This is a genomic window from Paenibacillus herberti (genome assembly GCF_002233675.1).
Taxonomy (GTDB): domain Bacteria; phylum Bacillota; class Bacilli; order Paenibacillales; family Paenibacillaceae; genus Paenibacillus_O; species Paenibacillus_O herberti.
The window spans coordinates 367,852-576,919 of record NZ_NMUQ01000002.1; the positions used below are offsets into that span (position 1 = coordinate 367,852).

The following is a 209,068-nucleotide window of genomic DNA, read 5'->3' on the forward strand; positions in this document are numbered from 1 at the left end:
GGACAGCTTCTCCATGTTTTTGCTGGAAGCAACTTGGTTCAGACCCATGTTGCGGTTCGTGTTGATAGCGGAAATATTGTGGTTGATAATCATGATTTGTTTCCTCCCTGAAATTAAGTAATGGTCCCACTTCCTTGTGGTAAACCAGCTATCAGGTCGGCCGCCCTTTAGCTGATCTAGTTTATATATCGGATTTTTTCAATTGTTTTTTATAGCCCTAATAAAAAAAGAGAACCCGGTATTAAATACCCGGTTCTCTGGAAATAAAGAAGGATTCTATTAACGGAGCAGCGACAGAACGCCTTGCGGCGCCGAGTTGGCTTGCGCCAGCATCGACTGAGATGCTTGCAGCAGGATGTTGTTCTTCGTGAGAGCAACCATCTCTTTCGCCATATCGGTATCACGAATGCGGGATTCCGAAGCTGTCAGGTTCTCTGTCGTTGTTCCCAAGTTGTTGGAGGTGTACTCCAGACGGTTTTGAATAGCACCCAGCTTGCCGCGCTCTGTTGCTACAGAAGTAATAGCCTTGTTGATTGCAGCCAGATCGCTTCCGGAGCTAACAGTACCGAAATCAGTCGTAGCAATTGCGCCGATTACGATAGATGTTCCTTTATCATCAGTTGTAATCGTCGCTCCAGCGGTAATGGTAATACCGTTGAATGTTGTTTTCTCCGTGATGTCTTTAATTTGGGAACCGAGTGCGTTCAGCTCTTGGTCGATGTTGTCCTTGTCAGCGGTTTGGTACGTGCCGTTGGTTTTTTGAACATTAAGCTCTTTCATGCGAGTCAGCATGGCGGAAACTTCGTTCAGTGCACCCTCAGCCGTTTGCACGAAGGAAATACCGTCTTGTGTATTGCGCTGAGCTTGCTCAAGGCCACGAATCTGGCCACGCATGTTCTCGGAGATGGACAGGCCAGCAGCGTCGTCAGCAGCGCGGTTGATACGCAGACCGGAAGACAGCTTCTCCATGTTTTTGCTGGAAGCAACTTGGTTCAGACCCATGTTGCGGTTCGTGTTGATAGCGGAAATATTGTGGTTGATAATCATGATAAATTTCCTCCCTGAAATTAAGTAATGGTCCCACTTCCTTGTGGTAAACCAGCTATCAGGTCGGCCGCCCTTTAGCTGATCTAGCTTATATATCGGGAGGATGACGACTATTGTTTATAGTGATTTCGGTAAATGCAAGGATTGTAATTGGTGCTTCAAGTCCTCTAGAGATACGGTTTGCTGAACAGAATCACGATTGATGTCCGCAACTTCCTGGAACAGCTCCTTGCGCAGAATGGTAATTTCCTTAGGCGCAGAGATGCCGATTTTAATGCCGTCAGGGCCGATCTCCAGTACAGTAAGCTCAATATCCGGTCCAATCAGTATGGACTCTCCCTTGCGGCGTCCGAGAACTAACATCAGACTTCCTCCTTATCAGTGGCTTGAGAAGGCCGTAGTAGAGCATGGCGAGTCGTGTAGCTTGTTCCTTCCAAAATAGCTTGGCAAGCGGCACCGCTGTTTGTATTGCAAATAACTGGCGCCACGAGGTTAAGCGTCGCATCGGCAAGAGATTCGTTAATGCTGACGATGTTCAGTACTCGCACCTCTTCGACAGACTTCAGCCCGAGCTCCCGTTCAGCCTGTTCTGGCAGCTTGAATTCATAGTCCGGATAAAAAGCAAAAGGATCAGCTACGACAAACGCCAGATTCCCCTCCTCCAACGATTGCAAATGGAAAAGCGGGCTGTCTTCTACCGCTATAAGCGTATAACGCGTGTACTGTGTGAAGCCGGGGATTCCTGCTGGAAAAGTATAGATTTCCTTATCCCGGCTATCCAAAGGTCCGAACCGAGTTGTTTCGATAATCATGAATTTCACACTCCAAAAGTAGAAAGTATAGGATTTCCTAGACAAGAGATTGGATAAGAGATTAGGAATTATTTCGACAAGAGATTAGGCAATAGTATCGACAATAGAAAAATAAAGAGCCACAAAATCGTTATCCCGATTTTATCGCTCTTTATAGAAAATTGGCAAACAAATGAAATGGTTATTCCCTATCCCCTAGCGAAGACCCGCGGACAGAAAGCAGTAGAATCAGCAAAGAAAAATCCACTGCTACTGCTAGGTCCAATCGCTCGTATGTGGCAAGGCTATTTATCAAGCCTGAAGCTCTACGAGCGGAGGAGGGGTAACGATCACTTTAGGGTACTGAGCCACGGTAAACTTAACCGATGCAGGTGAGTAGTCCACCTCTGGACGGCGAGTCTGTACCTGGATGTCCACGTCGCCTGGAGTGACATTTATCTCCGGGCGCTGAACATTGACATTAATCCGGGTGTTGAAAATGGACGCTGGTCCATACAACTGCCTGGGAGCACGTTCACGGAACGCCTCTCCTACGGCAACATCCGGGATCGGATTCTCCTTGTTTTTGAGATCCGAAATCTCCCGCCATTTCTGGATGGTGCGAATGACATGCTGCTGGACAACGCTGCGCGAGTCCGAATAAATGCGCTGGATGAACGCCTCCGGCTTGCCGCCGTTGATAGCGTTCCAAGTAGCTGACTGGTCAATAAGCAGCTCCGGCCGGCGGGACTGAATGTCCACCACCGGCCGTGAGGTACGTATGCTGACTTCCGCACGGGGCTGGCGGATATCAACCTTCGCCTTCTCCGACTGGATATCAAGGCGAATTGGAAGCTGCTGGATCTGAAGCTGCGGCAGCCTCATCCTAGTTCAGGAAGCTGACCAGCGAAGGCATAATAATTTTTGCCCCGACCGAAAGCGAAGCCTGGTATACGTTCTGGCTGACAGTGGAATCCAGGAACAACTTCTCCACGTCTGCGTCCTCGGTCTTGGATTGAAGAGATGTTAAGCTGACATTCAAATCCTTGAGACGGTTGTCCATCAGCTCGGCGCGATTCGTCCGTGCGCCATTCTCAGCGCGGGCTGAGACGATTTTGTTCATACGGCTTTTGATATTGTCCAGCTCAGCGCCAACAGCGGAGTAATTCGTGGTGGAGAGCGCTGTATTAAGGCGATCAAAGATCGAGAAAACATTATCTGTCGCTCCGGCTGCGTCCGCAGCACCGAACACACTTTCTGCCTGCAGGTTCACATTAAGCGTGATCGACTCGCTGATCGCGTAAGTCACAGCAGCGCCATCAGCTGTTACAGCCTTGGCGTCAAAACCTGCTGCATTCGTGTCATAAGGCTTCTGATCGAAGCGCTGACCCGCAAATACGTACTTGCCATTAAAGCTGCTGTTGGCAATATCAAGCATCTGGTTTTTGAGCTCGGCAATCTCCTTGTTAATCGCATCCAAAGAGTTCGTCGTGTTCGTACCTGTGGAACCTTGCGTCGTCAGCTCAGTCAACCGTTGCATGACGGCTGTAGCCTGGTTGAGCTGGGAATCATTGAAATCAAGCCAGGACTGTGCTGAAGCTACATTATCCTGATACTGCGTATTAGACGACAAGTCGGAGCGATAACGGAGCCCGTAAGTGATGCCAACAGGGTCATCCGACGCCTTGTTGATTTTGCGGCCGGTCGAGATCTGATCCTGCTGTGTTGCCATACGATTCAGGTTCGTGTTGAGGTTGCTCATCAGTTGGGCATGCATCATGCCCTGGGTTACGCGAAGCGCCATCTAGTTCATCTCCTTACGATCACCGGCCAACCTGGCCGGTGCCGTTGATCAGCTTCTCAAGCAACTCATCCATCGCCGTCATGAAACGAGCTGCTGCGTTGTAGGCGTTCTGGAACTTGACCATATCAGACATTTCTTCATCCGTGGACACACCACTAACCGACTGGCGGCTGCTGCTAGCCTGCTCTACCATCGCAGTAGAGTTGGAAAATTGGCGCTTGGCCTCCTGGGATTGAACGCCGACTTGACCAACAATGGAGTTGTAATAACTGCCGATTGTTGCTGTGGATACGGTACCGCCGGTGCCGGTCAGATCCATCGTGAATTTCTGGTCCTTGGCTTCTCCCAACAGCAGAGCCAACGAATTGTTGCCCTTGATGACGGTGCTGACTCCGGCAGCATCTGTCGATGTGCGCATGGAGCTGGCGATTTTGTTGGAATCGGCATTGATCGCCGAGTTCAGACGGATACTGCCAGCTGTAATGCCCGTTGCGCCTCCTGCGGGATCAAAAGTGAAAAAGTCCAATCCAGCCGTTGCCGGATTCTCCAGCGTGTAGCCGAGCTTGTGCAAGCCGTTAATGCCCTTGACGGTCATGATCGTGTCATCGGCAAGCGGCACAGTCGTCCCTGGAAGTACGGAGCCCTTCGGTACCGTAACCTGGAATTCACCATTCGCCATCGTGTTGGCAAGCTGATCCAGTTGGGTCCGCATACCGCGAACATTCATGTCCCTGGCGCGGAAGGTGCCGTAAATCTCGCCACCGTTCAAGTCTCCACCCAGATATGCAGCCTCCAGTGCTGCACCAGTCAACTGCTGTGCCGTGACGCCGTCGACCAAATTGGCACCGCCCATGTTGATGACGTAGCCGTCTGCGGTTTCGGTTACCGTGACATTAACAAGCTTGGACAGCTCGTCAGTCAGCAGGTCACGCTTGTCGCGAAGATCGTTGGCATTGTCGCCAAGCCCCTCCATGCGCTTGATCTGTCCATTCAGATCCCCAATGGAACTGAGAATCGAGGTCGCCTGGGTCGCCTTGGTATCGGCGCTTCCGGTAAGATCCGCATCCAGATCCGTCAATTGGCGACTGAGCTGATTGAATGAATCTGTCAGCGCAATCGCATTTTGCTTAACAATCTGGCGATTCGTGATATTCTCTGGGTCCTTGCTGAGATCGGACCAGGAAGACCAGAAACTCTCCATTAAGGTGCGGATGCCGTTGTCGGAAGGCTCGTTGATGACCTTCTCCAGCTTGTCCAGCGTCTCGGCTTGAATCTGCCAGCTACCTTCGTACTTGCTCTCGCTGCGATACTGGTCGTCCAGGAAAGCCGTGCGGATACGGTTAATTGTAGATGCCTCAACGCCGGAACCGAGTTGACCTGCTGCTGCGGACTTGTTGAAGCCGTACGGCTCCATCGGCGTAGCTGCGCTCATATTGACGCGTTGGCGAGTATAACCTGGCGTATTGGCATTTGAAATATTGTGGCCTACCGTGTTCAATGCTGTCTGCTGGGTGAACAGACTCCGCTTGGCGGTCTCGATACCATGAAACGTGGATGCCATGAGGGCGATCCTCCTCTAGCCTTTTCTATCAAACATACCCGCCTTCGAGTACCCTGCCGGGTTTATCTGCGGGTGAATATAAGTGTAATCGTCATAAGGAGCATCAGACGTTAGTTCAAGCGAAAAATCAATAAACTCCAGCGACTGCTTCGTCAGCGCAAGGTTGTGCTCGTTGCGTGAGCGCACATCCTCCAGCAGCTGTGAGAGCTCCTCTTGCAACTCTGTAAGACGCTGCTTCTGCTCCGGCTGGTTCACGGTCCGAATCAGGTCAGAGAGCTTGCCGCTGCGAAGGCGCAGCTGGAGCCGGGAGAAATGAATATTGACCAGCGTCTGCCGACGGATCTCAAGCTCCTCGATCCGCTTGGCAAGCTTGCGTTCTTTCATCAGGAGGGCGCTGAGCGCATCAACATCCCCCTTCACCAGCGTAGGTGTCTTATCAGTTGCAAGCTCCAACAGCTCTCGGTACAAACCGCTCTGCTGATCAAGCGTATCAATCAGATCTTGTATGGTCATTCATCCCATCCGTTCCTGGGTATTCGCTTAAATCGAGCTAAATAGCTTTACTTCAAAAAGTCCCAAAGCTTATCCGCAATCTTCTCTGCATCAACACGATAAGTACCGGATGCTACTTCATTCTTCAGCTCTTGGATGCGCTGCTTGCGCTCAGCGCTTTCAGGCTGACGACTTGCTAACATGGCTTGGGCCTCCTCGGAGATCTGCACCTGGTCGGTTTTGCGGGTGCGTGCGTTCTCCGTAACCCGTGCTTCGCCTTGCTTCTGATACGTATGGACAGGTTGGATCCTGCCGGTTTCGATAATTTTCAAGTCCATTCACCTCAATTAGGTTCTGCATTGCTGCAGCCGATTTACTATATCCTTATTATCGGCCCTTCAGAAACCTTTGTTTATAGAACAGTTGGACTATTTGTCAAGTCCTATATTTATCGATTAAACAAGAAAGTTATCACCGACTCAAGTCTTATCTTTAATACGATAAGCCCTTTGGACGGAGTTCAAACGCTCTGTTTCGGCCTCAGAGTCCTTCATTCGTTGCACATCGCCGCGCAAACGCTGTCGACAAGATTCGCACATATGGTCCTCGCGGATCAGTATCCCGCATCCTTCACAAGGATAGCTGAGATTAGGAGCATCCATCAAGGAAATTCGGCCTTCTTTAATGAATTTGGTGATCTGGCGAATGCCTACACTCGTTTGCTCGGACAGCTCATGGATGGCAGCGCCACGGTTTTTGCGAAGATACGTGCAGCAAGCCTCGTATTCCTGATCGATTTCACGGATGCAGTGAGGACAAACCTCACGGAAATTTTTGGCGAATAGCCGGCCACAACGTGGACAATTATCGAGATTCATGGGACAAGCCCCCTTCAAGTTACCTTATACCCTCTTGTTATATATCGGTTGGCTCGTTAAGGATTTGGAGATGAGGGCATAGCTAATATTCTTCCATTAGTGGAAATAGCTTAGGTGTTCAAATGAAAAAGGGCGGCGATCAAGCGCGCGCCCAGGTTAACCCGTAAATATCGATCGGTACAGGAGCCGCCATTTGCAGCGCAAAAGCACAGCTGTCCAAGGTGCCTCCTGTTGTGTAGATATCATCCACTAAAAGCAGTCGCAGTGACCGCCGTTGCACCGGAGATCGCCTAGCAATAATAGATAGAATCTCCGGTGTCTCTGGGGCAGATGTAAATAGGCCAATGGCAGTCTCTAGCCTTTCCTTACGCGTTTTCGCGCTCATCTTTCCTCTTTCTTCCTGGCGGGTCAGCAAAGGCCTGGCGGGAAGTCCGATTCGTACCGCAAGTGAAGCGGCTAAACGCTCCGCCTGGTTGAAACCACGTTCCAACAGACGCTGTTCACTGACCGGGACGGACGTAATGAGGTCAAAGGCGGGAGCGGCATTTTTTTTAATAGAGAACAGACCATCGCCAATAAGCAGCTCTTCGGAAAGTTTCGCATAGGCAGGTTGAAGCATAGCGGCAAGCCAAGGAAGCAGCCTTTCCTCTCCCCGGTATTTGTATCGGGCGAGCAACTGCCGCATCTCCAGCGTATATTGCACGGCGCTGCGACTGCGTACAAAACTGGAACCGCTTCTGCGGCAACAGTCCCCACAGTAATTTGGACGACCACACACATGGCACTGGATTCGACGAATCCAAGGGATGGAATCGGAGCAGCGGGAACAGACCCCTTTGCCCCAGGCGGTAGGAAGTCCACTCGGGCCAGTTGCAGGCTGGTGCGGCCGTAAATAAAAGCTTTTCGAGCACAAAACGCATTCGACTCGCTCAGGGGAGAGCAGCTCCATCATTTTTCCATACCAGCGAAGTGGAACGAGTGGTCGCTCAGCGGGATAGAGACGCTGCAATTCGGGCCGAGACTCGGCCAAAGGACCTGTCATGGGATAGTTGGATGCCGAATGGTCAGGTTTTGGAGGAAATGACATGCATCAGCTCTCCTTAGGATCAAATATGTGGCAAGCTTTTATCCGATGGGAGCCTAGGAATTCAGATACCCTCCTTGCCTGGCCGCTCGGTTCATTAGTTTGATTTGGCGAATGGCTCTCTTCTGTGATGCGCTTCTCTCCGCGGCGGCAAACCACACTCGTCCATGCGGATCCTCGACAGAGCGGCCGGCGCGCCCAGCCGACTGTACCAGGGAAGCCTCATTAAATACGCCTGAGTTGGCATCCAAAATGAACACATCGCTGCGTGGTATGGTTACTCCCCGTTCCAGAATCGTCGTAGTCACAAGTACGCGCAGCGTACGGTCGCGGAATTGCTGAACTTTTTCACCTCGGGCCGGGTCTTGCGAATGTGTGCCCTCGATCTCGATTGGATCAGGGAAATTCTTACGGAGCAACATCACCATTGAATGCACATCTCGAATCGCCGGTATAAAAACGAACACCTGCGCTCCACGCTCCAGAGATTGCCGCATGGCCTGCAAAAGTTTGCGGGGCAGTCTCCCGATGGCTAGGATCCGGGATACGGTTGGAACGCTCAGCATGCGCGGAACTGGAAGCGGCTGTCTATGGTAACGTACCGGTACTTTGGCATGCGGTAAAAAACCGGTGCGCGCCAACCTTTGGAGTTGGACGGATGGTGTTGCCGTGAGTAGAAGAACTTTGGCATCAGGCCGGCAGCTTCTGGCCGCCGCAGTATGAAGCAACTCATTATTGGCAAAAGGAAAGGCATCCAGCTCGTCCAGAATAATGAGATTAAACGCCTCACGGAATCTCATTAGCTGATGTGTCGTGGCTAGAAAGAGACTGCCACTCTCCCATCTCTGCGGACTTCCTCCGTATAAAGTGACGATCGGAATATTGGGGAAAGCCCGGCGCAACCGGGGCTCAAGCTCTAGCACTACATCCTTGCGCGGAGTGGCCAGCAATGCCTTTCCACCACGGAGCAACACGGACTCGAGCAACGGGAACACCATTTCTGTTTTGCCTGCGCCTGTTACCGCCCAGAGCAGGAAAGCTGGGCGGGGGGATGGCTGTATAACCGAACGTGTGTGAGACTCAGCTGCAGCATGCAGTCCAGGGAGCTTGGGGATGCATGATAGCAAGGCCCGCAGCCGGGCTCGGGCGGTAACGCCTAGGGACGAGGCGAAACGGCCTGGCGGGGAGGCTGAGTTCACGGGCGGCGCAGCTTGATGACATGAAAGCCCCGACGAACGGTTCGTGAGTATATGTGAACCGACCATAGAGGAGGGAGCTGAATTCACAGGCGGAGCAGCATGGAGTGAGCTGGCTGGCTGCTCTAGGAATGCAAGCGCCGCGGTGGTAGCGGCGGCTTGGGCTGGACTTAGTCCCCAGCGGCGAAGTCTGTCCGCCGCCGGGGGCAGAACTTGTGGCGGGGCCAGCGAAGCGCCCTGCCAGCTCTGGGCCGGCATGCCGAACACAAGCAGCCCGCATTCGCGGCTGCGCCCCATGGTCAGGCATGCCTGGCAGCAGGCGCAGCTGCTGCTTCCGCACGTGGCGCAAGCCGTGCGCAGCAACTGCGCCTCTCCGCTGCCGCAGCGCTGGCAGCGGAGAGCGGCGAAGCCGCCCTTCCGCCGGCGCGCTCGCCCGGCGGCCACGGCGCTGCCGAGGCGCAGCCGGCCAAGCAGCGCAGCCAGCTGCAGCGCGGCGTCGCAGCGGCCCACGGCCGCTCCGGCGGCGCCGAGCAGGGCTTGCGCCTCGCTGCGCAGCAAGGCGCGGCCCTGCAGCGAGGCGGCGGCGAAGCACGCCTCGCGGGCCAGTGCTGCGGCCGGCGGCAGAGCCGCGGCCGCAAAGCGGCTCCCGTGACGGGGCATTGCCTCCGTCACGATCAGCCCCCCGGACGGGCCGGCATGGCCGTCCGGGGACAGCGCTGTGCGCGCCAGGCGCCGCAGCGCCTCAGCCGCCTGCGGACGGCTGAGGGCTGCGCCTGCTGGCGCAGCAGCCTTTTGGGCGCTCACACGCGCCCTATACCATGGCCTCGCTCCGATCTTCGCAGCGGCAACCCCGGCTTGAGCGTAATTCCAGCTCAACATTGCAGCATAAGCCTTTCCTAGTGGAAGCAGTGTTTCACATATAAGCATCGAATCGGCGGCACCATCGGCCCTCTGCCCCGCTTCGTGTCCAGCCTCCTCTGCCCATCCTGCGTCAAGCCGCCACAAGCAATCGATCTCCGGAGCAATGCTAACGCCTGCTTTCCAACCAGTGTCCGATTGCAAATATACATATAACGTTACCCTCAAGCTCATCCCTCCTTACCGCAGCACTTCTCTTGCCCTCCATTGATACCGACAAACAAAAAAAGCACACCCTCAGACGGTTTCCCGCCGAGGGTGTGCTTCACCCGCGCCTTATTTGGCTTGATTATACATTGAGATGCTGAAAATCTGCAAGAGGCAGAACAGGAGAAAAAGTTACTCTAGACGAGATCAATCACTCTGGACAAGCCGTACGGCCTTATGCAATGGAATAGCAAGAAGAGCGCCTAATACTCGAACGGAGTCCTTTATAATAGGAGCAGCATCGTAGGCGAATCTCCATTCCCCCTTTTCGGGGGGAAAAGAATGAGGGAAATTAATTCCCGCACTAGTCACCTCTTAACCGCAAGAACGACATCGCAAGTAGTAGAGCTATACAGGTATTAACGTATCAACGCCCGTAGCCCTTATCATCCTGAGTAGCTCGGAAAGGAAGTTTGCTCAAATCCTCTATATTTTTCAAATCAATCATAACTGGCTGATCACTCTCGCTGATTATTCCGTAGAAACGAAGGGACCAAAGGATCTTTTCCTTACCTTCCGAAGAGAGGGATCTCAGAGGAGTACCACCATGACTGGTAAAAACCTTACTTCCATCTGTTGCTCCATGGCCTGCTCCATGGCCTTGAGTATTTTCAAAGCCACCAGGGTCAGCTTCCCCCTCACCCCGGGGTTGTAGTGTAGCCTCCAGCGACTCACCGCCCTCGCTACCGCTTTCTATTAACTCCCGCTGACTATCGTCCAGCTTCGTTGCGGACAGCCCCGTTGCCGATATTGCAGGCTCTCTGCCATCAAAATCATGCAGAGACTCCCGCTCAAATGAACCTTCCGCTGGTACCGACTCCAGCTTCCCTTCCGCCGAATCTGACGCAAGCTTCCCTTCCGCTGTACTAACCGTTTCCTGCGGCGAGCGGAGCTCCGACGGTTCCCTGACCCATGAAACTCCGTTGCCGCAGTACCGGGCAATCAATACCGTATCATCCTTGGAGCCTTGATCCCATATCGTAATTCTCATCGACGTGCCCGAGCGTCGTGAATGCGCCTGCAACGAGCGGATGCAATGCTCCAACTGCGATTCGTCATCCTGGGTCATGAGAATATAATGGCTTTCTGCCTGAGCTTTGCGAGCTGCTGAACGCTTGGCTAGATGAACCACTACCGCTGCCGTTCCGTAACAGGCAATGACGCTGATCAAAATTTCATACATCCTGCATCCTCCTCTGCCGCAGAAAGACAGTCTTGGCCTTCCGCTCTTTCAAGAAGCAGCTTTTTGAACCTATACAAGCGTCGACTTTCTCACAAGCATCTAAGCAGCTATCCACTCCTGGCCGAAACAACAGATTCTCGGCTCCCTTGTTGAGATACAGTACCATATGCTTGCGGCGGTCTGGGCGTTACGATAGGCAGGACATAGGGCTACCCCGGTAGCAGTCGGCCAATTGGCCACGAATCCAACGAATCCATGGCTGCAAAAAAAAGCCCTCAGCAAAGGCTGGGGCTTGTCTTATGTAGATTCAATTTTAGGGTTCTCATTCCCGTAGTTCCATCGCATATTGCTCGCTCAAGGTCCCTACGCTTCATTCATTTTCTAGCTCATTTAATTTAGTTCATCTTATATAAATGATTAATTTTCGCTTTCAAAAAACCGCACGCCTTAAAGGCCTGTGCAGCATCCCGCTGCTAGGCTCGCTAGAGCGTGACCCATCCATATTTGATGGAGTTGATAACAGCTTGCGTCCGATCATCAACTTCCATTTTCTGAAGGATACTGGAAACATGGTTTTTAACCGTCTTTTCACTAATGAAAAGAAACTCCCCGATCATCTTGTTGCTCTTGCCTTCGGCCATCAAGCGAAGCACCTCGGCCTCGCGACGAGTAAGCGGATTGTTCTCTCCGGCCACGAACTTCACGCCGGTCTCACGGCCGGCGGCCGCGCCGGATCCTGCGCCCATCTCATCCAGGTACGTCATGCGGCGGAGCTGGTTGATCAGCTTGCCGGTAACCTTGGGGTGAATGTAGGCATATCCTTGCACAACGGAACGAATCGCATTGATGAGCGACTCCGCCTCCATATCCTTGAGCAAATATCCGGTCGCTCCCTTGCGAAGCGTCTCGAATACATAACTTTCGTCATCATGCAGGGATAAGATAATGACTTTGATGTGCGGGAATAAATCGCGTAAACGCTCGGTTGCCACGACCCCGTTCTCAATCGGCATATTGATGTCCATAAGGACGACTTCAGGCTGATGCTGATTGCAGAACTCCAGAACCTGAATTCCGTCGCTGCATTCCCCGATCACTTCCAGATCTTCTTCCATGTTGAGAATCCGTTTAAGGCCTTCCCGGAAAAGCTGGTGATCGTCGGCAATCAGCAGTTTTATCTTGCGCTTGCCTCCTGCTGCCTTCAGGTCCATAAGCTATGTTACTCCTTTCGATGATCCACGCCTGTCGGAATATGGATCGTAATCTTGGTGCCTTGTCCATTGGCGGATTCCAGCTCAAACCTTCCCTCCAGCAGCTCGACCCTCTCGTTCATTCCCATCAGGCCAAAATGCGAGTTGATTTGAGCTCTTGCTTGAATAAGCTCGGCATCAAAACCGATTCCGTTATCCTGCACGACAATCTTCGCCATCTGCGACTGATAGGTCAGCTCTAGTGATACAAAGCTGGCGCTCGCATGCTTCAAAGCGTTGGTGAAGGCTTCCTGAACCATTCGGTAAATGCCGGCCTCCATAGCGGAAGGAAGACGGATCTCACGTCCAATCGTTTCGAACACCGTATGAATTCGTGTTTTTTCCTCAAAATCCTGCACGTACTTACGCAAAGTGGGAACAAGTCCTAAATCATCTAACGCCATCGGTCGCAAATTGAATATAATCTTGCGAATTTCCTCCAGTCCGGACCGAACCTGCGCCTTTAAGTCTATTAATTCGTGCTGGACCATCTGGAATTCCTGCTTTACCAGCATTCTTTCTGCAATTTCCGTCCTAAGAACTAGATTGGCAAGCGATTGCGCAGGGCCATCGTGAATTTCCCTGGCGATGCGCTTGCGCTCCTCTTCCTGGGCCAAAATAATCTTTAGTCCTATTAGCTGGCGGTTTTTGGCCGATTCCAAAATCCGAGTCACCTGAGTCAGATCCCCTGCCAGGTACTCTAATACAACGTTGATCTGAGAATGAATCGTCTCCGCCCTTTCGACCGAGCTCTCGACATTTTTGACCCGTTTCTGCAGATCGTCGCGACGAGCTCTGAGATAAGTTTCCTTTTCCCGGTAAACCATAAGGTCGAGCTGCAGATGGGTCGCTTTCTCGTAGGCGTTCTTGATATCTTCTTCTTTATAACGTACGAAATCCCGGCTTACCTCGGTAAGACGGATGCGCGCAAGACGGTACTCCATCTCCAGCTTGTCCACTTTGTCGATCGTTTGGACCGTATCCTGGAGCACTTGATTAAGCTCTTGCTCGAGCGTCAACATCTCCTTGCGGGCTGACTCGCAAATTTCATAGATTTGATATTTGCTTTCTTCCATGACCTCGATCGCGTTTTTAATGACCCGGTCTATATCCACAATTCGGTTATCCACATTCATCACAGCTGCCTTTCCATAGCTGGATAATCCCGTTTGACCCACGAAAACGGCTCTACCTTCCCCAACGGGTGGCAGAGCCTCGCGTCAACAGGTCATCTATAATCATACCATAGCTGCCTGAAGAGAAATTATATCATTCGACGGTAATCCTTTTAGTCATTTTATCCCATTTTACGGATAGGCCCATTTGCTCAGATACGAGTCGGATAGGGACTAAAGTCCTTCCTCCGCGCTCAATCGGAGCTGCTGGAGCAGCGATGCGCTGACCATTTGATACAAGCTCTTTACTGCCGATGACAAGCTCTAACAGCTTGCCGCCACGCAGCACGGAGACGCGCTTGCTTGCGGCCTCATAGTTAACCGAGCTGCCAAGCGAGCTGGCGACGAAACGGAGAGGGAGATACGTTACACCGTCCTTGATGTAAGGAGCGGAATCAAGAGACGTCGTTTTGCCATCCACCATGGCCGTTTTGCTGCCAGCTTTCATTTCGATTTTAACCTTAACTGGAACAGGGATGGATGACGGAGCTTCCGCTTGGATATTGTCAAAAGCAATGCTGCCCGCCGCGGTGCGCTCATCCGCGCCATCCTTGAGGCTCGCAATGTATAGGCGCGTCAGCTTGACCGGATACTTAATGGCTTTGCCGGATTCCGCCAGCGGCACCTTGAACGTTCTCCAGCCGGTCCAGTCCACTGCTTTGGACAGCGTGAGCAAATGTTTGGTTCCCGCTGCGTCGGTCAGCTCTGCGCGTGCCCAGTTCAGACTGGCGTCGCCCAGCACGTCTACACTGATCGAGGTCGGTTCCCCGTCGATAGCAAGACCGCTTCCCTGCAGCACCGCATAGGCAGCGCGAGTATCCGTTGTGCCCGCCGTAAAGTCATAATTCAGGCGGAGTGCATTGGTGCCGTTCGTGGCATCAAGGCCGCTTGCAAGCTCCGTGCTGCCGGTGACACCCGTCGTTGAAGCAAAGGCAAACGTCGGCGACAGGCTGTCGAAGTCAGCCAGCCCCTTGCTGCCGCTGCTCTTGGCCAGCGTTAGCAGCGCCGAGAAACCGTCATAACGCGCGATGGCATATCCGATTTCCGCGCCGTCTACGACGGATTGAACGGTCAGTTTGTCTCCACTGCGAGCAGCGGTCAGCCCTTGGAATTCCCATTTCACCGAATCGGATGGAAGCGTATAAGTGCCTCCGTCCTTCAGCTTCACCGTCACCGGTACTGAAATTTGCGCGCCAACCTCTAAAGCAGCCTGCGAAGTGCCGATGCTCATCGACTGGATTGCCTCCGCGCCAACGACCGAAACCGCCAGCTTATCCGATGCGGCTCCCGACTTGACGGTGATAGAGCCCGTGCCCGGCTTGGAGGCCGTGAATGTGTTGCCGCCCCAGTTACCGCCGATTCCTGCTGAACTCCAGCTCGCACCAAGACCAGCCGGATCGAGTGGGTTGTAGTATTGATCGTAAGCCTTAAGCTCATAGGAAGCCGATTGGCCGAGGAAAAGCACCCCAGGACCGCTTGCTTTGATGCCCTTGATCGAGCCTTGCGGCGCGGTGGTGAAAATGCCTAGCCCGTTGGAAACCTGGCGCATCGTACTGCCATACTCCGTCGGATGGGACAACTGCAGGCCGAATTCGCCAAGTGGACGATTAACCATCGTTGTTGATCCGCCACCGTCCAAATTGACGGCTTTGGCAGCGCCAAGCTCAACGAGCACGGATTGCAGCTCCGCCAAGGTCAGTCCCGTACTGGTGCCGTTGTCCTCCGCTGTCACCAAATACACCGTACCGCCATCCCTGGAATAACCAGCCGCTGTCCGTGAACGTGGTGAGGTGCCGCTAACCGAAGACACGCTGCGTGAAAATGTAGCTGCTTGACCGTTCTCGACGAGAATCGTATGGCCGCCGACCATTGTTTCAAAACTGGCCGGATCGACGTTTTGCTGAGTTGTCAGCGATTTCAGCGAGTAGTTTGCATTGGCCTGCTGGCCAACCTGCAAATTATCACGAACGAACTGCGCCGCTTTGCCATGGGCGCGCAAAATATAACCGTCCGCTGGCGGGGTCACCGTCAGAGCGGTACCTTCCGAAATCTGCTGAACAACGCCTCCCTGCACCAGAACCTCGGTCGGCGTAGCATAACTCGCTCCAGCCGGGCGGCTCGGATCCATCCATGCACTCGTATAGATATACATAGCATCGGCGTGAGAAAACCCTTTGGAAGGATACTCCGTCGTGTAAGAGGACTGATTCATTCCTGCCAGCGGAAAAGTATTCCCGCTACCTGACGCCACGCTGCCCTCAAAGCTGTACCGATCAATGATGGCTTTACGGTCCTTGGTGACACCGAACATGTACATGCCGGTCAACTGCATTGGACTCGTTAGCAGCATGCCCCCGTTGATTTGCGCTCCCATTGGAGCCCCATCCGAGGAAGCTGTTTGAAAATAATCCGCGTTGATACCAGCAACGGCACCAGAGTTTTTGGTCATATTCAAAACGCTGCCGCGGTCCGTGACAACGCCTTCCTTGTTATTAATCGCATTCAGCTTCACATATGGATTGGATAAATCAATTTTGATGACATGAACATTGGACTGGACGGCTGCGCCGCTGCGGGTGCCCTTCCAGATATAGTCGATCCGCTGTACGCCGGCAGTAATCATCTCCTCATTCGTAGCGGTCAAGCCCGATGTTGCTGCGCTTGCCATGCGTACGGGAGACAAAATGCTCGCCACTCCGGGAAGCTGAGGAGCAAGGGCGGCCAATGGCTGAATGATCAGAGCTGCTCCTAGCGCGCTAACGAGTACTCGGCGAGTGAGGAAGCTTCGGGCTCCTGCTGCCCCTGCGACTCGTTTGGATGCGCTAGCCTTTTCGGCTGCGCGGCTAGGATTGATACGGCTTGCTTTATTCATAATATGTACAACTCTCCTGTCTATTTGCCTTCATTCAGTAGTCTCTGACTCTAGTTAAGCAAGAGAGTCGGACTCTATCACATAAATGAATAGACTTCCAGAAAGCAGGAAAGTTACGTCTGATAGAATAGTCCGTTCACTTATTCGACATTGAACGACTTTTTCTATTAAAAAAATAAGGATAGATTGGCGCGCTACTCTCCTATTAAGAGACGCTTCTCTATTCAAAATCAGATCGGTCTGTCACAGCATAAAAAAACGTCGGCCTACGAGCAGGCCGACGTTTCAAAGAGTTACATATCAATCATATTCAAATATAGTAACATCCGCTTGACCATAATGACCGCTTCAGCGCGGGTCGCGTTGCTCGCCGGTCCGAATGCATCTGCTTTCTGGCCATTCAATACGCCGATAAAGACAGCTTTGGCCGCATACGTTTTGGCCCAATTGCCGATCTTGCCGCGATCCTTGAACTTCGTCAAGTAGTTCTGTTCCTGCTGTTGCAATACAACGGCTGATCCGGCTGTCTCCACAGCGCGGACGATCATGGCCGCCATTTCCTGGCGGGATACCGGAGCATGCGGCCGGAACTGGCCGCCATTGCCCTGCACAATGCCCGCTGCGGAGGCCGCTCCTATATAGGCTGCCGCTGTTCCAAGTCCTGCTGTATCGCGATAGGACGAGGCTCCTGCCGTATTGCCTTTCAGCCCAAGGCCGCGTGAGATGATTTCCGCGAACTCGGCCCTCGTAATCGTCTTCTTCGGCTCAAAAAGCGAGCTGCTACGAGGCCGAGCGATCCCCTTCGCGGTCAGCGTGTTGATATCGTTTTTGGCCCAGTGCCCATTAACGTCGCTCAATACGGAGCTACCCCTTACTACAGCGAACACACCGCCATCGCGATGCTTAAGCGTAATTTTAGAGCCGCTGCCGGAGCTTTCAATCTTCGTCGGCGTGTAGCTGATTCCGTTCGTCTCCGAATCGAGGAATACCCCTGACGCAGCTGCTGCAGGAACTGGAGCCGCGGACTGAATCGTAGTCGTCAAATAGCGTTTCAAGCCCGTGAAGGCCGTTTTGGACGTGCTGCTGCCGCTGATCAGCGATAGATCCACACTGATCGGACCGGACAGCAGACTGGCATTGCTGCGGCTCATCGCGAACTGCAAGGAACCCGCTAGGGAGCTTGCAGTCGTGTCGATAGAGAGCAGCAGATAACCCGTAGTGCCTCCAGCGTTTAACAACGAAGCCGTTTTATCAAAATCAATCGCCTGCAGCGGAAGTTCCACAGCTACATTATCAAATTGCAGTTCGAACGACGCGTTGCTGGCGCTGCCGAGAGCCTGCTGCAATGGAACAAGCGGAATTGCCACAATACCGGCCTTATTCGTGTCCGGCACCTTGAAGCTCACCTTGGACATCCCGGCACCGCGTGCCGCCTGGTAGGCTGCTGCCAGCTTTTCATTCAGCACCGTATAACGAATCGCGACGCGCCCTGCCAGCGAAACGTCTTGGCTTGTGCTTACATCATACTCCGTCAGCTTACCAGCACCAGCGGTAGTGCCGCTTCCTCCGATATTGCCTACCCCTGGGACAGACGTCCCGTTAGAGATAACAACGGCGGACAGTGCGGCTGCTGCATCGCCTCCGGCCAAGCGCAGCGGATTATAACTCGGAGGGCTATAGGTCAGAGTGACGGACTGCCCTACGCCGACGGCCGTGCTGAGCTGTAAGGTAACGCTTGTCCCCGACACACTTACACCGCTGACTGGAATCAGCACTCCACTGGCTCGAACGGAGAACTGGCCGGGTGTAGGAACAGCGGAAGGATCGAGCGGCATGCTGTATAGAAGCGTCATGACGGACCCGTTCACGCTGCCGGAAATGAAAACAGGTAACGTGCCGGTCACACTCGACTCCATGCCGCTGAACGCGTCTGCCGCATTGCCAGCAAGATCCGCGAGCGGCGGTACTCCCTTGGCATAGCTAACCTTGACGGTGCTTCCAGTAGTCATAGAGCCGGACAGGCTCAGAACAAGCTTGCTGCCTTCAACAGCCACGCTGCTGATGCCGAGGGAGTTGTTGCCGCTCAATACCGAAAACTGACTGCGCAGTGGCAGCAATTTGGCGTTGAGCCCCTCATTGTAATTGAGTGTTACCTTACTGCCGCTGGCGGTTATGTTGTTAAGCACAGGCTTGGATGTGTCCAGCAAATTCTGAATATAAGCATTGCTGAACGCCGCAAGCGGATTACCCGAACGATCGATGACCGGATTCGTCCCTGGCGTGTAGTTGACATAAGCTCCGCCTTCACCGCCAGCCGGATAGCTCAGCTTAAGCATCAACGTGCTTCCGTTAACAGATGGCTCTGACAGCGAAATCTGGCTTCCGTTCACATAGAGGGCGAACTGTGTTGCCCATTCCGCCTTCGGTGCGTCCAACTGCTCACTGAACTGAAGCCGCAGTTGGCTGCCAGACAGAGTACCGCCGGTCAGCTTTGGCTGAGCCGCTTCAGCGTCGTAAACGGCCTGACGGCCGGAGAAGCCGGCTGCGCGGGCCCCGCCAAGACCACGAATGGCACGCGGGCTGTCGACATCAGCTGGAACCGTATAGGCGACGGTCACCTTTTGCCCATTAAGAATACCACTGCGCAGATTCAGCGTCGCTGTATTGCCAGACACCGTCACATGACTGATCTCTCTGGCCGCCGAAGCTTCATTCACCATGACATAAAAACTCGCCGGAAACGGAACACCAGCCGGATCAAGTTCATTATCATAGGTCAACAACAGCTTCGTCGAGCTGATCATCGCTACCTTATCTAGTACGGGTGCGGCAGTGCTGCTACGCAGCGTAGTGAACTTCCACTCGTATTCATTGAGAATGCCTCCGAAGCCGTTACCGGCCGCATCACGGATGCTGTTCACGCCAATCTCCATATATAAGGAAGTATTTCCAGGGAGCGGACTTTCAGGCTTGATGACGACGGTATTGGGTTGATCAGCCGGTACATGAGCCTTCACGGCGTAGGTATCGGAAGCCCCGCTTTTATGCAAAATAATCCGGTATGACTCGGCCAGTTTTACTGGCTCCGTGAATACCGCTTGAAAGGAGGTCAGCGTCGAAGCCGAACTGCTGCCTGTCGCCGGACTTAGCGTCACAATCGAAGGCGGCGTTGTATCACGGGTCGCCGTAAAACTCCAGACCGAGCTGCCCGACATGCCGGCAAAGCGTGAACCTGCTGCATCAAGTATCGCTTGGGATCCGATCTCGACATAATAACTTGAGCCTTCCCCGAAGGCCAGGCGGGTGTCTACCGTAAGTACATTGCCTCCGAAGCCGAATATTTGATCCGACGTAATCGGAATTGATGCCGCTATCCCTTGATCCGACGAGCTGCGGATGACGATGCTGCCTGTACCTGGGAAGACCGCCCGGTCAAAGGTTAGGCTGAGCTTGGCATCCGACGTCCCGATGGTGCCGCCATTGGCAGGCCAGAGTCCTGTTGTCGCTGGACCACGGTTATCGCTGACCGCCTGCGTCGTAAAGGCCCACGCGGATGCATCGCTGATACCGGCGAACAGAAGATCGCCGCTGCGGAATGAGCCTGCATCCCCAAGCACATAATAAGAGGTGCTGCCGCTCAGTGTCTCATGTGGCAGGCTAACCTTGTTGCCATTGTAGCCTAGTTCATTGGCGTCCCAACGCTTAACCGTGCTGTTGTCGGCCACTTTTTTGAGATAAAGATACTTAGGAGCTGTCGAAGTACTGCCCGAGGTTACAGCCTTGTCAAAGGTCATCTCAAACGACGCGTTCACATTGACTCCCTGCGAGCCGTTAGACGGTGTTAGCGCCGTGAGTCCGACCGGAGAAGCCCCTGTCTGAAAGCTCCAGCTGAGCTCAGCCGTGCGATTGCCCGATGCGTCCTGCAGCAAACCAGCAGTCCCGGTCACCCGATAGGATTGTCCAGGTAACAGACCATTTGGCGGCATAATCGTAATGGCCTGGCGACCGCCCCCGGTCACTTGCTGAGAGGTAATGCTGATGGGAACACTGTCTCCGCTGGATTGATTCGTCAGCTGCAGCGAACCGGAGGCTGGATATACCGGCTCATTGAATGAGATACGCAAGGAAGAGAATACCGATACTTCTCCGCCTTGTGGACTGTACTCCGTCGGATGAGGAGCAGAGGTATCCGGATCAGCTGCAGTAAAGCTCCATTCTGCGGCACTGGAGATACCAGCAAAAGAGCCGCTGCCCGAGGCACTGGAGAAGCTACCGGCTTCCATTAGGACATAATAGGATTGTCCAGATTCAAAGGAACGATCTGGAACAATCGTAACGAGAGCCGGATTGGACGGATCAATTTGAATCCTGCTGTCCTTCGCTACGGTGTAGCGGGCCCATTCCGTGTTATCGGACACCTTACGGATGGATACAGCGGCGGTACCGCCGCCTTTAACGACTGGCTCATCAAACGTAAGCGTTAGACGGGCATTCGCAGGGGCTGCCTCGGCATTGTCAGCCGGATATTTGCCGGCTATAACCGGTCCGCCTTGGGCGGCATTAACTTTGCCTTCGGAAAAACCTGCGGCTGGAAGAACCGCCTGGATAAGGACAAAAAACACCAAAAGGAATTTGAACCAAAACCGCATTGCTCATTTCACTCCCCGAGTTGAACATTCGTAGTTACTTTGTCGGTTTTTGGTCAGGGAATGTTTAGGAGAAATGGATAAAGCGATACTTGCTTCTTGTTAATTCGCTGAGAGTATGGCGCCCCAAAGCAAAAAAAGCCTCTGACTCAAATGGAGTCAGAGGCTTTTGCGGAATGAATTAAACGAGTGCTTCTTGTTTCAACAGGGAAGCCTTGTCCACGCGCTCCCAAGGCAAATCGATGTCTGTACGGCCGAAGTGGCCATAAGCAGCGGTTTGTCCATAAATCGGGCGACGCAAGTCCAGCATCTTAATAATGCCAGCCGGACGCAGGTCGAAGTTGGCATGGATAAGCTCAACGAGCTTCTCTTCCTCCACTTTACCTGTTCCATAGGTATCAACGCTGATGGAAACTGGGTTAGCAACACCGATGGCATAGGCAAGTTGAATCTCACATTTGTCAGCCAGGCCTGCAGCAACGATGTTCTTGGCTACGTAGCGTGCTGCGTAAGCCGCAGAACGGTCAACCTTCGTTGGATCCTTGCCGGAGAAAGCGCCGCCACCATGGCGAGCGTAACCGCCGTAGGTGTCAACGATGATTTTGCGGCCAGTTAGGCCAGCATCGCCTTGAGGTCCACCGATAACGAAGCGGCCCGTTGGATTGATGAAGTATTTAGTGTCGGAATCCAACCATTCAGCTGGAACAACCGGTGCAATAACATGCTCGCGAATATCCCTCTGGATCTGCTCCAGCGTTGCGCGCTCGTCATGCTGTGTCGAAACGACAATTGCATCAACACGTACTGGTTTGCCGTCAAGGTACTCAATAGTAACTTGAGTTTTGCCGTCCGGACGCAGGTAGTCGAGCGTACCGTCCTTGCGAACTTGAGCCAAGCGGCGAGCAATGCGATGAGACAGTGCGATTGGCAAAGGCATAAGCTCTGGCGTTTCGTTTGTCGCGAAACCGAACATCAAACCTTGGTCGCCTGCACCGATGTCTTCATTCTCTTGTTGCACGTCCTTGCCTTCACGAGTCTCGATCGCAGCGTTGACGCCTTGAGCGATGTCCGCAGACTGCTCGTTAAGCGAAGTCAACACGGCGCAAGTAGTGGAATCGAAGCCGTATTTGGCACGGGTATATCCAATTTCCTTGATGGTGCGGCGAGCAATAGCCGAAATATCGACATAATCAGCGCTGCTGCTAATCTCACCAATAACAAGCACGAGACCAGTAGCTACGGATACTTCACAGGCTACGCGGGCATAGGGATCCACTTCAAGGAAAGCGTCGAGAACTGCGTCAGAAATCTGGTCGCATATTTTATCGGGATGGCCTTCCGTTACGGATTCCGAAGTAAACAGGTGTCTTCCTTTAAGGGACAAGCTGATCGACCTCCTAGAACCATGGAATGAGAAAAGGATGATGTCTTAACAAAAAATCAACCTTTTCCCATTGGAAAAGGTCGGGTAGACAACTCTTCTAGGACACTATAATAGCGGAACTGTCGCATAGTGTCAATGGATAGGGGTCCTTGGCACTTCTTGGCTAATGTGCCTTTGGACGTTTTTGCGCCAATCAAGCTAACTGGTCTTAAACATCAGATGAGTGATGCTTTATCCGCTGTCTCAGCGGGTTAAAGCCCTTAGAGCCCCAGCATGGACTGCTCGGCCTTGGCTATGAGACGCTTCGTGATCTCCCCGCCGACCGATCCAGCTTGACGAGTAGCCAGCGAGGACCAGTGAATGCTTCCGTATCCAGAAGTAGGAGCTTGGGATCCTAGATCTCCAGCAAATTCTGTATCGAATTCACTTGACGTTGACGCGGAACACAGACCTAGTTCTGTAGCAACTTCGTATTTCATCTGATTGAGCATTTCTTTACAAGCGGGAACGACAATACGTTTGGACTTAGCCATGGAAGAGCACCTCCGGATATGATTAGTAAGGATGTGCTTATAGAATGCCGCTCCTCCCTGACCGTTAAGCGCATAACATATTGTCACTATGGGAAAATTATAACTACTTCGATTTCTCGATCGTTTTAATTTCGTATTCACCGCGCACCATGACCGTGAGGCCGCTCTTCATACCCTCTGCCGAACCAACGCCACGCCCGCCACGCGGGAACAGAATGAGATGGTTCTGAGGCACGCTGGAGCCGGATTTGATATCCACACCGGCCGTCACATCCGCGATTCCGTTGCTGTCCGGACTGTAAGCGACCGCTTTGCCTCCGCGCACGACAACCTCGGCTCCATCCGCTGCGATAAGCGTTTTGCCGATTGGCACATTAATTACTTTGATGCCGCTGTCAGCGGGTTCCGGGCTGTCTCCAGGGCTTGGTGCTGTCGACGGAGCTGTTGAAGGCTTAGGAGTTGCCGTGGCTGCTGGAGTACTTCCCGTGCCGCCTCCACCGTTTTTAAGCTCGGCAATCTTTTGATCTACATAACTTTTGGTTACGACAGGATCATCCACCGTACCGGGGACGCTGGACGGGGCATTCGTCGCCTCAGCAGCTGAGGCTTGGCCTCCTAGGCTGTTTGCAATAGTATCCCATTGCGTGCCCGTCCAAACTCCTGTCGCCAGTACCAAAGCTCCTACTGACCATTTCCAATGACGTTTTTTCATAGAATCTCCTTTCAGGAATAACTTAAAGAGGTTAATCTATCACTCTACTATAGTAAAAAATGGTTGTCTATTTTACGTCATCAATTGAAATTCTGTTGGAATGCTAGAAGCCGTACGGTTACCGTACGGCTTCTAGCATTCCATAAAGGTCCTATTAATTGTTAATCAGAAACCAGTTCATTTCTTTGGATGCGATCAGAATGGAAGAGTTCTGGAATACATCATAAACGTTAAGTTTGAACTTGCCATTCGTTCTTGTCTTTGACTGAATTTCTGGATCATTATACAGCATTTTCAACGGAATACTATCTCCTACTTTTAACACCTCATCCTGCGATCCTTGAACCGCCGATGCAATGTCGAAAGTTTTGGAGTAGGTAAGTTGATTTGTATCTTGATTTACAAATTCAATTTTAATCTTATGCGTGCCTGCAATCGCTTCGTATTGCTCATCACGCTTCAGACTGTACTCCGTCTCCAGCTTCAGTCCGGAAGCGGCATACATGTCCTTAACATCAAAGAACGCGCTCGTTTTGGTTAGTGAGAGCATGAACCCGCCAACCTTCAACTCTTTAAGCTCTTGCGAGGTTTTCTCGCTCGTTGATGCACCCAGCGCATAGGCAGCCGGTTTCGCAAGCACGGCTGGACTGCCTGTATTTCCGCCAGGTACAGTGCCTCCTTCTCCGTTGCCCTCTTCTTTCCCGCCATTACCAGGATTAGCAGGAGGAGTTGCTGGAGAACCGCCAATAGCTTGACCGATAACTAGCTTGAAGTCGGTGGAATCAAACGCTCGAGGAAGCTGAGCCCAAGCTGAGGTCAGAGCTTTACCGCCAGAGCTAATCCGATCCTTAAGCTCTGCGAATTGAACAGGAACAACGAGTCCATTCTTATCAATCAGGTAGCCACCTAACTGAGCCAGCACGGCTGCTCTTGCTTCCTTGTTGATCCCTTCAAATTCCGCATAGAAAGTTTGCGTACCAACACCTTGGTAAACGGCATTCCGATTCATCTTCATCGTTGCCTTCTGGCCAACACCAGAAATTTCGTATTCTGCAGCGTTTCCGATAGTCGGGATTTCTGAAAGCTGCTGCCCTGTAAATTGATAGAGAGTTTTGCCTGGCTTATCCGCAGCTGGCTCCGTGGCAACAAAAGCAATCTGAGAGATGGAAGTGCTATAAGGAATTTCTGCAGCAACTACGGCTTCGTAGGTCGCTCCTGGAGCAAGCGTAATCATCTTATCCAATCCGATGGCTTTTTGCTCCACGCCAACCTTAACGCCATTCACCATAAAGTAACCGCCCAGAGCAGGAACCTGCTTTGTTACGCCACTCGTATTTGTAATGCTCAAACTTGCGACAAGCGTATCCTGATTGACGCCTGGCATTCTAGTTACACCTTTTAACTGAATGCTGTAATCCTGGTAAGAGAAAGCTGAGCCAAGTCCGCCTTCGAGAGAAGCGGTCTGGATAGCATAAGATGCAATAACATAAGATTTTTCTTTTTCTGTTGCCTGAGATTTTACGACAAGTTGAGCTCCGCTCACATTGGCATCTCCGGGTATGTTTCCAGTCAGGTTTAGAGTTTTCGCTATACCGGGAAGCAGAGAGGCATTTTCCTCTTTGGTATAGGTCAGGCTATAACTCTTACCCGCTGCTGTCACAAGGAAGAAATCAAAGCCAGCTGCAGCTGCAGCAGATCCATTATTAGTTAAGGAGAAGTCGATCGCGATAGACTGTCCATCTGAACCTTGATTCAGAAAAGCTTGTCCTGCTTTAGTCGTAATCGGCTGTCCATCCATATAGATTGTTTTTGGTTGCCCAGCCGAAGAAGGCGGCTGGATCTTCAGCGTCGGTAGTTTGAAAACGCCCGCCGGGAGTTTCACTTTGCTTGCCTCGTCATTCAGTGAGGCAACAAGCGATAACGGCTTGCCAGTAATAACAGCCGGGATGGTAGAGCGAAGTGTAATAATTTTGCGTTCGCGCGGTTGAATAGTCGCACCTTCCAAACCGGGAACAGACACATTGTAGACGGAGAGACCATCCGTTTGGATATTAAAACTCATTTTGGAAAGGTCTATTACCTGTTGGCCCACATTCTCTAAAAGGTAATTAATCGTTACATATCCATTGTCCTTATCTTTCGATATGTAAGCTTGCTTGACGGCCCCTTTCAGCTTTCCGCTGCCAAAGAGCATGACTCCTGGTTGGAATGCAGCAACAGAAACGCTTCCTTTGGATGGATAAGAAATAGTTCCAAGACGCTTTTCATAGCTTGCCGAGGAAAAGTCCCATTTGATGACGTCAAAAGATAGATCTGTCAGTCCAGTAGCGGAATCTACAACAGAATAATAAGTTATGTACTGACTTGTATTAGCCGGTACAGACGTTTTTTCTTTGTCACCCTCAATAACTGTTGCTTTGAAGGTTTTGCCTGACTTTGACTTAACTCGAATCCAGTAGTCCATCAGATCCATGGATTTGGAGCTATTATTGGTGATCATAACCGTGTAAGCAAGTACTTTGCCTTTGTCCTGCATAAGGAAACTCGCGTTCCGAATACTCAAACTACCACCACCAGGCAGTGCCACCGCTTGCCCAGACAATGTGCTCGACTTCGCTGCGGACACTTGATCAGCGGGTAAACCAGCAAAACCTCCACCAAGCAGCAAGCCTGCTGCTGTAATTGTTGCTATGCCTGTCTTCAACCAGTTCTGTCTCACTCACATACCTCCTGTTTCCATATACATCTTAGACGCGAACTGAAGGTCGTTTGTTTCTCTCATACACCAATATATTCTACTTTTTATTATAAGTTTTGTTTCAAAGGACATAGAAAAAGAGCAAGCAGGATCCCCTGCTTGCTCTTTTTTATTCGTGAAACGGATTAGCCGATTTCTACCGTAATCGTACCGGATACATTGTTGCTCGATACGAAAGTGATAACAGCCGTTCCTTTTTTACCTGCAACTGGTGCCAGTACGCCATCTTGGTTTACTGTTACAACAGTTGGTGCGGAGGAGTAGAAGTAACCACCCTCGCTAGAAATAACTACACCATATTGATCTTTAACTGTAGGAACGATCGTGTTACCTTTGCGTTCCAGTTCAACCGATTTGGATACAGGAGCATCCTCGGAAACAGTTACTTCTTGCGTAGCAACTGCTGCGTTACCAACATAAGCCGTTACCGTAGATTTACCATTTTTGAGGCCAGTCAACTTATCGTTAGCTTCTACTTTCAGAACCGTAGGATCGGTGCTTGTTACATTTGATGGAGTTTTATTTTCCAGAGCAACTGTAACACCAGAAGAAGTTTTACCAGTCAGTTCCACCGACTTGGAGTAAACACCTGCAGTTTTAGCAGCATATGCCGTTGAGATGTTATTGATCGTGAAGGATTTTACATCCGCGGAATCAACAACGTCAACAGAGAAGGTGTAAACTTCAGCGCTACCAGACTTAATCGTTACAGTAGCAGAACCGGATTTGCCGTTAGCGGCTTTCAAAGCTCCAGTTGCTGTGTTGTAAGTCAGAAGATCTGCTTCGCTTTGGTTGGAGAGCTCAACCGTGTAAGTTGCGCTTGCAGCCGTAGCGGTTTTCGTGCGACCGTAGCTATCAACGAGGACAATGTTGTCGCCGCCCAAAGTTACCGAAGCATTATCTTCCAAAGTAGTAACAACGTCTTTAATTCCGTTAACACCTACGATTGTAGCTGCCTTTTGAATGGTTACGTTTTGCGTGGAAGGAGCGGAAGTGCTCGTTTTGCCACGTGCTACGATGTAAGAGAAGCCTTCTTGCGTGAACTTCAGAACCAGCTCGCCCTTAGCGTTAACTTTAGGGTAGCCATCAGCCAGGTAGTTAGCAGAGAAGTCCAGTTGGCTCAGATCAAGAGCTGTACCTTTGATTTCGCCGCCGAACGTATCCGTAGCTACAAACGGGAATACTACTTCTTCGCCTGCTACTACAATAGAGCTAGCGGAGCCGAGTTGGAAGTCTTTCACTACAGCGGAACCAGCAACGTTAATGATGATGGTTTTGGAGATTCCAGCACTTGGGTTGCTGATCGTCAGCGTCGTGGATCCAGCAGCTTTAGCTGTGAATTTCAGAACGCCTTTGCTGTCAACTGTGATTTTCTCAACAACACGGTTGTCGCTGTTGTAGAAGAACAGACCATCTTTGTCTTTGTAGTTGACGTATACGTTGGAAGCAACTCCTGCTTTGAAGTCGATGTCGCCAGCCGTCAGGTTAATCGTTTGGCCGTTAGCATCCTTCAGTGTAAGCGGAAGAATCAGTCCAGTTTCACCAGCGGAGATACGAGCTTTACCAGCCAGCGGTTGAACATCGCCAAGCTCCAGAACTGTAGCCGTGGATCCTGTTACAACAGTCAGCGTTTTGGAAATACTCAGACCGGAAGCTGGTGCAACAGCCGTTACAGCGATTTTATCACCAGCGTTTGCGCCAGCAGCTTTCAGGCTTACTTTACCACCGGAAACCGTAACCGATTTAGTTGGTTGAGTGCTGTTGAAAGCTTGGATATAAGTGCTGTTCGTAGTCGTTACATCTTCACCGAATTGGTTCAAGACTTTAACGCCAAGGTCAACATTGTCAGCCAGTTGAATAGCTGGGGACGTGATGTCGATTTTAGCAGCTACGCTTGCAGCAACTTTAAGGGAGAACGGAGTGTCCGTACCTTTAACAGCCAGCGTGTAGTCGCCTACAGGCAGGTAAACTGCGGACAGAGCAACGGATTTGTTGTCGTCAGCGAATTTAGCTGTTACAGGGAAAGTGGACAGGTTGGATTTCAGCGTGAAGCCGCCATCCATGTATGTTTTTTCAGTAGCTGTCAGAGCGCGGTTAAATTTAACCGTGATCACTTTGCCGCCGGATTGTGCAGCTTCAACAGCTTTAACCGTTTGAAGCGTTACTTTAACTTCGTAGGATTTACCTTGGTAGGAAACAGTAACCGTAGTTTCTTTACCGGCTTCCAGAGGAGTCGTCAGAGCTTGCTTCACGACTTGGTTGTCGGAGAAAGTAACTTCGATGTTGCTAGCGTCGACAGCAACAGCGGATTTAACGGATACAGCTGCATCGGACAGGCCGTAAGCAGCTTCTACTACTTGACCGCGGGTAGCAGCCACTTTGTAGGAAGCAGCTTGGTCGATCAGACCAGCTTCGATAGCTGCTGCTACGTAGCCTTTAGCCCATGCGCTTACAGCGCCGGAAACAGCTGCATCAGCTTTAGGTTGCAGGCCTGCTGCGATAACGAGAGTTTTCGCAACTTGCTCAACCGTCAGGGATTGGGAAGGACCGAACAGGTTGTTGCCAAGGCCGTTCAGGTAGCCAGCTTTTGTGCCAGCGCCGATGAAGCTTTTAGCCCAATGTTTAGCCGCTACGTCTTTGTAGTTAGCTGCTGCTGCGTCAGGCGTAAGGCCGTTCAGCAGAACCAGTACTTTAGAGAACTCAGCGCGCGTGATGTTTTTAGTAAGACCTGCAGTGCCGTCCGGGTAACCCGTCAGAACACCTGCTTGTTTCAGAGCGTCGAATTTCTGTTGTGTTGTCAGTTCAGCCGCGAATGCGGAGCTAGCGAATACGGAAGTTACGAGTGCGCCTGTAACAACCAGGGATATACTTTTTTTCATAACCTTTTTGTCTCCTCCTCTAACTTGCTTAAATATATGAGAGTGTTCGGTGAAACTATGAGTGCTCTTTGTACTCATCTGTTGTGTCACCCCCTTCCCAGAGTGTGGGAGCAGTATAATATAGAAAGATGTCTGCTTCATGCTGATAGACACGTGTAAAAACATGCCGCAGAAACTTGTAAAATCAAGTAGAAAAAAATGGAAACCTGTCAAACCACTAAACCATTATACAATGGCCTAATAGAGGCAGTAAAGAGAAAGATGAGAATATGTTCCATTTCCATTAGAGAAATCGGAACAAGGGGGTTTAGCGTCTCCAGTCAATCGGTGAGCACTGCTTTTTCCCGTTCCTGTGTGACTCCAGTTATTTAAACGCAGGGGAATCGGAAAAGTTGCGAAACACTGAAAAAAAATTCTGTTTTTCTTTCATGATGTTTTTCTATGTATGTCCTATACCCACTCATAGTCCTAGTATAACTTGGATAACCGGACTTCGTCGACTCGAAACTTTTTCCAAATCCCGCTTTTTGTCGAAACGAAATTTTCGCCTTAATTTAATAGAAGAGTCTGCCGAGGAGACCTCTTTGCAGACTCTTTCTACTATTATAATAGTAATCGTTTAGTTGATTTTCGGCAGACGTTTAAGTCCAACGAGTACTTTCCCGAGAATAATGCCGGAGTCCGAGCGAAGCAGATTGGCTCTAGGCTCGAACACAAAACCATTCTTTGGGTTCTGGCTGTCTACAGGGGAACCTTGAATATAACCCTTTTGATAAATGGCGAGCACCGACGCACGAGCGTAGTAATCGATCTGACTATAGTCCTTGAAGGCTTTCTGCAGCGCCTTCTCAATTTTGGCCGGGTCAGTCTCCAACTTGAGCTTAAGCGCACGTGCCAAGATGACTGCGGCGTCCTCGCGAGTGAGGTTGCTTGTCGGCTCGAAGGTCTTAGGAGCCTTGCCGCGGATATAACCTTCATTGAAGGCTGATTCAATATAACGATAATCCCATAGGGCTGTACTCTCGACGCCAACATCGTTGAACAGACGCTTGGACGGGTCTGAGTTGTAGTTAAGCGGTACGGCCAATGCCTTGACCATCATTGTGGCGAATTCACCACGCGAAGTAAACAGGTTGGCTCCGAACTCATCGATTCCAGCTGCGTTCATGAAGCCCTTGGCATACATCGCTTCCAGATAGTTGCGCGCATAAGGATGCGAAGTGATGTCCAGGTAGGAATACTTCAGTTGCCCAACCACATAGTAACCGAACTCCGAGAACGGTACGGTAACTGTATTTTTCTTGGTGTCCACAGTGCCACCGATATTCACCCATTCCGGCTTTTTCGGATCAAAGCGGAACACCGAAATGAACGTACCGTTCGCATCCACAATGTTTGGATCATAGGACAGGGTCAGCTTGCCCTCTTTGGATGCCATCAGCTCCCGATTGACTGGACGATCCACATAGGATGGCAAATCAGCTGTTGGATACTGATACGGATCAATACCGTATTTGAGTGGGTCATTCACACTTTCTGTCTGAGGATTATCAGCCATACCTGCATCAATCCAGAACACTTTGCCAGCCTTGTTGAAATTGGTTGAGAATGTGCTTTCAAACATGTTGCCGAGGCTGTCCAAAATCAGATCGAAGTTCGCCGGTGGTACCTCGAATTCATGGCGATCAACGACACCATCCGTCGGGTTGGCGATGCCGAATAACAGACGATGACCGGTAAACACCTGATTTTTCAGCTTTTCTGGTGTGTTGTAGTCGCGTCGAATCAACGTTGTCGACTTAGGGAACGTCAACTGTAGCTGACCCTCAAACAGCTTGTGAGAGCTCTTCATCTCTTCCATGTAACCCGCTCCCGGAATGTTAGTCGGGGCATAGGTAACCGAAATCGTATCGGTGATAGAGTCGTTCTCATTGGCAATGATGAACTTCAGCTTGTTTTCACCGGCTTTCAAGCCGCTGATAACAACGCGGTAAGCGGTCGTATAGTCGATGGTGCCGTCATTGTCCGCATCATAGGCGATTTTCTCGCCGTTCAGCTTGTTGACTGTAACCGTTTTGGCGCTTGGAGCGTCGATGACGATTTCCACAAAGTTCTGGTTCACGATGCGCTTGCTGTTCAAAGGACGAAGAATTTTGTATGGAAGAGCCGTAGGATCGACTTCTAGACGGTAGCTGGCACGCGCGCCGGCTTCGCCATTATTGTAGACGTAGAAATTAAATACGCTGGATGTGCCGTCTTTACTCAAGTATTGATTCGTCAGTACCCAAGAGAAGGTCTGGGTTTTGACATCATAGGTTACGGTTAACTTCGGTACCCGCTCGCCTTGTTTAGCGATGGGATCGATGGTGATCCCAGAATTCAGCACTCCGATCGATTGCTGCTCCTTCGGCAGGCCGCTGTCGATAACCCGCAATTCCTTGCTCAAGTTCCAGATAATCGGCTTAGACAGATTGCTGCCTTCGATTTTGAGGATGAAATCATTTTTAGTAATCGTGCTTCCTGTTGCGTTAAGCGTAGTATTCGCTTCAGAGAGGCTTGTTCCAAGGTCAATGAAGTCAAAGGTACCATGAAGGTTCATGTAAGGCTCTTTGGTCGTGAATACGCTCCCTTGTTTAGGGAAGTTCGGGTCGTTGCTGAGCGGAGCCGGCAAGTCGCTTGTATACGGATAAATGCTGTCTGCGGCAACCGGAATGACAGGCAGATTGACCTGGTTCAGGAAAATCGTGATGGAATTCTCGTAGTTGTTTTTGCTGCCTTTGTAAACGAATTTCAAATTGAAGGCGCCTGCCGATTCCATGATGGCTTTGGCTGCGGCAATACCAGCATCAGTTGCGACGAAAGAATTTACAGCTCCACCTTTAGTAGGATTGGGATCAGCTTTGATACCGATCGGCGTGTTATTGATATAGAAAAACATCGTTTGCGGCTTGCCGGTATCGTGAGTATACCGAATATCGGACAGATCGTTCAAATTGGTCAGCGTAGCTGCAAAATTTTTGAGCGTATCGGAAATGATGGTATCCAGCTTGCCGGGCTTTGTAGAATCGTAATCAATTTTCAACGTATCATAGATGCTGTCATACTTCAGGAACGGCCCGAACAGCATATTGAACGTAACCGATCCCTTCTGGCTACCATAATTGAACGTTACTGTTTGTGTACCTTCATACGGAAGCTTATTGAAAACAAGCACCTTACGCACAAGCGTTTTGTTGACACCGTTCACCGTACGTGTCACCGTAGTGGTGCTCACTGTTGAAGCGGGCTGATTCGTAGCCGTGTAGGTTGTCTTGTTGCCATTGATGTCCTGGATATTGTCAACCGTCAACTCCGGCGCTGTATCGGTAGTGTTGCCGACCAGCACCTCGACTGCGAGCGGAGTGTCATAAATATTGACTCCAGCCAGGGGTTTGCTAGCAATATTCAGGTCACTGGTACCTTTGTAGCCTGGAATATAATTGATCTCGCTAATAAATGGCGCTGTAGAGTTGCGCAACGTAAACTTGAGGTTGTACACACCTTGAGACTCGTTGTCGACCGTATTCGGCGCTTCCAGTGTCATAAAGTAGTCTTTGTCGTAGCTGTAGCCGCCGGTCTTGATCTTATCAAGCTTGATATCCACTTTGTAGATGTAAAACGGATCTTCGGGATTATAAGCGCTGCCGGTTACCGTCGGAATCGCATCGAATGGAGCCGCAGCCACGCCATCAAGCTTAGGCGTAATTGCAATCGGCTGAGATGGATTCGGGTTGGGCACCGTCGCCCCGTTTACAACCTTTTTGTTGTTTGGAACAATAACCGTACCCGTAACGCTCAGATCGGATGGAGTACCCGCTTTGGAAGTCGAGAAATTCGGCGAGTATTCCAGAGCGGCACTGCTCGTAATAGCGCTGCCTGTCAATTCGTTGATGTTGAGATCATAAAACGTGACCTCTCCATTGTAGAAAGCAACCTCTCGGGTCGTTTCGATTGTCTGATTGTTGTTAGTCACTTTAATGGTAACAAGGTTTTTACCCTTTTTTACCGTCAACGGCGAGAGAGTGAACTCGTAGTTGTTCGTCGCAGACACGTTGTAGCTGCGGCTCGAGCCGTTTACTTCGATCGATACCTTTTCCGCATTCGGCGCGTTACCGGTAATGGCGATATCGGCAGAAGTTCTGCCGCGTGATGCGCCGGATGATACAACCGTTGTAGCGTTCTCTTTCATCGGGAAGGTGCTGCCATCGAGGCGAGCGGCCAAGTTATAAAAGACAGGACCGTCATGGTACATAATATAAATAGAGGTGGAAACCTCTGCACCGCCTTGCAGCCCTTTAAACGTAATGCGGTTCAAACCGGAATAGAGCTGAATGTTGTTTGCATTCAGGTTGAAGCCAGTCAAGAAGACGCCGCCTTTGACATCCTCGGTTTTGGAACCGATCTGATCGTCTTCCGGCTCGTCAGATTTGTTGTTGTTCACAATCTGCAAAACGCTGTAAGTGATGCTGGAAGGATCGATGTTGCTCACGGAACCTTCAATGTTGACACGCCCGCTTGTTGTCGTACGCGGCTGCTGGGAGCTGCTGGTCTCCTTCGGGAACGTAAAATAACCTGTTGCTGCGGCATCGGCCGTCTGAGCCGGGAACACCGGCAACAGCTGGGCCACAAGGGCCAGCATCAGGAACATGGCGCTGAGTCGTTTGAACACGGTAAGCCTCCTCCATACTCTTTCAGTGGTATTTGTGTAGGATATTTATCGGAATGTGGCTGGAAAATTGTTAGGAGTTCGCCGGATTTACGATAACTTCTAGATAAGATGAAGATAACGAGCAAGATGTTTTCCACGTTCATTGGTGATGCTCATGTGTGATAGGAATTGTATTTTTTTCAAAAAAAATAAGCCTGTCCCTTTCGCGAGAAAGGACAGGCTTGTTTACTTTGATGGAATTGAATTATTTGCCGCGCTGTTCCTCTGGCTTAAGCCGCATGCGCGACAGCAAGCTGAGCAACGGACGTTTGGATTTGTCTACGATGCCGATCAACTCGGCGCCAATCTGCATGAAGAACACCATGAGACTGATAACGACGAACGTCACCCAGTTGGCCGCTTGAGACTGTACAAAGACGGACTGTACAATCGCAGCCAAACCGAAGAATGCAGCTACTCCGTAGATGATCAGCACTGTTTTGCGATGGCTGAAGCCAAGCTCGCGCAGACAGTGATGAAGATGGCCCTTATCTGGGGCAAAAATCGGCCGTTTGTTGACCCAACGACGGATGATGGCGAAGAATGTATCCGCGATCGGCACGCCGATAATGAGCAGCGGAGTAATTAGGGAGACGACCGTAACCTGCTTGAAGCCGATCATCGACAGCGTCGCCAGCATGAAGCCGAGGAACAGCGAGCCGGAGTCTCCCATGAAAATTTTGGCCGGATGGAAGTTGAATGTCAAGAACCCGAGAATGCCACCTAGCAGCAAGCAGCTCATCAGAATGATCGGCTCAAATCCGAGGAAGAAAGCCATGATCAAGATTGTTGTAATCGCAATGCCCGACACACCAGCTGCAAGTCCATCCAAACCGTCGATGAGGTTGATGGCATTAGTCACGCCGACGATCCAGAAAATCGTCAGCGGAATGCTGATCCAGCCTGAAATTTCCTGCATGCTTTGTCCGAACGGAATGTTCAGCAGGTCGATCTTCACATCAAAGCCGAATACGACAACACACGCCGCGATAAGCTGGAACAACAGCTTCACCTTGGCCGACAGCTCAAAGCGGTCATCCAGGGCGCCGGTAAGCACGATGATCGTTCCGCCGGCCAGCATAGCGCGAATCAGGTTGCGGTCATAGGCGCTGAGCAGACCGTCCGGTATGAAAGGCAAGATCAGAAAAAATGATCCGATAAAAGCCAAGTAAATGGCCAGACCGCCCAGACGCGGCATGATGCGGGTATGCACTTTGCGGGCATTCGGCTTATCCATGGCGCCGACCTTGATGGCAAAGCGCTTGACGAGCGGCGTCAGCACCAATGCCAAGACAAGTGCAACGACAAAGCCTATGATATAGGTAAATGTGGCATTCACTGGTATTCAACTCCCTTTTGTTCAACGGAATGAATTATAACTCGTACGAAAAAGAAACACCAACCCCAATTTTCGGTCATTTCACAGCAAATACCGCTGAATTAACGAGGTTCGTAGGGTTTTGTGACCTTTTCCTTGTCCCGAATCACTTTTAAAGCGAATTGCGGCAGTACGAGCATTCTCCGGAACCGGGAGGGCTGCTGAAGCAGCCGATAAAACCATTCCAGCCGGAGCTTCTGCATGAAAATGGGCGCTCTTTTGAGCCTTCCGGCGATGATGTCGAAGCTGCCTCCTACTCCCATGATCAGCGGCACTCCAAGCTCTTGCTTGTAGCGCGTGATCCAAGGCTCCTGCGTTGTTGCCGAACGGGCGACGAACAGCATATGCGGACGAGCCGCGCGAATGCGGGCGATGACTTCTGGGTCTTCTTTTTCCCCAAAAAAGCCGTGATGTGTTCCTGCGATGCGAGTTCCGGGATATTGAGCCTGCAGCTTAGCTGCCGCCTCATCGATAACCTCTTGCGACGTTCCCAGCAAGTAAGCCGACCAGCCTCTCTCCTCGCCTTCGAGGAAAAGACGATGCAGCAAGTCAAAGCCAGGTACGCGTTCCTTGACCGGATAACCAATATGGCCAGCTGCCCAGACAACGCCAGCACCATCCGGCACGACCAGATCGGCTTCGCGGAGCATACGATGGAAACCGGCATCCTCCAGCCCCATCATGACCATAATCGGATTGGCGGTAATAATTTGGGATGGGCGCTTCGCTTCAATTACATTCGTTAGATATTCCATCGTTTCGTCCATGCTCATGCGTGAGAAAGGGACGCCATAAATGGAAACCTTGGGAACGTTGCGACCTTCCAACCATTCAGTCGCGGTTGTAGCCTCTTCCATCGCATCGGCTAAAGCGATTGCTTCGGGCGCTGCTTCAAAAGTTGTTTCGGCGTCCCAGTTTAGTTCAGGATCCGAAACCGCTAAGGCAGTGTCCGTTGATGCGGCTGATTTTTCATGTATGCTGCCCGCCTCAGATTTGGACGGGCCCTTGGAGTCATTATAAGTCGACATGGGTCGAACCCTCACCTCTTCGCTCTTTGACGCAGATGCTGAATGATATGTTGCGCAGGCTCACGAGCTTCGCTCTGCAGCCGGTCGATCAACGTTGCTTTGGATGCGCGCCAGGTTTCGGCGCCGCTCAGTAGCCGCTCTGCGGCGTCGGCAAAGGCCGAGACGTCCATAGCCTCGGTCGTCGCCACAGGGGCTTCCTGCAGCCGGGCGAGGAACTGATCGATCTTGGGATCGTAACTGATCCCAAGCATCGGTACCCGCTGCCCAGCGGCGTATATGAGCGCGTGTAGGCGCATGCCCACAAGCAGATCACAGCGGCTGACCTCCAGGAGCATTGCCTGGGGATCGTCGCCTGGGGCGGCGAGCTCGGCGCTGCTGCCGGCGCCTAGCTTCCCGAGCCGTTCCATCACTTCGCGGGATGCTTCTGCATCCCCGGGTGTATGGAACGGCAGGAAGCGCAGGCGCACGGGCCGTCGCCGCGCGAGCTCCGCCAGCGCCTCGGCGGCGCGGGCCAGGTCGGCCCCATCCTTGCGCCATCGGCGCAAGGAGACGCCGACCACCGGCGCCTCGCCGCCGGCGGCTGCGGCGGAGCCGCCTCCGGCAGCGCTAGGCGCCGCTGCCGCATCGCCTGCCGTTGCCCCGTGCATAGCCGGGGGCAACGGCAGGCCCATGACCGGATCGGGCACAACGCCGATCCGATCAAGCGGCACGCCCATCCGCCCGAGAAGCGCGGCGGATTCGGCGTCCCGCACCGACACGTATGCGCTTCGCGTCATAACGTGTCGGATCAAACCATCCATGCGCCGGTTAAGCACCGGACCGACGCCTTGCGCATAAATGAACGTCGGCTTACCCAGCAGCTGCGCCAGCTTGAGGACGCCGGCATAATAGGGAATCGTTTTGCCGCCGGTTACGTCCTGCAGCAGACTGCCGCCGCCGCTGATGAGGCCGTCACTGCTTGCGATTGCGCGCAGCAGCCCCATCGGCTGCATGCGGCCTGCCGCTTTGACGCCATACATGGACTCCGTCCAGGCCGGATCGCCAGACAGCACGACCGGCTCAATCTTAACGCCTTGAGCACGGCCCTCTTCTTCCAGCGCAAGCAGGATCGACTTAAGCACCGCCTCATCGCCGCTGTTGTGGAAGCCATAATAACCGGAGATGACGATGCGGAAGCTTCGGCTCGATTCGGTTCCAGCATCTCTTCCCACTCTCACCGGCGAATCAGCTCCCTCTTCACTTCCACGGCTACCCTGCGCATGCCCTGTTGGCTCAGCGCTCGCTCCGCCAGCTGCCCCGATCCCTTCCATACCGCTGTCCAGCTCATTCTGCCTACTCTTGTCAGCCATGGACAGCCGCCTTTCCTTTTTTGCAAAACTTCCGGAACAGCGCTTCGCCGATCTGCCAGATTGCGATCAAAGCCAGCCCGATAATGGTGCCCAGGCCAAGGCCGAGCAGCACGCGGATCAGGGACACCAGCATCGGAGTATGGATATGGGTAAATGTACCCACGATCGACAGCTGCCCCATCGCTCCTATAACAAGCAATACCCACGCAGCGCGGTATCGAAGCGCAAGGAACAATCCTAGTAGCATAAGCGGATGTGCAAGCAAAAATTCCTTGGTTCGCGGTCGAACGCCGAAGGTGGATTCCAATATGTTACGGAACACCAGTTCAAACGCCGGGGCTGTGCCGCTATTGCCAGTACGCGACAAGTAGTACAGACCGACTACGCCGATGACACCAGCCGCCGCTACCCACAAAATTGTGATTTGCAATCCCAGTACCCGTCTCAGGCTTGTCCACACCGAACCGCCAGTAAACAGGAACAGATAGATTGCAGTCAGTCCCATCGGAGCAAGCGCCAACAGGTTCACTCCGCGGAACTGCTGCAACACAAGGCTGTACGTTATGCTGTTCAGCAATCCGATGACGATTGGTACGGCAAGCAGCGAGATCAGCGTTGCAAATGCGAACATCACCAGTGCCATTGATAAACGACGGCCGGCCGACAAGCCATGGAAAATCCAACGGCTGCCTGGCTGTCCAAGACCTCCGAGCATCCCGCTCCAAGGTGATACCTGGAAGGTTGCATCTGCGCCCTGAGCGATGAGAGTGCCGTTGCGGCTCCATTCACCGCCTACTGATCGGCGAGGACCGTCAGTATGGGCATAAATCCGGTTGATGGCCCAAATCATCGCCAGCGTTGGAGCTGAGATGGAGGCGCCGAGTGCAAGCGCCTGCTCCATAAGCGAGCTATTCAGCACGTACAGGCCAGCACTGCCGACCAAGCCGAGCAAGAATACCGGAATCGTAAGGACGCCGAAAAATGCACCAATCATAAGTGCAATCAAGCCCACCGCTCCGACCGCGGCAACAGCTTTCAGGGCTTTATGCCATCCCGGCTGCGTCCGCTCAAAAGCTTCCGCCTTGCCGTTCGGGAAGCCAGCGCGATCCAGCTTCTCCACCGCTCCGTCCGTGCCCGCGAGGGAGGTATACAAATTGTCCAGCGGATTCGTAATCATGCCCTTATCCAGATTCGCGGATGGACCCGCATTCAGATAAAACATGCGAATGTTGCGGTCCTTCGCCGCCAGCAGGAAGCGGTCCGAGATGACATCAGGCTTCAGCGCAGCGGCATCCTTATCCGACAAGGAATAAAGCCGCGCTACATTATAATGTGTTTTAAAGGCAAGCGTATTCAGACCTAGCTGAGGCTTTTTCAAATTTTCAATGGAAGCTAGGCCGATACCGTACTTATTCAGCAGCTCCGCAAAGCCATCCAAGCTGCGAAGATTCGCCTGCTCGTTGAACCCTTTTACCGCCTCGCCATCAAACAGAATACGTGTGACACCGAGCTCCTTAAACCAAGCGAGCATCGTATCCGTCTCCTGCTGGTCATATGCAATACGATCAGACAACCGCGGCACCAGTTGGAAACCAGCTTGGTTAAGCTGCTCCAGCGCCATTGGGTCAGGGTTCATTGTTTTCAATACCGCATCCGGCAAAGGTGTCTCAATGATCAAGCCCTGCTTTCCCTTAAGCGTCCAGGCGCGTACCGGAATTCCCGCATCGTTCTCGAAGCGTTCACGGATGATTGGCTCATATACTTGCTTCTCCCGAGTTCCCTCAAACAGCACATAGGTGTAGTTTTGGTCCGCCGGAACCGGCATACCCTGCAAGAGTGCTGCCTCGGCCTCGTCGTAAAGGCTCAGACGGCCTGCTGTCTCCAGCTCGTCCAGGCGGCTTTCAAACACAGACATCGCACCAATACCCGCAGCTTTCATTTTCTCCAGCTCGGCTCGGATGAACTCGGCAGGCTTCGCCTGATAGGAAGCGACTAGCACAAGATCGGAATAATCGAATACAAACTCCACCTGCTTGGAGGTTTTCTCCATTTGCCATCGGTTCGCCGCGATCGGGATCGATGCGATGACGCCGACTAACACGAGAGCCCATAACAATCTGCGGGCCACCCGGTTCCATTGCTGCCATTTCAACACTTTATTCACTCGCTCCCTTAACTGCTCGTACTAATGCCGCACAGGGCGGGGCACCCTCGCGCTCCCGCCCTGCAACTGTTACTTATATCGGATAATCGAGATAATTCCTTGAAGTGTGTGAGGTTAGGCCAAGCTGTCAACACGCTGCATAACGGATGAGCGCAACGACTCTAATGCAGCTTCTGCCTTATCCTGCGAATCACTGCGTACCGCGAAGTACACCTTGATTTTCGGCTCTGTACCAGATGGACGAAGCGTGAACCAAGAGCCATCCTCCAGCAAATATTTGAGTACGTTCTCCTTCGGAAGCCCGTCCAGGCCAAGACTGTAATCCAGCACTTCCGCCACTTTCACGCCAGCTGCCTCTTGTGGAGGAGTCGACCGGAAGTTGTCCATGATCGCACCGATCTTCTGCACGCCATCCAGTCCTTTGAGTGTACGGGATTCCAGTCCTTCCAGATAAGCGCCGTACTGTGCATACAGCTCAAGAAGCACATCATACAGCGTTTTGCCCTGGTGTTTGTAGAAAGCGGCGGCTTCTGCGATGAGCATCGCGGCCACGACCGCGTCCTTATCCCGGGCGTATGTACCGGTCAGGTAACCATAGCTTTCCTCATAACCAAAAAGGAATGTATGTGATCCGGATTTCTCAAACTCGGTCATTTTCTCACCGATGTATTTGAAGCCTGTCAGCGTGTCGATAACTTCCGCTCCGTGCGCCTTTGCGATGTCCGCGCCCATCTCGCTTGTCACAATCGTTTTGATAACAACGCCATTGGCCGGAAGCTGACCACGCTCCTTGAGCTGACTCAATACGTAGTTCACCATGATTGCGCCGGATTGGTTGCCGCTAAGCACGACATACTCGCCCTTGTTGTTCTTGACTACTGCACCCATGCGATCCGCGTCGGGGTCCGTACCGATAATCAGATCGGCGCCTTGCTCCTGTGCCTGGCGAATCGCCAGCGTGAATGCTTCGCGCTCTTCTGGATTCGGGCTTTTGACGGTGCTGAAGTAGCCATCCGGCTGCTCTTGCTCCGCCACAACAGATACATTGGAGATGCCAATTTCCTTCAATACATCGCGTACGGGATGATTGCCAGTGCCGTGCAGCGGTGTGAAAATAACGTTGAGATCTGCGCCTGCGCCCTGCTTCAGCAGATCACTATTGAGGCTTTGGGCTGCGACCGTCTCGACAAACTCGCGATCTTCCTTGTCGCCAAGCCAGACTAACAGACCTTGCGCTTCGGCATCCTCGCGGCTAATCCGCTTGATCTCGCTGAAGCTAGCAACCTTCTGAATGGCCGCAATCGCTTGCTCCGCCTCATGAGGCACAAGCTGGCAACCCTCTGGTCCGTAAGCTTTATAACCGTTATATTCCGGTGGATTATGGCTTGCCGTGATGACAACGCCACCGCTTGCTCCAAGTTCGCGAACCGCAAAGCTGAGCTGCGGCGTTGGGCGAAGCGATGGGAATAGATACGTTTTGATGCCGTTACCGGCCAGAACAAGCGCCGCCTCCAGCGTGAACTCAGGAGAGTTGTTGCGGGAGTCATGGGCAATGACGACGGATGGCTTATCGTTTTGAGCTAAAAGCCAATTTCCCAGCCCTTGCGTCGCTTTACCGACGGTGTAGGCATTGAGACGGTTCGTACCGGCGCCCATGACGCCGCGCAGGCCACCTGTACCGAACTCCAAATCGCGATAAAAACGATCGGTAATTTCTTTTTCATCGCCGGCAATGCTGCGTAGTTCAGCTTTAGTCGCCTCGTCGATTAGCGGATCATTCAACCAAGCTTGGTAGCGTTCAGACGCGATTTCGGTTACGGACATCAGTCGATCTCTCCCTTGTCTCTTTATAACGTCCGCAGGTAATCTTTTCCCGCTAAGACGAGTTGGCTTTCCAGATGGTTTTAATGGTTTATTTTGCGTCTGTAAGAGCGAACATGATGACGCCTTCGGCTACAACTTTGCCGTCCACGCTGGCCGTGGCCTTACCCTTGCCGATGATGCCTTTAAGGCGGATAATTTCTACCTCGAGCCGCAGCGTATCGCCCGGAACAACTTGTCCCCGGAAACGGAATTCATCGATACCGGCAAGCATGCCGATTTTGCCACGATTTGCATCCAATTTGAGGATTGCCACCGCGCCAACTTGAGCCAGCGCCTCGGTGATCAACACACCCGGCATGACCGGGAAGCCAGGGAAATGTCCGGCGAAGAAGGGCTCGTTCATCGATACATTTTTGATACCGACGGCACGTACGCCCTCCTCTACCTCAAGAATTCGGTCTACCAGCAGAAAGGGCTGGCGATGTGGGATAACTTCCATGATTTCATTAATATTCATCAATTTAATACTCCTCCCAGAGGGAAAATGAACTTCTTCTGATGAACCCGGCACTCCATCCGCATGGAAAGCGGCTGCCTGGGTTACACTATGGCTGTCCCCCGCGAGCCTGCAGGTCGCGAGGGTTGAGATAAGGGGCAGACTCATGCGGACCGAAGATCCGCGGGGCCTGTCCCTTTTGTCGTTGCGGCCTAGCCGCCTAAGCGGATGATAAGCAGCAATTGCGGCCCTCCAGGTATCGCTCTATTTTCACAGCTGGGCGACCCAATCAACAATGCCTGCAAGCCTGTTTTCCCTGCCGCAAGGCCTATGTATACCTCCGTTATTATACCTCCCGATAGGCAAAAAAAAAACCGCCACACTTCCTATTTTCCAAGCTTTCCCTACAATTTTCGCATCGAGATGCCGTTAATGACTATATTCCGACCAGGTAATGGCCTAATCTAACCAATTTTCGCCATCCTGGCACCTACCCTATCTCGATGAAAAAGGAGTGTCTCTGTTGTCCCAACGCGTTACACCGCGCAGCCGCACATTGCTGTCACTGCTGCTGTCGGCCGTGCTGGCCCTATCTCTGCTGGTTCCTGCGGCGCATGCTGAAGATGTCGTTTCCTCTGTCACGCTCGATTCCGGCTCCAGCCTGTCCCTCGCTTATGGGGATGACCCTCATTCCCTCGTGTTGTGGGCCTCATATTCCGGTTCTTCTGCCAAAAAAGACGTCACTACGCTTGCTACTTGGACAACAACTCTCTCCTCTGTGCTCAAGGTAACCAATGGTGTGCTGACGCCGGTTGCTGCAGGTAAAGCGACAATTACCGGCAAATACAATGGTTATTCCGCAAGCGTCGTGGTCACGGTCACTTACCCGTACAGCAAGCTGCAGCTTCAGAACGCCACCGGCGAAATCGTGCCATCTACGCTGAAAGCAGCGGTCGGCGATGAACTGAACTTTACCGCTCATGGCTTCAAGGAAACTCAGTCGACCGATCTTACGGACGTGGCGGACTGGACGAGCTCCGACGCTTCCGTCGCCAAGGTGACAGACGGTAAGATCGAAATTATTGCCGCAGGTAAAACGACGATCAAAGCCGCCTACCGCGGCGTATCGGTCACTACAGTCTTAACTGCAGAATCACCTTACAAATCACTTACTCTCTCGGAAACCACCCTGGTCCAACTCGAAACCGGTGGGGCAACAACCAGCCTCAGCGTAACCGCTGAGCCGATCAATGGCGGAACGCCGATCGATGTCACCGACAAAGTCGAATGGAGCAGCTCATCTGCAACAATCGTCAAAGCCGATAAAAAAGGCGTGATCACACCTGTTGGCCCAGGCATGGCGACGATTACCGCTTCGCTGTACGGAGTCACTAGCTCCGTCAAGGTAGTCGTCCGCCAACCCTACGAGGTGCTGAAGCTTACTCCGTCGGCCGAGCTGCATCTACTGCTGTCCAACACGCCTGTGCAGCTCGGCGCCTCGATTCCGAGCGCTTCCGGCAGCTCTCAGGATGTAACCTCCCAAGCTACATGGACGACCTCAGAAATATACGTAGCTACAGCTGACGGCGGTCTTGTTACGCCGAAGGCGCCAGGAACTTCTACGATTAAGGCCGAGTACAAGGGCGTTAGCCGTTCGCTCAATGTAACCGTGTATCCAACGGCCGTGAGCATCAAGGCCGAAGAAGAAAAACTGACCGCCATCCTCGATGAGACGAAGTCGCTGCCAGTCGTGACCGCTGTTGGGCTCGACGAAGCGGAATTCAACGTAACCAAGCTCGTGGACTGGAGCTCCAGCAGCTCGGATGTGCTTGAGATTAAAGACGGCAAATGGATCGCCAAAAAAGCCGGCAGCACCGTGCTGAAGGCTTCCTTAAACAATTTGTCCGTAGAGATTCCTTTTGAAGTAAATGCCAAACCACTTGCACTGCTGTCCGACAAAAAGAGCGTCTCGCTCATTATTGGTAAGGAAACAGCATTACCGACTCTGACCGTAACTTACACAAACGGAGTCGAAGAGGATGTCACCACCAAGGCGGAATGGAAAGCGGCGGGTACCAATTTGCTCGTGCTCGATACGACAATGCGCGGACTAGCCCCATCCAAGACAACTCTTACCGCAACCTTCCTTGGCAAAACCATTACCATCCCGGTAACGATTGAAGAGGAAATCATCAAGCTGACGGTTGATTCAGCTTCCCTGACGCTGAACCCAACCCGCAGCAAGTCAGTTAAAGTAACCGGCACGTACAAAAGCGGCACCGCCGTCACACTCACCACTCGCATGGAGTGGAGCGTAGACAATGAGGACATTGCCAGCGTGCGCAGCGGCTCGATCAAGGCGCTGAAGCTGGGTACCGCTAAAATTACCGGAACTTACCAAGGTAAATCCGTTACCGTCTCTCTCGCCGTGAAGCCAAAGCTGAAAAGCCTCGTGCTGTCGGAAAGAAGCTTGAAGCTCGCACCTGGAGCCGAAGCTCAGCTGAAGTTGAAAGCTTATTACGACAACGGAACTTTCGTCGAGGTGACTGTTACTTCCGTCTGGTCATCCAGCCGTGAAGGCGTAGCCTCTGTCACGCAATCAGGCACCGTAACCGCAACAGCCAAAGGTACCGCCACGATTAAGGCCGTATTCGAAGGCAAATCGGTTACCGCACGTGTAACCGTGAAGTAAACTGTTAGACAGCTGCGACAAACGATAAGCGACTCGTGATAGAGCTGAAAGGCTCCTTCACGGATCGGCAGGCGAGCGCTGGTAGAAAAGCGATCCGCTTGCCCTATCTCTCCAGGGGCCGTCCCTAAGTCATCACACGATGCCTTAGGGACGGCCCCTTTAATTGTTTAACGGAGGCCGATAATTCCTGCCCGTTTAGATTGATGACGCTGAATCATTTTTCGAATCTGAGGCGCTCTTAACTAATACATGGTCGAGCTTTGACGCAGCGGGCACTTTTTCACTCACTAAGCAAAACGGGAGGAAGCTGAGCTTGGCTCAGTTTCCTCCCATTTTGCTAATCCAGCTTAATCAGGGGTATTGGGCCCCTCATTTTTTGAACATCATTGCACAACAAAAAAACCGGCTCCGCGAAGGAACCGGCTTCTCTAGGAATCCGAGAATACAAGATCAAAAACATGCTTGTAGGTGGCGACATCGAAAGCTTTCGACATCGTCCCGTCTCCCAGCACCACAAATCCGAGATAAAGACCTCCCATTAGCGCACCTACGAACATCGCAAGTACGATTAGCTTGCGGGCGAACCACCAAGCGGTAAAGCGGCTGGTCTTCTTCGATCTAATGCCAGAAGCGGACTTCCGGGCCTTGCCCGTGGAGGCTTGCTTGCCTGAGGCCGTGCTTTCTTCGCTGCCTTGGGGGCTTGACGCTCCACTATTTGAAAATTGTGTATTATTAGTCATCTTCATCATCCTTACTCCGCATGGGCATGAGTGTTTCGGCCCGTTCAACAGCCGTCACTACCCAGGTCTATGACAGCGCGGCTGAGTCCAACCGTCCGTCATACTGCAGGAAGGAAGAATCAGGCGCGCATATTGTTGGCCAAGCCGGCCATATTATCCGCCGAAGACAATGCCCTTGCGCTCAGCTGATATGCCCGCTGAACACTAAGAAGCTCGGTCATTTCCTCGACTAGATCTACATTAGATTGCTCAATATAACCTTGTCGAACGGCAACTCCGCTCTCCACGCCGGCCACAACCGGAGCCAGAATATCAGCAGCATCAACATCAGCAGGTACCGCAAACAGATTATCCGCCACCGCAACTAGTGCATCTGGACGGGTAGGCTGAACCAAAGTCAGCGTTCCGAGCTGCGTCCGGGTACCATCAGCCCGAATCCCTTCGATAACACCTTCGTTACTGATCTGCAGGGACACGCCCTGCGGGACGACAATCGATCCCTCGCGTAAAACGACGCCATTCGGGGTTTGCACCGGCACCTGGCCCAGGACTGGATACCCAGTGTCTGTCGCCAGTATCGTATCACCCTGGCCGTTTACCGTCAACTGAAATGCCCCGCTGCGAGTATAGCCGCGTCCCCCGTTACCGTCTGAATCAACGACAAAAAGTGCGTTGCCATCCAGCGCCAGATCGGTAGAGGTTCCTGTTTGCTTCAAGGAGCCTTGTGTCATATCTGGACCTTGCTGGATAAAGCGAGTACCCCAGCCCTGATTATAGCCAAGCGGGCTGACGCGGCCATCCTTGCGGAACGGCTCCGGCTGCTGCTTCGCATTGGTAAGCAAATCCTGGAAAGTTGCCTCTTTGCGCTTGTAACCCGCCGTGTTCACATTAGCCATATTTTCCGCCAACAGATCAAGACGTTGCTGTAGGGCATTCATCGACACTGTTGCATTGATAATGGAATTATTCACCGATTACCCTCCTTTTACACTCGTCCGATCTCGTTGGCAGCTTTCTCAAGACTCTTATCATAGAATTGAATTACCTTTTGGTTGGCCTCATAAGCACGCATTGCACCCATGATGTTCAGCATCGTCTGCGATGGATCTACGTTGGAGCGTTCCGTATAACCTTGACGCACCTCAACACCTTCTCCAGGCGCAACTGCAGCTGTGCCGCCTTCGCCGTTCAGCCTGAACTTGCCGTCTCCTTCACGGACGAGGTCATTGACCCGATCGATCCGGGTAATCAGCAGCGATTGACCGGTGTCACCGCCGGCTGCATCCAGGAAACGATAATTCCCGTCCAGCTTCAGCGATTCCAAGCTCGTCCCACGCGGGAATACGATCGGCTGGTTGTTGGCTCCGAGCACCGGTGAACCGCTCGACGTTACAAGTGCGCCGTCATCCGTAAGGCTGAACTCGCCGCCACGCGTGTAACGAACTTCGCCATCCTCGTTCAAAACGGTGAAGTAGGCTTGTGGACGATAGGTTACCGTGCCGTCTTCAGCTACCGATTTGCCGGAGGCGTCAAAAACGACGCCTGGTACAGGAATCTCCGACACAAGTGCGAAGTCCGAAGGGCTGTCTGTCTTGTTCAAGTCGCCCTGAATTTGAAGGGCGATGCTCTCCTCGGCCAGCACGCCCGTGCTGATCCGTCCGATCTGCTTAACAGGCAGATCGTTCTTGCCGCTTAGGGACAAGAGCATCTCCGGGAAGGAGCGGTTCAGTGCGTTGGTGGCCTTGTAGCCGGCCGTGTTCAGGTTTGCGATATTGGTCGTTGCGGTATCATGGACGCGCTGCTGGGCGATCATGCCTGCCGCCGCCGTATACATTCCTCTGAGCATCGGAATCCTCCTTGCAATTGTCTGGAATGTATATCGGCATTCCGGCAGCCATCCTGAATAGGACTCGCAACCATCTGTTCGTGCAAGCCATATTATTATGTAGGATGAAATCAGCAAAAAGCCGCTGCTTCAAGCAGCGGCCAAGCGGGAGTCCCGGACTAGGGATGGGTTAAAACCGGGGTTTTCTACGGGATATGCGATCCAGATGATCTAGCATGAAGCCAGTACCTTTAACGACGCAGTGCATCGGGTCCTCGGCGACCAACACTGGAACCTTGAGCTCGTTAGCAAGTAGCAGATCGAGCCCCTCCAGCAACGCGCCTCCACCTGTCAAAATAACACCGCGATCAATAATGTCCGCCGACAGCTCGGGCGGAGTCTGCTCCAGCACGAACTTGGCAGCTGTCACAATGGCCGCCACCGAATCGGATAAAGCCTCGCGTACTTCATCCGAGTGGATATTGAGCGTGCGTGGTAATCCACTTACCATATCGCGGCCCCGAATATCGATAGAATTATTACGGGCTCCGGAATATACCGAGCCGATCCGGATCTTGATCTCCTCGCTTGTCCGCTCTCCGATCAGGAGCTTGTACTTAGCCTTGATATAACGTGCGATATCGGAATCGAAAGTATCGCCAGCCACCTTAATGGAGGAGGAGGTAACGATATCGCCCATCGACAGCACGGCGACATCCGTCGTGCCGCCGCCGATGTCTACGACCATATTGCCGCTTGGCTGATAAATATCCATACCGGCCCCGATGGCCGCCGCCTTAGGTTCTTCTTCCATATAAACCTCGCGAGCGCCGCAACGCTCGGCAGCCTGGCGGATCGCCTTCTGCTCCACAGAGGTGATATTAGTCGGCGCACAGATAAGAATACGCGGGCGGCTGTACCAGCTCCGCCCGCCGATGCGGTCGATGAATGCCTTAAGCATCATTTCGGTGATTTCAAAATCAGCGATAACTCCGTCACGCAGCGGACGGATGGCCACGATATTGCCCGGCGTCCGTCCGACCATACGGTAGGCCTCTTCGCCGACCGCCAGCACCCGGCGGGTGTCGGTTTCCACGGCGACAACGGAGGGCTCATCAAGCACAACGCCCTTCCCTTTTACATGAATGGACACATTGGCAGTACCCAAATCAATCCCGATATCCTTGCTTAGCATAACGTCCGAGGTCCCCTAACGAATAGTGTAGATGTTCATTACCAAATTATTCGCTGAAAACCTCATTTTTCCTCTGATTTTGTAGAAAAATTTTAGCGCTTCCCAGCTGCCCCAGCTGCCAAAACCTCGCGACGCTTGGTACTTTTCTTATATTTGATCTTGGTGGCTTCTCCCCCCCTCAGATGGCGGATGGACTTATGGTACTCCAGAATATGTTTGACCTGGTCCGCCAGATCCGGATTAATCTCCGGCAGCCGCTCGGTTAAATCCTTGTGCACCGTACTCTTGGATACCCCGAACTCTTTGGCGATTGTACGCACCGTATGCTTGGTCTCAACGATGCACCGGCCAATCTTAATGGTCCGCTCTTTGATGTAATCGTGCACGTTCCCGCCTCCTTGACTCGTTGTAAGTTTGGTACATTATATGAGGGGGTATTGGAGATATTCTTTATGGCCAAGTCCTAAGACCGATTTCTGTCCAAATTGCCTGAAAATAGGACCCTAGATGCTTCTAAATGGGTCTGTCCGCACTCTCAGCGTCATTTATTCCAACTTTGAAAAAAAGAAAAAAGCCGCCCGGCGTCCTCCGTTTCGGAAGGCTCCAATGGCGGCTTGCTAATTCAATGCTACAATCGTTCCGGATTACTCGGCGTCATCCTGAGCGCTGTCCGCAGAGTCCGCGGCGCCTGCATCCGGTGTTTTGGACGAGTCAGCAGGGTTTGCAGCATCAGCATCAGGAGCAGCTTCTTTAGTACTTGCCGCATCTGCCCCAGATACATCAGTTACAGGTGCTTCGGATGTAGCAGCATCCGGTGCAGCTTGTTCAGTTGTTCCGCCGACTTCGGCTTGGCTGGCTACAGCTTGAAGCTTAGGCGCAATAGCCGGAAGCAGCGAAGACGGGTTTACATGCTCGTTATTTTGCAGAAGCGCGAAGTGCAGATGTACTCCAAGATCTTTCTGCATGTCGTTGCGGCCTGCCTTGCCGATGACGGTCGACTGCTTAACTTCATCGCCCGCCTTCACGTTGACACCGCTTAGGCTTTGGTAGACGGAGACGAGTCCATTGCCGTGGGCGATCTCTACGACCGTGCCGTTGGTTGGCTGATCTTGTACTAGGGTTACTTTGCCACTCAGCACGGCCATTACGTCGAAAGGTTGATCGTCAGCGCGTGCCAGATCGATGCCGGTGTTACCTTTGAATGTGTTGTTCTGCTCCACCATCGCAGCTGCCTGCTCGGCCTCGTTCGCAGCTGTATCAAAATAGCCGCGCTTCACAACTACATCCGCCACGCTGACCACTGGCCATGCAGCTTTTTCACCCGGTACCGGCTTGACTGTTTCCTCTACTGGCTTCTCGCCGCCCTGCCCCGTCTGAGCGTTCTCTGTTTTTGGAGTCTCGGTTGTTGTAGTCTTCTGGTCATCCCCTTGATAGAGCCACATGACGGTTACGATAATTGCTGCCGCAGCGACAAACATGGCCGGAGAGATCCACTTGCGCGACAGGGTCTTCTTGTAGGTTGAAGCGGGCTTTCTTCCTCCCAATTGATTTTTAGGAGGTTCTTGCTTGTTTTTTTGTTCTTCATTCATTTTCTATCACCTCACTAGCCATTGTTACCGGATTGATTGGCTTTATACGTGAGGAGATAGAGAAATTACAAGAGAAGATTAGGATGACTATAAAAGGCTCTAACCGCGCCCCCAGCGGATTAGGAGAGTTCTTTGGGCAGCGACGCGGTGCGGATCACCTCTGTACCGGTGTAATAATGAGAGAGTATCTGGTAGGCGGTGCTGCCGCTTTGGGCCATTCCATCTGCTCCCCATTGGCTCATACCGACGCCATGGCCGTAGCCATAGGTCGTTATCTCAATCTCTTTTCCTGCTATTTTCCAAGTGAACTGAGTGGACGCCAGCCCCAGCTTCTCTCGCATCTGCCGCCCGGTGAACACCTTGCTTCCAGCGGTCATCTCGCGGATACGTCTACCGTCAGTCGTGTCTAGTACCCTTAAACTTCTAGGTGCGGTTTTACCACTAATGCCCAGCTTCTTATAGAAGGCTGCGAGACTCATCGTTGTCGTTTCTTTGAATTCAGGGCTAATCTTCTTGTCCCAGGGGCTGGCTACGCTGCGCAGATAGGGAAGGTTGGCGCCCCAGTAATCCTCGGAATTTTCTGTATACCCATTGCTGGTGCTGAAAAATAGAGCTTCGATCGGCTTGCCCTCATACGTGATAATCTGCCCCCTAGTCTCCTGTACCGCCGCGTTTAACTTGGCCAGGTTAGCTTCTCGGTCCTTGCCGCTCCAGCGGTCCAGTAGCTTGTCCAGTGGCACATACACCTGATGTGCCGTCGTATCCGTCACATCGGCGTTTTTAACTGGCATCCCGGAGCGGTCCCCCGAGGCTAGCCGCTTGACCAAATAGGTTCGCGCCGCGATCGCTTGCGCCTTCAGCGCCTCCGGCTCGAAGCTCACCGGCATCTCGCCGGCGATAACGCCGCGCACATACAGCTCCATGGGCACCTTTTCCACCCGCTTCTCGGCGGTCAAGTAGACACGAACGGTCATGCGGTCCAACGCTCCCGGCAGCGGGAGAGCAGTCTGTTTCTTGACGGTACGGCTTGAGGCGCCGCCTCCTGCGGGAGCTTTGGGGGAGCCGTCCGGCGGGATGTTGCCTCCTGCGGGAGCGGTGGGGGAGCCGTCCGGCAGGACGTTGCCTCCTGCGGGAGCGCTGGGGGAGGCGTCAGGCGGGACGTTGCCTCCTGCGGGAGCGGTAGGGGAGACGTCCGGCAGGAAGTTGCCGCCTGTAGGAGCGTAAGCGCCGCTTCCGGCGGGGGCTTTGGAGAAGCCTCCGACTCCGGTTTGGCCGCCTGTGGGCGGAGTTGAGCCAGTGGTGGCTCCACCGAAAGTGTCGCTCACATTTGCGTCTTTTGACGATGCTGTCCCCTTGTCGTTCGATCCCCCGCCGCCTGAGGGATTAATCCCATTCGCCCCGCCCGGATAGGCGGTCTCACTTCCCGGCGCTCCTCCCGCTGCGCCAAGCAGCGGCACCAGCGTTCCGCTAGAAGCTGCAAACATCGGCTGACGCTCCGCCCCCGGCGCCGAAGAGGCGCCGTATCCCGTCTGCTCGGTACTATATTGCTGCGCTTGCTCTTGCCGCTGCACGATTAAACCGGGGATAAGAATCGCCGCCGCCGTGAGAATACTGACCGCGGCCAGCGGCCATGGCTTAACTGGTAATGGCGGATTTTTTTGTCCGGCAGGTTTGTCCTGAGAAGCAATCCTTTTTTCCGAAAGATGAGAATCTAATCTTCCCTCAGTAGCTACTGAGATTCGGCGTGGTTCTCTATTGTTGTTATCTCGCTGGCCCGTTTCCATCCGGTTTGACTCTTTACTATTAATATCTTTTTGGCTCGACTCAATCCGTCCTAACTCTCTACTGTCAGAACCTCTCTGGCTCAATTCCATGCACCTTGACCCTTTACTATCAGCATCTCTCTGGCTCAATTCCATGCACCTTGACCCTTTACTATCAGCATCTCTCTGACTCAATTCCATGCACCTTGACCCTTTACTATCAGCATCTCTCTGGCTCAATTCTACCGGACTCAGCTCTCTTCGCTCAACGCCTCTCTGACTTGATTGCACTCGCCTTGCCTCAATCCAGCCTGATCCCACCCGGTTCGCTTTGCTCGTGAGTGTGTCTCGCTTGCTGAGTTCGATATTTCCTGGTTTAAAAGAACTCCGTTCCACCCGTCTCCTCTTTGTTCCGCGGCTTACATTCCAATTCTCCAGTTTGTTTGCCATCACTTGATCTTCCCCTTTCGCTCCGCCAACTGATAGGGCCGTAACTCTTTCGACCAGCCGCCCTAGCAGAGAGCTCATCTTCCATCTCGTCTTTATAGACTATGAGATTGGAAATATAGAATAGAACCCCGGATCAGCACAGGAAGAAGTAGATAGGATGAACAAAATCCCTTTTTGGAACATGACTTGCACTAAGAGAATGAGGTTGTTTGCCTATTTTATAGCCTTATCACATCTAGCTTTTTCATCCACATTCCCTCTCAAACTGATTGCCCAACACGGCTAAAAAAAAGAATGCCCCTCATCATGTGAATGATGTCGTAGGCATTCCTAATTTTTAAGACTACTTGATGAAAAGGTGGATTCCCTCGCGGTTGCGCTTATTCAAGTAGTCCAAACTACTTGCGCTTCACTTTTCCTCACGGTTACGCTCGTTCAAGTAGCAAAAGCTACTTGAGCATCTCTTTTCCTCGCGGTTATGCTCGTTCAAGTAGCAAAAGCTACTTGAGCATCTCTTTTTCTCGCGGTTACGCTCGTTCAAGTAGCAAAAGCTACTTGAGCATCTCTTTTCCTCGCGGTTACGCTCGTTCAAGTAGTCCAAACTACTTGCGCTTCACTTTTTCTCGCGGTTACGCTCGTTCAAGTAGCAAAAGCTACTTGAGCATCTCTTTTCCTCGCGGTTACGCTCGTTCAAGTAGTCCAAACTACTTGCGCTTCACTTTTTCTCGCGGTTACGCTCATGCAAGTAGTCCAAACTACTTGCGCGCCCCTTTTCCTCGCGGTTACGCTCGTTCAAGTAGCAAAAGCTACTTGAACATCTCTTTTCCTCGCGGTTACGCTCGTTCAAGTAGCAAAAGCTACTTGAACATCTCTTTTCCTCGCGGTTACGCTCGTTCAAGTAGCAAAAGCTACTTGAACATCTCTTTTCCTCGCGGTTACGCTCGTTCAAGTAGCAAAAGCTACTTGAGCATCTCTTTTCCTTGCGGTTACGCTCGTTCAAGTAGTCCAAACTACTTGCGCGTCTCTTTTTCACGCGATTACGCTCGTTCAAGTAGTCCAAACTACTTGCGCGTCTCTTTTTCACGCGATTACGCTCGTTCAAGTAGCAAAAGCTACTTGAGCATCTCTTTTCCTCGCGGTTACGCTCATGCAAGTAGCAAAAGCTACTTGAGCATCTCTTTTTCACGCGATTACGCTCGTTCAAGTAGTCCAAACTACTTGCGCGTCTCTTTTCCTCGCGGTTACGCTCGTTCAAGTAGTCCAAACTACTTGCGCGTCTCTTTTTCACGCGATTACGCTCGTTCAAGTAGTCCAAACTACTTGAGCGCCCCTTTTTCACGCGGTTACGCTCGTTCAAGTAGTCCAAACTACTTGAGCGGCCCTTTTTCACGCGGTTACGCCCATTCAAGTAGTCCAAACTACTTGAGCGCCACTTTTTCACGCGGTTACGCTTGTTCAAGTAGCAAAAGCTACTTGAGCACTCCGTTCCACTCGCGCTTGCCCCGCTTCAAGTAGCAAAGACTACTTGAGCGCTCCTTCCACGCGCGGTTCGAGCCACTTCCGCTGTACCCAGCGAGTAGAACCCACTCAGCTCTCCGTTGCCGCATCCGCATTCGCCCCAGGCCGAGCCTGCTGAAGGCAAAAACGGAACGAGCTACCCCGTCCGGGGTCGCTCTTCACTTCAATGCGCGAGCCATGAGCGTCAAGAATATGCTTGACGATTGATAGGCCAATTCCGGTACCGCCGTGGCCGCCTCGGGATTCGTCGCTTTTATAGAAACGCTCCCAGATCCGCCGCGTTTGCTCTTCTGACATACCGATTCCCTCGTCCCGCACGGTGACACAGGCCGCATCAGTACGGCGCTCCAGTGTGACGTAGATGGTGGAGCCATTCGGCGAGAAAGCCATCGCGTTTTGCAGCAAATTGATCATAACCTGCTCCAAACGATGAGGATCACCAACAACAAGAATCTTCACTTCAGCGGAAGGTAGCAGAACTCCGTCCGGTTCATGCTGCTTTTCGACGGGTAAGCCGATGATTTCATAACGGACAGCATGATGCTCAAAGGTAGACTCCATACGCGACAGCAGCATACGAATCATTTCGGCCAAATCGAACTCCGACGGATGCACGTCGAATTGGCCAGCCTCGATTTTGGACATGTCCAGCAGATCATCCACGAGCTTCATCAGCCGCATCGTCTGATCCTGCGTGATACGCAGGTATCGTTCCGCTTTCTCGCGCGGCACGGTGCCGTCGAGAATTGCCTCTATATACCCGTGGATAGAAGTCAGCGGAGAGCGCAAATCATGCGATACATTAGCCAAAAAGTCCCGCCGCATCTGCTCCAGCGCTCCAAGATCGGCTGCCATCCGATTCAGCGATCGGGCCAGCTGGCCGAGCTCGTCAGGAGAACGGTCGATAATTTGACTGTCGAACTGGCCTTTAGCAAAATTATCTGCTCCCTTGCTCATACGCCGGATACGAGCCGTCATATACCGTGAGAACATCCAGGAAAAAACGACGGATACGGCGAGAGCGCTCGCTATCGCAAGCCAGCTCAGATTTTGCCAACGGCGGAAATCACGCTGCACACCGGTGGACAGCGAGACGACGTATCGGTCAATGGATGGAGCGTACTGGGAGCTGACAATCCATTTGCCCGAAGCATTTTCGATCAGATCCGAGCTCGGCTCCACACTTATACTTAAATTAGCTGAGCTAATAAGCTCACGAATTTCCTGCTCCGGCAGCGGCACTTGCCCGACTTGCATATATCGACCGCGACGGTCAATGATCAGGAAAGTTTTCATCTGCGGTGGCACGAGAAGCTGCAGGGCCGTTCGAATCGAGGCATCGCTCCATCCGTCCTGCGCAGCCGTTTCCAGCAATGTGATCGTCCGCCGCAATTCAGCGCCTTCCATACCTTGCCGACGCTCAAGCATGTCGCGACCCACGAGCTGGGAGGAAATTAGATTGTAGACAAGGAAGGTTACAACCAAAATCGATAGAGAAATGAGCAACAGCTTGGCAAAAATGCTATTCAGCCCCAGCCGGACCAGCAATCGACTTGTAGCTACTATGGCTTTTTTCACTCTTATGGCTCCTCTGGTTGCCTTCGGCTCATAAATCCACAACCTCAAACCGATAACCTACGCCGCGCACCGTCCCGATACGCCAGGCCGGATGCTCGCCAAGTCGGTCCCGAATCCGCTTAATATGGACATCCACCGTGTTGGAGTCTCCAAAATAGTCCATCCCCCAGATTCCCTGCAACAGCTCCTCACGGGTAAACACTTTACCAGGCCGGGAGGCGAGCCGATAAAGCAGCTCGACCTCCTTCGGGGCGCAGCCGACATTCTGACCGCGCACACTCACTCGATATTCCGTCACATCCACGATCAAGTCCGGGAATACCGCGTTTTCCTTATAAAGCGTCGGATGCGTCCGTTTCAGCACCGCCCGAATGCGGGCGATCAACTCCTTAGGATCAAAGGGTTTGATCATATAATCATCCGCGCCTATCGAGAAACCTTTTAACCTATCGTAACCTTCCCCTTTGCCCGTAAGAAAGATGATCGGCACCGCACTGGTCCGCCTAATCTCCTCACACACGCTCCATCCATCACGCTCCGGCATCATCACATCCAGCACGACTAGGTCGGGAATCTGCTCATAGAAGCAGCGCAGCCCGGAGGCTCCGTCATGAGCAATTGCATACTGGAAACCGTAGCGCTCCAAATACAGCTCCAGCAGATCGGTGATGAGCGGATCGTCTTCGATAAGGAGAATCATAGGTTTTTTCATAAAAGGATACCTCCAAAGATACGGCTTCAGTCGTGGCGAAGCGCGTCGACCGGCTTCAGCGAAGCTGCTTTATTGGCTGGGAAGATGCCGAATAGAACCCCGACCAAAGCTGAAAAAGCAAATGAATAAAGGACAACCTCCGTTTCAATCCCAGTGGCCGTGCCCCCGTACTCCGTCATGACGAAACATGCACCGTAGGCGGCTGCAATGCCGAGCAGACCTCCTAGGCTGCTGATGGAAACAGCCTCCACCAGAAACTGGAACAATACATCTTTTTTCCGGGCTCCCAGTGCTTTTCGGACGCCGATTTCTCGCGTGCGCTCGGTGACAGACACGAGCATGATGTTCATTATGCCGATACCCCCGACGAGCAGTGAGATGGCCGCCACTCCTGCCATCATGGTGGACATCGTTTTCGACACTGATTCCGCCGTTTCCTTCAACTCTTCCGAGTTGGTGATGCGATAGCTGTTCGTATTCCCCCGGAAAATATCCGACAGCTTCGCCTCAAGCGAAGCCGTCACCGCGTCCATCCGATCCGCGCTGCTTACGTTGACCGATACGGTGCGCACACCTTCCGACTGCAGCATCCGCTGCGCCGTCGTGATCGGAATGATAATCTTCTCGTCATTGGAGACGCCAAGCGAGGTTCCCTTAGGCTCTAGCAACCCAACCACCTTATATTTGATCCCGTTCAGCAAAATCATCTCACCAATCGGGCTGACGCCTGCGCCGAAAAGTTCTTCTGACGTAGCTACACCAAGCAGCGCTACTTTGCTGTAAGCGGCCAGATCAAGGGGGGCGATGAAACGCCCTTCCTGAGGATGGAAATCCTCCACTCCCTCATAATCCGGCGTTACTCCCTCCACCGTCACCGACGATTCCGTTTCCACGCTCTCATAACGAACTGACGCACTGCCACTCACCGTAGGTGACAGTCCCTCAATACCGCCGATGTCGTCACCAAGCGTCTCTGCTTGCGGAAGGGTGAGCGTTGTGCTGCTGCCGCGGCCCGTAACGTTCACCGACAGCTTATTGGTGCCGAGCCCCTGCAATTGGCTGTTCACCTCGTTCGCCGAGCCTTGGCCCATCGCCATCAGTGAGATGACGGTGGCAACGCCGATCAGAATTCCGAGCATCGAGAGCACCGTGCGGAGCTTGTTAGCGAGTATGCTGCTCCAGGCCATCCAGATGCCTTGCGAAAGCTTCACGAGCAGTCCCTCCTTCCTCCGTCAGCAAACCGTCCTTCATATAAACAATACGCCCAGCCCTCGCTGCTACATCGGGATCATGAGTGATAAGTACGATTGTATGGCCTTGAGCGTTCAGCTCCTGAATCAGACCGAGCACTTCGGCTCCGGTTCTCGTATCAAGTGCGCCCGTAGGCTCATCGGCAAGGAGGATAGGCGGGTTTCCCGCCAGCGCTCTGGCAATCGCCACGCGTTGCATCTGGCCGCCAGACAGCTGATTAGGACGATGGTCCATCCGATCCCCAAGACCGACCTTAACGAGCGCAGCCTCCGCCGCCTCTCGACGTTCTTTGCGAGACAGCCCTCTATAGATGAGCGGAAGCTCCACATTGTCACGAGCACTCATCCGGGGAAGTAAATGAAAGCTTTGAAAAATAAATCCGATGCCGCGGTTACGGACCTCCGCCAGTCGATTTTCGCTGAGGCCGCCAACCTCTTGTCCATCCAACCTATAACTGCCAGAACTCGGCGTGTCCAGACAGCCGATTATATTCATTAGCGTCGACTTACCTGAACCGGAAGGCCCGATAATCGCTATAAAATCACCTGGCATCACTTCTAAATTGACACCTTGCAAAATCGGAACCCCTTCTCCAGCCATGCGGTAACTTTTGCGGACATCGCGGATATCGATAAGCGCCCCAACGCTCGAATCGGAAAACGCAGCCCGCTCCACCGAGCTTGTCTTACGCAGGCCGGGCATCAGTTCCGCCCTCCTGCAGCACCGCCGCCAGTACCTCCTCCAGCACCGCCGCCTGGGAAGCTGCCAGCTGGCATGCCGCCTCCAAAACCGCCCCCGCCAAAGCTGCCTCCAAAGCCACCTTGGATTCTTTGCATTTGGCCAGACTGCGCTGAGGAACCTCCTACCGTACCTGTCGGCAGAGCGACCAACACGGAAGCACCAGCTTCCAGTCCGGACACAATTTGAGCGAATTCCTCGCTCACGAGGCCAACCTCTACCTCTTGCAGCTGGCCTCCCAGCGCCAGACGGTTTGCTCGCGCGTTATCGGCATCCGTACCGTTTACTCCGCTGCGTTGCGTCCCTGCACTTGCGGCTCCTCCGGCATCCCTGCCGGCTCCACTGCGCTGCCCACCTGTGCCTGCTTCGCCGCCGCCAGCAGCTTGAGGGGCATTCCCCGTGGCGACATCTTGTCCGCCTCCTTCGGCGTTGGCGTCAGCCCCGCCGTCACCGATGCCGCTTGTCGGCACTCGCACATAAGACTTGCCGCCTAGAGTAACGACGGCGTCCACGGGCACCAGCACTGCATTTTCGGCCGAATCCGTTATAATCTCCGCGGAGCCTGACATTCCCACCAACACGCCTTCGAGATCGCTGAGCGTAACCGAAACGGGATATGTAGCAACTCCATTACTAGACACACCTTCGCGCGCTATTTCCGATATTTTACCCTCAAAGGTTCGTTCTGTCAGAGCATTCAGGCTGATGATCGCCGGTTGGCCTACCTTCAGCTTTGGCACATCTAGCTCATCCGCATTCATCGTAAAGCTGAGCTTGCTGTAATCGGTAATCGACACCGCTTCCGCATTTGCATTGACCTCTTGGCCGGCTGCAACGGATACGGCAGTTACTGTGCCAGCTGTATCGGCAATAAGATCATTTTTTGCGGACTGCTCCCTTTGAAGATTCGCCCCTTCCTCCTCGAGCTGCTCCATCGTTAACTTGACGCTATCGATCTGCAGCATAATCTCGCTTTGCTTGTCGGCATCGCCTTCTTGCCAGTATTGTTTCTTCAGTTGCTGCAGTTGAAGCTCCTGCTTATCCTGCTCCAGCTCCTTCTGGCGGATGCTGAAGGATTGATCCGTTTTCTCAAACGTCACCAACGTTTGCCCAGCTGCAACTTCATCGCCAGCGCTGACGAGCACCTTTGCCACCGTTCCTTGACGGCCTGCTTTTAACACGCTCTGTTCCACAGCGGCTACCGCACCGGTACCGGATACTTTGACTTCAATTTTCCCCTGCGTAACCGTAACCGTCCTAGCTATTGCCGCCGCAGCGATTGGCGCGTCATCCTGAGAACGGTAAGCATAATAGCCATAACCTCCGACGACCAGGATGAGAATTCCTAGTACCAAGATTCCTTTGCGCACTCCACCCACTCCTCCTCCGTTCTTATCCAACGAGAAAGGTAACATGATGAAATGAACAGAAAATGAACATAAAAAAAGAGCCCCGATAACCGGCGCTCCACTCCCTATCTCTATAACGTTCAGCTGCGACTATCGCAGCTGAATCCTTAACCTGTTTACTTTGCTTAGGCCAGTGTCGGCTCCACGTCTTCCACGGCAACTTGCTCCTCGGCCTTGTAGCCTTCTTCCTCGGAAGCAGCTGCCGCAGCAACATGAACCTCATCGGCTTCGGCCGATTTACGCAGCGAGGAAAGTACGATTGGTTCTACAATCTCCTGCACTTCAACCTCATCGGCAGTGCGATGAATATCCGCACCAAGCGCAGCGAGCTTGCCAGCGATGTCGACGTAACCACGATCCACATGATGCAGACCGCCAACTTCCGTTTCGCCATCGGCGACGAGTCCTGCACAGATCAGTGCCGCTCCGGCGCGAAGATCTGTAGCTGTCACTTTGGCGCCGTGCAGGGGAACTCCGCCGGTAATAATTGCCGAGCGGCCTTCGACCTTGATGTTGGCGTTCATTTTGCGGAATTCATCCACATGCATGAAACGGTTCTCGAATACCGTCTCCGTGACGACCGAAGTACCCTCGGACACAAGCAGCAGCGCCATCATCTGAGACTGCATATCCGTAGGGAAGCCTGGATGCGGCAGCGTCTTAACGTCAACACTGCGCAGCGCGCGATCCGCCTGAACACGAATGCCGGTATCCTCTTCCGTCAGCTTTACACCCATCTCCTGCAGTTTGGAAATGACAGGTCCAAGATGGTCGGCAATTGCCCCCTCTACAAACACGTCACCGCCGGTAATCGCTGCAGCAATAAGGAAAGTTCCTGCCTCAACACGGTCAGGAATAACGTTATGACGCGCACCGACCAGCTTGTTGACACCCTCGATGCGGATCAAACCTGTACCTGCGCCGCGAATGCGTGCGCCCATGGCATTGAGATAGTTGGCCAGATCAACGATCTCTGGCTCTTTGGCAGCATTTTCTAACATCGTCGTGCCATCCGCCAAAGCTGCGGCCATCATAATGTTCTCTGTCGCGCCAACGCTGGCAACATCCAGATAGATCTTAGCGCCTTTCAGACGCCCTGGAGCTGCAGCTTCTACGAAGCCTTGCCCAGTCGTAATAATGGCTCCCATAGCTTCAAAGCCCTTGAGATGCTGGTCAATTGGACGTGTTCCAATCGCACAACCGCCAGGCATGGAGATGCGAACTTTGCCCAAACGAGCTAGCAACGGACCCATCACGAGGAAGGATGCACGCATTTTGCTGACCCATTCATAAGGCGCCTCGCATGATGTCAGCTGCTGGGCCGATATCGTCATGCTATCCTGACCGATTACGGCCTTGGCTCCAAGCGTTTGGAGCACTTGGCGGATGGTTAGGACATCATCGAGGAGGGGAACGTCGCAAATGACGCTTTCTCCTTCCGTAGCGAGTAGGGAGGCGGCCAGGATGGGCAGAACGGCGTTTTTAGCTCCGTGAACACGCACCGTTCCTTCCAGCCTGCGACCTCCTCTAACGACAATTTTGCTCATAATTCCGTTCCCTCCGGACGCTGCATTTTCTTATGCATATTTCATTCTATAATCTTATGAACTTGGACGAGCAATAGTGTGACTAATATTCCGATACAGATATAAATTCCAGTTAAGCTAAAAGACCCGATTCATGAGTGACAAGTGCTGAACTTCCTAGAACTTCCAGTGGGTTTTGGGCTTAAAATAAAAAGAATAACCCAGAATACCACAGATCATATTAACACTCGTCTACAATAATCGACAAGGGTTTATTTTGCATCATATCAATTTAATCCAATTTTCGTGTATAAAAATCGAATTTTGTTGACAAGGTATAGCATTCGCAAATTACATTCGTTTTTGTACCGTAGGTTAAACTTAGTCTCTGCAAACGCCTCGCCAGTTATTCGGAAGCTGCTGGAAGCGTCTTCTTCAGAAGAATCTTGTTGGGATGTCTTCTTTAAATCAGCTTAAGCACATTCGTCCATGACCAATAATCCAGGATAAAGCGAGCGAAAAGATGCCCCACAATAACCGATAGAACGGCAATCAGAACCCGGGCTCTCGGGCTGCGTGGATGCTTGAACCAGTGATCCAGCTTCAATTCCTGCAGCAAGTACCAGGCAAGCAAAATACTCGAAATAGTGATAATGATGGAAAATAAACCGGTTACGCCGAGCGATGAGAAAGCTCCATCGAAACCCAGATTGCTGTTCATTTAATAACCCCGATCCCCTGCCCGTAAACGGCAAACTATGCTTTTTAATAATTCTATCGACATCGTAGGACAATCTTCAGCATAAAATCAATAAAACCGGCAGCTTGCCAGTTCAGACGGACGGACAGACGGACAGACGGACAGTCAGACAGTCAGTCGCCCTTAGCCTCTGGCAGCTTCTCGCGCGTAATTCCCAGTGTGTAAAAACCTGCAGCGTAATTGGCTAGCGGCTCCGATGCGTCCCATACACGTATGTAATAAATGCCCGGAGAAACGCGAATCTGTGGCGATGTCTCTGCGGTTCCCTCGCCTTCATAGTCCACGGCAACCTCAGCTCCGCCGGCTTTGCGATAGGCGAAGGCTGGATCCATGCGCATCGTGCCAGCACCCAGTTGGATACGCAATAAACCTTCAGCCTCAACCTTGATCGAGTACCAATCCTTGTCACCCATTTTGTGTAAAGTCCCGCGTACACTTCCAGTGCGGTCAGGGAGCGATACCGCCTCAGTTGCTTTATCATTGGGTTCGCTGGAGTCCGCTTTCATACGCAAATTGGTGCTCAGCAAGTAGGGCAGCTTCGAGCTGCCAGCTGAGCCTTTAAGCCCCAGGCGAAGACGGTTAACCCCTTTTTTGACGTTCCATTCAACGTTATGGTTGCTGAACTTGAGTTCTTTTTTTATGTTGCCTCCCGACTGCTCCAGAAGCAGGTCAATCGTCTTTGGAGATTGGCCGGCCGAAAGGAGCTGTCGCAATTGGAGCGTCACGACTCCATCATAAGGACTGTCGAGCCTGTACCAGTCGCTGTCGGCAGTGCCACTCAGCTCGGCTGATAGCTGCTTACCGAGCGGCATCGCAGCAGCCTTTGCAGAAGAGCTATTAGGCTCATGCGGATCAGGTTTATATTTCTCCGTTAAGGCTCGCTCCATCCTCAGCAATCCGTAACCTGTAACCACGTCGAAACCACCAGGCGCGGTGTCCTTGGTCGTTTGACGTAGCAGCGAACGAATCTGGTAAGGTTTAAGGTTCGGGTATTTCGCCCAAAGCAAAGCTGCAGCGGCAGCCGCTTGAGGAGCCGCCATAGACGTCCCTTCCTCATAGTGGTAACTGCCCCCCATTTCCGTTGTGTACACGCGCCACGCGCCAGCCAGATCGATCTCAGAGCCTCGGCTTGAGCGGGGCTCCGGAATACCGTCAGGGCCAATTCCTCCCACTGATAGCACGGTCGGATAGGCCGCCGGATACTTGATCGTTGTTTTACTACCAAAGCGCTCGGCATCGTTGCCTGTTGCGGCAACTAGCAGCACGCCCTTTTTCTCCGCCAGATCCACGATTTCCCGCATATAGGGGGAGGAATGGTACAGTCCGACCGACAGAACGACGATGCGCGCACCCTTCTCAATCGCTCGAAGAATCCCCTCTCCCAACTGCTTCTCATCTCCGTACCCGTCCTTGTCCAGCGCTTTGACCGGTAACAGCCGAGCTTTCCAAAGGACGCCGGTAATGCCGGCTGCATTGTTGCCGCTTGCTGCGATGACTCCAGCCACACTGGTGCCATGCCCATTATCATCCTGCGCCGGAGAGCCGGGATTCTGCAGATTTACGCCCTGCAAAAGATTCCGTTTCAGATCAGGATGATCCAGATCGATGCCGGTGTCGACCACCGCGATGGTGACGGAAGACTGCGGCCGGATTTTGGACCAGGCTTCGCGAGCTCCGATCTGTTTCAAATAGGCCTGCTTGGACAGGCCTGGATCGCTCGGAGCGGCCGAAGATGCAGCCGCTAGCGTCGAGGCAAGCGAAGCAGTGCCGTTAGCGCGGGGGCTCGCGAGAGAAGCAGAGTCAAGGGCGCGGGAAGCCGCAAGAGAAGCCGCCTGCGGCGGCGAAGCAGAGCCGAGAGCGCGAAGGCTTGCGAGCGACGGTGAAGCTGGGCCGAAGGCAAGGGGCCTCGTCAGCGAAGCCGCCTGCGGCGGCGAAGCAGAGCCGAGGGCAAGGTAGCTCGTCGGCGGCGCTGCCTGCGACGAGCCGAAGGCAAGGCGGCCCGCGAGCGGCGCTGTCGCGGGCCGCGCGTCAAGCACCCGAACCGATTCGTTCGGGTGCACGTAGGCGACGCCAGGCGTCGCCCTCAGCCGCGCTAGCCACGCGGCTGGGTCCGCGCCCGGCTCGGGCGCGACAAGCTCCACCGCCGGCTCTGCGCGGTGGTGGAGCACGATCGTCCCGGGCAAAGCAATGCGCTGCCCGGGATCGCGCCAACCGAGAAGCCAGCTATGCTGCTTCTCGGCTCGCGCCTGCGCGCCGGCGCTATCCGCGGCCGGCGCAGCAATGCTGCCCGCTGGCAAAGCGGGGGCAGCGGCCAGCATGCTGGCTGTTGCGAGCGCTGCCGCCAACTTGCGGACAAGTCTCGGCGAGTTAGCATATCCTGCTTTCATGAGCCTCAATTCCTTTGCTCCGTATCTATCCTATGATGGTCCGGCGCTTCTATCCCTACTCGGCAGGGATGCTTCGAAAAAAGCTGCCTTGAACCATCTAACACATTCATTTCGCAACCTGCCTACAAGGGGCAAAAAGAGTCCTTTTTCGACTTTCGCGGACTACCTTTTTCCGGTATCAAAGCTTAATCAGTTCGTTCTTCTTGCCTACTTTTTCGCTTTCCACACCCTTAATTCCTCTTTATTTGGCAAAATCCATCCTTGCGAACAAAGACTAGTAAAGCAACCGTATAACCTTGCAGACGGTTAAAAATAATGCAAAACGAACCATTTAAACAAGCCCCTCACGCTTTGCGGAGGAGCTTGAATGTTCAATTAATCCCTAAATTAATTCCTTAATTAATCGGCCAATTAGCCCTGAAACTTTTCCAGCATCCAACGATGCTTATCCAATTGCTCGACCATGCCCGTCAAAATATCGGCTGTAGCGGGATCATCTTCCTTATCGGCAGCCTCCGCCGCTTTTTTCAGATCCGATGCGAGCAATGTGAAATCTTCAACGACGGAGCGCACCATCGTGTCGGCATCCTCTTTCTCCGTCGCTTCCTTGATGGAGGAAAGAGACAGCATACCCTTCATGGTGGAAACTGGCTTGCCGCCAATGGCGATCAGACGCTCAGCCGTCTCGTCGAACATCAGAGTAACCGCATCGTAAAGTTCTTCGAATTTGACATGCAAAGTGTAAAAATTAGGACCTGTCACATTCCAGTGGAAGGAATGCAGCTTCATATACAACACACCCAACGAAGCGACCTGTTTGTTCAGCTCTTCCCGGGTTTTTTCATTCGTTTGTGCTTTGGAGTTAGTCGCTTGTGTAGCCATAGTTGATTACCCCTTTCATGAGTTCGGAATCAGATGCGACGATGGAACTTCTTACTGCTTTATTACCCTGCCCACGGAGGAAGCAAACAGGCTAGCGGGCATTCCACCTCTCAGCTTGCGCAGCCAGTACTCCCTTTATCCGCGATAAGCCCTTTTTATCCCGTCATGTCATTCGCACAATTCCCGCAAGCCTGGCTCTCATAATCTAATGTGAGGTGACCCGTATGCCGACTATCAAAAAATATATGAAGACCTATAAGTCCCGCGCTCTCTGGGGCAAATTGCGGGTCAGCCGCATGCTGCTCAAGAATTCTGCTACGGCTTCGCTGATCCCGACTACCAGATCCCTGTCGCTGAAGCTGCTGACTCTTATGCTCGCCCGCTACAAAACGCTTTACATTAAGCCGGATATCGGCTCCCTTGGAATGGGGATTCATCGACTAAGTACATCCTCTTATGGCGGCTATGAGCTGATTTCTGTTGTATCGCGCAAGCAGATTACACGCATATTCCCGACTATTAACAGCGTTTATCGCCTGCTAAAAAGAGCCGAGGTAAACGGCAAACTGATTATTCAAAGAGGTATTTCGCTCGACCTGGTCGGCGGCAAGCCCTATGATCTGCGCGCTATGGTTCAGCGCCGGCCAGATGGGCCATGGACATACACCGGTACCATCGCCAAAATTGCATCGCCCAACAGGATCGTCACGAATGTTCATCAAGGGGCGCAGGTATGCATGGTCTCGAAGCTATGGGAAATGCAGGGTTTGTCCTTACAGGCAGCCAGTGCCTATGAACGAATGATTGAAAGCAAAGCTCTAACCATCAGTCGCTCTCTGTCTCGCCAATATACGGGCATGTATGAGATGGGCATCGACTTTGCCTTCGACCGTTCCAAGAAGCTGTGGGTAATTGAGGTCAATACGAATCATCCTCAGTTCGGACCAATCAAAAAGCTGGACCGGGCGACCTACAACCGAATGGCCAGTTACGCCCGCAGCTACGGACGTATGGATCACTAAAGCTGGAACTGGCTAGTGCCGGATTCATGCTCTAAACATTTCCCGAATGACTGGCTCCAAATCCAAACCATCAAACAAAGGGAGTATACTCATCAAATTGGAAGGGCAATGTTTGTGTTTCGGGACATTTCTCATACGCCACTCCTGGAATTAGCCATGATTAAGCAGGCCCATTCGGGGACTCCGAGGGCTCGATGCTCGCGGATTCGGGTATGTGCCCGTTTCCAGTATTTCCATAAGCACATACGCAGTCCTCTGCCATTTCAGCGGTCAATTCTTCCACCCACGCCTGTCCAAGTTTACAGCTGCAACCCTTGGCAGCTTAAGATTTTGTCATATGTTGGTGACTCATCCGACTGCAACCGCCTCAAATTGGATTCGTATACCTCAGGCCGTGCTTTTGCCTCCGGCTTCCTCGCGGCAGACACCCTTGCCTTTGGCTAACGGTAGGCGCTTGTCAGCCCCTATTCGGGACTTTCACCCTAGAGATAACGCCCATGCTGGGCATACAACTAAGAAAGCCGTCCCCTAGGGGACGGCTTTCTCTTTTAAAGTGCGTTTAATCATTTTTAGGACCGCATTGAACTTTCGTCCAAAGGGCATTGTTTGATACTTATATATTATAGCAATTCCATCGTGATGAATCAACACCTTTGTTATATTGATTGTTCAGAGGATTGCACGATATTCTCTCGTCCTGCTGCAGCGGTATTTTTAGCCGCCTCCAGTTGTGTAATTGCTTTAGAAAACTTTCGCGTAAAAAGTCCGATTATCTTTTCATCGATCATATCCATAAACTGTGCAGGCAGTTTAACGACTAGGTCGGAACCTTTCCTAGGCCTATATATACGTAATTTACTGATCGGCTGAAACTGATTGGGAATTGCAAATGCTTCTTTTCCATTCATTCCACTTATCACACCAATATATATTTCATGCTTGTGCAGAATATCCTTTGTTTGTCCCAATTCGAGAGATCCCAGTGGAATGACATTAACGACTGGATTCGATTTTTCATTATCATCCATGACGACAGCGTAGTGTAATCCACCAATTTCGGAGCCTGGATTAAAACCGAAATTGACATAGATGATATCGCTACGATTATACTTGCGAAGTTTCGAAGGTTCAAACCCCGTTTCCCATTGCAAATACTGATTTTGTGTTTTCATCCACTCGATAAATATCTGACCACGTTTAAGGCCCATGTTTTCAAGTGTTTGTTGTAGATCGGCCAGTCTCTGTTCGGAGAATTCAAGCCACTCCCCCTCAGCCCCGCCGGCCAAACAGACTGCGCAGCAGCCCGCGCGGTCCGGCATCTTGTGTCTGCTGATGAGCCAGCAGCCCAGCTGCTGCTGGCTCCAACTCCTCGCCTGCCAGCAGCCGAGTAGCATTGGCCTCAAAATAATGCCGCACTGCCGGTCCCATGCGCGCTTCAATAAGCGCATATGCCTCGCTCAGCTTGAAGCCTCTGCGCTGGGCGTGATGTGCATCGGATGAGACGAGGTGAATAAGCCCGTTTTTCATCATCGACCAAGCGCCTTTTTCGATATTTTTGCCATAAAGGCCGAGCAATGAATGTGTTGTCACCTGGGTCCATGCGCCGAGATCGATCAGTTCTTCCAAACGATGCGGCTCCCGCAGTGCTTCCATATTCCGTTCCGGATGGGCAATGACCGGCCGAATACCGAGCAGCGACAGCTCATAGATGAGCTCAGCCATCTCTTGCGGAATTTCATTCGTCGGCATCTCAAGCAGCATATACGGGGTATCCGCCAGTCTCAGCAGCTCACCTCGCTCCAAATTGTCGAGCAGCTCCCCATGCACCCGAATCTCTTGCCCCGCATGAAGACGGAGCGGAAAACCCTGCTCATGGAGCAACTTCTGCGACTGCTCCAGCAAGACCCTCACCTCGTTCGCTGGGTTCCAATAAACACCGTTTGCATGGTGAGGCGTCGCAATAATATCGGTAATCCCCTCTTGGACAGCTGCGGTTGCCAGCTCCAGCAGATGCTCCTGGTGGCTTGCACCATCGTCTATGCCAGGCAAGATATGCGTGTGTATATCAATCATCGGCTTTCACTCCCCGCTTGTTCTATCCTGATCCTTCCATTCTAAGCGATCTTGTAGACGAGCGTCATCCTCCTGGAGCTTTATTTGTTATCGACATACATTACCCACAGCTTATCAACAGGGTTGTGCACAGAATCCGCCCCTGTTGCTCACAACTTATCCACAGGAAACTATTTTGTGAACAACTTTTTTTCTAAGCCTTTTAATCAACAGCCCAACTCCGATAGGAACTTTCACAGAAAAATAAAAAACAGCCCTGCTGTCCGCAATGGACAAACAGGGCTGCTGTTGGGCGCACTAAGATTAGCCTTAAAGGCTGATCCGGGTAATAGCACGCTGCAGGGCCATCTCGGCGCGGCGGAAGTCCGCATCGTCCTTGCGGCCGCGCAGGCGGTCTTCAGCACGCTTCTTGGCAAGCTGCGCACGATCAACATCGATTTCTCCCGGCAGCTCAGCGCTTTCGGCGAGAATAACGACCTTCTCGTGGCGGACTTCAGCGAAACCGCCGCTAACGGCGATACGCTCTTCCTTGCCACCAATTTTCGCTACTACAGCAGCGATTTTGAGCGGGGTTACCAACGGCACGTGATTAGGCAGAATGCCCATCTCGCCTTCTACGCCGCGCAGGATGACCATATTAACATCCTTGGCGTAGACCGTACGCTCAGGGGTTACAATTTCAAGCAGTAAGGTGCTCATACCGATACCTCCATCCGCCGAGGATTAAACCTCTTGAGCGAGTTTCTTCGCCTTGGCAACGGCGTCTTCAATCGTTCCGACGTTGTGGAAGGCCGGCTCAGGAAGATCGTCATGCTTGCCGTCAAGGATTTCCTTGAAGCTGCGAACGGTGTCTTTGACCGGCACGTACAGGCCAGGCATGCCATTGAACGCTTCGGCAACATGCAACGGCTGCGACAGGAACAGCTGAATGCGGCGAGCGCGTACAACGACCAGCTTGTCGTCCTCAGACAACTCGTCCATACCGAGGATGGCGATGATGTCGAGAAGCTCTTTGTAACGTTGAAGCAGCTTTTTAACGCCTTGAGCTACTTGGTAATGCTCTTCGCCAACGATTTCCGGCGTCAGGACGCGGGAAGAAGAAGCCAGCGGGTCAACGGCCGGGAAAATACCCATAGCGGCGATGTTACGCTCCAAGTTAGTCGTGGAGTCCAAGTGGGCAAACGCCGTAGCTGGGGCCGGGTCCGTATAGTCATCGGCAGGAACGTAGATCGCTTGGATCGACGTTACGGAGCCATTTTTCGTGGAGGTGATGCGCTCTTGAAGTTGACCCATCTCAGTTGCCAGCGTTGGCTGGTAGCCTACCGCGGACGGCATACGGCCGAGAAGAGCGGATACTTCGGAGCCCGCTTGCGTGAAGCGGAAGATGTTATCGACGAACAGAAGAACGTCGCGGTTCTCTTGATCGCGGAAGTACTCAGCCATTGTAAGGCCTGTCAGGGCAACACGCAGACGCGCGCCTGGAGGCTCGTTCATTTGGCCGAATACCATTGCGGTTTTTGCGATAACGCCGGAATCGCTCATCTCATGGTAAAGGTCATTACCTTCACGAGTACGCTCGCCTACGCCGGCAAATACGGAAATACCGCCATGCTCAGAAGCGATGTTGTGGATAAGCTCCTGCATCGTAACGGTTTTACCTACGCCCGCGCCGCCGAACAGGCCGACTTTACCGCCTTTGGCGTACGGAGCCATCAGGTCGATAACCTTGATGCCGGTTTCCAGAATTTCTTGTTGGGTGGACAGCTCATCGAAAACTGGAGCTTGGCGGTGGATAGGCAGCGTCATAGTGCGATCAACATCACCGTTGCCATCGATCGTATCACCCGTAACGTTGAATACGCGTCCAAGCGTAGCTGGGCCTACTGGAACCGTAATTGCAGCTCCGGTATCCAGTACTGACGTTCCGCGTACGAGTCCGTCCGTGGAAGACATAGCTACACAGCGAACCGTATTGTTTCCAAGATGCGTAGCGACTTCCAGAGTCAGCTTCACGTCTTTTTCGGATGCGCTTTTCGCTTTTTGTTCAATCTTAATGGCGTTCAAGATGTCAGGCAGATGGCCGTTGTCGAATTGTACGTCGACAACCGGGCCCAGTACCTGGACAACGCGACCGTTGCTCATAGGGGTCCCTCCTGTATCTAAAGATAGTTATATCAATCAAGCAGGATTAAACCTGCCGGTGGAGCGATCTTGCGATGCGCCGGATCCCCCCGCTGGGGAGGGAAGAGAACGGCAGCTTAGCCTTGAGCGTTTGCGCCGCCAACGATTTCGGCAATTTCTTGCGTAATCGCGGCTTGCCGCGCACGGTTGTAGGTCAGCGTCAATTCGCCGATCATCTTCGTGGCGTTTTTGGTCGCGTTGCCCATGGCCGTCATACGGGCACCGAACTCGCTGGCCTTGCCCTCAAGAATCGCACTGTAAATGACGGTCTCGGCGTATTTGGGAAGCAGTACACTCAGCACGGACTCAGCGTCCGGCTCATATTCGTACTGTGTCGCAGCGCCTTTGAACTCATCCGTTGCAAGCGGAAGCAGCTTCTTAAGAGTCGGAATCTGGGACAGAGCGTTCAGGAAGCGGTTATAAATGATATAAACCTCATCGTAACGGCCATCCTCGAAACCTTGAACCGCTTTGCTCGCAACCGGCTTGATATCGCCATATTTAGGAGCGTCGGCAATGCCAGTCACTTCCTCGGCGATGCTGATGTTGCGGCGATTCAGATATGCCGTGCCCTTGCGTCCAACCACCAGGATCTCGTACTCATCCTTGGAACGGTGATTTTCGGCGACGGTGCTCATCAGCTTGCGGAGCACGTTGATGTTGTAACCGCCTGCCAGACCGCGGTCGGAGGTGATGATCAGGTAAGCTGTCTTTTTCACCTCGCGCTTCTGGAGCATCGGATGCTTGATGTTGCCAGAACCGGCGGCAATGCTGGATACAACCTCGCGGATTTTGTCCGTGTAGGGGCGTGCCGAGAGAGCAGCCTCCTGTGCACGGCGAAGCTTCGCCGCAGCGACCATTTCCATCGCTTTGGTAATTTGCTTCATGTTTTGCTTGCTCTTAATCGAGCGTTTTATCTCGCGCATGCCTTTAGCCATTTGTTGTCACCACCTTACTTTTCGGCCCCTGCTCCCGCCTTTGGGCGCAGGGGCCGGCATCATCGTTCCAAGCTATTAAACCGAACGGGAGAAGCCTTTCTTGAAGTCCTGGATGGCAGCAACAAGAGCTTTCTCGTTGTCGGAGTTGAGGTCTTTCGTATCGCGGATAGAGACCAGAATTTCTGGCTTATTCGCTTGAATGAAGCTCAGCAGCTCGCCCTCGAAGCGGCGAACGTCTTGAACCGGAATCTCATCCACATGGCCACGGGTTACCGCGAACAGAGATACGACTTGGTTCTCCAGCGGCAATGGCTGGTTGACGCCTTGCTTGAGGATTTCTAGCGTGCGCTCGCCGCGGTCCAGACGGGACTTCGTCACTTTGTCCAGATCGGAGCCGAATTGGGCAAATGCCGCCAGCTCACGGTACTGTGCAAGGTCAAGCTTGAGCGTGCCGGCTACCTTTTTCATCGCCTTTGTTTGGGCGGAGGAGCCTACGCGGGATACCGAGTTACCAACGTTAACTGCCGGACGTTGGCCGGAGTAGAACAGGTCTGCCTCGAGGAAGATCTGACCGTCCGTGATGGAGATAACGTTCGTCGGGATGTAAGCGGAGATGTCGCCCGCTTGAGTCTCGATGAACGGCAGTGCCGTCAGCGATCCGCCGCCGAGCTCGTCGTTCAGCTTAGCTGCGCGCTCCAGCAAACGGGAGTGAAGGTAGAATACGTCACCTGGGTAAGCTTCGCGGCCCGGCGGGCGACGGAGCAACAGGGACAGCTCGCGGTAAGCGGCGGCTTGCTTGGACAGGTCATCATAGATGACAAGAACATGTTTGCCGTTGTACATGAAGTACTCGCCCATTGCGCAGCCCGTGTAAGGAGCGATGTAAAGCATTGGGGATGGCTCGGAAGCGCTCGCCGTAACGACGATTGTGTAGTCCAGCGCGCCTTGACGGCGGAGGGACTCAACAACGGTACGTACAGTGGATTGCTTTTGGCCGATTGCAACGTAGATACAAATAACGCCGTTGCCTTTTTGGTTAACGATCGTGTCGATCGCGATTTGTGTTTTACCCGTTTGACGGTCGCCGATGATGAGCTCACGTTGGCCGCGGCCAATTGGAATCATCGCGTCGATCGCTTTGATGCCGGTTTGCATCGGCTCAAATACGGATTTACGAGCCATAACGCCTGGAGCTGCGGATTCAACCGGACGAGTCATTGTCGTCGCGATTGGACCGTTGCCGTCGAGCGGCTCACCCAGTGCATTAACAACGCGGCCCAGAAGGGCTTCGCCAACCGGAACTTCCATGATGCGGCCCGTACGTTTTACTTGGTCGCCTTCGCGGATACCCGTGTAAGGTCCCAGAATAACGACACCGACATTGCTTTCCTCAAGGTTGAGAGCCATGCCCACGACGCCGTTTGAGAACTCAAGAAGCTCTCCGGACATAGCGTTTTCCAGGCCGTGAACACGGGCGATGCCGTCTCCGACTTGAATGACCGTGCCAACCTCATCCACTTGAATGTCGGATTTATATTGTTCAATCTGCTGCTTAATCAGCGTGCTGATTTCATCAGGTCTGATGCTCAACTTCTTCACCCCTGTCTACAGTGCTTGGGAATTCAATTGCTTGCTCAGTCGCTCCAGCTTGCCGGAGAGGGAGCCGTCGTAAATCTTGTCTCCGATACGGACCTTGACGCCGCCGATCAGGGAAGAATCCACGACCTGCTCGCCGATAATCCGTTTGCCCGAAATAACGCTGAACTGCTGCACGACCTTGGAAAGCTCAGCCGCTTGCAGCGGAAGTGCTGTGAAAATCGTGGCGCGGGATTCACCGGAAGCCTCGTCGGCGATCCGGCTGTAAGCTTCGTACACGCTGCTCAAAGCCGAGTAACGGCCGCGTTCGATGAGCAACGTGACGGTATTCAGAACAATAGAGGACACGCGGTCCCCGATCGCTTTTTTGATCAGTTCGATCTTAACCTGAGCCTCAATGCCCGGCGTCGCCAGGAAACGCTGCACATCAGCATCGGAGCTCAAAGCTTCCGACACGAGCTGCAGCTGCTGGCGGACATCCGAGACAACGCCCTGTTTGCCCGCAACCTCGTACAGCGCCTGCGCATATCTTTTCGCGATGACGGTTTCGCGGCTCATTTGCTGACTTCTTTCAGGTAGTTATCCACAATCTGCTCTTGCGATTTCTCGTCGATTTGCTTCTCCACAATTTTGGAGGCAATCGCGACGGAGATACTGCCAACTTCGCTGCGCAGGGATGCGATGGCTTTGTTTTTCTCGCTTTCGATGTCGCGTACAGCCTCGTCCTTCAGACGAGTTGCTTCCGAACGAGCGGTGTCGACGATGTTGTCGGCCTGCTTCGTGCTGGTGACGCGAGCCTTCTCGATGATCTCGTTGGCTTCTTGACGAGCTTGAGCCAGCGCTTGTTTCTGGGCTTCCATTTCAGCGGAAGCTTCTTTACGGCTGTTTTCGGCCGCGTTCATTTGGTCAAGCACCATCTGGCGGCGCTGCTCCATGACGGCGAAAAGCGGCTTGAATGCGTACCGGTTCATCAACCAATAGAGAATACCAAATGCAAGCATCGCGAATACAAAAGATGTCCATTTCCAATCCATAACGGCACTCCTTTCACATGCGGTTCAAACACCAATTAAAACGATGGCGTGGAGGGCAATTAGGCCTTCCCCGCCATACGTACTAGGTCAATGTGTGACAGATATTAGCTGCTGAAGAATGCGAGGAAGCCGATAACAACGCCGATAATTGGCACAACCTCTACGATACCTACGCCAATGAACATCGTCGTTTGAAGCTTGCTTGCTGCTTCTGGCTGACGGGAAATACCCTCAATCGTTTTGCTTACGATCATACCGTTACCTACGCCTGCGCCGATTGCGCCCAGACCAACTGCGATAGCTGCTGCCAATACTTCCATTGTTTAAAATCCTCCTCTAAATTGGGTAATTAATGTGTAAGATATTTGAACCACCGAACGAACCAGCGGACTGCTTCGCTTCAGCAAGAATTACTGCGGATCAATGCGCCCCGTCATCATCATGGATGGCGGCTTGCGAAATGTAAACCATGGTGAGGATCGTGAACAGGAACGCCTGAATGCCGCCTACGAAAACACTGAAGCCCTGCCATGCGATCATGAACGGCGTACCGTAGCCCTTTAGCATAAGAATCGTGGCGATCAGTACCTCGCCCGCAAAAATGTTGGCGAAAAGACGGAGCGCCAGCGTAACCGGCTTCGCGATCGTTTCGATGATATTAAGCGGGAAGAAGAACCAGAACGGCTTGAAGTAATGCTGGAAATAATGTTTCGTATTCTGCTTCATGCCCAGGAAATGGACAATAACGAATACGATGAGTGCCAGTCCAGACGTAACGGACAAGTCCGCTGTCGGAGATTTCCACCAGGCCATCTCAGCATGTCCGCCTTCTGCAGCGTACTTATCCAGCATTGCTTGCGTAATGCCAAGCATTGGTTCGTGGACATAGGTGACGATATTAAGCGGCAGTCCAACTAGGTTGGAGATGAGGATGAACAGAATCAGCGTCAGCCCCAGCGACATATAAGGGCGAACCTTGTTCAGCGGCATCGCGCTAGAAATCGTCGAATGCACGAAGTCTACCGCCCACTCCATGAAGTTCTGAGCCTTCGATGGATTGGCAACCGACAGCTTGAGCGTCAGCAGCTTGACCAGTGCAAAGGTCAAAATGGCCGAAACGGTTATTGCGAGAAGCGATGAGAGATCAAACTCGATTCCATTCCAGGTGTATATTGGAAAATAATGCATACCTTTTGTTTCACCCCTTTCCACTGCGTTGTCGGCGAAGCATGAAGAAAGCGCATACCAGTATGACAAAAGGCACCGCAAAACATGAAGCTAGTGTAGCTGGAAGGCTGACGTACTCGGGGTAGCGGTAAGCGATCATGACGGCGAGCAGCACCATCGCGAGTCTTCCGGCCATGCCCACACTGGCTTTCTTGGGCTTGTCCCCTTGAGCCATAACACCGATCCACTCCACTCGCCTGCGCAGGAGAACGGTGTTGAACGATCCTGCAGCGATACCAAGCATGCAGCCTACAGCCACCGTGCGCCAGTCCGGCAATAAAGCCCAGAGCAGCAGACAGAGAGCTAAGAGCAGCAGAATGGCTGACTTGGTCATCTTAAGCACTTCATTCATTGCTGTCCTCCAAAACCTTTCTGACAATGAAGACGACCGAGACGATTCCGACCACAAGCCCTGTCAAAACCCCCGCGATGATCCATCCCGGAGTTCCTCCAAACCTTGCTCCCAGCCAGTAGCCGATCAGTATACAGACCGCCACATCGATTCCGAGAGCGCCGACAAACGCAAGCGCCTTCAGCGGGTCATCCCCCTTGCTCTTTTTGGTCATCAGTGTCCCCAATCAACCTTCATTATTTTATCCAAGCCGTTGAAGGTTTGTCAATTTTGATAATAGCAAACTTTCCAAGAACTTGTGATAAAAAACCTTGAAATGACGGGATTTGCCGTACATCCAAACCATACAGTAGAACTGTATGCTGTGTCGTTGTTGGAGTTGCCGCTCCTCCCGCCATAACTATGAACGTTGTGTGAACGCTTCAGGTCTGTCGCCTCGGCCAAAATGATGCAGGATCGCCCGTACGATACGCTCTGAAGCGGCTCCGTCTCCATATGGATTCGCAGCCTGACTCATACGCTCGTACGTCTCCCTGTCGCTCAGCAATGCGCGCGCCCGATCGTAGACACGAGACTCGTCTGTACCGACGAGTTCAAGCGTGCCCGCCTCAATACCTTCCGGACGCTCCGTTGTATCGCGCAACACGAGTGTAGGCACGCCGAAGGACGGCGCCTCTTCCTGCATGCCGCCGGAATCCGTGAGGATCATGTAAGCGTGAGGATAAAAATTGTGGAACTCGAACACATCGAGCGGCTCGATCAATTGGATGCGCGGGTGATCGCCCAAAATCTCTTGCGCCGGCTCGCGCACGGCCGGATTAGGATGCACCGCATACACAATCGCGATATCGTCGAATTCGTCGGCAATACGCTTCACAGCGCGGAAAATGTTGCGATGCGGCTCGCCGAGCGACTCGCGGCGGTGAGCCGTCATCAGAATGAGGCGGCGTCCTGCCGCCCATTCCAGCATCGGGTGGGTAAACGCAGGGTCCACCGTATACTGGAACACATCGGTTGCCGTGTTTCCGGTGATGTAGATCGTGGAATCCGATTTACTTTCCTTACGGAGATTGTCTGCCGACCAGTTCGTAGGAGCAAAATGCACATCCGAAAGCACGCCCGCCAGCTGACGGTTCATCTCTTCCGGATACGGCGACATCTTGTTCCACGTGCGTAGTCCTGCTTCCACATGACCAACCTGAATCTGCTGCAGGAAAGAAGCATAGCTGGCCAGGAACGTCGTCTGTGTATCACCATGCACGAGCACGATGTCCGGCGCCGCTTCGCGGAGCACTGGCTCTAATCCTTCAAGCACGCGCACCGTCGTTTCTGTCAGCGTCTGGCGATCCTTCATCACATTGAGATCATAGTCGGGCTTAATACGGAACAGCTCCAGCACCTGGTCAAGCATCTGGCGATGCTGGGCCGTTACACAGACGATAGACTGGATCTGCTCCGGGTGCTTCTGCAGCTCCAGCACGAGCGGAGCCATCTTAACTGCCTCCGGTCGGGTTCCGAAAATGGTCATCACTTTGAGTTTTTCCAAATGCTTAATCTCCCCTATCCTGAGTTATTCGGCTCTTACTTCGTGCCGAACATCCGGTCTCCGGCATCTCCCAATCCCGGGACGATATAACCCTTTTCATCCAGCTTCTCGTCAACGCCAGCCGCATAGATATCTACGTCTGGATGCGCCTTCTGTACAGCGCTCACGCCTTCAGGCGAAGCAATTAACACCATCAGCTTGATCTGGGTGCAGCCGCGCTTTTTCAAAGAGTCGATGGCGGCGTTCGCCGAGCCTCCGGTCGCCAGCATCGGATCAACGACGATCAGCAGACGCTCCGTCGCGTCCGTAGGCAGATTGATGTAATATTCACTTGGCTGCAGGGTTTCATGGTCTCGCGAAAGTCCGATATGGCCTACCTTGGCGGCTGGAATCAGCTTCAGGATGCCGTCGACCATGCCAAGGCCTGCACGCAGAATCGGCACGATGCCGAGCATACGGCCCGAAAGCACTTTGGATTTTGCCGTAGCGACTGGTGTTTCCACCGAAATCGTGTCCAGAGGCATGTTCCGTGTGATCTCGTACGCCATCAAGGTTGCAACCTCGTCGACAAGCTCGCGGAAGTCTTTTGTCTTGGTGTCCTTGTCGCGGATAAACGTCAGCTTATGCTGAATTAGTGGATGGTCGCAGATGACCAGTTTGCTGCTCATGGGGGTTGCCCTCCTGAATTTCACTTGAATTTGCCAACCTATTATAGCATTCCCTACCGGGCGGCGCATCAAGCATTGTCACTGGCGGGGAAAAGAGAGCCATTTGAGGTCTCTTGTTGCTTCATGCTGACGTCCGTTCGCACCTGTACATGCGCGGCAAAGCCCCAGCTTAATACCGCAATGCGGCATTAAGCTGGGGCTCGTTAGGTTATAAGGTTCTAGTACTTCATTTCGGTGTAAAGCGGGTAACGCGAAGTCAGTTCGCGCACGATGCCGGTAGCTTTAGCGAGAACAGCCTCATCTTCTGGATTACGCAGCGTCATATCGATAACTTCAGCGATGGTGCGCATCGCGTCCCCATCCATACCGCGAGTTGTAGCCGCTGGCGTACCGAGACGGATACCGCTCGTGATGAACGGGCTCGTTGGATCAAACGGAATCGCATTTTTGTTAACGGTGATGCCAACGGAATCAAGCACATGCTCAGCTACCTTGCCTGTGATGCCGAGGCCGCGAGTATCAAGCAGCATGAGGTGGTTGTCCGTACCGCCGGAAACGATATTGTGGCCGCGGGAAATCAGCTCTTCGGAGAGCACTTTTGCGTTGCTCACGACATTCTGCGCATAAGTTTTAAACTCAGGCTGCAGCGCTTCGCCGAAAGCAACGGCTTTTGCAGCGATGATATGCATGAGTGGACCGCCTTGGGAACCAGGGAATACGGCTTTGTCGATGGCTGCCGCCCATGCTTTTGTCGTCAGAATGAGGCCGCCACGTGGTCCGCGCAGCGTTTTATGCGTTGTTGTCGTCACAAAATGAGCATGCGGGATCGGGTTTGGATGCAGTCCAGCCGCCACTAGACCGGCGATATGCGCCATGTCGACGAAGAAAAGAGCGCCAACGTCTTTGGCGATTTCACCAATTTTTTCGAAATCGATGATGCGCGGGTACGCGCTGGCACCAGCTACGATCATGCGAGGACGGTGCTTGAACGCCGCTTTGCGCAGTTCGTCGTAGTTGATGGTGAAGCTGCCTTCCTCGACGCCGTAAGCAACGAAGTTATACAGGAGGCCGGAAGCATTGACCGGGCTGCCATGCGTCAAGTGGCCGCCATGCGCCAGGTTCATACCAAGCACGGTGTCGCCAGGCTTGAGCGCCGCAAGGTAAACAGCCATATTCGCTTGAGCGCCGGAATGCGGCTGCACGTTGGCATGCTCGGCTCCGAACAGCTCTTTGGCACGTTCGCGGGCAATATCCTCGACGATGTCAACATGCTCGCAGCCGCCGTAGAAACGTTTGCCGGGATAGCCTTCGGCATATTTGTTCGTCAGAACGCTGCCCATTGCTTCAAGCACGGCTTCGCTCACGATGTTCTCGGAAGCGATCAGCTCGATATTGTCGCGCTGGCGTTGCAGTTCCAGTCCAAGTGCTTTCAATACGTCAGGGTCTTGCTTGCGGAGTTGTTCCATAATTGTTCAAATCCTCCCTATAATAAATGAAATTTAACATCATAATCGCTGCTTACTTTTGTCCATTCTCGGTGCTGTTCAGTCGCAGCTGCCAGTGTCCTTCGGGGACAGCTCGGACAGCTCAGACGGTTCGGGCGGCAGCTCATAAACAGCTCGCGGCCCGCCAATCAACTTGGGACGGGAATAAGCCATCGTAACTCTCGCCTCGCCGATCATTCTCAGGGATGGCCGCACCGGCACTGCCACGCGCTTCAAATGCATGCCGATCAACGTCTCGCCGATATCGATACCAGCTTGCGCCTGCACCGCTTCGACAAGGCAAGCATCCTTCAGATGCCGGTAGGCATGAGCGGCCATAGAGCCACCGGCGCCCGGCACCGGAACCCCATGGACACGCTCCAGGCCAAGCCGCTCCGCCGTTTCCCGTTCCAGCACGAGAGCACGGTTAAGATGCTCGCAGCATTGAAAAACCGGGATAAAGCCGAGATCGGCACGAGCTCTTTCGACGCCGCTAAAGATCGCCGCCGCAGCCCCACGGCTGCCAGCGGTGCCGATTCGCTTGCCAAGCACTTCGCTTGTACTGACGCCCAGCACGAGCAGTTGACCCGGACGCAGTCGGTTTTCAGCAGCCAGCTCGCGAATCAGCGCCTCTACGCCGGCGGATACAACCTCCGACGCTGTTGCTTCACTCATCATCATACTAGCCTCCTGATCGTGGAGCTCCCTCCCGAACGCCAGGTGCAACCTGTGATGCCTCTGGGACGGGGGAACGGGACTCCTACTAGAATTCATGCCCCTGTAGGCATCATTCTCGTATTTCCATCGGGTAGCGGCTACCGACCTCTAGATCGGTAAAACCGCATTGCTTGCAGGGTTCCGTTCGTTCGTGTCCTATTATACCGAATCGGACCCCTTTTAGACGAGTGTACTTCAGAATGGTCCAAAAAACGAAAAAGAGAGCTCTGCACACGAAAAAAAATTCGCGTACATGCTCTCTGCCCAGGCGACCGGCCGTATGTTCCGATGCTCCATCGTGGTTAGTCCCACTTCGTCGCCAGTTACATCGGATCCTTCTTACTTGCCCCCATGATAGCTTACGGTTAAGCCCGCTGTCAATCCTCCAGACAGGAGAAAGTCAGACGCGTTCGCGGGACTTTTTTCCATGACATCCGCAGCGGAAATGCTTATCTGTGCTCATCGCCTTGCAGACGCTTCAGCACCGCATGCACCGCTTCGCTGATCTCTTGAGCACTGGCGGCGTAAACCTCATAAGAACCGCCGAATGGATCCGTTATATCGCCAGATAGAGCGGCGCTCTCCAGCTCGCGGAGACGCCGTTCTTCCCCTCCGCCCAGCTGCCGCCCCAAAGAGCGCTGCATCTCGCGCTCTCCGCGCAAACGGTCAAGCTCAGCCAGCTCAGCGGAGGGGGCAAAATCGCGCAGCGTGTGAACTTTATCCGCTGCTTCCGGATAATAACGGAGCAGCGCCATTTTATGAGAGCCAGTCATGGTAAGTATCAGATCCGCCCAGCGAATCAGCTCGGCGCTTACCGACGAAGAAACGCCGTCATGCCGAATCCCGCTGTTCTCCAGCACGAGACGGGCATTCCGGGAAACCGGCATGCCGTTTGATGCGGCAACACCAGCGGAGCGAACCTCAAGTGGCAGCCCCTGCGCCTTGGCGGCGTCGCGGAGAATCGCCTCTGCCATAGGTGAGCGGCAGGTATTGCCGGTGCAGACAAATAAAATCTTGGCAGCGTTCATAATGAGCTATGCCTCCTTCTTCCCACGGCGCTCCCGGCTCCTGCCGGCACAGAGCCTCAGAGCAGGAATAGGATGCCGAAGGTCAATAAAATTGCGCCTCCTGCCGCTTCGCCATAGCTGCCCAGGCTCCGACCGATGCGCCGACCTGCTAGCAGACCGAGCACGGACATCAACCCCCCTGCCAGGCCGAACAACAGAATCGTCATGACAACATCTGCAGCGAACATTCCCAGCGAAATTCCAACGGAAAAGGAATCCACGCTGACGCTGAGCGCAAACAACATAAGGCCGCCTGTGGTCCGATGATCGACAAAGGACGGCGTGGCGCCTCCATCTCCCCGGAACGAAGCAATCAACATATGCCCGCCAAGCAGAATGAGCAGCAGGCCGGCAGTTAATGCAGCGACATGGCCCAGCAGCAGGCTCATGTATTGGCCAGCGACGATGCCTACAAGCGGCATAATGACATGAAACAATCCAATGACGGCGCTCAGCTTCAAGATATCCAGTAGCCGGATGCCTCTCATGCCGATACCTACGCCAAGCGAGAACGCATCCATGCCCAGCGCAAGGGCCATTATCAAGAGCGTGAGCAGTTGCCCTTCGTGCAGAGAAGCTTCCAACATGACCGCGATCTCCCCTTACTGTCCGATGGCTTGTTCTATCCAGCCTATGCGGACAAGGGGTGGGTTTATGAATTCAGTTCTATCCAGACGATGTAGTCAGACGACGCAGTCAGTCGACCCGGTCGACCTTCCCTCCGGCTGCCTTGGATAGCCGATTGAGCAGCGCAAGGCCGATCCCGTGCGGAGGACATGCCTCCGCCCAAATGACTTCGGCTCCGCGCTCGTCGAATTCGCGCAGCGCAGCATACAGCGATTGAGCGGCTGTTTCAAGTCGTGCGAGCGACCCGCAAGCTAACACGATGTCCGCATGATAGGAGCTAGCCGTCTCGTCGTAGGCTAAAATGCCGACACGCAGTCCTTTAGCGCTAGCATGATCGGCAGCGGCTTGTATATGTGCTCGGACGGCTTCCCTTGAGCCGGCCACTAGGCGCATTTCGCCACGCGGTGCATAATGCGCGTACTTCATGCCTGGTGAGCGCGGCGCCTCGGTTACGGTGAGAGCAGATGCAATTGGCGTAGAAGAATTTTTAGCGGCAATCCTCGAAGCAGCGGCAACGCTTGAATCCACACCCTCTAGCTCCACTTCAAAACCGGCCTCACTCAGTTGTTCCGGTGTAACCCCACCAGGACGCAGAATGCGTACGCGCCCCGGCCCGATGCACTCCACAACAGTAGACTCCAAGCCCACTCCTGTCGGTCCTCCGTCCAAAATACCACCGATACGGCCATCCAAATCCTCCAGCACATGCCGCGCCGTCGTCGGGCTCGGCCTGCCAGAGCGATTGGCGCTTGGCGCCGCAATTGGACAGCCTGCAGCGCGGATTAGCCGTAGCGCCAATTCATGATCCGGCATGCGGACAGCGACTGTGTCCAAACCGGCCGTTACGCGCAATGACACGGCGTCTTTTACGGCGGGCAGCACCATCGTGAACGGTCCCGGCCAGAACAGCTCCGCCAGTCTTTGCTCCGTTTCGGTTATCTGTGCCACCAGCCCATTGAGTTGTGACAGCTCCGCGATATGGACGATGAGCGGGTTGTCCGATGGCCGGCCTTTTGCCAGAAACACCTGCTCAACAGCGCTGGTGCGCCGGGCATCGGCGCCGAGACCGTACACCGTTTCAGTCGGGAACGCGACTGTCTCACCGGCAGCGAGCATAGCTCCCGCCTCGCGAATATCCGTCTCTGACGGCTCTTGCGCGGGATGAGTCGGCCAAGCCTTAGTTAGATTCTTTTTTTCTCCGTAATCGTTCATGCTGGCTTCAATCCTTCTATTGCATCTTATGACTTGTTGGATCCTTCACTCATAATCCTTGCTTAGTCACTAGTATACCTCTCCATATCTCGCGAAACCAAGTCCCTGCCTGCTCGAAGGCGGTTCATTTTTGTAAAGGTCAGCGACCGGCCCGATCGCCAAACTATTCAAACAACAAAAATCCGGCATTCGCCATAGGGCGCTGCCGGATTGAGAGGAGCTTGCTGCTTAAGCTTACTTAGACTACCTTAAATCACCTTAGTCTACTTCAATCCGCTCGGATCTCCTATGTCTGCTTCAAGCAGACAAGATCACGCAGATGAGGCTTCGAACCGTCTCGCCGTACCACTTGCCGCTCCCAGCACCACTTCTCCGTTCAGGCCAACACTTGCCACTTCCCGCTCCCGTCAGCATTCAGCCAAATAGGCCGCGGAGAAAGCTGAACAGCGATTCTAACAGCTCCAAGATGAAAAACTTCGCTTCTGGAGCTTGGCCGTCGGCCATCTCCGCAGGAGCAGCAGCTTCGCTGGCTTTGGCGTCAGAGCCACCTTTAACTGCCGCGGTCGCCCCAGCTGCCTTTACTGCGGCACCATCGCCGGATGCAGCGGCTGCTTCTGCCTTCGGCACCGCGTCTCCGGTCGTCGAATCCACAAAGCAAAGCGGAGGGAACAGCACGCACCACCAGTTTTGCCCTTTTCCTTCGCCAAGCGTAATGCGAAGCGCTTCGTACTCGCCGGCTGGGTATACTTTTTCCCCATAGACCTTGGTCGGGAATTCCGCCATACCAAGCTCAGCCGTAAAGCCGTAGCTGAAACCGCGCGCCTGCAGACGCTCTGCAATGACCGCTTCAATCGCCGCCATGCGGGACTGAATGACGTAACGAGCCTCTTCAATCGACTCCGGCTCCGCTGCCCAGCTATTCAATTCGGACACAATCGCATCGCGAACAACACGCTTGGTCGCTTGGTCAACTGCAGAGTCAGAGTTAGCAAGAATGCGGAGGCGGATCGCTTCGTTCGGGATGTCGCCTTGAGCTATAGCCGCATCATTGCGCGCCGACTCCCAGCTCATCAAAAGCACGGCCAGGCAGACGAGCAGATACAGATAGGACATACGGAATGGAAAACGGTAAACATGCGGTGCAGCTGTATAAGAACGGCGAACCTCGAAAGAATTAGAGCTGGATACGGAAACATAGGAATGAGTGCGGGAAACGGAAGAATAGGGGGATTCAAGCATAACACAAGCTCCTCTCGGGCACCCGTCGGTACCGCCGCTTGCGTTCCGGAACGCTTTCTATCCTCCAGTATGTCCGCTCCCCGCTCTTTTAAACGATGCTATTCTATTATTTTGGATCAAATGCTAGAGTTGAACTGGCCTTGCCTGAGCGCTGCTTGGCGGTCGGCTCGTCTGCCTCCTCTTCGGCTTCGGATGGGACGAGTTCCCCTTGTAGAACAGCCAGCTTTTTCATCAGCTTTTTAAGCTTGGCGGCCGCCTTCACTCTCAGCTCCAGATCATCCGAAACGACGACGCTATGCTCTCCCCGCAGAAGCGCCATCTTCAATTCCAGCGCCGTTGCCGCTTCCCGCTCCAGCTCGTTCCACACGCTACCGAACTGCAGGCATTGATGCGTATCGCTACCAGCGGTTACCGGCTTGCCCAGTTCATGCGCCAGCAGTTCTACCCGCTCGCGGGTGACGTTTTTGCTGTATCGGTAAATGTCCTTGGCATTGAGATCCAGAGCGTCCAAACGGGACAGCTGTTCCCGGGACAACCCGAGCAGTGAATTGCTCTCGCGGAACGGGTGGGCGCCGATTTTAAGCATCGAATAGTCGTCGGCATAATCCATCAGCTGATCAAACGCAACGAAGCTGCCTTTGCCAGTATACGGTTCCAGCCTCTCTCTGAGCTCCAGCACCTCATCCTTCTTCCCGATCAGCAAAATATGCCCCTGCTCCCGAATATCCACCTCCATCCCTGGAAACAAACTCAGCCCGTCCGCATCGTACACATGTCCGTTATAGGGAAACATCCGGTCCAGCCCCGCGTAAACTTCTTTGAAATTCCGGGTATTAAAATGCTCCGTAAGCGCCAGAGCGGTCAGACCGGCGGTCGTCGCTTCCTCCAGCATCTGGCCATAGTACGCCTCAGAAAACTCAGTTTGTTTGGAAAGCTTGGCATGGGTATGAAGATCAATACGCATAAGTTAGTTCACTCCTATTGAATTCGCCAGTCCGCTCAAGGGCGGGGGAGGCGTTATTGGACTTGCATGTACCCCAGCCAAAACAGCAGCGCGATATAACCGGCTGTCCCACCGAGAAAAGCTCCATCGCGCCAGCTTAACTGAAGATGCGCTAGCTTCAGGCGGCGCGAAGTCGGATTTTTCATTCCGTAGGAGAATCCTCTCACCTCTAGTGCCTCTACCGTCGTTCGGGAGCGCTTCGCCGTCGCCAGCATCAACGGGTAAAAGGAAAGCACGAGCAGCTTGAGGTAATATACAGCCAGCCTGACGTAACGGAAACGGCCGGCGGCCGGCGCTTTGCCCCGCAAACGATAGGACAGCAGCACGCTGCGGAACTCCTCCAGCAGGACGGGCAAAATCCGGTACCCGTAAGACAGACTGAAGGAAAACGTCGCCGGCATGCCAAGCGCCAGCAGACCGTCGCTGATCCGCTCGGGGTCCATCCCGGAAAATACAGTGATGCTGGCCAGCGAGACGACGCTTAGCTTAAGCGTCAGCTTGAGGAGGGGCAGTGCCGACTCGGCATCCCCGCCGAAAAAGAGCGATAGCAGGAACAACCATCCGACCTGCCCAATTAGGCCAAGGCAGAGGATGAACAGAATAAACGGCGCCGCTCGTGAGAGCACCGTCGAGGCAGCAAGCAGCAGAAACATGCCTGTCAGCACCGTCAGACTTGAGATGAACCAGGGAGCAATGGCGAAAAACAAGTACCAAATCAGCATGCTGCGAGGGTCAAGCCGTGACAACACCGCGTGGCCGCTGCCGTACACCATGCCCATCAGCTGTGTTTGAAAGTTTTCCAGCGATAGCCGTTCAAGCCATCTGCGGGCAATTTGCATGACTCTTCTCCTCCACTTTCTCGGCCATTCCGTCGCTTATTCGGCTCAACATTGCCGCCGCCAGGCTAGCGGGAGTCAGCCGTGCAAGCCGGTTTCCGAAGCCAATCCTGTCCGCCAACTCCATCAAGCTCGGCAGCATCAACCCTGCTCGGGCCATAAGCTCGCGGTCGGCGAATACCTGCTCCGGAGGGCCGTCCGCAGCCAACCTTCCACCCTGCAGCACAAGAACTCTTGTCGCCCACTCCTGCACCAGCCCCATATCGTGGGTCGCCACGACCACGGTGCTTACATGGCTGCTTAACGCCTGCAGCGTACTTAGCAAATCGCCGCGCATCGCCATATCTAGGTTGGCAGTTGGCTCATCCAGCAGCATAACCGCCGGGCGCATGGCAGCCCCGATCGCCAGTGAACAGCGCCGCTGCTGCCCACCGCTGAGTAAGCGGGCATCACGTCCTGCCAGCTCCTCAAGTCGGAAAGCCCGCAGCATTTCCTGCAGCCGCTGCTCCGCGTCCGGCAACTTCCGGCGAATAAGCGCATAAGCGATCTCCTTACTTACGCTGTCATCGATAAACATATCCTCGGGGTTCTGGAACACATAGCCGACCTGCTCCGACAGCAGCTCAAGCGGAACGCCAGCAGCCGGTTGACCTTGCAGGACCACTTCGCCTGCGTCAGGGCGAATGATGCCCGCTGCCAGCTTCAACAGGGAGGACTTGCCAGCACCATTACCGCCTACGACCGCCACGCGCTCCCCCGCATGCAGCTTGAGGCTGATCCCGTCCAAAACGATTCGACGGCCTTTGCGCTGCGACCCGTAGGAGAGGGAGACCGCATTCAATTCCAATACGGCCGTGTTGGACGGTGTTTGATTCTCTAGTTCATTCTGGCCCCATCGCGCCGATTCAGAGTTATCTACCTTCTCGGATTGGATCGGAGGAACATCGGAAGCTGCCGAAGTCAATGCTGACGCTCGAACAGAGTCCGGAGCAGACGCTAGGGCAAACACCGGAACTGACGCTGGAGCGGACACCGGAGCTGACGCTCCAGCAGAAGCCGGAGCCGATGTTTCAAGGAGGCCGTGGAACCAGCGCACCGCCGCCTCAAGCGTAACGGGCAGATTTGTCTCGGCGAGCGGGCTCGGCGCTAATGGAGTTTCTATCTCTGTTGCAAGCAGGCTATTCAACCGGGCTGCAACTTGCGTTACCTCCGGCGGTTGAATGCCACAACTCGCCAAATCATCCAGCCTATTCAGCGCCTGTGGAACGGGCAGCAGCCAGCGCACCCGGCCCGCATCCACCAGGCATACGTCACGGCAATAGTCGGCGATGAATTCAGCGTGATGCTCAATGACGATGATCGTCTTGCCCTGATCGCGGTTCAAGCGGCGCAGCAGATCGTACACCTGCCGTGCATGGGACGGGTCCAACTGGGACACCGGCTCATCAACAACGAGAATGCCGGGCTGCAGCGACAACGCCCCGGCAATGGCGAGCAGATGCCGCTGGCCGCCGCTCAACTCCCATATATACCGATCCTGCATATGAAGCAGTCCACACTGCTCCAGCGCCTGCCGTCCCAGACTGCGGTACTCTTTAATCCCATAATTGAGCGGCGCGAAACAAGCTTCGTCCAGCACTGTAGGACGCACCAACTGATTATCAAAATCCTGATATACGTAACCGATCTGGCGCGACAGCTCTGCTACGGAGCACTCGCCCGCATTCCGTCCTTCGATCCAAACCTCTCCTTCGAAGTCGCCCGAATAAAAGTGGGGGATCAGTCCGTTGAAAAGCTTGCACAGCGTTGATTTACCGCTGCCATTGCCGCCGATGATCGCGGTGAAGCTTCCGGTATTCAGCTGCAGCGAGGCCCCGTCCAAAACCTGGCGCTCGCCGCCGGGATATGTAAACCGGACGTTGCGCAGATCAATGGCCGGCGGCGCTGCTGCCGCAAGCCCGGACGGCATTTCCGTCGCTGACGGCAAGTGCGTCTCAACCATGAGGCAGCTCTCCGCTGCGGTCCGCCGTTGTTTTTTTGCGTAGCATGAACACCGCCAGAACAACAACGCTGACCAGAGCCGCTGCTCCAACACTCACCCAGATCGCTCCATCGCCCAGACGGTCGGCAAGACCACTGTCCCATGAGCCCCAGTCGAACCCGCTTTCCGAAAGCGACTCCGCGCCAAAAGCGATCAATCCCAGCACCACTCCAACGATAGCCAGCATAGCGACGCGGCGACGGTCCGTCTCCGGCCTCAGCTTCCGCTCACGAGGCTTCATGCCGAGCAGCGGCTCGATTTTGCCATGCAGACGCGGTACCAGATAGAGGGTTGGCAACAGCGCGAACAGAATGCCGGAGAACAGCACATCGTTGAGGAAACCAACTCCTTCTACAAGCACAACGCTCTCTGCGAGACCCGGAACGGCCTCGAATTGTTCCACACCGATTATGACTTTTCCGATATCAACAAGGCTGCTGCACAGCTGATGGATGATGACTCCCGTCATCGCAGCCGTTCCCACCTGCAGTCTGCTGCGAGGGTCACGCACCATAGATCCGGCAACAAACATCGCGAATGAAAACGTCAGGAATTTTTCCAACTCACCGAGACCGCCGAACTGTCCTAACATCAGCTCACCGAAAATAACTTCTCCCAGCGCGGCTCCGATGGCCGCATATAACGGATGGAATAGGATGCACAGCGTAAGCGGGATGAAAGCGAAGTATTCCACGGACAGTTCAATCGGCCCCAGCTGGAGCTTTGGAATGAGCTCGGTGAACATGTTGGACAACCCGTAGAGCGACATCGAGAGTACAAAAATCATCATTTTCTGCGAAGAGGTAAGCGTATAGCGGTCGGCTTTGCTTTTCATGGAACAACCCCCCAGATCGGATTTCTTTCATCTTAGAGGCCCTGTATTAAAACAAAACTGTTGTTTTGTCAACGCTGTGTAATTTTTATTAGATTATTATGTGAATGTAATTTTTATTACAAAACAAGACATGGAATGATATAATGAGGTCTACTTCCGAAGTAAAGCGAGGGTATCTTGAAATGGTTCTTTTTGCAGACAAAAGCGTGTTAACGCCAAGCCAACAGAGGCTGGCCGACTTCATCGAACGAAATCCGGAGGAAGTGTTATTTCTAACCGAGCAAGAAATCGCAAACCGCATAGGTGTCAGCATCGCCACCGTATCCCGCTTCTGGCGGACGGTCGGCTACGACAATATAAAAGCATTCAAAGCCAAACTTCGCGGTGCGGCGGACGCGACGCCTTCGCTCAAGCTGGAGACGACAATTGCTGGGCTTGATCCCGCCAGCCTGCCGGCCCGCATGCTGGAGCTGACGATCGCCCATCTGGAGCGCACCGCTCGCGAGCTGCGGCCGGAGGAATTAGAGGAGACGGCGCGTTTCATGAGTGCCGCCCGCCGGATCTATGTTCATGCCCCGGGACCTTCCCGGGCGCTCGGCGAACTGCTCTCGTTCCGGCTCAGCCGCTTCGGCCTCACGGTGCAGCTGATGGCCGGAAGCGGCCACGAGCTGTTAGAATCACTGGCCCAACTGCAAAGCGACGACGCCGTATTGCTGTTCAGTTTTACGCGGATGTTACCTGAGACGGAGGTGATTCTGGACTGCATTGGACGCATCGGCTGCCCGGGGGCGCTGCTGACCGACCGCGAGGAATTACGATACGGTCATCCTGTGCGCAACTCCTTTTGGGTCAGTCGGGGCGAGCTGGGAGAGTTCCACTCCATGACGACGCCGCTGCTGCTGATCGAACAGCTTATTCTGAGCATCGGTCTGCTGCAAAAAGAAACCGTGCTGAAAAGGCTGGATGTGCTGTCCGAGCTTCGCGGCCGCTACGCCTCCAAACTGCCGCGAGGCCGTTGACCGCGTTCCCGGGCTGGAGCTCAAACCCGAGCTCGAGCGTCCCCCGAGCCGGTACGCACCGCAATCACATGACGCTGGATACCGCCATAGTCGGTCACGATGGAAATATCATCCCAGTGGCCGATTGCCTCCAGCAGCTGGGCTACATCCCGAGCTTGGCCGATGCCCAGCTCAAAAGCAACAATCGAAGGCAGCTGCGACAAACCACTCAGCTGTTCCGCCATGCGGCGGTACGGATCAAGCCCGTCCGTTCCGCCATCCAGCGCCAGCACAGGCTCATAGTCGCGCACCTCACGCTGCAAGCCGGGCAGATCACCAGCCGGAATATAGGGCGGATTGGACACGAGAATGTCCAGCTTCAGCCCGGCATACTCCCCGCCGGCAGCGGCGAGGAAGGGAGCCAGTAAATCCCCTTCTGCAAAAGCTCGAACCTGCGCGCCGAGCCGCTCCGCATTGGCCCGTGCCGCCGCAAGCGCCGCAGGCGACAGGTCGGAGGCGTACACCCGCCACTCAGGGCGTTCCGCCGCAAGCGTCAGTGCAATCGCACCGCTGCCCGTGCCAACGTCGAGGACGACCGGACTAGACACTGCGCGAGCGCCTTGTGCGAACTGTTCCACAGCTTGGACATTCGTATCGTCTGAATTTCCATTCACGCGGCCAGGCTGCGCAGCCAGCGCCCCGTCGGAGCCCCTAGCCTCCGCAGCGGCAGACCCGTCCTTGCGATCCAAGTCCAACACTGCCGCCGACTCCGGCCACAGTCGATCGGCCGCCTTCAGTACGGCCTCGACAAGCAGCTCCGTCTCCGGCCGCGGAATAAGCACCGCTGGAGATACGGCGAATGCCCGGCCGTAAAACCATTGTTCACCGGCGATATACTGCGCCGGCTCCCCCAGACCCTTACGGCCGACCGCCTCCGCCCAAGCCGCCGCCCGCTCCGCTGGAAAAGCATCGCGCGCACTGAGCATCAGCTCGGTGCGGCTTTTTTGCAGCACATGCTGAAGCAGCAGCGACACATTGTCCTCCGGCTCGTCTACTCCCTGTTCCTGCAAGTATGCGGCAGCATGTCGTCGAGCTTCACCCACCGTCAAGCCATGCGGCAGCTCATATTCTCCAAACCTTTGTGCAGCCTTCTCCATTCGTTCTTCTCCTTCCATTAAGTCAGTATCGAGCAAAATAACGGTCGCCTGACTATAGTTTTCCTAGCCATCACCAACCCACAGCCGTAGTCCGTTCGTAGCCATTGCCAAAAACAAAAAGCTTCACCCTTCCGGGAGAAGCTTCCTGCGGCTTACTGTCTTGCCATAGTTCTATTCCATGCATAACCAGCCTAAGGATTAAGCCAGGTTTTCCCTCTCCAACAGTTCCGTTTGCTCTGCCAGCGACAACGAGTTGACGATCTCCGTCATATCACCGTTCATAATCGTGTCCAGCCGGTGTAGCGTCAGGCCAATGCGGTGGTCCGTCACCCGGCTTTGCGGGAAGTTGTACGTGCGAATACGCTCGCTGCGGTCGCCCGTGCCAACTTTGCTTTTGCGGTCTCCGGCAATTTTGGCTTCTTCTTCCTGGCGATGAATGTCGTAAACGCGGGCGCGCAAAACTTGCAACGCCTTTGCTTTGTTCTCATTCTGGGACTTGCCGTCCTGACAAGTAGCCACGATGCCCGTCGGTACATGCGTCACACGCACGGCAGACTTCGTCGTGTTGACGGATTGTCCGCCCGCTCCGCTGGAGCAGAAGGTGTCTACGCGGATGTCTTTGTCGAGAATCTCGACCTCGATTTCTTCCACCTCCGGCATAACCGCTACCGTCGAAGTCGACGTGTGGATGCGTCCACCGGATTCCGTTACTGGAATACGCTGTACGCGATGCGCACCGCTCTCAAACTTCAGCTTGCTGTACGCACCTTTGCCTGACACTTTGAAAATGACCTCTTTGAAGCCGCCAAGATCGTTCTCGCTGGCATCCATCAGCTCTACGCGCCAGCCTTGGGCCTCAGAGAAACGAGTGTACATGCGATAAAGATCCGATGCGAACAAAGCGGCCTCATCGCCGCCAGCAGCGCCGCGAATTTCCACGATGACGTTTTTGTCGTCGTTGGGATCCTTAGGCAGCAGCAGCACGTGGATTTGTGCCTCGAGTTCAGTCAGACGTTGGCTGAGCTCATCGAGCTCCATTTTGACCATCTCACGCATCTCGTCGTCGAGCTTCTCCGCCTGCATCGCCTTGGCATCCTCATGCTGGCCATGGACTTCCTTGTATTCTGTATAAGCGTTGTATGCATCCTGCAGATCTGACTGTTCCTTAGAAAGATCGCGCAGCCGCTTGGGATCGCTGGCTACATCAGGATCGCACAGCAGCTCGCTCAGCTTATCATACCGGTCGGCAAGCGCCTGTAAACGGTCTAACACCTGACTTCACCCCTGTATAAAATTAAGTTCTGAATAGTTAACGAAAATGTCCTGCCCTTCATTATACCATATATGACGCCAATCCATAAACGGTCATTTCCCTATCCCTAAAAAAGGGAATTTGTACACAAACGCCCCGTAGAAGCCGAAGCTTCTCGGGGCGCTTCATGCCACCCATAGGGCAGCATTTATTACACGTTAAAACGGAAATGCATGACGTCGCCGTCCTGCACAACATAATCCTTGCCTTCAAGCCGCAGCTGGCCGCGCTCTTTGGACGCATTCATCGAACCGGCAGCGACCAGATCGCGGTAGGCAACAACCTCGGCGCGGATGAAGCCACGCTCGAAATCGGTGTGGATAACGCCGGCAGCCTGCGGAGCCTTCATGCCTTTGCGGATAGTCCAGGCGCGTACTTCCTGTACACCAGCCGTAAAGTACGTGTACAGGCCGAGCAGCTTGTACGCGCTCTTGATGAGACGGTTCAAGCCGGATTCCTGCATGCCCAGCTCCTCAAGGAACATCGCTTTGTCCTCGCCCTCAAGCTCGGCAATTTCGGACTCCACTTTGGCACTAATTGGCACAACTTCGGCGTTCTCCGCCACGGCGAATTCACGCACCAGCTTCACGTACGGATTGCCTTCGGCGTCCGCCACTTCCTCTTCGCTTACGTTAGCCGCGTACAGCACCGGCTTGAGCGTCAGCAAATGCAGGTCACGGATCAGCGCGCGCTCATCTTCGCTGAGCTCGATGCTGCGGGCTGGTTGATCGTTGTAAAGAGCTACCTTCACACGCTCCAGCACCTCAACCTCTTGAGCAACCTTTTTGTCGCCGCCCTTCATGTTCTTGCGGGAGCGATCGATACGACGATCGACGGAATCGATATCCGCGAGGATCAGCTCCAGGTTGATCGTCTGGATGTCGCCCAGCGGATCGACCTTGCCGGAAACATGGGTAATGTTCTCGTCTTGGAAGCAGCGTACAACATGTACAATCGCATCGACTTCGCGGATGTGGGCGAGGAACTTGTTGCCGAGGCCCTCTCCTTTGCTCGCTCCGGCCACCAGGCCGGCAATATCGACGAATTCAAATGCCGTCGGTACAGTCTGCTTTGGCACAACAAGCTCGGTCAATTTATCCAGCCGCTCGTCCGGCACTTCTACAACGCCTACGTTGGGATCAATCGTACAAAACGGATAGTTGGCGGATTCGGCTCCCGCCTGGGTAATTGCATTAAAAAGCGTCGACTTCCCGACGTTCGGGAGACCGACGATGCCGCATGAAAGCGCCAATGGGAACAACTCCTTCACATTCTCTGAATCATCTAGGAGCCATTATACATGACATAGCGCAATTTAAAAAGGTAAGCGCTCAACCAAGCCGCTCCCGTCCGACCCTTCCAGCGGGTTGAATAGCCAGTATGCCCTCTAGCCGGAACGTCCGGGGCTGGCGCTTCAGCAGATCGTAAGCAGCTACGACGTCTCCATTTACATGCAGCAGCCGCACCAAACGGCGCGTAAACCGCCCACTGGCATCCGTATAGATGAGCTCCACATTCCTGCCGATCCATTTGCCGATATTCATGCTGTCCAGCCCCTTTCCTCCATAAAAATAGAACATGCATTCGTATATACTCATTATATACACGAATGCATGTTCTTATTCAAAGGAAAGTTATTCCTTGTTATATAAGCCGCTTAAGGCTCCATGTTTTCCAGGTCTTCCATTCCTTCCTCACCGAGCGCGTCCATCAGCTCTTGATCAAGCGGCATTACCTCAGGAGCGTTTTTCGCTTCCTCCGGCACGATGATCGGCGCAGCCTCGTTCCACTTGCTGTAATCGATCGTGAGCGACTGCTTCAGCGTCGATGGATTGCCGGGATCGTACTCGATGGTCAGCTGGGACGTCGCCACAAGCTGTTTCAACCTGCCGGTCTTTTCCTCAAAAATGAGCTTGTAATCGAGCGAAGAAACTTGGATGGAATCACGCACGCTGGCCTCCAAGTCATCAATGCCCATCGTGCTGCGTAGCAGATCGCGGACTAGCGCGTCTGCCGCCTTATCCGAGCCAGTTCCGTTGTACTCAATAACTTGGCTCCCACTCTCCGAGCCGCTGCTGAATACAGCTGTATACGGCAAAATCTTCTCCAGCTCTTTAACAGGCGCGATCTGGAAATCGGACAGCGACGCTTTGACTTTTGGCACCTCGGTTGCTAGCACCCGGCTCCAAGCCTTCGTGGAAGGATCATACATATAATAGCCATTAGCCGTTAAATAAGAGTCCACCATGGATTTCTCACCCATATATTCGTTCACGGTTGATTGCTTAATCGTCAGTGGATCTACGATAACACTCCCGTCATTGCTCATCGACATGGAGGTCGTTTCTCCGTCCGTCACCATTTCTTGCTTCAGCACCATGGCAAATTCCAGGCTGTCCGCCCCTTTAACCGCCTCGATGCCCTGCTTCAAGACATCTTCGGCTTTTTTAGCGGCGGGATCATCCGCCCCCTTCTCCTGCTGCGCCGGTCCACCGGTCGCGTTTGGCCCGGGGGAGGCTTGCTTCTGCTCTCCACCTGCGCTGTCTGTACAACCTGCCACTACAAGCATTGCAATTATCCCGCTTGTTATAAGTAAGCCGCGGTGTTTCCTTTTCGAAACCCCTTTTCGGGAGATATTGGAGTTGTCGTTCATGTTGCACTCTCCTTTCAGATGAGGGTGATCTCCGTTTCATTCGCGCCTAGGCTGTCGATTGCATGCCACTAAGGCTGCTGAACCCTACTAACGGCACGGGAGGTGAGTTGAAGTGGAGAACAAAACCCATCAAGGCAACTATAAAGGAACGGCGTCCATGCATGCAAAGAACCAAAGTATGGAATTCGTCAACGATGTCGTGGAAGACGTGAAGTCTGTAACGAATTTTACTGGCAAAAAAAAGAAGAAAACCGACTGATTAATTGCTCCTGTTTCACCTAAAATAATCCTCTTATTGGAAGCTTCGATCCCCTTAATTCTTTGCGGAATCTAAGCTTTTTTATATTTTAATTCCCAAAATTTAAAAAGTGTTATATTGTTAATTAGTCAAAAATATAGAAAAAGGGTGGTACGTATGTTTCGCAAAAAAAGGATGACCGCAATCGCAGTTTTGTTAATCGTCATGTTAGTTACTCCATTGTCAGCTTTTGCTCATTCAGGCAGAACAGATAGCAATGGAGGACATAAATGCTCCGCAAAATCCATAAGTAAAGGACTTTGCACGGGTTATCATTATCACAATGGCGGCAGTTCGTCATCCGATGATTCCTCGTCCTCATCTTCTTCATCCTATGACTACAGTGCCCCTGCCGCTCCGGTCGCTAATGTCCAAGTTACCGATACAGGTGCACCGTATGACGACACCGGCCTTTCACTTGCTGTAAACAGCAAATCGATTGCCCTGGATAAACCAATCGTCAGCATTCAAGATACCAACTATATTTCCCTTCGTGATTTTGCCCAAATTTTCGGTTATGCGATTAGTTCGGACAAAAAAACAGTTAAGGTTGTAAAAGCAAAATCCGTTAAAATCACTCTGGATACGGCTACGCGAAAACTATCCAATGATGGAAAATTTTCCGGATTCAAGGCCGCTCTCATTGATGGGTCGTATTATTTGCCGCTTCGTTACGCTACAGGGATCGCCAAAGCTAAAATAAGCTCGGTGGAAAACAGCGTCGTTGAAATCTCTACGAAGTAATAAGGCTATGGCTTCAACAAGCTGAGCACCAGCACTCGCCCATCAAAAACAGCCTGTCCCCATGCCTTGACGCAGGCCGGGAACAGGCTATTTTCATTGGCTCTGACTTGAGTGGCTTGCTCGGAGGCAAGGAGAGCAGCCTCAATAATTAAGGATTAATGAATACCGTTTTGAGCTTGGAGCTGTAAACAACGGAGAAGCCTAGCCCTCCCGCCACCGTGGCGAGCGGTACATAGGTTTTACCTTCTTTACCAACCTTCTGCATGTAGGCAGGCGAGCTTACTTTGACGGCGGCTCCGTCTACCATAACGGTTGTTGCGCCAAGTTTCACGCCTACCGTCCTGATGCCAAATTTAATATTGGCTGTGGACGTTTTGGAATCCCAAACTGTCGTCGCCCCTACAGCATTCACGATATCCTGGATGGCGACATAGTTAACGCTGTTTTTGAGCACTGGTTTATAAGGAGTATTGAGCTGTTTCCCACCAACATAAATGCTCATCGGAGCCCCTGCTGCTGGAGCAGCCAGTTCACTGTACGAGCCCCATAACACGTTGCCGAACGCGGCAGCGATAACCGCATATCCGGCCTGAGTCGGATGGAAATCCCGCTTGGACACCATGTATGTGAGCATACTTTCGCGTCCAGAGAACTGCTTGGCGACATGGACAGCCTCGACCTTAACGCCTTTGGCCACATAAGTGGCGGCAAGCGCATCCAGCTTGGCAGTGAATGCGGCAGTTGCTTTGTTTAGCTTATCGTACAAATCTTTGCCTGCCAGTACAGGAGCCGGTTGGTACTGGTCAGCGATGACGATGCGCAGCGCAGGATTAATTGCCAGCAGCGCATCGATCGAGGCCGTGACGTTGAGATTGTACTGTTCCAGCATCGCCGCAACTTGCGTGTTCAACTGATCGTCCGTGAGGCTGGAGGCGCTGGTCAGCAGCGGAGCAACATCGTTGCCGCCGATCGTGATGGCGGCGGCATCAGCAGTTGCCAGCTCTGCGCGAAGCTGGGCTGTGGCCGCTCCGAAAGCATTAGCACGAGGGTCAGGCAAGCTTGCCTGAATCTCCTCACCGGTAAGGCTTTTTCCAGCCGCAGCCCCTTCCGTGAACGCTTTTAACCCAACACTCTTAAGCCCTACAATTCCATAGTTGGACACGGATGCCCGGCCATGCAGCAGCGCCTGCTCATACAATCGATCCACATATCCGTAGGGTACCGTATTGACGTCCGCTCCCGGCTCATACCCTGCTGAAATGGAATCCCCCAGCGCCACCAGCTTAAACTCATCCACAGCCTCTTCCGGCTCTGCGGCAAATGCAGCTCCCGTTCCGCTGCCAAGTGCAAGCAGCACAGCCAGCGACAAGCATAACCTAGAGATCCAAGCGGTTTTTTGCCCGTTCCTCATCCCCATCGGCTCCTCTCAATCTATCATTCTCATCAAGTATTCTATCACTCGGCAAAGAGGCTGGATAGACATGCCAATAGAAAAAGAGACCGCTATCCCTCCGCTCTAATAGCAGAAGGAAAACAGCCTCTCCGAAGCACTGAAACTAAGCGTTTTCAGCTTTTGATTTTGCGGAACAGCACCATGATGCCGCCGCCGAGAAACAAGATCGCGAAGAAATAAAAAACGAGCTTGAGCGAGCCCACAATGAAGTCGAAAATGCCGGATATTCCGAAGAAAAGACCGATAATAATGAGCAGGACAGCCAGAAATGGCATAACAGTTCCCCCTTGGCGCTGCAAGATGTAGTTGTTTATCTTTAACCGGATCAGAGTGGTCTGACACGATGGCAAGGACGCAATCTTGAGCTCGCATGACAATCGAATTAAACTTGTATCTCCGTTGACAGCGGGAAGCAAGCTGAAGTATTCTGGTGTCACAACCGCATAAATTCGCATCTTTCGTATATCCTGAGCAATAGGGTTCAGGGTCTCTACCGGAAACCGTAAATTTCTAGCTACGAAGAATAGGCCCTAGGCGTATTTTCGCGGCTATTTTTATTTTCTGAAGGAGTGGGTAACACAAATGTCCCATACGATTCTAATCCGTAACGCTCAGATCGTGACGATGAACGCACTCGAGGAGATCATCCAAGGCGACCTATTGATCAAGGATGACCGCATCGAGGCGATCGGCCATAACCTGGATGCTACCGGCGTAGATCGCGTCATCGACGCTACCGGCCGGACGGTCATCCCGGGCTTTATCCAGACGCATATCCATTTATGTCAGACGCTGTTCCGTGGCAAAGGCGACGATCTGGAGCTGCTGGACTGGCTGCGTAAACGGATCTGGCCTCTCGAGGCGGCACATGATGAGGAGTCGCTTTATTATTCGGCTATGCTCGGTATCGGGGAGCTGCTGCAAAGCGGAACGACGACCATCGTTGATATGGAAACGGTTCATCACACCGATTCGGCGTTCCAAGCCATCGCAAAAAGCGGTATCCGCGCCATATCGGGCAAAGTTATGATGGACCGCAAAGGCGGCGACATTCCGCTGCCACTGCAGGAGGAGACGAGCGCTTCTCTGCAAGAGAGCGTCGATTTGCTCGAGAAATGGCATGGACATGACAATGGACGCATCCGTTATGCCTTTTCGCCGCGCTTTGTTATCAGCTGCACGGACGAGCTGTTGCGCGAGGTTGCTCGCCTCTCCGCCCAGTACAACGTCAACGTCCATACTCATGCCTCGGAAAACCAAGGCGAAATTGAGCTTGTGGAGCAGATGACCGGCATGCGCAATATTGAATATCTCGATCATATCGGCCTGGCCACAGATCGACTCATTCTGGCGCATTGCATCTGGCTCAATGACAACGAGAAGCGGATCATCCGTGAGCGCGGCGTACATGTGAGCCATTGCCCGGGCTCCAACCTGAAACTCGCTTCAGGCATCGCGGACGTGCCTGAGATGCTGGACACAAGTATCAGCGTCAGCCTCGGTGCGGACGGAGCGCCATGCAACAACAACCTGGATATGTTCAATGAGATGCGCCTGGCCGCGCTTATCCATAAGCCGGAGCATGGGCCAACGGCGATGAACGCCCGCAGCGTTTTCCGTATGGCAACGATCGGCGGCGCGAGAGCGGTCGGCATGGAACAAGAGATCGGCAGCCTCGAAGTCGGCAAAAAGGCAGATCTTGCCATATTGAACCTGAACCAATTCCATACCTTCCCTTCGTTCGACGTTGATCCGATCTCCCGTATCGTTTATTCCGCCACACGGGGAGATGTGGAAACGACAATTGCTGATGGACGTATCCTGATGGATCGCGGCGTCATGCTCACAGTCGACAAAGAGATTACGCTGATGGAGGCCGATCGGGCCATTAAGCGGCTCCTGAAGCGCAGCCCAATCCAAGCCTAAATTCAAACAAAAAAACCCCCGCTTCTCGCCTGATGGCGTAGAGCGGGGGTTCTTGCTTCGAGCGGTCAAAACCGCCTTGAGCTCGGCTGGAGCCGTCGCAAAAGGTTTATGCCGCAGTCAGCGATTAGCCCAAAAGGCTTTTTTACATCTGAGCTTGAATTTTGTTTTTCAGGGCGTCCTTGCTTTGCAGGCCGACCATTTTGTCCACAGGCTGTCCGTCTTTAAAGAGAATCAGCGTTGGGATGCTCATAACGCCGAATTGGGAAGCCAGCTCAGGCTGCTCGTCGACGTTGATTTTAGCGATCGTAGCTGTTCCTTCCAACTCCGCGCTCAGCTCCTCCACGATTGGAAGCTGCATTTTGCAAGGGCCGCACCAAGGTGCCCAGAAGTCGACCAGAGATACGCCGCTTTGTACGTTCTCGTTGAAGTTTTCTTTAGTAAGTACTACTGCCATGTTGAATCATCCTCTCTGGATATATAGGTAAAATCAAGCTGTTGCCTGAAATCCCGTGTTCACGTCCCTCAGCAGGTATCGCAGCGGTGAATGCGGCTAAGCACACTGGCAATCGTCAAGCCCTCGAAGTATTCCTCCAAGCGCTGCTCAGCCCCGCAGAAAATGCCGTTCATTACTTCCTGCATATTGGAGCCGACAACGCATTCGCAATCGGGATCGCCTGAGCACCAGTTGGGCATGAGCGAGCCTCTTGCAATGGTCTCGTAGATATCCTTCAATGTGACATTGGCAGGCTCGGCCGTAAGGCGATAACCTCCACCGGAGCCCTCCCTCGTTGCAACGTAGCCGCTGCGCTTCAGGAAGCCCATCACTTTGCGGACTCTTGCCGGGTTCGTGCACACATTCTCCGCGATCGCCTCGCTAGAGGCGCTGCGCTCTGGCACATAAGCCAGATAAACCAAGCTGTGGACGGCAATCGTAAATTCACTATTCATGCGAGACGGCCACCCCGTTTCGTACTGTAATCATACCGATTACAGTTGAGGATGTCAATAGGCCATCCCTATCAGCTTAGTCTGCTCTTTCTTGACGGCCTTTATGTTTAGAAATCGAAGTTGTCCGGGTCCGGTCCGAAGCGTTTGTTTTGGTTGATCCCATCGATCAGCGCCATGTCTTCTTGCGAAAGCTCGAAGTCATACAGATCCGCGTTCTCGATGATGCGGTTTTCATGCGTCGATTTTGGAATCGTCACGATGCCATGCTGCAGATCCCAGCGAAGCACGATTTGCGCTGGCGTTTTGCCATGCTTCTTCGCAAGCTCGGCTAGCTCCGGCAAATCCAGATTACCTTGCATGAGCGGGCTCCACGCTTCCACAACAATGCCGTGCTTTTGACAAAACTCGCGCAGTTCTACTTGGCCCAGCAGCGGGTGGCATTCCACCTGATTGAGCATCGGCTTGATCTCCGCATCCTTCAGCAACTCTTCCAGATGGTGGATATGGAAATTACAAACGCCAATCGCACGGACTTTTCCATCCTTGTACAGCTTTTCGATAGCGCGCCAAGTGTCTTTAATTTTGCCTTCAACCGGCCAGTGAATAAGATAAAGATCCAGCTGTTGGAGTCCAAGCTTGTCCAGGCTTGTTTGGAACGCCTGAAGCGTGCTCTCATAGCCCATATCAGCATTCCATACCTTTGTCGTAATGAACAGCTCGTCGCGGGAAACGCCGCAATCACGGATTGCCCGGCCTACGCCATCTTCGTTCCCGTAGATTTTGGCGGTATCGATGCTGCGGTAGCCTGCCTTGACGGCACTCAGTACAGCCTGCTCAACCTGTCCTTCTTCCGTTACTTGCCAAACGCCAAGACCAAATCTTGGCATGTGTACTCCGTTATTAAGCTCAACAACATCGTTCAGCCCTTTAAGTTGAATCGTCATACAACGATCGCCTCCGTCTATCATTTTTATCCCTATTTATTTTACCACCAGTAGAGAGAATCAAACAAATGAGCCCAGCTAAGGCTCTTTGCGCACAGATATTCAAGAAGTATCTGGCTCGTTTAATGATTCGAGGCTGCTATGCTCAAAAGCCAGTTTTGACTCAAAGAATCGCTCGCAGCCCATTGTAAGCTCAAAACGCCGTCTGCTAAACCTCGTCCAGTCATGCCAAGCATTTTCCCGCTATTCCGATTCTTAATTTTAAAATATCCGCCATCCGTATCGATTAGCTCCCACTGCTGGCTCATACCTCCGGTTTCATTCCATTGAATCGTTTGCCCACCATCATCTTTCGAAGAAGATGCGATATCCAGGAATTTGCCGCTGTTTACATTCATGATCTTGCAGTAGCCATCGCCCGTATCTACAAACTTCCACGTTTGTCCGGGCACGCCTGCATACGTTCGCTGCTCCATACTAGCGCCGGACTCCGTGGAATTATTAACAGCACCGAGCGCCTTCTCACTGTTTTGATTAATAATTGAATAGGTTTGGGTGATGTCAAATGGCACGAAGATGGAGAGACTCCAGTTCTGATTCGTCGAACCCGATGCCGCCCATTGAATGCTCAACGCACCATCTGCCGTGGAACCGCTGGACATGCCCAGTAATTTCCAGCTTTGCTTATTCTTAATTTGATAAAAACCGTCTCCAACATAAACCAACTGCCATAGTTGATTGCTAGCCCTATTGTCTGACCCTATAATATTTTTCGCACCATCCACCATCGAAGGGGATGAAATTCCCATAAACTTGTCGCTGTTTATATTTTTAATTTTATAGTAGCCGTTACCATCATCAACAAATTGCCAAGCTTGACTAACTGCACCTGTATAAGCGCGCTGCTCCACGTTTGAACCATCTGCCGCAGCGTTTTCTTTGATGCCAAGCGCCTTGCCGCTATTTCGGTTTTTAATGGTGTAGCCGACTGTTTCATCCGGTCTCACGACTTGTACGCCGCCTTGAGCTCTTGTTATATTACTTGTACCCGACATTATCCTAATTGGTACGGTTGAATAAGGGCCCATTTTATCAATCCGATTATTAACAAAGCTCACCATATCCGCATCTTTTACCCAGATGACTGTTGAGGGATCAATACCGAACTGTGCACCGTTACTGCCATTGCTCACATTATGCGTATTTAGAAACGTATTACCGCTAACTTTGACATTCTTCGCATTGCTAATGTTTAAGTTAAGTCCTCTTACACCATCGAACGTATTACCTTCTATCGTTATGTTATCAAATGCTAACTGGGACTTAACATTCGAAGCTGAAAGAGCAATTGCACCTGCTTGTTCACTTTCCGGCCAGAAATAATGATTTCCTGTGTTTATGATCCTGTTATTGCGAATGGTCAGATTATTGGAAATACCCGCATGAGAATCGCTTTGCCCTTCTGGCGTGATCACAATAGCTTTATTACTGCCGCGAAATATATTATTTTCGATCAGTCCGTCATTTGCTTTGAGAAGCATTCCCCGGTATGAGCTAGTAATCTGGTTATTTCGAAAAATGAACCCGCTTGACATACGATCGGGGGTGAAAATAAATTGATCTGCCTGAAAGGGTGAAGGCTGATCCAGCTGTATTCGATATACTGCATTTTCTGCAATATCCCATAAGTCCCCTGTACCTTGGGCTGCTATAATTTTCGCTGCAAGATCTGGATCTATCGCGACGCTGTTATAGTCAACTTTTGTGCTGCTAAGTGCCTTGACTTCAGGTCCATCATTAAATTGGCGCAACCGCGTACCAGCTTGCAGCGTCCGGGTCGGGTCCTTGAACGCAATGTAGATGGCATCGCCTTCCGACTTTAATACACCAATAGGGCCTGGAGTTTGAATGCTGAACGAATCATCCCCGGCATTTTCAATAATTGAATTTTCAACAATCGGTCCGACAGCAAAATTCCGGATTCCAATCCCATCCCAAACCGTTGTTAACAAAGGAACTTCGACCCCTCCTGGAGGTACGGGACCACGAACAATGCGGAATCCGTCCAGATGCGTCCCCCCCCTACCGCCGCCATCCGTATAACCGGCCCCTGGAGCTGTGTATACCGTTACATTCCTCCAAGTCACACCACTGCTGCTGCCTACGTTAATGCCATGTGCAACGCCTACTGACAGAGTAATCAAGTCACCGATTGCAATTCCGCCTCCGACATTGGAAACACGTACAACGTCCTCGGTGCCATCTACCATAACCGCTTTTGATTCCCATAAATGAGAAATCCCAGCTTTCTGAAACTTGGTTGCAGGATCATAGATCTCGATTCTGCTATACGGTTTTCTTGGATAGCCAGCATCAAGTTTAACGTCGATTGCTCTCGTAATTGGATCAATGGCAATAACTTTCCCCTGTGTGAAAGGAAGTGGATCATAATTAAGTGTCAGCCCTTGCACCGTCAAATTCGTGCATCCTGAGACAATGAAGGCCTGGGTTAACTTTGTCATAACGATGTTCACACCGTCGGCAATAATCGTTAGGTTGGTAGCATTTTTAATTGAAATCGTGCTTGCCAATCTGTATGTGCCTGGGGGAATAACAACTGTGTACGGTTTCGAAACTCCATCCGGGCCTGTGTTTGCAACATTCGCTACTATGGCATCGCTAATCAATTTCTGAATATTCACAGCTCCCGTCTGACCTGTCGTCGCAGCCGCTAACCCAATTGGTGCTTGAAACGAGTAACTACCCATTAAAAATAAAAAAGCGAGACAAAAAATGAACGCTTTACGACTCAACATAAATTACACTCCGTTTCTTTATCTTTATTTTTAAAATGATTTCCGTTCCTTCAAACGAAACTTATATTGTGCTAGCGTCACCTCCCCAATCCCAAATTGATGTCATAGATAACCCCTCACCTCTTATATCGGAATATTAATTTACCTATACATTAAAAATATGGGCTCAATGCGAAAGTCGCATTGAGCCCATACCTTTTTGACGATTTGGTGACATCCGTTGTCATGTACGGCTCGCCTTCATGAATAGAATAACCGTGATGGACTTCAACTAACGCTAGAGGTGGTGCTTCGGATGACGTATGTATGGGCAGCAATCATTGTGCTCGCTGCAGGCGCGATTGTGTTTGGAGCAATAAAATCGAGCAAGCGCTGGGCGCTTCTGCGCAGCGAAAGTAAAAACAAGCTCGATAAAGTGTACCGGCTGCAGGCTTACTTAAAGGATAATGGGTTGAAATCACGCACCCATGAGGAGGAGGGCAGCATCCGACTGCTCGTGCTGCGCAAGGAGCTGGAGCACGGCAAGCAGCTGCTTGCCGTGTATGAAGAGGAGACCGGCTAAGCAGTCAAGCCGGGGCAGGCCCTTCCTATGGGAGGGCCTTTTGAGCTGTAAGGAGCGTGCTGACGTTGAAGCTCGGGCTCGCTTCGTTCATACTATATAAAATGAACCAGAGAACAAACGATGAAGCGGAGAGAACCCACAGGAACTTGCGGATGGTACAAGCTTCGGCCGATGGCCCAAAAAAGGAGGCAGGAATTATGCTGATCGAAGTTTATCATGATCTCCTATGTCCCTGGTGCCGAATCGGACGCAGGCATCTCGAGATCGCCCTTCGGGAGTGGCAGCCTCTTTCAGGTAGAGAAGCCATTGTGCGCTACAGTCCGTACCTGCTGCATCCCGATGTGCCGCCAGAAGGCCTGCCTTTCCGTAGCGCGATGGCTGCCCGCTCAGGCGGGCAGGCTGCGCTGCGACGCTCGCTGCGCCATGTAAATCAAGACGGACAGGCGCTCGGACTGACATTCCGATTCGAGCGGATCGCACAGCTCCCTTCAACCCGCCTGGCTCATCAGGCCCTTTCACTTACGCCAGCAAAGGAACAAGCCGCTTTTGCAGACGAGCTGTCCCGCCGCTACTTCGAGGAAGGCGAGAATATCGGCGAGTTGCCAATCATTACAGAAGCCGGCACGGCGGCCGGCTGGAATGCACAAGAACTATTGGAACGGCTGCAGCATGATGACGGCCGAGTCGAAATGGAAGCCCAGCTCGAGCTCGGGCGGCGCATCGGGCTGGATGGCGTGCCCCTGTTTATTTTTGAGGGCCAGTACGCCCTATCGGGCGCCTACCCTCATCCAGAGCTGCTGCTTTTGCTGAAAAAACTTGGCCAGCTGCTTCGCTGAAGCAAGCAGCTGCGAAGCTACCGTCAAACTCAAATGTTACGGTAACATTCCGTCTCCCGATGCATCCTCCGGCAAGTCCCGGCTAGCCTGCTCTTTGCCGCGTTTTCGCGTCCATCGATAGCCGGAACGCATTCCGTCCATCATCCATGCGGGAACGGGGAATGGACTTCGACTCAGCAGCGGTTTATAGATAGCATAGTAAGCCCTTTTCATATCCGACCACATCGTACAGCTCTCCAGCTTGAGAAAATCCGATACGTCAATGACCATGCCGCGTCCATCCTTGAGCATGACGTTTTTGCCATGCACGTCGTGAGGGCGCAAGCCCCGAGAGACCGCATAACTTAACGCATCATCCACATCCTTGATGACCTGCTCTGGAATTTGAACACCTTCGAGCAGGCAATCATAGAGGGTTTTGCCGTGCAGCCTCTTCAGAAGCATCCAGCGCTTTCCTCCATCGTCACCGGAAGCATGACAGCGTCCAAAGCCCGGATGTTCGCCAATCAAGCGATATACCTGACGTTCCGCTTCCCATCCGTCACGGCCAGGCGCATATACCTTGACGGCCAGTCGGCTGTCGCCCGGATAAGAGAATACAGCCGCGTAATTGCCGCAACCGAGGAGCTTCCAGCCTGGCGGCATTTTCCGTACCTGAACCGGATTCCAGCTATTCTCGCTGATTACCTCAAGACCCGGCAATAGCTCATTGCGAATCCGTTCCGCATGCCGCCTTCTTGTATCCTCGTCCATCTTGCGCTCCTCCTCTCCCGATAGCTCAGCCTGGCCTATACATGCTGAACGCCCGGCGCAAGCGCTCTGGCAGTCGACGATGATGGATGCCCAGCTTATAGCCGGCTAGCTTAGCGACATTTTCCGCTACTACTTTCGGTATTTTTGCCCATTGTCCCCCATTTATCAACGCCTTCAGTTGCGCCTTGACGAGTCCAGAGCCTTCCTTGCCGACACCGGCATAGGGCAAAATCCACACCTGTTCGGACATCGAGACCCCGTTGTCATAAAATCGCTTGAACTGCTGCATCGGCGTATAAGCATGAGAGTGAATAACCCTCGCTTCTGCATTATAAGCAATTCGATAACCTTCCAACACCATTTTGCCTGCCAGGAACAGATCCTCATTGAAAAAAGTCGGCTCCGCAAACCCGCCCATAGCGCGGAACGTCTCCTTGCGCATCGCGGCGCACACATTGGAGCAGAAGAAGGTTTTGATCCCAAGCTCGCTCAAATCCTCCCGGCTCTTCAGCCGAGATTCGTGGGGATAATTGTACTCCCGCGACATCCGCTCCAGGGGATCCGCCTCCGGGCGGGCCAACTGGCGGGCGTAGGCATAACCGATCTCGCTCTCTTTGAGCGACCGGGCGAGTTCTTCAACGAGCCGATCGTTGTCCGGCAGCGCATCCTGCGTCATGAACAGCAGAATGCAGCCGGAAGCCTCGCGCGCCGCACGATTGCGCGCGCCGCCATGGTCGAACTCCGCTCGCGTGATAGAGAAAAGCCGCGCACCAGCGCGAATAGCCCGCTGCGGTGTGCCGTCAGTGGATTCTGTATCGATGATGATGATTTCATAGGGTGGAAGCGTCTGCCGGCTCAGCCGCCCCAGCAGCTCCTCCAGATCGGGCCCCGCGTTGCGGGTAGGAATAATCACGGAAACCCTGTCTCCTGCAGAAGCAGCCGGCACGGGGCCGGCTGCTTCGGAGCCAGGGGCCGCCAGGGAGGTGTTATCCTCCGTTGCAGCCTTCTGGTTTTCAATATGCATTTTTATGGATGAGTCCTTTCAGTACGGTCTTGAAAATAATCCGAATATCGAAGAAGAAACTCCAATTCTCAATATAGAAAATATCATGACGGATGCGCTCGTCGATCGACGTGTCGCCGCGCAGCCCGTTCGTCTGCGCCCAGCCCGTAATGCCGGGACGGATATGATGTTTGACCATGTACCGTGGAATCTCCTCGCGGAACTGATCCACGAAGAACGGCCGCTCCGGACGGGGTCCAACAACGCTCATCTCGCCGAGCAGTACATTGATGAACTGTGGCAGCTCATCCAGGCTTGTGCTCCGCAGGAAGGTACCAAATCGGGTGCGGCGCGGGTCATTTTCCACCGTCCAGGTCTGGCTTGCGTCAGCATCGGTGCTGACACGCATCGAGCGGAACTTGAGCATCTGGAAGCTCCGGCGGTTCAGGCCGACGCGCTCCTGCCGGAACATGATCGGACCAGGTGATGTCAGCTTGATGCCAAGAGCGATCAACAACATCACGGGTGAAAGTACAATCAGTGCAGCGAGCGAGAAAGCGATGTCGAATGTGCGCTTGGCAATCCGATTCCCCATTTCGTCGAGCGGCACGTCGCGGATATTGATAAGCGGTACACCCGCGAAGTTGTCAAAGAATGGCTTCGCCGGCAGCAAATCGAAATAATCCGGGATAATCAGCGTTTTGACCCCGGCCTTCTCGCATGTTTTGATGAGATCGCCGTACTTGGAGTGGGCATCAAGCGGCAGCGCGATAATGACCTCGTCAATCGTCGGATTTTCTCTCAGCAAAGTCTCCAGCTCATCCAGCCGCCCAACGATCGGAGCGAGTGGTCGGCCATTGTAACGCTTCTGCACAACGGAGTCATGCTCGTCTTGGAAGTCATCGAGGAAACCGTACGCCTCATATCCCAAATCGGGATAGAGCTGCAGTTGGTCGTGGAAGCTGCGGCCTACGCTGCCCGCGCCGAGAATGAGCACATAACGTTTGTTCAGTCCGCGTCGACGCAAAACGGTCAGCATCCGCTTCACCGTGAAGCGGTAGACGACAAGCCCGATCAAGTTCATGGCAAAGAACAGTGCTAGGAACTCACGCGAGATATGTACATCCTTGGTGATGAACAGCAGGCTGAGCAACAGCAGGAAGCTGAGCGACTGTACCTGCAAGAGGTTCAGCACATCTCTAGAGAACTTCTTGCGCCGCTTAGGGGCGTAGAAGCTCGTATAAAAGCCGATCAGCACAGCTGCAAACGCGTAGACCGTGCTCCAAACTAGGTAAGTCTTGAAAGGAACTGTGATGTAGGACACCAGCAGCCCGCTTTGAAATTTGATCCAGTATGCTGCCAGAAACAGGCCTAGCATGACAGCCAGGTCGGTCAGCACATACATCTGCGTCAGAAAACGCTGATTTCTTCGAAGCATTCTCATCACCGCTATTAACGTTATAGTCTATCAATCTCACTAATTGTACCAAAAAAGGAGACAGTGGGCTATTCGTTAGACGAATTTTGCGTCAAAATGTTTCTGGCATGATAGATTATTTCGAATGAAAGTTGCAAGATCTCCGGGCATGTTGCGCGAAAGTAGTCCTTCACTGCCTGTGAAGCGGCATAATTTGAAAGAGTGAAGCTAACTAAGCATTGCTCGTTGCTAGCGTTCTGCGTTCTGCGTTCTGCGTTCTGCGTTCTGCGTTCTGCGTTCTGCGTTCTGCGTTCTGCGTTCTGCGTTCTGCGTTCTGCGTTCTGCGTTCTGCGTTCTGGGTCGTAATTATCCCATTCATTCCACAAGTCGTCTTCCGCTACCCTGCGTCCATTGGCATGCTCACACCAGTCCACGAGGTGATGCCTGCTGCCCGACGTCATGTTTATCCGACTACACGGAGCTTTACCTGCCGCCTCGCATCCAACAGCATGTTAATACCATTCTATAGAGCGTTGCCCGCTACCATGCCACATTTAGCCTCTCTGCTTCTTGCTCCTCAGCTCGCGGCGCTTCTCTCGCATTTCGGGTAGCTTTCGGAAGATTTCTGGCCAGGATGAAAGCAAATCTCTTTCCTTAAGTAGGATATACCCGAATTTGAGAGTTTCTATCGACAAAATAATTGGCAACCTCAGCAGACTTCTCTCGTTTTTTACCAGTGTGTAGAATCGATTCTCATAGGAATGCTTGCGCACGAACAGCGAAACTGCGGCCCGGCCGCCTTCCTTCCAGCCTCTTGCATGAAGTGCACGAGCTTCCGACACGTAAAGCGCCTGCCAGCCGAGCAACTGGGCCCTCCAGGCCGCATCCACATCCTCCTTATATGCAAAAAACGTCTCATCAAAAAACTCGCCCCGAATACTGACATGCTCCATCATGCTCCGGCGATACATCGCGGCGGCTCCCGAGACGCCAAACGTCTCGCCGCCGACCAGCCAAGCCGCTGCCGGCTCGCCCGCTCCGCGATCGCGCGCTTGGCGCGCGGCGTCCAACTCCAGCCCTGTGCTATCGATGAGCGCCTCCGCTGGCAGGCGGTCCAGCCATGCTTGGACCGCCCCCGGCAATGTGCCGCCGTCTGGCGGCGCGGCAGCGGCCGCTTCGCCCTCAGGCCGTACCAAAGCCCGCTGCCCCGCGGCTATGCTCGCGGCCAACTCAAGCTCCCGGCCTTGCGCAGCCGCGGCCTCACCGCCGCTTGCTGCGCCTACAGCCAGCCCTTCGGCAGGCTGGCGCACGAGCATGCCGGTCGCGCTACCCGCTTCCGGGCAGCGCTCCAACTGCTCTACGAGCAGCCGAACATAATCCGGATGCATACGCACATCCGGATTAAGCACGAGCGCGTAGTCGCTGTCCGCCTCCGCGAGGGCCCTATTTTGCCCGCCGGCGAACCCCGTGTTCTCAGGGCTCTCAACGACCGTCAGCCCCCCGCCGATACGACGCAGAAGCTCTGCGGTGCCGTCGCTGGACGCATTGTCCAGCACGACGATCTTTTCGATAGGATAGCTCTGTGCCCGAATGCATTCCAGACAACCCTCGATATCTTCCACACTATTGTAAGTCACGATATGGACGCTTACCGTCCCCCGGACATCGGCGGCAGCAGAGCCTTGCGCCCCGCTGCCGCCGATGTCCGGAGACAGCGACTGACGCGCCGCCGAATTCGTCATGTTCATTTATACATCGAACCCGCCTTCCGAAATAACCTTCTGTTTGAACACTCCCGCCACCTACAGAAGCCTATAGAGGTGGGGGATTCTTGCGAACAGAGAAGCAGCCCTCTCTTTTTTAGCAAGCGATCTCTGCGGTTCCCGCAGTTCAGTTGGCGTCACCCAACAAGCAAACGAAGTCCTTCTTTCAGGATGTTCCTACTGGCATTATGATCTCGGTCATGCTGCGTGCCACAATCGGAACAGCTCCATTCCCTTATGCTCAGCTGTTTGACTTCGGGATTACGGAACCCGCAAACATGACACAGTTGACTGGACGGATAGTTTTTCGCCACAACACTTAACTGGCGGCCATACCAAGCCGCCTTATAGGTCAGCATCATGCGCATCATTGCCCAACTGACTTCCGCGATCGACTTGGCCAGCTTATGGTTTTTCATTAAGTTCGTTACTTGCAAATCTTCCACACAGATCGTTTGGTTTTCACGAATCCATCGGGTCGAGAGCTGGTGCAGAAAGTCCTGTCGACAGTTGGCGATTTTCTCATGTATACGAGCGATCTTCTGCATCGCTTTCTGATTGTTCGATCCGCCTGGTGTACGCCTAGACAAGCGGCGTTGCCAAAACGCCAGTTTCTTTTCGTACGCGCGGAGGTGTTTGGGGTTGGAAACGACCTCTCCGTTACTACAAACCGCAAACGATTTGATGCCTAAGTCAACGCCAAGGACGACGTCCAACTTCGGAAGGGGTTGCATCTCCACTTCGCTTAGAAGGGAAACAAAGTAATTGCCGCTTGGATTCTTGCGAATCGTAGCCGATAGGATTCGACCCTCCACCTCTCTGGACTTAGCAAAGCGGATCCATCCCAGCTTTGGCAATTTTAATCGATTGCCTTCAATGGCGATATTACCGTTTGTATATCTAGTTGTATAGCTTTGTACAGGATTCCGTTTCGATTTAAACCGAGGGGCCTCGTTCTGCTTCTGGTGAAAACGTGAAAAGGCATCCGCTAGATCCCGAAGGGAGGATTGCAAGGCAATGCTGTCCACTTCCCTCAGCCAGGGAAAGATGCTCTTAAGAGGAGGCAGTCCCGTGGCACAAGCGTGGTAAGATCGTGCTTTCCCAATTTCGGCTTGATTCCACTTATCCAGGAAATAGTTGAAGACGAAACGGGCGCAGCCAATCGTTTTCTGGATAAGCACGATTTGCTCTTGAGTCGGATAGATGCGGAAGCGAAAAGCTTTATGATGGAACAACCACCTTTCACCTCCGATCCATGAATTTGCTTTTATTATAGCACATACGTTCGTAATCATGCATCAAAAAAACACCGATTCACCCCCCCTTGTAGAAGAGGGAGTCTTCTTGGTTATATCAAGATAAAAAATAACCCCTGTTCCTTGTAGAAACAAAATGGCCGATAACCTCAACAATCTGGTCATATGAAAAAAGAATGGATTGTTCATGGAGGATTCATGTTCAAGTTGTAAGCTTGAAGAAACAATATGCCGGTAGGCTTCGTCCTTATTTGGAACAAGAGAAGCGGGAGTCTGGGAATTGGCAGTTAGGGAAACCACAAAGAAGCTCTATAGAGTGGACAAGTCTAAACCTTTGTTAACAATCGATTTAGAGAGGAAGATTCAACCCTATGTCAATAATCGAGGAGGCTAGAAGGCTCGAGCCGATAGAGTCAGCGGATGACAGCCAAGGAACGCGCGTTATTTTGTGTGACTACTCCCGGCACCTTCAGCCATTTCAGCAATCGATGCGCGGCGGGTTGGAGACCTATCTGTTCCGCCTGCAAACGGAAGGAGAAGCTACTGTACTGCTGGACGGTCGGATGACCAACGTCGTGCCCGGTGATTTGTTGCTTTTCCCTCCTGGAGAAGCCTATGAGATCGCCATTCAAGCTCCTGGTCCTGGTAGCCGCTTCGGTGCCAGCGCCGATTATTTCCTAATGGCGAGCGGACCATGGCTGGACCGCTGGTGGCAAGAGCAGCCGCGGCCTCGCCGCGCCAGGATTGCCGATGACGGCAAAATCCTCGGCATCTGGCAACAGCTTTCGCTAGAAAGTAGGCGTCTCGACGGCGGCAGTCCAGCGATTTTTTCCGCTCTGCTGCAGGCATTATGCCTGCTTCTGGAGCGGGCCATCTCGGAGGCTCCCTCCAAAGGAGGAGCTGCGGCTTTGCTCGCTGTGAAGCTGAAACATTTTGTCGAAGCCCATGCCACCACTGTCTTCACGCTTGAAGAGGCGGCCGCCCATGCCGGTATCAGCAAAACGCGCGCCGTCCACCTGTTCAAACAGGAGACCGGCAGCTCAATTATGCAGTACGCTCAACAGGTTCGCCTCGCGCTTGCGCTGCGGCTAATGGACAATAGCCAGCTGACGCTGGAACAAATCGCGGAGGAATCGGGGTTTGGGACGTACACGTATTTACACCGTGTTTTTCGCGAGCGCTATGGGGTTTCGCCGGGAGGTTATCGACGGCGGGAGTAGCGGGTGCGCCATGATTTCTCAATCAACTACATCCATGGATGAAGGCGATGATGATATAGGAGCTTTCACAGAAAAAAATGAATTCAGAAGTAGAGTTAGCAACTTTTCTGCTGGAATTTTCATCCCGATGAACGGCCGAGCGTGGAACTAGGCCGCTAGCTTCCGCGATGAGATTTAGGAGACTACGGCGATGGGGAGCTCTGCGAGGGTTCCGGCTGCTGAGGTTTTAACAGTGCCTCCCTAGCCAACGAGCTAGGAAACATGACTTTACGGTGGAGTTGGCAGAACGTTGATCATACCAGCCTTAAGCATCCTTGCATCGATAAAATATTACTGGAATGATTTATATAATTTGTCATACAACCCAACCCATATAACGGTTTATGTTATACTCAATCTATATATTCTTTAGTAGAAAGCAGGCTATATTCATGACCATTCGAAAAGCAATTATACCTGCGGCTGGTTTAGGAACCCGTTTTTTGCCAGCCACCAAGGCGATGCCAAAAGAAATGCTCCCAATTGTCGACAAACCGACCATTCAGTACATAATTGAAGAGGCTGTTGCTTCGGGTATTGAAGATATTATTATTGTTACAGGTAAAGGGAAACGCGCTATCGAGGATCATTTTGATTTCTCTTTTGAACTGGAGCATCACCTCGCCTCGAAAAACAAATGGGATCTTCTCGAGTCCGTGACCAAGCCCTCCAACATTGCGGATATCCATTATATTCGACAAAAGGAACCTAAAGGACTAGGTCACGCCATTTGGTGCGCCAGAAAGTTCATTGGCAATGAGCCCTTTGCCGTACTGCTCGGTGACGACATCGTCGAGTCTGACACGCCTTGCTTGAAGCAGCTTATTGATGTGTATGATCAGTACGAAGCTTCCGTAGTAGGTGTGCAAGAAGTTCCATGGAGTGAAGTTTCACGATATGGAATAATTGAGCCCGAGCAAGTTTCTTCTCACCTTTTTAAAACGAATGGCTTTATAGAAAAACCAGCCCGTGAAGTAGCACCTTCAAATCTCGCCATCATGGGACGCTATATTTTGACCCCTGAGATATTTGATATATTGGGGAATCAAGAGGCAGGCGTTGGCGGGGAGATTCAATTAACCGATGCTATTTCGTTACTTAATGAAAAACAAACAATATATGCTTGCAACTTTGAAGGAAAGCGTCATGATGTCGGAGAAAAGTTCGGCTTCGTTCAAACGACTATCCATTATGCATTGCAGCATCCCGAGCTGCGTGAGAAGACTCTCAAGTATATAAACAGTCTTGTTAGTGAGAATACAGTCTCTTCGAAGTAACCATAAAGAGCTACCCGATAGTCATTTTGTTGACTATCGGGTAGCTCTTTATTTGGGTTCATTCATAAACGCCTTCAGCGCATCTCTCCACTCGGGAAGATCGTTCAACCCGTTCACACGGATTGCCCCGTGATCCATCACCGAATACCCAGGCCGCGGCGCTGGTCGCGGGAACTCCTCCGTTGTGCATGGATTAACCTGTACTTGTAAGCCAGCCTCTTCAAAGATAGCTTGCGCGAACTCATACCATGTACAAATACCACTATTGGAAGCATGGTAGATCCCGTAGGCTTCCGTCCCGGCAAGCTCCAGTAAAAAGGCCGCAAGGTCCTTCGTATACGTAGGCGATCCATATTGATCATTAACTACGCTCAGACTATCTCGCTCCGCCCCCAGCTTCAGCATCGTTTTCACAAAGTTGGCGCCATGCTGGCCGTACACCCAAGAGGTGCGCACAATAAACCAGCGATCATGCAACGACTGTACAAGTTGCTCTCCTGCTAGCTTGGACTTGCCATAAACGGTCAGTGGGTTCGTCGCGTCGTATTCTTGATAAGGCGTACTCCCCTTACCATCGAATACATAATCCGTGCTGACATAAATCAGCTTAGCCCCAGCTTCACGCGCGGCGATAGCAATGTTTCGGGTCCCTGCTGCATTGACCTGATAGGCTCCATCCGGATCGGACTCCGCCAGGTCTACGGCTGTATAAGCCGCACAGTGAATGATCACATCCGGCTTAGTTGCAGTAGCTGCAGCCCGGCATTGTTCGAGTGAAGTGATGTCCAGTTGTTCACGGGACATTCCGACAATTTCAAGTCCCGAACCCTGCTTCCATAGAGTCAACTCCCGGCCTAATTGTCCGTTAGCCCCAGTGACCAATACCTTCAACTTTTGAATAGAGTTGCCAACGGATGAAGAGCTTATCATCCCTTGCTCCCAGCTTCCTTTAAGCGATCCCCATACTGTGTATCAAAGTACTGCTTGTAGGCTCCACTGGAAACACCCTTCATCCACTCTTCGTTATCCAGATACCAACGGATTGTGGCACGAATGCCGGACTCATAATCATATTTCGGCGTCCATCCCAGCTCATTGCGGATTTTATCGGCATCAATCGCATAACGGCGATCATGTCCAAGACGGTCTTTAACGAATTGAATAAGCGATTCCGGCTTGCCCAGTTCCTCCAAAATCGTTTTGACCACCTGAATATTGTTCCGCTCATTACGTCCGCCAACGTTATAAATCTCGCCGTTCACGCCCTTGTGGATGACCAAATCAATTGCACTACAATGATCTTCGACGTACAGCCAATCGCGCACATTCAGACCGTCGCCATAGACTGGAAGCGGCTTGTCTTGAAGGGCGTTTTGAATCATGAGTGGAATCAGTTTCTCAGGGAACTGATACGGTCCATAGTTGTTGGAGCAACGGGTAATGTTGACCGACAGGCCGAAAGTCTCATGATAAGCACGGACGAGCAGATCCGCACCGGCCTTACTAGCCGAGTAAGGGCTGTTCGCTGAGAGTGGAGTTTGTTCCGTGAACAAACCCGTCTCACCAAGAGTTCCGTATACCTCATCAGTCGAAACTTGAACGAACTTTTTAACATGGAATTGTTTGGACAGCTCTAGCAGGGTCTGAGTACCAAGTACATTTGTTTTCACAAACACATCCGGCTCCAAAATGCTGCGATCAACGTGCGATTCCGCTGCAAAGTTGGCTACAACGTCAATTCCTTCTTGGAACAGAAACTCCAATTCTGCACGATTTGTGATATCCGCTTTAACGAAGCGGTAATTCGGATGGTTTTCAACTGACTTGAGATTCTCCAGATTACCCGCGTACGTCAGGACATCCAGATTTATAATTTCATACTGAGGATAATTTTCCGCCATGTATAAAACAAAATTACTTCCTATAAATCCGGCCCCGCCGGTTACAAGCAGCTTCATCTGGCAACGTTCCTTTCCGTTAGGGCTCAGCCCTCAAAAATAAAATTGAAATCAGCATCCGCCAATGCGGGATGCTTGCCGTCCTTATCCGAGAGAATTGGCTTGCTCACCGGCCAATCGATATTTAAGGCAGGATCATTCCAAGCAATACCGCGGTCATTCTCAGCAGAGTAGAGCTCATCAACTTTATATTGTACTTCGGAATTAGGAACAAGAGTACAGAAGCCATGGGCGAAGCCCTGCGGCACCAGCAACTGGCGATGATTCGCAGCGCTTAGAATAAATCCTTGCCATTGACCAAATGTAGGTGAGCCTTTGCGAATATCTACCACAACATCATACAGAGCACCAGAAGTACAGCGAACCAGCTTAGTTTGAGCCTTGGGATTCGATTGATAATGGAGACCCCGAAGCACACCAGCTTCAATGGATAAGGAGTGATTGTCCTGAATGAACTGGTAAGCAATTCCGTGCTGATGATATCGGCTTTCATTATAACTTTCAACGAAAAAGCCGCGATGATCTCCATGTACTATCGGCTCGATTAGCTTTAAGCCTGCTAGTCTAGTCTCAACAACGTTCACTTCAGCACCTGCCTCTTTTTCCCACTTTTTTCGAGCTAATTGGCTTGTTCTAGGATTTTCTCTACTTCTGAAAAGCTGAGCACACCTTGCAAAAACTTAACCTTGAATGTCCTCACATCTTCAACTTACCAAATTCTTCACCCAGCACCAGATCCTTGGCCAGCTCATTAGCATGGGTCAACGAGGCATGGGTACCGGCGTCTGTCCACCAACCATTTAAAATATCATATGACAACGAATTAGATTTGATATAGGCATTGTTAACATCTGTTATTTCCAATTCACCGCGACCGGAAGGCTTCAAAGTTTTCACGATGTCGAATACGCGGCTGTCATACATATAAATGCCCGTAACAGCATAGCTGCTTTTAGGCTGAGCAGGCTTTTCCTCGATAGATACTATCCGGTCTCCTTCGAGCTCTGGTACGCCGTAACGCTGCGGATCGTGAACTTCTTGAATAAGGATTTTAGCCCCTTCTCCCTGTTTCCGGAAATTCTCTGCATATTCAGCGATAGAATCGGAGAAAACATTGTCGCCAAGAATAACGATCATCTGATCCTTACCAACGAATTGCTCGGCCAATCCAAGTGCCTGCGCAATGCCGCCAGCCTTATCCTGCACTTTATAGGTCAGTGACACACCGAACTCATAACCACTTCCAAGCAGATTGACCACATCACCCATGTACTCCTTGCCCGTCACAATAAGAATGTCCTCAATCCCGGACTCCTTTAGCTTTGCAATCGAATAATAAATCATCGGATATTTTCCAACGGGAAGAAGATGCTTATTAGTTACTTTGGTTAAAGGAAACAGGCGGGAGCCCGTCCCGCCTGCTAGAATGATACCCTTCAGGATGTTCAGTCCTTTCCTTTAGAGATTATTAGATTTTTCTTAATCGTTGAGGATACTCTACTGATTGCTTCTCCTCGACAGCACCAACCACTTCTCTAGTTAAATAGAGAGGACGTCTTTTAGACTCATTATAGATTCGACCGATGTATTCACCTATTATCCCCAGCGTCATTAACTGAACACCACTAAAGAAAAGTATAGCTACCATAAGCGAAGGATAGCCGGGCACAGGGTTTCCATACAAAAACGTACTTATGATCATATATATAGCATATATAAAACTGGCAAAAGATACTGTCACACCAAAATAAGTAAAAAGCTGTAGTGGGGCAAAGGTAAAGGAAGTAATTCCTTCTATTGCAAAATTCCATAATTTCCAAAAGTTAAAACTGCTTTTTCCCGAATGTCTTGGATCTCTTAAATAAGGAATGCTTGTTTGTTTGAATCCAACCCAACTAAACAGACCTTTCATGAATCGATGTTGCTCCTTTAATTGCTTTAAGGCATCCACTACAGGACGAGACATCAACCGAAAATCTCCTGTATCTGCGGGAATATCAATGTTGGTCATCTTCCTAATTGTTCTATAGAAGAGATGTGCCGTTAGTTTCTTCATTCTCGTTTCGCCTTCACGCCTAATACGAGTTGCATAAACAACGTCGTAACCCTCTCTCCATTTGTCAATCATAGTTGGGATGAGTTCAGGAGGATCTTGAAGATCTGCATCGATTGGAATAATTACATCACCCATGCAAAAATCAATACCTGCGGTCATAGCAACTTCTTTTCCAAAATTACGTGATAGATCAATTGCTTTAACTCTAGCATCCCGATCAGCTATCTCTTTTAGCCGTTCCCAAGTATCATCCTTACTTCCATCATTAACACAAACGATCTCATAGTTAAGGTTTAGTTTTCCTAATACTGAGGTCATTCTTTCATAAAAAAAATATATATTTGATCCCTCGTTATACATTGGTGCCACTATAGAAACCATTGGTGAGTCCATTTATATACTCCTTTTCACTGATTCAATTTATTCTCAGTGGATCTCAAGCTCATAATTTGTGCTTTACAAGTGATGATTACCACCATTAAAACTGGCTTCACTTTTTGCAACATCCCCTGTCATAGCTCCAGATAGAACAAAAATAAAATAATTGAAATTTCTTATAATCTCCAAATTTAGCATGAGAGATGTCATATCCTCTTCGTGTAGGGGAGGGGGAAGATGGTTCTGTAGGTAGATTTCGTCTCACCATCTTCTTTTTACAGATTAAATCCATAACAGCGCCCCTAAACGAATCTATTCAAAGCCTTATGTTTAGGAGTTTTAATAATTCAGATTTATCGGATCAAGAATTTGCTGATATCCTTATCCCACACTAAAATATGCACATCCTCGAATTGCAATTCTTTTACGGGCTTTCCAAACGTGTTAATAGCAGTTAATTTATTTACTGATCCCCAATCGGATGAATCGTACATAATAAAATTGGCCGATGAATCATACCATTTTTTTTCAGCTAGAAATATAAATGGTGTTATTTTTTCATCAGACGTTGCTGTCACCTGCCGCACTTTTACTTTTGCATTGCTGTAAACCGTTATCGGACTTGATAGCCAATAAGAGGCATAGCCATTGGTCAATCCCTGATTTTCAAGATAAACTTGTAGTTTATCCATTTTGTTAAGGTCACGTTGTAATGAAAATGGAGAAAACATACTTAATGCGTAAAATCCTATGACCATGGCGACAATTACATTCTTATTGGGATTCCATTCAAATGTATTAAACCATCTACCAACTAATACAGCTCCGAGAAACACAACTGGAATCAAGTATCTAGTAGTGTCCGTACCTAGATTCATGTTACTGAATAGATAGGCGGCAATAGTAACTGCTATAGAGATGACCAGAAGCTGATTCGTGTAGTCATTCTCAGATTTTTTCACCATTTGATATGCGATCCGACCGAATATATAGAAGACCAAAATCATTGCACAAAAATGAAATAATAGAATCATAGTTTGCAACGAGCCAATTGGCCTTCCGAAGAAATTAGCATTGAACAATTCTAGCAGTCCATAAAAAGTAGAGTAAATATTACGTCCTATGTTTTCTATCTCTGTAAACATCGCTTGTCCCGCTCCCGGAACAACAAATCCCCCGGAAACTGCAATCAATTTCAATACAGCCTTAGATACTAATAATGCTACGCACACGATTATAGGTGATATTATCTCTCTCTTCCAGTGCATAGGGGTCACATAAATTCGGTATGCCCCCAGTAGTACAATAGGCACCCCTAGAATCCATAAAGCCAAGGAATCACCGATTAATGTCCAACAGAAGAGTAGTCCGAAATACAAATAATACATATTCTTTTGTTTAGTAAGTTGTAAGAACTTCAAGCAGATTAAGCACAGACCTATTGCGGCAATATGAATAGGACCTGTCAACGAAATAGAAGCGAATAAACCAACTGGAATTCCAATAAAACTAAAGGTTAGCAAAGAGCCTCTGATTCGTTTACCATCATAAACAACCCAAAGGGCTGCTGCAAGCGTTAGGACAAATATGATCGATGGTACAATATAGAGCAATCGATGTGTAGGACCTAATATCATCATCCCAATCACGTAAAACGGTATATCAGTGGTATAAAATGATACTGTGGATAAAGCCCAACCGGAAAGAAATATATTCCCTTCATAGATTGACCTTGCTTCTAGAATGATTGCAGCAAAATCCGAGTTAGCTGGAGTTTGAATTGCATGAAATAAGTAATAGAGAAACATCATAATACTAAATAGAAACAATAGAATCCTTTTGAGCATGTCATGTTCTCCAATCGTTATATATGGATATTTTTATCATTTGCTTGTAGTTACTTGCTACTCCCTGAATCCGTAAATAATATGCTTTCACAAAACTCATAGGTTTCAAGATATAGGCATTATTAACATCCGTTATTTCCAGTTCTCCGCGAAAAGAAGGACTGAGCGTCCTAATGATATCAAACACTTTGCTGTCATACATATAAATGCCTGTTACCGCGAAACTGCTTTTAGGTTTAGTTGGTTTTTCTTCGACAGATTAATCTTGCCGTTCTCCAGTTCAGGAACCCCATACCGCTGTGGATCATAGACCTCTTGAATGAGAATCTTAGCTCCTTCACCTTGCTGTCGGAAGCTATTCGCATATTGTTTAATAGAGTCTGAAAATACATTATCCCCAAATGACAACCATTTGATCGTTACCAACAAATTGCTCGACAAGGCCAAGTGCCTGTGCAATGCCACCACCTTGGTCTTGAACCTTATAAGTAAAATTGACTCCCAACTCATATCTACTCCCGAGGAGACTTACAACATCACCCAGATGTTCTTTTCCTGTTACGATGAGTATGTCTTGGATACCTGCCTGCTTGAGCTTTTAGTTACTTTTGTTAAAGGAAAAAGGCGGGAACCTGTCCCGCCTGCAAGAATAATGCCTTTCATATGAGCACACCTCAATAGCAGCATAATTTTAAAGAACTAATAACTTTTAGAATACGCAATGGTCTTAGTAAGTTTATAAAAATCAACCCCCTGAGTCCATTGATTTCGATTGATATGATCATAGATCGATTTAATGGTTTTTTCTGTCAAATTCGATCGATAATTGTTTCCAATAAAATCTTTATATTCATTCGCTACTTTCTGTATATCTAGATATTGTTCAGAATATTTTCTTGCATTCCTTTCAATATCCTGGATCATCTCAGGATGAGATAACAACAGATTCAACTTTTCAGTAATTGCTTCAACCTCTTTGATAGGCCCTAATTTTTCAGCGCTTTCAATCTTTACACAGCAATCATCAGGAATTTCGTCAAAACTGCCAAGCGCCGATACAATAGAGCACTTCCCCTTGGAAAGGATTCTCATTAAACTGCCCGATGTTTCTCCATTGTAGGGAAAGCGAAGGTTCACGCATATATCAGAAGCTTCAATATATTTTTCGTAATCCTCCGAATTTGTATATCCTGTAATTTTTACTCGTTGTTTAAGAGAACTTTCTTTCAGTAATGCTTTAATCGGCTTTTCTAACTCCTGTGTGAGCTTTCCAACTAGATAGAGATGCACGTTATAATGCTCTTTTGCCAACTGCTGAAACGCTTGAATTAAAGGAATGCTTCTCTTTGTTTCATGTATATGACCGAAAGCTGCAATTATTACTTGGTCTGACTTAATTCCGAGTTTCTCTTTTGCCACTGCCTTATCTCTAATAGGAGTATGAATTACCAAAGACTGAATCTTCTTCACTTGATAGTTAAAATTCTTCTCCAGCAACTGCCTCTTGGCATAATCACTGTGAACAATAATTTTTTTAGCATAGTTTGAAACATATCCATTAAGAGGAAGTTCATAGATCTTCCTAGTACTCCTCCCATGCTTAACATCATCCAGATACATCTTTACAAATGATGAATCGTAATCTTCCATCATCATATCTGCATATAAAGATAATGATTTTTCTTGCGAGCTTATAAAATTAAATAATAAATGAAGATTATAATCGTGAAGAACAAGTATCCCTTTATATCTTTTGATATAGTTTATCATATAAATGTGATATTCACTATTCCCCATTTGATAGATAATCTCATCGAAAGACTCAGATAGCCTCAAAAATTCCTGATGATGTAAAACAGAAATTTGCTTCGATTGATCAAATTCAACAGCTTGATATGTACCATCAATAAACACTGAAATGTCAAAATCAGAGGATAGCTCATTTAATAAATCATAACTATAATCAGATATTCCTGATTGCAATGGTGGAAGAGGAGTAAAAAAGGCAAGCCTCTTTTTCATTGTTGAAGAATTATTAATTGGCTTGGATAAAGTACTACCAATAATTTCAATTGTTTTCCCTGAAACAGCCTGCCACGAAAATCGCTTAACTCTCTCTGAACCATTCTTAATTAATTCTTGCCGATTGGCATTTTCCAGAAGCTCTAAAAGTCCTCGAGTTATATCCATTAAATTAAATGGATCAACAAGAATTGCCGCTCCTTCAGCAATCTCACCTAGACTTGAATTATTGGAAGTAAGTACAGGTGTCTCGCAAGCCATCCCTTCAATAACTGGAAGTCCAAACCCCTCATATTTAGAGGGAAACGCAACTGCTGTCGCAAGATTATACAATTGTATCAAGTGTTGATCCGGGACAAAGTTAGTAAGTATCACTCTTCCTTTTACTTTTTTCTTTTCTGCGAGTTCATAGTACCTTTTTTCAGAAACACTACTGAGCTTACAAGCAATGACAAGCTGATACTGGCTTATTAAATTGGGGGGCAAACAAGAGTATGCCTCAATAAGTCCTCCAATATTTTTACGTTCATCATCTCCACCGGTACACATTATAAAATCAGAAGTGATTCCATAAAGCTGAACAAATTCCTTCCTTGCTTCTTCAAGCTCCTGCTGGGGAAGAACTTTATACCTTTCATCAACTCCAGCATAAATAACATCAATCTTGTCTGGATTAACATTAAAGTGACCCACAAGATCATCTTTTGCACTTTGTGATATCGACAAAATTCTATCATATTTAGTTAATTCTTCGATACATTTCATGTATTCGTTTTTTGAGGATTGATCAACAAGATACCGTTCTCGAAATAAATAAGGGATAATATCGTATAAAGTTACAATAGATGTAATTCCCTCGAACCAACTTTGCTCATAGAACATGGCTCCATCAAATGGAGAAGTAACATAAAACACATCTATCTTATAATCATGAATTATCTTCCTTGTAATATCCTTGAGAACTCCCTTAAAGTTTTCTTCACTTCTGATCTGAGCAATTCCCGTTGTATAAAAATATAGCTCTTTTACATTATCGGAATAATCAAGCAACTTCTTCAAACTAATATCTTCATAAAAATTAATCAAGTAATAATTATTCTTTTTATCTAATTCAAACATTTTTTTTAATTGACTAGTTGTATAGTTTCCAATTCCTCTATTTTTTGAACCTTCCCCCAAAATTGCGAGAACATCAATTGCGATATTCATTTGAAATCATATTCCTTTCCATCAAAAATCTACGATCAATGAAAATTGAGTTTATTCCTGTAAATGCATATTCATCGTAATCAATAGTTTTCATCATTGTTACAATTGAATGATTTTTGGAGTTATACGATAATTTAATGTCATATTTAACCATTTCAATAACGATTATAAGCGGTCTCAGTTCTCCAAATTCAATCGATTCAATAACTTCTAAATCCTTGCCTTCTATATCAATAGATAGAACAGTTGGAGCATTATGAAGATATTTTTGGACAATATCCATATATGATATAGTTTCGATCTCTTTTGTCTCTATTATATTTAAATAGGGATTTATTTCACAGAATTCTTTTGCAGCCTCATAATCCATCGTGCTTACACCGTCACCATTAAGCACATAAAAAGGTATTTTATTCCCTGACACTTTATCAACACAGAAGTTCAATATTGTGTCACGATTTCTATAAAATTTTAATTCAGGTATTAAATTAGAATTAGCTTCGACCAAAATCCCCTTAGCTCCTTTTTGATAAAGGGCATAGGTATTGCTTAACTCCTTCGCATGATTAGCACCAAGATCAATATATGTAACATTATTCCATTCAATTCCTAAAAAACTAATAATATAATGAATGATACTGTCTTCTCCTGCTTGAGAGTAAGTCTCATTAATATAAGGAGATCCTTCAATTAAATTAAGTACTTCTAGTTTATCAATCATCTTCATTTTAGCATCTAATTCTTGAATCTTTTCTCGATAAAGCTCTTGTTGGCGGTTAAGTTCTAACGTCTCGTTCTCTTGACGAGAAATACGTTCATTTACAATCTCCATCTGAACATGTAATTTATTTCTATAGTCGTGGAGTTGCTCGTTTGTTTTCTGCATGTCAGCAGGTAAACCTTCTACATCATTAAATTTCGCAGTATGTTGGTATAGAGCTTCAGTCAGTCTACCAATAGCTGGAGTTACTGCATTATTAAACTCGGTTTGCTGGAATGCAATGGGTTCAATATACCACTTCAACAATTTACGCATTATTTTTTTCACAAGAGTAATTGGTTTGCCGAGTATTTTTCGATGAGATTGTAAATGCCTATAGGCAAAGTTTTGTCGAGTATATTGCATCTGATTTATATGATTAGAAATTTCATGGAAATATGCTTGTGAATCGTATTGGCTAAGCACTTGCGGCGACACAGGAATCTCTCTATTCAGCATTTGAAATTTATTCAAGATAACTTCATGCTCCACACTATCAAACTTCATTATTTAGCTCCTTCATTTTTTATAGTCCAACTGTGTTGGATTGAAAATGAACCAATTGATTTATCCGTTGATACAACGGTAAAGTCCATATAGTATTTATAAAAATCCAGGGCTCTATGTGTTTCATCGACGACTGCGACATTTAATTTATATAGACCAGACAATAGATTCAAGCTTGGTACATGAAATTGAAGAGTTCCATTTCGTTCTAAATCTTCTAATTTGATTTTATCAATCTCCGTATTGTTTCCATAAATCAGAGACAAATCTGAATTATAAAACCCTATCCCAAAAATGTATTCTTTTTGAGGTTTATCGATGGCATAGTCTATTTCAATTATCATGTTCTCCTGCGCGATAACTGCATTTGTTTTTGTTCCATTTTTATTTAATATTCGCACATCGGTAATCAACACTTCCTTGGAACCCCAATTATTCCCATCACCACTATGAACAGCTGCTTCATGAAAAGATGTAACTCCCTCCTTTTCACTATCGATGAGAGTCTCATATTCAATCTGTTTTTGCTCTACAAATTTCCCGTTCATATGCTGTTTGTAGGAATTTAATACCTGATCTGCTTTTCCTTCTTCAACTATTTTACCAGCATTCATCCATATAACCCGATCAGATATTTTTTCCACTGTGCCCAGATCATGAGTAACAATGACAATTGTCGCTCCGTTTTTCTTGAATTTATCTATCTTTTCAAAACATTTTTTTTGAAAATTCTCATCGCCGACTGAAAGTATTTCATCAATAATAAGAATCTCTGGATCAACATTTATAGCAACAGAAAACGCCAGCCTCATATACATTCCAGAAGAATATGTCCGGACTGGATTATCAATAAAATGCCCTAATTCGGAAAATGCAATAATTTCATCTAGTTTGTTGTCTATTTCTTTTTTTGAAAGTCCAAATATTGACGCGTTTGTATAAATATTCTCCCGACCTGTAAAATCGGGATGAAACCCAGCGCCCAACTCAATTAAACTTGAAATCCGTCCAGACACTTTGATCGCACCATCATCTGGATAGAGAATTTTCGTAATCAGTTTAAGCAAAGTACTTTTTCCACAACCATTATGTCCTATCAGTGAAATAGTCTCTCCCTTGTAAATAGAAAGACTAATCTTATCTACAGCTTTAAAATCCTCGTAATCATTACTTCGAAGTCTCAGCAATTTCTCTTTCATTGTAAGCGGTTTATCTTTGTATATTTTAAACTTTTTACTAACATTATCAATAGAGATCACTGTTTCACTTTTCATTTTAGAGATCCTCCGCAAAGGTCTTTTCATTCTTTTCAAAGACAACGAAGCCAATAACAACAGTCATTATTGCTACAATCATAGAATACAACAATTCATTCCAGTTAGGAGCATTCCCATAGAGTAAAACATCTCGAAATCCATTAATAATTGGAACCATCGGGTTATAGCCGATTATCTCCGCCACAGATTCGGGGAAAATACTAATCGCGAACACAATCGGTGTCAAATAAAACCAAATCATAGTCAGAATATTCATAACATGCTCTAAATCTCTAAAACGAACATACAAAGCGGAAAGAATCAAGGCAAGGCCCAATGCAAAAACAAATTCAATAAACAGAATTACAGGAAGCCAAAGAACATTAAATGTTAAAGAAACTCCTGTAAACAATAAAGCCGGAAAAACTATTATTAACCCATAAATATAGTTCACTAAATTCGTACACACCACGGAGAGAGGAAGGATAACTCTGGGAAAATAAATCTTTTTCACAAGGTTTGCATTCGCTACCACACTAGTAGTCGCTCCCTGTAAAGAAGTAGTAAAAAAAATCCATGGCAATAAAGCAACAAATAAAAACATGGGATAGTTCTCTTGGTTATTACGGAGCAAGAAAGGAAAAACAATGGAGTATATAGTGAGTTGTAACACTGGATTCACGAATGTCCACAAAAAACCTAAGAAAGATCCCTTATATCTAGATCTCAAATCTTTGCGAACAATGCTCACTAACATTTGCCGATAATCAAAAATCTCACGAATTCTTTCCACTAGCATCCCCTTCATTCCCTAATACGCTCTCGCCAATGCTTCAAAATATCAGTCAAACTTTTTTCAAGAGAATATTGCGGCCTCCAACTTGTAGCTTCAAATATTTTTTTATTGTCTCCAATGTAAAGAGGAATATCGACAGGTCTGATCAATTCCGCGGCTGTTTCAATATTAATTTTCACAGAAGCCTCAGCAACAAAGAAATCAAGGATCTCCTGAATAGAAGTGGCTTCTCCCAAACAGACATTGTAAACTTCTCCACCCTGACCATGCATAATAAGCTCTAAATATGCTTTAACAATATCACGTACGTCCAGGAAATCGCGTTTTGATACTAGATTTCCTACACGGAAAGTTTGATCCATCTTGCCCGCTTCCATTGCAGCAACTTGGTAGGCAAAATCTGATGTTACAAATCCTCTTTTTTGTCCAGGACCTATATGATTAAACGGCCGTACATGAATTACATTTAAACCATAGGCTTTATGATATTGCTTAACTAACATGCTGATTGCAGCTTTCGATATGCCGTATGGATTTTGTGGATTCAAAGCTGTCTCTTCATTAATCGGAAGCAATTCCGGCTTTACAAAGCCATACTCTTCTGATGACCCTATAGTCAACAATCTAACTGTATTTGCTACGTCGCTTTTTCTTATCGCCTCAAGAAGATTCAGAGCATTCATCATGTTAATGTCAAATGTTTGCCGTTTATCTTCCCAAGAAAGGCGAACATTACTCTGCCCTGCTAAATGAAAGATATAGTGCGGTTTGATTTCATTAATACACTTTAAAATGTCATCCTCATTTTGAAAATCCACTTGAACCAACTTCAACGAATTATTGTTCACTAAAGGAGAAAGGGGGGCCGTTCTGACCGCCCCCCAAATTTTCCAATCCATTCTTACTAAAAGCTCATCAAGTAGGTAGCTCCCAACAAACCCCGTTATCCCTGTTATCAGAGCTTTCATTTAATCCCATCCTTTATTTGCTCAACTTGGCAAGGTCGCTATCAACCATCATCGTCACCAGCTGCTCGAATCCAACTTCAAGCTCCCAGCCTAAGTTTTGCTTTGCTTTTGTACAATCGCCGAGGAGAAGATCAACTTCTGCAGGACGAACAAATTTCTCATCAATGACAACATAATCACGCCAGTTGAGATCCAGACGACCAAAAGCAATCTCGACTAGTTCTTGAACAGTATGCATTTCACCCGTAGAAATAACGTAGTCATCTGGAGTATCTTGTTGCAGCATTAACCACATAGCTTTAACGTAATCGCCTGCAAATCCCCAGTCGCGCTTGGCATCAAGGTTGCCCATGCGAAGTTCCTTTTGAAGTCCCAGCTTAATTCTAGCAGCTGCATCTGTAACTTTACGGGTTACAAACTCGACGCCACGACGAGGCGATTCATGATTAAACAAAATACCAGAGCAAGCAAACATATCATAGCTCTCGCGATAGTTAACTGTGATCCAATGACCATAGACCTTAGCTACACCGTATGGGCTGCGGGGATAGAACGGTGTGGTCTCTATTTGCGGCGTCTCAACGACTTTACCGAACATCTCACTGCTGGACGCTTGATAAAAACGAGCCTCTGGCTTAACCAGGCGAACAGCTTCAAGCATATTAGTCACACCAATACCTGTGGATTGGCCAGTCAGGACGGGCTGGATCCAAGATGTACCTACAAAGGACTGTGCGGCGAGATTATAGACTTCATCTGGATCGGAGATTCGCATAGCGTTAATCAATGAGCCTTGATCGAGAAGATCACCATCGATAAACTCAATTTCATTTTTGATATGTTCAATGTTTTCCATAATCGGTGTACTTGTGCGGCGGCGAAGTGCAAATACCTTATACCCTTTCTCCAAAAGAAGCTCAGCGAGGTAAGATCCATCTTGTCCTGTAATTCCTGTTACAAATGCGCTTTTTGTCATGTTTATAATCTCCTTTAAAGGTACTCTACTCTTTTTTGTTCTCTCAAAGCTTTAAGCAATGATTTAATTTCTTGAGCTTTGTCTTTAGTGCAAATCAAAGTCACATCTTCCGTATCCACTACAATTAAATCCTCGATGCCAAGCGTCGCTATGAGCTTGCCGTCACTCTCGATGATACAATTTTTTGTAGCTATATTTAAGATGTTTCCTTTAATTACATTACCGTTGTTATCCTTGTCATTAATACGGTCCAATGCTGTCCAGGAACCAACATCATCCCATCCCAGTGAAACGGGAATGACAAAAATATTCTCAGCCTTTTCCATGATCCCGTAATCGACCGATTGATCAGGCATCTTCACGAACTCACTTCGAATAGCTTTGCTTCTCTCAACAGGCTCTTTAATTGCCATGATAGTTTGAAGAATATCATCCATTTCCGGCATAAGAGTTTTAATGTAGCTCTGGAAAGTGGAATTCTTCCAGACAAACATTCCGCTGTTCCATAAGTAGTTCCCTGATTCCACATAGTTTTGCGCTGTAGTATAATCCGGTTTTTCAACGAACTTGTTCACTTTATGTACTTCAAAACTGTTTACAACTCGGGTATTATTCGTGCATTCAATATATCCATATCCTGTTTCAGGATAAGAAGGCTTTATCCCCAGCGTTACCAGGTTGCTGTTCTCCTGTGCAACATCAACAGCCGTCTGCAGGATTTTGATAAACCCATCCGCATCTTCAATAATATGATCGGATGGCATGACAATCATTGTGCTATCCGGAAATCTTTCTTCTATTAGCACAGATGCCAGCCCTACACAAGGAGCCGTGTTGCGGCCAACAGGTTCAATAATGATATTCGATTTGGGTAGATGTGGAATCTGTACATGAATCAACTCGGCATAAAGTTCATTGGTAACCACAAAAACCTGTTCGATCGGCAACCATTTCTCTAGACGTTCAATCGATTGTTGGATCATCGACTTATTGCCGGATATATTCAGGAATTGCTTAGGCAGATTGGTCCGGCTTTTTGGCCAGAAACGCTCGCCTTTGCCGCCGGCCATTATTACGCATGTAATCGTCATTTCAAGCCTCCAGAATTCCATAGCTGAATGTAGCTAAGGCGTTGTTTGATTTTCTTACTAACAGCATGAGGAGAAAATTCCTCACGAATAGTTCTTTGCCCATTGGACGCAATCTTCTCCCGAAACGTTGCATCTTGGAATATTTTATCCATAAGGACAGCCGCTGTCCCCACATTCGGGTCGGCCCACAGCTGTCCTTTTTTATAAGGACCATAATCCTCATCAAGTGGGACTAGCTGATAATCGACCAAGCAGGAATTGTAAGCATTCATAAAATCAAGATTCGATGACCAACCAGTGCCAATAACCGGTTTCCCGAAATACATAGCCTCCGCGAGTCCTAGCCCGAAGCCTTCGCTTCTGTGCAGGGATATAAAGCTATCAACCGTATTGATAAGTGCATTCGTATCGCTTCTGGACAAAGTCTTCTTAATAAAGTAAATATTTTTGTAACCAGCAGCAATCTCATCTAGAATCTTAGTATCCCGATCTCCATCATGCAGCCCATTAACTTTAACTACTAGTCCAACTGAACCATCTTCAGGATGAAAAGCTTTTTGAAAAGCTTTGATAGCGCCCATCGGGTTTTTGCGCTCCTGATAGCTCTTTAAATCGTACATGCACAAAAATAAAAAAGGATCTTGAGGCAATCCAAAATAGTCTCTGGATCTCTCCACTTCAATCCTCGCCTCAATGGAATGTGGTATTTTTATGACAGGCACCGGACTTTTAGCAGCGATGGAATCTACAACGAACGTCGATGGAGCCCATATTTCATCCACAAATTCAATATTTTCGAGCCATTCATCAGGGAAATCAGGTAATTCCCAATGCCAAAATCCGATATTGTATCGATTCTTGAAAATGCTGTCGCCATAAAAAGCATATGCTTCCATCATTTGTTCGGCATTGAGATGGAAAATATTAAATGCGTAAGCAGCCTCTGTAACCTCTTTACTTTCCCAAGATAGATCCGTCATCCTTGCATGATTGGTTCCGGTATAGTTGAGAATTCCAAAAGGAATATTCCCAGCGTTTAGGGATTTAGCTGCAATTCGACAAGATTCCCCTATACCCATTTCTGCTCTGGCATATCCAATGAGATTAACTCCGAAATCACCATTATATAGTTTTTTCTCTTGGGAATCGTTTTTTTGTAATGGATAGGCCCTTTTAAGCAAAATCTTTTTGAATCTCTGCCTTTGTTCCGGGGAGAGAAGCGGTTTGATTATAGATTTCAGGGCAAGTGCTATCTTAAATATTCCTTTAAATACATTTTTTTTAATAATCAACACCGCCAACTATATAAAATAAGATTGTCAAACTAGTTGCAAAGAAATCTTTGATCTTTATCTATCAACTAAGTAAAATTAAAGTAGCTATCAAGCCACTAAAAAGGAGTTTACCATGAATCGACAACCTTCACCACCTAAGTACATCAAAAAGGAAGAATCTGACGTTTCACTTTTAAAATGGGCAGCTATTCTCATGGCCGCCATATTCTTCCTAATTTACACCTTCAAGGCCGGCTTGTTCAACGGATACGACTTCGGCTTCGAGAAAAAGCTGATCGGAGCCTCCATCTACTCCCTCGTCTTCGTTCTGATTATGGCTGCTCATCTGTTCAAGGTATGGAACACAAACAGTTGGAAAGCTATCCTCTCTATCGCAGTCTGGCTGCTCCCTATCAGCTACGCTATCTCTTCAATCGGCGCCGCGTCAGAGAATACCGCGAATATCATGACAATGGTCAGTTGCCTGCTGGCAGCCTTTTTCGTCTTCGGTCTCTATTATAACGACACTCGTTATACGAGAGTTGCACTCGAAACTATTCTCTTCCTAACCAGCTATGTTTTGGTATGGTTTGGCGTCATTAATCTTTTTGGCCAATATTGGTACCCGGATGCGCTTTGGTTCCAGCTCGATACATACCGGATGACCTCTGTCTTCCAGTACCCCAATACGTATGCCGCTCTATTGATCGCCGTTCTGCTAGCCGCAGCCTACTATACAACACATGCCAAAAAACGCATCTGGATGAGCATCCATGCGTTCATGCTTGTGCCTGTATTCGTTTCATTTATGCTTACCTATTCTCGGGCAGCGCTAGTCGTGATTCCTCTTGCAGTCCTGTTAACGATGCCGTTTCTTAAGGTAACCAAGCAGTTGATGTATGTGCTGCACCTTTTCGTTACGGTAATCGTTTCATTTGCCGTACTCGGCATCATTGAGTCGAAGTCTATCTCCATTGCGAAGCAGGTTCTGCGCTTTAATGAAAGAGGATCGCAAATTCCGCCAGAAAAACTCATGCCTCTGTTTAGTTCAGAAGCTCTAACTGGCTGGGGAGCGTTGCTCGGTGCTTCTGTGGTTGCTCTGCTTCTTATTCTAGCTTTGAACCGCTGGGTTGAACCTTGGCTGGAAGCCAAGCTGGATCGCTTCTCGGAGCGCAAAATCTCTTATCTTGCAGCACCAATAGCAATGATTTCACTTGCCATTATCGGAGCTGCCGTTGTTCTTTCAAGTGCAACTGCTCGCGGCTGGCTGCCGTCCAACCTTGCTGATCGCCTCGAAAATATCAGCTTCAAACAGCATAGTGTGCTCGAACGCGGAACCTTTTACGAGAATGCCATCACGCTTGTAGCTGATTATCCGCTATTCGGGGCTGGTGGCGGAGGCTGGCAAGCTCTCTACCAGAAATACCAGACCAATCCTTATACGAGTAATCAAACTCATAGTTATATCTTCCAAGTTCTCGTAGAAACAGGTTGGATTGGCCTTCTGCTCCAGATCGGATTTTTTGCACTGGTCTACTGGTTGTTTGTACGCACTTGGATTCGCCACCCCGAAAAGAGGGGCAGCCAGCTTATCTACTTTATTTTCTCCATTTCGATTCTTCTTCACAGTTTCCTCGACTTCGACATGAGCTATATATCCATTGCCGCCATCGTTTTCTTCTCTCTCGGTAGCATGATTGGAGTTTATGATAAGGAACTGTCTTTACCTAAACTCACCTTGAAAAACCCTAAATTGAAACGCATCTACCCAGCCGTTTTGTCTGTTGTTATCATTATTACCGGTGTCTTCGCCTATCGTTTCTATGCTTCCTATAATCAATTTGATAAGGCAAGAGCGATGGCTCAACAGCAAGCCTCCATTGATCAAATCTTCCCTGTGTTGGATAAGGCGATTTCACTCTCCCCGTCCAATACACAATACTATTTGGTCAAAGCAGACTGGCTCAGCCAGGTCTATGGACAGACACAAAATGCCGAATATTTGGAGCAAGCAAAAAAAATTCTTCAAGAAGCGCAACTTAAAGAGCCATACGAGCGTCAAATAGTACAGGCTGTCAATAATAACCTACTTCTTGCCGGTAATACTGCAGAAGCAATTACAGCTTTAGAAGATGCACAAATTAATTTCCCTTGGGATATTACCCTCTATGAAATGCGTATCAAGCAGCTTGCGGATCTCGGTTTGAACGAGAAAAACGCCGGGAGCGGAGATTTCGAAGGAAGATGGAACCGAGCGGCTGAAATCTATCAGGATATCCTTAACCGTATGGACAAACTTAAGGAGCTTCCGAAAGAACAGCTTCAAGGACGTCGTTTCGACGTTTCGACATCGGTTCGCCAAGCAATGGCTCAGATTGACTATCATTCAGGCCGCTATGCAGAAGCAGCAGAGATGCTGAAGCCTTCCTTGAGCGAAGCCCTAGTACCAAAAGATCAGTCGGAACAAGCGATTACTGAAGCAGCAACATCCCGTTCTGCAATTCGTTACTATCTTGCAGCGATCGAAAAGCTTGGACAATCTGATCAAGTCCTTAAGGAAAAATTGTTCCAGGCTGATTCAAACGAAGAAGCCCTGTTTAAAAAGTTAGTAGCGTCTTAATTAGGGCACTGATCGACAATTTCCTATTGGATACCGGATAAATTTACAATTTTCAACATAACCCTTCCTTTTCCCGGGAATTTTGAGTATAATAGCACTTGTCGTCAATATTTCCGGGAAAAACATTTTTATCTGTTTACAGATGTTAATAGAATTTTAGTGTTAAATTACTGTCTTCAAATTTACATATATTCACTTGAAAGGAGGTGAAATGAAAATATGAAAAAGCTTGTAACCAAAAAGACTGCGGCTTTGCTCGTATTCATGATGGTTGTATCAGCTTTGTCTCCAATCTTGGCTTTTGCCGCTTCCGGATTCAAAACGTCTACCGTTAATAACGGTTCCGTTACGGGTTCGATTTATGTGGATGCTGCCACTTACGCTACTTATAGCGTATATGGACAGGAAGAGGGTCGTATTACTATCAACGTATACGGCGCTAACTCCACTACGGCTCAACATGTCTATGCTACTTACAGTACATATGACAAAGAACTGGGACAATATCTGTACAACATTGAGTCTAACAGCTCCGTAACTAAATCGACTTACTACACCCTTTCTTACGAAGATTCCTCCGTTGAAGGTGGTTTGGTAACAAACGTAGTTTACGATGGCTACACTAGCGGTCCTGGCTGGGGCGGAGGTTACTACCCTCCTACCGGTGAGATCGTTGGTGCAGACGGCAAAGTTAACCGCGACCTGTTGATCGCAGCTCTGAAGGCAAATGAAAACGCCCGTATCAAAACGACTACGGACACGGTTTATCTGCCTGCTGACGCGCTGCTGAATGGCAAAACGCTGACCATCTACAACGATGCAGGCGTATCCATCACGCTTCCACTTTCCGCACTGAAACTGGCTGAACTGGCTAAATCCCTCGGGGTTGAGCTTAAAGATCTGGTTATCCGTGTAGAAATGAAAAAGCTGACGGGTGATTCTGCGAAAGCAGTATCTGATGCCATCAGCGCCCTCGGCGCTAGCCAACTGGCTGATGCTTACGACTTCCGTGTCGTAGCTGTAGGCGGTGGCAAAGAGATCGCGATTGAGAAGTTCGGACAACTCGTATCCCGTACGATTCCTCTGACTTCCACTGCCACGAAAAATGCAGCAGGCGTTATGTTCAACCCGACTGCGAAAGAGCTGAGCTTCGTGCCTAGCACATTCGCAACGGAAAACAACAAAACGATTGCTACACTGAAACGTGACGGTGCATCCATCTACACTGTGATCCAAGGTAAAACAGCACGTTTCAATGATGTGCTGCCAGTTTGGGCCAAAGATCACATTGCGAACCTGTCCGAGAAATTGATCGTTGAAGGCACTGGCAAGAACTTGTTCGAGCCAAAGCGCAGCATCACTCGTGCAGAATTCGCAGCGCTGGTTACCCGTTCGCTCGGAGTTCAACCTGTAACGTCGTCGACCTACAAGTTCAATGACGTTGTCTCTTCCAAATGGTACGCTGGTACAGTAGCTGCTGCTGCTGAGATCGGCCTGGTACTTGGTGATGACAAAGGAAACTTCAACCCGAACGCGCCAATCACGCGTAAAGAGGTAGCTGCTATCGTCGTTCGCGCGTCGGAGTATGCCGGAAAATCTGTTAAACTGACAGATGCGGAAGCAACTGCAGCCCTGGCTGGATTCAAGGACACTGCTAACCTCGGATGGGCAAAAGCTGAAGTAGCGGCTGCTGTCAAAGCTGGTCTGGTTCTTGGTCAATCCAAGACTCAAATCGCTGGCAACGCCTTCGCTAACCGTGCTGAAGCGGCAACGCTGATCGCACGTTACCTGCCTAACGCTGGTCTCTCGAACTAATTCTTCTTATACCAGTGTAAAGCGGCCCTTCGGGGTCGCTTTTCTGTTTTATTGAAGGTATTTTACTCGTCCAGAAGGACTAGCCTCTAGGTAGTGTCACTTGCTTCTCTAGCCCAGCGTATAAAAAGATCATTTAAGACATACATACAAAAGGACCTGGCCTCCATAATGCGGAGAACAGGTCCTTCTGATTTCTACGTCCATTTTAAAAGCTTAAAATGCTAAAAGCTACCTTGATCATAGATTAACTAAATATCATTGGATCCTCAAGCCTTAGAGGGATCGAAAGAGCTTTTCAACGACACAACCCGGTTAAATACCGGCCGCTCGGAGCTCGTAAACTTCGGATCCACGCTATAGTAACCGTGACGGAAGAACTGAAACTTGTCGCTGGCTGCGGCATTTTTCATCTCCGGCTCGACAAATCCATCCAGCACCTGCAGGGAATTCGGGTTGATACATTCTAGGAATGACTTACCGTCCTCTTCGGCCTCACTTGCAATAAGCGGTTCAAAGTGGCGGAATTCCGCCGGAACAGCATGGGAAGCTTCGACCCAGTGAAGAGTACCCTTAACCTTGCGTCCAGTAAAGCCGCTTCCACTCTTCGTCTCCACATCATAGGTGCAGCGAAGCTCGACAACTTCACCCGACTCATTTTTGATGACTTCTTCACACTTGATGAAGTAAGCATGCTTGAGACGGACTTCATTGCCTGGGAACAGACGGAAATACTTGGCCGGCGGGTTCTCCATAAAGTCATCTTGCTCGATATAAATCTCGCGAGAGAACGGAATTTGGCGCGTACCCATCGCTTCATTCTCGTTGTTGTTCTCAGCCTCCAGCCACTCCACTTGTCCTTCCGGATAGTTGGTAATGACGACCTTGAGCGGTCTGACGACAGCCATCGTGCGCGGTGCCTTCAGCTTTAGATCCTCGCGGATAAAATGGTCCAGCATCTGCTCGTCAACGACGCTATATGCTCTGGCAACACCAATCTCGCGGCAGAAGGTGACGATTGCCCCTGGCGTGAAGCCTTTGCGGCGCAGTCCGCTGATCGTCGGCATGCGGGGATCGTCCCAGCCGTCCACGACGCCTTCGTCAACAAGCTGCTTGAGCTTGCGCTTGCTCATGACTGTATTGGTCAGGTTGAGCCGGCCGAATTCATATTGACGCGGACGCGCCTCCATCTCGCAATGCTCAATGGCCCAGTCATAGAGAGGGCGATGATCTTCGAATTCCAGCGTACAGATAGAATGCGTGATGCCCTCGATCGCGTCGCTCAACGGGTGAGCGAAATCATACATCGGATAGATACACCAAGCATCCCCAGTACGGTGATGATGCGCATGCGAAATTCGGTACAACACCGGGTCGCGCAGCGTAATATTTGGCGAGCTCATATCAATCTTGGCACGCAGCACCCGCGCTCCATTCGGGAATTCGCCAGCGCGCATACGTGCGAACAAGTCCAAATTTTGTTCAACGCTGCGGTCGCGATAAGGACTGTTGACGCCGCGCTGCGTCAGCGTTCCGCGCAGTTCACGCATCTCCTCCACCGTCGAATCATCAATGTAGGCAAGGCCTTTGCGAATCAGCAAAAGTGCACGCTCATAGAACTCCTCGAAGTAATCCGAAGCGAAGCGAAGCTCCTCCCACTCGAAACCGAGCCAACGCACATCCTCCTGGATGGAATCGACATACTCCGTATCTTCTTTGACCGGGTTCGTATCGTCAAAACGCAAATTTGTGCGTCCGCGGAATTCATCGGCAACCTCGAAATTCAGGCAGATAGATTTGGCATGGCCAATATGCAAATAACCGTTCGGTTCCGGCGGGAAGCGCGTAGCGACTTGCTGCGTGCGGCCGCTCTCCACGTCGTCAACAATAATTGCGCGAATGAAATTAGAAACCGGAGGATTCTTCGTATCCATGCGACCACCCAACCTCTCTATAAATTGTATCCTACTATTGTACACAAAATAGCCCCCTAATATAAGGGGGCTAACGCCACTTGGTGGCGAATTGAATTTCTGTAGAAGCAGGAATGTGACAGCCAGACTCTACTTGGAACTAGTCCTACAAATGATCCTACACTTGATCCCTACATCTATTCCCTACAGCTGCTTCTCAATCTCTCCCGCAATGTCTTGCGGCAGTACATTAGGCTCGAAGCGGGCGACGATTTCACCGTTGCGTCCAACGAGGAATTTGGTGAAGTTCCATTTTACATCGTTGCTTTGCAATTGCTCTGGAGTGAACATGCCTGCAAAACGTTGGCCGCTGGCCGATGAGTCAAAACCTTGGAATGGCGCTTCCGAGGTTAGCTGGTTGAACAACGGATGCGCGTTTTCGCCGTTGACATCGGTTTTGGAGAACAACGGGAAGCTCACTCCATAGTTCAATTGGCAGAAACCTTCAATATCCGAGCTTGTACCCGGTTCTTGGCCGGCAAACTGATTGCTCGGAAAACCGAGAATCTCCAGACCTTGCTCTTTGTATTGGTCATACAACGCCTGCAGTCCTTCATATTGAGGTGTCAGCCCGCACTTGCTCGCGGTATTGACGATGAGCAGTACCTTGCCCCTGTATTCGGACAGTCCAGCAGATTCTCCCTTAATCGTTTCCAACTTGTAATCATTAATGATAGCCATCTTCTGATTCCTCCTCGTAATGGTGTTGAATAAGTTCGTTAAGCTGTTGAACCTTGATTCTCAGTTCATCAAGCTCCTCTAGCTTCATACTCGACGAAATCTTGCAGAGGCGCTCCGGAATGCTCGATGCTTTCTCACGCAGTCCGGCTCCCTTCTCAGTCAGGAACACCCTCAGCACCCGCTCATCTACGCTGTCACGAACCCGATTGACAAAACCTGATGCCTCCAGCTTCTTGAGCAAAGGGGTTAGTGTGCCTGAATCCAAATAGAGGCGTTTCCCCAAGCACTTAACCGCAACCCCGTCCTCCTCCCACAACGAAAGGAGCGTCACATACTGCGTATAAGTGAGGCCAAGCTCCTGCAGCATCGGGCGGTATAATCGGGTTACCTCCTTAGAACATGCGTAGAGGGCGAAGCAAAGTTGCTGATCCAGCCGAAAGGAGGCACTCGCTCCCTGTCCAGCCGCACCGGCTGGGGCAGTCGAAACCTGCAGGCGCGACTTAGAATGGGAATCGGATGAACTCATGAGCAGCACTTCCTCTTAAATAAATTGCATACAACTTAATACTTATCATTTAGCTTAACACTCCCATTTCTCGAAGTCAAATTCACCTATTTCCTGGCTGGTCAACTTATCTGCATCCCCATTTCCAGGCTACACTTTACAGGCCATGGAACTGCCTGATAAACTAACTTTGATATATGTTAACTAAATTTCATAGAATTAAGGTTTACTAATAACTAAGAAAAGAGCGATTCTTATGACCAATGTTTTCAAAGATGTTGCTGTACCTCCAAATTGGGATCAATTGGCTGATGGAGTCTTATCCGGAACATGGCTCACTCGAAAGGAAGCAAGAGAGATTCTGGACGCCGATGAGTTGCAGTTACTGCCGCTGTTGCAAGCGACTTTCCGCATTCGCCGCCATTATTTTGGACGCAAGGTGAAACTGAATATGCTTCTGAATGCCAAAAGCGGGCTCTGCCCGGAGGATTGCGGTTACTGCTCTCAATCTATTGTTTCCAACGCCCCGATTCCAAAATACGCGCTGCTCGACCGCGAGACGCTGCTTGCCGGAGCAAGAGAAGCGTATGCACGCGGCGCAGGCACCTTCTGTATTGTAGCGTCCGGCCGCGGTCCGAGCCGCAGCGAAACGACGCGCATTGCAGATATTGTCCGTGAGATTACGACTGAGCTGCCACTTAAAGTATGCGCCTGCCTTGGCCAGCTCACTGCTGATCAAGCAAGCCAACTGCAGGACGCCGGCGTCAAACGTTACAACCACAACTTGAACACGAGCTCAGCCTATCATGACCAGGTCGTAACCACTCATTCCTACGAGGAACGATTAAATACGCTGAATAAGGTCAAACAAGCTGGCATGTCACCTTGCTCAGGAATCATTATCGGAATGGGCGAGTCGTTGGAGGACCGGATCGAAATGGCTTATGCGCTTAGAGAGCTGGATGCGGACTCCATTCCGGTAAACTTCCTGCATCCGATCCCCGGTACCCCAATGGAAGGACTCTCACCCGTTCGGCCGATGGATGGGCTGCGTATGCTCGCTTTGCTCCGGTTTGTTTGCCCGGACAAGGAAATTCGTGTGGCCGGAGGCCGAGAGCTGACGCTGCGCTCGCTGCAGCCGCTCGCTTTATATGCTGCGAACTCCATCTTTTTGGGCGATTATTTGACCACCTCGGGGCAGGAATGGAAAAAGGATCATGAAATGCTGGAAGACCTCGGCTTCGAAGTGGAGCGGATTACACCTGAGGTAAGCGAAGAATGGGAAACGACCCTGCGTACGATCCCGGAATAACTAAAGGGATGCCTCAGTTCAGAATGATGAACTGAAGGCATCCCTTTGCTATGTAGGAAATAGTTCCAGATTACAATGCCGCACCGGACCGCTCCTGATGGAGCTTACGGAATTTGTACGCCATGGCAAGTCGCCAAGGAACCAGCATACCAAAAGCCAGTAAGAAAAATATCGAAGCGGTTTGCAGAACAGATACATATTGCTCCACCACATCATGCAGCACGAGCCGAATCGCCAGGAGGATCAGAATCAGGAAGAAAAACGCCTTAGAGCGGCGTAAGTAAACGTCCTCGCCCACAAACTCCATCTTGGAAGTCAAAATAAGCGGAATCGAAAACAGCAACGCGCCGGTTGCAAAAGCTCCAAGTGCCCAACTGAGCGGAATATGCGTTTCTGGCACGACAAACATAAGGAAGCCCGTAGCCATTCCGAGCGGTGGAATAAGTATTTTGCGCATGGTCGCCGGCTTCCGAGTGGAGCGAACACGGACCATGATAATCGCGAGCCCTCCCAGCAGCGGGATGAGCAGAGACCAGAACGGCGAAATTTGAATGGAGAGGTTCATCGAACATCGGCACTCCTCTTGGAGAATAGGCACATCCAAGCGTCGAAACATCCTGCGCTTGGGGCTTTTGTACATCTTCCTTCATCGTATCGGAAATAAATCTCCAGTGCAAATCTATTCTCCTGTTAAATGGAAAAAACACCGAACCAAGCCTAGGCGGCTGATTCGGTGTTCCATTCAGGGACAGGGCTGCTCAGCGCGCAGATTGCGCGGAGCGCGACCTAATCCCCTTCAGCGTCTCGCGGATGAAGGCGGGCTCGTCCTGCGGCGTGCGGGAGGTGACGAAGTTTTTGTCGACGACCACCTCTTGGTCCACATAATTCGCTCCGGCATTGGCCAGATCATCCCTGAGCGCCGCATAACAAGTCAGCGTGCGGCCCTTGGCCAGCCCGGCGCTGATCAGAATCTGCGGTCCGTGGCAGATGGCCGCGATCGTTTTGCCCTCCTCGTCGAGCCTCTGCACGAACGACTGAATACTGGAGTCATTGCGCAGCGCCTCCGGCGAGGAGCCGCCCGGAATGACTACGGCGTCATACTCCTCCGGCTTGGCATCCTTAATGCTCAGCTCTGCCGTATACTCCACCTTTTGCTGTTTACCCTGAAGCTTCTCACCGGCTTTGAGGCCGATAATCACCGTCTCATGACCCTCCGCGCGGATTGCTTCATATGGAGCCTGCATCTCGCTGTCCTCAAATTGCGATCCGAGCAAAAATGCAACCTTTACCATGTTGATCCTCTCCTTTGCATGATGGTCTCTTAACACACAATATACTATTACCCTTCCTAAAAAATAGGAAACGAGCTTCTGCTCTGAATGCCATCTTTCGACAAAAAGTAATTTAGCTGTAACCTTCTGCTCCTAAACCCAGTCTAAGATAGTAGTTAAATGTTTCCTAATCAAAGGAGGTACTTATCATGAACTATTGGAACCCGCATCCAACCGCAATCCATGGCTCTCTGCCTCGGAAGCTGCTGTTAAGCTTGGTGGGAGCCGCTCTGATTGGCACCGCCATCCTGCCCGCGCAGTCGCAGTCCGTATCGGCAGCTGGACAAACATCAGGTGGAACCGCAGTTGCTGCTGCTGACAAAAGCACTGGGCTGAAGGTGTCGACCAAGACAATCACCCATTCCAAGGAGTCTTTGAAGGCTGTCTTGAATATTCCGGTCATCAGTGGAATGAAGGATACGAACTACCAGAAACAGCTCAATAAAACCTTGGAGAACAATGCGATTAAGGGCCTGGAGTCCATGCGCAAGCAGGCGGAAAAAGTCTTGGCTCAATCCAAAAAGGACGGAGACCCTTTTCAAAAAAATGAACTTAAGCTGCAGTTCTCAGCCAATTTTGGCAGTTCGCTCACCGAGGGCGGCTTCCTTTCCCTGAAGCTGCATACTTATTCTTACGCCGGTGGTGCTCACGGCATATCCAACATCGAAACCTACACAATCGCCAACGGGGCGAAAGCTTCCCGCATCACGCTGAAAACCCTCTTTGGCGAAGCATTCGCCTCCACGATGAACAAAGAGATCAAGCGGCAAATTAAAGCGGACCCTGAGCGCTACTTCCAGGACGCCTTTACTGGCGTCCAAGAGGATCAGACTTTTTATATCGCTGGCGATAAGGTGCGCGTTGTTTTCCAACCCTATGAGATCACACCTTACGCAACCGGAATTCCGGAATTCGAATTTCCGCTTCCTAAAGCGGATAAGAGCAACACCCCCTCCTTCTCCGTGAAGGTGAACGGAAAGCTGCTGAGCGGAGTAAACATCGAACAGAGCACAGAGGGAGTGGCCATGATTCCCGTCCGCCTGACCGCAGAAGCACTTGGCTATAGCACCGTATGGGATGCGGCATCCAGCACTCTTGAGCTCAAAAAGGACGATGCCTGGACATCCCTCACGAAAGGCAATGACAGCTACAGCTACAACAAGTCCGCTCCTGTCAGCCTTGGAGTTGCTCCCGTCGTTGACAAACAAGGCCGCCTGACAGTGCCGCTGGCCTTCTTCACGGAAATTCTGAAGGCCTCTGTCGATTACAATGGGGATGAGATAAATCTCCAAACCTAAGATCATGTGCATCATCCGGTAAAACCAAAAAAAGCCCCGCCACCTGCCGAATGACGGCTAGGATGGCGGGGCTTGCTGTTTCAAATGACGACTGAGGTCATAGATCTATGAGCGCAGCCCTTCCCGTTTAGAGGATTGTGGCATCCTGGACGGAGCGCGGAACACTGTCGTCGAGACGTTCGGTGCGCACTGCACCCGCTTGACTCATGATGGCTTTCACATCGCGAGCATCCTTAGGAGCTGTCTCGGCAAACACCAGAATGCGCCCCTCCTGCACTTCCTTCTCAAAGCGTTCAGCATCGCTTTCGGCAAATCCCATGCCGACAAGACCGCCGACAATACCCAGAGCGCTTGCACCGACGGCAGCACCGCCGAGTGCCGCCAGGATTGGTCCTGCAGCGAGCAGCGGACCCACGCCTGGGATCGCCAAAGCGCCCAAGCCCGCCAGCAGCCCTACCGTTCCTCCCGCCAGGCCGCCTGTCGTCACGCCGGCAGCAATACCCTCCGGCGCCATCGTGCCGGACTCGTCCAGCACACCTTCGTAGTGCTCGCGGTCGCGAGTCAATACGGACAGCTCATCCCTGGAGTAGCCTGCGGCCTGCAGCTCCTCAAGTGCGCGCATGGCCTGTCTGTCATTTTCGAAAATTCCCACGTAACGTACTGCCATAATAAACGCCTCCATATTGGTTCGCATTCCGCAACGCAGAGGGCTGAAAGGTTCAGCCGTTCTGTACAGCCTTTTTCAAGGCTTAACTGCGGTTCTGTAATGCTTTTACCCCAAAAGAAGGCGCCGCAATCGACCAATATTAACTATTCCCGATTTAACTGCCGAGCACGAAATTGTTTAAATTGAAAATAGATGGTGCAGCCGATGCAATAACCAAGAATGGCAGCGAGAGCAGCAGCGAACATCATGCCCAGAAAAATATATCCGGCGACAGACCAACCGAGCGCAAAGAGAATGAGTGAAATGGTGAGAAAACCTACAGCGAGTGAATTATGGAATGGGGATTTCCTTCACCTAAGAAACCAACTTCCCTTATTGGATTTAGACCAGCATCAAAGAATCGGAGAAAGAAGTCGGCTTACGGACTCTTTAAACTTGTTCCAGATAGAGCGAGAATCGTAGTCCTCCAGCGACAGCTCCCGACAGTGCAGCAGATCATCTTGGAAAATGCGCTGCAACCGCATTGCGGTTCCAGAATCATAGATGAACGCATTAACTTCAAAGTTTAATTTAAAGCTGCGAATATCGATGTTGGCTGTGCCGACAGAGGCGATATTTCCGTCTACGACGAGTGTTTTGGCATGAAGGAAGCCATTTTCGTACAGATAACACTTAACGCCTGCGCTCAAAAGCTCCCCAAAATAGGAATGAGACGCCCAATAAACGAAGAAATGATCGGGCTTGCTCGGCAGCATCACCTTTACATCGACACCCGACAGTGCCGCCATCTTCAATGCATTCAGAAGGCTATCGTCCGGCACGAAATATGGCGTCTGCAGCATGACCGATATTTTGGCGGAATTGATCATCTTGATGTATCCGTTCTTGATGTGCTGCCATTCGGAGTCCGGACCGCTGGAAATAATCTGCATGCCAACGCTGCCGCCCGACTCGGGTGCAGGATAATAGCGACTGTCGGTAAGGAATGGCTGTGTGGAGGCCAAGCTCCAATCGAGCAGGAAGCGTCCTTGCAACTGCGCGACGGCTCCTCCCTGAATGCGCAGATGCGTGTCCCGCCAAAAGCCGAAGCGCTTCACCCTGCCGATGTACTCGTCACCAATATTGAAGCCCCCAACATACCCAATCTTGCCGTCAACAACGACGATTTTGCGATGATTGCGGTAGTTGAGACGAGGATTAATGAAGAAGATCTTAGATGGGAAAAAGGCCCCGACCTGACCGCCTGATTTGAGCAGCTTGCGCAAATATTTCTTATTCAGCCGAATGCTCCCGATATCATCGTAAATCAGGCGCACCTCAATACCCTCTTCCGCTTTGCGGATGAGCGTTTGCAGGATTCGTTTGCCCAGCTTATCCGCACGGATGATGTAATACATGAGATGGATATGATGCGTAGCTTCTTCCATATCCCTAATTAGAGAATCGAACTTGCTCTCGCCGTCCGTGAACACCTCGACCTCATTGTCCTGCGTGAACAGTGCATCGCTGGATACAAGGTTCATGTAAACCATATCCTGATAATAGGTCATCAGCGGATCATTGAAGGAATACAACCCCTTCTCAACGATGCGTTGCTGCGTCTTCAGCCGTTGGCGAGCATTTTTGAGCTGACTCATCTTGAATTTGAAAATTTTGCGCCGACTCAGATTCTGGCCCAGCAGCAGGTACAGCACAAAGCCGACGCCGGGAAGAAAGTAAAGCACCATCAACCAGGCCCAGGTCGAAGCGATGTTGCGCCGCTCCAAGAAAATGACCGCAATGGCCAGTACGATATTAAGAATATAAAAAATGGAATAGGCCTGCTGGAAATATATCAACTCGGCACCCGCCCTGTCTAAATAATCATCGCCGCTCCGGCGCATGAAGCGCGCAGAGGACAAGCTATTCCCAAGTATACCAGACTTGCCATTAAAGATTGCAGGCTTGTTCTCCCATCTTGAGAATAATCAAAAAGCAGGAAGCAAAAGCCATGTGGCTTTGCTGCCTGCTGGAAGGTGGACGGGAGCAGCCTCTCCCCCTTGCGGAAAGGATTATGCATGTGCTGCACGAAGCTCGCGAATGCAGCGTTCTTTTCAGGCTATTTGTCGGTAATGATCAATGCTGGAGTTTCTCCAGCTGGGAATGTGCTCACATCTGTCGATATAGGTCCAGTCGTTCGGACCGATTCAATTTCGTTGGCCACACCGCCGAAGTTCACCAGTTGAAACGATAGTTGGAACGCGGCTCCATTGGCCACACCAGTGTATACCACGAGGGCCCGGGTCGTTTCGAATGCTTCGGTTTTAACCTCAAAATTGAATAGGCCGCCAGGAGCAAGGATTGAGCCAATAGGCGGGTTTCCCGCGGGTCCTGAAACAGAGGTAAGCGTGAAGGTAATGCCTTTAGTTTGATTCGAAACGTTGAAGCCTTGCGTATCTCCGAGAAGCGGCGGGCACGGCTTGCAGGGCTTGCACCGCTTCCACGACTTGCAACACTTGCACGGCTTGCATGGCTTGCGCGACTTGATTGGCTTGCGAGACTTTATTGGCTTAAGCGACTTGCTCGGCTTTTTATTCATGCCTTTCTTTAGAGCTAACTTTCCTCCCTGAGGCTGGGTCTTGAAACTGCTCGTTTCTGCTGACAGATCATCCATTTTTACACCTCTCCTTAAAATTTGATATCCAAAGAAGACTATATTGAAAAAGACCGACCTCTAAAATCTCTTGAACCTATTGATCAGCACGATAGCGGAACCCGGCTATTAAAAGTTCGATCTATTTTATCCTATGAAACTACCATGAATTTGGCTCCTGGCTAACGTCCAATTCCAATGCACTAATTCCATCGGGACTGACTTCAGCCCTTCCGCACTTTTTATCACCGGCATGAAGGCTGAGCTGGAGACCGGTTCCACCGTTTAGTATGCGGTACTGGGGCTTGTGCATGCGGCGGCTCGAAGTTGGAGAACTCAGCTTTCCTTTCAGACTATTTGTCGGTAATGAACAATTCTTCAACAGTGGTGTTAAAATCTATCGTTACGGGTCCAGTCGTTTTAATAGATTCAACATTCAGGGTAATACCGCCGATGTTCACAAGTTCAAACGAGAGCGGAAATGCATTTCCGTTCACCACACCTGTGTATACAACTAGAACCCGGTTAGTTTTGAATGCTGTGGATCTGACCTCGAAATTGAATAAACCGCCAGGAGCAAGGATCGAGCCAATAGGCGGATTTCCCGCAGGTCCGTCAACAGAGGTAAGCGTGAAGCTAATACTTTTAGTTTGATTCAAAACGTTGATGCCCATCGTAGTTCCAAGAAGCGGCGGACATGGCCTACATGGCTTGCAGCGCTTACACGACCTGCACGGCGGCTTGCCTGGTTTGCGCGACTTGATTGGCTTAAGCAACTTGCTCGGCTTAGATGACTTACTCGGCTTTTTTTTCATGTTTTTCTGCAGAGCCAGCTTCCCTCTCCGAGACGGGGTCTTGAAACGGCTCGTTTCTGCTAACAGATCATCCACTCTTACATCTCTCCTTAAAATTTGATATCCAAAGAAGCTCCTTTCAGGTTGTTTTGTCTTCAATGAAAAATTTTCCATCACTAGGGCTGAAAATTGTCGTTACAGGTCCAGTCGTTCTAATAGAATCAACATTTAGGGTAATACCGCTGGTGTTCACAAGTACGAACGAGAGCTGAAACGCTTCTCCGTTCACCACAGCTGTGTATACAACAGTAACCCGGTTCGTTTGCAATACTGTGGATTTGACCTCGAAATTGAATACACCGCCAGGAGCAAGGGTCGAGCCAATAGGCGGGTTTCCCGCAGGTCCGTTAACAGAGGTAAGCGTGAAGGTAATACTTTTAGTTTCATTCACAACGTCGACGCCTATCGTCTCTCCGAGAAGCGGCGGGCACGGCTTGCACGGCTTGCACCGCTTCCACGAATTACAAGGCTTGCATGAATTGCACGGCTTTTTTTTCCTGCGTTTCTTCAGAGCGATAATAACCAGTATAAGTAAAACCAGCCTTACGCCCCGGGGGGAGACCTTGGAGCTGCTGCTCGTTTCTGCTAGTGAATCACCCATTTCTATACTCCTCCTTTTAAATCACTAGAAACACACTGGCAATGGAGAGGTTCAACCTAATTTCTATCCTATGAAACTGGACTAAATCCGGCCCCTGGCTATCGACCAATCGAAGAATATTTTTATCTATCAATCCGCGTAGTCTTCCTTTTAGATCGCTGGAAGTGGGCGATCTGAAGCAACATAGTAGACTTGAACGGGCAGGTTGCAGGCTTGTTCGGTCTATTCTGAAAAGAAATCAAAAAAGCAGGAAGCGATGAGCCTTCCTGCTTTCTGTCGAATGTGAGCGATCAGCGAAATCGACTATGCCATGCAATCGCTCCCCTTGCTTCCAAGGGCGTATATGCTTTATAGCGCGATATTTCGCCTAAGAGTCAGATATTGTTATCAGGGCATTGCCGGATGTCGTTTCAGCATTGACTTTGACAGGCCCCGTGGAAGCAAGGTTGTCAACGCCAGTCAACACTCCTCCGCTATTTACAAGAGTAAACGAGACTGTGATCGGGGTTCCGTTCGCTGCCGTTCCGGTATATTTGATGTTGGCGCGTGTAGTATGTCCTGCTTTGCTTGTCACTTCGAAATCGGCCGTGCTTCCGGGAGGCAAAGGCGTATTAAGAGGAGGGGGCGGCTTTTCTAAGTCTCCGCTAGCGGTAGTAAGGGTCAACGTGATCGTTTTGGTGCTATTTTTAACATTGAAACCTTGCGTACTCCCGATTGGCGGCGGGCATCCGCACTTTCTTCTTTTCTTGATCAACTTGATCGCAATAATGAGTAGAATGAACAAGATCAGCCGTATGCCCAGGCTCACGCCTCTGCTGCCGCTTGTATTCGAAGGCTTAACATTCATCATTTCATCACTCCTTAAATAAAAAACCAAGCCATGCCCAGGCTCACGCCTCTGTTATGAGCTTTTATCCGTGATCGTCAAGGACGGATCAGCAAAGGCCGAGCCCTGATTGACGCTTGTGTTTATTAGCCCTGTGGCTTTGACATTCTGAATTCCGCCGTTAGCGCCATTTATTAGGGTGAATGATAGTGTAATCGGGGTTCCGTTCGCTGCCGTTGCGGTATATGAGATGTTAGCGCTGGTATGGTTTTTAGTTTCATCTGTTTTAACTTCAAAATTCTCTCTGCCATTGGGAGCAAGGGTTGTGCCGACGGCCGGGGGCGGACTTTGCAAATCTCCGGTAGCGGAAGCAAGGGTAAATGTGATGCTGCTCGTTTTGTTTAACACGTTAAATCCTTGCGTTTCTCCAATGATCGGAGGCGGGCACACGCATTTTTTCTTTCTTTTTTTGATTGCAATTAGGAGCAAAATAAACAAAACCAACCTTATACCTAGACGCGGACTCTGGATGCCGCTCGTCTTCAATTCTAAACTGTCCATTTCCCTCTCTCTCCTTCTAATGAAAATATCAAATACTCTCGCTAGCGGTACTCCCTTCTCCGGTTCGGGTCTTTTAATAGAAACGTTTGCAAAAAAAAAGCTGGTCTATCTTCTCTTACTCTATGAATCTGGAACAGGATCGGCCCCTGGCTATTGACCTATCAAAAGCCCATATTTTTGCATCTTAATCATAGAAAAAGAATTAATCGTCAACATTGACAAGACTTTCGTAACCGTCTAATGTGCGAAGGAGATAGGCCGCACTGGCTGCCTAATAAATATGAAAACGATTATACTTCGGGAGGAATCAGGAACATGAACTTCAAGGAAGCGGCGGGTGTACAAGCAGCCGATGTTGTGACAAGCGGCATGAAGGTTGGTCTGGGAACCGGATCCACCGTTTATTATACGATTCTGGAGCTGGGACGCCGGATGAAGGAAGAAGGGCTGCAGTTTACCGGTGTACCGACTTCGGAGGCGACAGAAAAACTGGCTTTGGAGCTGGGCATTCCGCTCGCGGAGCTATGGGAGCTGGAGCCGCTGGACGTGACGATCGACGGCGCGGATGAGGTCAGCGACAGCCTCGATCTGATCAAGGGCGGCGGCGCGGCCCATTTTCGGGAGAAGATGGTGGCGACTGTTTCAAAAAGGCTTGTCATCGTGGCGGATGAGTCCAAAGCCGTGGCTAAGCTGGGCGCGTTCACCGTGCCGGTGGAGGTTGCCGTCTACGGTTGGCGGTCCACCGCGCGCCGTGTGGAGGCAGAAGGCTGTGTCGCTGTACGCCGCGAGCGGAGCGGCGAGCCAGTGCGCACTGACAACGGGAACTACATTCTCGACTGCGATTTCGGTCTTATAGTAGACCCTGGCGCAGTCGACCGCAGGCTCAAATCGCTGCTCGGCGTCTTGGAGACAGGCCTGTTCGTTGGTATGGCGGATACGGTTTATGTCGCTGGTCCACAGGGCGTACGCGTTCTGAAACAGCAGGCAGGTGAATAGATCTCTACGATGAAAATGAATATGAAAAATAGACACCAAGACAAAACCATCGTCCTCACAGGAGGCGGCTCTACCGGACATGTGAGCGTCAATCTGGCGCTGATTCCCGGGCTGCTGGCAGACGGTTGGTCCGTTCATTACATCGGCTCAAAAGATGGCATCGAGCGCAGCCTAATCGAGCCGCTAAAAGGCGTGACCTACCATGACATTTCCACTGGCAAGCTGCGCCGCTACTGGGATAAGCGCAATCTTTCCGACATGCTGCGCGTCGGTAAAGGATTGGTGCAGGCAGCGGCGCTGCTGCGACGGCTGCGGCCGGATGTTGTATTTTCCAAAGGCGGCTTTGTGAGTGTACCGGTTGTGCTGGGAGCGAAGCTCAACCGCATTCCAGCCATCATCCACGAGTCCGACGTAACACCTGGACTTGCCAATCGGATCGCGATTCCTTGCGCGACTGCCGTCTGTACGACTTTCCCCGAGACGGCCGCTTATATCCGTGGCGCACGCGTTGTGCAGGTTGGTCCGCTCGTGCGGCCGGAACTGTACAACGGCGATGCGGAGCGCGGGCGGAAGCTATGCGGCTTCGACCGCAGCCGCCCCGTGCTGCTCGTCATGGGCGGCAGCCTCGGCTCCCGCCGCCTTAATGAAGCAATCACCGAGGCGCTGCCGGAGCTGCTACCACGCTGGCAGATCGTCCATCTGCGCGGCAAAGGGCAAGTCGCCAGCGGAGCTGCAGCGGCTGGTGGATCGGCGGCGAGCGGGTTAGCGGCGAATCGTTCGGCGACTGGTCGTTTGACTGTGAGCGGATTAGCGGCGGGCGGTTCAATGGCGAGTGAATCGGCAACGAGCGAGTCCGTTTCAGAGCCGGGCTACCGCTCCTTCGAGTATTTATCGGAGGAGCTGCCCGATGTGCTGGCGCTGGCCGATGCCGTGCTGACGCGCGCAGGCGCCAACGCTCTCTTCGAGATGCTGGCACTGCGCAAGCCAATGCTGCTTGTGCCGCTGCCGCTCTCGCAAAGCCGCGGCGACCAGCTCCGTAATGCAGCCTCCTTTGAGGCTGCTGGGCTTGCTCGCGTGCTGCCGGAGGAGAAGCTGAGCACGGTCACGCTGCTGCAAGAGCTGCGGGCGCTTACCACTGGCGATCCGGAGCTGCAAGACCGCTTGATAGCAGCAGCTCCCGCTGATCCGCTGCCACAGCTGCATGACCTGATACGCCAGACGGCGAGAGGGCGCAGCTGACCGACAATCTCAAATTAAAAAAAGCGTTCCAAAGCTGTGTGTTTTCAGCTTTGGAACGCTTTTTACGCATGGGGTAGCCATGCGTAGGATATTGTTGCGCGCGGGGTACCCGCGGGCAAGGATGGTTAGGCGCGTGCTGCCGCCTGCGGCACGCGCTGTTCCACCAGCGCGCGAACGTCGTCCGCGCTGTCCAGATCTAGAGCGGCGGCGGCAAGCTCCGCCAGCTCGGACTGGTTCAAGCGCGAGAGCAGCGCGCGCGTGCCGAGGATGGCGGACGAGCTCATGCTGAACTCGTCCAGGCCCATGCCGAGCAAGAGCGGCACCGCCAGCGGATTGCCGGCCATTTCGCCGCACATGCCGACCCACTTGCCTTCGGCATGGGCAGCGCGGATAACGCGGTCGATGAGGCGAAGCACCGGCGGATGGAGCGGATCGCTCAAGTAGCTGAGCTTCGGGTTCATCCGATCGGCCGCCATCGTGTACTGCACGAGATCATTCGTGCCGATGCTGAAGAAGTCGACCTCTCGTGCCAGACGATCCGCCATCATGGCGGCGGCCGGAATCTCGATCATGATACCGGCTTCCATATCATCTCGGAACGGCTTGCCTTCAGCGCGCAGCTCCTCGCGCGCCTCTTCCAGCAGTGCCTTGGCGCGCCGCCACTCGCCGAGCGTAGCGACCATCGGGAACATTACCTTGATGTTCCCGTGTGCGCTGGCGCGCAGTATTGCTCGCAGCTGGGTCTTGAACAGCTGCGGACGGTCCAGGCTAATGCGCAGGGCGCGGTAGCCCAGGAAAGGATTGTCCTCGCGCGGCAGCTCCAGCAGCGGCAACTCTTTGTCGCCGCCGATATCCATCGTGCGGATCACGACAGAAGCATCCGGGCCGAGCGCCTCTGCAGCGGAGCGGTAAGCACCGTATTGCTCGTCCTCACCGGGCAGCGTGTCCCTCCCCATATAAAGGAACTCAGTGCGGAACAAGCCGATGCCTTCTGCGTCATGTTTTTTCGCCTGGACGGCATCCTGAGCGCTGCCGATATTGGCAGCCAGCTCGACCTGCACGCCGTTAGCGCTGACAGATGGACGGCCGCGGAAAACTTCATTCTCGGCCTGGCTGCGGCGGTATTCTGCTTCGAGCGCACGATAACGCTCCAGCTCTTCCGCTATTGGATCAACGATGATTACGCCGCTGAAGCCGTCTACAATTACAGTCTGTCCATCTTTTATATCGTTTAGCGCCTCGCCCGCGCCGACTGCGGCAGCGACGCCGACAGAACGCGCGATGATGGCGCTATGCGAGGTCCGGCCCCCGACGGCTGTCGCAAAACCAGCCACCTGCTTCGGGTCCAGCTGTGCCGTATCGGATGGAGTCAAATCCTCCGCGATGAGCACCTGCTTGAGCGGGGCTCCAATAGCCTCTAGGTAATCCTCCCAGACGATATGGCCTGGAACTGATACAGAAATTACAGCTCCCGCTGCTTCAGCTCCTGCATTACCCCCGATTGAGGAGTGTTCGGCTCCCTCGCTCCCTGCAATTGCTACAACGGCAGATAAAGCTTGGTCAGCTGACGCAGTTACAGCTGATGTCGTTGGATCAGTTGAAGCCGATGCAGTTACCGCAGTTGCTTCTCGGACAACGCTTGGCTCTGTCGCCAAGCCGACATCTGTCGCTCCTTGCAGGATGCGGATGACCCGCTGACTCACGTCGCGCACATCAGCAGCGCGCTCCCGCAAATACGGGTCATCCAGCGCGGCGATGACCGACGCCACCTCTTCTGCCGTCTCCCATAGAGCGGAGTCGGCGGCCTGCAGCCCCTCGGTGATACACTCGCGTGCCACGCCCACCAGTTCCTCGTCTTCCAGCAGGAAGACGTGAGCCTCAAAAATCTCCGCCTCGTGCTGGCGCCCCTCGGCGCTCATCCGCTCCCGGATCGCTTCCAGCTCCCGGGATGCCTGCGCCACGGCGGCGTCGAAACGCTCCGCCTCGCGCCCAGCCTCCTCCGCCGCGATCGATCTCGCGGCGACGGACAATTCCGCCCCGACCCGCTTCGCGAGGCCGATGGCATAACCCGGGGCGGCTCCGATTCCCTGAATCGTTCTCATCGCCACCCGCTATTCCGCTTCCGCGGAGCTTAGAACCGCTCCGATCGCGTCCACAACAGCCTCGGCCCCTTCGCCTTGGGCCGCAACCGTAACAACGTCGCCTTGCTTAGCGCCGACCGACAGCACCTTCACGAGACTTTTTGCATTGCTGCGAATGTCGCCTTTAATCAGATGTACGTCACCGGCAAAAGGCTTCGCCGCCTCGACAATTTTCCGCGCTGGACGGGCGTGAATGCCCGTCGGATTTACAATCGTGAATGTTTTTTCCATTTCCGATTAATCTCCTCTCATATCCCCAAGGAGCCGCGCTTTCCCTTGCGCAGCCCTCTATGGATCCCCATGTTTGTTGCATGTTCTTTTTCTTGCTGTATAAGCTGAACTTAGAAGCTTAACAGCGGTACCCGCTGCGCGAACCGATCTGTTGTAGTGGGATTCCTTCTACAAAGGCGACCACATTAAATGGATGGGTTCGCTCCAAATCTCTTCTGCTGCTCGTTCCCTTATCTCCCCAAAACCAATCACTTGCTAAAGCTTCTTCTTAATCTCATCCTTCAGTTCCTCCGAAGAGGTTCCGAATATAGCCTGCACCGCGCCTTTACCGAGGCGGATTACGCCGACAGCGCCCAGCTTCTTGAGGTCAGCGTCACGTATTTCCTTGTCGTCCTTGACGACGAGACGCAGACGGGTGATGCAAGCGTCCACGCTCTCGATATTGCCAGCGCCGCCAAGCGCAGCCAGCACCTGGGATGCTTTATCATTAGTGGCGCCGAGTGCGGAGCTGCCAGCGACATCTTGCGGATTTCCGCTTGTGCCGGTTTCGGAGGCTTCTTCGTCCTCGCGGCCCGGCGTTTTGAGATTCAGCTTGATGATTAGGAAGCGGAACAGCACATAGTAGACAGCCGCAAATACCAGACCGACTGGAATGAGAATGAGCGGGTTCGTGGCAAGCTGATAGTTGATCAAATAGTCGAGCAAACCAGCCGAGAATCCGAAGCCAAGCTTGACGTCAAGCTCGTACATAATCCAGCCGCTAATACCCGCAAGCACAGCATGGACCACATACAGCAGAGGCGCGACGAACATGAACGCGAATTCAAGCGGCTCCGTGATACCAGTCAAGAACGAGGCAACAGCTGCCCCGATGAAAATGGAGGAAACCACTTTACGACGCTCTGGACGGGCAGTGTGGATGATAGCCATAGCCGCCGCAGGCAACGCGAACATCATGATCGGGAAGAAACCAGTCATGAACATACCCGCCGTGCGGTCGCCGGCGAAGAAACGGTTCAGGTCGCCCGTCACTACTTTGCCAGCTGCATCTGTGAACGTTCCGATCTGGAACCAGGCGATGCTGTTGAGAATATGATGCAGGCCAAACGGGAGCAGCAAGCGGTTCGCCAACCCGTAGATGAAAGCACCAACGCCGCCGAGACTGACGACCCAATTGCCGAACGTATCCAGCCAGTTTTGCACCGGACCCCAGATTAGAGCAAACACAATACCGATAAGAATCATGGAAACAGACGTGATGATCGGTACAAAACGCTTGCCGCCGAAAAATCCGAGCCAGTCTGGCAGTTTGATTTTATGGAATCGATTGTACATGTAAGCTGCAACAAGACCCGATGCGATACCGCCGAGTACGCCCATGTTGAGCACGCTGTCCTTGCCGATGATGCCCGGGAACACTAGCGGACCTGCTTTCAGCACATTCTGCAGCACTAAGTAAGCAATGACCGCTGCCAGTGTGGCAACAGCATCACCAGCCATACCTATCGCAACGCCAACTGCGAAAATAATCGGCAAGTTATCAAAAATCGCCGAACCGCCTGCGGCCAGGAACGGTGCGATATAAGTGTTGATCCATTCGCCAGTGCTGCCCCAACCGAAGTCAGTGACGTAGTTAATATTGCCGAAGCGCAGCAGAATCGCCGCCGCAGGCAGCGCTGCCACTGGCAGCATGAGAGATTTCCCGATTTTTTGCAAAAAAGCTAACATAACTTTACCTCCCTATTCATCATTAAGTTTGTTTAAGGGTTATCGTATAATTCCCAGTTGCGCCAGCCTTAACGGTGCCGTATTGACAGTCAACCTTCTCGGCCGCTTCTTCCTCCGCCACGATGACCGGAGAGATGAGCGAATGGCCGGCGGCGCGGATTGCTTCCAGGTCGAACTCGATCAGCGGTTGACCGGCCTTGACGGCATCGCCGGTTTTGACCAGCGCTTTGAAGCCGCTGCCCTGCATGGATACCGTATTGATGCCGATATGGATCAGCAGCTGCAGTCCGGATTCATGCTCCACGATGACCGCATGATGCGTGTCGATCAGATGCGCAACAACTCCATCAAACGGAGCGACAGCAACGCCTTCGGATGGGTCGATCGCGGCTCCAGGGCCCATCATACCTTGGGCAAAAGCTTCATCCGGCACTTCCGCCAGCGGAACAAGACGTCCTGTAATAGCGGCTGCGACCTCGACAACCTGAGCTTCTTTTTTGTTGCTGAATAGTTTTTTGAACATGGATAATCTCTCCTTATCAATAAAGTTATTTTGAAAGCCGGACCCCTCTACAAACGAGACGGATCGCGGCGTTGCCCGCGTCAGTTATCCCCTTGCCTGTAAGCCTCCAACAAACGATGCACATGCATCGCGAGGAATCCGATCTCGTTTTTGCCCACTGGCAAGCCGAGCTCCTTCTCCATCTTCTCTGCGGCGAGCGCAGCTATCCGATGCATTTCGGGGAACTTGTCGGCAATCTCGTCGGCAAACGGATTCGTGGCACTTTTACCTTCCGCAAGCCGGTCCAACGCATGATGCAGATGCATGACGAGTCTTGCGTAGTCGCTGCCTCTGCGTGGAATTGCGATCTCGCCCTCCTGCTCGATTAACGCGATCATCTCCGCCATTAGCTTGGTGCGTCGCGCCAGCTGTCCAGCCGACAGCTCCCCTGCAGCCGAATGGACATGAAAGGTTAGAAAGCCTACTTCCTCTTCGGGTATGGGAATTCCGAACGCTTCCTCGATCATGCGAGCAGCTTCTGCTGCAATAGCATATTCTTGAGGGAAGGCCAGCTTCGTCTCCTCCAGAAATGGATTGCTAATCTCCATTCCGCTATGCAGCCGAAATACAGCGAACTGAATATGACTCGGCAGCGCAAAATAAACTTTAGGACTGACGGGGATGCCCATATCCTCCCGAATTCGTTCAACGATTCGCTCGGCAATGGCGACGGATTCCGGTTCGATTTCCTCTAGCAGCAGACGGTAGCGTCCGGCCTCTTCCTTGTCGTCCAGCCGGTAGCGCTTCTCGATGCGCGGATCGTCTCCCGGAATGGTCTGCAGTCCTTTGGCCTCGAAGCCGAGTCCTTTGCCGAACAGTACGTATTCCTTGCCCGTATCCACGCGCACCGTCAAAATAACGTTATTGCCTACTGCGCGCTCGATTCGGTACTCTCTGCCACCGGACATCGGCTCCTCCTCCTTCCGCCCTTTCCTATTACCGTTCCCCGGTGGACGCAAAAAAACCAAGGATAGCGAACACAGGATAATAAACGCATTCGAAGGTGAATGCTGGTTTATCCGTGTTATCGCTTTCCTTGGCTCATGCCTAATCAAATAGTCGCACGCCTTAGAAACGGCTTATGAAGTTTATTTTTCATACATTCCGATAGAAAATACCCGATGCAAGTAAAAACTATAGCTCATCTAAAACGCTTTCGTCAACGGAAAGTTGCGCCAGCCGCCAGGCTTGCGGTATTGTTAATGTCATCTAATATCACATTTGAAATATAATTCAGTTATTATGTTATATTTTGTTCCATAAGAGGAAAAGGCAGGGGGATACGGAGTGGATATTCGACATATGCGGCTGGACGAACCAGCCCTTGGCACCTTCAGCGAAGAACGCGAGGAATACGAGCGCGATTATGCCCGTTTGATCCAGTCACCGGCGTTCCGCCGTCTGCAGGGCAAGTCTCAAGTGTTCGGCGCAGGCTCGGGCGATTACTATCGCACTCGGCTGACGCATTCCCTTGAGGTTTCTCAAATTGCTCGCGAGGCGGCTCGCCGACTGGCCAAGCATTATCCTTTTGTCGAGCAGGGCGAACATCCCGGACTTGTCGTCAGCCCTGCGGTGGTTGAATGTGCGGCGTTGGCGCATGATCTTGGCCATCCTCCTTTTGGCCATCGTGGTGAAGAGGTGCTTAACGGGCTGCTGCAGGAGCAGTACGGAATGAAGTACGAGGGCAACGCCCAGAACTTCCGCATTCTCATGTTTCTAGAAAAGCGCGCCGGCAGCGGCAGCGGACTCGATCTGACTGCAGCCGTGCTGCTCGCCGTCAACAAGTATCCTTATTGCATCGATGAGCCGGGCCGCCTAAAGGGCGTCTACGCGCCAGAATGGGAAATCATCCGCGAACTGCGCGAGCGATGGGATATGCCAGAGGGCGCCAAAACGCTGGAAACTCAGCTGATGGACTTATGCGATGACATCGCCTACTCCACTCATGATATTGAGGACGGCATCCGCGCCGGGAAAATCGGGATGGACCGGACCTTTTTTGAAAGTGAACATCTGCACTCCCATCTGGTCCAGGAAATTGTCGATGATGAAGGCAATAAAGACTTCCGCTGGGAAGAGGTCAACATCCCTGAGATGGTACGACGGGTGCTGGATGACTTCATTAGTCAGTGGGAGAGCATTTATATCGCCTGTGGACGCGAAGCATCCCGGACCCGCCGCGAAATCAAGGCTCGCTGGGTGAGCACATTCGCTGGAAGGATCGGCATCATTGACGAGGCAGGTTGGAAAAGAGTTACGTTTGTGCGCGATGACGCTTGCGACTACGAGCTGCTGCGCACGATGGAAATTCTCAAAAAGCTGGCTTGGGTGACGCTCATCAAGGACTTCCGCGTCCAGCGGCTGCAGATGCGCAGCGAGATCATGATCAAGCAGTTATGGGACAGCTTCATCAAGCCAGAAACCGGCCGCCTCATCGTTCCTTCCGACTGGCTGCAAAATTACGAAAGCCACGCTGCCAAATGGAGCTGGCCGCGCTTCGTTGCCGACTATATCGCCGGCATGACGGACGCCTACGCCGAGAAGGTGTACGCCGAGCTGTTCGCCAGCAAGTCCGGCTCGATTTATGAGATGGACTAAGGGGGACGACGCTGATAACGACGGTGTCGCGGGAACATCCTTTTCGCAATCCGCTCTGTTGATGGCTATAGCTCTGCAGGTAGATGTAAAAGGAAGTCTCCATGAACCGCTTAATTGCGGCCATGGAGACTTCCTTTTTTTGGTGCGCTTATTCACATTAAATTCCCATATCAGCCATAGCGCGGAGGGCTCCGAGGGAGCATTATGGATGGGAGCAGAGTGAAAAATAATCAGTAGAAACAAACGAGCAGTCCATTGCTTCCCCCAACTGCTCGTTGCAAAGATAGTCAGGCTTGAGCTACAGCCTGTTCATCGTAGGTAGGCGTCAGATCTGCCAACTTTAGTACCCGGAACACTCGATCCAGAATATCCTGCCCAACGTTTCCATTGGCTGATTCAATCTGAGAAATTTTGCTTTGTGTCGTGCCAGCTTCAGCTGCAAGCTGCTGCTGCGACAGGTTCAGCTGCATGCGGCGCGCATAAACCATATCGCCGATGACAACTGAAAAGCTCTTGAGATATTCGTCAACGCTTGGAACTTCCCCAGCCTGTTTAAGCAAGGTTTCAAAATCTTGTCCTAAACGTTTATCCATGCGAATCCTCTCCCTTTAGATTAATGTACTGCTCGGGCTGGGCATTGACCCGAAATTCAAGCAAAGGAACATGGCGAACAAGCTCTTTAACCAGCATGATCGTGTATGGCCGACCATCCTCCAAATGTGTTTGAAAGTACCTCTTGAATGAATCCTGCAAACCATGACGTTCCAGAAAGCGAAGGCCTCAAAGTAAGAGGGTATACAGCTGCCAAACATCAGAATCGCTTTTAGCTCTTTCGCCAAGAGCAGCGATGTCATCAAAAACGGGACTCCTCCCCGTCTCAGGGTCACGCATAAACTCAATTATTGTTCTCGTTATATCGTATACGATATAAACACGCAAATACTAGCGTATTTATACTCCCCTCCTCTCGAATGTGGAAATTCTTATTGATCGTAGCCTTAGTCTTTACATCGTCATCTAACAGAGCTCTTTTAAACAACAACTTGGCAAAAAAAACGCAGCAATAAAACTGGCTTGCCTACTTAAACGGAGGACTTGTTAGCGCTAAATTGGGCGCATTACTTTCAGCCTAGGATATTACATGGGCAGCATCAACGTTAGCAACGCCTCTAATACGGCCCACACCGCCAGCTCTATCAAGCGCCCTTTTCCTCCAGCCTACCCAAAGTCAGCCAGCAGGTTTTCTCATCCCCATCTCACCTTGGAAACTGCTTCCTATTAACCCAATACAAGCGTTTCATGGTAAACTAAAATCTAGACATTACGTCTTTAACGCCCCTTGCAATCGCTGAAGTTGAACGCTCCATTTGGCCTTCCAGAGGCGTCTCTTCAGCCAGCTTAAATGCATTTATATACCCAATCGTTACTATAATAGAGAGCCTGTTTGGGCTTGGCAAAAGCAGAGCTTCAAGCAATTCGCATGCTAGTACGCCAGCTTCAACTGTATACTCGAAGAAAGAAGGAAGACCCGTTATGCATCCATCACAGCCCGACTCGCATGGCGAAGCTGGCGCCTCGCCAAAGGGCCAAAGCCCGGATCCAGTCAAGCGGGCTCCCGGCCGGCCACGCGCCGAGGGTCACTTGCCCGTTCGTGATCTCATCTTGAAGACCGCCTCCAATCTGTTCATGGAACAAGGTTATGAGCCCGTTTCACTGAACCAGATCGCTGAGTTATGCGGCGTGACCAAGGCAACGGTTTATTATCATTTTGACAGCAAGCCGTCTCTGTTCACCGCAGCGGTGACGCGCATGCTGCAGTTTGCTCGCATGGGTACTGAGCGCATCCTGCTCCAGGAAGGAAGCTTGCGCGAGCGACTGCTTCAAGTAGCGGAGAAGAGGCTCGCTATGGTTCAGCATATTGAATTTGAAGCGCTCATGCGGGAAGCCTCCCACTATCTCGATTCCGGGCAGCGAACGGCTATTCGGGAGGCCGAGCAGCAGTTGCATGATCTTTTAAGCGATCATTTTGAACGGGCAGTAGCTGATGGAGAAGTCAAAAAGGGCAATCCTATGTTAATGGCCCATTCGTATACAGCCCTGCTCATGATAGGAAATCGGCAGGCTGCCAAACATATTTATGCTTCAACAAAGGAACTTGCCCAGCAGATCATGGACATGTTCTGGTCTGGAGTCGCCTAGACGGGGATGGAAAAGAACACAACTACGAGAGCACACCAGGACATTTTCCCAGCAGCCCAATCCAAAGAGAGGGATTACGGCATGTCCATCAAACTCAAATTGTCGTTTTTGATCTTTACCGTTGTGACGATTATGCTCAGCCTTAATCTTCTCGTCTTCTACCTATACTCTAACAGTCAGGGCCGCAACGCGGCCCAGCAGCAGATGTTGGCGGCGGAGGATCAGCTTCGATATGCCCTCAGCCCAACGCTGCGAACCGGGAATCATATGGACCAAGGCTTGTCCGATCGGCTGCGCGTCGCCTCAATAGCCGCTAGAGCCTTGCTCGGTCCAAAAGCAGAGCTTGTTACCAAGAGTCAGCTCGAGGAAACTCGCAACAAGCTCGCGCTAGACGATCTTACCTTGATTCAGCCCGAAGGCGATCAACTACACTCCATTCTGTCTACAGCTACCGATTGGGAGATCAAAGAGCTGTTTCCAGCAGGGGCACCAGAACATAACATTCTCATGCAGCTTTATGAGGATCAGTATGTTTCGCTTCCAGGAGGTATCAGCCTCAAGGATTACTGGGGTAGCTCGATGTCAACCCAAAATGGATCTCGCGTCATGTCCAGTTATTACTACGACGGTACGATGGATTACATTATCAGCAGCAACTATGTCGGAGACAGCTTGATCCAAGGCAGTCCGGCTGAGGGCGACAGTTTAGTGCTGGACGGTGCTACGATGGATATGCCTGGTTTACTTGAGGTCAGCGTGTTCAACAATGGACTGTTACTTTCACCCTCTGAAGCCGCTGAGGCAAACAGTGTAAGCGACAAAGGCGGCGAACTGAGCCCCACTGCTCTGGAGTTCGGTACTTATCGTCTCGTCTCCGATCAGGATTACAGTATGCTTCGCCAGGCTGCCGAAACCCGCCTGAATGTGCTGGACAGCAGAAAGATGAACGGTCGTGACGTGCTTCGGGGTTATATCCCTTTTACCGTTGATAATATTCGGGATTACGTACTGATCGTCACTTTGGACAAATCTGAATTCAAGCAAGATTCGCGCCAGCAGTTGATTCTGCTCTTCGCCATCTCGATTATGCTGCTTGTCATGACCGTCATCGTGAGCTACTGGCTGGCCGGAGTCGCGATCCGCAACCTGAAACTAGTCGTACGCCGCGTCAATCAACTGGCCGCTGGCAACTTCAATCATCCCATCTCTATTCATTCCCGAGATGAGATTGGCGAGCTGGCTTTGAGCGTCAACGTTATGGCGAACAGTCTCAATACGTATACGACGCAACTAAAAGATTCCGCAGAGGAGCTGCGCAGCACTAAGGAATACTTGGAATCTTTTTTTGCTTATACACGTGACGCCATCCATGTTTACACCTTAAACGGACAGCTCATGAGCGCTAATCGAGCTTTTGAGGTGATGCTGGGCTGGCGAGAGCAAGAACTCAAGGGAATTGGGATCAACCTGCTGCCTCCTGAACAGCTTCAAGATATAGAGCGCATGACCGAAAGTGTGCTGCTCGGAGTCCCTTGGGTGGATGCCGAGACCTGGATGTTAACAAAGGACGGCACACGTATTGAGGTCAGTACAACTGCTTCGCCAATTCGGGATCAGCATGGAGAAATTATCGCTATTTCTTGCATTACGCGTAATGTGACCAGCCGCAAGCAGACCGAGGATTTGCTTCGCCGGACCGAAAAGCTGACGATTGTCGGCCAGCTTGCTGCGGGAGTGGCACATGAAATCCGCAATCCACTCACGACGCTGCGCGGTTTTGTGCAGATGCAGTTGAACAGCAAGGTGCTTTCTCCTTATTACCTCAATATCATGCTGTCTGAGCTGGACCGAATCAACTTTATCGTGAGCGAATTTCTCGTGCTGGCTAAACCTCAGGCGGACCGTTACCAGACCTGTGATCTGAAGCCGATGCTGGAGGATATGGCCGCGCTGCTGGAGCCGGAAGCTCATATGAACAATGTCCGCGTCAAAATGGATCTGACAAACGGTGTCCCGTTCGTTGTCTGCGAACCTAACCAATTGAAGCAGGTGTTCGTCAATGTCATGAAAAATGGCATTGAGGCGATGCCGGAGCAAGGCGGCCGTTTGACCGTTTTACTAAACCAGGACGATTCCGGGATGGCCGTTATCTCTATTCGTGATGAGGGAATCGGCATTGCCGAGGAGCATTTGCCACGCTTGGGCGAACCGTTTTATACCAGTAAGGAAACGGGCAACGGGCTCGGCCTGATGGTCAGTCAGCGTATCATCAGCAATCATAGGGGATCGATGACAATCCGCAGCAGCATTGGTGAAGGTACCGAAGTTATTATTCGCCTGCCCGTGAGGGATGAGGAGCAGCGTCGTTCTTTCCCCGCCTGACCGAATGATTCCACCGCTTCCCAGGATCATGAACCTGGGAGGCGAACGCCGGGAGGTTAAATGCCATGAAAACATCCAAAAGGACGGCTGCAAAGTCTGCAGAGGCGAAAACAAAAGCCCCTCTCTGGCCTATGTTCAGCCGTCTTTTCCTGCATGTCCGGGGACAATGGCCGCTGCTGCTGGCAGCCTGGGCCGCAACGGGCTGCATCGCAGCCTTACAGTTCGTCATCCCCCGTCTGACACAATATGCTATCGATCATGTCATACCTAAAAGCGACTATAACATGCTGCTGCCCATCGCTGGAGGCGTGATGCTCACCGCCGTGCTGCTTGGTGTATTCGGTTATACCAGTAGTTATGCCTTTGCCAAAGTTGGGCAACGAACCGTACTGGATATCCGCACATCGCTGTACCGTCATTTGCAAAGCCTGGATATGGCTTACTTCGACCGCAAACGAACCGGCGAGCTCATGTCGCGTGTTACGAGTGATGTTAATCAGTTGCAGCAGATGGTCAGTGCGGGCACGATGGGTATTTTGACCGATGCCGTCACGTTCATTGCAATTGCTTGTTTCATGCTCTACCAAAATGTGCAATTAACCGCCGTGCTGCTTGCCCTGTTCCCGCTGATGCTGCTGGCCGCCCGTCTGTATGGAGGCAAGCTGCGCAGCAGTTATCGGAATGTGCAGGAGACGGTGGCTGACATGAGCGGCCAGCTGCAGGACAGTCTCTCTCAGATCCGGCTCGTCAAAACATTCGCCGCCGAAGAACGCGAGAACACCCGCTTCGCCGAGCTAGGCGAAGCCAACAAAGAGGCCAATCTGGCCGCTACGCGCTTCTCGGCGCTGTTCGGACCGGCAATTGACCTGCTGCAGTACGTCGGCATGGCGTTTGTACTTGCTTTTGGCTCCTGGCAAGCGATGCGCGGTAACGGTGAGATGACTGCCGGCTCCATGGTCGCCTATTTGGCCTATTTACGCTTACTGCAAAATCCGGTACGCCGTTTCAGTCGGCTTATGAGCACGATGCAACAATCCGCGGCCGCTTACGACCGTATTATTGAGACAATGAACACCAGCCCTCAGGTCGCAGACCGCGATGGAGCCAGAGAGCTGCATGTGGGAACTGGGGAAGTTGTTTTCAAAGAAGTTACCTTTGGCTACGGTGATCCTTCTAAAGATTCTCCCTTGTTGTGCCGCTTCAATCTCGTGTTGCAGCCCGGAAAAACAACTGCACTCGTCGGCTCATCCGGAGCAGGTAAGTCCACGCTCGCCCATCTGCTGCTGCGCTATTATGACGTATGGGATGGAGCAATCTCCGTTGACGGTATGGACTTGCGGGAAGTAACGCAAGCTTCGCTGCGCCGCCGAATCGGCATTGTAACGCAAGAGACGATGCTGCGCAGCGGTTCGGTCAGGGAAAATCTGCTGTACGGCCGTCCGGAGGCCAGCGAGGATGAGCTTTTGCAAGCCGCTAAGGCAGCTTGCGCACATGAGTTTATCGAAGCGTTGCCGTCAGGTTATGACACCGAAATTGGCGAACGGGGCGTCCGTCTCTCCGGCGGCCAAAAACAGCGGCTGTCCATCGCCAGAGCGCTGCTCGCCAACCCTGCCATTATTTTATTGGATGAAGCAACGGCGTCGCTTGATACAGAATCCGAAGCGCTTATTCAACAAGCACTCCAAACACTGCTCCATGGACGCACCTGTCTCGTAATCGCCCACCGGCTGTCCACCGTCCGCAGCGCCGATCGCATCGTCGTACTTGAAGGAGGCCGACTGATTGAAAGCGGCAACCATGAGGAGCTGCTGGAACATGGCGGCCGTTACCGCAGTCTGTACGAGCGGCAGTTCCCCCAAGGAAAGCAGACGGAGATTCCGCATGAAACCTGACAATCTGTAGCATAGTATCGGGGTAGCAATCTGTCATGAGATAATCCAAGGACTAGAAAGGTGCCGGTGAATTCCTTTGAAACACCTTCAGTCAGACGAACACGGAAAAAAGGCTGCTCTGCTCGCCCTTGCCTCCGTGCCGCTTATCATGACCTTGGGGAATTCCATGCTTATTCCTATTCTTCCCGGCATTCAGGCGGCTCTCGGTATTACATCGCTGCAATCCAGCCTGCTGATTACGGTCTACTCGGTCATGGCCATTCTGCTCATCCCCATTGCCGGTTACTTATCCGATCGGGTCGGACGACGCAAAGTCATTCTTCCCAGCTTAGTGCTAGCCGGTGCGGGCGGGGCTCTGTGCGGCTGGGCCAGCAATCTTGGCGATTCCGCCTTCAGCTTGATTTTGGCAGGGCGGATGCTGCAGGGGATAGGCGCCGCAGGAGCTATGCCGATCGTACTTCCACTGGTTGGCGACATGTTCCGCAGCGAAGAGCAGGTCAGTGCTGGCCTCGGACTGATTGAGACGGCCAATACATTTGGCAAAGTGCTCAGTCCCATCGCCGGATCAGCCCTAGCTCTGCTGGCTTGGCAAGCTCCTTTTTGGGCCGTTCCTATCCTATGCACAATCTCCATCGCGCTGCTCCTCCTGCTTGTTGGCAATCCAACGGGGAAGAAGGTCAACCCGCCCACTCCTCGAGTGTTTTTCCATAAGGTGATGGAGCTATACAAGGAGAACGCTCGCTGGTTGACCGCGCTGTTCATCATCGGCGCTCTGGCGATGTTCATATTGTTTGGCCTGCTTTTTTATTTATCGGAAACGTTGGAGGGGACTCACCGGCTAAAGGGAATTGTCAAAGGTCTTGTGCTGGCGGTACCGCTCGCACTGTTATGTTCCGCCTCCTTTGCGGCAGGCAAGCTGATCGGGCAACGCAAATCGGCGATGAAATGGACCATCACCGCCGGATTTATTCTCGCGGCGGCCAGCATCGCCGCTTGCCTCGCTTTCGAGGCGACTGCTATACGCGTCGCCTGGCTAAGCGCCGCAGGGCTTGGCATCGGCGCCGCCCTGCCCTGCCTTGATGCCTTCATCACCGAAGGCATCGCCAAAGAGGAGCGGGGCACGATCACCTCCCTCTACAGCAGCATGCGCTTCGTCGGCGTGGCGGCCGGACCGCCCACCGCCTCGCTGCTGCTGAGGGGCTCCGTGCCCCTGCTCCTGGGGGTGATGGCCGCCTGCGCAACGGCGGCCGGCCTGCTTGCGCTGTTGCTGCTCCGGCCCGGGCAGCAACAGCAACGCGAGCTCCAGCGCGCGGCCTATGCCGCCGCGCGCCAGGCGCGCCGGGGACGATCCGGCGCGCGATAGCAGGCGCGCTGCGCCGCGCTTATCAGTCCACTGGCGGTTACATCGCCAGTGAAAAGATGCGGCAATCGCAACGCAGCGCTTTCTGCTCCCGATAATGAGAAGATTCTGCAATCGCAACTCTTTGTTCGCGAATCAAATAACTTGAAAAACGAAATCATCTGCATGGGTAAAGATCCAAGCGGATGATGAATTTCTACTCATCATTTGGGATGTATTTCCTGGAAGCGGCCGGCCATCCAAAAAAACTGCTGAAACCTACACGAAATGAAGTTACATCAGCAAAGCGGGAGGGAACTGAGCTACACTCCGTTTCCTCCCGTCTTTTTTTAAAAATTCCTATCGTATTATCGCTTTCAACACTAGCAAAACTCAGAATCAGAACCCCTCAGCTCGATTATTCTGTACTAACGGAACTGAGCGACGTTTTCTCATACAATCGTCCAAAGGGAGCATTCCTTCCATTCGTTTCAGCACTTCAGCATCTTCGAGCCATAGCTCCAGGAGCAACAAATGATTTTTTTTGCAACTTTCCAAACGCTCGATTCCCCTCAGAATAACAATTCTTTTCAAATGAAGTTGTGTTTCATTATATTCCATTTTTAAGCGATGCCTTGGAGAAAGTTTGTAGACTTGAGTCTATGATCAATAGCTAATATCGAAAACTATTATGTAAACGAATACTAAAGGGAGATGCGAGCCATGATTAATAATAAAATGAAAATACTCATCTCATCCCTATTTATAATGTGTCTATTGGCATTCGGAGCACTTTTAATCTTTAATTATTCAATTACCGGGATTTTAAAAAAGCACGGAATCAGTAAAGATGAAATCAGACTAACGATGGAGAAAACGCAGTTTCGTTTTTATCTATACGAGAAGAAAAGCGGGGCAAAATCACAATTGGGTATACTGACAATGCATAAAGAAAAAGACCAATTATTTTGGAGTTTTTACAATGATTCCAATTTAATTGATAGTGGTGAACGAGAAATTGTGAAGACGTTTTTCCCGACAATAGAAAATGGAATTCTAGTTTCGCATTCCGTTTGGGGAGGATATCTAAATAAGGCCGTGTCTAAAGTTAATCTTCGCTCTACGAATGGAGAAATCTTTTCTGCTGAGTTAATTTTTACAGCTGCAGATGGGAGTACCTATTTCATGCATGATCTTGGAAATAACGATAACCAGATTGAGATTGCCGATTAGTACGCAGACATATTAAAAAGTACCCGAAGCCTCGAGCGGCTCCGGGTACTTTGCTACATCTTGCAGTTCATTCCAACATTGATCGAGCCGCCCCAGAAGCAGGGCAGCTACTCCATGTGCATGTATTAGTTTGATCTGCTTGAACAGAGATTCCTCGTGGCGCATCAATCAAATTACAAGCGACTGGCGCACCTCGCCCATAGTGCCTCTCAGGCTAGTCGCCTAGCCGCCCAGCCAATTAATACGCCGTGACGTTACAGCTCAATAACCCGCTTCTCCCGAGCGCTCCGCTGAGCCGCTTCAATCAGCCGGATAACGCCGAGTGCATCCCGAGGCTCTACCGGCAGCGGGTCCCCGTCACGAATCGCGGCGGCGACGCCCCGATAGAACTTTTCGTAACTGCCCGGCAGCGTATCTACCTTCGTGCACACGGTAAGATCCCCGACCGCCGTTGTCAGCTCGCCATAACATTCCGCCTTGTCCGCTCCCCATTCTGAGTCTCCGGGGTGCAACCCAGCTTTGAGCTGGTCCTCCTGCGGGTCGAGGCCGTATTTGATGAAGCTGCCCAGGTCGCCATGCACCATAAAGCGCGGCCCGGCCTGGCGTACAAGCGTACCCGCCCGCAAAATCGCACGCGACTGCGGGTAACCGAGTACCAAATGGAAATAATCGACGGATACCGCGCCTTCCCGATCAAGCCTGAGGTCCCCCCAGATCCAGTCCGGCATGCCCAGCACCTGTACCGCCTGGTCGATCAAATGAGAGCCAAGATCGTACAAGATGCCGGAACCCGGCAGCGCCTGCTCCCTCCAAGCCGACTCGCCTTCCACCTCCGGTGAGTAGCGGTCGTAGTGCGCCTCATATACAGACACGCGACCTATCGCACCGGAAGCAAGTACTTGATTGACCGTCAAAAAGTCATTGTCCCAGCGGCGGTTATGGAAAACACTGAGCTTAACACCCCTGTCCCGCGCCAGCGCGATCAGCTCCTCCGCTTCCGCCGCCGTATTGGTGAACGGCTTTTCGACCACGACATGTTTACCGGCCAGAATGGCCTTGCGCGCATGCTCATAATGAAGCGTGTTCGGGCTGGCGACGACAACCAGCTCCACATCGCTGCCAAGCAGCGACTCCACATCCTCGTACACTTCAACCCCGCTAAAGTCCTCCCGAACCTTCTCCATTTGGGAAGTGACCACTCCGGTCAGCTTCAGCCCTTCCTCCGCCGCAATCAGCGGCGCGTGAAACACTGAGCCCGACAGCCCGTATCCGATCAAACCCGTTGGAATTCCCATCTGTTATTCCCTCCGTTTGCAAGTTCCCGATAAGCGCATCCTGCTTGCATCATTCTATAACCTTACCCCTTTTGCCTGGGAGAGAAACGATTGTTACATATTGGTGACTGAACGCTATTCGCCGCAAATTGTTCGTTTGTTATAAATCTGCGCCTTTAAAGGCTATAGTAAAATAAAAGCATGAAGCTCGATATGAATGAGCGGATGTTGGGCATTTATTTGGCCTGCATCTCTTAACTAGAGGAGTGATTCGATGAATTCCCCAGGTAAATTACTGATTGCGGCTTTCCTGTTTACAGCGGTGTTAGTAGCGGTTTTGTACTATTGGGTCTATGGCTAACATAGGTCTGCGCCGGCTCAAAAAAATAAACCGCCGCATCCGCGACGGTTCTTACATAACCTCTATTCGGTAGCGGCTCAGTCCGCCAGCCGGTAACCAACGCCGCGCACCGTCTCGATATAACTCGGCGATACCGCGCTGTCCCCCAGCTTGCGCCGGAGACTTTTGACATGCACATCAACGACGTTGCTATTCCCGAAAAAGGCTGCGCCCCAAATATCCTCCATCATATGCTCGCGGGTCAGTACCGCACCCTCCGCTTGAATGAAGTGAAGCAGCAGCTCATATTCCGTTTTGGTCAGATCGATTCGGTCGCCTGAGCGGAATACAGTCATGCGCTTCGTATCAATCACGAGATTTTTGAAGCCGAGCAGCCCGGCATCGCCGTCTCCTGCCTCAGCAGGCTCACGCAGCAGCCACTGACCAACTCGATCCAGCATCTCATGGGGAGCTGCAGAGGTCAGCCCCCATGCCTCGGCCGCTTGGCGAGCGGCCTTGCCGCCGTAAGCAGCAGGACCGCGCTGCGACTTGATAGCGATAGAACGCTTGCGCTTGGCAGGGTCTGCGATGAAAGTGCGGAAGCCCGGATCTGAGCCCAGCACATTGGCTGCTCCACCGTCCAGCAAGTATAAATCCGCCTGCAGGTTATGCAGAACGAAATCGTCCACACGATGGAATACCATCAAGTCGTAGCAGTCCGCCGACAAGTCGCGGATCAGCTCATGCAGCAGATTCGGATAAGGACTGATCAGTACGATGCGACGGGTTGATGCACATAAGAAAGGACTGGCTTCAACAACCGGAGCCTGCTCCTCTTCCTCTTCACTCCGTCTTTTGGCCATAGAGTAGCCTGGCAAATGTAAATCCGCCATCCGTTGCAGTTCTTCATCAGTATCTATCGTATGCACTCCAGCATCTCCTCCCATCTCATTCCAGGGTCTAGAGGATGAGTTCCTTGCCTATCCATTTCCCGGTACCCGGGTCTCTATAAGTTCTTGTTGCCTCTATGAAAAATGTCTCTAGCCTTCTAAACATTCAATGAACACACCTGGCCGCAAGGGCTTCAGTATTGAATTAAGTATAGGGTCTGCGTTAACAAGGGTCAACACTGTCCAGGGCGCGTTACAAGGGCTTCCAAACTAACCAAATAACGGTCAAAGTTGTTCCGCCCAAACACTGCCGAATTCATCGGCCTCTCTTCTATTCATTGAACTAGGTTAGACCCATTAGCCGTATCGACTCCATCGCCCCCATCGGCCCTGTCTGTCGCACCAACAGCCGTCCGCAGCTGCCGCGTCGCGAATTCGCGATACAGCTCATGCGAGGCGAGCAGTTCTTCGTGGGTTCCGCGCCCGGTAATCCGGCCCTTTTCCACAAAAAGAATCTGGTCCGCATCCACCACCGTGGACAAGCGATGTGCGATAACGACGGTCGTGCGACCTTCCATCAGGTTGCCAAGCGCCTGCTGCACGATAATCTCGGATTGGCTGTCCAGCGCGGAGGTTGCCTCGTCCAGCAGCAACAAGTCCGGGGCGCGCAGCAGCGCCCGAGCGATGCCGATCCGCTGGCGCTGGCCGCCGGACAGCTTGATGCCGCGCTCGCCGACCTGCGTGTCGAAGCCGTCAGGCAAGCCAGCAATAAATTCATCCGCATAAGCGAGCCTTGCCGCTTCTCGCAATTCCGTCTCAGACGGCTCGCGCTCGATGCCGTAGGTCATATTTTCACGGATTGTACCGGCCATGAGCGGACTTTCCTGTGCGACATAACCGATACGGCTGCGCCAGCTGGCAAGCGCAAACTCATTGATCGGCTCGCCGCCGATGAGCAGTCGCCCCTCTGTCGGCTCGTAGTAGCGCTCCAATAGCGAAAACAGCGTCGTTTTGCCACCGCCGCTCGGCCCGACAATCGCCGTCACCTGGCCCGGCTGCAGCGTAAAGTTCATCCCGCGTAGAATCGGCTCGCCATTCTCGTAACCAAAGCCGAGACCCTCCGCCGAAATCGGCAGCTCCGCGCGCGTCAGCCCCCGGCCAGAAGTGAAATCCTCCTCATACTCGGCAAAAGTGGCATTGATCCGCTCCGTCGCCCCCATCGCCTTATTGAACTGAGTGAAGAACACCGCAACCTGACTGATCGGCATAATAATTTGCATCAAATATAGAATAAAAGCCACAAGATCCCCTGCCGTAATCGCGCCGGAGGACACGCGCACCCCGCCATAACCGATAACGATGACGAGCATGAGCATGATCGTAAACGAAACGGCCGGACCGATGAGCGCGCCTGCCGCACCTTCACGCACGCCGAGTCGCTGCAAAGCCTGGATGCCTTTGAGTCCTTCCTGCAACTCGCGGCCTTCCGCACCAGATGCCTTGACCAGCCGCACTTCGGAGATGACGTTGTTCAAATGGCCGGAAAAAGCAGCCGTCTCGTCCTGTGTCGCCTTGGCAATGCGATGCATGCGGATGCCAAGCGGCACCATGATGCCCGCCAGCAGAGGAATAGCCACGAGTAGAATGAGCGTCATCCGCCAATCCAGCAGAAGCAGGAGCACAAGCGCACCTGTGGCCGAAATAATGCCGGTAATAAAACCGACGAGATGGTCGGTGATGAGGCCGCGAACGACCAATGTGTCGCTCGTCATGCGGCTTACGGTCTCGCCGGTCTGGTGGCGGTCATAATAAGGAACGGGCAGCGCCATAAGTTTGCGCCACAGCCGCTCCCGCAAGCTGGCGACTACATGCTGCCCAATGCGGGCGAGCAAATAGCTGGAATACGCCCCGCCTGCTGCCTGCAAAAGGAAAAAAAGCACTAGCAGCACAATATGCATCGCGCTCAGCTGACTCAAGCTGAAGCCATCGATGAACTCCTTGGTAGCTAGCGGTACGACTAGTCCAGCGGCGGTCGCCAGTAGGCTGAGCCCCAATGCCGCTGCGGCCAGGCCGCGCGGCGGCTTCGTGTCGGCGATCAACCGGACGAAAGAGCGCCAGCCTGCTTTGGCTGGTGAAGGGGGCGATGATGATTCGGAAGAAGACTTGGCGGAAGATGGCAAATGGAAAATCTCCTCTCAGCGATTACTTGACCGTATCGGGATAACAGATATATTCAGCATGCCTCAGTAAATCTAAAAAAGCAAAAAAAGGCGAAGCAGCTCCAATTATTAAAAGAATGTCGCTTGCGCTTGACGTAACGTCAAGTGCTACACTAGGCATCGAAAGGGGTTGAGGAGGATAACTAAGACTCGTTATAGCATTGGTTCATTTGCCAAACTTACTTCAACGACGGAACGTACGCTGCGCTTTTATGATCGCAAGGGGCTGCTCAAGCCTAGCGGCTACAATGAGCAGGGCCACCGGACTTACACTGATGATGATTTAATCCGACTTCATCAAATATTGACCTTAAAATATTTAGACTACTCCTTGGATCAAATCGGCAAGTATTTGGAGCAGGATAGCAAGGATTTTCATTCTTCTCTGGAGATGCAATACGAGCTGCTGCTGCAGAAGCAGCAGCATATTCAGCGCGTTGTAGCTACGATTGAACGGGTGAAAGCCATTGTTAAGGATAACCGTACGATTGATCCCCAACTGCTTATGCTGATGATTCATTCCATTCAGCACGAGGAGGAGCAGAAGCAGTGGCTCTCCGATCGGTTGCCGGATTCGGTTGTACAATCCATGTTTATGAGTGGATCAGATCTGGAGGAGCGGCTTCAGGTAGAACGTGAGATGACGTTAGGGCTTAACAATCTACTCGTCATGTTCAAGCAGGGGCTGAAGCCGGAAAATCCACTTGTACAGGAGTGCGCGCATAGTCTACAGCTAATAATTGAACGGCTGCTGGGACAAGCGCTGCAGGAGCTATCTATGAGCGAGACAGGAAAAGTGCTGGAGGAGTTGGATCCCCAATTCTTCATGAACAGCTTCGACCCGGACTTTATGAGCTACTTCCTTAAAGTGTTTGGTCATCCCGTGACTCGCAGTGAACAGCTGGAATAGGAGAGTGAATATGGAAGCATCCATTCAAACCAATGAACCTGGAATCAAACAAGTAAAAGCAACTCCGATTCTTATATCATTATTGTTAGGTGCATCTATCGGTATGTTTAGTGAAACAGCCTTAAATATTGCGCTTCCCGAGCTTATGAAGCAATTGCAAGTGGGGCCAACCACAGCTCAATGGCTGACGACAGGTTATATGCTCGTACTAGGCATTTTAGGGCCGGTGTCCGGTCTGCTGCTTCAATGGTTTACGACGAGACAACTGTTTATTGTCTCTCTCACTTTCTCCATAATCGGCTCGCTGATTGCCGGCTTGGCGCCTAATTTTGAGGTACTGCTGGCGGCGCGTTTTTTTCAGGCCGCTGGTCTGGCCTTGCTTTTGCCCCTTATGATGAATGCGATACTCATTCTTTTCCCAGCGGAAAAGCGCGGCGCGGCAATGGGATCGCTGGGCCTTGTTTTGATGTTGGCGCCGGCTTCCGGTCCGACAATCGCCGGTATCATTATTGAAAATCTGTCTTGGCACTGGATTTTCTGGATTTCCAGCACCGTTCTCCTCATCGCTTTAATTATCGGGATCATATTCCTAAAAAATATATCCGTTATTACTCGTCCCAAAATTGATATCCTCTCTCTGCTGCTTTCGACAATCGGTTTCGGCAGTCTTTTATTTGGCTTCAGCAAAGCCGGCGAGATTGGCTGGACGGATCCACTCGTTATTTCTTGCTTAACAATAGGAGTGTTGGCGCTTATTCTCTTCACTTGGCGCCAATTCAGCATAGCGTCGCCGCTCATGAACCTTCGTGCGTTCCGTTATCCGATGTTTAGCTTGTCGGTGGTACTCTTCGCTGTAATGATGATGATGCTTTTGTCATCTATGCTGCTGCTGCCAATCCTTTTACAGAACGGCCTTGGAAAAAGTGTGCTGCAAGTTGGTTTGCTTTTGTTGCCTGGCACGATTATCAGCGGTATAGCGGGTCCCTATATGGGTAAACTTTTCGATAAATATGGACCAAGAAAGCTCATCATACCTGGACTAGTTTTAATGGGTACAACTATGTTCCTCTTCTCAACGATTACAGTGAATACTTCAACCGCTTTTATTATTGTCTTGGATTGCGTTTTCTTGTTGGCCCTGTCGATGGTCATGATGCCGGCACAAACCAATGGGATGAACCAACTGCCAGCGGAGTTTTATCCACATGGTACAGCTATAATGAGTACATTGCAGCAAGTGGCTGGAGCGATTGGCAGCGCGCTGGCGGTGACCATTTTGGCGACAGGTCAGTCAAGCTACTTGAGTGACAAAGGATTCGATATGAGCAACGGAATTAATTATGCTAACGTAGATCCCGCTATGTTGGAGCATTTGCCGCCCTCCGTTGTTTTCGGAGTCAAAGGGGCTTTTATCTTTGCTGGTCTCATGTCGATCATCGCGCTTATTATTTCGTTTTTTATAAAACGTGCCAAATCAAGTGAACAAAAAATAGGACAAACTCGAACGTTCGATAGAGGGCATTGAACAATTTCCATGTTTTTTTCAGCAACACTTGCAACATGCAAAGAAGGCATCTTTCTCCCATTTCCCAGGAGTCTGATGCCTTCTTTTTTGAGCAATGCTAGCAGCTGCGTTATACGACAATGGCCCGGAGCTGCCTCAGTCCTTGAGCGGGCCGCGCAGCTTAATCGTCCCCTCCAAAGCAGCAAGGGAAGCGCCGTCGACAAGACCGGCGCCGAGCCGCCAGAGCGCGATGCCCTTCAGGCCATAACGCTTGGCAAGGCCGGCTGGGCCGCGCAGCGAATCGGCGTTTTCGCTCCCGAGCGAGATGCCGAGCAGCAGCTTGCTGCGGTCGGTCTCTTTCAGCGCGAGGCGGATCGCCTCGTCAACTCGATCGAGCGGCTCGGGACCCTTTTCCCCATCGTAGGCATAAGCCATAATAACAATCTCGTCCGATTGCTTCGCAAGTTTCTTGTAATCATACCCCTTAAAGGCCCCATTCAGTGGATGAAGCGCCAGCGACAGGCCAAGACCCACTTCCTTCGAGGCAGCCCGCAGCTCGGTCACGAAGCGCGTGAACAACTTCTGTGCAGCCAGCTTGTCTCCGGTGAGACCAAGGCCCTCGAAGTCGAGTGCGATGCTTTTGAAGCCGCCAATCGTGGCGGTGGAGACGATGGATTGTACCGCTTCGGCGCGAAGCGTGCTGTCACCGAGCAGCTTGCTCAGCTCACCTCGACCGTCTACCCCAAACACCATGAACTGCGTGTTCACACCGGCTGCTGTAGCATCTGCAACGAGGCTCTCAGGCGTCGTGCTGCCGCTAGGATCAGGCCAATAAAAGTCGCGTCCCTCCAGTGTCAGCTTGCCGTCTTCACCGATCCGTCCCCAGCCAAAAGCTACAGAATCAAAGCGATTCAAGTGCTCACGCTGCGAAAAAGAGCTCAAAGCATAATAAGCTTTCACGTATACCTGCTCGGCGGGCGACTGGATGGCGACGGTCTTTTGGGTTCCGTCCCAGCTTACTCCTGCACCGAATGCGGTACTGAAAAAGCTAAGCGGCACCAGCACCGTGCCGCTGTTTTGCAGTGGAGCTTGCGCCAGCTGCGCTGGTCGACCGTCGAGCAGCGCTTGTTTGCTTCCCAGGCGCAGTTGGATGTTGCGTTTGCTGCCGTCTGGGAAGGGTTTGACGGCGATGATCGTTTTGGTTTTGGCGTCCCAGGTGACAGGGACAGCCAGTGCTTCCGCGATGGCACGGAACGGTACGAGCGTTGTGCCGCCGCGGATCAGCGGAGCCACGGGGAAAGTAAGCGGGTAGCCGTCGAGCAAAATCTTGGCGGAAGCCTCTTTGGAGACGGCGGCTGGCAGGACGAGCGTAATTGGTTTGCCGGTGGCATGAGCTGCGGCAGGCCCACTGAGGGCCGTACCCAGCAGCAGGACTGAGGCTAACGCCGCGGCGAGCGGACGGCGAGATGCGGCAAGGGACATGAATGGACTTCCTCCTTAAGATGGCGGTTCACGAATAATGGGTTATTTTTCTATAGAATAGAACGAGGAGGAGATCACTAGAGTTGCAGTCTAATGGCGAGAATGGTGAATAAAATTAACCTCTTCGCCGCTAGCAGGCAAGCAGGAGTCGATTGTAGTAAGCTTAGATCAACCAAAGACTCAAAGGGGTTGGCGCACATGGCCCAGAAAGCAAAGAAATGGACCCGTCTAAACGCAATCCATAGTGAAGGAGACGGACGATGAGCGATCAAACCAAGCCCCTATCGGATGTGTCTTTAGCTCCTTTTCATCCCGTGCTGGGGGAGTGGTTCAGCTTCACATTCGGGTCGCCCACCGATGTACAGCGGCGCTCCTGGAAGGAGATTCGGAGCGGTGCACATACGCTGCTAGCTGCGCCAACCGGCTCCGGCAAAACGCTGGCTGCCCTGCTGCCCTGCCTGGACCGCGTGCTGCGCGCCAAAGAGGACGCTGCTGCGACAAATCCGCCGCAACCCGGAGTCCGCGTGTTGTACATCACTCCGCTCAAAGCCCTCAATAATGATATTTACGACCATGTGACGGCTTTCGTCGAAGAGATCGGCCGTTTGTATGAAGAGCGTCAAAGCAAATCTAGTGATGCCAGCAAGCTTGCTGGCTCAGAGGATTCGGGTATTTCCAAGGCTGGTAAAAGCAAGAATAGCAAGGAGAAGTCATACCGGGAAACACTTAGTATTACTTGCGCCGTGCGAACGGGAGACACTCCCGCTTCCAAGCGAGCCGCCATGCTTCGCCGCCCGCCAGATGTGCTTGTCACCACTCCAGAATCGCTCTATATTCTGCTCGGCTCAGCCAAAGGCAGGGTGATGCTGCAAACGGCGGAGCAAGTTATCGTCGACGAAATTCACAGCCTCGCTGCCGACAAGCGCGGCTCCCATCTGTCACTGACGCTGGAGCGGCTGGAAGCCTGGTGCGGACGGCCGCTCCAACGGATCGGCCTTTCGGCTACGCAGAAGCCAATGGATCGGGTGGCAAGATTTCTTGGCGGCTGGTCGGCGGAAGCCCCGACTGCGGATGGCGGGGAGCAAGCGCTTCTTGGCGAGTCCACTGCGGTCGCTCAAACATATGAGCCGCCTACCCATCCGCTAGGCTACAGGCCTCGCCCGGTCGCCATCATCGAGAGTGCAATGAGTAAAAGTATGCAGGTATCCGTGACCATGCCGGACAATAGCCGTCTCCATAACAACCGGGAATCGGTCTGGTTCCCGATCATGGACCGGATTCTGCAACTGATGGAAGGCTGCCGTTCCGTGCTTATCTTTGTGAATAGCCGTCGGATGGCAGAGCGGCTTTGCCTGCGGATGAACGACTATACTGGCCATGAAATGTGCCGCGCCCATCACGGCAGCATGGACAGAGGTCGACGACTCGAGGTGGAGCGCCTGCTCAAAGGGGGGCAGCTTCGCTGTATCGTAGCGACCTCCTCGCTTGAGCTAGGCATTGACGTTGGGCATGTTGATCTGGTGATTCAAATGGATTCTCCGCTGTCCGCCGCCGCAGGCATTCAACGCATTGGACGTGCCGGCCATTCCGTAGGCGATGTTAGCCGCGGCGTCATCCTGGCGCGCCAACGCGGGTCGCTGCCGGAAATCGCCGTGCTCAGCCGCATGATCGCGGAACGGGACATCGAGTCAATTGAAGTGCCGCGCGACGCCCTAGATGTGTTGTCGCAGCAAACCGTTGCAATGGCCTCCGGCGATACTTGGACGCTGGATGGGCTTTACCGGCTCATTGTCGGCAGCGACAGCTACCGGGCTTTCCCCCGGGAAAGGCTAGAATCGATGCTTGCGGTGTTGGCAGGGCTTTATCCTTTTGCCCGCCCCTTGTTGGAATGGGACCGTGAGGGGGATCTCATCGGCCCCCGCTCCAACAGCCGCATGGCCGCTGTCACCGGAGCTGGCACGATTCCGCAAAGCGGCGCCTATCCCGTCCACCATGCTGACAGTCGCTCCCATATCGGGGAGCTTGACGAGGAATTCGTGCAGGAGAGTCGGGTTGGAGACGTGTTCCAGCTCGGTACGAATTCCTGGACCATCCGTCTGATTAACAAGGATCGGATCTACGTGACGGAGACGAGCAATAGCTTCAGCGAGATCCCTTTTTGGCGCAATGAGGCCGGCTCCCGCTCCTACTTGCTCGGCGAACGAGTCGCCGCTCTCTGGGCGGATCTGTTGGAGAGGCTGCAGAAGGCTGATGCCGATGAAGCGATGCTAAAAAGGGAGCGTAATCCGGCCGCATTAGAACCAGCTGTTATTGATCCAGATGCAGCAATGGATGCGGGAGCCGGATCCCCATCCACCCCTGATGCTAGAGCGGCTGCGGGAGCCGACTCTGCATCCATCCTAGATGCCAAAACCGATGCGGATAACGAGCCTCCCTTCAGCGTAGCGGAGGGAAAGGTCATCCTGCATCTGCGGGAGCAGTACAGCTTGGACGACCGCTCGGCGCGCGGACTAGCGGCGCTGGCGCGAGCGCAGATGGTGACTGGCGTCGTCCCGACGGCGACAAGCCTAGCTGTCGAAGTATATAAGGACATCGCCGGACAGACGCATATCGTCATCCACAACGCCTGGGGCCGCCGCGTCAACCGCACTTGGCAACTGGCCATTGAGCGCCGTTTTGAAAACACGCTGCCCTACCGCCTATATGGAAACGCCAAAGACAATGGCATCGAGTTCGTCCTGCCGGAATGGGAGCCATCCTGGCTGCAGGCCGTGCACGGCGTGACACCGGAGACGTTGCCCTCTTTGCTTATGGAGGCGTTGCCCGGCTCCCCGCTGCTCGCTGTCGCCTTCCGGCGTATTGCCGAGACGTCGCTGCTGCTCTCCCGCAGCTATACCCGCACGCCTATGTGGCAAATGCGGCTGCGCGGCGAGGGGCTGCTGCGCGCGGCTTTGCCCTTTGCAGACCGTTTTCCTTATCTGGGCGAGGCAATGCGGGAATGCCTGAACGTTTACCTTGATTCGCCCCGCCTGACAGAGCTGCTCGAGCGTATGAAAAAAGGAGAAATCACGCTGACCGTTCACCGCCGGGAGCGGCCCTCGCCACTTGCCTCGCAGTTCGCGGCTGAATATGTGAACATGCGTATCTATGAAGGCGACGGCCTGGACCGCGCCGTGCAAACGCAGCTGCTTCAGATGAGCCGGGAGCTCGCTGGTGAACTGTTTGGCCAAGAAGCCCTGCTTGGCGCGATCGATCCGCAAGTGCTCGCTGCCGAGCGCCAGCGTCTGGAAGAGCCGGACAGTGTCAGCCTACGCAATGCGGACGAGCTGTACCAACTGCTCAAGCAGCGCGGAGACAGCTCGGAGGAAGAACTGCTTGGCCTCGCGGCCGCTGCTGTTGTTGCACCTCAGACAGCCGCGTCATGGCTGCGGCAGCTGCAGGAGCAGCGCCGGCTCTCGCTCTACGAGCCGGGTGATGGCCTACCTCCCCGCTTCATATGTGGGGATGAAGCAGAGCTGTACGCTCGCTTTCCACAGGAGCAGGATGCGGAGATGTTCGTCGTCGAGCGCTACATCTCGACCCGGCTGGGCTTTACTCCGGTGGAGCTGGCGAAGCGCTATCCCGCTCTCGGCAAGGATGGTGCGAAGCACCTTACCGCTCGGCTGCTGGAGGCCGACCGCATTCAGCGTGCACCTTTTGCTGAGGGAGGCGAGGCGCTGTATTCGTCCAGCCTGACGGCGGCGCGGATCATCCGGCTGTCCGTTCAGGCGGCTCGCGGCCGTAGTGAAGCGGTAGACGCCATCCGCTGGTGCAGCCTCATAGCGAGCCGGCAGCATGCCCTGCAAGGGACGCAGTTGCGCGGCGAGCATGGGCTGCTGCAAGTACTTGAGCAGCTTCAGGGATTCTTTTTCCCCTTGTCGCATTGGGAGTCATTCATCCTCCCTTCCCGGCTCGCATCCTACCGTCCCGAGGAGCTTGATCTGCTATGCGCCTCTGGCGAGGTGCTCTGGTTAGGCCGCCGCGAAGACGGGGAAAAGGAAGGCAAAATCGCCTTTTTCCTCCCGGATTCCAAGGATTTGTACACCCCTTATCTGAAAACCGATGGGGCATCCTCGCATCCTGAGCTGCTGCAGCGATTAAAGCAGGGCGGAGCGATGTTTCTAACTCGTCTGGCGCGTGAGCTGGATCGCCCCCCTTCAGAGGTGCAGGCTGAGCTGCTTGAACTCGTTTGGGAGGGACATGTGTCCAATGATCAGTTCGCCCCTCTGAGAAGCACTGGAAGCGGCAAACGCTCCAAGCCGAAAGCCGGCCGCGCTGCGGGCTGGGGCGGTTCGGGACTTGGACGCTGGTTCTGGACCGGCTCGCTGCAACGGGCGGAAGAAACGCAGACGAACGGAGCTTCCGCAGACGATCGGCGTCACGTAGCTGAGGATTCCAAATTGAATCATGCTGGGGTTCGCAGTGGGACTCCGGGAACTTCAGATGAAGGGACAGCTCCGGGTCGGTCAAAAATTACTGCAGAAAGAACCTCCGAAGGCGCGACCGGGCCCGGCCCTAGCCCGTTGAACAGTTTGGGCCGCCCCTTGCCGGAGGCCGAGGGCAACGCGGAGGGCTCCCCTATCGTCCGTTGGATCTACCGCCTGCTGGATACCTTCGGCATCATTTCCCGCGATCTCGCAGCTGCGGCATCTCCCTATGCTTGGGAGGAACTACTTCCTTCCCTCAAACGGCTGGAGGAATGGGGCGTTCTTGTGCGGGGCCATCTGATCCAGGGCATGCCTGCCATGCAATTCACAACTCGCGAGATTGCCGATGCGGTGCGCCGCCCATTGCCGCAAGAAGAAGGAAGCGGCCTGACCGTGATCAGTGCGGCGGACCCGGCCAATCCGTTCGGTCTGTTGGCCAATTGGCCTGACAGCGAATCGGGCGGATATGCCCGCAAGCCAGGTAATTATTTGGTACTAGAGAATGGTCGCTGGCTCTATTGGATCGAAAATAATGGCCGCCGCATCCACAGTCTTGATGCTGGGCATCCCTCTGGGAACGCTCATGCAGGTCATTCACCTGGCGCTCACGACTCCGCCGCTTCCCAAGATGCTGATGTCGCTGCCTCTTACGGGATCGCCCAGCACTCCCAGGCGGATGAGTCCGCTGGTTCGGCATCTTCAAGTCGCCCGCATGTTGCCGCGAGCCTTCAAGAAATGCTCGCATCTATTGCAACACGGCAGGGTCTAGCCAAAGTAACGGTTGAGGAATGGAACGGCAAGCCTGTAGACGAGACGGAAGGCGCTGAACTGCTGCGCGGACTGGGGGCCGAGCGGGATCGGCATCGCTTCATTCTTTGGAAAAGTCAGCTAACACGCCGATAAGAATCCGCTAAAACCCAAGCTTCCCAAGGACATTCAACTCTGTTATAATAAGAACAAACGTTCTATTATGTTTGCTCCGGCAGCGCTGCATGGAGCAAGAGGAGGTTCCTGGTGCCGAGGACGGAAATGGACCAAGTCATTGGCTATATTCACCGACACCTATTCGACCCTATGCCGCTTGAGCAACTGGCGAAGCACATATCGTACAGCCCCTCCCATTTCACTCGACTGTTCAAGGAGAGAACAGGGTTGTCGCCGCTCTACTATGTATCCTCTTTGCGGCTCAGCCGGGCGAAGGATCTGTTGCTCAAGACGGATTACAGTATCCGTGATATCAGCTTGGAGATTGGCCAGCAAAGTCTTGGCACATTCACGACCCGTTTCACCAAATGTGTGGGCGTTACGCCATCGGAATTTAGGCAGTCCAGACAGGAAACGAATCGGCATTTACATGAGCTCCGCAGCCTCCAAACCTGGGACGAGCCGGAGGACCCTGCCTCCAAGCCGGAGGGCTCCCATCTGGCCTTGGCCCAGGTTTGCGGCGAGGTGGAACCAATCGTTCCTTTTGACGGTTTTGTGCTCATCGGTTTATTTGCCAAGGCCATCCCAGAGGGTCTGCCCATTCACGGAACGCTGTTGCCGAAGCCGGGAGCCTTTCGTTTTTCCGGTGTGCAACCCGGCACTTATTATTTCATGGGTACCACGTTGTCCTGGAGCATGGGTGCTATGGATATGCTATTACCGCAGGCGACGCTTCGCACACGTTGGCGAACCCCGATTGTAGTGCGTCCCGGGGAGCCAGTTCCTTATCTGCATGCCTTGCTGCATGAACCGAGTCCTGACGATCCTCCAATTCTCGTTTCGTTGCCGCTGCTGATGAACCAGTTTTTGCAACGGTTGAAAACCGAACCTATATAGTAGCACCGAAGCTCCTCTCTATCATGACAAACAGCCTGCAAGCAGCGGAGATCCGCGCATGCAGGCTGTTTGTGTGCTTTGTTGCTGATCTGCTTGTTTATCCATGTGCTCGGTTGCCGATCTGCTCCGTTATTCATTTCCTCGGTTATTGATCGGCTAGCTTGTTGATCTGCTGGATTGTCTACAAATAACTCCCTATCCCTAGCGGATGATAGAAGCCTGGACGAACGCCGCTAACATGGCGGCAGCCTCGCCTCTAGTAGCAGCAGCCTGCGGAGCGAAGACAGTGGAGCCATCTGCGGCCGGGCGGCCTCCGATGATTCCTGCTTGCTGCAGAGCGGCTACCCCATCTCGCGCATAAGCCGAGATGGCCGATTCATCCGCAAAAGCAGCTATCGGCTGCACTTGCTCCAGCTTCCAACCGGCTGTGCCGGCGAAGCGAACAAGCATCGCGGCCAGTTGCTCACGGGTAATTGGAGCGAGCGGCGAGAACTTGTCGCTGCCCGTGCCTCCAGTTATACCTTCAGAAGCAGCCCAAGCCACGGCCGAAGCGTAGTAGGCTGTCGCCGGTACATCCCTGAATCCGGCCGCTTGATCTCCAACAGCTGCCGCGTCATGACCTGCAATTCGGCTCAATAGCACGGCCAGATCCGCACGTGTCAACTGCAGCTGAGGCGAAAACGCATCAACAGACGTTCCCTTGATAATGCTGCGAGCAGCGAGAAAGCTCACCGGAGCTTCCATGAACTTGCCTGCCGTATCTCCATAGAATACGGGGACATTGGCGATCCGGTAGCTACCGGAGCCTGCACCTTCCAGAATAAGCTTTCCATCGCGGTACAGGCTGCGAATGAACGGAGAGCCATCCGCATTCAGCGCCACGAGCGCTTCCGGACGAGCAGCCTCATTTGTTGCAGCTGCATATGGGACGGATAGGCGGATTGATCCCGTCGCTGCCCCTTTCAATACGGTGTCCCCAGCTGTGAGGCTAACTGTGAAGCTCGTTCCGCTCGTTCCACCTGCCCGCTCGATGATCAGACCGATCGACTGGCCGGCTGCCGCTTTAACAGCCGCACGGAAAACTTCGCCGTTCCACTGTACGGAAGCCAGTCCCGTGTTTAGCCTGAGCTCTGCCAGATCGGCTTCCGCCAGCTTGGCAGCGGCCTCATGGGACAGCTGGAGCTTGAGCGCAGTGGCATCCGACGGCGCAGTCAATTGAAGCTCCAGCATACGACGGCTCGCATTGGCAGCCTTTAGAGTTTCTACCACTTGCACAGTTTGGTCCAAGCCGAGCTGGACGCTCAAAATCCCACTTCCCGGCTGCGCTGCAAGCTTGAGTACGCCAACTGCAATGCCATTCGTTACAGATACCTGTACCGGCAACACGGTCGGTGTTGGTGTCGGCGTCACGCTTGGAGTAGTCGTTGGTCCTGGATTGTAAGGTGCGTTTGGAGTAGGCGTCGCGGTAGGTGTCGGTGTTGCCGTTGGCGGCACGCTCGGCGAAGCTGTTGGCGGTGTGCTCGGCTCATCCGCCTCCTGTACGGTGACGGTCGCCTCGCTCACGCCGTAGCCATCGGAGCTAACCGCCCGAACGGTAGTCTGTCCCGCTTTGTGTGGCGTGACCAGCCCGTTCGCATCAACGGAAGCAATATCAGGCTGGCTGGATGTGTACGTGACAGTCACAACCGTAGACGAGCCCGGTGTCACAGCCGCACTCAGCTTCACTGCGGGCTCGCCCTCTGTTAGCAGCAGCTCTTTGCGGTCCAGCTCCACACGCGTTGTGTCCAGCTGCAACAGGCCTACTGTACCGCTGACCTCATAAGCTACCAGCAGCAGCGGCTGTCCGGTTGGGCTATCCGCCGCTGAGATGAATTCCAATCCTTCCGGCGCGGAGTCCGTCTCCATCGCATTCTGTCCACCTGCAGCGGTGAAGTCGCGCGTATTTGTGTAGTTCACAAAGCGGGCATCATCAGGCGAAGTGACATCGTATGCCATGACGCCGCCTATGCGCTCCAGCCCGGTGAAAGCCAGAGTCCGCTCACCGACCTGCCCGATTTTGATGTCCTCGGGTTCTGGCCCTTTTTTGGTGCTGCGTGAATCGAACTTATTGTTGCTGTTGGAAGCATTGAAATAGTTCGGCAACTTAAAGGCGGTTATCGCCTCGAATGCGTTGCCGCTGTCATACACCTGCTTCATCGTGGACGCATCCCAGATCGAGAAGGAGCGCCCACCGTACATATAAATGCTCTCATTGCCCCAGTCACTCATCGCCTCAACGTCATCATAAACGGTTGTCCCGCCAAAAAAAGCTGCCGCCGGCGAAGACGGGTTCAGCTGCCCTTTCAGATTCTTCACCTTGGAGACGGTGGTCATATGGGGCCATTCCGTGGCATCTCCTTCATTGCCGGTGACGAGGTAAGTCCGGTCGCCCGCTTGGAAAGAAGCGATGCCATCTGGCATATACACGCCGTAAGCGTCGGCGGTTACAGGCTGGTATTTTTTATCCTTGGCGTTCAAATCCAGCGCGTTAGCCGGTAAGCTCAGATCCTTCAGACCCAGTCCCTGCACAGAGGTGAATTTGCCCTGTTCAATATCCAATATGGCAACTGCATTGTTCTCCTGAAGCGTAACAAACGCCGTTTTCGCATCTGCGGAGAGTGCAATGTATTCCGGCTCCAAATCGGTCCGCGCTTTGTCTTTGCCGCCCTTATCAACGATCTGCCCGTTGCCCTCGGCAACGCCGCGGATATGCACGTTGTCAGCGATGATCGTTGGATCGTCGAATTTTGCCTGGAGTGCGCTGCCGCTGTTGCGGTCTACCAGCGTTACACTGCCTTCCGGATCAATTCCGCCAGCCCCTTCTCTCGGCTCTCCCTCGTCTGCCGTCAGCACATATCGCCCATCCGGCGTCGACTTCACCATATCCGGCTGAGCACCAGTGACATAAACGTTGACTAGTACGCCCCCATAATTCAGCTCCAAAATCCGGCCCGGATCGTTCGTTCCCTCGGACTGAACGGCCACGAATATACGCTTGACCGACGTATTTACATCCACGCTCGTGAGATCTCCGAACTTGAAGCCGTCCTCCTGCTGAGCCAGCGCCTTAATATCAATTCTGGCGTGAAGCTCCATCTGTCCCTGCTTCAGAGCAACAATATCCAAGCTAGGCGGGTTGGCAGATCCATTCACCAGATAAAACAATCCATTATCCCGGTTGTACTTGACGATTTCGGCGATGCCGCCGTCCTCGCTCGACACTCCGACGCGATATTCACCGATCTTGGTCATGCCAAAAGTATTGGAGTAAACTTGCTCGGAAACAGAGACTGCCGCGCCAGCGAGCGAAGCTGTACCCGCCGACTCACTCACCGTAACTGCGCCACCCGTGGCTCCAACTGCCGTTCCTTCTGCATGTGCGGCCACTGGCAGCGCCGCCATCACTGCCGTCGTCAAGCTAAGACCTAGACTGAGCGTGCGACTCCATCTTTTTTTACTACGGTTCATATCATATCCCCCTTGTCGTCTGCTGCAGCATCGAGACATTCCCACTGTGGCCCTTCGAGCGCGAATACCCGCTATTCGTATCTGCTTGTCAGCTTATCAAGGGGTTGTAAAGGCGGAATCACCGTTTTATGAAGAAATTGTATACAAACCTACTGCTGCGGAATCCTGTACAATGTTCCCAACGCCTATATTGGGGAGGAGAACCACCATGAGCCTTGCAACGGATTGGATCTGTTCTCGCGAGAACGTCTGCTTGCAAGTATCAGCGAGCTGGTCCGACGTCCGGATGCGCCTACCCTGATCTATGTTACCCACCATACGGAAGAAATTGTCCCGGAGCTTGGACATGCACTGCTTTTGCGTCGTGGACAGGCATTCCGCAGCGGCCCGGTTTCCGAGGTGTTGACCTCAAATTCACTCAGTGAATTTTTCGAGGCTCCAGTAGCGGTGGAACGCCACGATGGCCGGGTCTATGTAAGAGCCATTTAGGATAAAATTAAGCCATCGCCTTCACAGCTTTGCCTTATCCATGGCCGTCTTTCTCAATTGTCACAGGTTATCCTTTGATTCACCTTTGGAACGGCCTTTACAATTAGCGATAGCGTTTAAATTAAATTCCCCATTTTCTCTAGATAAGGAGCTGTAGCCCGATGATCACCAAGCGCAGAGGCAGGACGGCCTCCCCTTTCATGAAGCTGTCCGCATTGCTTGTCGTGTTGTCCGCACTGCTGCTGGCAGGCTGCAATTTCACTTCCCCTGTCGCAGGTGGATGGAAGTCTCTCTCGGCGAGCGAGGGACTGGATAACGTTTCCGGCAAAGAAAACTGGAAAAAGCTCAGCTACAAGGTCATATTGCAAAATGTGAGCGGTGATGCGATCGAGGTCGAGTGGGTCGAGCCTATACTCAAGGGCAATTTACTGCTGCATGATCCCGATCGCTCGCTGCGTAAAGAGATGAGCCAAACCATCGAAAATAACGGCCGTCTCCAGATCGAAGACAGCTTCGAATTTGATTCCAAAAACGTCAATCTCGGCAGCTCGCAGAACATTAAGTCCATGCTTGTAAAAGTTAAAGGAGTAGACGAGCCGATCGAGGTCAATGTGTAAATGAATATGTAACTAAGCTGCTGGATGCTGCGTCTCCGACTTTGAATACAGTGGCGTATACTAATAACAAAAGACGATTCTACCGTGAGATCACCTCATATAGCTTCTCTCAGGTCCGTTACGGATCGCATCAGATTCGAAAACGATTCAGCGCCATCAGACCCCATTGTTGGACTGGAAAGCCTAAAAATTAAGGGGCCGCCCCCTAAGCCATCCGTTGGATGACTTAGGGGGCGGCCCCTTTAATTCCGTGCATTTCCGAGCCGCAAATGGCCCGAATTCCCACTCCAGTCATTACTTAGCATAAACCCGCCGCACTCTAACTCGAGCCTTCCGCACCTGCGCCGCCTGCCGAAGCGCTTCTCGAACGCCCTCCTGCTCCGGACGACTCAGCAGCAACAGATCCGTCATCCTTCGCAAGATGTTGGTACAGCCGCTGACTAAGCAGTGTCTGCAGAATCAAGATGACACCACCCGCAACCCAGTACAGCGGCATCGCAGCCGGAGCCGTGAACGAGAAGATACCCATCATCACGGGTGATAAATACACAAGCCAACTCATTTGGCGCTGCATATCATTCATCTCAATTCCACGCTGGGATAGCTTCGCCTGCACATAGTACACACCTGCCGCCAGGAAGGGCAAGATGAGATCCGGCTGGCCCAGCTGGAACCAGAGAAACGCATGGTTCGACAGCTCCGGGCTCATGCGGATTGCATAATAAAGGCCGGTAAGAATCGGCAGCTGGATGAGCATCGGTAGACAGCCGATGGCCATCGGATTATAGCCGTGCTTGCGGTAAAGCTCCAACATCTCTTTCTGCTGATTTTGGAGCTCTTCCGGCTTTTTGCCGTTATGGCGAGCCTTCAGCTCATCCAACTCCGGCTGCATCCGCTTTTGCTTACCCTTCATTAATTGCTGGCCCCGGTATTGCCGCAGCATGAGCGGCATGAGCACAAGGCGCACAAGCAGCGTAAGTACAATAAGGGCGAGACCGTAATTGTCCTGCAGCCCCCCCGCGAGCGCTTTTAACAGCCAGGCGAGCGGAAATACGACGTAGTGGTTGAACAAACCAGGCGTCTCTGAATCAATTGATCCCTGAGCACCGCAGCCGGCTAGTAGTAGAATAGCGCCTATAGCGAGCGTCGCTTTGCCCGTCTTTCCGAGCCGTGGAAGCAGAAATAATGGTCGCATGAATATCCTCCCTTGTCATGACGGAACGGCCATCGACAAAGGAAGGACAGGCGGATGAATCATCGTCGGGAGATTCCTTGCGCTTCAATAAGCGAACGAGCCTCTGCCCGATTGGACGAACGCCGGAGGCGGGACGGATCTCGGACGGAGCTCCAACTGCTGTTGCGTGCGGCAGCGCATAAGCCTTTCTATCGTCGGAATGCAGCCATGCCAAATAATAATAGGCAGCCGAACAGGCAAGTCCAATCGACCAAATCCAAGACAGCAACTCATGTAAATCAACCATTTTTCTCACCTCCCGGCTTCTAATGGTTAGAGCGTACCACAGGGCGAGGGTCTCGCGCTAGCTGTCCGTATCTGGAAATCGAGCAGGATTTCTGGTACCGATTGCAGAATGGATGAGATAACAACGATGAACAATAATTAATCATCCGAGCAATAGGTCATCCGACTTCTGCGAAGCACGGGAACGGAGTGAAGACTTAAGATGGAAAGAGTGCCCGGATCGGTCGAGGCTCATGGCCGCACAGCGCAAATTTACAGTTATGGTCCTGACCATATCCTGAAAGTGTTCAGGGAAAGAATCCCTCGCTCAGCCGCCCAGCAGGAGCATATAGCCTCTCGCTTCGCGCTTAGCGCCGGACTGCCTGTGCCGCGGACAGAGAGCTTTACGGAGTGGCAGGGTTTTCCGGCCATCGTTTATGAGCGAGTACCCGGCGCACCGATGCTGCGCCTGCTGCAAAAGCAGCCATGGCGCGCACGAGAATTCGGTTCCCGGCTAGCTAAGCTACATATCTCCGTTCACCAGACCGATGCCGGCCCCGGCTCCGGGTTGCCATCTCTTGTCTATTTACTGGAGCGCCAGATTCATACTGCCCCCCTGCTCAGCGAAGATGAGAAGAAAGGGGCCATTGCCTGCCTGGAGCGATTGCCGACCGGACACAAGTTATGCCATGGCGACTTTCATCCAGACAATGTGATGCTCTCGGGCGACAACTACTGGGTAATTGACTGGATGACAGCCGTTTCGGGCCATCCGGCTGCGGATGCAGCGCGTACGGTGCTCCTGCTCCGAACCGCGTATTTACCGGATGATCTCTCCATGATCGCCTCGTTGCTGATCAGCAGCGTCCGCTCCATGCTGCTGCGCCATTATATGCGGGCCTATCTTCGTCTCAGCGGACTGGAGGAGCGCGAGCTTGAGCAGTGGATGGTGCCCCTGGCCGCAGCGCGGCTGAACGAGTTTTTGCCGTCGGAGGAGAAATTGATTCTGAGAAAGCTCGTACAAGACGGTCTTGCCCGGATAAAAAACAGTGCCGCAACAACAATCGCTCCGTGATTAACCGTCCGCGAAACGGAAAGACTATATTCTATCTGAATTAGCCTGTATGGAGGATGCCTATCATGTCCACCTGGACCTTGCGGTACAACGGCGGCGAAGAGGAATTGCAGGAGCTGGTGTTCCAGCGCCAGTCGGAACTCAATGAATACCTTCAATCGATAACTGTGAGCGACTTGCTGCGGATTCGGGTCTACGACGCCGACATGCGCAATATGTGCGGTAGAACCTACATCTATACCTACCTGCTCTGAGTGTAGTTTGTCTTGTTAAAATCTTTTCGCCAATTCAATTGCCTGCTGTGCGGCCCTGTCTTTAATTTCCTGCGCTTGATCCCTATGTTCCACGACACCTTCCACATAGATGCTCTGGAAATCTTCAATGCCAAGAAGTTGCATTACCGCTCTCAAGTAACTGTCGCTGAAATTCAGTTCTTGATAGCGGCCATGTGACAAAACAGATCCTGAAGCTTGAATGTGAACCACCTTTTTGCCAGTTGCTGTGCCAACTAAACCAGCTAATCCTCTAAGGCCGTTATCGGCCTGCTTGAACGTCATACCCGGTACAACAACCGCATCAAGGTAAGCTTTCAACACTGGCGGAAACAAGAAATTCCACACCGGATTTGCGATTACAATTTTATCTGCTGCGACGAATTGTTCAACCAGTTCTCTCATACGAACGGCTTTCGCTTTGGCCTCGGAGTTCAGTTCGTCAAAAGAAGGACCACTTGGCGGTTGTCCCCAGCGTTTGAGAAGATCGGCATCAATTTGCGGAATATCAGCTCTGTACAAATCGAGATGGACGATCGTATCGTTGGGATTAGCCTCGCGATAAGTTTTAATAAATTGACTGCTGACCGTAAGGCTGTTGGTATCAGTGTCGAACGGATGAGCCGTTACATAAAGCAATGTTGTCATAAAAAGAATCCTCCCTTTGTTTTTTGGACCATAATTAATGTCTGGACCATAATTAATTTGACAGTCATCTAGGCTCTTCATAAAATAATAGAGACAGGTCTGTTCCATCTGTAATCAGATGATACAGACAGATCTGTCTCATGTCAATCAGAATTTTATCCACCTAAATGAGGAGGGTTACTATTAAAAAAGAATCCGCTAAAGAGCGTATTTTAGGTGTAGCCTCCGAGTTGTTCTATTCAGAGGGTATACGTGCGGTAGGAATAGATCGAATTATTGCCGAATCAGAGGTTGCCAAAGCTAGCTTTTACCGTAATTTCGCAACAAAGGATGATCTAGTCGTTGCTTTTCTGGAGAAACGTCAAATTCGCAGCCTCTCCGTGATTGAGGAAGCAAAAAAGCTGTACCCGGATGAGCCGGTTAAGCAGCTGCATCATCTCGCTCAGGTGCTGTCCGAAAGCATAAAGCAACCTAGTTTCCGCGGATGTCCCTTCACGAATACGCTGCTTGAATTCCCCGATGCTACTCATCCCGTACACCAGGCAGCTTTGCAATGCCGATTAGATCACGAAGGTGAAGTCGCAAAAATCGCCCGCCAAGCTAATGCCAGAAATCCTGAAGCTTTAGCGGCACAACTGGAAATGCTGTACGGTGGCGCTATCGTGGATGCTTATATCCGAAAGCCCGCATTCGACAGCAATAATTTTTATAACGCGGCGATGGTGTTAATTGAAGCACAGCTAACCTAAACCTAATTCTCTGCGCGATAGTATAGTCCAAAAAGGGACTGCCCCAGAGTCATCTAAGGATGACTTCTTGGACTGCCCCTTTTTATTATTTTGATAAAGCAGTATCTATATATGTACTCGGTTCCATAATATTTTCAGCATCTTCATTTCTCTCTAATTGGGTATAGTACAGAGAATGATATCGACCGCCAGCTATAAGTAACTCATCATGCGTACCTTGTTCAACAAGATTCCCGTTTTCCATAACTAAAAGTGAACTACACACCACCTTCGCTAACGCTTAGAGGTGGGTGCTTCCTAGTCAATAGAACGAACGTTCCAAGTTTATCTAGGCTCTAAGGGATGTCCCATCCCCAGCATATGCCATTTACATGGCTAATTTAAGCAAGTTCTTTGCTGCGTTAATATCTCGGTCATGCTCCGTTCCACATTCAGGGCATCGCCATTGTCTTACAGCTAAATCCTTTGTCCCCGCATGTTTGTACTCACATACATGGCATAATTGGCTGCTGGCATAATGTTTAGGTGCAATAAGTACTGTTCTGCCATACCAATTCGCTTTGTATTCCAGCATAGTACGAAACATGCTCCATGAGACTTCACTAATCGCCTTTGCAAGCTTATGATTCTGCATCATGTTCTTTACTCTAAGGTCTTCCATGACAATGACTTGGTTTTCGCTAATCATCTTGGAAGATACTTTGTGCAAGAAGTCCTGACGCTGATGGCTAATCTTTTCATGCAACTTGGCCACTTTCAGCCTAGCCTTATGACGGTTATTGCTTCCCTTTTTCTTGCGTGACAAGTCTTTTTGCAATTTAGCTAAACGCTTTTCAGACTTGCGAAGGTGCTTAGGATTAGAAGTTACTTCACCGTTAGAAGTAATGGCGAATTCCTTTAGTCCAAGATCAACGCCAATTCTAGTATTCTGTTTAGGCAACGGCTGAATATCTGTTTCCACCAATATGGAAGCATAATACTTACCTGTAGGTGTTTTTGAAATCGTACAGGACTTAATCATACCCGTGAAAAGACGATGTTGCTTGATTCGGACTTTTGTTTTTAACTTAGGTAATTTCAAAAATTCATCTTCTATTGCAACCGTACCTTTTTGATTATTCGTTGTATAACGGTGATGATTCGTATTTTTACTCTTGAAGGTAGGAAAGCCAACTTTGGGATCACGAAAAAAGTTTTTATACGCTTTTTCGAGATTAAGCTGCGCGTTTGCTAAAGCCAAACTATCGACATCTTTGAGCCATTCGAATTCCCTTTTATATTGTGCAGGCGTATTTTTTAAAGCTTTCCCTGTACTTTCATAATGACTGATCTTATCTGCCAACATTTTGTTGTAAATGAATCGAACGCAACCAAATGTTCTAGCAAAGAAATGAGCTTGTTCTATGCTTGGATAGATTCGATATTTGTAGGCTTTAAGCATAATTTCACCTCGCTTTTTCTCCCTGGCTCTTGATGTAGGCTCGAATGATTTCAATAGGTGCTCCACCTGTTGTAAGTAAGCAATAGCTTTTTGACCAGAAATATTCTTTCCAAAGTTGCTTCCTAATCGAGGGGAACTCTTTTTTAATTAGCCGAGATGAAGCACTTTTATAGGCGTTAAGGAACTTAGAGATTTCAGTATTCGGATGTGCCTTCATTAGAATGTGAACATGATCACCATCGTGATTCCACTCTTGAATCGAGATATGATACTTTGGCTGGATATACTCAAATATAGCCTTTAAGCGATCTGAAATGGTGTCATCGATTACATTTCTCCTATACTTAACAACAAGAATGAGATGATAGTGAAGCAGGAACACTGAATGATTATTTGAGTCTAAATCCATTGATAACACAACCTTATTTGATATACGCCTGATTGAATCTATTTTACATGGGACTTCCTATTATTTCAAGTATTTTACAGGCATCCATTCATCCCACCGCCTAAAGAGGTGGGGGAATTCTGAATAAAAATCTGTTAAACCGCAATAAATACATAAGGGGAGAATAGCTAAAAAAGAAGACCGAATTAGGCATTCAGCCTTTCGGTCTTCTTCATGTATTTTGGCGCGATTAATTGGCAGGATGCTCGGTAACTAAGTTCGCACCCTCCTACTCGGAACGAGCCGGAAGATCCAGAACAAAAACGGAACCATCGGAAGAACTAACTTGCAGCGACAGTTCTCCTCCCTGTGCACGAGCCAGCAAGCGGCTGTAGGTCAAGCCGAGGCCAAGACCTCGTGTCCGCAATCTCTTTTTCTCCCCTCGATAAAACCGTTCAAAAATATGTGGCCCGTCTTCCTGGTCGATACCGATTCCGTTGTCCGTCACCTCGACAAAAGCGCGGTCTCCAACCTCGGCGACGCGTACGTGAATGGCAGACGGGCGTCCAGGATGCGTAGCCTGCTGTGCATTATTCAGCAGGTTGACCACAATTTGCTGGATGCGCAGCGAATCTACCACGGCGTAGACGGCCAAGTCGGGTAGATCCAGAGCTATGTCAGCATTCGGCTGTTTGTTCGTCAATTCCCATTGATAAACGATTTCCGATATAAGCGCGCGCAGCTCCACAGTCGCACCAACGATCTCTACGCTGCCGGCCGACAGCGCATTATAATCAAGCAGATCCGATACCATACGCTCCAGCCGACCGGTCTCCTGAACGGCGATGTCAACAAACTCCTGTGCTTCTTCCTCCGAGACCACCCCATCTCGCACGGCCATCAGCAGCCCCTTAATTGAGGTGACAGGTGTCCTTAGCTCATGAGTAACACCGCCTAGCGAGAGCGCTCGCCATTCCTCCAGCTGTTTTAACCTGCCGGCCATTTCCTTGAAGGAATCGACCAGCTCCTGAATTTCCCGCTCACGCGTTACTACGTCAAGCTGGACATCGTACTGACCGGCGCGAATGAGCCTCGCCCCCTCCGCCACCCGCCGGATTGGCAGTGACAGCTTGCGCGACAGCAGATAGATGGTGAGCCAGCCCGAGAGAACGAGTGTGACCAGCATGACGATGAGCATCTCCAACTCATAGGAGCTTTCAGCCAGCGAGTTTTTGGACATGAGCAGCGTTACCTGGCCGATCGTGCCCATTTCGCCGACGACCGGCGTTATGACTGCTTTTTCACTGGGAATCCTCGATTGTTTCAAATCCGCGGTCATTCTTTCCTTCATGGACTGCTCGCTCGTGTCCGGCATTGAGTATAGAAGCTTCCCGTCCCGATCTGTAATGAGGAGGCATATCTCGCCAGCAAAATTAAAATAGTCCAAGCGGTTGTCGAGCAGCTTGTTCATATGTGCGGGAATGACAGGCCGCCCGTCTTCGGCCGCGACGCGATCCGCGATTTCCTGCCCGAGCAGCCCCGCCGTCTTAAGGCGATTGTCGGTAGCCGTCTCCCTGATCAAGTACACGGAGCTGAGGGCGATGATCCCGAAGCCGACGCATAATACAGCAACGTAGCGGATCGTCCAATACGACAGGATGGACGTTTGCTTGTTTCTTTTTACTCTCCGATCCAAAATTGATACCCCGTTCCTCTGAGCGTGCGGATCTCGCCCGCATCCGCCGGCCAGTGCGAGAGCGACTGGCGCAATCGTTTGATCGACAGATCGACCGCACGGTCACTTCCGTCATAATCCATGCCCCATACTTGCTCAATCAGTTGCTCCCGTGTGAAAATGCGGTTCGGATTTTCTGCGAGGAAGAGCAGTAGCGACAAGTCCCGCGGCGTCAAAGACACTTCTGCAGCGTTCAAGTACACGGTGCGGGACGCATAATCGAGCAGCAGATTGCCGTAATAGCGCCTGCTCTCCCCGTCCGTCCAGTGCGGCCGCCTGCGCAGTACCGCCCCAATGCGGGCGACAACCTCCTCCGGCACAAACGGTTTTGTCATATAATCATCCGCGCCGCCATTTAATCCGCCGAGTCGGTCCTGCAGACGATCACGAGCGGTCAACATAATGACTGGGCATGCACTCTTCGCCCGAATAAACCTCAGCAGCTCCCAGCCGTCTATACCGGGCAGCGTAATGTCCAGCAACACCAGCGAGTAGTCCCCCGCTTCGAATTGCTGCATCGCCTCTTCCCCGTCCGCCGCACGGTCGACCTCGAATCCGGCTTTTTTTAGATACGCCGCCAGAACGCGGGCGATGGCTTCCTCGTCCTCCACGATCAGAATCGTTTTCATGACGCCTGGCCCCCTTTTTGCAATGTTCGTACTGCTACTTTTACATAGCTGAAAGCTCCTCGCAAGTGGATTAACGATAAATAACACTTTATTTTCCCTCGACATCCTCCCGACATATTCGTCTGATAAAGTATCCATCAAGCTCACTTAGGCACAAAAAAATAGAATGAATCGAGAGGAGATCTCTTATGCATAAAAAAGCGAAGATATGGCTCGCGACCGGCATTACTGCCGTCGTAGTGCTTGGCGGAGGCGCTTATGCGCTGACGAATGACTATCTGGGCAACAACGTAGAAGTGGAAGGCGTCATCTCGGCTAGCAACAATGCAGCCAACTCAACTCAGGAGGCCAGCGGCAGCGGAAAGGCTGGAACGTTCGAATCCGCGACCGGAGCAGCGGTGACCGGTGAGCAACTGAACGGGGAATGGACCATCGCCGATGCGGCTAAAGTATACTTCTCCGTGACAACCTCGCGGGAGACAGTCAACTTTGTTGATGAGGCGGTCAGCGGGAGCTGGACGTTAAATGTGGATGATCTGTCGCAAACGAAGGCGTCCGGCACGATCGACATGGCTTCCATCGACTCCGGCAACTCGCAACGGGATGGACATATTCAAGGCCCAGAGTTTCTTGATGTAGCTCAGTTCTCGCAAGCGACGCTCACCGCTTCCTCCTTTGAAGGCCTGCCGTCCGAGTGGACGGAAGGAACGGCTTACGACTTCAACATGACGGGCACTCTTACTGTCCGCGGCGTCGAGAAAGAAGCCGTGTTTGCCAGCAAAGCCGTCTACGAGAACGGACAGCTAAAGCTGTCGGCTACTACGACCGTCACCTTCGCTGACTTCGGCATGAAAAATCCGCACAACGTCGTGCTGGAAACCGAGAATGACGTCGGTGTACGGCTCGAGCTCGTGTTGGACAAGGCTTGATGAACGCATAGCATAGCTATGACGATATATAACAAGGTTTACGTATAGAGCCCCGCCTGCTTTAATCGCAGACGGGGCTCGTTTGTTTAAATAAATGGATGACCGGCTTTTTCCAGTGCCGCTTTAGCTTTGTCGATGGAGTGTTGCTTAATCAGCAAATAGTCGGTATTAAACGTTGAAATCGCAAAAATGCTAATCTCTTGCTCCGCCAAAGGGTTGGCCAGAGAGGCAAGAATGCCGGTCAATCCGAAGTCCAGCACACCCTCTACCTTAATGCATTTCCAATCCTGTTCGATCTCGCCCCCGGTGTTATCCGGTATTACCGATGATGAACAGACTATGGAAAGTTCTTCGTGTGTACGGGAGACGGAAAAAAATTCACCTTGATCCGCCCAAGACGGCACTTCTGCGCGCGGGGGAAGCTTAACGATGGAAAACGTCGAGTTCAATAATACTAAGTTCATGGGTATTCCTCCTTCAAAAACAGTCGAAATGTCATCCTTGTTGATGGCTTCTATTTTACCCATAAGTGGGGGAGCGACTCAAGTTAGTCTATTTTCTGAAGCAGATTCCATCGGATGGGCTTATTCCGCTCCATTTGGATTCAGAAAGCCCGTTTTTTTAAAAATAGGCTTTAAAATCATTTTTTTGTGTGTATCCCCTCATACTCTATAGGCATGAGGGGAGAGGTTCTTTTTGGGCTGTAGACCTAATAAAAAAATAGTGGATTATATTATTATTGGTGCAGGAACGGCTGGAGGGATTATCGCTAAAAAACTAACGGACAACCGTCATACTCGTGTTCTGGTTCTTGAAGCAGGAACGAACATGACTAAAGAGTTAAGCAGTCCTAATCTTATAGAATCTCTCACTAATGCGACCAATAATAAACATTCGTTTAATGTCGCTACAATATTGGAGCAACAAATCCGACGACAGATGATTACAGGCAGCGGACGCGCTATTGGCGGAAGCTCCGAACATAATGGCATGTATGCTGTACGGGGAAGTAGCGACCTCTATAATACATGGGCAAATCTAAGTGGAAATCCTCTTTGGAGCTATGATAAGGTCCGGCCGTTATTTAAAGAAAATGAAACCTATACAGGAGCGACACAAAATCCTCAAGAGCGTGGTTTTAAGGGCCCTATATTTATTAGACAACAAAATATTCCTAATAATGGATTAATTCAAACCTTAACAGAAGCAACCCACCAGGTTTTTGGCATCCCAATCGAGGAAGATTATAATACAGGAATCAGAGATGTCGTGTCTTTAAAAGCGCAACTTACTCAAAAAACGGTCAATGGAAAGCTTGTCCGATCATCTACAGCAACAGGATATTTAAACAGAAAGATTGTTACTCAAGGAAATGAGCTCCATCCAAATGAATTTGGAGTTAAAGATCGAAAATTAATTATTTTAGCTAAAACGACTGTAAATAAAATACTTTTCAAACGCAAGGGTACTATTAATATCGCTTATGGTGTTGAGTTTATCAAGAACGGAGTTTGCGAAGTAAGATATGCACGTAAAGGGATTATTGTCTCTGCGGGCCAATTTTCCTCCGTTATCCTCCAACGATCTGGGATTGGGAAACCCGAGGATTTAGCAAAGGTCGGAATATCCACTTTGGTTAATAGCCCTAATGTCGGTTACAACTTTCAAAGTCAATATGGTGCAGGTATCGGGATAAGAGTAGAAACGGGCAGACTGCTTCAAGTTATGGCTGCTGATCCGAATGATCCCATTACTCTTAACGCGTTCAAAAAAGAGGATAACCCGATCGGAGGCAGACGGCTTTTATTGTTAGGTTTACCGATTCCATTCCATATACCTGTTCAGGATGTTTTCGTAAATGAGTGGGATTTTGATCCGGCAAAACCAAGCAATGTGATGTCTTTGGGAATCTCCGATTTGAACCCGAGCAGCAGAGGCATCGTCATGATCGCGCATAGCGACCCGGAGGCTTATCCAACTATTGATTTGAACCCGCTGGGAAATCCTGATGATGTAAATTTCCTTGTGGAAAAATACATGGAGACCCATCAAATGATTGTTAAGGCACGTCAGCTTGATCCAGAAGGCATCTACGAGGTTGTTTACCCCAGTGAAAGTATATTCCAACTGCCCGATACCGATAAAAGGGCCCAATTAGAAAATTATGTCAGAGCTTCTTATTTCAATTACTACCATTTCGGCGGACAGTGCAAGATGGGAAAAACAATCCACGAAGGGGTTGTAGACGGGTTCCTGAATGTTTTTGGTACGAAAAACCTTAAAGTTGCTGATCTTTCCATTGCTCCGATTTTACCTGATGGTAACCCATCTTTAGGGGCACAAATGATTGGGTTGAATGCAGTCCGATTTATTAGAAATGAATCACGTAAATCTTGTAGGTCCAGAAATATATCCGGATGCCCGACCAAGAGCAAGTGCTGTAGGAGCGACAGGAGCGGCAAAACCAGCCACAAAAGGTCGAGTAGTTGCAAACCTACGAGCAATAATCGGTGCAGGCGATCAGGTGCAAAGCGGCTAATTAAAAAATAGGAAAAGTTTAACTAGCTCACGGTGTCGAAGAGTAGATGAATGGACACTTTTATATTATCCCATACAGCCAAAAAAGCAGTCTTGCGCATTCGCAAGACTGCTTTTTGACCAATTAGCTTCTATTCCATGCGCATACGCTTGAACTGCTTCAGCAGACCGTCCTCGTGAAGGACCATCCAGTCGGCAAGCGACTGACGCAGCTCGGCAAGCTTCCCTGCGTAATCCTCATGCTTGACCAGATTTGTCATTTCATGAGGATCATTTGTCAGATCGTAAAGCTCGTCCATGTCGCCGCAATTGAACACATACTTGTACGTATCTTTGCGGAGCATGCGTTGGGTGAACATAGCGCCCTCGAGGCCAGCTCCCTCGGTTACGACGCAATCCGGCCATTCGGCCACAGTCTCTCCGTCCAGCATCGGAGCGAACGATCGGCCATCCGATCCTTTTGGAGGGGACCCGGCGCCTGCAAGATCGAGAATCGTCGCATGGATGTCACAAGTGCCAACGAAGCTTGCTTCCGTCCGTGATTCCTCCAAACCGCTGGCTGGCTTGACGATGAGCGGGATGCGGCAAGTTTCTTCATACATGAAGAACGATTTGTCGCAAAGGCCGCCGTGGATACCAAGCGACTCACCATGGTCAGCTGTGAAAATAATAATCGTATTATCATACAGATTATGCTTCTTCAAGTAATCCATCAGACGTCCAACCTGGGCGTCGATGCTGCTCATAGCGGCATAGTAATGTTTGATATACGGAACAAAGTCGGCCCATTCTTTCGTATTTCCTTTTTTAATCTGATGAATGGACGGTTTATCCTTATTGTCGTCGTAGAAGTTCGGCCATGGCTCAAGCTCCACATCGCGGTACCAGTTCAGGAATTCCGTTGGCGCAACATAAGGTTCATGCGGTCCCCAGAAGTTCAAGGAGAAGAAGAACGGATCTTCCCGATCACGGAACTGGTCGATATAGTGAATTGCCCGCTCCGTCAAATAATATTCCACAGAGGACTCGATCGGCGAGGTCAATTCGGAAGCATAGTGGAACTCGAAATGGCCGCTGACCTTGTTCTCTTCCTGCCAAGTAAGCCCGTTATCTGCCAAATACTTCTTGAATTCCGGGTAACCCATACCTCCGCCGCCATGACCCGCAAAATCGTCGGCTTCATAACCAACGTCTGTAGGCAGCGACCGATTGCCCGCAGCAATATCAGGGAAGCGGATATAGGCGGTGTTTCCTTGCAGCCATTTGCCTATTTCTGGACCAAAGCCAAGATGCCATTTGCCCGTGTAGCCGATGCTGTAATCCTGCTCCTGCAATTGTCTGCTGAGCAGCCGCGACGTATCTGGAAGTTCATGTACCATGCTGCCCATGCCGTAGGTATTCGTCTGCATTCCGTGTTTGAACGGATACATTCCCGTTTGCATCGAAGCCCTTGCCGGTGTGCATACCGGACAGCTTGTGTAGGCATTTTCAAAAACGACGCTTTCTTCCGCCAGTTGATTCAAATTCGGGGTTTGGCATACTTGCCCGCCATAGCTGCGCAGCGTATCGACCCGCTGCTGATCCGTTTGGATGAATAGGATGTTCGGACGGCTTGGCGATTGTTCATTCTTATGCGACATGGTCGTTCCTCCTAAATATCATTTGAATAGAGCAGACAGAGCCTCGTGTACCATCGCTTCACCTAGAGAATCGCTCTTGGTCGCAAGCGCTTTCAGATCGTGAAAAAAAGAGAGTAACTCCTTTCACTCACAACTGTTACACCCCTATGCTACCTGTCGGGATGTTCAATTGTAAATTTGTGAATCCTGCTTTTGTTGGTCGCTTTTTACATTATGCTGCCTCATAGGGCAGGTTGAGCTAAATATGTCATTCATGACTTAGCTTGTCGTTTTTTACATTCGAGCCCCCGCATCCCTTGTCCTTGCTGGATTCCTGCATTCATTATCAAAAATAGAATAAGCCACTTCCTCCGAAAAAAATGTTTCCTTCCAGGGAGTGGCTTATTCATGATAGTCACAGTTGAAACTATTGCCTTACTTATTGGAACCCACTCAGCCGACCTCTTCGCCGTACCAGAGTTGGCGGAAGCTGTCGCTTGTGCGCAATAGCTCCTCCGCATTACCCTCAGCCTCTATCCGTCCATTATGAAGGACGATAATGTGATCCGCATGCGCAAGCGCGGCTTTGCGGTGGGAGACAACGAGACAGGCGGCATTGCCGCGCTCCTCGAACAGCCGCTCCCACAGACGGCGCTCCGTCTCCACGTCCAACGCGCTGGACAGATCGTCGAATACGTACATTTGCGCATCCCGCACCAGCATCCTTGCCGCAGCTGTCCGCTGGGCTTGCCCGCCGGACAGCTTGACGCCGCGTGGACCAACCATCGTATCGAGGCCTTGCTCCAGCCCGCCGATGTCATCCTCCATAACGGCCGCATGCAGCGCTCTGGAAAGGCTGCCCGGACGCTCCGGCTGGCCGAGCAAAATATTGTTGCGAAGCTGATCGCTATAAAGCCGTGGAATCTGAGCCGTATACGCGCTCTGCGGCGGGACAAAGAAATCGGCGGGACGTTCGACCCGCTCGCCATTCCAGTTGATCTCTCCAGCCTCCGCGGGCAGCAGCCCAAGGAGCGCTCGAACGAGCGTCGTTTTGCCGCTGCCGATCATGCCCGTCACAACGGTAAAAGATCCGGCTCGCAGCGTCAGATCGATATCCTCGATGCCACGACCCGTCTCTGGGAAGCGATAGGATAGTCCGCGCACCTCCAATATTTCCAGCGGCGGCGCCTGATAAACAGGGATGAGCAACTCGTCCTCTATCGAAGCCATGATGGCCGGCGATTCCTTACTCTCATCGCCTGAGGCCATATCTCGCGTTGCGATGCTCCCTGCTGATGAGTCCGACTTGCGTCCGTTTGCTGCCGCACCGTCACCCTCTCCGACTCGCCGCTTGCCAATCCCGATATAAGCCGCTTTTGTGAGCAGCGATGCCGGTGCTCCCTGCAACATCGTCTTAATCCGCTCGAAGCTGACCGCCATCTGTTTGTAGTAGGTCATGAAATTGCCCAAGTTGGAGATCAACTGGGTGACAAAGGTCAAATAATAAACGAATAGCGACAGATCACCAACGGTGAAGTCTCCGCTGCGCATCTTGTAACCAGCAAGCACCAAGATCAACCCAGTTCCCAGATTGACAGAATTCGTGAATACCGAGGTTAGCGTCTCTGTCAGCAGCTTATCCTTAACCATCGAATCGCGCCGATGCTCGCTAAGCTGTACAAAGCGATCTACGATGCGCTTTTCTGCACCGGCAACCTGGATCGCCTGAACGTTAGAGAACATCTCGCTGATTGCGCCCGTCACCTTAGCGGTAGACTCACGGCTTGCTGCACGGTACTTCTGGATGCGCGCCGTGGCAATCTGCGCAGCAGTCACGACAAGAATGAGCGGTACAAATACGAGTACGGTCAGCTGCAGATCGATGGACACCAAAATCCAGCTTGCTACAGCGACGAAGCCGACCAGGCCAAGCATGTCGACCGACCAGCTTACCGCATCCTCCGACTGCTCGACATCATCACGGAAATTGCTGATCGCCTCTCCCGGCGAGGAAGGAATCGCGCGCGCTCCCGGCTCACGCAGAACATGAGCGAGCATATTGCGGCGCAGAAGCATGCTGATGCGGGTGCGCACATTCACATCCGTCAAACATCCAAGATAGATCAGTGCAATGCGACCGAGCGCGGCCGCGACGAGCAACGCTGCAATCGCCCATACGCCATAAGGGAGAGAGTAACTCCCTTCCAGATGATCAAAAAATGCCTTGGTCAACAGACCGGGGACGAGCGGGACCATATGAATCAGTGTCCAGACGAGCAGATTAAGTAAATAATAGCCGGGTCGGTACCGGATCATCCGCCAGAAGAAATGCCTTGTTTTCATGCCAGCACCTCTTCCATTCCGACGGCTAACATGCGGCTGAAGCGCGATTTAGGGTCCGCAGCCAACTGCTCGCGCTCGCCGCTCTCCAGCATTTGTCCGTTCTCCAGGATAAGAATTCGGTCAGCCCGCTGAACAGTTGCCAACCGATGGGCAATAATGATACAGGTTTTCTCTTCCAGCAGACGCGAAATCGCCGCCTCGATCCGTGCTTCCGTCATCGGGTCAAGCCGCGAGGAGGCTTCGTCGAGAATGACCAGCCCAGGATTCGTCAGAAATACCCGGGCAAAGGCAAGTAGCTGTGCCTCTCCAGCCGAAAGACTTCCGCCGCCGGAAGCGAGCACCGTGTCCAGCCCCTCCGGAAGCGTGTCATGCCAGGCTCCGAGACCCAGCTCATGCAGCACTGCGGATATACGGTTGTCGGGAATACTACTGTCGAACAACGTCAGATTGTCCCTCACCGTTCCTTCCAAAATTTCAATGTTCTGCGTCACCATCGCTACTTTGCGACGCAGCTCATGCAGCTTGAAATCCCGAATATCCGTGCCATTCAGATGAACGCCGCCCTTTTGCGGATCGTAGAACCGCAGCAGCAGACGGGCTAGCGTCGTCTTGCCGCTTCCTGTGCGGCCGAGCAGGCCGAGAGTCTGGCCGGGCTCCAGCTTCAGTTGCAGCCGATGCAGCGTATTGCGGCTGCCTTCTTCGTAAGCGAATTCCAGATCGCGGAATTCCACGGACAGAGGGCCGTCCGGCAAGTTCGCACCCGGGCCGTCCTGAATTTTCGACTTAGTCGCCAGCAGCTCGCGCACGCGAATCAGGCTGGCGTCGGCCTTTTGCAGGTCCTCCAGCTGGGTTCTGATCTTCTCGATCGGCTTGGCAAGCAGCTCTGTATAATAGAACACCAAATAGATGGAGCCGATGGTCAATCCTCCCTGCCCGCTCTTCCAAAGCCAGGCGCAGACGAGAAATGCGACTGCATTGCCGAGCGCAAAGACGAGAATCGTCGTGCTCCACATGGTAGCAAAGCCTAGAAAAGCCCGCAGCCGAAGCGGCAGCATACGACGAGTAAAATCGTAGAACCTGTTCATGACATAACCGGCCGCACCGTTGGCGCGAGTGTCCTCCGTCCCCTCCAGATGCTCCCCGATAAAGCCGTAAAACTCGGCGGTCATCTCTCTCCACCGTTTCCATAGCTGCACCGAGTATCGCCGAATCCACTGGATGACATATACCGCACCCACGACAAAAAGAGTCATAGCTAGGCCGATCCACACATTCTCGCGATACAGCAGCACCAAAATACCGAGCATGAGTACGAGATTGCCCGCCAAATGGATGATGAAGCTGGAGAAAAAATTCGCCAGTGCGTTTACATCGCCGTCCACCCGCTCAATCAACGCGCCGGAAGTTTGGGTCTTGTGAAAGCTCATGTCCAGAGACAAACAGTGCTCTGCCAGCTCCGCGCGCAGTTTGTTGGTCGTCGTCCAGCCCAGATTCTCGCTGAAATAGGATGCAGCGACCGATATGCCCTGCTGTAGCAGGGAGAATAAGATAAAAAAGCCGCCCGCGTAGTACAGCGCTGACAAATTGCCATCGCCCTGGGCCGTGTCGATGAAATATCGGATAATCTGTGGATTTACAAGCTGGAGTCCAATCGAGAGGAGCAACAGGATGCTCAGCCGGATCAGCAGCCGCTTCTGCGGAAACACATAGTGAAGGAGCATTTCCTTATACACGGCCCAGCCTCCCCCGGCCCTCTTTCTCCCTTTCTTTTGTTCCCCTGGCACACGAACACTTCCTTCCATTCCGTAACTCTATCCCAGCCGTGAGGAACGCGTCAATGGCGAAATTGGCCTAAATTGAATTGACCGCTCCGTACATATTTATTTTCCTGTAATTGGGCATTATTCCTCACTTAGGATTTTGTCCAGGTTCCGATTCTCAACGATTTCAGCGTCTGCAACGGGCAAGAGGTTGGAAGGGATATCCAGCATCCCATAGATGCTAAACAAGGGGGCGAACCGTTATAATGAGGCTTACGAGTTTAGAAAGGGGAAATACAACATGTTCCATACCACCGTATACGAAGGTACTCTAGAGCAGCAGTACGATACCGTCATTCGTCAGCTGCAGTCGCTGATTGAGGACGAGCCGAATTTCATCGCCAACCTCGCTAACGCTTCGGCACTGCTAGGACAGTTCTTGCCGGATATAAACTGGGCAGGCTTCTACCTGCTGGATGAAAAAGGGCTCGTGCTCGGTCCCTTTCAAGGAATGCCCGCATGCGTGCGCATTCCGGTCGGACGTGGCGTATGCGGCACGGCAGCCAAGCGCAGGGAGACTATGCTCGTCCCCGATGTGCATGCTTTTCCCGGACATATCGCCTGCGATGCCGCTTCGCGTTCCGAAATCGTCGTTCCGCTGCTGACACCTAGCGGTGAGCTGCTAGGTGTGCTCGACATCGACAGCCCGTCGATCGATCGTTTTGGCGAGATCGACCGCGTGCAGTTGGAGCGCTTCGCTGGCGTTCTGACGGCAGGACTCTAGTCTCTAGGGCCATCGCACGGCCCGAACCAAGCCGTAGCTGACTTCAACGACTTCAGCACATCTTAAGACCAAACGTTTACGTGGTAACCGAGTAAACTTTTCAGCCGCTCGATTCGTTCCCTTTTGCGTAGAAGACGAAAAAGGAGAGCAACGACATGGTCGAAACGACTACCGCAGGGAAAAGACCGCTATACCTGAAAGCCGCGATGCTGCTCGATTTTGGCTGGAAACAAGCGCTCAGCTGCGTGTTCCCCCTGGTTATTTTCGGGGCTCTCGGCTTAACCAAGGTTATGAGTATTCCCGGCATTGCTCGGTATGACTTAATATTACTTATCTGCTTGGCCGCCCAAGTCGGCATGCTGCTGTCGAAGTTGGAGACGCTTGGCGAGCTTAAAGTCGTCCTGCTGTTTCACGTCATCGGGCTCGCTCTGGAGCTGTTTAAGGTGAACATGGGCTCATGGAGCTATCCCGACGAAGGCTGGAGCAAAATCGGCGGCGTTCCGCTGTATAGCGGCTTCATGTACGCCAGCGTGGCCAGTTATATATGCCAAGCTTGGCGCAGGCTGGACCTGCATTTCTTCAAATGGCCGAACGCGAGACTGTCGACGGGACTCGCTGCGCTCATTTACGCCAATTTTTTCACCCATCACTGGCTTCCAGATTTCCGCTGGTGGCTGACCGGCCTGATCGTCCTGCTGTTCTGGCGCTCCATCGTGCAGTACAGCGTAGCCGGGCAGCGCTTGCGCATGCCGGTGCTGGCCAGCTTTCTGTTAATCGCGCTGTTCATCTGGCTGGCCGAGAACATCTCTACCCTGCTGGGAGCCTGGACCTACCCGGATCAGCAGCTTGGCTGGACAATCGTCCACTGGGGCAAGCTCAGCTCCTGGTTTTTACTCGTCATCATTAGCATTCTGCTGGTGGCCGCACTCAAGGGTAAAAAACCGCTGAACCTCACGAATTCGTGAAGTCCAGCGGTTTTTTTGCTGGTTTAAATTACCCCGTACCTAGCCCGTAGCACTTTCAGGTGATGAAGCTCATGACCGCTGATGACGGAGGCGATCAGCAGCACGTTATGGCGTAAGCCGTTAGCTACGCCCTCGCGCTCCCAGTCGCCCGGCCGCAGGCCGCGTAGCAGCGTCAGCGTCGACTCCCGAACCGCAGCATAATCCGCCAGCGCAAATTCCAGACTCCACTCATCGAACGGCGCTCCAGTGACGAGCTGATTCTCATCATATCCGGGCAGCTCGGTCTTGTCGCCCCGTGCGATCCGCAGCAGGCGATAGCCCATAATACGTTCATTGTCCGTAATATGTCCGAGAACCTGACGTATGCTCCATTTGTCGGGAGCGTATCGGAAAGACGCTCCTTCCTCACTAAGACCGCCGAGCAGAGCTAGCGTTTTGCTCTTTTGCTGCACGAGCAGCTCGATCAGATCCCCTTCCGGCACGCAAGTGACATAAGGAATTTCAAATTCAGGCACAGTAGATAGGTCTGGCCTAAGCTTCATAGCTGAACACCTCCAAAGTTATCTCAAATCCTTCGGCAGGTGATGCGCGAATCCTGCTTGCGCTTATGCTGCTTGGCCGACTAGACTGACGAGCGTACCAGTTATCAGAACCGCCTATTCGTCCTTGAATCGGAATGAACGAGCGATATAAAGAACCGGCGTGGAAGCGACTGAAATAACGAATTTCAGTAGATAGGTCGTGAGGAAAATCTGAATCCAGATGCTCCACGTATAGCCTGGGTAAAAGGCGAACGCTATCGTACAGAACACGAGAGAATCAACGAACTGACTCAGAATCGTGCTCCCGTTGATGCGAATCCAGAATTGATTACGCCCGCTGTACTTGCGCTTCAGCGACGAAAACACACGCACATCCAGATACTGACTGATTAAGTATGCACTCAGACTGGCCAGCGCCAGACGCGGCATAAGGCCGAAAATCTTACTAAGCGGTTCATGCGCGAAGTCTCCCTCGGCCGGGTTAAAAACGAGCACCATCTGCATCATGACGGTAGTGGCGAGCAGGATGAAAAAGCCGAACCAGACCGCTCTGCGGGCATCTTTACCCCCATATCGTTCATTAATCAGATCGGTAGTCATATACAACGAGGCATAAATCGTGTTGCCTAGCGTCATGACGATGCCGAACATTTCAATCGTCTCCGTCACTTGAATGTTGGCCAGCACCGTCGCGAAGCCGATCCAGGCGTACAGCCCCATTTTGCCGAACATCCGGAAGCAGGCCAGAAATAGCGCGAAATTGACAAGGACGAAAAATACGCCCCATAAAAAATTAAACATGAGTCCCCCCTAGTTTTGGTAACGCGGGATGGTTACGAACCGCGTGCGACAGAGAATTTCGAGCTGGACGCAGAAATCCCACGAAGCTCGCCTGTCGAAAAACCTGGTCTATCATAGCACAGATGATGGGATGCCAAAAGAGAGAGGTTGAATTTTCCTGGAGGGGTCTGCCGAAAAGTGTGACGAGTAGTATAAGCCTTACGTAAAAGAAAGACCTGCGCTCCCGTACCCCATTATTGTATTAATCTGACTAACCCCGGACGATGTGATCGAGAACGCAAGCAGCAGCCGATCTTCAGGAGAGATGGGGAAATTAAGTCCTGTTAATATGCCTCTACTGTTACGGCCTACTGTTGTCACACCCGTGATCGGGGGAGCTAGTAGAAGCGTCGGTTCGCCTACAGGTACAAATGTATCGTCTAGAGTTGGAGAGTGGAAAAGGCTAACTTCTACAGTAATTATTGTTCCAGGGAGGCTATAAGCTTGACTTGTGCTGAAATAAGCCGCAAGTGACGTAATCGTACCTGCACGCGGTACAGAAAAAGCAAAGTTAATCACTGCACCTGTCGAGGTCAGATCAATTGTGGTTCCCGCGAAGGGGATCCCAGAAACTGCGTTCCCAAATCCAACCAAAGCCACTGTATCCGGAGTTCCTCCGCTCGAGGATGTCAGCGTCAACGTCTGCCCGCTTGAAAAAGGAATAACGGCACTGGAACCGGCAATGCCCGTTGCTCCAGTTACACCTGTGACTCCCGTGGCTCCCACCGTTCCGGTCGCTCCAGTCACTCCGGTGCCTCCCGTGGCTCCGGTTACACCTGTGGCTCCCTCTGTTCCAGTCGCTCCAGTCGCTCCGGTGCTTCCCGTGGCTCCGGTCGTTCCAGTCGCTCCAGTCACCCCGGTGCTTCCCGTGGCTCCAACTCCCGTTGCCCCGGTCGTACCCGTTACTCCCGTTACTCCTGTCGTTCCAGTCGCTCCGGTCACCCCGGTGCTTCCCGTGGCTCCCGTTACACCTGTGACTCCCGTGGCTCCCGTTACTCCCGTTACTCCCGTTACTCCCGTTACTCCCGCCGTTCCGATCGCTCCAGTCGCTCCAGTCACCCCGGTGCTTCCCGTGGCT

At 51.7% G+C, this 209,068-nt stretch carries 173 protein-coding genes, 3 pseudogenes and 2 riboswitches; of the genes and pseudogenes, 35 read left to right on the forward strand and 141 right to left on the reverse strand.

Annotated features, from left to right (window positions below; all coding sequences use genetic code 11):
* Positions 1 to 279: 279 nt before the first annotated feature.
* From CGZ75_RS14210 to fabZ, 28 genes are all read right to left on the reverse strand, one after another.
* Positions 280 to 1,047 carry a flagellin N-terminal helical domain-containing protein gene (locus tag CGZ75_RS14210; protein ID WP_089524950.1) on the reverse strand — a complete coding sequence of 256 codons (768 nt, stop codon included), beginning with the start codon at positions 1,045 to 1,047 and terminating at the stop codon, positions 280 to 282.
* Between the two features lie 117 nt (positions 1,048 to 1,164).
* Positions 1,165 to 1,410 (reverse strand): carbon storage regulator, encoded by a 246-nt coding sequence (locus CGZ75_RS14215; RefSeq protein ID WP_089524951.1) that lies wholly within the window; start codon positions 1,408 to 1,410, stop codon positions 1,165 to 1,167.
* Positions 1,410 to 1,859, reverse strand: a complete 450-nt coding sequence (fliW, locus tag CGZ75_RS14220; protein WP_089524952.1) for a flagellar assembly protein FliW — start codon at positions 1,857 to 1,859, stop codon at positions 1,410 to 1,412. The genes CGZ75_RS14215 and fliW overlap by 1 nt, the downstream gene beginning before the upstream one ends.
* A gap of 291 nt (positions 1,860 to 2,150) precedes the next feature.
* The gene (locus tag CGZ75_RS14225; RefSeq protein ID WP_089524953.1) at positions 2,151 to 2,723 is read right to left on the reverse strand and encodes a DUF6470 family protein; all 573 of its coding nucleotides are present in this window, start codon (positions 2,721 to 2,723) and stop codon (positions 2,151 to 2,153) included.
* Between the two features lies 1 nt (position 2,724).
* Positions 2,725 to 3,642 (reverse strand): flagellar hook-associated protein FlgL, encoded by a 918-nt coding sequence (flgL, locus tag CGZ75_RS14230; protein ID WP_089524954.1) that lies wholly within the window; start codon positions 3,640 to 3,642, stop codon positions 2,725 to 2,727.
* 19 nt (positions 3,643 to 3,661) lie between these two features.
* Positions 3,662 to 5,203 (reverse strand): flagellar hook-associated protein FlgK, encoded by a 1,542-nt coding sequence (flgK, locus tag CGZ75_RS14235; protein WP_089524955.1) that lies wholly within the window; start codon positions 5,201 to 5,203, stop codon positions 3,662 to 3,664.
* A gap of 15 nt (positions 5,204 to 5,218) precedes the next feature.
* Positions 5,219 to 5,716: a flagellar protein FlgN gene (locus tag CGZ75_RS14240; protein ID WP_089524956.1), complete on the reverse strand. Its 498-nt coding sequence runs from the start codon at positions 5,714 to 5,716 to the stop codon at positions 5,219 to 5,221.
* Between the two features lie 47 nt (positions 5,717 to 5,763).
* The gene (gene flgM / locus CGZ75_RS14245) at positions 5,764 to 6,033 is read right to left on the reverse strand and encodes a flagellar biosynthesis anti-sigma factor FlgM (protein ID WP_245850865.1); all 270 of its coding nucleotides are present in this window, start codon (positions 6,031 to 6,033) and stop codon (positions 5,764 to 5,766) included.
* 141 nt (positions 6,034 to 6,174) lie between these two features.
* Positions 6,175 to 6,573, reverse strand: coding sequence for a TIGR03826 family flagellar region protein (locus tag CGZ75_RS14250; RefSeq protein WP_089524958.1), 399 nt, complete (start codon positions 6,571 to 6,573; stop codon positions 6,175 to 6,177).
* A 139-nt stretch (positions 6,574 to 6,712) separates the two neighbouring features.
* On the reverse strand, positions 6,713 to 7,660 hold the full coding sequence (locus CGZ75_RS24605; RefSeq protein ID WP_141136769.1) for a ComFC family protein: 948 nt from the start codon (positions 7,658 to 7,660) through the stop codon (positions 6,713 to 6,715).
* A gap of 53 nt (positions 7,661 to 7,713) precedes the next feature.
* Entirely contained in the window at positions 7,714 to 9,939 is a 2,226-nt protein-coding gene (locus CGZ75_RS14260) for a helicase-related protein (protein ID WP_176444843.1), read from the reverse strand.
* A 406-nt stretch (positions 9,940 to 10,345) separates the two neighbouring features.
* Positions 10,346 to 11,161, reverse strand: coding sequence for a glycosyltransferase family 2 protein (locus CGZ75_RS14265; RefSeq protein ID WP_089524961.1), 816 nt, complete (start codon positions 11,159 to 11,161; stop codon positions 10,346 to 10,348).
* Positions 11,162 to 11,643: 482 nt separating this feature from the next.
* A complete protein-coding gene (locus CGZ75_RS14270; protein ID WP_089524962.1) occupies positions 11,644 to 12,372 on the reverse strand; it encodes a response regulator transcription factor in 729 nt (242 codons plus the stop codon).
* Between the two features lie 8 nt (positions 12,373 to 12,380).
* Entirely contained in the window at positions 12,381 to 13,547 is a 1,167-nt protein-coding gene (locus CGZ75_RS14275; protein ID WP_089525892.1) for a sensor histidine kinase, read from the reverse strand.
* Between the two features lie 133 nt (positions 13,548 to 13,680).
* The gene (locus CGZ75_RS14280) at positions 13,681 to 16,458 is read right to left on the reverse strand and encodes a stalk domain-containing protein (protein WP_089524963.1); all 2,778 of its coding nucleotides are present in this window, start codon (positions 16,456 to 16,458) and stop codon (positions 13,681 to 13,683) included.
* A gap of 293 nt (positions 16,459 to 16,751) precedes the next feature.
* Positions 16,752 to 21,107: an Ig-like domain-containing protein gene (locus tag CGZ75_RS14285; RefSeq protein WP_089524964.1), complete on the reverse strand. Its 4,356-nt coding sequence runs from the start codon at positions 21,105 to 21,107 to the stop codon at positions 16,752 to 16,754.
* 178 nt (positions 21,108 to 21,285) lie between these two features.
* Entirely contained in the window at positions 21,286 to 22,488 is a 1,203-nt protein-coding gene (metK, locus tag CGZ75_RS14290) for a methionine adenosyltransferase (RefSeq protein WP_089524965.1), read from the reverse strand.
* A 260-nt stretch (positions 22,489 to 22,748) separates the two neighbouring features.
* On the reverse strand, positions 22,749 to 23,021 hold the full coding sequence (locus CGZ75_RS14295; RefSeq protein WP_089524966.1) for an alpha/beta-type small acid-soluble spore protein: 273 nt from the start codon (positions 23,019 to 23,021) through the stop codon (positions 22,749 to 22,751).
* Between the two features lie 103 nt (positions 23,022 to 23,124).
* Positions 23,125 to 23,733 (reverse strand): hypothetical protein, encoded by a 609-nt coding sequence (locus tag CGZ75_RS14300; RefSeq protein WP_089524967.1) that lies wholly within the window; start codon positions 23,731 to 23,733, stop codon positions 23,125 to 23,127.
* Between the two features lie 154 nt (positions 23,734 to 23,887).
* Positions 23,888 to 26,452, reverse strand: coding sequence for a hypothetical protein (locus tag CGZ75_RS14305; protein ID WP_089524968.1), 2,565 nt, complete (start codon positions 26,450 to 26,452; stop codon positions 23,888 to 23,890).
* Between the two features lie 164 nt (positions 26,453 to 26,616).
* Entirely contained in the window at positions 26,617 to 29,370 is a 2,754-nt protein-coding gene (locus tag CGZ75_RS14310) for an S-layer homology domain-containing protein (RefSeq protein WP_176444844.1), read from the reverse strand.
* 619 nt (positions 29,371 to 29,989) lie between these two features.
* Positions 29,990 to 34,078 (reverse strand): S-layer homology domain-containing protein, encoded by a 4,089-nt coding sequence (locus CGZ75_RS14315; RefSeq protein ID WP_089524970.1) that lies wholly within the window; start codon positions 34,076 to 34,078, stop codon positions 29,990 to 29,992.
* 244 nt (positions 34,079 to 34,322) lie between these two features.
* Positions 34,323 to 35,456, reverse strand: coding sequence for an MraY family glycosyltransferase (locus tag CGZ75_RS14320; protein ID WP_245850866.1), 1,134 nt, complete (start codon positions 35,454 to 35,456; stop codon positions 34,323 to 34,325).
* Positions 35,457 to 35,557: 101 nt separating this feature from the next.
* Positions 35,558 to 36,352: a WecB/TagA/CpsF family glycosyltransferase gene (locus CGZ75_RS14325; RefSeq protein ID WP_089525894.1), complete on the reverse strand. Its 795-nt coding sequence runs from the start codon at positions 36,350 to 36,352 to the stop codon at positions 35,558 to 35,560.
* Between the two features lie 182 nt (positions 36,353 to 36,534).
* A complete protein-coding gene (gene csaB, locus CGZ75_RS14330; protein WP_245850867.1) occupies positions 36,535 to 37,872 on the reverse strand; it encodes a polysaccharide pyruvyl transferase CsaB in 1,338 nt (445 codons plus the stop codon).
* Entirely contained in the window at positions 37,865 to 40,027 is a 2,163-nt protein-coding gene (locus CGZ75_RS14335; RefSeq protein ID WP_089524971.1) for a DUF5693 family protein, read from the reverse strand. Before CGZ75_RS14335 ends, csaB begins: the two co-directional genes overlap by 8 nt.
* A 123-nt stretch (positions 40,028 to 40,150) precedes the next feature.
* Positions 40,151 to 41,860: a phospho-sugar mutase gene (locus tag CGZ75_RS14340; protein WP_089524972.1), complete on the reverse strand. Its 1,710-nt coding sequence runs from the start codon at positions 41,858 to 41,860 to the stop codon at positions 40,151 to 40,153.
* 88 nt (positions 41,861 to 41,948) lie between these two features.
* A complete protein-coding gene (gene fabZ / locus CGZ75_RS14345; RefSeq protein WP_089524973.1) occupies positions 41,949 to 42,380 on the reverse strand; it encodes a 3-hydroxyacyl-ACP dehydratase FabZ in 432 nt (143 codons plus the stop codon).
* A 499-nt stretch (positions 42,381 to 42,879) separates the two neighbouring features.
* On the opposite strand from fabZ, the gene CGZ75_RS14350 reads away from it, so the two are divergent.
* Positions 42,880 to 45,048: an Ig-like domain-containing protein gene (locus tag CGZ75_RS14350; RefSeq protein ID WP_089524974.1), complete on the forward strand. Its 2,169-nt coding sequence runs from the start codon at positions 42,880 to 42,882 to the stop codon at positions 45,046 to 45,048.
* A gap of 428 nt (positions 45,049 to 45,476) precedes the next feature.
* Here the strand turns inward: CGZ75_RS14350 and CGZ75_RS14355 are convergent, their stop codons facing one another.
* The 19 genes from CGZ75_RS14355 to CGZ75_RS14430 form a co-directional block, all read right to left on the reverse strand.
* Positions 45,477 to 45,788, reverse strand: a complete 312-nt coding sequence (locus CGZ75_RS14355; RefSeq protein WP_176444845.1) for a DNA-directed RNA polymerase subunit beta — start codon at positions 45,786 to 45,788, stop codon at positions 45,477 to 45,479.
* A 119-nt stretch (positions 45,789 to 45,907) separates the two neighbouring features.
* Positions 45,908 to 46,759, reverse strand: coding sequence for a flagellar hook-basal body protein (locus CGZ75_RS14360; protein ID WP_089524976.1), 852 nt, complete (start codon positions 46,757 to 46,759; stop codon positions 45,908 to 45,910).
* Positions 46,760 to 46,773: 14 nt separating this feature from the next.
* Positions 46,774 to 47,634 carry a flagellar hook-basal body protein gene (locus CGZ75_RS14365; protein WP_089524977.1) on the reverse strand — a complete coding sequence of 287 codons (861 nt, stop codon included), beginning with the start codon at positions 47,632 to 47,634 and terminating at the stop codon, positions 46,774 to 46,776.
* A gap of 169 nt (positions 47,635 to 47,803) precedes the next feature.
* Complete coding sequence (gene mreB, locus CGZ75_RS14370) at positions 47,804 to 48,808, reverse strand: rod shape-determining protein MreB (RefSeq protein ID WP_089524978.1); 1,005 nt, start codon at positions 48,806 to 48,808, stop codon at positions 47,804 to 47,806.
* A 92-nt stretch (positions 48,809 to 48,900) separates the two neighbouring features.
* The gene (gene spoIIID / locus CGZ75_RS14375; protein WP_089524979.1) at positions 48,901 to 49,194 is read right to left on the reverse strand and encodes a sporulation transcriptional regulator SpoIIID; all 294 of its coding nucleotides are present in this window, start codon (positions 49,192 to 49,194) and stop codon (positions 48,901 to 48,903) included.
* 258 nt (positions 49,195 to 49,452) lie between these two features.
* A complete protein-coding gene (locus tag CGZ75_RS14380; RefSeq protein ID WP_089524980.1) occupies positions 49,453 to 50,397 on the reverse strand; it encodes a M23 family metallopeptidase in 945 nt (314 codons plus the stop codon).
* A 119-nt stretch (positions 50,398 to 50,516) separates the two neighbouring features.
* Positions 50,517 to 52,181 carry a stage II sporulation protein D gene (spoIID, locus tag CGZ75_RS25845; protein ID WP_245850868.1) on the reverse strand — a complete coding sequence of 555 codons (1,665 nt, stop codon included), beginning with the start codon at positions 52,179 to 52,181 and terminating at the stop codon, positions 50,517 to 50,519.
* Positions 52,182 to 53,019: 838 nt separating this feature from the next.
* The gene (locus CGZ75_RS24610) at positions 53,020 to 53,202 is read right to left on the reverse strand and encodes a hypothetical protein (protein WP_141136770.1); all 183 of its coding nucleotides are present in this window, start codon (positions 53,200 to 53,202) and stop codon (positions 53,020 to 53,022) included.
* A gap of 123 nt (positions 53,203 to 53,325) precedes the next feature.
* Entirely contained in the window at positions 53,326 to 54,069 is a 744-nt protein-coding gene (locus tag CGZ75_RS24615) for a hypothetical protein (RefSeq protein WP_141136771.1), read from the reverse strand.
* A 10-nt stretch (positions 54,070 to 54,079) separates the two neighbouring features.
* Positions 54,080 to 54,217: a hypothetical protein gene (locus tag CGZ75_RS25325; RefSeq protein WP_176444846.1), complete on the reverse strand. Its 138-nt coding sequence runs from the start codon at positions 54,215 to 54,217 to the stop codon at positions 54,080 to 54,082.
* A complete protein-coding gene (locus tag CGZ75_RS14390) occupies positions 54,198 to 55,706 on the reverse strand; it encodes a sensor histidine kinase (protein WP_089524981.1) in 1,509 nt (502 codons plus the stop codon). Before CGZ75_RS14390 ends, CGZ75_RS25325 begins: the two co-directional genes overlap by 20 nt.
* Before the next feature lie 28 nt (positions 55,707 to 55,734).
* Positions 55,735 to 56,418, reverse strand: a complete 684-nt coding sequence (locus tag CGZ75_RS14395; RefSeq protein ID WP_089524982.1) for a response regulator transcription factor — start codon at positions 56,416 to 56,418, stop codon at positions 55,735 to 55,737.
* Between the two features lie 26 nt (positions 56,419 to 56,444).
* Positions 56,445 to 57,629, reverse strand: coding sequence for an ABC transporter permease (locus CGZ75_RS14400; RefSeq protein ID WP_245850869.1), 1,185 nt, complete (start codon positions 57,627 to 57,629; stop codon positions 56,445 to 56,447).
* Positions 57,580 to 58,269: an ABC transporter ATP-binding protein gene (locus CGZ75_RS14405; protein ID WP_245850933.1), complete on the reverse strand. Its 690-nt coding sequence runs from the start codon at positions 58,267 to 58,269 to the stop codon at positions 57,580 to 57,582. Before CGZ75_RS14405 ends, CGZ75_RS14400 begins: the two co-directional genes overlap by 50 nt.
* 101 nt (positions 58,270 to 58,370) lie before the next feature.
* Positions 58,371 to 59,777, reverse strand: coding sequence for an efflux RND transporter periplasmic adaptor subunit (locus tag CGZ75_RS14410; RefSeq protein ID WP_176444847.1), 1,407 nt, complete (start codon positions 59,775 to 59,777; stop codon positions 58,371 to 58,373).
* Between the two features lie 164 nt (positions 59,778 to 59,941).
* Positions 59,942 to 61,363: a UDP-N-acetylglucosamine 1-carboxyvinyltransferase gene (gene murA / locus CGZ75_RS14415; protein ID WP_141136772.1), complete on the reverse strand. Its 1,422-nt coding sequence runs from the start codon at positions 61,361 to 61,363 to the stop codon at positions 59,942 to 59,944.
* Positions 61,364 to 61,805: 442 nt separating this feature from the next.
* Positions 61,806 to 62,063 carry a DUF1146 domain-containing protein gene (locus CGZ75_RS14420; protein ID WP_089524986.1) on the reverse strand — a complete coding sequence of 86 codons (258 nt, stop codon included), beginning with the start codon at positions 62,061 to 62,063 and terminating at the stop codon, positions 61,806 to 61,808.
* 152 nt (positions 62,064 to 62,215) lie between these two features.
* A complete protein-coding gene (locus CGZ75_RS14425) occupies positions 62,216 to 64,489 on the reverse strand; it encodes a S8 family serine peptidase (protein WP_089524987.1) in 2,274 nt (757 codons plus the stop codon).
* A 411-nt stretch (positions 64,490 to 64,900) separates the two neighbouring features.
* Entirely contained in the window at positions 64,901 to 65,371 is a 471-nt protein-coding gene (locus tag CGZ75_RS14430; RefSeq protein ID WP_089524988.1) for a Dps family protein, read from the reverse strand.
* 224 nt (positions 65,372 to 65,595) lie between these two features.
* Here CGZ75_RS14430 and CGZ75_RS14435 point away from each other — a divergent pair, with 224 nt between their 5' ends.
* Complete coding sequence (locus CGZ75_RS14435) at positions 65,596 to 66,393, forward strand: YheC/YheD family protein (RefSeq protein WP_089524989.1); 798 nt, start codon at positions 65,596 to 65,598, stop codon at positions 66,391 to 66,393.
* 134 nt (positions 66,394 to 66,527) lie between these two features.
* Here CGZ75_RS14435 and CGZ75_RS26360 read toward each other — a convergent pair.
* The 25 genes and pseudogenes from CGZ75_RS26360 to CGZ75_RS14560 all read right to left on the reverse strand — a co-directional run.
* Positions 66,528 to 66,650 (reverse strand): annotated as a pseudogene (locus CGZ75_RS26360) (group II intron maturase-specific domain-containing protein); the annotation flags it as partial.
* A gap of 399 nt (positions 66,651 to 67,049) precedes the next feature.
* Positions 67,050 to 67,712: a type II toxin-antitoxin system PemK/MazF family toxin gene (locus CGZ75_RS14445; protein WP_089524990.1), complete on the reverse strand. Its 663-nt coding sequence runs from the start codon at positions 67,710 to 67,712 to the stop codon at positions 67,050 to 67,052.
* Complete coding sequence (locus tag CGZ75_RS14450; protein WP_089524991.1) at positions 67,663 to 68,466, reverse strand: tyrosine-protein phosphatase; 804 nt, start codon at positions 68,464 to 68,466, stop codon at positions 67,663 to 67,665. Before CGZ75_RS14450 ends, CGZ75_RS14445 begins: the two co-directional genes overlap by 50 nt.
* 309 nt (positions 68,467 to 68,775) lie before the next feature.
* The gene (locus CGZ75_RS14455) at positions 68,776 to 69,165 is read right to left on the reverse strand and encodes a F0F1 ATP synthase subunit epsilon (protein WP_089524992.1); all 390 of its coding nucleotides are present in this window, start codon (positions 69,163 to 69,165) and stop codon (positions 68,776 to 68,778) included.
* Between the two features lie 24 nt (positions 69,166 to 69,189).
* Positions 69,190 to 70,608: a F0F1 ATP synthase subunit beta gene (gene atpD / locus CGZ75_RS14460; RefSeq protein WP_089524993.1), complete on the reverse strand. Its 1,419-nt coding sequence runs from the start codon at positions 70,606 to 70,608 to the stop codon at positions 69,190 to 69,192.
* 116 nt (positions 70,609 to 70,724) lie between these two features.
* The gene (gene atpG / locus CGZ75_RS14465; protein WP_089524994.1) at positions 70,725 to 71,585 is read right to left on the reverse strand and encodes an ATP synthase F1 subunit gamma; all 861 of its coding nucleotides are present in this window, start codon (positions 71,583 to 71,585) and stop codon (positions 70,725 to 70,727) included.
* Positions 71,586 to 71,660: 75 nt separating this feature from the next.
* Entirely contained in the window at positions 71,661 to 73,175 is a 1,515-nt protein-coding gene (atpA, locus tag CGZ75_RS14470) for a F0F1 ATP synthase subunit alpha (RefSeq protein WP_089524995.1), read from the reverse strand.
* A gap of 15 nt (positions 73,176 to 73,190) precedes the next feature.
* A complete protein-coding gene (locus CGZ75_RS14475) occupies positions 73,191 to 73,739 on the reverse strand; it encodes a F0F1 ATP synthase subunit delta (RefSeq protein ID WP_089524996.1) in 549 nt (182 codons plus the stop codon).
* Positions 73,736 to 74,215 (reverse strand): F0F1 ATP synthase subunit B, encoded by a 480-nt coding sequence (gene atpF, locus CGZ75_RS14480; protein ID WP_089524997.1) that lies wholly within the window; start codon positions 74,213 to 74,215, stop codon positions 73,736 to 73,738. The genes CGZ75_RS14475 and atpF overlap by 4 nt, the downstream gene beginning before the upstream one ends.
* A gap of 104 nt (positions 74,216 to 74,319) precedes the next feature.
* Positions 74,320 to 74,535 carry a F0F1 ATP synthase subunit C gene (gene atpE, locus CGZ75_RS14485; RefSeq protein ID WP_089524998.1) on the reverse strand — a complete coding sequence of 72 codons (216 nt, stop codon included), beginning with the start codon at positions 74,533 to 74,535 and terminating at the stop codon, positions 74,320 to 74,322.
* Between the two features lie 100 nt (positions 74,536 to 74,635).
* Positions 74,636 to 75,403, reverse strand: coding sequence for a F0F1 ATP synthase subunit A (gene atpB / locus CGZ75_RS14490; protein WP_089524999.1), 768 nt, complete (start codon positions 75,401 to 75,403; stop codon positions 74,636 to 74,638).
* Between the two features lie 10 nt (positions 75,404 to 75,413).
* Positions 75,414 to 75,794: an ATP synthase subunit I gene (locus CGZ75_RS14495; protein ID WP_089525000.1), complete on the reverse strand. Its 381-nt coding sequence runs from the start codon at positions 75,792 to 75,794 to the stop codon at positions 75,414 to 75,416.
* The gene (locus tag CGZ75_RS14500; protein ID WP_089525001.1) at positions 75,787 to 76,008 is read right to left on the reverse strand and encodes an AtpZ/AtpI family protein; all 222 of its coding nucleotides are present in this window, start codon (positions 76,006 to 76,008) and stop codon (positions 75,787 to 75,789) included. The genes CGZ75_RS14495 and CGZ75_RS14500 overlap by 8 nt, the downstream gene beginning before the upstream one ends.
* A 186-nt stretch (positions 76,009 to 76,194) precedes the next feature.
* Positions 76,195 to 77,340, reverse strand: coding sequence for a non-hydrolyzing UDP-N-acetylglucosamine 2-epimerase (gene wecB / locus CGZ75_RS14505; protein WP_089525002.1), 1,146 nt, complete (start codon positions 77,338 to 77,340; stop codon positions 76,195 to 76,197).
* 35 nt (positions 77,341 to 77,375) lie between these two features.
* Positions 77,376 to 78,008 (reverse strand): uracil phosphoribosyltransferase, encoded by a 633-nt coding sequence (gene upp, locus CGZ75_RS14510; RefSeq protein ID WP_089525003.1) that lies wholly within the window; start codon positions 78,006 to 78,008, stop codon positions 77,376 to 77,378.
* Positions 78,009 to 78,226: 218 nt separating this feature from the next.
* The gene (locus tag CGZ75_RS14515; protein ID WP_141136773.1) at positions 78,227 to 79,474 is read right to left on the reverse strand and encodes a serine hydroxymethyltransferase; all 1,248 of its coding nucleotides are present in this window, start codon (positions 79,472 to 79,474) and stop codon (positions 78,227 to 78,229) included.
* Between the two features lie 78 nt (positions 79,475 to 79,552).
* The gene (locus CGZ75_RS14520) at positions 79,553 to 80,167 is read right to left on the reverse strand and encodes a TIGR01440 family protein (RefSeq protein WP_089525898.1); all 615 of its coding nucleotides are present in this window, start codon (positions 80,165 to 80,167) and stop codon (positions 79,553 to 79,555) included.
* 297 nt (positions 80,168 to 80,464) lie between these two features.
* Positions 80,465 to 80,546: riboswitch (ZMP/ZTP riboswitch) on the reverse strand.
* A gap of 112 nt (positions 80,547 to 80,658) precedes the next feature.
* The gene (locus tag CGZ75_RS14525; protein WP_089525005.1) at positions 80,659 to 81,237 is read right to left on the reverse strand and encodes a low molecular weight protein arginine phosphatase; all 579 of its coding nucleotides are present in this window, start codon (positions 81,235 to 81,237) and stop codon (positions 80,659 to 80,661) included.
* Between the two features lie 56 nt (positions 81,238 to 81,293).
* The gene (locus CGZ75_RS14530) at positions 81,294 to 81,863 is read right to left on the reverse strand and encodes a manganese efflux pump MntP (RefSeq protein ID WP_089525006.1); all 570 of its coding nucleotides are present in this window, start codon (positions 81,861 to 81,863) and stop codon (positions 81,294 to 81,296) included.
* Positions 81,864 to 81,972: 109 nt separating this feature from the next.
* A complete protein-coding gene (locus CGZ75_RS14535; RefSeq protein ID WP_089525007.1) occupies positions 81,973 to 83,115 on the reverse strand; it encodes an L-threonylcarbamoyladenylate synthase in 1,143 nt (380 codons plus the stop codon).
* Between the two features lie 414 nt (positions 83,116 to 83,529).
* Positions 83,530 to 84,354 carry a stage II sporulation protein R gene (gene spoIIR, locus CGZ75_RS14540; RefSeq protein ID WP_245850870.1) on the reverse strand — a complete coding sequence of 275 codons (825 nt, stop codon included), beginning with the start codon at positions 84,352 to 84,354 and terminating at the stop codon, positions 83,530 to 83,532.
* A gap of 106 nt (positions 84,355 to 84,460) precedes the next feature.
* Positions 84,461 to 85,318: a PHP-associated domain-containing protein gene (locus CGZ75_RS14545; RefSeq protein WP_089525008.1), complete on the reverse strand. Its 858-nt coding sequence runs from the start codon at positions 85,316 to 85,318 to the stop codon at positions 84,461 to 84,463.
* A gap of 53 nt (positions 85,319 to 85,371) precedes the next feature.
* A complete protein-coding gene (locus CGZ75_RS14550; RefSeq protein WP_089525009.1) occupies positions 85,372 to 86,196 on the reverse strand; it encodes an energy-coupling factor transporter transmembrane component T family protein in 825 nt (274 codons plus the stop codon).
* A complete protein-coding gene (locus tag CGZ75_RS14555; protein WP_089525010.1) occupies positions 86,171 to 88,195 on the reverse strand; it encodes an ABC transporter ATP-binding protein in 2,025 nt (674 codons plus the stop codon). The genes CGZ75_RS14550 and CGZ75_RS14555 overlap by 26 nt, the downstream gene beginning before the upstream one ends.
* On the reverse strand, positions 88,188 to 89,069 hold the full coding sequence (locus tag CGZ75_RS14560; RefSeq protein ID WP_089525011.1) for a DUF8171 family membrane protein: 882 nt from the start codon (positions 89,067 to 89,069) through the stop codon (positions 88,188 to 88,190). The genes CGZ75_RS14555 and CGZ75_RS14560 overlap by 8 nt, the downstream gene beginning before the upstream one ends.
* A gap of 182 nt (positions 89,070 to 89,251) precedes the next feature.
* On the opposite strand from CGZ75_RS14560, the gene CGZ75_RS14565 reads away from it, so the two are divergent.
* Entirely contained in the window at positions 89,252 to 90,088 is an 837-nt protein-coding gene (locus CGZ75_RS14565; RefSeq protein WP_089525012.1) for a MurR/RpiR family transcriptional regulator, read from the forward strand.
* Between the two features lie 20 nt (positions 90,089 to 90,108).
* On the opposite strand, the gene CGZ75_RS14570 is transcribed toward CGZ75_RS14565, so the two are convergent.
* The 5 genes from CGZ75_RS14570 to CGZ75_RS14590 all read right to left on the reverse strand — a co-directional run bounded on the left by CGZ75_RS14570 (position 90,109) and on the right by CGZ75_RS14590 (position 95,105).
* Positions 90,109 to 91,224, reverse strand: coding sequence for a N5-glutamine methyltransferase family protein (locus CGZ75_RS14570; protein ID WP_089525013.1), 1,116 nt, complete (start codon positions 91,222 to 91,224; stop codon positions 90,109 to 90,111).
* A gap of 198 nt (positions 91,225 to 91,422) precedes the next feature.
* Positions 91,423 to 92,496: a peptide chain release factor 1 gene (prfA, locus tag CGZ75_RS14575; RefSeq protein ID WP_089525014.1), complete on the reverse strand. Its 1,074-nt coding sequence runs from the start codon at positions 92,494 to 92,496 to the stop codon at positions 91,423 to 91,425.
* Positions 92,497 to 92,687: 191 nt separating this feature from the next.
* Positions 92,688 to 93,788, reverse strand: coding sequence for a redox-regulated ATPase YchF (gene ychF, locus CGZ75_RS14580; RefSeq protein WP_089525015.1), 1,101 nt, complete (start codon positions 93,786 to 93,788; stop codon positions 92,688 to 92,690).
* Positions 93,789 to 93,867: 79 nt separating this feature from the next.
* Complete coding sequence (locus tag CGZ75_RS14585; RefSeq protein WP_089525900.1) at positions 93,868 to 94,080, reverse strand: WYL domain-containing protein; 213 nt, start codon at positions 94,078 to 94,080, stop codon at positions 93,868 to 93,870.
* Positions 94,081 to 94,193: 113 nt separating this feature from the next.
* Positions 94,194 to 95,105: a DUF6612 family protein gene (locus CGZ75_RS14590; RefSeq protein WP_141136774.1), complete on the reverse strand. Its 912-nt coding sequence runs from the start codon at positions 95,103 to 95,105 to the stop codon at positions 94,194 to 94,196.
* A gap of 196 nt (positions 95,106 to 95,301) precedes the next feature.
* Here CGZ75_RS14590 and CGZ75_RS25330 point away from each other — a divergent pair, with 196 nt between their 5' ends.
* Both CGZ75_RS25330 and CGZ75_RS14595 read left to right on the forward strand, forming a co-directional pair.
* On the forward strand, positions 95,302 to 95,448 hold the full coding sequence (locus CGZ75_RS25330; RefSeq protein WP_157694439.1) for a hypothetical protein: 147 nt from the start codon (positions 95,302 to 95,304) through the stop codon (positions 95,446 to 95,448).
* A 156-nt stretch (positions 95,449 to 95,604) separates the two neighbouring features.
* Entirely contained in the window at positions 95,605 to 96,231 is a 627-nt protein-coding gene (locus CGZ75_RS14595; protein ID WP_089525017.1) for a YHYH domain-containing protein, read from the forward strand.
* 148 nt (positions 96,232 to 96,379) lie between these two features.
* On the opposite strand, the gene CGZ75_RS14600 is transcribed toward CGZ75_RS14595, so the two are convergent.
* Together CGZ75_RS14600 and CGZ75_RS25335 are read right to left on the reverse strand one after the other, a co-directional pair.
* Entirely contained in the window at positions 96,380 to 97,642 is a 1,263-nt protein-coding gene (locus tag CGZ75_RS14600; protein WP_089525018.1) for an SGNH/GDSL hydrolase family protein, read from the reverse strand.
* Positions 97,643 to 97,797: 155 nt separating this feature from the next.
* Entirely contained in the window at positions 97,798 to 97,959 is a 162-nt protein-coding gene (locus CGZ75_RS25335) for a hypothetical protein (RefSeq protein ID WP_157694437.1), read from the reverse strand.
* Positions 97,960 to 98,122: 163 nt separating this feature from the next.
* Positions 98,123 to 98,221: riboswitch (purine riboswitch) on the forward strand.
* Positions 98,222 to 98,266: 45 nt separating this feature from the next.
* On the opposite strand from CGZ75_RS25335, the gene CGZ75_RS14605 reads away from it, so the two are divergent.
* Complete coding sequence (locus CGZ75_RS14605; RefSeq protein WP_089525019.1) at positions 98,267 to 99,610, forward strand: 5'-deoxyadenosine deaminase; 1,344 nt, start codon at positions 98,267 to 98,269, stop codon at positions 99,608 to 99,610.
* Positions 99,611 to 99,752: 142 nt separating this feature from the next.
* Here CGZ75_RS14605 and trxA read toward each other — a convergent pair whose 3' ends face one another.
* The 4 genes from trxA to CGZ75_RS14625 all read right to left on the reverse strand — a co-directional run bounded on the left by trxA (position 99,753) and on the right by CGZ75_RS14625 (position 104,318).
* Entirely contained in the window at positions 99,753 to 100,064 is a 312-nt protein-coding gene (gene trxA / locus CGZ75_RS14610; protein WP_089525020.1) for a thioredoxin, read from the reverse strand.
* 68 nt (positions 100,065 to 100,132) lie between these two features.
* Positions 100,133 to 100,558 carry an RrF2 family transcriptional regulator gene (locus CGZ75_RS14615; RefSeq protein ID WP_089525021.1) on the reverse strand — a complete coding sequence of 142 codons (426 nt, stop codon included), beginning with the start codon at positions 100,556 to 100,558 and terminating at the stop codon, positions 100,133 to 100,135.
* A 107-nt stretch (positions 100,559 to 100,665) separates the two neighbouring features.
* Entirely contained in the window at positions 100,666 to 101,502 is an 837-nt protein-coding gene (locus CGZ75_RS14620) for an aldo/keto reductase (RefSeq protein WP_089525022.1), read from the reverse strand.
* A gap of 122 nt (positions 101,503 to 101,624) precedes the next feature.
* A complete protein-coding gene (locus tag CGZ75_RS14625) occupies positions 101,625 to 104,318 on the reverse strand; it encodes an RICIN domain-containing protein (RefSeq protein ID WP_089525023.1) in 2,694 nt (897 codons plus the stop codon).
* A gap of 295 nt (positions 104,319 to 104,613) precedes the next feature.
* Between CGZ75_RS14625 and CGZ75_RS14630 the strand changes: the two genes are divergently transcribed.
* A complete protein-coding gene (locus CGZ75_RS14630; RefSeq protein WP_089525024.1) occupies positions 104,614 to 104,880 on the forward strand; it encodes a hypothetical protein in 267 nt (88 codons plus the stop codon).
* A 197-nt stretch (positions 104,881 to 105,077) separates the two neighbouring features.
* Complete coding sequence (locus CGZ75_RS14635; protein ID WP_176444848.1) at positions 105,078 to 105,716, forward strand: DsbA family oxidoreductase; 639 nt, start codon at positions 105,078 to 105,080, stop codon at positions 105,714 to 105,716.
* Between the two features lie 36 nt (positions 105,717 to 105,752).
* Here CGZ75_RS14635 and CGZ75_RS14640 read toward each other — a convergent pair whose 3' ends face one another.
* The 5 genes from CGZ75_RS14640 to tnpB (CGZ75_RS14665) all read right to left on the reverse strand — a co-directional run bounded on the left by CGZ75_RS14640 (position 105,753) and on the right by tnpB (CGZ75_RS14665) (position 111,887).
* Positions 105,753 to 106,469, reverse strand: coding sequence for a hypothetical protein (locus CGZ75_RS14640; protein WP_089525026.1), 717 nt, complete (start codon positions 106,467 to 106,469; stop codon positions 105,753 to 105,755).
* A 25-nt stretch (positions 106,470 to 106,494) separates the two neighbouring features.
* Positions 106,495 to 107,493, reverse strand: a complete 999-nt coding sequence (locus CGZ75_RS14645) for a glycosyltransferase family 2 protein (RefSeq protein ID WP_089525027.1) — start codon at positions 107,491 to 107,493, stop codon at positions 106,495 to 106,497.
* Positions 107,483 to 108,910, reverse strand: coding sequence for an undecaprenyl-phosphate glucose phosphotransferase (locus CGZ75_RS14650; RefSeq protein WP_089525028.1), 1,428 nt, complete (start codon positions 108,908 to 108,910; stop codon positions 107,483 to 107,485). The genes CGZ75_RS14645 and CGZ75_RS14650 overlap by 11 nt, the downstream gene beginning before the upstream one ends.
* 533 nt (positions 108,911 to 109,443) lie before the next feature.
* Positions 109,444 to 110,637 (reverse strand): glycosyltransferase family 2 protein, encoded by a 1,194-nt coding sequence (locus CGZ75_RS14660; protein WP_089525029.1) that lies wholly within the window; start codon positions 110,635 to 110,637, stop codon positions 109,444 to 109,446.
* Positions 110,638 to 110,789: 152 nt separating this feature from the next.
* Positions 110,790 to 111,887 carry an IS200/IS605 family element RNA-guided endonuclease TnpB gene (gene tnpB / locus CGZ75_RS14665; protein ID WP_089525901.1) on the reverse strand — a complete coding sequence of 366 codons (1,098 nt, stop codon included), beginning with the start codon at positions 111,885 to 111,887 and terminating at the stop codon, positions 110,790 to 110,792.
* Positions 111,888 to 112,279: 392 nt separating this feature from the next.
* On the opposite strand from tnpB (CGZ75_RS14665), the gene CGZ75_RS14670 reads away from it, so the two are divergent.
* Entirely contained in the window at positions 112,280 to 113,128 is an 849-nt protein-coding gene (locus tag CGZ75_RS14670; protein ID WP_089525030.1) for an AraC family transcriptional regulator, read from the forward strand.
* A 431-nt stretch (positions 113,129 to 113,559) separates the two neighbouring features.
* Positions 113,560 to 114,444, forward strand: coding sequence for a UTP--glucose-1-phosphate uridylyltransferase GalU (gene galU / locus CGZ75_RS14675; protein WP_089525031.1), 885 nt, complete (start codon positions 113,560 to 113,562; stop codon positions 114,442 to 114,444).
* A gap of 48 nt (positions 114,445 to 114,492) precedes the next feature.
* On the opposite strand, the gene rfbD is transcribed toward galU, so the two are convergent.
* The 15 genes and pseudogenes from rfbD to CGZ75_RS14750 all read right to left on the reverse strand — a co-directional run bounded on the left by rfbD (position 114,493) and on the right by CGZ75_RS14750 (position 131,563).
* On the reverse strand, positions 114,493 to 115,335 hold the full coding sequence (gene rfbD, locus CGZ75_RS14680; protein WP_089525902.1) for a dTDP-4-dehydrorhamnose reductase: 843 nt from the start codon (positions 115,333 to 115,335) through the stop codon (positions 114,493 to 114,495).
* A gap of 35 nt (positions 115,336 to 115,370) precedes the next feature.
* Positions 115,371 to 116,402 carry a dTDP-glucose 4,6-dehydratase gene (gene rfbB, locus CGZ75_RS14685; RefSeq protein ID WP_089525032.1) on the reverse strand — a complete coding sequence of 344 codons (1,032 nt, stop codon included), beginning with the start codon at positions 116,400 to 116,402 and terminating at the stop codon, positions 115,371 to 115,373.
* Positions 116,403 to 116,428: 26 nt separating this feature from the next.
* Entirely contained in the window at positions 116,429 to 116,986 is a 558-nt protein-coding gene (rfbC, locus tag CGZ75_RS14690) for a dTDP-4-dehydrorhamnose 3,5-epimerase (protein ID WP_089525033.1), read from the reverse strand.
* A 112-nt stretch (positions 116,987 to 117,098) separates the two neighbouring features.
* On the reverse strand, positions 117,099 to 117,842 hold the full coding sequence (locus CGZ75_RS14695) for a sugar phosphate nucleotidyltransferase (RefSeq protein WP_089525034.1): 744 nt from the start codon (positions 117,840 to 117,842) through the stop codon (positions 117,099 to 117,101).
* A 28-nt stretch (positions 117,843 to 117,870) separates the two neighbouring features.
* On the reverse strand, positions 117,871 to 118,851 hold the full coding sequence (locus CGZ75_RS14700; protein WP_089525035.1) for a glycosyltransferase family 2 protein: 981 nt from the start codon (positions 118,849 to 118,851) through the stop codon (positions 117,871 to 117,873).
* Positions 118,852 to 119,189: 338 nt separating this feature from the next.
* A complete protein-coding gene (locus CGZ75_RS14705; RefSeq protein ID WP_089525036.1) occupies positions 119,190 to 120,683 on the reverse strand; it encodes a hypothetical protein in 1,494 nt (497 codons plus the stop codon).
* 109 nt (positions 120,684 to 120,792) lie between these two features.
* A pseudogene (locus CGZ75_RS14710) lies at positions 120,793 to 121,346 on the reverse strand (sugar phosphate nucleotidyltransferase); the annotation flags it as partial.
* 36 nt (positions 121,347 to 121,382) lie between these two features.
* Positions 121,383 to 123,914, reverse strand: a complete 2,532-nt coding sequence (locus tag CGZ75_RS14715) for a glycosyltransferase (protein WP_089525037.1) — start codon at positions 123,912 to 123,914, stop codon at positions 121,383 to 121,385.
* Complete coding sequence (locus CGZ75_RS14720) at positions 123,898 to 125,181, reverse strand: FkbM family methyltransferase (protein ID WP_089525038.1); 1,284 nt, start codon at positions 125,179 to 125,181, stop codon at positions 123,898 to 123,900. The genes CGZ75_RS14715 and CGZ75_RS14720 overlap by 17 nt, the downstream gene beginning before the upstream one ends.
* Positions 125,181 to 126,455, reverse strand: coding sequence for an ABC transporter ATP-binding protein (locus tag CGZ75_RS14725; RefSeq protein ID WP_089525039.1), 1,275 nt, complete (start codon positions 126,453 to 126,455; stop codon positions 125,181 to 125,183). Before CGZ75_RS14725 ends, CGZ75_RS14720 begins: the two co-directional genes overlap by 1 nt.
* A 1-nt stretch (position 126,456) precedes the next feature.
* A complete protein-coding gene (locus CGZ75_RS14730) occupies positions 126,457 to 127,230 on the reverse strand; it encodes an ABC transporter permease (protein WP_176444849.1) in 774 nt (257 codons plus the stop codon).
* Between the two features lie 11 nt (positions 127,231 to 127,241).
* Positions 127,242 to 128,201 (reverse strand): GDP-mannose 4,6-dehydratase, encoded by a 960-nt coding sequence (locus tag CGZ75_RS14735; protein ID WP_089525041.1) that lies wholly within the window; start codon positions 128,199 to 128,201, stop codon positions 127,242 to 127,244.
* Positions 128,202 to 128,214: 13 nt separating this feature from the next.
* The gene (gene gmd / locus CGZ75_RS14740; protein ID WP_089525042.1) at positions 128,215 to 129,177 is read right to left on the reverse strand and encodes a GDP-mannose 4,6-dehydratase; all 963 of its coding nucleotides are present in this window, start codon (positions 129,175 to 129,177) and stop codon (positions 128,215 to 128,217) included.
* Between the two features lie 14 nt (positions 129,178 to 129,191).
* A complete protein-coding gene (locus CGZ75_RS14745; protein WP_089525043.1) occupies positions 129,192 to 130,268 on the reverse strand; it encodes a mannose-1-phosphate guanylyltransferase in 1,077 nt (358 codons plus the stop codon).
* Positions 130,265 to 131,563, reverse strand: coding sequence for a glycosyltransferase (locus CGZ75_RS14750; RefSeq protein WP_089525044.1), 1,299 nt, complete (start codon positions 131,561 to 131,563; stop codon positions 130,265 to 130,267). The genes CGZ75_RS14745 and CGZ75_RS14750 overlap by 4 nt, the downstream gene beginning before the upstream one ends.
* 445 nt (positions 131,564 to 132,008) lie before the next feature.
* Between CGZ75_RS14750 and CGZ75_RS14755 the strand changes: the two genes are divergently transcribed.
* Together CGZ75_RS14755 and CGZ75_RS14760 are read left to right on the forward strand one after the other, a co-directional pair.
* Complete coding sequence (locus CGZ75_RS14755) at positions 132,009 to 134,162, forward strand: O-antigen ligase family protein (RefSeq protein WP_176444850.1); 2,154 nt, start codon at positions 132,009 to 132,011, stop codon at positions 134,160 to 134,162.
* 219 nt (positions 134,163 to 134,381) lie between these two features.
* Positions 134,382 to 135,977, forward strand: a complete 1,596-nt coding sequence (locus CGZ75_RS14760) for an S-layer homology domain-containing protein (RefSeq protein ID WP_089525046.1) — start codon at positions 134,382 to 134,384, stop codon at positions 135,975 to 135,977.
* 266 nt (positions 135,978 to 136,243) lie between these two features.
* Here the strand turns inward: CGZ75_RS14760 and CGZ75_RS14765 are convergent, their stop codons facing one another.
* The 3 genes from CGZ75_RS14765 to CGZ75_RS14775 form a co-directional block, all read right to left on the reverse strand.
* Complete coding sequence (locus CGZ75_RS14765; RefSeq protein WP_089525047.1) at positions 136,244 to 137,908, reverse strand: glutamine--tRNA ligase/YqeY domain fusion protein; 1,665 nt, start codon at positions 137,906 to 137,908, stop codon at positions 136,244 to 136,246.
* A gap of 183 nt (positions 137,909 to 138,091) precedes the next feature.
* The gene (locus CGZ75_RS14770) at positions 138,092 to 138,628 is read right to left on the reverse strand and encodes a glutathione peroxidase (RefSeq protein ID WP_089525048.1); all 537 of its coding nucleotides are present in this window, start codon (positions 138,626 to 138,628) and stop codon (positions 138,092 to 138,094) included.
* Positions 138,615 to 139,154, reverse strand: a complete 540-nt coding sequence (locus tag CGZ75_RS14775) for a MarR family winged helix-turn-helix transcriptional regulator (RefSeq protein ID WP_089525049.1) — start codon at positions 139,152 to 139,154, stop codon at positions 138,615 to 138,617. Before CGZ75_RS14775 ends, CGZ75_RS14770 begins: the two co-directional genes overlap by 14 nt.
* A gap of 235 nt (positions 139,155 to 139,389) precedes the next feature.
* Between CGZ75_RS14775 and bioB the strand changes: the two genes are divergently transcribed.
* Positions 139,390 to 140,445 carry a biotin synthase BioB gene (gene bioB / locus CGZ75_RS14780; RefSeq protein WP_089525050.1) on the forward strand — a complete coding sequence of 352 codons (1,056 nt, stop codon included), beginning with the start codon at positions 139,390 to 139,392 and terminating at the stop codon, positions 140,443 to 140,445.
* 70 nt (positions 140,446 to 140,515) lie between these two features.
* On the opposite strand, the gene CGZ75_RS14785 is transcribed toward bioB, so the two are convergent.
* Both CGZ75_RS14785 and CGZ75_RS14790 read right to left on the reverse strand, forming a co-directional pair.
* Positions 140,516 to 141,010, reverse strand: a complete 495-nt coding sequence (locus CGZ75_RS14785; protein ID WP_089525051.1) for a CcdC family protein — start codon at positions 141,008 to 141,010, stop codon at positions 140,516 to 140,518.
* A 193-nt stretch (positions 141,011 to 141,203) separates the two neighbouring features.
* The gene (locus CGZ75_RS14790) at positions 141,204 to 141,737 is read right to left on the reverse strand and encodes a type 1 glutamine amidotransferase domain-containing protein (protein ID WP_089525052.1); all 534 of its coding nucleotides are present in this window, start codon (positions 141,735 to 141,737) and stop codon (positions 141,204 to 141,206) included.
* 188 nt (positions 141,738 to 141,925) lie between these two features.
* Here CGZ75_RS14790 and CGZ75_RS14795 point away from each other — a divergent pair, with 188 nt between their 5' ends.
* On the forward strand, positions 141,926 to 143,074 hold the full coding sequence (locus tag CGZ75_RS14795; protein WP_089525053.1) for a stalk domain-containing protein: 1,149 nt from the start codon (positions 141,926 to 141,928) through the stop codon (positions 143,072 to 143,074).
* Between the two features lie 127 nt (positions 143,075 to 143,201).
* On the opposite strand, the gene CGZ75_RS14800 is transcribed toward CGZ75_RS14795, so the two are convergent.
* From CGZ75_RS14800 to CGZ75_RS14835, 8 genes and pseudogenes are all read right to left on the reverse strand, one after another.
* Positions 143,202 to 143,741 (reverse strand): general stress protein, encoded by a 540-nt coding sequence (locus tag CGZ75_RS14800; RefSeq protein WP_089525054.1) that lies wholly within the window; start codon positions 143,739 to 143,741, stop codon positions 143,202 to 143,204.
* A 143-nt stretch (positions 143,742 to 143,884) separates the two neighbouring features.
* Positions 143,885 to 144,067: pseudogene (locus tag CGZ75_RS14805) on the reverse strand (DUF4395 family protein); the annotation flags it as partial.
* Positions 144,068 to 144,133: 66 nt separating this feature from the next.
* Positions 144,134 to 145,579 carry a cardiolipin synthase gene (gene cls / locus CGZ75_RS14810; protein WP_342745683.1) on the reverse strand — a complete coding sequence of 482 codons (1,446 nt, stop codon included), beginning with the start codon at positions 145,577 to 145,579 and terminating at the stop codon, positions 144,134 to 144,136.
* A 260-nt stretch (positions 145,580 to 145,839) separates the two neighbouring features.
* On the reverse strand, positions 145,840 to 146,394 hold the full coding sequence (locus tag CGZ75_RS14815) for a hypothetical protein (protein WP_089525057.1): 555 nt from the start codon (positions 146,392 to 146,394) through the stop codon (positions 145,840 to 145,842).
* A gap of 332 nt (positions 146,395 to 146,726) precedes the next feature.
* Positions 146,727 to 147,326, reverse strand: coding sequence for a hypothetical protein (locus CGZ75_RS25340; RefSeq protein WP_176444851.1), 600 nt, complete (start codon positions 147,324 to 147,326; stop codon positions 146,727 to 146,729).
* Complete coding sequence (locus tag CGZ75_RS14825; protein WP_089525059.1) at positions 147,307 to 147,828, reverse strand: hypothetical protein; 522 nt, start codon at positions 147,826 to 147,828, stop codon at positions 147,307 to 147,309. The genes CGZ75_RS25340 and CGZ75_RS14825 overlap by 20 nt, the downstream gene beginning before the upstream one ends.
* A gap of 367 nt (positions 147,829 to 148,195) precedes the next feature.
* Positions 148,196 to 148,678 carry a hypothetical protein gene (locus CGZ75_RS14830; protein WP_141136777.1) on the reverse strand — a complete coding sequence of 161 codons (483 nt, stop codon included), beginning with the start codon at positions 148,676 to 148,678 and terminating at the stop codon, positions 148,196 to 148,198.
* 51 nt (positions 148,679 to 148,729) lie between these two features.
* On the reverse strand, positions 148,730 to 149,215 hold the full coding sequence (locus tag CGZ75_RS14835; protein ID WP_089525061.1) for a hypothetical protein: 486 nt from the start codon (positions 149,213 to 149,215) through the stop codon (positions 148,730 to 148,732).
* Between the two features lie 315 nt (positions 149,216 to 149,530).
* Between CGZ75_RS14835 and rpiA the strand changes: the two genes are divergently transcribed.
* Together rpiA and CGZ75_RS14845 are read left to right on the forward strand one after the other, a co-directional pair.
* Positions 149,531 to 150,211 (forward strand): ribose 5-phosphate isomerase A, encoded by a 681-nt coding sequence (gene rpiA, locus CGZ75_RS14840; protein ID WP_089525062.1) that lies wholly within the window; start codon positions 149,531 to 149,533, stop codon positions 150,209 to 150,211.
* Positions 150,212 to 150,232: 21 nt separating this feature from the next.
* Positions 150,233 to 151,450: a glycosyltransferase gene (locus CGZ75_RS14845; RefSeq protein WP_176444852.1), complete on the forward strand. Its 1,218-nt coding sequence runs from the start codon at positions 150,233 to 150,235 to the stop codon at positions 151,448 to 151,450.
* 125 nt (positions 151,451 to 151,575) lie between these two features.
* On the opposite strand, the gene ptsP is transcribed toward CGZ75_RS14845, so the two are convergent.
* The 5 genes from ptsP to CGZ75_RS14870 form a co-directional block, all read right to left on the reverse strand.
* Positions 151,576 to 153,552 (reverse strand): phosphoenolpyruvate--protein phosphotransferase, encoded by a 1,977-nt coding sequence (gene ptsP, locus CGZ75_RS14850; RefSeq protein ID WP_245850871.1) that lies wholly within the window; start codon positions 153,550 to 153,552, stop codon positions 151,576 to 151,578.
* 9 nt (positions 153,553 to 153,561) lie between these two features.
* A complete protein-coding gene (locus CGZ75_RS14855; protein WP_089525064.1) occupies positions 153,562 to 153,822 on the reverse strand; it encodes an HPr family phosphocarrier protein in 261 nt (86 codons plus the stop codon).
* A gap of 255 nt (positions 153,823 to 154,077) precedes the next feature.
* Complete coding sequence (nagE, locus tag CGZ75_RS14860) at positions 154,078 to 155,550, reverse strand: N-acetylglucosamine-specific PTS transporter subunit IIBC (RefSeq protein WP_089525065.1); 1,473 nt, start codon at positions 155,548 to 155,550, stop codon at positions 154,078 to 154,080.
* Positions 155,551 to 155,572: 22 nt separating this feature from the next.
* Positions 155,573 to 156,073 (reverse strand): PTS sugar transporter subunit IIA, encoded by a 501-nt coding sequence (locus CGZ75_RS14865; RefSeq protein ID WP_089525066.1) that lies wholly within the window; start codon positions 156,071 to 156,073, stop codon positions 155,573 to 155,575.
* Positions 156,074 to 156,153: 80 nt separating this feature from the next.
* Positions 156,154 to 157,020 carry a PRD domain-containing protein gene (locus CGZ75_RS14870; protein ID WP_089525067.1) on the reverse strand — a complete coding sequence of 289 codons (867 nt, stop codon included), beginning with the start codon at positions 157,018 to 157,020 and terminating at the stop codon, positions 156,154 to 156,156.
* A gap of 379 nt (positions 157,021 to 157,399) precedes the next feature.
* Here CGZ75_RS14870 and CGZ75_RS14875 point away from each other — a divergent pair, with 379 nt between their 5' ends.
* Entirely contained in the window at positions 157,400 to 158,710 is a 1,311-nt protein-coding gene (locus CGZ75_RS14875; protein WP_089525068.1) for a deoxyguanosinetriphosphate triphosphohydrolase family protein, read from the forward strand.
* Between the two features lie 287 nt (positions 158,711 to 158,997).
* Here the strand turns inward: CGZ75_RS14875 and CGZ75_RS14885 are convergent, their stop codons facing one another.
* Positions 158,998 to 159,303 (reverse strand): helix-turn-helix domain-containing protein, encoded by a 306-nt coding sequence (locus CGZ75_RS14885; protein WP_089525070.1) that lies wholly within the window; start codon positions 159,301 to 159,303, stop codon positions 158,998 to 159,000.
* Positions 159,304 to 160,243: 940 nt separating this feature from the next.
* Between CGZ75_RS14885 and CGZ75_RS14890 the strand changes: the two genes are divergently transcribed.
* The 5 genes from CGZ75_RS14890 to CGZ75_RS14915 all read left to right on the forward strand — a co-directional run bounded on the left by CGZ75_RS14890 (position 160,244) and on the right by CGZ75_RS14915 (position 167,755).
* The gene (locus CGZ75_RS14890) at positions 160,244 to 160,909 is read left to right on the forward strand and encodes a TetR/AcrR family transcriptional regulator (protein ID WP_089525071.1); all 666 of its coding nucleotides are present in this window, start codon (positions 160,244 to 160,246) and stop codon (positions 160,907 to 160,909) included.
* Positions 160,910 to 160,990: 81 nt separating this feature from the next.
* On the forward strand, positions 160,991 to 163,291 hold the full coding sequence (locus CGZ75_RS14895; protein WP_176444853.1) for an ATP-binding protein: 2,301 nt from the start codon (positions 160,991 to 160,993) through the stop codon (positions 163,289 to 163,291).
* 65 nt (positions 163,292 to 163,356) lie between these two features.
* Entirely contained in the window at positions 163,357 to 165,183 is a 1,827-nt protein-coding gene (locus CGZ75_RS14900) for an ABC transporter ATP-binding protein (RefSeq protein ID WP_245850872.1), read from the forward strand.
* A 148-nt stretch (positions 165,184 to 165,331) separates the two neighbouring features.
* Entirely contained in the window at positions 165,332 to 166,546 is a 1,215-nt protein-coding gene (locus CGZ75_RS14905; RefSeq protein ID WP_089525905.1) for an MFS transporter, read from the forward strand.
* 699 nt (positions 166,547 to 167,245) lie between these two features.
* Positions 167,246 to 167,755: a hypothetical protein gene (locus CGZ75_RS14915; protein WP_089525074.1), complete on the forward strand. Its 510-nt coding sequence runs from the start codon at positions 167,246 to 167,248 to the stop codon at positions 167,753 to 167,755.
* Positions 167,756 to 168,009: 254 nt separating this feature from the next.
* Here the strand turns inward: CGZ75_RS14915 and CGZ75_RS14920 are convergent, their stop codons facing one another.
* From CGZ75_RS14920 to CGZ75_RS14930, 3 genes are all read right to left on the reverse strand, one after another.
* Positions 168,010 to 169,050: an oxidoreductase gene (locus CGZ75_RS14920; protein ID WP_089525075.1), complete on the reverse strand. Its 1,041-nt coding sequence runs from the start codon at positions 169,048 to 169,050 to the stop codon at positions 168,010 to 168,012.
* A gap of 417 nt (positions 169,051 to 169,467) precedes the next feature.
* Positions 169,468 to 170,298 (reverse strand): winged helix-turn-helix domain-containing protein, encoded by an 831-nt coding sequence (locus CGZ75_RS14925; protein WP_176444854.1) that lies wholly within the window; start codon positions 170,296 to 170,298, stop codon positions 169,468 to 169,470.
* A 296-nt stretch (positions 170,299 to 170,594) separates the two neighbouring features.
* A complete protein-coding gene (locus tag CGZ75_RS14930) occupies positions 170,595 to 172,439 on the reverse strand; it encodes an ABC transporter ATP-binding protein (protein ID WP_089525077.1) in 1,845 nt (614 codons plus the stop codon).
* Between the two features lie 169 nt (positions 172,440 to 172,608).
* Between CGZ75_RS14930 and CGZ75_RS14935 the strand changes: the two genes are divergently transcribed.
* Both CGZ75_RS14935 and CGZ75_RS14940 read left to right on the forward strand, forming a co-directional pair.
* Positions 172,609 to 173,388: a MerR family transcriptional regulator gene (locus CGZ75_RS14935; protein ID WP_089525078.1), complete on the forward strand. Its 780-nt coding sequence runs from the start codon at positions 172,609 to 172,611 to the stop codon at positions 173,386 to 173,388.
* Positions 173,389 to 173,398: 10 nt separating this feature from the next.
* Positions 173,399 to 174,913, forward strand: a complete 1,515-nt coding sequence (locus CGZ75_RS14940) for a DHA2 family efflux MFS transporter permease subunit (protein ID WP_089525079.1) — start codon at positions 173,399 to 173,401, stop codon at positions 174,911 to 174,913.
* A gap of 135 nt (positions 174,914 to 175,048) precedes the next feature.
* Here CGZ75_RS14940 and CGZ75_RS14945 read toward each other — a convergent pair whose 3' ends face one another.
* Positions 175,049 to 176,374 carry a stalk domain-containing protein gene (locus tag CGZ75_RS14945; RefSeq protein WP_089525080.1) on the reverse strand — a complete coding sequence of 442 codons (1,326 nt, stop codon included), beginning with the start codon at positions 176,372 to 176,374 and terminating at the stop codon, positions 175,049 to 175,051.
* Between the two features lie 260 nt (positions 176,375 to 176,634).
* Between CGZ75_RS14945 and CGZ75_RS14950 the strand changes: the two genes are divergently transcribed.
* Together CGZ75_RS14950 and CGZ75_RS14955 are read left to right on the forward strand one after the other, a co-directional pair.
* Positions 176,635 to 181,743, forward strand: a complete 5,109-nt coding sequence (locus tag CGZ75_RS14950; RefSeq protein WP_089525081.1) for a DEAD/DEAH box helicase — start codon at positions 176,635 to 176,637, stop codon at positions 181,741 to 181,743.
* Positions 181,744 to 181,869: 126 nt separating this feature from the next.
* Positions 181,870 to 182,661 carry a helix-turn-helix transcriptional regulator gene (locus CGZ75_RS14955; RefSeq protein WP_089525906.1) on the forward strand — a complete coding sequence of 264 codons (792 nt, stop codon included), beginning with the start codon at positions 181,870 to 181,872 and terminating at the stop codon, positions 182,659 to 182,661.
* A gap of 201 nt (positions 182,662 to 182,862) precedes the next feature.
* On the opposite strand, the gene CGZ75_RS14960 is transcribed toward CGZ75_RS14955, so the two are convergent.
* Positions 182,863 to 186,168 (reverse strand): choice-of-anchor I family protein, encoded by a 3,306-nt coding sequence (locus tag CGZ75_RS14960; protein ID WP_176444855.1) that lies wholly within the window; start codon positions 186,166 to 186,168, stop codon positions 182,863 to 182,865.
* 225 nt (positions 186,169 to 186,393) lie between these two features.
* Here CGZ75_RS14960 and CGZ75_RS14965 point away from each other — a divergent pair, with 225 nt between their 5' ends.
* Both CGZ75_RS14965 and CGZ75_RS14970 read left to right on the forward strand, forming a co-directional pair.
* On the forward strand, positions 186,394 to 186,657 hold the full coding sequence (locus tag CGZ75_RS14965; protein ID WP_089525083.1) for an ATP-binding cassette domain-containing protein: 264 nt from the start codon (positions 186,394 to 186,396) through the stop codon (positions 186,655 to 186,657).
* Between the two features lie 161 nt (positions 186,658 to 186,818).
* On the forward strand, positions 186,819 to 187,274 hold the full coding sequence (locus CGZ75_RS14970) for a hypothetical protein (protein ID WP_089525084.1): 456 nt from the start codon (positions 186,819 to 186,821) through the stop codon (positions 187,272 to 187,274).
* Positions 187,275 to 187,593: 319 nt separating this feature from the next.
* Here the strand turns inward: CGZ75_RS14970 and yidC are convergent, their stop codons facing one another.
* Both yidC and CGZ75_RS25350 read right to left on the reverse strand, forming a co-directional pair.
* Complete coding sequence (gene yidC / locus CGZ75_RS14975; protein WP_089525085.1) at positions 187,594 to 188,469, reverse strand: membrane protein insertase YidC; 876 nt, start codon at positions 188,467 to 188,469, stop codon at positions 187,594 to 187,596.
* Complete coding sequence (locus CGZ75_RS25350; protein WP_176444856.1) at positions 188,363 to 188,755, reverse strand: hypothetical protein; 393 nt, start codon at positions 188,753 to 188,755, stop codon at positions 188,363 to 188,365. Before CGZ75_RS25350 ends, yidC begins: the two co-directional genes overlap by 107 nt.
* Before the next feature lie 201 nt (positions 188,756 to 188,956).
* Here CGZ75_RS25350 and CGZ75_RS14980 point away from each other — a divergent pair, with 201 nt between their 5' ends.
* Complete coding sequence (locus tag CGZ75_RS14980) at positions 188,957 to 189,808, forward strand: phosphotransferase family protein (RefSeq protein ID WP_089525086.1); 852 nt, start codon at positions 188,957 to 188,959, stop codon at positions 189,806 to 189,808.
* 65 nt (positions 189,809 to 189,873) lie between these two features.
* Positions 189,874 to 190,062 (forward strand): hypothetical protein, encoded by a 189-nt coding sequence (locus CGZ75_RS14985; RefSeq protein WP_089525087.1) that lies wholly within the window; start codon positions 189,874 to 189,876, stop codon positions 190,060 to 190,062.
* A gap of 15 nt (positions 190,063 to 190,077) precedes the next feature.
* Here CGZ75_RS14985 and CGZ75_RS14990 read toward each other — a convergent pair whose 3' ends face one another.
* Positions 190,078 to 190,728: an FMN-dependent NADH-azoreductase gene (locus CGZ75_RS14990; RefSeq protein ID WP_089525088.1), complete on the reverse strand. Its 651-nt coding sequence runs from the start codon at positions 190,726 to 190,728 to the stop codon at positions 190,078 to 190,080.
* Positions 190,729 to 190,895: 167 nt separating this feature from the next.
* Here CGZ75_RS14990 and CGZ75_RS14995 point away from each other — a divergent pair, with 167 nt between their 5' ends.
* Positions 190,896 to 191,477 (forward strand): TetR/AcrR family transcriptional regulator, encoded by a 582-nt coding sequence (locus CGZ75_RS14995; RefSeq protein WP_281255113.1) that lies wholly within the window; start codon positions 190,896 to 190,898, stop codon positions 191,475 to 191,477.
* 367 nt (positions 191,478 to 191,844) lie between these two features.
* Here the strand turns inward: CGZ75_RS14995 and tnpB (CGZ75_RS15000) are convergent, their stop codons facing one another.
* The 4 genes from tnpB (CGZ75_RS15000) to CGZ75_RS15015 all read right to left on the reverse strand — a co-directional run bounded on the left by tnpB (CGZ75_RS15000) (position 191,845) and on the right by CGZ75_RS15015 (position 195,670).
* Positions 191,845 to 192,918, reverse strand: a complete 1,074-nt coding sequence (gene tnpB, locus CGZ75_RS15000; RefSeq protein ID WP_089525089.1) for an IS200/IS605 family element RNA-guided endonuclease TnpB — start codon at positions 192,916 to 192,918, stop codon at positions 191,845 to 191,847.
* Positions 192,919 to 192,922: 4 nt separating this feature from the next.
* On the reverse strand, positions 192,923 to 193,327 hold the full coding sequence (gene tnpA, locus CGZ75_RS15005; protein ID WP_089525090.1) for an IS200/IS605 family transposase: 405 nt from the start codon (positions 193,325 to 193,327) through the stop codon (positions 192,923 to 192,925).
* 268 nt (positions 193,328 to 193,595) lie between these two features.
* Positions 193,596 to 195,002, reverse strand: a complete 1,407-nt coding sequence (locus CGZ75_RS15010) for a HAMP domain-containing sensor histidine kinase (RefSeq protein WP_089525091.1) — start codon at positions 195,000 to 195,002, stop codon at positions 193,596 to 193,598.
* Positions 194,987 to 195,670 carry a response regulator transcription factor gene (locus CGZ75_RS15015; protein ID WP_089525092.1) on the reverse strand — a complete coding sequence of 228 codons (684 nt, stop codon included), beginning with the start codon at positions 195,668 to 195,670 and terminating at the stop codon, positions 194,987 to 194,989. Before CGZ75_RS15015 ends, CGZ75_RS15010 begins: the two co-directional genes overlap by 16 nt.
* A 188-nt stretch (positions 195,671 to 195,858) precedes the next feature.
* Between CGZ75_RS15015 and CGZ75_RS15020 the strand changes: the two genes are divergently transcribed.
* Positions 195,859 to 196,599: a YceI family protein gene (locus tag CGZ75_RS15020; protein ID WP_089525093.1), complete on the forward strand. Its 741-nt coding sequence runs from the start codon at positions 195,859 to 195,861 to the stop codon at positions 196,597 to 196,599.
* Positions 196,600 to 196,685: 86 nt separating this feature from the next.
* On the opposite strand, the gene CGZ75_RS15025 is transcribed toward CGZ75_RS15020, so the two are convergent.
* Positions 196,686 to 197,063: an ACT domain-containing protein gene (locus tag CGZ75_RS15025; RefSeq protein ID WP_089525094.1), complete on the reverse strand. Its 378-nt coding sequence runs from the start codon at positions 197,061 to 197,063 to the stop codon at positions 196,686 to 196,688.
* Positions 197,064 to 197,295: 232 nt separating this feature from the next.
* Here CGZ75_RS15025 and CGZ75_RS15030 point away from each other — a divergent pair, with 232 nt between their 5' ends.
* The gene (locus CGZ75_RS15030; RefSeq protein WP_089525095.1) at positions 197,296 to 199,149 is read left to right on the forward strand and encodes a GMC family oxidoreductase; all 1,854 of its coding nucleotides are present in this window, start codon (positions 197,296 to 197,298) and stop codon (positions 199,147 to 199,149) included.
* A 119-nt stretch (positions 199,150 to 199,268) separates the two neighbouring features.
* On the opposite strand, the gene CGZ75_RS15035 is transcribed toward CGZ75_RS15030, so the two are convergent.
* The 3 genes from CGZ75_RS15035 to CGZ75_RS15045 form a co-directional block, all read right to left on the reverse strand.
* The gene (locus CGZ75_RS15035) at positions 199,269 to 200,777 is read right to left on the reverse strand and encodes a sulfatase family protein (protein ID WP_089525096.1); all 1,509 of its coding nucleotides are present in this window, start codon (positions 200,775 to 200,777) and stop codon (positions 199,269 to 199,271) included.
* A 432-nt stretch (positions 200,778 to 201,209) separates the two neighbouring features.
* The gene (locus tag CGZ75_RS15040; protein ID WP_089525097.1) at positions 201,210 to 203,099 is read right to left on the reverse strand and encodes an ABC transporter ATP-binding protein; all 1,890 of its coding nucleotides are present in this window, start codon (positions 203,097 to 203,099) and stop codon (positions 201,210 to 201,212) included.
* Positions 203,096 to 204,820 carry an ABC transporter ATP-binding protein gene (locus CGZ75_RS15045; protein WP_176444919.1) on the reverse strand — a complete coding sequence of 575 codons (1,725 nt, stop codon included), beginning with the start codon at positions 204,818 to 204,820 and terminating at the stop codon, positions 203,096 to 203,098. Before CGZ75_RS15045 ends, CGZ75_RS15040 begins: the two co-directional genes overlap by 4 nt.
* 340 nt (positions 204,821 to 205,160) lie before the next feature.
* Between CGZ75_RS15045 and CGZ75_RS15050 the strand changes: the two genes are divergently transcribed.
* Both CGZ75_RS15050 and CGZ75_RS15055 read left to right on the forward strand, forming a co-directional pair.
* A complete protein-coding gene (locus CGZ75_RS15050) occupies positions 205,161 to 205,643 on the forward strand; it encodes a GAF domain-containing protein (RefSeq protein WP_089525099.1) in 483 nt (160 codons plus the stop codon).
* A gap of 155 nt (positions 205,644 to 205,798) precedes the next feature.
* Positions 205,799 to 206,608 carry a DUF817 domain-containing protein gene (locus CGZ75_RS15055; RefSeq protein ID WP_176444857.1) on the forward strand — a complete coding sequence of 270 codons (810 nt, stop codon included), beginning with the start codon at positions 205,799 to 205,801 and terminating at the stop codon, positions 206,606 to 206,608.
* A 23-nt stretch (positions 206,609 to 206,631) separates the two neighbouring features.
* Here CGZ75_RS15055 and CGZ75_RS15060 read toward each other — a convergent pair whose 3' ends face one another.
* The 3 genes from CGZ75_RS15060 to CGZ75_RS25625 all read right to left on the reverse strand — a co-directional run.
* Positions 206,632 to 207,150, reverse strand: a complete 519-nt coding sequence (locus tag CGZ75_RS15060; RefSeq protein ID WP_089525100.1) for a DinB family protein — start codon at positions 207,148 to 207,150, stop codon at positions 206,632 to 206,634.
* Between the two features lie 114 nt (positions 207,151 to 207,264).
* Complete coding sequence (locus tag CGZ75_RS15065) at positions 207,265 to 207,951, reverse strand: queuosine precursor transporter (RefSeq protein ID WP_089525101.1); 687 nt, start codon at positions 207,949 to 207,951, stop codon at positions 207,265 to 207,267.
* A 198-nt stretch (positions 207,952 to 208,149) separates the two neighbouring features.
* On the reverse strand, positions 208,150 to 209,068 hold a 919-nt coding region (locus CGZ75_RS25625), incomplete at its 5' end, for an exosporium glycoprotein BclB-related protein (protein WP_281255114.1).

Excerpts from the sequence above, each read along its gene's own strand:
- CGZ75_RS14210 (WP_089524950.1), bottom strand. The coding sequence starts at position 1,047 with ATGATTATCAACCACAATATTTCCGCTATCAACACGAACCGCAACATG.
- CGZ75_RS14215 (WP_089524951.1), bottom strand. The coding sequence starts at position 1,410 with ATGTTAGTTCTCGGACGCCGCAAGGGAGAGTCCATACTGATTGGACCG.
- fliW (WP_089524952.1), bottom strand. The coding sequence starts at position 1,859 with ATGATTATCGAAACAACTCGGTTCGGACCTTTGGATAGCCGGGATAAG.
- CGZ75_RS14225 (WP_089524953.1), bottom strand. The coding sequence starts at position 2,723 with ATGAGGCTGCCGCAGCTTCAGATCCAGCAGCTTCCAATTCGCCTTGAT.
- flgL (WP_089524954.1), bottom strand. The coding sequence starts at position 3,642 with ATGGCGCTTCGCGTAACCCAGGGCATGATGCATGCCCAACTGATGAGC.
- flgK (WP_089524955.1), bottom strand. The coding sequence starts at position 5,203 with ATGGCATCCACGTTTCATGGTATCGAGACCGCCAAGCGGAGTCTGTTC.
- CGZ75_RS14240 (WP_089524956.1), bottom strand. The coding sequence starts at position 5,716 with ATGACCATACAAGATCTGATTGATACGCTTGATCAGCAGAGCGGTTTG.
- flgM (WP_245850865.1), bottom strand. The coding sequence starts at position 6,033 with ATGGACTTGAAAATTATCGAAACCGGCAGGATCCAACCTGTCCATACG.
- CGZ75_RS14250 (WP_089524958.1), bottom strand. The coding sequence starts at position 6,573 with ATGAATCTCGATAATTGTCCACGTTGTGGCCGGCTATTCGCCAAAAAT.
- CGZ75_RS24605 (WP_141136769.1), bottom strand. The coding sequence starts at position 7,660 with ATGTCATTTCCTCCAAAACCTGACCATTCGGCATCCAACTATCCCATG.
- CGZ75_RS14265 (WP_089524961.1), bottom strand. The coding sequence starts at position 11,161 with ATGTATGAAATTTTGATCAGCGTCATTGCCTGTTACGGAACGGCAGCG.
- CGZ75_RS14270 (WP_089524962.1), bottom strand. The coding sequence starts at position 12,372 with ATGGACCTGAAGGCAGCAGGAGGCAAGCGCAAGATAAAACTGCTGATT.
- CGZ75_RS14275 (WP_089525892.1), bottom strand. The coding sequence starts at position 13,547 with ATGAATGTGGATAACCGAATTGTGGATATAGACCGGGTCATTAAAAAC.
- CGZ75_RS14280 (WP_089524963.1), bottom strand. The coding sequence starts at position 16,458 with ATGAATAAAGCAAGCCGTATCAATCCTAGCCGCGCAGCCGAAAAGGCT.
- CGZ75_RS14285 (WP_089524964.1), bottom strand. The coding sequence starts at position 21,107 with ATGCGGTTTTGGTTCAAATTCCTTTTGGTGTTTTTTGTCCTTATCCAG.
- CGZ75_RS14295 (WP_089524966.1), bottom strand. The coding sequence starts at position 23,021 with ATGGCTAAGTCCAAACGTATTGTCGTTCCCGCTTGTAAAGAAATGCTC.
- CGZ75_RS14300 (WP_089524967.1), bottom strand. The coding sequence starts at position 23,733 with ATGAAAAAACGTCATTGGAAATGGTCAGTAGGAGCTTTGGTACTGGCG.
- CGZ75_RS14310 (WP_176444844.1), bottom strand. The coding sequence starts at position 29,370 with ATGAAAAAAAGTATATCCCTGGTTGTTACAGGCGCACTCGTAACTTCC.
- CGZ75_RS14325 (WP_089525894.1), bottom strand. The coding sequence starts at position 36,352 with ATGGAAGAGGCTACAACCGCGACTGAATGGTTGGAAGGTCGCAACGTT.
- csaB (WP_245850867.1), bottom strand. The coding sequence starts at position 37,872 with ATGGCTGACAAGAGTAGGCAGAATGAGCTGGACAGCGGTATGGAAGGG.
- CGZ75_RS14340 (WP_089524972.1), bottom strand. The coding sequence starts at position 41,860 with ATGTCCGTAACCGAAATCGCGTCTGAACGCTACCAAGCTTGGTTGAAT.
- CGZ75_RS14355 (WP_176444845.1), bottom strand. The coding sequence starts at position 45,788 with ATGACTAATAATACACAATTTTCAAATAGTGGAGCGTCAAGCCCCCAA.
- CGZ75_RS14365 (WP_089524977.1), bottom strand. The coding sequence starts at position 47,634 with ATGCTCAGAGGAATGTATACGGCGGCGGCAGGCATGATCGCCCAGCAG.
- mreB (WP_089524978.1), bottom strand. The coding sequence starts at position 48,808 with ATGCTAAGCAAGGATATCGGGATTGATTTGGGTACTGCCAATGTGTCC.
- CGZ75_RS14380 (WP_089524980.1), bottom strand. The coding sequence starts at position 50,397 with ATGAATGAAGAACAAAAAAACAAGCAAGAACCTCCTAAAAATCAATTG.
- spoIID (WP_245850868.1), bottom strand. The coding sequence starts at position 52,181 with ATGGAAACGGGCCAGCGAGATAACAACAATAGAGAACCACGCCGAATC.
- CGZ75_RS25325 (WP_176444846.1), bottom strand. The coding sequence starts at position 54,217 with ATGCGGCAACGGAGAGCTGAGTGGGTTCTACTCGCTGGGTACAGCGGA.
- CGZ75_RS14395 (WP_089524982.1), bottom strand. The coding sequence starts at position 56,418 with ATGAAAAAACCTATGATTCTCCTTATCGAAGACGATCCGCTCATCACC.
- CGZ75_RS14405 (WP_245850933.1), bottom strand. The coding sequence starts at position 58,269 with ATGGCTGGAGAAGGGGTTCCGATTTTGCAAGGTGTCAATTTAGAAGTG.
- murA (WP_141136772.1), bottom strand. The coding sequence starts at position 61,363 with ATGAGCAAAATTGTCGTTAGAGGAGGTCGCAGGCTGGAAGGAACGGTG.
- CGZ75_RS14420 (WP_089524986.1), bottom strand. The coding sequence starts at position 62,063 with ATGAACAGCAATCTGGGTTTCGATGGAGCTTTCTCATCGCTCGGCGTA.
- CGZ75_RS14425 (WP_089524987.1), bottom strand. The coding sequence starts at position 64,489 with ATGAAAGCAGGATATGCTAACTCGCCGAGACTTGTCCGCAAGTTGGCG.
- CGZ75_RS14430 (WP_089524988.1), bottom strand. The coding sequence starts at position 65,371 with ATGGCTACACAAGCGACTAACTCCAAAGCACAAACGAATGAAAAAACC.
- CGZ75_RS14435 (WP_089524989.1), top strand. The coding sequence starts at position 65,596 with ATGCCGACTATCAAAAAATATATGAAGACCTATAAGTCCCGCGCTCTC.
- CGZ75_RS14445 (WP_089524990.1), bottom strand. The coding sequence starts at position 67,712 with ATGCCGGACCGCGCGGGCTGCTGCGCAGTCTGTTTGGCCGGCGGGGCT.
- CGZ75_RS14450 (WP_089524991.1), bottom strand. The coding sequence starts at position 68,466 with ATGATTGATATACACACGCATATCTTGCCTGGCATAGACGATGGTGCA.
- CGZ75_RS14455 (WP_089524992.1), bottom strand. The coding sequence starts at position 69,165 with ATGAGCACCTTACTGCTTGAAATTGTAACCCCTGAGCGTACGGTCTAC.
- atpD (WP_089524993.1), bottom strand. The coding sequence starts at position 70,608 with ATGAGCAACGGTCGCGTTGTCCAGGTACTGGGCCCGGTTGTCGACGTA.
- atpG (WP_089524994.1), bottom strand. The coding sequence starts at position 71,585 with ATGGCTAAAGGCATGCGCGAGATAAAACGCTCGATTAAGAGCAAGCAA.
- CGZ75_RS14475 (WP_089524996.1), bottom strand. The coding sequence starts at position 73,739 with ATGAGCCGCGAAACCGTCATCGCGAAAAGATATGCGCAGGCGCTGTAC.
- atpF (WP_089524997.1), bottom strand. The coding sequence starts at position 74,215 with ATGGATTGGAAATGGACATCTTTTGTATTCGCGATGCTTGCATTTGGT.
- atpE (WP_089524998.1), bottom strand. The coding sequence starts at position 74,535 with ATGGAAGTATTGGCAGCAGCTATCGCAGTTGGTCTGGGCGCAATCGGC.
- atpB (WP_089524999.1), bottom strand. The coding sequence starts at position 75,403 with ATGCATTATTTTCCAATATACACCTGGAATGGAATCGAGTTTGATCTC.
- CGZ75_RS14495 (WP_089525000.1), bottom strand. The coding sequence starts at position 75,794 with ATGAATGAAGTGCTTAAGATGACCAAGTCAGCCATTCTGCTGCTCTTA.
- CGZ75_RS14500 (WP_089525001.1), bottom strand. The coding sequence starts at position 76,008 with ATGACCAAAAAGAGCAAGGGGGATGACCCGCTGAAGGCGCTTGCGTTT.
- upp (WP_089525003.1), bottom strand. The coding sequence starts at position 78,008 with ATGAGCAGCAAACTGGTCATCTGCGACCATCCACTAATTCAGCATAAG.
- CGZ75_RS14515 (WP_141136773.1), bottom strand. The coding sequence starts at position 79,474 with ATGGAACAACTCCGCAAGCAAGACCCTGACGTATTGAAAGCACTTGGA.
- CGZ75_RS14520 (WP_089525898.1), bottom strand. The coding sequence starts at position 80,167 with ATGAGTGAAGCAACAGCGTCGGAGGTTGTATCCGCCGGCGTAGAGGCG.
- CGZ75_RS14525 (WP_089525005.1), bottom strand. The coding sequence starts at position 81,237 with ATGAACGCTGCCAAGATTTTATTTGTCTGCACCGGCAATACCTGCCGC.
- CGZ75_RS14530 (WP_089525006.1), bottom strand. The coding sequence starts at position 81,863 with ATGTTGGAAGCTTCTCTGCACGAAGGGCAACTGCTCACGCTCTTGATA.
- CGZ75_RS14535 (WP_089525007.1), bottom strand. The coding sequence starts at position 83,115 with ATGAACGATTACGGAGAAAAAAAGAATCTAACTAAGGCTTGGCCGACT.
- spoIIR (WP_245850870.1), bottom strand. The coding sequence starts at position 84,354 with ATGCTTGAATCCCCCTATTCTTCCGTTTCCCGCACTCATTCCTATGTT.
- CGZ75_RS14545 (WP_089525008.1), bottom strand. The coding sequence starts at position 85,318 with ATGCGTATTGATCTTCATACCCATGCCAAGCTTTCCAAACAAACTGAG.
- CGZ75_RS14550 (WP_089525009.1), bottom strand. The coding sequence starts at position 86,196 with ATGCAAATTGCCCGCAGATGGCTTGAACGGCTATCGCTGGAAAACTTT.
- CGZ75_RS14555 (WP_089525010.1), bottom strand. The coding sequence starts at position 88,195 with ATGGTTGAGACGCACTTGCCGTCAGCGACGGAAATGCCGTCCGGGCTT.
- CGZ75_RS14560 (WP_089525011.1), bottom strand. The coding sequence starts at position 89,069 with ATGAAAAGCAAAGCCGACCGCTATACGCTTACCTCTTCGCAGAAAATG.
- CGZ75_RS14565 (WP_089525012.1), top strand. The coding sequence starts at position 89,252 with ATGGTTCTTTTTGCAGACAAAAGCGTGTTAACGCCAAGCCAACAGAGG.
- CGZ75_RS14570 (WP_089525013.1), bottom strand. The coding sequence starts at position 91,224 with ATGGAGAAGGCTGCACAAAGGTTTGGAGAATATGAGCTGCCGCATGGC.
- CGZ75_RS14585 (WP_089525900.1), bottom strand. The coding sequence starts at position 94,080 with ATGAATATCGGCAAATGGATCGGCAGGAATGTGGAGCTCATCTATACG.
- CGZ75_RS14590 (WP_141136774.1), bottom strand. The coding sequence starts at position 95,105 with ATGCTTGTAGTGGCAGGTTGTACAGACAGCGCAGGTGGAGAGCAGAAG.
- CGZ75_RS14595 (WP_089525017.1), top strand. The coding sequence starts at position 95,605 with ATGTTTCGCAAAAAAAGGATGACCGCAATCGCAGTTTTGTTAATCGTC.
- CGZ75_RS14600 (WP_089525018.1), bottom strand. The coding sequence starts at position 97,642 with ATGAGGAACGGGCAAAAAACCGCTTGGATCTCTAGGTTATGCTTGTCG.
- CGZ75_RS25335 (WP_157694437.1), bottom strand. The coding sequence starts at position 97,959 with ATGCCATTTCTGGCTGTCCTGCTCATTATTATCGGTCTTTTCTTCGGA.
- CGZ75_RS14605 (WP_089525019.1), top strand. The coding sequence starts at position 98,267 with ATGTCCCATACGATTCTAATCCGTAACGCTCAGATCGTGACGATGAAC.
- trxA (WP_089525020.1), bottom strand. The coding sequence starts at position 100,064 with ATGGCAGTAGTACTTACTAAAGAAAACTTCAACGAGAACGTACAAAGC.
- CGZ75_RS14615 (WP_089525021.1), bottom strand. The coding sequence starts at position 100,558 with ATGAATAGTGAATTTACGATTGCCGTCCACAGCTTGGTTTATCTGGCT.
- CGZ75_RS14620 (WP_089525022.1), bottom strand. The coding sequence starts at position 101,502 with ATGACGATTCAACTTAAAGGGCTGAACGATGTTGTTGAGCTTAATAAC.
- CGZ75_RS14625 (WP_089525023.1), bottom strand. The coding sequence starts at position 104,318 with ATGTTGAGTCGTAAAGCGTTCATTTTTTGTCTCGCTTTTTTATTTTTA.
- CGZ75_RS14630 (WP_089525024.1), top strand. The coding sequence starts at position 104,614 with ATGACGTATGTATGGGCAGCAATCATTGTGCTCGCTGCAGGCGCGATT.
- CGZ75_RS14635 (WP_176444848.1), top strand. The coding sequence starts at position 105,078 with ATGCTGATCGAAGTTTATCATGATCTCCTATGTCCCTGGTGCCGAATC.
- CGZ75_RS14640 (WP_089525026.1), bottom strand. The coding sequence starts at position 106,469 with ATGGACGAGGATACAAGAAGGCGGCATGCGGAACGGATTCGCAATGAG.
- CGZ75_RS14645 (WP_089525027.1), bottom strand. The coding sequence starts at position 107,493 with ATGCATATTGAAAACCAGAAGGCTGCAACGGAGGATAACACCTCCCTG.
- CGZ75_RS14650 (WP_089525028.1), bottom strand. The coding sequence starts at position 108,910 with ATGCTTCGAAGAAATCAGCGTTTTCTGACGCAGATGTATGTGCTGACC.
- CGZ75_RS14660 (WP_089525029.1), bottom strand. The coding sequence starts at position 110,637 with ATGAACATGACGAATTCGGCGGCGCGTCAGTCGCTGTCTCCGGACATC.
- CGZ75_RS14670 (WP_089525030.1), top strand. The coding sequence starts at position 112,280 with ATGTCAATAATCGAGGAGGCTAGAAGGCTCGAGCCGATAGAGTCAGCG.
- galU (WP_089525031.1), top strand. The coding sequence starts at position 113,560 with ATGACCATTCGAAAAGCAATTATACCTGCGGCTGGTTTAGGAACCCGT.
- rfbB (WP_089525032.1), bottom strand. The coding sequence starts at position 116,402 with ATGAAGCTGCTTGTAACCGGCGGGGCCGGATTTATAGGAAGTAATTTT.
- CGZ75_RS14700 (WP_089525035.1), bottom strand. The coding sequence starts at position 118,851 with ATGGACTCACCAATGGTTTCTATAGTGGCACCAATGTATAACGAGGGA.
- CGZ75_RS14705 (WP_089525036.1), bottom strand. The coding sequence starts at position 120,683 with ATGCTCAAAAGGATTCTATTGTTTCTATTTAGTATTATGATGTTTCTC.
- CGZ75_RS14715 (WP_089525037.1), bottom strand. The coding sequence starts at position 123,914 with ATGAATATCGCAATTGATGTTCTCGCAATTTTGGGGGAAGGTTCAAAA.
- CGZ75_RS14720 (WP_089525038.1), bottom strand. The coding sequence starts at position 125,181 with ATGAAGTTTGATAGTGTGGAGCATGAAGTTATCTTGAATAAATTTCAA.
- CGZ75_RS14725 (WP_089525039.1), bottom strand. The coding sequence starts at position 126,455 with ATGAAAAGTGAAACAGTGATCTCTATTGATAATGTTAGTAAAAAGTTT.
- CGZ75_RS14735 (WP_089525041.1), bottom strand. The coding sequence starts at position 128,201 with ATGAAAGCTCTGATAACAGGGATAACGGGGTTTGTTGGGAGCTACCTA.
- gmd (WP_089525042.1), bottom strand. The coding sequence starts at position 129,177 with ATGACAAAAAGCGCATTTGTAACAGGAATTACAGGACAAGATGGATCT.
- CGZ75_RS14745 (WP_089525043.1), bottom strand. The coding sequence starts at position 130,268 with ATGACGATTACATGCGTAATAATGGCCGGCGGCAAAGGCGAGCGTTTC.
- CGZ75_RS14755 (WP_176444850.1), top strand. The coding sequence starts at position 132,009 with ATGACAATGGTCAGTTGCCTGCTGGCAGCCTTTTTCGTCTTCGGTCTC.
- CGZ75_RS14760 (WP_089525046.1), top strand. The coding sequence starts at position 134,382 with ATGAAAAAGCTTGTAACCAAAAAGACTGCGGCTTTGCTCGTATTCATG.
- CGZ75_RS14765 (WP_089525047.1), bottom strand. The coding sequence starts at position 137,908 with ATGGATACGAAGAATCCTCCGGTTTCTAATTTCATTCGCGCAATTATT.
- CGZ75_RS14770 (WP_089525048.1), bottom strand. The coding sequence starts at position 138,628 with ATGGCTATCATTAATGATTACAAGTTGGAAACGATTAAGGGAGAATCT.
- CGZ75_RS14775 (WP_089525049.1), bottom strand. The coding sequence starts at position 139,154 with ATGAGTTCATCCGATTCCCATTCTAAGTCGCGCCTGCAGGTTTCGACT.
- bioB (WP_089525050.1), top strand. The coding sequence starts at position 139,390 with ATGACCAATGTTTTCAAAGATGTTGCTGTACCTCCAAATTGGGATCAA.
- CGZ75_RS14785 (WP_089525051.1), bottom strand. The coding sequence starts at position 141,010 with ATGAACCTCTCCATTCAAATTTCGCCGTTCTGGTCTCTGCTCATCCCG.
- CGZ75_RS14790 (WP_089525052.1), bottom strand. The coding sequence starts at position 141,737 with ATGGTAAAGGTTGCATTTTTGCTCGGATCGCAATTTGAGGACAGCGAG.
- CGZ75_RS14795 (WP_089525053.1), top strand. The coding sequence starts at position 141,926 with ATGAACTATTGGAACCCGCATCCAACCGCAATCCATGGCTCTCTGCCT.
- CGZ75_RS14800 (WP_089525054.1), bottom strand. The coding sequence starts at position 143,741 with ATGGCAGTACGTTACGTGGGAATTTTCGAAAATGACAGACAGGCCATG.
- CGZ75_RS14815 (WP_089525057.1), bottom strand. The coding sequence starts at position 146,394 with ATGGATGATCTGTCAGCAGAAACGAGCAGTTTCAAGACCCAGCCTCAG.
- CGZ75_RS14825 (WP_089525059.1), bottom strand. The coding sequence starts at position 147,828 with ATGGGTGATTCACTAGCAGAAACGAGCAGCAGCTCCAAGGTCTCCCCC.
- CGZ75_RS14830 (WP_141136777.1), bottom strand. The coding sequence starts at position 148,678 with ATGATGAATGTTAAGCCTTCGAATACAAGCGGCAGCAGAGGCGTGAGC.
- CGZ75_RS14835 (WP_089525061.1), bottom strand. The coding sequence starts at position 149,215 with ATGGACAGTTTAGAATTGAAGACGAGCGGCATCCAGAGTCCGCGTCTA.
- rpiA (WP_089525062.1), top strand. The coding sequence starts at position 149,531 with ATGAACTTCAAGGAAGCGGCGGGTGTACAAGCAGCCGATGTTGTGACA.
- CGZ75_RS14845 (WP_176444852.1), top strand. The coding sequence starts at position 150,233 with ATGAAAAATAGACACCAAGACAAAACCATCGTCCTCACAGGAGGCGGC.
- ptsP (WP_245850871.1), bottom strand. The coding sequence starts at position 153,552 with ATGAGAACGATTCAGGGAATCGGAGCCGCCCCGGGTTATGCCATCGGC.
- CGZ75_RS14855 (WP_089525064.1), bottom strand. The coding sequence starts at position 153,822 with ATGGAAAAAACATTCACGATTGTAAATCCGACGGGCATTCACGCCCGT.
- nagE (WP_089525065.1), bottom strand. The coding sequence starts at position 155,550 with ATGTTAGCTTTTTTGCAAAAAATCGGGAAATCTCTCATGCTGCCAGTG.
- CGZ75_RS14865 (WP_089525066.1), bottom strand. The coding sequence starts at position 156,073 with ATGTTCAAAAAACTATTCAGCAACAAAAAAGAAGCTCAGGTTGTCGAG.
- CGZ75_RS14870 (WP_089525067.1), bottom strand. The coding sequence starts at position 157,020 with ATGTCCGGTGGCAGAGAGTACCGAATCGAGCGCGCAGTAGGCAATAAC.
- CGZ75_RS14885 (WP_089525070.1), bottom strand. The coding sequence starts at position 159,303 with ATGGATAAACGTTTAGGACAAGATTTTGAAACCTTGCTTAAACAGGCT.
- CGZ75_RS14890 (WP_089525071.1), top strand. The coding sequence starts at position 160,244 with ATGCATCCATCACAGCCCGACTCGCATGGCGAAGCTGGCGCCTCGCCA.
- CGZ75_RS14895 (WP_176444853.1), top strand. The coding sequence starts at position 160,991 with ATGTCCATCAAACTCAAATTGTCGTTTTTGATCTTTACCGTTGTGACG.
- CGZ75_RS14900 (WP_245850872.1), top strand. The coding sequence starts at position 163,357 with ATGAAAACATCCAAAAGGACGGCTGCAAAGTCTGCAGAGGCGAAAACA.
- CGZ75_RS14905 (WP_089525905.1), top strand. The coding sequence starts at position 165,332 with ATGACCTTGGGGAATTCCATGCTTATTCCTATTCTTCCCGGCATTCAG.
- CGZ75_RS14915 (WP_089525074.1), top strand. The coding sequence starts at position 167,246 with ATGATTAATAATAAAATGAAAATACTCATCTCATCCCTATTTATAATG.
- CGZ75_RS14920 (WP_089525075.1), bottom strand. The coding sequence starts at position 169,050 with ATGGGAATTCCAACGGGTTTGATCGGATACGGGCTGTCGGGCTCAGTG.
- CGZ75_RS14940 (WP_089525079.1), top strand. The coding sequence starts at position 173,399 with ATGGAAGCATCCATTCAAACCAATGAACCTGGAATCAAACAAGTAAAA.
- CGZ75_RS14945 (WP_089525080.1), bottom strand. The coding sequence starts at position 176,374 with ATGTCCCTTGCCGCATCTCGCCGTCCGCTCGCCGCGGCGTTAGCCTCA.
- CGZ75_RS14950 (WP_089525081.1), top strand. The coding sequence starts at position 176,635 with ATGAGCGATCAAACCAAGCCCCTATCGGATGTGTCTTTAGCTCCTTTT.
- CGZ75_RS14955 (WP_089525906.1), top strand. The coding sequence starts at position 181,870 with ATGGACCAAGTCATTGGCTATATTCACCGACACCTATTCGACCCTATG.
- CGZ75_RS14960 (WP_176444855.1), bottom strand. The coding sequence starts at position 186,168 with ATGAACCGTAGTAAAAAAAGATGGAGTCGCACGCTCAGTCTAGGTCTT.
- CGZ75_RS14970 (WP_089525084.1), top strand. The coding sequence starts at position 186,819 with ATGATCACCAAGCGCAGAGGCAGGACGGCCTCCCCTTTCATGAAGCTG.
- yidC (WP_089525085.1), bottom strand. The coding sequence starts at position 188,469 with ATGCGACCATTATTTCTGCTTCCACGGCTCGGAAAGACGGGCAAAGCG.
- CGZ75_RS25350 (WP_176444856.1), bottom strand. The coding sequence starts at position 188,755 with ATGGTTGATTTACATGAGTTGCTGTCTTGGATTTGGTCGATTGGACTT.
- CGZ75_RS14980 (WP_089525086.1), top strand. The coding sequence starts at position 188,957 with ATGGAAAGAGTGCCCGGATCGGTCGAGGCTCATGGCCGCACAGCGCAA.
- CGZ75_RS14985 (WP_089525087.1), top strand. The coding sequence starts at position 189,874 with ATGTCCACCTGGACCTTGCGGTACAACGGCGGCGAAGAGGAATTGCAG.
- CGZ75_RS14990 (WP_089525088.1), bottom strand. The coding sequence starts at position 190,728 with ATGACAACATTGCTTTATGTAACGGCTCATCCGTTCGACACTGATACC.
- CGZ75_RS14995 (WP_281255113.1), top strand. The coding sequence starts at position 190,896 with ATGAGGAGGGTTACTATTAAAAAAGAATCCGCTAAAGAGCGTATTTTA.
- tnpB (WP_089525089.1), bottom strand. The coding sequence starts at position 192,918 with ATGCTTAAAGCCTACAAATATCGAATCTATCCAAGCATAGAACAAGCT.
- tnpA (WP_089525090.1), bottom strand. The coding sequence starts at position 193,327 with ATGGATTTAGACTCAAATAATCATTCAGTGTTCCTGCTTCACTATCAT.
- CGZ75_RS15015 (WP_089525092.1), bottom strand. The coding sequence starts at position 195,670 with ATGAAAACGATTCTGATCGTGGAGGACGAGGAAGCCATCGCCCGCGTT.
- CGZ75_RS15020 (WP_089525093.1), top strand. The coding sequence starts at position 195,859 with ATGCATAAAAAAGCGAAGATATGGCTCGCGACCGGCATTACTGCCGTC.
- CGZ75_RS15025 (WP_089525094.1), bottom strand. The coding sequence starts at position 197,063 with ATGAACTTAGTATTATTGAACTCGACGTTTTCCATCGTTAAGCTTCCC.
- CGZ75_RS15035 (WP_089525096.1), bottom strand. The coding sequence starts at position 200,777 with ATGTCGCATAAGAATGAACAATCGCCAAGCCGTCCGAACATCCTATTC.
- CGZ75_RS15040 (WP_089525097.1), bottom strand. The coding sequence starts at position 203,099 with ATGAAAACAAGGCATTTCTTCTGGCGGATGATCCGGTACCGACCCGGC.
- CGZ75_RS15045 (WP_176444919.1), bottom strand. The coding sequence starts at position 204,820 with ATGCTCCTTCACTATGTGTTTCCGCAGAAGCGGCTGCTGATCCGGCTG.
- CGZ75_RS15050 (WP_089525099.1), top strand. The coding sequence starts at position 205,161 with ATGTTCCATACCACCGTATACGAAGGTACTCTAGAGCAGCAGTACGAT.
- CGZ75_RS15055 (WP_176444857.1), top strand. The coding sequence starts at position 205,799 with ATGGTCGAAACGACTACCGCAGGGAAAAGACCGCTATACCTGAAAGCC.
- CGZ75_RS15060 (WP_089525100.1), bottom strand. The coding sequence starts at position 207,150 with ATGAAGCTTAGGCCAGACCTATCTACTGTGCCTGAATTTGAAATTCCT.
- CGZ75_RS15065 (WP_089525101.1), bottom strand. The coding sequence starts at position 207,951 with ATGTTTAATTTTTTATGGGGCGTATTTTTCGTCCTTGTCAATTTCGCG.